The sequence below is a fragment of the Aquimarina aggregata genome, from assembly GCF_001632745.1.
Lineage (GTDB): Bacteria > Bacteroidota > Bacteroidia > Flavobacteriales > Flavobacteriaceae > Aquimarina > Aquimarina aggregata.
This window is the reverse complement of sequence record NZ_LQRT01000003.1, coordinates 115,343-303,586: the sequence shown is the minus strand read 5'-3', so window position 1 is coordinate 303,586 and position 188,244 is coordinate 115,343. Positions and strand designations below refer to the sequence as shown.

Here is a 188,244-nt window from a genome sequence, read left to right as displayed (position 1 = left end):
TCGTGGAAGAGTAGGTCGCCGCCTTCTTTGAAACCCTTCATTAAAATAATGAAGGGTTTTTTTATGCCTAAATTTTATCCAACTAATAACAAATCAAAATAGAAACAATATACTACTTAGGTAAATTATTGTACATACTATAGCATACCTCTAAGTATGATGAGAATTAGTATTTTTGGATAATAAACCGGTTTTATGTCCTATATAAGAAAAATAATAAAGTACTTTTTGTTTATCGTAATTATTGTTGTGGCGGTATGCTATATTCGCTTTAAACACTTTAGCATAACTCAAGGAGATTTGGCACCGGATTTCGAAACTACTCTCATAGATGGTAGTTCATTTAAGTTATCTTCGTTACAAGGCGGTTATGTGCTTTTAGATTTGGGTGGTTCATGGTGTGGGCCTTGTCTTAGAGATTATCCAAAGTTAGTTGCTCTTGATCAGAAATATGCTGATCGCCTTACAATTGTAAGTGTAGCTCTTGAGAAAGATGCTAAATCATGGGATAAAGCTATTAAGAAATTTGGTTTTTTATGGAAGCATCAGATAGTTGATCAAAATCGCTTTGTGATGATGTCTTCCATTGCAAGAACTTATGGAGTTACAGAAATACCTGCAAAGTTTTTAATAGCACCTGATGGAAAGTTATTAGGAAAACTCTCTTTTAGAGAAATAGAAGAAGTATTAGAGAAAGAATGAAATCAAAAAAACGGTACCTTCATAAGTAAAGATACCGTTCTAAAAATTTTATTTTGGGGCTACAAAATAAAATTCGATTTTTATTAATTGTCTACCATATTAGAGCTAGCAAATTGTTGCATAGCCGTTTGGGTAAGTTCTTTAACTCTGTTTACATAGAAATTCTTTGTGTCATCAAGTGATTCATTTTTTAATTCACTTTCACTGCGAGAATAATCAGCTTGTGATTCAAAAGGTGCTTCTTGATTTAATACAACACTCAATTCTTGAAGCGCATTCTCTAATTTCTGTAAAGCAATTTCGGCTTTTGATTTTATCAAAGTTTGTTCTTTCAATTCTGCAGCACGTTTTGCCTCAAATTCTGCTTTTTGCTTACTTTGAGCAGCTATTTCCTGTTCTAGTTGCTTTTGTTCTAATTCTAGTTGTCTTTTCTTTAACTCTAATTCTTTTTGTTTAAGAGATACTTCTTCACTAGCATCTGCTATATCATTTGCCTCTTCTGTATATTCTTCTTCATCAACTTGGGCATAAGAACCTGTGCTAGCTTGACATGAAGTTAGTTGCTCTAATAATTTAGAACCTAATTCTTTTGCTCTTTTAGCAAAAAAGCGACTACGCTCATAGGTGTCTTCTTGTAAAGAACTTTCCATATCTACTCTGGCAGCATAAGCTGTTTCGTTAGCTTTTTTACAATTACATTGTTCAGCTAAGCCTTCTACTTTTTGAAAAGCTTCTATGGCTTTATCGGCATATTCCTGAGTATGATAAACGTTGTTTGAACCATGCGCTTTTTTACTATGAGCATATGCGTAACTGGCAGCAGTCAAGGCATCATCATAGATGTTTTGAGCATTGATTTGAGGAATAAGACAAGATAGAAATACAATTAGTGCAATCTTTTTCATTCTAAAGGGGCTTTTTAAATCACTGTACAATAGTACAATATTTTTTGAGTACAACCTAGAAAAAATGTCATTAATCGATAAAATGCGCATTTTATCTTGATTTTTACGGGTTAACCTTAGTTTTAATGATAAATTCCTTAATGGCTTGTAAGAATTAGGAATTATTATGTTGTTATGAATTATCAAAACGTTATTTTTGAATTAATATTTTAGTAATAGCTTATTAAAAATTAAATTTGAACTTTGATAGATACCTTTGTTAGTTAATTATGTATCTTACGTCTAAATTCTCTATGAAAAAACGTATAATATCTTCGATAAATCACAATCTTAATAATGCTATTGCCCTATTAGACGCAATAGATTCAGATACTTACAAAGACGTTTCTGTGGGGCCATACTATTCTAGTATAGGTTCACACATACGTCATACTTTGGATTTTTTTGATTGTATAATTAATGGTTTGGATTCTAATAACATTGATTTGACAGCTAGAAAGCGGGATGAAATTTTATCTACCGACAAGTCTGCTGCAATACAGCATATATATAATCTTCAAGAAACATTAGTATCTTATATAAATGTAAATACAGATTATCTGATTCATGTTACCGATAATATGGGGCAGGGAAAAATAACTGTGAATTATACTATAGAGAGTATCCTATCACATGCTAATAGCCATGCTGTACATCATTATGCAACAATTGGTTATATTTTAGATAATTTGGGGATAGATATCAAAATCCCTGGTTTTGGTTATAATCCAACGACTCCCGTGAATAAAAGGGAAGGTATATAATATATCTTTTAAGTTGTCCTTGTATTTTTTTTGATAATCTCATAATTTGAGATTACTAAATCATATGAATAGTGGAGGGGGTTATGGCGGTCACATGGATACTCATGGAAAACTTTAATTCTTGTTTATAGAAATAACTATATATCCCGTATGAATTTTTATACGGGATTATTTTTTTCCGAACATAGAATCCATAATAGTTTTTAATCCTTTAAATGCCATAAATATTGCAAATGCTGCACTTATTAATCCTAGTATTAAAATAGGAACGTATAATGGGTGCTCCTGGTTTTTGAATGAAGAGTATATTATCACAGGACTAATAAACATAAATATAAGAGCGATCGCCATACGCTGTATACCTTTGCCTAAAAGTTCTTTATCGGTACGTTTAGTTTCAGGTTCTTTCATGATTTTCTATTGCATTTCTGACATTACCATATTTCTCTAATAGATTAGCTGCTACTTCTTCTGCAATATTTAGCTCTTCCATAATCATTTTGGTTCCTCTTTCTACAAGTTTATTATTGCTTAGCTGCATATCTACCATTTTATTCCCTTTAACTTTTCCTAATTGAATCATGGCCGTGGTAGAAATCATGTTTAGGACTAGTTTTTGAGCTGTACCAGCTTTCATACGTGAACTTCCAGTTACAAATTCAGGTCCAACAGTAACTACGATCGGAAGTTTAGCGGTAAGAGCTAAAGGGCTACCCGCGTTACATGTTATGCATCCTGTAGGAATATTATTAGAATTGCAATGCTCTAATGCGCTAATAACATATGGAGTAGTTCCAGATGCAGCTATACCTACTACTATATCTTTTTCAGAAATATTATACTCTTTTAAATCACTCCACCCTTGATTTGTACTATCCTCAGCAAACTCTACGGCTTTTCTAATAGCACTATCTCCTCCAGCAATTAATCCTATTACCAAATCATGAGGAACTCCAAAAGTAGGAGGGCATTCACTTGCGTCGACTATTCCTAATCGACCACTAGTACCAGCGCCAATATAAAAGAGTCTACCCCCTTGTTGAAGATTTTTTACAATTTGAGAAATTAGTGCTTCAATTTGGGGAATGGCTTTTTCAATAGCATTTGGAACAGTTTTATCCTCGGTATTAATGTTAGTTAGAATCTCAGTTATGCTCATCTTTTCTAGATGATTATATTTTGAGGATTGTTCTGTAGTTTTTATAAATGACATGTGTCAAAAATACTCATTTTTAGTGTGAGATGGTTATATATTCCTCATGATTAAAAAAGAACTATTTTTCCTGAATAGTAAAGTCTAATTGATTTGCTTCTGAGAGATTAAAATATCCTAAAGCATAATTGTCGGAGTTTGTTGTATTGATTACATTTCCTCTTAACAGAGCAGGAGGAGTTGCAAATGGTCCCCCACCATCAGGATCACTTTGATCTATTAATAAACCTGCGTAATTAAAAAATCGCTTATCGATACCTAGAATCTTGATTGTAATGTTTTGCCCAGCTGTCACGTCCTCATAGAAATACGAAAAATTGAAAGATTCTCCTTGATAAAAACGATCTTCACTTACTTCAAGTAGGTCAAAGTCAAAATTGAAAAGATAAAAGTCATCTCTGGCTCCATCATCTGTAAAACTAACTATTATTTCGGTTTCATCTCCCTCAAAAAGAGTACCATCTCCTTGTTCGATATTATCTATAGGAACTGAAGCAAACATTTGGGTTGTTGCTTTGTAAGTTTCAGAATTATAAATTATAGTAAGTTCATAATCTACATTGAACTCTGGTAAAAAAGTACTGCTTGGGATATAAAATCCAGTTCCGTTGGTTTCGGTATAGTTTATAATTGTTCCATCACTAAGATCCGTAATAAATACAGTTGCATCATTTACTTTTGGGATAGTATTACCAAAGAAAGGAGCAGATAATGATAGTTGAATACTGTTTTTAACAGTTACAGGCACTTCATTAAGGTAGACTTCAAAAGATGCATCTACAACAAGTCTAGGCTCTCCATTGGGTACGTCAACATCAATAACATCTTCACAACTTGTGAATCCTAATAGTAGTATGAATATATAGAATAGCTGTTTCATTAATTTAAAATTTAAAATTATAAGTAACTGCAGGAACAATACCAAAAATGGCTGTTCTGGTAGCTTCATTTACACCTGTATCTGTATTTCGACCAAATGTTATTGAGGCAGCATTTTTACGATTATATAAGTTATAAACACTAAACACCCATTCTCCTTGCCACTTTCGTGATTTGTTTTTTCTTGGTGTTAATGTAGCTGAGATATCTATTCGATGGTATGAAGGTAAACGTTGGTCATTACGTGGACCATCATAAATGGGAATGACTAACCCTTGAAACTCAAATTGACCTGATGGATAGTTTGTTGGTTGCCCTGTTTGGAATACAAAATTGGTCCCAAACTTCCATTTTTTATTTAGTTCATAACTCCCATTAAATGATATGTCGTGCGTCTTGTCATAGGGAGTGTTATACCATTCTCCATTATTAATACCAGTTTCAATAGGCGTTCTTCCGGGTGTTCTTTGTTCAGATTTAGACAAGGTATACGCAAACCATCCTTTAAATTTCCCTTCGTTTTTTCTTAGCAACAATTCAAGTCCATAAGCTCGTGCTTCACCATTAAGAATGTCTTGTTCAATAGCATTATTAGCGATAAGATCTGCACCATCGATATAATCAATTCTGTTTTTAATGTCTTTATAAAAAATTTCTGTTTCTATAGAGTATTCATTATCCTTTATATTTTTAAAATAGCCGATAGCGTATTGATTAAGTAATTGTGGTTTTATATATCGACCACTGGGAGTCCAAACATCTAGTGGAGTAGGAGAACTAGTATTGGATAGTAAATGTAGATATTGAGCCATTCTATTGTAGCTAGCCTTGATAGATGTATTGTCATTAAAAGCATAAGCAAGAGATACTCTAGGTTCAAAATTGGTAAAAGTTTCTATTTGCTTACTTCTACTAATGCTTTCTGTACCTACTGGTTCTGCTGATTCATAAATTTGTAATTCTGAATTGAATAGTAAAGGATTGTCGTTTTGATATATATTAAGCTCATCTTGTCCCAGTCGTATAAAGTTACTTAGACGCACTCCATATTGTAAAGTCAGATTATTTGATACTTTATGTTCAGCATCAATATAAGCACCAAATTCGTTAGCATATTTATCGATTAATTTTTCTCTTAGAATACCCGATTCAGGACTGTTTGGTTTTATTTCACCAGGGTTAAATCTAAAATATATATTATTGATTCCGTAATTAAGTTGAAAATTATCGCTGAGATAATGTTTCAAATCATATTTTAAGTTAAAATTACGAATCCCTGAATTCCATTTGAAACCAACAAAATCAAGTTCTAAACCATAAAAATAATCCGAATATATTAATGAAAGATTTGAGAATAACTTATCTGAAAATAAATGATTCCATCTCAAGTTAAGCACTGTGTTACCATAAATATTTTCAAAACTCTCGTCTATTCTAAACACATCTCTACCAAAATAACCTGAAAGATAAATATTGTTATTGTCGTTTAACTTGTAATTAAGTTTTGTATTTAAGTCATAAAAGTAGGCTATATTATCATTGTCAAATAACGGTAAGAATAGATGGGCATAAGATGCTCGTCCTCCTATTAGAAATGCGCCTTTGTCTTTTACGATGGGACCTTCGGCTAATAATCTACTTGATACGGCTCCGAGTCCACCACTTAACTTATAATTTTTACTATTTCCTTCTTTCTGATAGATATCAAGGACAGATGAAACACGTCCTCCATATTTTGCGGGAATACCTCCTTTGTAGAGTTTAATATCTTTGATGGCATCTGGATTGAAAACTGAGAAGAAACCAAACAGGTGAGAGGAGTTAAAAATTGTGGCTTCGTCTAACAAAATTAAGTTTTGGTCGGCAGCTCCACCTCGCACATTAAAACCAGAAGCACCCTCACCGCCACTAGTTACTCCAGGTAAAAGGATAATCGATTTGATCACGTCTGCTTCTCCTAAAACTACTGGGATTTGTTTTATAGTGCTGGCAGAAAGTTTATTAAGACTCATTTGAGGTTTCTTAATATTTATTTTTTCTGCTTTTTCAGTGATAATTACTTCATCAAGCATTTCTGAAGACTCATTAAGTTGAAAATTTATCTTTTTGTCTTCATTAAGGTTAATTTGTTGAACAATATCTTTAAAACCAAGGTAGCTTACTTGTAACTTATAATTTCCTTGCGGTAAAGTAATTGAATAAAAGCCATATTCATTTGTTACTACACCTTTACCCACTTCAGGAAAAATAACATTTACACCAATAAGTGTTTCATTACTTGAACTTTCTGAGATTGTACCACTTAGTGTGAATTTTTCTTGACTTATTAGAGATAAGGGTAGTAGAAATGCTAAAACTAAACTAGATACTATATGTTTTTTCAAAAGGAGTTTTTTTTATCAATTAAGCACTTTAATAATATGAGACAAAGAAATGCATACATTACTAATTCTACAATTATACAAGAGTTAATTGTTAGTTATATTATTTTTTTGATAAAATTTATATTATTTCCCATTGAAAATTTGTGGGGAACCACTCATCGCATTTAATACCATTATTTTTGAAAGTTTCAGTATTAGAATGTTTTCTTACAAAAACTTGATTGTTTTTTGAGAATACGTAAATTGTATTTATTGTATTGTTTTGTACTGTCTTTTTTAAATTCTGCATTTTTAATGAGGTTTTATGTTTGAAGTACTAATCAATTTCTATGCCTAAACTAGCAAAAGCTTTTATTCTGTATCCATATTATAATTTATATCCTAAGCCTACTTTTAATATGTTTACATTTCTATTAAAACTTGTATTTGGTATGTCATCTTCTTTACCAAGTTTAATAAAATCATATTGAATTTGGGTAAAAAACCTGTTATTGATATCGTATGAAACTCCAAAATTTAAATTAAATCCGTTTTGATTATCTACGTCATCATCTAAAGGTCTTGATACATCAAATATCATGACTGTATACCCAATACCTATAGAGGGATGTATTTTAGGAAGTGATTCTAAATTCAATTCTCCAAATATTCTGGGTTGTAGTGTATAAGAGGTAATTTTAAAATCATCTCCAACATTATTTTTTAATAATCCTCCGTTTAGTGATACTCCAATGTTTACTGGGTTTAAATTAGCAAACTTATAATCAACTCCTAAGTCGATAATCCCGTTGTAACCATTTTCTATAAAGTTATCTCCTACGGGAATAGGGTAATTTAATTCGAAACTAACTTTTGAATCTTGTGAAAACGTTTTAGAAATAAAGGTCAATACAAGTGCTAATAGAAGTAATTTTTTCATGTTTTTTATTTTCTTAATTAGTGTTTATAGCTTATTATTTATCTTTTAATTCTTTCTTATATCTGTTTTTTCCCAAATTGAATACACCGACTTTTACTCCAAGATTTATTGAGATACCGTTAATATTTTCTATAACAGTGGGTACGGGGTCAATAGGAGTTGAATATCGATATTTTACACCTCCTTCGAATTGTATGTATTTGTTTAGATTAAAAAGCGCATTAATTCCGGGTTCAAATACTAGCATCATGTCATTAGACGTTAAAATAGAATCTCTATGAAGTTCTATATATCCTAGACCTATTAGAAAGGGAATAGACAGTTTTATTTTTTTTTCATTAAACAATACATTCTCTACATGTAAGCCTCCGTATACACCATAGATTTCAAAATCTCTATTTAAGGATCGATCGACTTTTTTTAATGGAGAATAAAATGTCTTTACAGCAACGCCCAGTTCCATTGTTCTATTTGCAACATAAGCCAGTTTGGTACCTGCAAGAAAAATTTTATTTCCGCCATCAATTTGTCCATATCCTACATCCACACCGAGATATACACCATGTAAAATGTTTTTTCTGTCATTAAATTCTATATAATCATTATTTTTTTGTTCCTGAGAAAAACAGTTATAGCTATTTGCTAATGTTAAAATAGATATGATGATGATTAGCTTTTTCATTTTCATTAATTTTTGTGTCACTAGTATTGACAATTGGGATAAAGAATGGTTGCATGTGATTTGATTTTTAACAACCATTTAAAATAATCGCTATGTTAAAGAGATAATTATTGATGTTATTCTGATAATACTATGATTCCTTTTTTGCCAATAATTTGAAATTTTCCTTTAGAACTATTTTTGCCATAAGAAGCACTAACATCTCTAATTCTTTTTCGTTTATCAATCATATCCGTTTTTATGTTTGTAAACGATTTAGGAATTCGTAATACTCCTTGTTCGAGAGATGCATTAAAATCTATTGAGGTTCCTGAAATATTAATATTAAGTTCTGAGGATTCTTGAGTTATAATTACGTTTGTATTACTTTTTTTGAGTTTAGAGACCCAAAAATCGGCTACTTCCATCGTAAGATTAATATCATCGCTTACACTATTAAGATTCATATTGCTAAACATAAGTTCACCTTTTATATTTCCTAATTGTTGTATGTTGATTTTGTCTTTACTTGAGTGTATTTCTAAAGAAGCTACATTTTCTATAGAGATAGTAGTCCCGCTACTATTTATTTTTAATTCTTTAGATTCTTCTATATCAATTTCTCCGTTTTTGAATTGTATATTTCCGTATGTAATGGATTTAGTTTTCAGTTTACCAAATTTCATTTCAATATTGGCATTTTCTAAACTTTTATTTATCCAAATGTCGCCATGTTGTTGATTCATTTTTAATTTTCCGTTCCAACCGCTCATAATAATATCCCCAAATTTATTTGTGATGTTGATTTCGGCGTTTTGCGGTAAATAGATGTCATAATTAATTTGAATGTTTGCTTTATCAAAATCAAATGGATTGGCTTTTTCAAAAAGACGAGAAAACATACTATTACTTTTTTCTTCGATTAAAGACGTAATGCTTATAAAGTCATTTGTGCTATTAATTTTAGGATTGATACGGGCTAACAAGTCAAGCGCATCTTCTTTCTTCTTTTTACTTACCTCTATTTCAACAACAATTTGAATTGTATTTTCTTGCCAGCCGTTTATGATAATATTTCCATATTTATTGTCTAGGTGTAGTTCTCCTGTATTTGTTAATGGATATGTTTTTTCAATTGTTTTGGATACTTTTTCTTGTGACCATATACTATGAATAGAAAACAACAAAAATAGTATCGCTAATGTGAGATTATAAAATGTAGTCTTCATCACTATTTATTTTTTTGGAATTGTTTATCTGACTTAATAAATTTTCTATTAGTTCTATTCTTTTTTTATAGTTGTTAATAATAGCTTCTAGGATGTACTCATTATTAAGATTTTTTGTCATTTCTAGTTTTAGAATTTCATATTCCTGATCCAGGTCATCCATAAAAGAGAGAAACGCTACTTTATCCTTTTCTTGTAACTTAGGATGTTCTTGTATTAGCTTAACTTGAAAAGAGACTAACCCCTTGTAGTAGGTGTCAATATCACTTAATTCATTGTTTACTATCTGATGTTTTTCGGTACCATTAAATTTAGAAGAAACAAAAAGGTGATATGTAGAGAATCCACTTAATATGATTAAAATACTAGCAGCAATTTTCAAAAAAGGTGATTGCCAAAACGTAGTGGATTTTGGAGTATCTAGACGTTCATCTATAGTAGCCCATATTTTGGCTCTATCAGCTTTATGTTCGTCAAACAAAGGTTTGTTTTCCTTTATATATTTTTCTAAATCTTCCATTGTATTTATGGGGTGTTTATAATTTTGATTAATTTTTTCTTCGCTCTATGATATTGTGATTTTGATGTTGATACAGAAATGTTTAGTATTTCTCCAATTTCAATATGGTCATATCCTTCGATCAAGTATAAATTAATTATCTGTCGATATCCTTGAGGTAACATTGTAATACTTGTTTTTATTTTTTGAATATCAAGTGTTGTAATTACTGGGTCGATTTCTTCATTTAAATGATATTCATGCTGATCTAAGGGAACAAGAGCAATTTTTTTTTGTTTTAATTGATTGATACTTTTATTAATAACTATTCTTTTTAACCAAGAACCAAAAGTACTTTCATATCTAAATGATGATAAATTTTTAAAGGCATCCACAAAACTATCTTGTATAACATCTTCAGCATCTTCTTTGACATTAAGAATTCGCATACTTACATTATACATGGCATCCACATAGAGGTCATACAATTGGTATTGTGAATTTCTGTCCCCAGACTTGCTTTGTTCAACAAGATCCTTATGTGTATAAAGAATTTTGGTTTTCAATAGATTATAAGTTTCTTTAAAGACACTTTTTATTCTTAGTTATTAGTATTGACAAGATAAAGGTACAAAGGTTGCATTTGTGATAAATTAATTTGTTTTTTTTAGTTGGGTGCAGCTTTGAAATACAAAAAGCCCTGTGTAAATCATTTACACAGGGCTTTTTAGAATTAATTCTTTTTTACTATTTCTAATTCATAATAGTATTAAATGTTTCACTTGGTCTCATGGCTTTTGCTACCTTATCAACATTTGGCCAGTAATACCCACCCATATCTACAGTGCTGCCTTGAGCATCATTTAATTCATTAATGATTTTTGTTTCATTTTGTGCTAATGCATCGGCGATACTAGCAAATTCTTTTTGAAGCTCTGTATCTTGAGTTTGAGTTGCAAGCTCTTGTGCCCAATAAAGAGAAAGATAAAAATGACTTCCTCTATTATCCAATTCATTTACTTTTCTAGAAGGGGATTTTTTGTTGTCAAGAAATTTTATTGTTGCTTGATCAAGGGCTTCAGCAAGTAGTAATGCCTTTTTGTTATTATTTGTTTCTCCTAAATGTTCAAGAGATACAGCAAGAGCTAAAAATTCTCCTAAAGAATCCCATCTTAAATGACCTTCTTTATTAAATTGCTGTACATGTTTTGGAGCAGAACCTCCTGCACCAGTTTCAAAAAGACCACCACCATTCATTAAGGGTACTATTGATAACATTTTTGCACTAGTTCCTAATTCTAAAATAGGAAATAGATCTGTATTATAGTCACGTAATACATTACCTGTAACAGATATAGTGTCCTTACCCTCTTTTATTCTTTCTAAAGAAAAACGAGTCGCTTCTACAGGAGACATGATTCTGATATCTAAACCATTAGTATCATGCTCTGGTAAGTATATTTCTACTTTTTTGATTAACTCGGCATCATGAGCTCTGTTTTTGTCTAACCAGAAAATAGCAGGAGTGTTAGTGGCTTTGGCTCTACTAACAGCAAGTTTAACCCAGTCTTTTATTGGAGCATCTTTTGTTTGGCACATTCTCCAGATATCTCCTTTTTCGACAGTATGTTCTGTTAAAGTAGTTCCTGAAGCGTCAACTACTCTTACAATACCATCAGCTTGGATTTCAAAAGTTTTGTCATGAGAGCCATACTCTTCGGCTTTTTTAGCCATAAGTCCAACATTAGGAACGGTACCCATAGTTGTAGGGTCAAAGGCACCATGCTTTTTACAGAAATCTATAGTTTCTTGATAAATTCCAGCATAACTACTATCAGGAATAACCGCTTTGGTGTCTTGTTGTTTTCCATCTACATCCCACATCTGACCTGAAGTACGAATCATTGCAGGCATTGAGGCATCTATAATTATATCACTAGGTACATGTAGATTGGTAATTCCGAGATCAGAATTTACCATAGCTAATTTTGGACCTTTTTCATAACAAGCCTCGATATCAGCTTTTATTTCGGCTCTCTTATCGTCGGGAACTTTTTTCAGTTTATTTATTAAATCTCCAAACCCGTTATTTACTTCGACTCCTATTTCTTCTAAAACTGCGGTATGTTTTTCAAATACATCTTTAAAAAAGACTTCTACAGCGTGTCCAAAGATGATAGGGTCAGAAACTTTCATCATTGTTGCTTTCATATGTAGTGAAAACAATACATCTTTTTCTTTAGCATCTGCTATTTGTTGTTCTAAAAAAGCAATAAGTGCTTTTTTGCTCATTACAGATGCATCAATAACTTCTCCTTCTAATAAGGCGGTTTTTTCTTTTAATACTGTAACGTTGCCATTTTGTTCTACAAGTTCTATTCTTACATCACCTTGTTTAGAAACTGTAACGGATTTTTCGTTAGAACAAAAATCTCCGTTAGACATAGTAGCAACATGTGTTTTAGAACTAGAACTCCATGCACCCATTGAATGTGGGTTTTTTCTAGCATATTGCTTTACAGGTTTAGGAGCTCTACGATCAGAATTCCCTTCTCTTAAGACAGGGTTTACTGCACTACCTTTAATTTTATCATATCTACTTTTGATATTTTTTTCTGTATCATTTTCTGGTTCTTCAGGATAACTAGGTATATCATAACCTTGAAGTTGTAATTCTGCAATTGCTGCTTTCAATTGAGGAATCGAAGCACTTATATTTGGAAGTTTAATGATGTTAGCCTCTGGTTGTTGTGCAAGTTGGCCTAACTCTTCTAAAGCATTAGCTTGTTTCTGCTTATCACTAAGTTTTTCAGGAAATATAGAAAGAATTCTAGCTGCTAGCGATATGTCTTTCGTTTCAATAGTAATATTTGCACTTCTTGTAAATTTTCTAACCAACGGTAGGAAAGAATAGGTAGCTAAAGCTGGTGCTTCGTCAGTTTTAGTGTAAACAATTTTTGAGGTGTTAACTCCCATATTTCTTGCTTTTTGTAAAGGTATCTTGATTTCTTGTACGACTTAGGAATTTGATACCTGATATATTATTCTATTATTTTAAGGAAATATTAGTCGTTTAATTTTTCTGTGACAAACAATATTAGCAGTAATTTTGACAATATATCTTAAATATTTCTATTTGTCATAGAATTTTCCGTGCGCGAAGATACAAATCTAGTCAAGCAAATGCAACCTGTAGATTGTTAGTTTTGAGTTAAAGAGACTGAATTAGAATTTCTTGAAATAATGATAATAATAAATATAGAATGAAGAATTTTTGACTCAAATTTAAAGGTATTCATAATGCATAAAAAAAGCCATATCAAGAATATAAATATTTTGACATGGCTTCATTAGAAATATTCTTTATGGTAGCTGTTTTACCCGCTATAAAATAAAAACTTTCGTTAGTTATAACATAAATAAAATACTTCTATTTTGAGTAGATTTACTTGTTAAATAATGATTTAACTATGCGATACTACTCATACGACTATTATGAACGCTGCGTTTTTAAATTGTGATTGCAATTTTTCAGTGTATATGTTCATATAGTCAAATGCCATTTAAAATTAAAAAGGTGTCAAAACTTAATTTTTTCCTTCAAACTTCATTTTGAAATGATTTTAAAGTAAGGCCTTTAAATTGATTTCAAGGATGTATTCAAAAAAATAACTTTCGTTTCATATTTATTTTAATTCTAAGCTGGGCTTTTTATGTTCAAAGAACGTTTAGTAAAATTACAAAGCTTTAAGAATCCTTTTGTCATCTTGATGATTTTGTAATCTACTTTAAAGATAAGAAAAATAGATAAGTCTTTTGTGAATTGTTATATTATTAGTTATCAAATGGTTATGAACTATACTTGTTAACTATTGTTCATAAAAAAAGGCTGCCTTAAAGACAACCTTTTTTTTATAAAACTATATGAACTAGCTTCTTTTTTCTTTAATTCTAGCTTTCTTACCAGTAAGACCTCTAAAGTAGAAAATACGAGCTCTACGTACGCTACCTTTTTTGTTTACTTCAATTTTTTGAAGTGCTGGTAAATTTATAGGGAAAATACGCTCAACTCCCACAGTTCCCGACATTTTTCTGATTGTAAAAGTTTCTGTAGAACCAGAACCTCTTCTTTGTATAACAACTCCTCTAAAGAACTGGGTACGTGTTTTATTACCCTCTTTAATTTCATAATAAACAGTGATAGTATCACCGGCAGAGAATTCAGGGAATTCTTTTTTTGTTACAAATTCGTCTTGTACGAATTTTACTAAATCTTCCATTTTGATATAGTTTCTTTGGTTTTATTAAAGCAACATATTCACGATTTTCGCCAGAGGTTGTTTTAATCAGGGTGCAAAAATAAGTATTATTTAATTATTTGCAAGATTTTTATTATTTAATTTTTGCTTTGTCAAAGTTTTCTTTTTTTTTGATAAATCTATGAAATTCTGCGTTTTAAGATTTTTAATCTTTTAAAAGATCAGGTCTTTTTTCTTTTGTTCTTTCATAAGCTTGATCTTCCCTCCAGGTTTCTATTTTCGGAAAATTACCAGAAGTTAATATTTCTGGAACTTTCCATCCTTTATAATCGGCAGGTCTTGTGTAAATAGGAGGGGCTAAAAGGTTGTCTTGAAAAGAATCGGTAAGGGCCGATGTTTCATTTCCTAATACCCCTGGGATTAGACGAATAATAGCATCACATAAAATTAATGCGCCCAGTTCACCTCCAGATAAAACATAATCTCCTACAGATATTTCCTTAGTGATAAAATGATCTCTAACGCGTTGATCTACACCTTTATAATGCCCACATAATATAATTAAGTTGCCTTTTAAGGATAATTGGTTTGAAATTTTTTGATTTAATGTTTCTCCATCAGGAGTCATGTAGATTACTTCATCATACGTTCTTTCTGACTTTAGTTTGGAAATACACTTGTCTATTGGTTCTATCATCATAACCATGCCTGCTCCTCCGCCAAACTGATAGTCATCTACTTGTTTGTAGTTAGTAGTGGTATAATCCCGTAAGTTATGCAAATGTACTTCTACGAGCCCTTTTTCTATTGAGCGCTTCATGATTGAGGCTTCAAAAGGACTTTTTAATATTTCTGGTACTACAGTAATGATATCTATACGCATTCTAGCTTTACATTCTTTGTTGAGTGCAAAGATGCAAAAGAATATACGATACTAAAAATCTAGTATTAGAAAAGAATTATGTTATTTAGTTCCTGCTTTTCTTTGTTTATTGATTTCATCTTGAAGTTTACGCATTACTTTTTGCTCACGCTCTAAGGACCTGCGTCTGTGATCTTCAAACTCTTCTTCAGTTTCAGCAAGAGCTTTTTTGGCTTGTATAGTTACTGCATTACTGTTTTTAAATCGGTATATAAAAAAGCCTAGAAGTCCCAAAAGGATTCCGATAATAACAAGCATTATTGTGTTATAGCTAGCTTTGGTTACTGCAATACCAAAAAAGCTCATACTATCTTTTTCTTCTGTTACAGCAGAGAGATCACCATTTGTTTTGGCTAAAGATTCTTCAAGCCCTGTTATAGTAGTTTTTTGATCTGTAATTTGTTTATTCGTAGCAGTTAACTTTGATTCCAAAGTTTTAAGCGTATCTATAGTATTTGCTTTTAGCTGATTTATCCAAACTTGTTTGATTACTTTATACTCTTGGTATCTACCAGATTTTTTGATTACAACATCAAACTGTTCTGATATGTTGGATTGTTTTAAAGCTTGCTCTGCAGTGAGCGTAGATTCTTCTTGCGCCTGAATGGTTTGGGAAATTGGTGATAATATCACCATCAATAAAAGTAGATATTTAGGCAATTTCATGTGTTGTTTTTGAATTTTTAAAGATTGCACATAAAATTAATGAATAAAAGAATAATTTAGAAGATACGAGTAAGATTTTGGTCATACGGATTTCTGCAAATATCTGGGTTATTCATTAATTTCTTCTGTAACGTGAATAAATGTACGATATTGTAGGTAATGTGCAAGAATTTTTGACTAGAGTTTGTAGTTTAATTTTAAGCTTTTGTTATTTCTCTAATAAGAAATAAATAAAGAATATGTAAATCAATCTCATTTACGATAACCTTTTTTTGAAGTAAATGTTTTAAATTCTTACAGTTATCGTTGTTTTATTTAGTGCGAAAGAATTAGGATCCATCGTTATCGAGAACTATAAAAAAAACCTCTTAAAAATTAGTTTAAGAGGTTTCGTAGATTGTGCTAGTATAACCCTAGTAGTACGTAAAACGTCTTACTTTAGCAATATATTTAGATAAGCGAATTACTTGATGGCTATATCCATATTCATTATCATACCAAACATAGACTATAGCATTATTACCATTGGTGTCTACGATTGTTGCGTTACTATCATATATAGATGGGGCAGAAGACCCTACAATATCACTAGAAACTAGTTCATTATCTAGAGAATATTTAATTTGTTCTACCAAATCACCTTCGAGCGCGTATTTTTTTAGAACAGAGTTTAAACTTTCTTTAGATGTTTTCTTTTCTAATTTAAGGTTTAAAATAGCTAAAGATCCATTTGGAACAGGAACTCTAATAGCATTAGAAGTTAATTTACCTTCAAAACTTGGCAATGCTTTAGAAACAGCTTTTCCAGCACCGGTTTCGGTAATAACCATGTTTAGAGCGGCAGCACGACCTCTTCTATATTTACTATGCATATTATCTACCAAATTTTGATCATTGGTATAAGCATGTATAGTCTCTAAATGACCATTAATGACCCCAAAACTTTCATCTATTGCTTGCAAAACGGGCGTGATTGCATTTGTGGTACAAGAGGCTGCAGAAAAGATATTTACTTTATCTGGATCGTGTTCTTTATGATTTACACCATGAACAATATTTGGAATGCCTTTTCCAGGGGCAGTTAGTAATACTTTATCAATACCTTTTGCTTTTAAATGTCTGCTTAAAGCTTCTTTATCTCTAAAAGCTCCTGTGTTGTCAATAACTAAAGCGTCATTTATTCCATAAGCGGTGTAATCAATTTCTTCAGGTGCATTTGCGCTTATAATTTTAACTGTAGTTCCGTTAATAATAAGACAGCTGTTCGCTAAATCTGTTTCTACCGTGCCTGCAAAGTCGCCATGTACAGAGTCATTTCTTAAAAGTGATGCTCTTTTCTCTAATATTTCTTCTGTAACAGCACCGCGAGTAACAATAGCGCGAAGTCTTAATTGACTACCTTTACCTGTAATGGTCATTAATTCTCTGGCAACAAGACGACCAATTCTTCCAAATCCGTATAAAACGACATTTTTGGGTGAAATAGGTTTTACTTTTTTAGCATCTTTTAATTTATTTTGAACAAAACGATTTATAGAGCCATGTTCATCATTTGATAAATGGTATTCATAAGTAAGTTTACCAATATCCAATTTTGAAGGTGGTAAATCCATTAATTTGATCGCTTGAGCAATTTCTACAGAATCAAAAATTGAAATTGGTTTTTGTACAAATTCTCCAGCATATTCGTGAAGATTAATAATTTCACTAACATTTTTATCAATTAATTGATTGCGAAAAAGTACCAACTCTACTGAGTTGTCGTACCATAAATCGCTTACAGTTTTAATAAATGCTACTGTTGCGCGACGCCTATCTGCTTGAAAGGCTAATTCTTTTTCATAAACTTCGTTAGAACTCATAATTCGTTGTGTTTTTTACAGTCTTGAAATTTCGTGCAAAAGTATATATTTCAAACGTTTTCGTAAAGCTTTTTTGATAAAAAAAATCCCGATACCTTTTTAAGATATCGGGATGCCTTATTTTATGGGGTGTTGTGATTAGTTTTGAAACACAAATTCTTTTTTGTCTCCATTGCGATCAACCAAACTAATCGTAATATCTTCATCGGGATATTTGCTATCTATAATTTCTTTTACTTCTAATACAGTTTTTACTTTCTTTCCATCTATTTCACTAATAATAAGACCTTCTAGATTGTATCTCTGCATTCGTGCACTTAGTGCTTTGCTTATTACGACTCCATGATCTAAATCAAATTTCTTGAGATAATCTTTAGGTGGATTTGTTACTTCTACACCGACATCTGCAATATTATAGTTTTGAATCACGTATTTAGATAGGGTTACTGGTAGCGTAAGTTCTTTGTCTTTTCTAAGTACTTTTACGCTAATAATATCTTTAGGTCTTTTGCTATTTACATACCCTGTTAAGTCTGCAAATTTTCTAATGGGTAATCCATCGATTTCTTTAATTACATCTCCAACTTTTAATCCGGCTTTTTTGGCACCACTATCATCTGCTACAGAAGCTACAAAAACTCCTTGCGACGTTGAAATGTCATATGTCTCTATAGCCTTAGGGTTAATCGTTCCCCCGGTAATTCCTAGAATTCCTCTTTGCACATCTCCAAACTCGATTATGTCTTCTACAATTTTACGAGCATTATTAGAGGGAACAGCAAAAGCATAGCCAACATAACTACCGGTCTGAGAGGTAATGGCTGTATTGATACCTATCAATTCACCTTTTGTATTTACCAATGCTCCGCCACTATTTCCAGGATTAATAGCTGCATCAGTTTGTATAAAAGATTGGATATTGTCATCTCTTTCATTAAGATCTCTAGATTTAGCACTTATAATTCCGGCTGTCACTGTAGAGGTAAGGTTAAAAGGGTTTCCTACTGCGAGTACCCATTCTCCAATTTTTGCCGAATTAGAATCACCAAAAGGTATGTAAGAAAGTTTATTGTCGGTATCAATTTTAATAAGTGCAATATCTGATTGAGGTGATGTACCTACTACTTTAGCCTTGTATGATTTATTATTATTTAAAGTGACTTCAAGATCACTTGCACCAGCAATTACATGATTGTTTGTAACGATGTATCCATCTTCTGTAATGATAACACCAGATCCAGCTCCTTGTATAGTCCTTTCTTGAGAACCACCATTTCTAAAAAATTCCATTAAATTTCTGGGAGTACGACTAATACCATATTGCTTAACATGTACTACTGCATTTACTGTTTTTTCTGCAGCAACAGTAAAATCAATATCGGATGCTGCAATAGTATTTGCACTTGTGTTGGTAAAGTTATAATTTGTTGGAATCAGGTTAGGTGTAGTTTCACTTTGGTTAACAATAGTATCTGGTTCTAAAAATATTTTATATGCTCCTAGAGTAAATATTCCTGCTAGAATTGCTACTGCCAATAAACTCAAAAATCTTTTCATCTCCTTAAATTTCTTTTTTTAGTTTAACATTATTTATCTTAATAGACTCTCTATAAATCTTAAAATTACAATTATTGCAAACTTTTTTTCGATATTTAACTCGCAATTAACAGCGGTTTTTTGTTTACATTCTTTGTACCTTTGCCTACATTAAATAAAGAATAATGACCCTTACTTTTTATAAATATCAAGGTACAGGTAATGATTTTGTAATCATTGATAATAGAAAATCAATACTCTCCAAAAATAATACCAAATTATTTGCACGACTTTGTGACAGAAAATTTGGAATAGGCGCAGATGGTTTAATGCTGTTAGAGCTTCCTCAAAATAAGGAAGATGACTTTACAATGGTGTATTTTAATGCTGATGGTAATGAAAGTTCTATGTGCGGTAATGGAGGAAGATGTCTTGTTGCTTTTGCTGCTTTTTTAGGCGTGATAAAAGATCAGGCTGTGTTCACAGCTATTGACGGAAAACATAAGGCAGAGATTAAAGATGGTTTAGTGCATTTACAAATGCAAAATGTCTCAGAGATCGAGGAGCATGATTCTCACTTATTTCTGGATACCGGATCACCGCATCATGTAACTTTGGTAAATGAATTGCAAAATTATGATGTAGTGTCAGAAGGGCAAAGAATCAGGAATGGAGCTCCATATTTTGAATCAGGGAGTAACGTAAATTTTGTTGAAAAGAAGAATGGAAAATTGTTTTCTGTAAGAACATATGAAAGAGGAGTCGAAAATGAAACTCTATCTTGTGGAACAGGAGTTACGGCAGTGGCATTGTCGATGTATCAAACAAATCAAACCGATAGTAAAGAAATTGATATCGAAACTCCTGGAGGTGCACTAAAGGTGACTTTTCAGAAAAAGGAAAAAGGATATCAAAATATTTTTTTAATAGGACCAGCAGAGCAAGTTTTTAAAGGAGAGATTGAATGCTAACATTAAAAGGAGAAAATATCTATTTAAGAGCTTTAGAACCTGAAGATCTGGATTTTATTTATCGAATTGAAAATGACGAGCATATTTGGGAAATGAGCGCTACTCAAACGCCGTATTCTAAGTTTTTAATTAAACAATATTTAGAACATGCGCACAAAGATATCTATGAAGTAAAACAATTGAGACTAGTAATTTGTTCGAAAGACGAGATGGTGTTAGGTTTGATTGACTTGTTTGATTTTGACCCTATGAATAACAGAGCAGGAGTCGGAATATTAATTGCCGGGAAAGAAAATAGGGGTCACGGATATGGTACAGAAGCGCTTCAACTTGTCGTGAATTATAGTTTTAAGCATCTTCATTTACACCTGTTATATGCAAATATAGCAAGTGATAATGCTACAAGTATTAAATTGTTTGAAAAACAAGGATTTAATAAGGTAGGGGTGAAGAAAGATTGGAATTTAGTAGGAGACGTTTACAAAGATGAATTTTTATATCAATTAATACATGTACATTAAGAAAATATTATTGGCTATTGTTTTATTAGGTCTTGTTGGAGGAAGTATTTTTGCCTATTTCGTTTATCAAGCTATTTTTTCCCCGAATACAAAATTTGAAACAGAGACGGCGACAATTTATATCCCTACAGATGCCACTTATACAGAGCTTATCGAGGAAATCAGTCCCTTAGTAAAAGATGTATATAGTTTTGATAGAATTGCTAGAAGAAAAGGATATATAGATCATATTAAGGCAGGACGTTATATTTTAACTAAAGGACTTAATAATAACGATATTATTAATACGCTTAGAAGTAAAAACAGACCAATTCAACTTAGTTTTAATAATCAAGAAAGACTAGAAAACTTGGCAGGAAGAATTGCTAAACAGATTGAAGCAGATAGTATATCTTTATTAAATTCTTTTAAAGATTCTATTTTCTTGAAATCTAAAGGTTTTACTGAAGAAAGTGCTTTAGCAATGTATGTTCCTAATAAATATGAATTTTTCTGGAATACATCTGCAAGTCAATTTAGAGAACGAATGTTTAAAGAGTATACTAGATTTTGGAATGATGAGCGATTAAGAAAGGCAAAGGAGATAAAACTAACACCTATACAAGTTATGACTATAGCCTCGATCGTTCAAAAGGAAACTGCTAAAGTTGATGAGCGTCCCAGAGTAGCAGGAGTGTATCTAAATAGATTCTTAAATGGATGGAAATTAGATGCAGATCCAACGGTAATCTACGCAATTAAAAAACATCGAAATGATTGGGATACTGTTATTAAACGAGTTCTTTATAAAGATTTAGGGTTAGATAGTCCGTATAACACCTATAAATATGCCACTTTACCACCTGGCCCAATAGCAATGCCTGATATTTCTTCTATCGATGCTGTTATTAATTATGAAAAACATGATTATTATTTTTTTGTGGCCAACGTAGAAAATTTTGGATATCACAAATTTGCTAAAACAATTGGGCAACATAATCGTAATAAAAAACAGTATATAAATTGGGTAAATAAGCAAGGTATAAATCGATAAAATTGTAAAACTTTTTCTTGAAGGTAAAAGGTGCAAAAGCTTTGTTTTTAATTTAAATCGATGCTAACTTATTAACAAAATCCTTGTTTTTTTGTGAATTACTCATGGGAGATCTTGTTTCGTTTTTATCGTTAAAATAACCTTGTTTGACGTTTAAGTGTTTTTTTGATAGCTTTTTTAACACTATTTTGACTTTATTATCGCTTTTTTTATATGTAAATCACTGTTTTTCAGTATTATAATTATTTTAACATGTGTTGGTTGGTTATTAATTTATAATATGTATCTTTGCACGGCAAAAATTTAAGTAGAGGGGACCATTTTTTTAATGGCTACTTAGAAATTTTTTATATGATAAAAAGGATAACAGGATTATCTGTAACACTCATTATTGGGGGCGTTCTTTTGTTAGGTTTTAAGACGAAAGAATCTGTAGATTTTAGTTCATATAGTACTGCCGGTTTGGATTTGTATTATGTGGCGCCAAATTTTAATGAGATAGAGGATGAGGGTGTATTTATTTCACCTGAACTTGGGAAATCTTACACAGGATTTAAAGAGGCAGTTGCTTTTAAAGAATCAAGAGGAGATTACGGAGTTGTGAATCAATTTGGTTACATGGGGAAATACCAATTTGGAAGAGGTACACTAGAGCTTATAGGGATTAAGGATATTAGTCGAAACGATTTTCTTAATAACCCTCAACTTCAAGAAAAAGCTTTTTATGCGTATTCATCTCGTAATAAGTGGGTTTTACGAAGAGATATGAAATGGTTTATTGGTAGAAGGATGAATGGTGTTGAGGTTACTGAATCTGGAATTTTAGCCGCAGCTCACTTAGCTGGTCCTAATGCTGTCAAAAGATATCTGCGTAGTGGAGGTGTAAGTGGTTTTGCAGATGCATTTGGAACGACTATTAGATATTACATGAAAAGATTTGGGGGTTATGATACTTCATTTGTAGAGGCTGATAGAAGAGCTAAGGTTAGTTTGTAATTTTTAATCTTTCTGGATGATGTATATCGCAGGTCTTTTGTGAAGATCAATATTTTTTTCTTTCCATTCTCTAATTGTTTTAGTTGAAATAAACTCTGTGGTAAGTGTTATGTCGCAGGCGATACATAATCGGGTGTTATCTTGTAGTATATTTTTTAAATCATCAAGCATTTTGTCGTTTCTGTACGGGGTTTCAATAAAGATTTGAGCCTGATTTTTTTCAAAAGAAATTTTTTCTAATTGTTTTATGGCAGACTTTCTTTCTGCTTTGTCAATAGGTAGGTAGCCATTGAAAGTAAAACTCTGTCCGTTCATACCGCTACTCATCATAGCTAGAAGGATAGATGATGGACCTACTAAAGGAATAACCTGTATGTCTTTTTCGTGAGCTATTTTTACAATTTCAGCGCCAGGATCTGCAATACCCGGGCATCCAGCATCTGATAATAACCCGATAGATTCACCATTAAGACAGGGTGTAAGATATCCTGGCATTTCGGCAATATCTGTGTATTTGTTTACTGTATGTATTATTAATGATCGTTGTGACTTGCTTGGACTTATTTTTTTTATAAATCTACGTGCGGGTTTTTCGTTTTCAACTATATAGTGATTTATTTGTTCCAAGACCTTTTTTATAGATATCGGAAGTACTTCTAAGGGTACATCATCTCCTAGTCTTGTAGGGATGAGGTAGAGTTTTCCTTTGGGGTCCAGAGGTTTAAGCTCCATAGGTTTATTGGGTAAGGGTTTGGTATTTTGTAATTTGTTGTTTTAGCGTAATTGGTTGTATATTATGATATCTGTATCTAAATATACGAAAACTTTATTTTTAAAAAAGTTAATGCTGTTTTTCGAGTTTGTGAGCGATATGGTTGCATGCTTTGTTAAGCATCTGATAAACGTTTTCAAAACCTTCAGATCCCCCGTAGTATGGGTCGGGGACTTCTAGGTTTTCGTTTGGATAAAGCTCGTTAAGAATAAGATTAACTTTATTTTTGTCTTGGTTTTTATCTGTGAGTTGTATGATATTCTGATAATTTGATTTATCCATTACATAGATGTAGTCGTAAGTAGTAAAGTCGCTTTTATTAAATTGCGCTGCTCTTTGTTTTGAAATATCAATATTGTATTTCTTGCTTATTTCTATTGAGCGCACGTCGGGTTTATTGCCGATGTGGTAGTTACTTGTTCCACATGAGGCGACAGTGTATTTTTCTGGATCTAATTTGGATTTTAGGATACCTTCAGCTAATGGTGATCGGCAAATATTACCGAGGCATACCATTAAGATTTTGATTTTCATTTTTTAATAAAATTACTATAGGGTAAGCTTTTTTCCTAAATCTTCAACATACTTTCTGAATTGTTTGTCTGTAGAAGAGAGGTTGTCTACTGTTTTACAAGCATGTAATACTGTAGCGTGATCTCTTTTTCCTATTTGTGTGCCAATACTAGCTAAAGAAGCTTTAGTGAGTTTTTTGGCAAAAAACATAGCAAGTTGCCTGGCTTGTACAATATGTCGTTTTCTAGTTTTAGACTGTAGTGTTTCAACATCCATTTGGAAATAATCACTAACTACTTTTTGGATATAGTCTATTGATACTTCGCGTTTGGTGTTTTTGACATAATTATCGACAATAGCCTTAGCTAAATCTATAGTGATGTCTTTTTTGTTGAAAGAAGAATGTGCAATTAATGAGATAATTGCTCCCTCTAACTCACGAATATTAGTTTTTATGTTGTTGGCTAAAAATTCAACAATTTCTTCTGGCATTTCAACACCATCACGATATAATTTATTTTTAATGATTGAGACTCTTGTTTCAAAATCAGGTTGATGCAGCTCGGCAGATAATCCCCATTTAAACCTAGAAAGAAGGCGTTGCTCAATATCTTGCATATCTACAGGAGCCTTGTCACTAGTAAGGATTACCTGTTTTCCATTTTGGTGTAAATGGTTAAAAATATGGAAGAATACATCCTGAGTTCCAGCTTTACCTGATAAAAGTTGTATGTCATCAACAATAAGTACATCTATAATTTGATAAAAATGAATAAAATCGTTTCTATTATTCTTTTTTACTGATTCTATGTATTGTTGGGTAAATTTTTCAGCAGAAATATATAAAACTGTCTTTTCTGGGTAGTTGTCTTTTATGTTTACACCAATAGCATGTGCCAAGTGTGTTTTTCCAAGACCTACTCCTCCAAAGATTAGTAACGGATTAAAAGACGTTCCTCCTGGTTTATTAGCTACAGCCATTCCTGCAGATCTAGCCAATCTATTTGAGTCTCCTTCTAGGAAATTTTCAAAGTTATAACTAGGGTTTAATTGTGATTCTATTTTTACGTTTCGTATCCCTGGAATTACAAAAGGATTTTTTAATTCAGGATTTTTACTCTTAATAGGTACATCAACCTCTTGAGAATTTACGGCTGTGCGATTTGCACTAGGTATTTTTTCAGTAAAAGGTTTTTTGTTGCCATAAGTATTTTCCATCTTAATGACATATACCAATTTAGCGTTTTCTCCTAATTCGCGAGTTAAAGATACTTTAAGAAGGTTGACATAGTGTTCTTCTAACCATTCGTAGAAAAACTTACTGGGTACCTGAATGCTTAAAGCGCCATCTGTAAGTTTTACAGCTTTGATTGGTTCAAACCAAGTTTTAAAAGCTTGTGGCGTAATGTTGTCTTCTATAAAAGATAAACAATTATCCCAAACTGATTGCGCAGTTAAATTCATGCGAGTGATTAGTTTACTATTTTTCTGTTAAGTTACTAAAAAGAATTGTTGAAAAACTCCTTACTGTTTTTGCTTGACAAATATGTGAACAAAAAATGTAAAAAAAAAACGTTTTAGGGGTTGAATTTTAATTATTTTTTTTGCATAATTCGTTAATTCTACTGTCAACAATATTCTATCAATAATATGAAAATTATTTCAGAAACCAAGCTAAAAGTTCGATATTCCGAAACAGACCAAATGGGTGTCGTTCATCATGGTAACTACGCGCAGTACTTAGAATTAGCTAGAATAGACTGGCTGTCGAAACTAGGGTTTTCTTATAAAACAATGGAAGAAAATGGTGTTATGCTTCCAGTATTTACCTTAGATCTTAAATTTAAGAAATCTGCTTTTTTTGATGATGAATTGACTGTTAAAACTTCATTAAGGAAAATTCCTACAGTAAAAATTATTTTTGACTTTGAAATCTTCAATAAAAATAAAGAATTATTAACTACAGCCACTACTACATTAGTCTTTGTTAACAGTAAAACAAGAAAACCCATCATGTGTCCTTCTTATTTACTTGAAAAAATAGAAGACAATTAATTAATCAAGTCTTTCTATTTTTATTTCATACAACGGAGAAAAAATCGGTTTTATTTTATCAGCAAGCTTTTTTCTGACAGAAATGTGAATTTTGCAATTTAGTTCTAGTTCTTGTTTTGTGATGTTTAGATTATGTTCTTTTATAATTCGCATTACTTTATTCATGTCTTTGTATTCAAAAATGATGATAAAATCAATATTGATAGTTTTTTCAATAATATTTGAATTTTCTAAAGCCAATTGAGCCGATGTTCTGTAGGCATTGATTAATCCACCAACACCAAGTTTTACACCACCAAAGTATCGAACAACTACAATTAGAATGTTAGTTACATCAAAAGATTGAATTTGCCCATAAATAGGTTGTCCTGCAGAATTCGAAGGTTCTCCATCATCATTGCTGCGGTACCGAATTGTTTCTGTACCTATTTGCCATGCGTAACACCAATGTCTGGCAGAATGATGTCGTTTTTTGAGTTGATCTATAATTTGTTTTACTTCTTCTTCGTTGGTAACCGGAAAGGAAAAACCAAAAAACTTACTATTCTTATCTTTAAAAAGAACCTCTTTAGAAGGGGCAGTAATAGTTTTATATGTGTCTTTATGATCCAATAGCTAGTCCTGGTTTATATAGAAAAAGTAACTAAGATAATGCTAAGAATAGCTAAACCAATACCAATCCAATTTTTGAGCATCAACTTTTCTTTGAAGAATAAGATACCTGCAATGGTCGATACTAGTAAGACTGCTACATTGTTAATAGTAAATACGGTAGAACTATCCATGTTTTCATATCTAAGTGCTTTTATTAAAAAGTAAATTGAAAAATAGTTAGGTACTCCTAGTCCGATTCCTGCAATAACGTTTTTTAATTGGAGTTTTAATGTGCCATTTATTCTTTTGTAAATTAAGGTACATACTCCAATAATTGCAGCAAAACCAAAGATAGTTGCTGAAAAAATAGAAACGTCATTTGCGGCCACATGATGTGTTTCAAAAAATTTTAAGCTGGTGTCGATTATCCCACTACCAATAAAAACCAATAATGGAAATATTAAGTTTCTTTTTGTAAGTGAAACACCTTCTGTAGTTTTTGAAGAGGTTAGATATACGGCTACTAGTGCAATTAGTATCCCCGTAATTTTTAGGATGCCTGTGCTTTCTTGATATACAATAACTCCAAAAATGATTGGGATCGCTAGGCTCATTTTAGTCGCTACGGCAGCAACAGATAATCCGTTTCTTTGTGTGGTTATTGCCATTAAATTAAAAACGGAAATGAAAACAATCCCTAAAATAGCAGCTCCGTAAAACCAACCTTGATTTGTAATGTACGTTATTTGTACAGGTTCAGAATAAGCAATGATTCCTGATACGGCAGCTACTACGTAGTTAACAATAATAGCTTGAAGAGTGTCGACATTATATTTTGCAAATAGTTTGAAAATGACAAAAATCAAGCTTGAAGCTAAAACGCTAAAGATTAAATAGATCAAAATAAATTAGATTTTAATGTAAATAGATTTGACACGTCTTCTGTTTTGGGGTCGTTATTCCAGATGTGGATCCCAAGTTTAGAAGCTGTATCCGTATTTTCTTTGGTGTCATCGATAAAAATTGTTTGATTGGGCACTATTTGGTGTTGCTCTAATACAAATTCAAAAATATCGGTATTTGGTTTTCTTAACTGTATTTCATGAGAAAGATAAAAATAGTTAAAGGAAGATCTGAATGCTTCATAAAATGAGACATTCTTTTTGATCCAATCAATATGTAACTCGTTCGTATTACTTAAAAGTATAAGATTATATTTTTTTTCTAATGCTAATTTTTGAATAAAATCTAATCTATGTTTCGGAAAATCTAATAAAATAGAATTCCATGCATGAGTAATTTCATCTTTAGATGCATTAGTGAGTATTTTTTGAAATAAATTAATACATTCAAAAGTAGAAATCTTTCCTACCTCATAAAGTAAATTAATTTCAGAAATTTCTTCAGTAGAGATTGGTCCTAATAATGAAAGTTCTCTAAATATTGCTTGTTTGTCTAAATTGATAAAAACATCTCCGAAATCAAAAATAATGGTCTTAATCATTTTGATATATTCTTAAAGTATCATTTACTGTTTTCTCTTCAGCAATAAGGTTTCCTTTTAGTAAAGGGGCTTTTATTCCGTTTTCAAAAGTAGTGTTTCCCTCAAAAACTCTGGCTTCATCCCAAAGGTTTTCATCAATGAATGATTGGATTGCATGTCTACCACCTTCTATAATAATGGATTGAATCTCTTTGCGGTATAAAACATCACATATTTCTGTTAGAACATTCGTGTTTTTAGGAACCTTTTTATATTGGGTATTGCCCTTGTCTTCTTCCTTGTTTTCTTCTGAAGTAATAATAATAGTTTCTGTAGTTTGGTCTAATATTGATGATTTTAAAGGGATTTTATTGGTAAGATCAATTGCTATTCTTGTTGGGTGATTTCCATGCCATTCTCGAATGGTTAATTTAGGATTGTCTTTAATAACAGTTTGATTTCCTACTAAAATAGCGGACTCTTCTGCACGCCATTTATGTACTAGTTGTCTCGAACTTGGATTTGTTATCCATATAGGTTTTCTCTCAGTATTGGTGTTGATAGGTGCTATGAAATGGTCGCAAGTTTGAGCCCATTTTAATATAATATAGGGACGCTTTTTATTGTGAAACGTAAAAAAACGTTTATTTAAATCATTACATTTTTTTTCTAATACGCCAACTACTACATCACAACCAGCATTCATTAATTTTTTAACTCCTGATCCAGATACTTTAGCAAATGGGTCAATTGTACCAATTACCACTTTTTTAATTCCTTTTTCTATAATTAAATCACTACAAGGAGGGGTTTTTCCATAGTGGCTGCAAGGTTCCAGGCTTACATATATGGTAGCTTCTTTTAGTAAAGACTGGTCTTTAACAGAATTAATAGCATGTACTTCGGCATGAGGTTCACCAGCTTTATAGTGCCAGCCCTCGCCAATAATTTTGTGATTTAAAACAATCACACTACCTACTAATGGATTAGGATATGTAGTCCCCAATCCGTTTTTGGCTAACTGGATGCAACGACTCATGTATTTTTGGTGTGTATTCACGTTACTTTATGCTTACCTGTTGTTGTTTATTGATTTTATAAGGATAAGAAAAACTTCCTAAATGGTATCTGATCGTACCTTTGTATTCTATATTTAGTGAATCTGTTTGTATTACCTTAAGAACGCTATTTAAAATACTATTTTTATTGTTTTTATAGATTTTAGAAAGAGAAAAAGTTCCTTCTAAAGGAATTGTAAATTCACTTTTTCCTGGAATGTCGAATTCTTGAGCAGAGATTGTTCCAACATCAATATTATCAACAAAAACATGAAAATCTTCTATAGATAGTTTTCCATTTAGTCGATTTGGGTTGTCAAAAATGGCATTTGCTTTTATGGTAACATCACGAATACTGGCATTTTTAATTAGAATAGCATCGACATATTTAAATTCTGGTTTTTTAGATAAAGAACATGCTGTTAAGAAGATAAATATTGTTAATAATAATAAAGGTCTCTTCATTGACTTCTGTTTAGATTTAGCTTATATTTCGATATCTATTAGAAATAATAGTATTACACAAAGTAAAATGTGTTTTCTGATTATTATTTCTTTAATAGTGTCACAAAAGTAGTATTTATAAATAGAATGAGTAGTATAAAAATACGTTCGATAGAATATAAAGATAACGAGGCAATAGCACTAGTAATACGAAGTGTTTTGTTAGAAATGGGCGTTCCTAAAATAGGTACTGCTTATGAGGATGAATCTTTAGATAAGATGTATGAAACGTATAGTAAAGACAATCAAATGTATTTTGTTCTTGAAGAAGAAGGTAAGATTGTTGGTGGGGCGGGTATTGCTCCTCTAAAAAATGAAGATATTACCATTTGTGAACTTCAAAAAATGTATTTCTTATCAGAGGTTAGAGGAAAAGGAGTTGGATTTATGATGATAAATACATGTCTTGATTTTGCAAAAGAACAAGGTTTTTTGAAATGTTATTTAGAAACAATGCCTTATATGACGGCAGCAAGGAAGCTGTATAAAAAAGTAGGTTTTCAAGATCTTGAGAAACCTGTTGGAAATACAGGGCACTATAGTTGTCATGCATGGATGATAAAAGACCTTTAATTCAAAAAGATTTACATTGAAAATAAAAGATCTTAGAACAGGTTTTGTAAATTCTTTATCTGACCTTTATGATAGAGAAGAGGTATTGTCTTTTTTCTATCTTCTTTCTGAAAAAATTTTAGAATTAAGAAGAGTCGATATAGCGCTTAAATTGAATGATTCACTTTCGGTAGAAAGTGTAGAGCAATTTAGGAATGCTCAAAATAGGTTGCAATCTCAGGAGCCTATTCAATATATTCTTGGGGATACAGAGTTTTATGGGGGGGTATTTACTGTAAATAAACATGTGTTAATACCTAGGCCCGAAACAGAAGAGTTGGTAGATTGGATCTTGCATGATCAAAAAAATAAAAATACTTCGCTGAAAATTTTAGATATAGGAACAGGTAGTGGTTGTATCGCTATTTCTTTGGCTAAAAATTTAAAAAAAGCAGAAGTATACGCTATTGATGTGTCTGAGGAAGCTCTTAAAGTGGCCAAGGCAAATGCAGAAAAAAATCAAGTAACTGTAAAGTTTATAAAACTTGATGTGTTAGCGGCTAGTGATTTATTTCAGAGTTTTGATATCATTGTTTCTAATCCGCCTTATGTTAGAGAATTGGAAAAAGAGGAAATGAAGCCTAATGTTTTAGATAACGAACCTAACTTGGCATTATTTGTTTCAAACGGAAAACCCTTGGTATTCTATGAGAAAATAACCAAATTGGCAAAAAAAAGATTGGATAGAGGAGGTGCATTATATTTCGAAATCAATCAATATTTAGGTAATGAAACAAAACTAATGATAGAAAATCTGGGTTTTAAGACCGTAGAATTACGTAAAGATTTGTACAATAGTGATAGAATGATTTGTGCAAAACTTTAAGATGTCAACTATCTGTTACTTGTTTAAAAGAGATAACTATATAAATATAATATAAATGACTACTCTTAATTCGATTTGTGTATTTTGCGGAAGTAGTGAAGGGAATGATATCACTATAATTGAAAAAGGTTTTTTACTTGGTGAAGAATTAGCTAGACGACAAATTACATTGGTCTATGGGGCGGCTAAGATTGGTATAATGGGAAAAGTAGCAGAAGGTGCTCTTACATCGAAAGGAAAAGTGATTGGTGTAATTCCAGAATTCTTAAAGTTAAAAGAAGTGATGCATTTAGGATTGCATGAGTTAATCACTACAGAAAATATGCATCAACGTAAAATGAAAATGCATGATCTTAGTGATGGCTTTATAACACTGCCTGGTGGATTCGGAACTTTAGAAGAGCTTTTTGAAATTATTACTTGGGCGCAACTAGGTTTGCATCAAAAACCAATTGGTTTGCTAAATGTTGGAGGGTTTTATGATGATCTCTTGCAACTGTTGGAGACTATGGTACGTAGAGGGTTTTTGAAAATAGAAAATTATGAATTATTGATTGTAGATGATAGTATAGATCAACTTTTAGAAAAAATGAAAATGTTTAAACCTAAAGAAGTGCCTAAATGGTTAAAACCAGAAAGGACATAGGAAATTAAATTTATAGATCGGTAAATGTTCGTAGCGAGTCTAAAAAAGGAATCATTAAAAGAATTATCATCAATCAAAATCAATAAAAAGGGAATTATCAAATGAGTACAGAAGAACAAATTAATCAACTTAGAGAAGAGTTACGTAAGCATAATTATAATTATTACATTCTTGATAAGCCTACAATTACGGATTATGATTTTGATATGAAGTTAAAAGAACTTCAAAAATTAGAAGAAAAACACCCTGAATTTTATGATGCTAATTCTCCTACATTAAGAGTAGGAGGCGAGGTAACCAAAAATTTCGAAACTCTGGTGCATGAATTTCGCATGTACTCTTTAGATAACTCCTATTCAAAAGAAGATTTACTGGATTGGGAAAAACGGATCAAAAAATTAGTTGATGGTGAGGTTAATTATACTTGTGAACTTAAATATGATGGTGCATCAATTAATTTGACTTATGAAAACGGAGAGTTGCTTAAAGCGGTTACAAGAGGAGACGGTATTCAAGGTGATAATGTCACCACAAATGTAAAAACAATAAAGTCTGTTCCATTAAAATTAAAAGGAGATTTTCCTGCAAAATTTGACATTAGAGGAGAAATTGTTTTGCCATACGAAGGTTTTGAGCAAATGAATAAAGAACGTATTGCTCAAGGTGAAGAACCCTATGCAAATCCAAGAAATACAGCTTCTGGAAGTTTAAAATTGCAAGATAGTAGTGAAACAGCTAAACGACCTTTAGATTGTTTGTTATATAGTATACAAGGAGAAAGGTTAGGAATTACTACGCAATATGAAAATTTAGAAAAAGCTAGAGAATGGGGGTTTAAAGTTCCTGTAGAATCAAAAATGGTAAACTCAATTGATGAAGTATTAGAGTTTGTGAACTATTGGGATAAACATAGGCATGATTTACCATATGAAACCGATGGAGTGGTTATTAAGGTTAATAATTTACAACAACAAGAAGAACTTGGTTATACTGCAAAAGCGCCTAGATGGGCTATGGCTTATAAATTTAAAGCAGAGCAAGTATTTACCATACTTAATGAAATTACATATCAAGTAGGTAGAACAGGTGCAATAACACCAGTCGCAAATTTAGAGCCAGTACAATTAGCAGGAACTACCGTAAAACGAGCTTCTTTACATAATGCCGATCAGATTGAGAAATTAGATGTTCGAATTGAAGATACTGTTTTTGTTGAAAAAGGAGGAGAGATTATACCTAAAATAGTTGGGGTAGATCTTCTTAAAAGACCTGAAAATTCAATGCCGACTTCTTATATAACAGAATGTCCGGTATGTAGTACAGTATTGATTCGGAAAGAAGGTGAAGCTCAACATTATTGCCCAAATTATTATGGATGTACTCCTCAAGTTGCGGGTCGCATTCAGCATTATATTTCTAGAAAAGCAATGGATATAGAGGGATTGGGAGGAGAAACTGTTTTGTTATTGGTTAATGAGGGGTTAATAAAAAATTATGCGGATTTGTATACGTTAACCAAAGAACAGGTTGTCCCGTTGGAACGAATGGCAGATAAAAGTGCAGACAATCTTATTCTTGGTATAGAAAAATCCAAAGAAATCTCTTTTGAAAGAGTGCTATTTGCATTGGGAATTAGATATGTCGGAGAAACTGTAGCTAAAAAACTCGCAAAGCATTATAAAACTATAGATGCTATTATGCTAGCAACCGAAGAAGAATTGGTGAATGTAGATGAAATTGGAATTAAAATAGCGCAAAGTGTAGTGGAGTTCTTTTCTTCTGAAGATAATAGGAACTTAATTAATCAATTGAAACAACATGGTGTGCAGTTGGAAATCTCTGCTGAGAAATTAGCCAATCAAACAGATACGTTACAAGGTCAGATTTTTGTTGTATCTGGTGTGTTTGAAAAAGTAACTCGTAACGAACTTAAGAAGCTCATAGAAGATAATGGAGGTAAAGTTTCAAGTTCAATATCCTCAAAAACATCATATATAGTTGCTGGAGCTAACATGGGACCAAGCAAGTTAGAGAAAGCGAGTTCATTAGGGATTTCAATTATTAGTGAAGATCAGTTTCTTGAAAAAATAGAATGAAAATAAGAACATTAATTAAAGTACTATTAATTTTAACAGGAGGACTTTGTGTGCTTAGTGTAGCGCTGCAAAACTCCAGTTTAGAGTTGTATGTGAAACCAATGACAGTTCCATTGTTTTTCATGTTGTATTGGTTTAATGTGAAAAAAATTGACATCTTATTTCTTGTAATTTTATTGCTTTGTTTTCTAGGAGATGTGTTTCTATTAACAGATATAAAAAACAGCTTTATTTATGTTTTGATAAGTTATGTGCTTTGCTATGTAATTTTATTCTACTATCTATTAAAAAATCACAAAAAGATTAATTTTAGTACTACTGATATAATTTACTTGTCAGTGTTTTTTGTGATCTGGACATATGTGGTTTATGAAATTTATTCGGCCATAGAAGGGCAAATGGGAGATATAAGATTATATGGATTGATTTACATGATTGTTTTGTATTTTTTGCTTCTTGGTGCGGTTTTTCAATATACTAACATTAGATCAACAAAGTCTTTATGGTTTTTAATAGCAATTCTTAATTTTGTGATAAGCGATTCTTGTTTTGCTTTAAATAGATTTTATATTTCTTCAATAGAGTTAGAGGTAATTAATGCAATCTATCAATTACTTGCTGTGTTTTTTCTAGTTAAGTATAAAATATCAAGCCCAGTCTCCTTAAAATTAAAAAGCCCATGACCTTGGGTGTATTGTGATTTTTGATTCTTTTAAAAATTAGTATATTGTGCTTAAAAAGAGTCTTTTAAATGTTTGCGTGATTAACTTTTTTGGGTATATCACATAATTGTTTTTGAGTACAAGAAAAATTAATGAATGGAGAGAAAATACTAAAGCTTTTTATTTCCTTTTTGATTGTATTGCAAGTATTAGAATTTGTGTTTTTTACAAGTTACTTAAATGCTTATCTTAATATTGCAATTTTGATATCGATAACGGTTCTGTATTTAGTAAGTACAAAAAGTATAAAAACCCTACATATTATTGTTTTGTTGGTGTTTTTGTTAAGGGAGCTAATACCATTTTTTGGTGATTTAAGTAGTATGATAGAATATCAAATGACTGCAAATCTAATTGCTAATATCTTGTTGTTTTATTTTTTGTACTATAATCACAAGTCCTTTGTATATAACAAAAGGGATGTTTTTACTTTAGTTTTAGGTAGTTCCTTGTATACTGTAATCTTTTTTATGGTTTATCAAATCCTTAAAGAACCTATGGGAGAATTGTATTTACTAGGTTTTCTTCATTTAGTATTGCTTTATATATTGTTGGTAGTAGGGGCGATGCATTATATAAATATAAGATCCGAGAAATCTTTATGGTTTTTTTTAGCAATGTTGAATTTTTCATTTAGTGAAAATATGCTGCTAATCGATCGATTTTATTTAGAATCTTATGAGTTAGAGGTTTTAATACTAATATGTAAACCATTAGCAATGTTTTTTTTGGTTAATTATATGATAACAAAATCTCTTAAACTTAAATCAGAAGAATTTGAAGGTTTTTAAAAAACATAATTTTAAAAGGAGTATTTGGATACAAAAAAAAGCACATATCATTTGTTTTATGCCACTAGTTTTTTAACATTAATTGTAACAATTTTTGCGAAGGATTTAGTGATTTACTTTAAACCTCCGGTTATAATCTCTTTGGGGATACTTTACCTAGTAAATGCTGAGCATAGAAATTTTGGTGTAATTTTAAGTCTTATATTAATCATAATATGTGAAGTGCTTTTTTTGCAGGATTATTTAGGTAATTTCGAATTGCTACATATTTTGTTTTCCTGTTATTACTTATTAAATATTATTTTACTTTGGAAAAGTCTTAAAGTGATAAAAATACAGTTTAAGAAAGTTGTGACTTTGCAGTTAATTGTTTCAATGTTGTTAATAGGTTATGTGTTGTATACTGTAGCTCATTTGATTTTACCTCAGGTAAATGATCATGTTGTGGTTTTGATTGTTCTTATTTTCTTTTTCGCAGTTTTTATAGGGGTTTGTTATTATATATATTTAAATAGTAAAACTGTGGTTAGTTATTCTTTAATGGTTGCGGCTTCCTGTTTTTTGATTGTGAATATTGTAACTGCATTAAATAGACTTTATATTTATTTAGAAATTTTTCCGGTTATCACAACAGTTTTGCAGATTTGTGGACAGTTTTTTTTGATAAAGTTTTTTATAGAGAGGCATAAGTTAATGCCTAATAATGAAGAATATTTTTAATTATAAAATTTTATTTCTATTTGAAAAAAACAAGTATAACATATCTGTTTTTCTATTTTTCTTTTTTATTGATAATAGGTGTTTCTATATTTTTTGAGAGAACGTTACTTCTTGTTGTAAAGCCAATTATTCCGCTATCTTTAATAGTGATTTATCTTCAATCTGTAAGAGAGAGAAATATTCTTTTCTTAATATGTATGCTATTGATTTTAGTTGTTGATATTTTTATTTACACAGATTTTGTGAGGTATTATGATATTATAGCGGTATTGATTACGTTTTTTTATGCTTTAGGATCTTTTTTGATTAAAGATTATATTTTGAAAGAAGATTTGCAGATAAAAAAACTGATTTCGATATCGGTAGCCATAGGTACTCTCTTTATTGTTTATTTGATATATTCAATAACAGAATTGGCAATGCCCAAAATCAATGACTCTCTGTTTTCTGTGGCATCAATTACGATTAGTTTGTTGTTGTTTTCAGCTTGTAGTTTTATTGTGTATAAAGCTGATCGATATGAAAAAGGAATTTACTTGTTTATAGCAACTTGTTGTACATTGTTTACAGATGCTTTATTGGCAATTAATGAATTATACTATTATACTAGGGAGTTTACGGTTCTTGCCAATATTTCAGAAATAATAGGTCTGTACTTTTTTACAAGTTTTTTTGTTCAAACTAGTTTAAAGGATAAAACACTTGATGAAAGTGATTTTTTCTAAAATTCCCTTAGTTTTATTTTAAAGAGTAGATCTTTTGGTTACCTTAGGTTCTAAATTTTGTTACTTTTTGAAAAGATCTGGTATTACATATTTGTTTTTCTATTGCACCTTTCTCATTGTAATGTGTTCTGCGATTTTTTTAGATAAATCAAGTCTAATATATACTAAGCCATTTGTTCAAATAGCACTCATAGTCCTTTACCTTACAGAAGTGAAAAGAATTAATTTTCTATTTCCAATAATGATGCTTGCAGTACTTGTATTAGATGTCTTTATTTATATCGATTTTGTCAAATATTTAAATCTTATAACTGCATTAGTTTTGGTATATTACTTGGGAGGCGTATTAATGCTAAAACAATATATCTCTAAAGAGGATATAAAAGTTAGTAAGCTTGTTTCTCTTCCAGTACTTGTAAGTGTTGCTTTCGTGTCATATTTAATTTATGCTATCGCAGAACTTGCTTTACCTAGAGCAAAAGATTCTATTGGTGCTATATTATTAATTGCAACAGGGGCATTAGTATTTTCGATGGCTAATTTTATAGTGTATATGGTGGATAGATACGAGAAGTCAATATATCTATTTGTTACCGCCTGCTGCACATTGTTTATCGATGGTCTTTTGGCGATTAATGAGATGTATTATTATGCAAAAGTATTTACAATTTTGATTAATCTTGTGGAAATAACAGGATTGTATTTTTTAACAAGTTTTTTTATTGAAACCAAGCTTATAGAAACAAAATCTTCTAAAGGGAAATATTTTTGAAGTAAATATGTTTAAGGTGTATGTCTGATTATCAAGGCTTTCCTTTTTTCTTAGAAGGGAGTAGGTGATTTTAATGAGTAAAATGGCTACATTTGTGGCTTCTTAATCTTTTTGTGAATGATTTTAAAGGGTCTTAAAAGAAATGCTATCAAAAAAAATATTGAAGCACATTTGAAGAAAAGAAATTCTTCTTCAGATAGTATTTCTACTCTTAAAACGCTAGCAGTTCTTGTTGATGCCTCTTATGATATAAATATTATTTCCTTAATTAAATTGGCAAATGAATTAGGGGTTTCACCAGATAAATTAAAGATAGTTGGCTATAAAGAAGAAAAAGATTTAGATAATGATAAAGATGCAGCGTATTACAATGATAAAAGTTTTGGAGTTAGTGGGGGAGTTAAAAGTAATTCTTTACAAGAATTTGTAAATAAGGATTACGATGTTTTGATTAGTTTTTATTCAGAAAACAAACTCGAACTTAATTATGTTGCAGCAGTTTCAAAAGCTAAATTTAAAGTTGGTTTTGGAACCGTAGATAATAGGATTAATGATTTGATTATAGGAGCAACAGTTGATAATCCTAATCTATTTATCAAGGAACTTAAGAAGTATTTAAAAATTTTACAGATTATATAATTATGAGTGGTTTTCTTAGAGGGACAGGTGTAGCATTAGCTACTCCATTTAATGAAGATGGTTCAATAGACTATCCTGGAGTAACATCTTTAGTTGATTTTTGTGTCAAAGGTAATATAGAATATCTTGTAGTATTAGGGACTACTGCAGAATCGGTTACCTTATCAAAGAAGGATAAGGTAGAATTAGTAAATCATATTATTAAAGTAAATAACAAAAGGCTTCCTTTGGTAATAGGTATTGGCGGCAATAATACACAGTCAATTCTCGATGAAATGAAAGACACAGATCTATCAGATTTTGACGCTATATTATCTGTAGTTCCTATGTATAATAAACCAACTCAAGAAGGTATTTATCAACATTACAAGACTATTAATGATAATGCTCCTTTGCCAGTACTCTTATATAACGTTCCTTCTAGAACAGGGACTAATATGACCGCAGAAACTACGCTTAGATTAGCAAAACTAGAAAACATAGTTGGTATTAAAGAAGCGGTTGGAGATTTTACTCAAGTGCTTAAAATTATAAAAAACAAGCCACAGGATTTTCTTGTAATTTCAGGAGATGATGCATTGGCATTACCTGCAGTTGCTGCTGGTGGTGATGGCGTGATAAGTGTTGTTGGTCAGGGATTTCCCGAAGAATTTTCTGAAATGATACGTCTAGGATTAGCAGGTCAAACGCAAAAGGCTTTTGCTATACTCTATAGTTTGCTTCCTGTTTTAGATTATGCTTTTGAAGAGGGTAATCCTGCAGGGATTAAAAATATTTTAAAAATAAAGGGTATTTGTGATGATTATCTTCGTTTACCGCTAGTTTCTGTTTCTAAGGAGTTAGAGGAGAAAATAAAAAAATTTATAGAGAACTATAAGTAATGGTAGCTTAAATATGTACTAGTATTTGTGTGAAGATGGCTAAAAAAATTAAAGATCCAGGAATAGGAAAGCATTCTAACAAATACGCTAGACGTTTTATTAATGCAGATGGTTCGTTTAATATTAAACATATCAATAAGGTTAATTCCTTGTCTGAAAGTTATAATTATCTCATAAACATAACATGGGGTAAATTTTTTTTATGGGTTTTGCTCGGGTATACATTGGTTAATTCCTTATTTGCTTTAGTGTATACATTTTTAGGGATAAGTAATATTGCACAACCAACTGGAGATATTTTTAAAGATTTTTTAAACGCTTTTTTCTTTTCCGCTCAGACTGTTACAACTGTAGGGTATGGCGCAATGGCTCCAAAAGGATTGCTTTTTGGGGTGATATCGTCTTTTGAAGCATTGATTGGCCTACTTAGTTTTTCATTTATAACAGGTTTGCTATACGGGAGGTTTTCGAAACCAAGGGCGAATATTAAATTTAGCTCTAGTATTGTTTTGAAAAAACATAAAGAGGTTGATGCAATTATGTTTAGATTAATGAGCAAAAGTGACAATGTTATGATACGACCTAATATAGAGGCTACACTAGCATTATCCTTAAAAGATAAACATAATGAGTTTACTAATAATTTTTATAAACTGAAATTAGAGAGAGATGCGATAACATATCTTCCTACCACATGGACTATTGTACATGGTATAGACGAATCTAGCCCATTAAAAGAGTTTAGTAGGGAAGAATTGAAGCAACTTCACGGGGAAATTTTACTTCTGGTAAGCTATTATGATGAATCATTTGCTCAAGAGGTGCATCAGGTACATTCTTATATCTTAAAAAACATTAAGTATGATCAACGCTTTGTTCCAGCATTTTACTACGATGATGATGGGTATACGATCCTTGATCATGATAAGCTAGATCAAACAACTAAATAGTCCTTGATAGCAATAAAATCCATGTAATACCACTTTTTTCTTTGCAACAAGAGTTTGAAAATTACGTCCTTTAAAAGGATCATTGTGTCATGTTAAACACAAATTAAATGATTTATTTATCAATTCAATTGATATGCAAATGAATTGGTGAATTAAAAGTTTTTGTAATAGCGCAGAAATATATATTTTTGCCTGATGTTTTTTTATCTATGAAGAGATTATTTTATTTATTGATTTTTGTATTATTCCTTGGTTCTTGTAGTGAATACCAAAAAGTATTGAAGGGTGAAAATGTGGGTGACAAGTATAAAGCCGCAGTAAAATTGTATGAAGACGGAAAGTATACTAAAGCACTAAGACTTTTTGAGCAGGTTGTACCACAATACAGAGGGAAGCCACAAGCAGAAAGAGTGATGTATTTTTATGCAGATACGTATTATCAATTGGGGGATTATTATTTAGCTGGATATCAGTTTGAAAGATTTACAAAATCATTTCCGAAAAGTGATAAAAGACAAGAGGCAGCTTATAAAGGGGCAAAAAGTAATTATCATTTGTCTCCGAGGTTTAGTTTAGATCAAGAAGAAACAACTAAAGCTATAGAAAAACTTCAAGCGTATATCAATACATATCCAGAGAGTGAAAATCTAAAAGAAGCAAATACTTTAGTAGCCGAACTTAGAGAAAAAAAGGAGAAAAAAGCATATAAAATAGCAAAACAATATCATCATCGAGAAGATTATAAAGTAGCGATAAAAGCATTTGATAATTATCTAATCGATTACCCTGGTTCTGCTTACAGAGAAAAAGTTTTGTATTATAAGCTTGAATCAGAATACCTCTTAGCTGTAGGAAGTTATGCAGATTTAGTAAAAGAGCGTTTAGAAACAGCTAATGGTTTTTATAATAACTACAAGAAGTATTATAAAACAGAAGGGGAGTACATTGAGAAAGCAGACGAATTAGGAGAAGATATAAAGACTAGATTAGAACAGTATAAATAGAAAAAAAGTAGAAGATGGATTTGAAAAAAAGCAATGCACCAGTAAACACAACTACTATTGATAAGAATCTTATTGATCAACCAACAGATAATATATATGAGGCTATTTCAGTAATATCTAAAAGAGCTACTCAGATAAATACAGATATCAAAAAAGAGCTTCTTGAAAAATTAGATGAGTTTGCAACTTATAATGATAGCTTAGAAGAAATTTTCGAAAATAAAGAACAAATAGAAGTTTCTAAGTTTTATGAAAGATTACCTAAGCCACATGCTTTAGCTGTTCAAGAATGGTTAGAAGGTAAAATTTATCACAGAAATACTAAATCAGACACAGAATCTCTATAAATCTATGTCAATTTTAAGCGGTAAAAAGATTTTATTAGGTGTCACCGCTGGTATTGCTGCATATAAGACTGCTGCTCTTGTAAGATTATTTATCAAAACAGGAGCAGAGGTAAAAGTTGTTATGACTCCCGCAGCAAAAGATTTTGTTACTCCACTTACACTATCTACATTATCAAAGAATCCTGTTTATTCTTCATTTTATGATGAAGATGATGAAAATGCGGTTTGGAATAATCATGTGGATCTTGGTTTATGGGCAGATGTAATGATTATTGCACCAGCTACAGCAAATACATTATCAAAAATGGCTTCAGGAGCTAGTAATAATTTATTACTAGCCACGTATCTATCAGCAAAATGCCCAGTGTATTTTGCTCCTGCAATGGATTTAGATATGTATAATCACCCTTCAACGCATAATACATTTAAGAAATTACAAGAGTTTGGTAATATAATGATTCCAGCAGAATCAGGTGAATTGGCAAGCGGCTTAGTGGGGCAAGGAAGAATGGCAGAACCTTTAAATATTGTCGACTTTATAGAAAACGATATTTTAGATAAATTGTCACTTCGAGGTCAGAAAGTACTCATTACAGCTGGTCCAACATATGAAGCAATAGATCCGGTACGATTTATAGGAAACCATTCTAGTGGAAGAATGGGGATTGAATTAGCTAAGACTGCAGCAAATCTTGGAGCCCAAGTTAGCTTGATCTTAGGTCCGTCATCATTATCCGTTAATCATAACTTGATAGATGTTGTTAATGTTGTAAGTGCAAAAGATATGTATGAAGCGGTTGTTTCTAGATATCATGACTGCGATATAGCAATCGCATCTGCCGCAGTAGCAGATTATAGACCTAAAAATATATCTGATCAAAAAATTAAAAAAGCAGATACGGCATTTTCTATCGAGTTAGAAAGAACCACTGATATTTTAAACTGGATGGGAACCGAAAAGAAAGATCAGTTTCTTGTGGGCTTTGCTTTAGAAACAGAAAATGAAGAGGACAATGCTAAAAATAAACTAAAAAAGAAAAACTTAAATCTAATTGTTCTAAATTCACTTAACGATAAAGGAGCTGGTTTTAAAGGGCAAACGAATAAAGTGAGTTTAATCAATCATAAATTAGAAATTAAAGCGTTTGATTTAAAAACAAAGTCAGAAGTCGCACAAGATATATTCAACGAAATTAATACGCTAAAAAAATGAATAAATTATTCTTTGTTATAGCCCTTGTATTTAGTATTACTGTAAATGCTCAAGAATTTAATGCTCAAGTAGTGGTTAATGCAGAGCAAACAGCAAGTCCTGATTTACAGGTGTTCAAAACATTGGAGCGATCGTTGATCGAATTTATTAATAATACAAAGTGGACAAAAACAGACTATAGGACAGAAGAACGAATTAATTGTAGTTTTTTTATTACCATCGTTAGTTTTGATAATGATGCCTTTACTGCGACTGTTCAAGTACAAGCGTCACGACCTATATATGGATCGAATTATGAAACTGCTATTTTAAATGTTAATGATAAAGATTTTAATTTTGACTATGTAGAATTTCAGCCATTAAACTATAACCCAAATAGTTTTGATTCTAATTTAATTTCGGTAATATCTTTTTATTTATATACAATACTTGGTGTAGATGCTGATACTTTTTCGTTAAATGGAGGGACCAATTATTATGAAGAAGCTAAAAGTATTGTGGGTAATGCTCAAGGAGGTGGTAGTACAAAAGGATGGCTTCGTGAACAAGATCCTAACAGATACAGGTTAAATGATGATTTACTTTCTGGGGCATACGATGGATATCGATCAGCGATGTATACATATCATAGAGAAGGATTAGATGTTATGTATAATAATATTAAAAAAGGTAAACAAACTATTACAGAGTCAATAAAACCGCTACAAGAAATGAATAATAGTAAGCCTAATTCTTATCTTATGCGTGTATTCTTTGATGCTAAGGCTGATGAGATTTCTAGCGTGCTATCCGGAGGTCCATCTGTAAATATAGCAGAAACTATACAAATGCTTAATAGAATAGCTCCTACCTATACTGATAATTGGAAAGATATTAAATTTTAGATTCTTTCAACTACAAAAAATTAAATATACAGGTGTAATCTTTTTAAAACTGTAGTATATTTACTTTTTAAACATTAAAAATATTTCTATCCCTTGCTTAGAGGTCTTTCTATAAAAAATTTCGCTTTAATTGAACAGCTACAAGTGTCTTTTGATACCGGTTTGATAACAATTACTGGAGAAACAGGAGCAGGTAAATCTTTGCTTTTAGGTGCTTTGGGTTTACTTCTTGGAAAAAGAGCAGATTTGAGTAGTGTTAAGGATAGTTCAAAAAAATGTACCATCGAAGGTGTTTTTGATATAGCGCATTATGAATTGGTTGCTTTTTTTGAAGAGGAAGATTTGGACTATGAAAACGAAACTATTATAAGAAGAGAGATCTTACCTTCGGGAAAATCTAGAGCCTTTATTAATGATACTCCTGTAACATTACAATCATTAGCAGCATTAGGTGCTAAACTTATTGATATCCATAGCCAACATCAGACGTTAGAGGTTACTACTACCGATTTTCAGTTCGAAGTATTAGATGCGTTGGCAGGAGCAGCACGCGAGATTAAATCTTACAAAAGAGGGTTAAAGTTGCTGAAAGAAAAAGAAAAAGAAGTTAATAATTTGGTTGCAAATCGAGAAGTGTTTACCAAAGAATATGAATACAATACTTTTCTTTTAAAAGAACTTGAAGATGCCAAACTACAATCAGGAGAATTAAAAGAGTTAGAGGAGCGTCATGATCGTTTAAATAATATCGAAGAGATACAAGAAAGGTTATCGGGATCAATTGCTATTGTAACCTCTGAAGAGATAGGTGTTTCTGATCAATTAAATGTTATAAAATCTAACCTTTCTAAAATAGCTTCTTTTTCAAGTGGGTTGAATGACCTTTCAGAACGGATTCAGAGTATTTATATAGAGTTAGATGATATACAAGTCACTTTACTTGATGAATTGGATAAGTTAGAGGCAGATCCACAGCAACTAGAGCAGGCAAGTCAAAGATTGCAATTGTTACATAATTTGCAGGTAAAGCATAATGTCTCTACAATTGATGAACTAATCATATTAACTCAGGAGCTTCAAGAGAAGGTTTCTAAAACAGAATCATTGTCTGAAGATATAGAAAAATTGAAAAATGAGATGATTACCATACAATCTCAGTTGGATGAGGTAGCGGGTAAGATTCATAAAAAAAGAAAAAAAACACTTCCAGTATTTATAAAAGAATTAGAAGATATTCTTCAAGCATTAGGAATGCCAAATGCCAGTTTTAATGCCGAATTGAAACTTCAAGACAATTATTTTTCTAATGGTAAAGAAATATTAGAATTTTTATTTTCGGCAAATAAAGGAGGTTCTTATGGCGAGCTTAAAAAAGTTGCATCTGGTGGTGAACTGTCAAGAATAATGATTGCCATAAAGGCTATCCTCTCAAGATACGCACAATTACCAACAATTATTTTTGATGAAATTGATACAGGAGTGTCAGGTGAAGTAGCACATAAAATGGCTGATCTAATGATGAATATGAGCAAGAATTTACAAGTTTTTAGTATTACTCATTTACCACAGATAGCTGCTAATGGCCAAAATCAATACAAAGTATATAAAGAAGATATTGATAATACTACAGTTACACAACTTAAGTTATTAGATGAAAATGAACGAGTTAGAGAGATTGCCGAAATGATCGGCGGTAAAAATATTTCTGATTCTGCAATTACACATGCCAGATCATTGTTGAAACTATAATGATCAAGTTATGTTTTTGATCTAAAAATCGTTTTGTTTAACAACAGTTTGGGGCGTTTTATTATCTTTACTGCTTGTATAACTATACTTTAATTTACAACTAAATGTCACACAATTTATTAAAAGGTAAAAGAGGGATTATTTTTGGAGCACTTGATGAAAATTCAATTGCTTGGAAAACCGCAGAGCGTGTATTTGAAGAAGGTGGGAGTTTTGTGCTTACTAATGCTCCAGTTGCAATGAGAATGGGAGCTATTAATACCTTAGCAGAGAAAACAAATTCACAGATTGTTCCTGCTGATGCCACTTCGTTAGAAGATCTTGAAAACCTTGTAGAGAAATCGGTTGAAATTTTAGGAGGTAAAATAGATTTTGTTTTACATTCTATAGGAATGTCAGTAAACGTTAGAAAAGGACGTCATTATACTGATCAGAATTACAGTTTTACTGAAAAAGGATGGGACGTGTCTGCACTTTCTTTTCATAAGACAATGCAAACGTTGTATAAAAAAGATGCTATGAATGAGTGGGGGAGTATTGTTGCATTAACCTATATGGCTGCGCAAAGAGTATTTCCTGATTATAACGATATGGCTGATAATAAGTCTTATTTAGAATCTATAGCGCGTAGTTTTGGATACTTCTTCGGAAGAGATAAAAAAGTACGTGTAAATACAATTTCACAATCCCCGACACCGACAACAGCAGGAAAAGGAGTAAAAGGTTTTGATGGGTTTATTGAATATGCAGATAAAATGTCACCTTTAGGTAATGCTACAGCTGGAGAATGTGCAGATTATACAGTAACTATGTTTTCTGATCTAACTAAGAAAGTCACTTTACAAAACTTATATCATGATGGCGGTTTCTCAAATATGGGAGTAAGTCAATTGGTAATGGATAAATTCATCGATGAAGAATAATACTATTCTTATATATAATTTAGATAATCCCATTCATTGTAAATGGGATTTTTCTTTGGTTAACTTTATGATATGAAACCAGACTTTTCCTTTATAATACCCGTTTATAATAGGCCAAATGAGATTGATGAGTTGCTTCATAGTATGGTAGCAATGCAATATGATTCATCTTATGAGATTGTTATTGTAGAGGATGGTTCTAGCGATAGTTCTAGTCATATCGTAGAAAAATTTACGGATAGACTATTCATAAGCTATTATCAAAAACCAAATACAGGTCCTGGAGATTCTCGAAATTACGGTATGCGTAAAGCAAAAGGGAATTACTTCATTATTCTTGATAGTGATGTGATATTACCAGAAAATTACTTAGCTAAAGTTGATGATTTTTTATGCCAAAATTTTGTTCATTGTTGGGGTGGTCCCGATGATGCTCATAAGAGTTTTTCGGATCTTCAAAAGGCAATAAGTTATAGCATGACTTCGTATCTTACTACTGGTGGTATACGTGGTAGAAAAAAGACTATGGGTAAATTTCAACCACGTAGTTTTAATATGGGGTTGTCTAAAGAGGCTTTTTTAGCTTCTGAAGGTTTTGGAAATATCCACCCCGGAGAAGATCCTGATCTTACAATTAGACTATGGAAATTGGGTTACGAAACTGCTTTAATTCCGGATGCTAAGGTATTTCATAAAAGAAGAATCTCTTGGAAAAAGTTTTACATTCAAGTAAACAAGTTCGGTCTTGTTCGGCCAATATTAAATAAATGGCATCCAGAAACAGCAAAACTTACATATTGGTTTCCTTCTTTATTTATTGGGTATACTCTCTTTTCAATGTTAACAGCAGTTTTTGGGATTTGGTATTTTTTAATGTTATGGGGGATATATTTTTCACTTATATTTTTAGGTGCAACTCTTATGTTTAAAAGTATTTCTATAGGGATACAATCTATTTTAGCCGTTTTGATACAATTTTATGGCTACGGAAAAGGATTCTTAAAATCTTATTATTATATTCATATACTTAAAAAGGTTCCAGAAAAACAATTTAAGAACCTGTTTTTTTCAAAGTAAGTATTTATGTCAAATAGAAAAAAGAAGATTTTTTCATTCAAAAGAAATAGCGTAAAAACCTTTTTGTTTTTTCTAATATTTACATCCGCTCTTTGGTTGCTAATCCAATTTTCAAAAAACTATACTAAAGAAGTAGAAATCGCTATTCGATATACGAATCTTCCGGAGGATAAAATTTTTAATGAAGAAAGCGATCAGATCGTAAGAATGACGCTTAACGGGAATGGTTTTAGGCTTATGAATCATAGTTGGAAGAAACCTATTTTAGAATTTAATATTGATGATGCGTCTTCTATGATAAACGATCAATATTATTTTCGACTTGATAAAGGATCTCGTATTTTAAAGAATAAACTGGATTTTAAAGGTAATATTCTTGCATTGCAGAAGGATAGTTTACGATTAAAATTAGATATAAACCTACAAAAGAAAGTACCAGTACAATTAGTTCAAGATGTTAAGTATTCTGTTGGTTACGGAAGTGATAAAGGGCTGGTTATACAACCGGATTCTATTGTCATAAGCGGTCCTTCGAAAATTATAGATACTATAAAGTCTGTTAATACAGCGTCTTTGCAGTTAGAAGGTCTAAATGTTGATTATGTTGATGAATTAACTATAGATCTTGAGTCATTGCCTGAAATTATAAAAATCAAACCTGATAAAGTTACTGCTACTATTGAGGTTAGTAAGTTTACAGAGGGAAATCAGAAAATACCTATTACAGTCAAAAATGTACCTGAAGATACAGAAATTAAAATTTTCCCTAAAGAAGTAATGGTTGTATACAGAGTAGGCTTGGATAAATATAACGAGATAAGTCCAAGAGATTTTATGGTGGTTGCAGATTATGCAAAATCAGGAGAAAGTTCATTTTTGACATTAGAACTTTTTGATAAGCCAGAATCAATACATGATGTACGTTTACGAGAAAAACAAATTCAATTTGTAGTGCTAAAATAACGCTATTGTTATGAAAGTAGTTGGTTTAACAGGGGGCATCGGTAGCGGTAAATCTACTATTGCCCAAATGTTTAAGAAATTAGGCGTGTCTGTCTACATTGCAGATGATGAGGCAAAACTATTGATGAATACCAATCAAGTGGTAAAAAAGCAGATTAGTGAATTATTCGGTGATAAAGCTTATAAATCTGGCAGTTTGAATAGAGAGTATATAGCCAGTGTAGTCTTTAATGATTCTTCTATATTGAATAAACTAAACGGGATAGTGCATCCTGCAGTAGCAGAGCATTTTGCCCAATGGAAAGAGAAACAAACTGGAAATTATGTTATTAAAGAAGCTGCCGTTTTAATTGAAAATGATGGATACAAGCAATGTGATTATACTATTCTTGTCACAGCTCCTATAGATATTAGGATCGAACGAGTATTAAAAAGAGACAATATAACTCGAGATCAGATACTTTCAAGAATAAATAACCAGTGGGAAGATTCGAGAAAAATTCCATTAGTCGATTTTGTTATAGATAACGTAGATTTAGAAGACACTGAAAACCAGGTGTATGAAATTCATAATAAAATATCTTTTTAAAGGGGTTGTAATACGAATCCTTCATTTTGTTAACATTTGGTTAAACCGTAAAGTAGCTAAATGTTAAAGTCTTACTTTTGACCTATGAATAAAAGGTTATTCGTATTGCTGATAATCTTAATGAGTTTATCGCTAATTGGGATTATTTTCGTTCAGGGATATTGGATTAACAACACGGTTGAGAATAATAAAGAACAATTTTCTTTTAATGCCAAGCAAATATTAATATCAGTATCTAATGGTATTCAGTATAGAGAATTTGAGGAAATGTTTTTTCCTCTACAGGGAATTTTAGATAGTATAGATGAACCTGACAATAAGACTATACGTCAGTTATTAGATATTAGTATTGATAATACAAAGTCGTTTGCATATGCAAATGGTATTTTAGAAGAAGACTATAAATTGTTTTCATCATTTGTTAACTTTAATATAGATACGGTAAAACTGAAGAATATCCTAAATCGAAATGTAGATACTGCGGCACAAGATACTAAAAGTGATATTGTAAAGCAGAATTCTAAATCTAAGTTGGAGAGAATAAGAGGATTAACGGATCTTCAACGTAGAGATTATGAGATTGTGATTGGAGAAATTGCTAGTTTTATACCAATACATAGAAGAGTTCAGAAAAAGGAAATAAAATATTTGCTTAAAAAAGAACTCGAAGAACGGGATATAAAGGTAGATTTTGAATATGCGATTTACAGCAATGCTTTAGCAACAAAAGTACGTTCTGACGATTTTAGTTTGGATTATCCAACGACATATGCGATACCACTTTTTGTCGACGATGAAGGAGTGAGTGATTATCAGTTATATGTTAATTTTACTGGAAAAAAGCAATATGTGCTTTCTACCATTAAGGGTATGGCGATACTATCAATAATTTTTACTTTGATTATTGTAGTTGCGTATTCCAGTGCATTGTCTCAGCTAATGCAGCAAAGACAGATATCCCAAATTAAAACTGATTTTATTAATAATATGACCCATGAGTTAAAAACTCCTATTGCAACAATAAACTTGGCATTGGACTCTATCAAAAACCCAAAAATTGGGGGAGATCCAGAAAAAGTGCAGCGGTATATGAAGATGATACGAGAAGAGAATAAACGAATGCATGCTCAAGTAGAGAACGTTTTAAGAATATCTCAGTTAGAGAAAAACGAGCTTAATATCAAGAAAGAAAAACAAGAGTTGCATGATATTATTGAAGATGCTGTAACACACGTCTCTTTGATAGTTGAGGATAGAAATGGGTACATTAAAATGCATTTGGGCGCACTTAAAACAACAATATTGGCAAATGATAGTCATATGACCAATGTAATTGTGAATATTTTAGATAATGCCGCAAAATATTCAGATAAGGAGCCAAAAGTAGATATATATACAGAAAATGTAAAGAACAGTATAATTCTTAAGATTCGTGATCAAGGAATAGGAATGAGTAAAGTTGCTGTGAAAAAAATCTTTGAAAAGTTTTTTAGAGAACACACAGGTGATTTACACAATGTAAAAGGTCACGGATTGGGATTAACATATGTAAAAAGAATCATTGATGATCATCACGGTCAGATATGGGTGGAGAGCGAAAGGGGAAAAGGCTCCACATTTATAATTAAATTACCATTAATATCATAAAATATGGAAACAGAAAACAAAAAGATTTTGCTTGTCGAAGATGATCCAAACTTTGGAACGGTACTAAAGGATTATCTAGTAATGAATGATTATGATGTTGTGCATGCTAAAAATGGTATGGAAGGCTTCGAAAAGTTCAAAAAAGATGACTACGACATGTGTATTCTTGATGTAATGATGCCTTACAAAGATGGATTTACGTTGGCAAAAGAAATTAGGGATAAAAATGAAGAAATACCTATTATCTTCTTAACTGCAAAAGCAATGAAAGAAGATGTTTTAAAAGGATATAAGGTAGGAGCAGATGATTATCTTAATAAACCTTTTGATAGCGAAGTCTTATTAATGAAAATACAGGCTATCATGCAACGTAAAAGCACAGAATCTGTAGCTGATAGTAAACAATTTGAATTTAAAATTGGAGGATTTCATCTTAATTCTAAATTGCGCTTTTTGACGTATAAAGAAGATGATGCTATAAAGTTATCTCCAAAAGAAAATGAATTACTTCGTTTGTTAGCATTACATCTTAATGATTTAATGCCAAGAGAATTAGCTTTAACAAAAATCTGGAGAGATGATAATTACTTTACATCTCGTAGTATGGACGTTTATATCGCTAAGCTTAGAAAGTATCTAAAGAAAGATGAGAATGTTGAGATACTTAATATTCATGGAGAAGGATTTAGGCTTGTTGTTAGAAACGAAGAGGCCTAGATAGTTGATAAAAATTATAAAAAATCATTATATTTTTAAAAATATAGTGATTTTTTTTATGTCTTGAAATTTAAGGAGCAATATGTTTTGTTACCCTGTCTAATTGACTTAGATAATCAAACCATTCTATTTCTGTATCTTTTTTAAACCAGGTTAATTGTCTCTTGGCAAAGCGACGCGTATTTTTCTTAATTTCAGAAATGGCAAAATCTAATTCCCATTCCTGGTCGAAATATTTAAATAATTCTTTGTACCCTACAGTATTTAAAGCATTAAGTGTTTTATACTCGTAAAGATTTTTTGCTTCATCCAGTAAACCTTCTTTAATCATAAGATCTACTCTCATATTTATTCTATCATAAATGATATTTCTATCTGCTGTGATACCAATTTTGATACATTTAAAAGGTCTGTTTTTTTTACTAGAAGTAAGAAAAGAAGAATAAGGTTTACCGCTGCTTAAACATACCTCAAGAGCTCGCATTACACGATGTGTATTTTGTAAATCAACGCTGTCATAATATGATTTGTCAAGCACTTTTAGTTGTTCTTGTAAAGTTTGAATACCATTAGTATCATATTCTTTTTGTAGTTGTTCTCTAGTATTTATATCAACTTCAGGAAAATAATCTAAACCTTTGGTAACGGCATCAATATATAAGCCGGACCCTCCAACTAGGATAGCATAATCATTAGTGTCAAAAAGTATTTTGAGCTTGTTAAGTGCTTCTTTTTCAAAATCTCCTACGGTATAGGTTTGGTGAATACTTTTATGTTGTATAAAATGATGTTTTGCTAGTGCAAGTTCATCATCACTTGGAACAGCAGTACCAATCTTCATTTCTTTATAGAATTGCCTGCTATCTCCGGATATAATTTCACAATTAAAGTGGTTCGCAAGTTGTATACTTAGATTAGTTTTACCTATTGCTGTTGGCCCGACAATTACAATTAGATTTTTATTCATTACGTAAGTCTTCTCCACATTTACGGCAAAATTTGGCTTCGTCTCTATGATCAGATGCATTACAATTTGAACAAACTTGCGTGTTTATATTTACTTTCTTAGGTTGATGTCCAGAAGAAGCATATTCAGCACTTACAATACCTGTAGGTACTGCTATAATACCATAACCAACAATCATTATCATTGCGGCAATAAGTTGTCCTAAAGGGGTAGCAGGAGCGATATCTCCGTATCCTACAGTAGTTAATGTAACAATACACCAGTAAACACTTATAGGTATGCTTTTAAATCCACTTTCTTCACCTTCTACCAAATACATTACTGTTCCTAAAATGATGCAAAGTACTAGGACAGCAAATAAAAACACAAGAATTTTAGCACCACTGTCTTTTATAGCTTTAGCTAATTTATTTGATTCTCCTATATATCTAGAAATCTTTAATATTCTGAATATACGAAGTAGTCTTAAAGCTCGCACAGCTAATAAAGCGCTAGATCCTGTAATGAAAAAGGTTAGGTATAATGGTAGTGTAGATAATAAATCAATGATACCATAAAAACTAAATATATATTTAGAAGGTTGTTTTATAGAAACAATTCGTGCGATATACTCAAAAGAAAAGAAAATTGTAATAACCCATTCAGCATAATATAGATACCTGTAAGTCGCGGGTGTTAGTCCTTTAACACTTTCAAGCATTACAAAAATGATACTCAATAAAATAAGAATAAGCAAAATAACATCAAATGCTTTTCCAATAGGAGTATCGGCTTCATAAATAATATCATGAAGTTTGTCTTTCCAGGTTTTATGCGATGAATTGTTTTTCAAAGGTTTTATGTTTTAAATAAAAGTACTAAAAAAACTAGATTAATTTTTTTACTGTAATTAGTGTATCATTTTCTATAGCTACAATAAGGTTAAAAAACTCTTTTAATATGGTGTAGTATTCTGTGGGATAGTAAGATGAGTTAAACAAAATTCTGTGCGTTATAATAAGTTGGTCTCCGCGAAGTAGAAAATTGGTTCGTATGCTTCCTAATTTATTGGGAATAACATATGTAGAATTTTTTGGAAGATCAATAAACTCATAGTTTTTGGGTAGTTTGATAGATACATTATAGGTGTAGGAATCTTTGTGTCCAAAATCCACTGGATACGTTCTTTGATTTAACTTAAAAGGATTTTCTTTAAAAAATGGCCTATTAAATGGTTTGATGTATAAAATACCATCTAATATTTCTATATTCTGATTAAATTCATATTCTTCTTTGTATGTTTTTTCAGGATCGTCTTCATTTTTAATAGATATATTAGTTATAGTAACTTCTTGATTCTGTCTTTTGGTTTCTTCAATCAGTTTCTCTTTATTTAAATGTTCCAGATCTTTTCTTCGGTCTGAAGCATGATAACCAGATAATAAGTATGCGCCTTTGCCATTAAGATTATGGTTTTCTTCTAAAATTATCTCTTCTTTATAATAGAAAGAAGATTTTTTAGTTGGTTCTATCAAAATCCAAGAGCTTCCATTTTTAAAATCTAAGACCCTACCATCTCGATTTAAACACCTAAAAGGTAATTGACCAAAGGCTAACATTTTTTCTGTAGCATCTAATACGTATTTTTTTCCATCTAAAGATAGTTGTACGATCAAATAATTAAAATCATAGATTACAGGATATATTTTTGTTACATATCCATTTTTTCTTGTAGATAATAAAACCGGATTCACCTCAAAACCTTGTTGCTTTAAAGTATTGTGTAAAAGAATATTAATACCTGATACATTACCTGTTTTATGGGCTATAACTTCTTTGATTTTTACATTTCGAAATATCTCAAATTTATTATTCCAAGCATATGTTTTGCTAATGTAGCGATATATTGCGGTGGCTTTATCAATGGTATTCGGTAATAGAGAAATTGTATCGGGAAGAATATTTTTGGTTAAGTTAATTTTATTTAATTGAGAACCAATATTTGGATCTTCTTTGAATTTTCTATCTGCATTTTCCCAGGTTTCAGTATACTTTTTGTTTATTCCATCAAAACCTTTAAATTCTTTAAGTTCATAATCAATTCTGGAAAAATAATTTCTTTTGGCGGTCATATATTTTTCCTCCTTAAAAGCAGGGATATTCTCCATAATATAGATATTATGAGAGCAGTCAGCATAACTTCCATTAGCTATTTCTAGACACTTTTTTTTGATAGTTGATTCACTTACCTTTAATTTTAAGGTGCCTATTAGTTTTATGTTATAAACATAATTTCCGGGCAGATCAGCTACACATTCACTATATAATTTGGGGATAGTATCTTGAAAATCCCATCCATTAAATTTAACAATAAAAGGAGATTCTATTTGATAAGAATATCTAATTATAGAGCCGGGCTTAACATTGGGAAAGGTAAACTTGATTAGCGTATAGTGTTCATCGTATTTTTCAGTATGAATATCAGTTTTAGAAACTTCTGTTCTAACTATTTTGTTATTTTCGAGATTATAAGTGTGAGCAACTAAATCATGAATTGTTTCTCGATTACTTTTATTCCTGTATAATAAAATTTCTATACTTGCTTGATCAAAACCTTTGCGGTTAAGTATTTTAATCTTTCTTTCGTAATCTGTTAATAGATTATAATTTCTGCCATTTTCAACTCTGCTATACCCTTTTTCATAAATAAAAAATGCATTCGCTGTACTATCGTTTTCAAAGGTGTTGTTTTCTAAATCTGCCATGGTCACTACCATACTGGCAGTATTGTATTTTTTCTGTGCGGATAGTAGAAGTGTGATGCAACACAGAAATAAAGCTAGTAAATGTTTAATCATTTTTAGGCAATTTGGTAATCTTCAATTTTTTATTCTGCCGAACATAACTTTGTATTATGTGTTTGGCATCCCTATTATGACTCATGGGGGTAATAATAGATCGTAAAATTTCTATATTATTTATTTGATGATTTAAGGTAAAATGACCAACCCCTATAAACTTTCCTTCTTCTATTAAGATAGCACTTTGTTCATCAATATTTCTACCTCGATCTATAATAAGCATATCTTGATTTTCAAATGAGTTTTTTAGAATCAGTTCTTGTACTCGTTCATTGTATTCTTCAGGAGATTCGTCCAGAATACAAGCACCATTACATTGTTTTATAGAATAATTAAAGCAATTCCCTGTTCCAGAGTCCAATCCCATTAATCGTTGACATAAACGAAAAGTTTCTGCCCATTTATGCATATATGATTTAGCTTGTTGTCTATTTGAAAATGTAGTAATATTTTTTTTGCGATTATCGTTTTTCCCTATTTTAAGATTAATATATCCGTTATTATCTACGAACTGATATAAAGCTTGGTCAAATTTGCTTTTCCTTAATGCTCTATTGTATTTGGGTCTATTTCGTTTTATTTCTTCATTTTCTTTTAACAATGCAACGAGCTCGCTACCCGTAATTTCATAGGAAACACTAGTGACTTCTGTTTGAATTCTTCTAGATTTTTTATTATCATTTGTAAAATGCTGATTAAGACGTTTTTTAATGTTTTTACTTTTTCCGATGTAAATGATTTTACCATCTTCTCTATGTATATAGTATACTCCGGTAGCAATAGGGGCTTTTTCTAGTAGCCTTAACAATTTATCGTCCATTTGACGTCTTGTATCTGCACGAACGGTATCTGTAATGATGTCTTTTTCTACATCTTTACTTAATAAAAGTTTGAATAACTTAACAGTGGCTAAGGCGTCACCATTTGCACGATGACGGTCAGAAAGAGGAATACCTAAACTTCGAACTAGTTTACCAAGGCTGTAGGATTCTTGATCAGGAATTAATTTTTTTGATAGTTCGACAGTACAAAGTGAGTGTCTTTCATAATCAAAACCTAGTCTATCAAATTCTGTTCGAAGAATACGATAATCAAAACTAGAATTGTGAGCTACAACAACGCAGTCTGTTGTGATTTCAACAATTCTTTTGGCGACTTCGAAAAACTTAGGAGCATTACGCAACATTTCGTTATTAATCCCAGTTAGATTGGCTACAAAGGGTTGTATTGGTCTTTCGGGATTAACTAGAGTGATAAACTGATCGACAACCTCATGTCCATCAAATTTATAGATAGCAATTTCAGTAATACCTTCTTCGTTATACTTACCACCGGTAGTTTCTATATCTAAAATTGCATACATACTAGCTAAAAATAATAAAATTATAGAGGTTCGTAAATCTGTAGTGTACTAGTATGTTCATTAAATAAAAAAACTAAAGGTGTTATACCAAAGATCAAAAGTACTAATATAATATTAAATATAATCCTTAAGAAGGTTTCTGTGTAATGAACTAGGCATTTGAATAGTCTCTTGCTCCAAAAATAGAACTTCCTATCCTAACCATTGTACTTTTACAAGTAATGGCTGTTTTATAGTCACCACTCATTCCGATAGATAGTGTTTTTAACTCAGGATATGTTATTTTCAATTCATCAAAAAAAGTACTAATCTTCATAAATTCGTTCTTTATTTGTTTCTGATCATCAGTAAATGTTGCCATCCCCATAAGTCCTTGTATTTTAATGTGATCTAGATTTTTCGTTTCCTCAGCAGTTAATAAAGAAAGTACATCTTCTTTACTTAAGCCAAATTTACTCTCCTCTTCAGCTATTTTTACTTGCAATAGACAATTGATAACTCTGTTATGTTTTTGAGCTTGTTTATTAATTTCTTTTAATAATTTCAAACTATCAACAGCGTGAATTGTATCTACATAAGGAGCCATGTATTTAACCTTATTAGTTTGCACATGACCTATCATATGCCATAGAATATCTTTTGGCATTTCTTCCCATTTCTGGGTCATTTCCTGAATCTTATTCTCGCCAAAAATACGTTGACCAGTTTCGTAAGCTTGTAGTATATCAGATATAGGTTTGGTTTTGGATACAGCAACTAAGGTAACATCTTTTGGTATGGATGCCTGTATAGCTTTAAGGTTCTTTTGTATAGAATTCATAGGTAACAAAGATATCTAAAAAGCACTTAGCCATCAAAAGGAATTGAAAGGTTATCGACTGCAAAAACTAGTTTTTAAAAATAGAGCTAAAACTCATAAATAGTAATGCCACTTCTTAATTTGGGTTCTATATATGTACTTTTAGGAGGCATTTTTAATCCTTGATCGGCTATTTTTTTCATTTGGTCTACAGAGGCAGGAAATAAAACAAACCCAACTTTATAATCTTCATGATCAATTTTACTTTTTACAGAGACAACGTCATTTCTACCATGAGAGTATTCAATCCTTGTATCTGTTCGTAGATCGTGGATTCCTAAAATGGGTTTAAGAATAGTTTTATACAAAATCTGAGTATCAAGTTCTTCAAGAGCATCTGTAAACTCATATATTGTTTTTCTTAAGTATAAAGAATAAAAATCACCATCTAAGTACATGCTAAAGTGATGTGGTTTTGAAGGTTTATATACTTCGTTACCCCTATTTTCGATTCTGAACCAGGTGTCAAGTTGAATTAAGAATTCTTCTTTAGAGAGCCCGTTTAAATCTTTTATAAGTCTATTAAATTCATATATTTTAAGATCTGACTCCGGAATTAAATAACTCATAAAAAAGTTATATGGCTCGGTACCCTTATGATCTGGATTGTTGTTTTTAAGATCTTTGGTAAGAAGGTACGAAGATGCAGAACGGTGATGCCCATCTGCAATATAAATTGCATTAATTTGTGAGAATGCCTTTTCAATTGTTGTTACATCATCTTTCTGATCTACTTTCCATAGGTAATGCGTGTCTCTGTTAGTTGTGGTAAATTCATATTCGGCTCTATTTTTAACAGTATTTGATACAACAGTGTTTATGGTATCATTATCAGGATAGGTTAGTAATACGGGTTCGGCATTAAAACCAACGGTTTTTAAATATTCTTTAAAAGTGTTTTCTCGATGTTGTATGGTATCCTCGTGTTTTTTAATGATATCATTTTCATAATCTTCGGCACTGGCCGCAGCAATGATTCCGCAAAAAGATTCTAATTCGCGATTAACAATTTTATAAATATAATAGCATGAAGCTTTATCTTGGACAAAAATCTCATCTTCTTTAAATTCTAAATATCTGTTTCGTACTAATTTATACCGTTCTTCTCCTGAGATTTCTTTTTGGTATTTATATCCCGGATTTACAATATGCAAAAAGGAGTAAGGGTTATAATCCATTCTAGAATCACGTTCATTTGCTGTGTAGCTTTGGTATGACCTAGAAGCTACTAGACTTACTTTGTCTCTAGTGGGCCGAATTGCTTTGAATGGAAGGATCTTGGTCATGTAGAAATGTATTAATTAAAATAATTCACCAAGCTTATCATGTAATTCTTGTCCTCTAAGATTTTCGGCAATGATAATACCTTGTTCGTCGATTAAAAAATTATACGGGATTGCATAAATCGAATAGGCGATAGCAGGGAATGTATAATTTGCCTTTAAATCACACAATTGTGTCCAAGGTAATTTGTCGGTAGCTATAGCTTTAATCCATCGGTCTTTTTTGGAATCTAGTGATACTCCTATAATTTCGAAACCTTTATCCTGAAACTGATTATATGCTTTTATTAGCGATGGGCTTTCTTTTCTACAAGGGCCGCACCATGATGCCCAAAATTCTACCAATATATACTTTCCTTTTACATCAGAAAGTTTTAATAATTTACCTTTGGGGTCTGGTAATTCGAAGTCTACATATTTATCACCTATTTCTGGTTTTTTGGGTGCTGAAATAAAATTATTGATAAGTTTTCCATTTTTAGAATTTTTAATTTTATCTGAAAAACTATTGTATAATGTTGTTACTTCTTTTTTATCAAAAACAGATTTCATCATATAAAGACTACTACTGCTAACATATGAGTCAGGGTTAGTGGCTATAAATTCTTTGTCTATACCATATATTTGAGTCAATATTTCTGTACTTCGTTTTCCTAAAGAGTCCAGATATTTTTCAGTACCGGTTTTTGTTCGAAGGGGTTTAATGGTTTCGCTATATTCTTGTTCAAGATTTTTCTTTTTAGATACAAGAATTTCAAATTCTTCTTGAGTTTTTCCACCAATCACTTGGGCTTCTGAAAGGTTTCCATTTTGGATTTTTACATCTATTTGTTGATTTTCTAACCATACATAAGTAATCCCTTGTTGGTAGTCTTTGGTGTACAAATAAATTAATTCGGGTTCTTCAACTTCTCCATCAAGTTCAAATTTCTCATTCATAACCATTATAGAATCTGTATTTTTACTAGTTCCGTAAAATACCCAGGTACTATCCGGAGTGTTTTTCATGGTTACCAATACATTATATCCAGAAATATTTGGTTTTGATTCAAGTACTTGTTGTTCTTTATTTTCTTTTTTACATGAGAAAATAGAAAAGACAACTAAGAAAACAAGGAATAGAATATATGATTTAGACTTCATAATTAATTTTTTTATAGAGAAGGGATTATAAAAAAGTTGGAGATATAACTCTCCAACTTGTAAATATATAATTTATGTATGTTGCAAACTAATCTTTTACGAGAATTGCTTAGCAACTGTTTCTGCTTTTCTGCTTTCAGAATAATCATAAAAGCCCTCTCCGCTTTTAACTCCTAATTTGCCTGCCATAACCATATTTACGAGTAGGGGACAGGGTGCGTATTTAGGGTTTTTAAAGCCGTCATACATTACGTTTAGAATAGATAAACAGACATCTAAACCAATAAAATCTGCTAACTGCAAAGGCCCCATTGGGTGTGCCATACCAAGTTTCATCACGGTATCGATTTCTGATACGCCAGCAACACCGTTATAAAGTGTTTCAATAGACTCATTAATCATTGGCATAAGGATCCGATTCGCTACAAATCCAGGATAGTCATTTACTTCAACGGGAGTTTTGCCAAGTGTTTCGGATAACTTCATAATCGTATCAGTAACTTTATCCGAAGTATTATACCCTCGTATAATTTCTACTAATTTCATGATAGGTACAGGATTCATAAAATGCATCCCTATAACCATTTCAGGTCTATCTGTTACTGCAGCAATTTGTGTTATTGAGATAGATGATGTGTTTGATGCTAAGATAGTCTCATCAGAACAGGCGTTATTTAGCTCTTTAAAAATATTAAGTTTTAGTTCTAGATTCTCTGTTGCTGCTTCTACAACTAATTCTGCATATTCTACACCTTCTTTAATATTAGTAAACGTAGAAATGTTACCTAAAGTAGTTTGCTTGTCAGTTTCCGAAATTTTCTCTTTCGCTATCATTCTATCCAGGTTCTTGGTAATAGTAGACAATCCTTTGTCTAAAGATTGTTGAGAAATGTCTATTAATTGTACTTTGAAACCTTTTTGAGCAAAAGTATGCGCAATACCATTACCCATGGTTCCTGCACCTATTACTGCAATGTTTTTCATCTGTGTATTGTTTATGTATGTGTGTGTTTAATGTTTGAAGCAATCGATAATTTTTAATGCCACTTCTAATGCTTTTTTTCCTTGCTCAAGAGAGACAATAGGAGTCGAATCATTTTTGATAGCATCGGCAAATGTATTAAGTTCGTCTAATATTGCATTATTAGAAGGTATGTTAGGATTGTCAAAATAGATTTGTTTTTTAACACCTTCAGCATTTTGAAGAATCATCGCAAAATCATCTGGTTTTTCAGGAGCGTCTTTCATTTTTACAACTTCGCATTTTTTCTCAAAAAAATCAACAGAGATATATGCGTCACGTTGAAAAAATCTGGATTTACGCATATTTTTTAGCGAAATTCTACTGGCAGTAAGATTTGCAACGCATCCATTTTCAAATTCGATACGAGCATTAGCAATGTCCGGGGTTTCACTTATAACAGAAACACCACTAGCACTTATATGTTTTACTTCAGAATGTACTACACTTAAAATAGCATCAATATCATGAATCATAAGGTCTAGAACAACAGGGACATCTGTGCCTCTTGGATTAAATTCTGCTAACCTATGAGCTTCAATAAACATTGGATTTTCTATTTTATCAGCTACTGCGGTATAAGCAGGATTAAAACGTTCTACATGACCAACTTGCCCTTTTACTTGATTGGCTATCGCTAAATCAATAAGTTGTTCTGCTTCTGCTACAGTATTTGTAATAGGTTTTTCTATAAATACATGTTTTTTAGCAGTTATAGCTTGTTTGGCTACTTCAAAATGAGCAAAAGTAGGTGTTACAATATCAACAACATCAACAGCATCAATAAGTTCTTCAACAGAATTAAAAAGACGATAACCAAATTCTTCAACAATAGATTTTGCTTGTGTTTGACTAGCATCATAGAAACCTACTAATTCGTATTTTTCTGATTGTTCCAGAAGTCGTAAATGGATTTTTCCTAGGTGTCCCGCACCTAGCACTCCAGCTTTGAGCATAATTCAAGATTTTACACAAAAATAGTATTATTTATAAATTAAGTGATGTTAGGTTTTGAAAATCCTAATTTTAGACTGTTAAGATTTTAATAAGGGATTTATTTTGTAATTTTTAAGTTGAATAAAAACTAGAAAACATATCTACAAATAGAGTTTATAGTTCATGTTTAATTGTTTTTAAAACACTTGAAAAATGTTATATTACAAGAAAAAAGTATACATATGAAAGCAAAAAATGTGGTACCCTTCATTTTATTTTCTTTGCTATTCTGTTTGCATGTTCAAGGCCAAAAAGAATTAGAAGGATTAATAAAAGTAGGAGAACAAGAACTTAAGAACAAAATTACATTTAAACAGGATATTGCAGATTTACCTTTTTATGATTTAGAAGGGGAGAAGATGGATATGAATAAAGTAAATTCGTTATTAGACTCATATAAATTTTTTCCTCAATTTTATATAAATGAAAACAACGAGGTTGAAGCTGTAGTACTTAGAAAAATGTTAGATGAAACGCCTTCAGCGATGGCAAAAATGAATAGTCTGCGAATGTTAAAGAAGAAGACTAGTGAAAGCCCAGAAGCATTAGAGTTTTCTGTGAAGGATATGGACGGGAAATCATTCGAACTTTCTGAACTTAAAGGAAAAGTCGTGGTTATTAATTTTTGGTTTGTAAATTGTAAACCTTGTGTAGATGAGATGCCGGGTTTAAATAAAATAGTTGAGAAATTCAAGAATAATCAAAATGTGATCTTTTTGGCTTTCTCTTTTGATAAAAAAAATAACATAGAATTATTTTTGAAGAAACATCAATTTCTATATAATATTATTCCCGAAAGTAAGCAAGTTGTTACAAATTATGGAGTAAGATCATTTCCGACAAATTTGATAATGAATCAGGAAGGGAAAGTGGTTTATAAAGAAAAAGGTTTTCATCATGATACTATTTTCGAATTAGAAAATACGATATCTTCTTTGATAAAATAATTAGAAACATTCATGATGTAAATATTCCAAGAATTTATTCATGGTCTTACCCATTTGTTTATGTAACTTTGGACTGTTAATCTACCCTAATGAATTCTAAAGACACATTAAAACACGCTGGAAAAAGAAAGCAGTTGGTTAATATTCTAATTGAAAAAGGAATTAAAAATAAAGGTGTTTTATCTGCTATAAGTAAGATACCAAGGCATTTATTTATGGATTCTAGTTTCGAGGACCATGCTTATCAGGACAAGGCATTTCCTATTGCCGCAGATCAAACCATTTCTCAACCATATACTGTAGCTTTTCAAAGCGAGTTATTGCAAATTAGCAATGGAGATAATGTACTCGAAATTGGCACAGGATCAGGTTATCAAACTGCTGTTTTATGTGAGCTAGGGGCAAAGGTTTATAGTATTGAAAGACAAAAAGAATTGTTTAAAAAGACAAAATTGTTTCTATCTAAATTAGGGTATCGCCCTAAACATCTTTCTTTTGGAGATGGATATAAAGGGTTAGTAGAGTATGCTCCTTATGATTCGATTATTGTTACAGCTGGTGCGCCTTTTGTGCCAAAACCCCTATTGAGCCAATTAAAAATAAATGGACGGCTTGTAATTCCTGTTGGAGATGATGTGCAAATCATGACCCTTTTTGTACGCAAGAGCGAAACTCAATTCGAAAAACGTGAATTTGGAGAATTTAGATTTGTACCCTTATTAGAAAATAGAAACTAGTTACAGGATAGTATAATTTTAGATTTAAATCCTGAAGATCCTATTTTAAGAGAAAAAGAGCGTGAAGAATTTAATAAAATATTGAAAGGAATTAATGAATAGATTATTTATAATCTTTTTTAATTCTATCTAAAGCCCTCTTGTTATCGCGGTCTTTTATTGTCTCACGTTTGTCATACATCTTTTTACCCTTGGCCAAAGCAATATTAAGTTTAGCTAATCCACGATCATTAATAAACAAGCGAGTAGGAATAATGGTTAGTCCAGAATTTTTTACTTCTTTTTCAAGTTTCTTTAACTCTTTTTTATTCAGTAATAATTTACGTTCACTTTTTGGTTGGTGATTGAAGTATGTTGCATGAGAATATTCCTCAATATGCATGTTAATAACAAAGAGTTCATTATTGTTAAACTCGCAAAAACTCTCTGCAATACCTGCTTTTCCTTCACGAATAGCTTTAATTTCAGTTCCTGCGAGTTTAATACCAGCAGTGTACTTATCTATAAATTCGTATTCAAATTTAGCTTTACGGTTTAATATATTGATTTTATTTTGACTCATTTTTATAGTTAGGTTCGAAATAAGTATATGCAAAAATACAAAGCTTTCTCGAAAGAAAGCTTTGTATGAAAAATGAATATTTTAAGATAGTTAAGACTCTTGAAATTGTATAGCAGAAATTTTTCCTTCTTTATTTAATTGTAATTCCATAACCAACGTCAATTTATCAAATTCTACATCATAACTATATATGCCCTCTGCTGCTTCGATGAATGTAAAACCTTTGAGTTTTCCAAATTGGTCATGACAACCGTTTACAAAACGTTTTACCCCTTCTTTAGTCATTTCTTTTTGCATTTCTGTAGTATACAAATCAAAAATAGCATCTATATTTTGTGCGTTAAAATTTTCTTGAAATGTTTTTGAAACTTTATCATATGTAGCTTTATCTTGAGCTATAATTGATGAGGTCGAAAAACAAATTAATACTAAAAATATATATTTCATAACGTTTCTATTTGGGGTTCTATATCATGCAAAATAAATATCTTTTTTAAAAATTAAAAAAATTATGACAAAATAAATGATAAACCCCTCTTAAATACAGTGAATTAGTAGTGGTTATAAAATTAATTTGACAAATAAAGTATTCTATCGATCAAGGTACGATTAGTTGCTTTGATTGAAAAATACGGTGTTATTATCACCATTTTGTATAATAGAGTTAATAATAGCTGTACCTGTTTGATATGTTAATATAGTATTAGATATACCGACTTGAGAAGTGTTTATAATATTAAGGTCACCATTTTGCCTGCTATCAACAGTGTTTAAATCACCATTTTGAAAGTTATTTACTTGATTGTCATTTCCTTCTTGAAGTTGAGTGATCAAATTATTTGGAGAAAGAACACTCATGATTTGTCCTGCTTGAGCAGTATTTCCGTTTCCAAATTGTGCTTGACGGATGGTGTTGTTTTCTGCATTAAATTGAAAAGCACTTACGGTATTTTCATCACCATTTTGGTTTTGTTGAATAGTGTTTGTTGTACCAGAAATTTGTGTAGCATTACCAATATTTCCTGATCCAATTTGAAATTGACCTAGTGAGTTGAAGTTACCTGCGTTTTGCTGTGCATTTGCAATATTTATAGAGCCGTTTTGATATTGTTCTATTGTATTACTTATTCCTGTTTGAGAGCTTTCGGCATTGTTTTGATCTCCTTGTATTTGTATTGTTAAAATAGTATTTGAAAAGCCTGCTTGTTCTTGAGATATTGTACTTGAAAATTCAAAATCTTGAGTAGCACTTATAGTACCACTATCCCCATTCTGATTTTGATCAATTAGATTGTTCCCACCATTAATCTGTTTGGATATTATAGTATTTAGAATACCGCTTTGAACACTATTAATAGAATTACTGTCACCATTTTGTTCTTGATCTATACTGTGGTTTTCTCCGTTTTGTACACTTGTAATAAAACCACCAGAACCAGATTGAAAAGATGTAACATGGTTGTTTGCCCCGTCTTGTAACTGACTGTTTTGTTCAAAAGTACCACTCTGGAATGAAATTACCTGGTTGTTTGTCCCTAATTGCCTTTGTTGAGCATCGTTTATTCCTGTATTTTGTAAGATAAACGCATTATTTGACGTACCTGTTTGATTTTGTGTAGCATTATGTGGTAAGCCTTCTTCTTGTATTATTCCGGCAGAGTTGTTGTTTCCGCTTTGGTTTTGTGAAGCTTTGCTCCCAGAAGCACTTTGTGTAATGGCCATTTTATTTGAAGTTCCACTTTGATTTTGATATGCTTGATTAAAATCTCCAGAAGTAGTAATGGTAGCTCTATTATTAAAACCTTCTTGATTTGTTACTCCCAAATTATTATTTCCTGTTTGACTTTGAAGGGTTGTATTTTCATCTCCAAATTGCGTTATAATATTACTGTTTTCATCCCCCGTTTGAGATTGAACAGATCTATTAGTATTTCCAATTTGAGATGCTCCTAAAATATTTCTATTACCTCTGTGGCGTTGATTAACATCATTGTTTTTTCCAGACTCTTGAGTTATTGTGGCATTATTGTTATCCCCAAGTTGGAGTTGAACACTTTTAAAATTACTATTTTCATGATACGAGGATGCTGTATTTTCATTACCGATTTGTATTTGATCTACATCTCCTCCTTCAGCATTAGAGTCAATGTTTCCTTGTGAAGATGTTAATGAATTGCCTATACCGCTTTGGATTTGAAGTAGTGCATTGTTGTTTCCTATTTGAACTGAAACCGACTTATTGTTATCAATAGCCTGAGTTTGTTCGGCAGAATTGTTATTTCCTTGTTGTGCGATAGATATAAAATTAAAAGCCCCTTGTTGATTAGTTTTACTTATGTTTAAAATACCCTCTTGACTTGTTTCTACAAAATTGCTCGTTCCTACTTGAGTTTGGTTAGCATTATGTTCTATTCCTACTTGATATACATTCGCTTGATTAAAATCCCCAGTCTGGATTTGTGTGATAGTTGCTCTTTCTGCGTCTTCATAATCAGTTCCTTGAGAAACATTAGAAATGTTATCATTTCCTGATTGTTTGATGTCTAATGTGTTTGGGCTTCCAAATTGTGTAATATTAGAAATATTGTTTTCTCCTGTTTGTTCGACATTATTTTTGTTGGTTTGCCCTAGAGATACAGACACGGTTAACAAGGCTATACAGCCCAAAAGTACTTTTTTCATAATTAGAATTTTAAGATTATTTATGTTTAGATTATGAAAAGAATAGAGCAGTGGGTAGGAAGCTAAGCTTATCTCTCTTTTTAAAGTTATTCTTTTTTAATACCAGAAATATAAGTTTTTGTGGTTTTTCGATAAGATGTCCTTATTGATAGCATACTAATGTTAAGATGTAAGTAAATTCATACTTTTAAGAGAGTCGTATCTATAAATGAATGCGACTCTCTTTTAAAATACAATCGATAAAGATTTAATTATTTTGATTAAGAATCACAGTATTGCTTTCACCATTTTGCGATATAAGAAAAGACAACTGATTTCCTGATTGTGTCATAATTGCAGTATTAGAAGTGCCTATTTGGATAGTGGTTAAATTATTTTCGTTTCCAATTTGCATACTTTCACTGGTATTACTATTGCCATTTTGAGAGATAGTAGCAATATTGTCGTTTCCTTCTTGGGTTTGTAGTATTGTATTTTGAGAAGAATAAGAATCTGTGTCACCTTGTGTGGCTTCGACTGTATTGTTTTGACCTATTTGATTTTGTTCTATTTTGTTTCTAATACCAAAATCTTGTCTGGCAGTACTAATATTTGAATTTCCGATTTGACTTTGTGAAATTTCACCTTCGAAAAAAACAGAATTTTGTTCGGCCAATGCAGTATTATGATCGCCATTTTGATTTTGATTTATTCTATTGTATTGCCCTAAGTTTTGGTTAGCTGTTGCATTATTATATGCTCCTTTTTGAGTTATTGTAATTGTACCAAAAGAACCATTTTGTGTTAGTGAAATGGTATTTTGCTCTCCTGTTTGCTCTGTTACTCCTACATTATACTCTTTGGATTGTCTAATACTAGAGTTATTTTCAATTCCATTTTGTGTTTGATTCGATTCATTTACAGCTCCTTCTTGAAGGGCAAAAGCTTTATTAAAATTTCCATCTTGTACTTGTGTGATTTTATTTTCAGAACGTTGTTGCGTTGCAATTAATGTATTAGTATCCCCGTTTTGGTCTTGAAAAATAGAGTTATCATCTGTAATTTGATTAATTGTTGCTGTATTAAAATTCCCAGTTTGATTTTGTAGTATGCTATTAAAGTTACCGTCTGCTATAACTGCAATTGTATTTGATGATCCTCGTTGCTTTTGATTAATTGAACTATTTAGGCCATCAACAATGGTTTTGTTTGTTTGAAGATTACCGATCTGGCTTTGAATTATAATTGTGCTTTCAGAGAAGAAACGAACCTTAGCTTCTGTATCATTATCATCGCCACTTTGTATTTGTTCTATATGATTAGAATCAGTAACAAAATCTTGACTTGCATTTACGATATTGTTATTACCAGTTTGATTTTGCACTACTTTATTGTTATTACCTACCTGAAACACTTTTGCACTATTAGCAATACCATTTTGTTTTTGTGTAATCAAATCATTAATTGCTGGGTCATCTAGAACTCCTTGTTCTATTTTTGAAAAGTTGTCGTTTCCTGTTTGCGTTACCGTTAAAGAGTTTGGGCTTCCAATTTGAGATATTTCGGATGTGTTGTTGTTTCCTAATTGAGAGACATCATTTACTCCTGTTTGTGCGATAGCCATGGTATAACATAAGGATATCACAATTGTTAAAATTGCTTTTTTCATAATTTGGTTTTAAAAGATTAAGATTTTTTAGAGTACGATAAAGTAGAGAACGAATATGTTGGGATAACTTTAGTGTTTAAAGTTATTGCTTTTTGAAAAGGGGGATAAGAACTTTTTTGAATTTTCGATGAGACGAGAAAATATTCAGATAATTGTATGTTTTATGGGGCCTATTGTTTTAATGAGAGAAAATCTATTTATATGTTATGAATGGTTCTAGATAAAGTTAATAATGTAATTCATAGAAAAGGTTCGGAAATATAATTTCCGAACCTTTTCTATGAATTTACCGTAATTGTATTTTAATTTTTTTGAGTAAAAATCACTGTGTTATTTTCGCCATTTTGCAAAATACTATTTGATAGTAACGTACCTGTTTGCGTTGTGAAAATACTATTCTCTATTCCTGTTTGAGAAGTATTTATGATGTTCTGATCCCCTAATTGAGTACTTTGGATAATGTTAAACTCACCATCTTGACTATTCACCATACTGTTATTATTACCATTTTGCGATTGCGTAATAATATTTCCGATAGAGTTTAAGCTATTTGTTCCCTGCAAAGCAGAAGCAGCATTGTTCTCACCAAATTGAGTCTGTACAATACCATCAGAGGTACCATTGTTTTGAGTTGCTTCCATAAAATTATTTGCTCCAGATTGTACTTGCTGAATTGTATTAGATGAGCTATTGATTTGTAGAGCAAAACTAGTATTTGATTCACCTGTCTGGTTTTGATTAATGTCATTAGATGAGCCACCTTCTTGTAGTGCAGATAAAGTATTGTTAGCACCACTATTTTGAACCTGATTAATACTGTTAGACTCTCCTGATTGTTCTGCTAAAGCATTGTTTCCTGCTCCTTCTTGCTGCTCTGTAACTGTTACATTATTTAAACCACTTTGGTTTTGCAAAATAGTATTTCCGTTACCTTGATTTTGATTTGCAGTAGCAGAATTTTCTTGCCCATTTTGATTTTGAGAAATAGAGCTTAAAACCGAAGTGTTTTGTTGGGCAGCAGCGACGTTAGCGTTTCCTCCTTGATTTTGAAATACTTGATTTTGTTTGCCATCTTGAGTAACTGTGGCATTGTTTAATTCACCATCTTGAGAAGTGCTTATAGTATTCTCCATCCCAGTTTGGTTTTGAGTTATACTATTGAAGTTGCCAAATTGGTTTGCAGAGGCAGATGAAGATTTTGCAGATTGAAATGTATTAACCACATTTCCCTCACCATTTTGAGATTGATTAATATTACTGTTGGAACTATTGTTTTGAGTTATAGCAGCATTATTTCTTAATCCAGTTTGACTTTGAAAAACGTCGTTGTTAGAACCGTTTTGCTCAATAGTTGCATTGTTCTCTTCGCCATTTTGATTTTGAACACTACTATTTTCAGTCCCTTCTTGAAACGTAAATGCAGCATTACTAGAACCTACTTGTACTTGTTGAATTCTACCTAGTGTACCTGAAGCAATAATATTTGCATAGTTTCCTGTACCATCTTGTTGTTGATCAACTAAACTTTCTGCATTTGTTGCTTCCAAAATGTTATTATCTCCATTTTGAGTTTGATTAATGGTAGCGCCACCAATTAAGGAGTTTTCAAAAGTAGCAGTAGCTGTATTGTTTGTTCCTGTTTGTATTTGGTTTATGATGCTAAAGGATGTCGAAGCATCTTGGCTAGCAGAGGCAATATTGTTATCTCCTGTTTGTGTCTGGTAGGTTTCATTACCAGTTCCTAGTTGAAATATGATTGCGTTATTTTGATTTCCTGTTTGGTTTTGAGATATAATACCTTCTTTTGACGGGTTATTTTCTAATCCTTGTGTTACTTCAGAGATGTTTTCATTACCATTCTGTGTAATGTCTAGCCCCGTTGGCGAACCATACTGGGATATTGTAGCAACATTGTTTTTCCCCTTTTGACTCACACTATTTTTTTCTGATTGCCCGAAACTTAATGACATACTTAATAAGGCTATACAGCCAATAAAAACTTTTTTCATGTTTTGATTTTAAAAAAGAATTAATACACTATTTGATTTTGAGGTAGAAAGAGTAGTATTGATTTGAGAAGGGGCTAAGTTTTTTTGTGCAGTGGAAGGTATTCTTTTTTTAAAGAAAGGATAGAAACTTTTTAAAATTTTCGATAAGAAGTGAGAATAGAGGGATAACCGTAAGTTTTATATAGGAATAATGTTCTTTTTTTGAAGAATTTGTAAGAAATTAGACTAAAAAGCATTTCAAATTTAATCGATATTTAATACGATATCTGCAATTTTATCATCTTTAATGCTAATTATAAACAATTTTCCATATATTTTTTCATCAATAGATGCATATTTATCATTTCCGATAATTTTATTTGCGAACGTCGGAGTAGTGTTACTATGACCAACAATGACCACAGTTTTTCCTTTGGTCTGTTGTTGAAAATCTTCGTTATATAGGTTCCTGGGATCGTATAGTTTAACCTCCAGATTTTGACTGTCAGCTATCGGTTTAGCAGTTTCTTTAGTTCTGAAGTAATCTGTTGAAAAAACCATGTCAATTTTGGTGTCCTTGAGTGTTTTTGCCCAATTATGAGCTCTTAAAACTCCTTCTTCTGTAAGCTTAGGATTTCTATTTTTAGGATCACTTAGGTCTTTTTCAGCGTGTCTTACTAGAAAGTAAGTAGTGCTGGTTTTTTGATCTTGAGCGAATGATATAATACAAATAAAAAAAACAGATAAAAAAGTAATTGACTTCATAGACTAATATTCTATTTATAAATGTATAAAAATAATTGTTACTACTAAAATCAATTACTCTAACATTCCCATTTGCCAAACGACAACTACCATAGAGACTATAGCCAATATAAAAAAGCCTATGTATATATAGGAACTTCTTTTCTTATTAGAAGAGTCTAGGTCGCCAGAAGATTTCATATGGCTAGGTTTTTTTACGTGGTTGTTTTTATAAGACTATAAAAAAAAGGTAATGTTACACTTTTTGTGGTTTAAAATGCAAAATTCTTTGTTCAAAACTGTTTTCTGATACTGGTGATACTATATTTTGGAATAATTCTATTAGTTCTGGACTATGACTCCAACGTTTTTGCTTTAATAAATTAAAATGTACAAAAGTACTCCACATGACCGCTTTGAGTTCTGTCTTGTTATGATTCCACATTCTAATCTCTACATGTAATTGATTTTCTGAAAATCGTATTAATTGAGAATCAATACATACTTCTTCCATTAGTAATGCAGGTTTTAAATAGGCTATTTGATTTGTTCCAACAACCCAACTGATACCTTTTGTCTTAGCGAGTTTAAAAATATCCAGATCATAGTATTTTTCAATTTGATCTTCACGAGCATTGATCATATAATTTATATATGATGCATTATTCAGGTGATTAAAAGGATCACAATCTTGAAATCTTATTTTGGCTTTGGTTTCTACTACTTTTAAAAGTTTCATATTTGTCTTATTTTTTATAATATACCAATTGGTATATTTTTAAGTAAAAAAATTATTTTTTAAGTTCTTTATGAATCATCTGATCTATTTGATCCATAGTTTCCAATAAATAATTATTATCTTCTATAGTATGGGTCATAAAAATGGCTCCTATGATCATTGTATATAGTCTTTTTGAATACAGAATAGTGTCTATATCCAGTTTTATCTCATTTTGTAGTTTCCCTTCTTCTATTAGTTTTGCAACGTTATTTTGGATTTTATGTATCGTGTACTTTACATGTTGAAACATTGATGGGTTTTGATGTTTCGAATCTACACCCATATTTAAAACAGGACATCCTCCCAGTTCTTGGCTGTAATTATAATAATTTCTATAAAAGTCTGTAATAAGATATAATTTTTCTATAGGTGAATTGCTCAATGACTGGTGATCGGTAATTCTACGAAGCATATTTTTTACCGTAAAATTAAATGTTGCAATGGCCAATTCTTCTTTATTTTTAAAATTACCATAAATCGCTCCTTTTGTTAATCCAGTAGCTTTGGTAATATCACTAAGACTTGTTGCTGCATATCCATTTTTATTAAAAATGGGTGCTACTGTTTGAATGATAAAATCGGATGTTTGTTTGGCCTTTGTAAGCATAATGAGATAAAAAGATAATCAAATATACGAATAATATACCAAATGGTATATTATTTTATATAGTTATTGTTTTTTAAAGATAAAATCAGTGCTAGTTTCTACTGTTATTTATAATATCAATAATTTCAGTTTTGGTAATACTCCTTGGTAAGTTACATGCATCTTTGATATTTATTTCCTGATACTGTAGTAGGGTATTAAATTTTTCAAGAGCATCTTGAGCTTGATCACAACCTACATTTTTGTTTCTAATATGTTGTGTTTTTATAATTTTGGGGGTATTGCTTCGATTTTCATAGTCTTTGAATTGACATTTTATAATAGCATTGTTTTCGAAGTAAAAACGCTCTTCTAAGGTTAATGTCACATCTACTTTTTCTAGTTTGCCTGATTTATTTCTTTCATAATCTTTATACCAGATATTATGAATTGAATACTGGAAAAACAATTCATCATCCCAAATGTAAAACTCATCTCTATAATTTACATGTCCTTTTGTATAGTTGTGGCTAATATGTTTTAATTCACTACTGTTATAATAAAAGGTAAGGGTTCCTTCTTCTGAAGTCTCTTTACATGAATAATCTGTATGATGTTGTCTGAGCGCATTAGAATCTAGTAGTTCTCTTATCAATTGATATTTGTTCCTAATATCAGATAATGCACTTTTTCTGCTTTGTCCAAAGCAGGTATATGTTGTAAGAAGTAATAGTGCTATTATAGTTGGCTTCATTGCGCCTGCAATGTAACTAAAAGCTGTTTTTTTTCTAGATTTATTTATTAACCGTTGTAGGAATAAATTTGTTAATAACTACGGTAAAACCGTAATCCATAAGAATTTGATTCAAATATATAAAGTTGGCATTTAATACTATTTAACATTTAAATGCCAACTTAGGTTTTAATTTTACTTTGATTTTGGTTATTTAGGTACTAAATCTATCTGATTTCTAAAAACAAGATTATCATCGAACTCATCTAGTAGTATACTACTTTCTGTAGAAATTTTTCCAGAAAGAATCTCTTTAGATAAGGCATTTAGAACTTCTTTTTGTATTGTTCGTTTTACAGGCCTTGCACCAAATTCTGGTTGAAAACCTTTTTTAGATAAAAAAGTAATTGCCTCGTCTGTAGCATCTAATGATATGTTTTGCTGTTCTAACATTTTGGATACATTTTTTAATTGAAGCTTAACAATTTCTGTAATGTTTCTTTGTGTAAGAGGAGAAAACATAACAATGTCGTCTATTCTGTTTAGGAACTCAGGTCTTACAGATTGCTTTAATAATGCAAGTACATCAATTTTGGCGGCTTCCATTGCAGTATCAACATCTTTTATGGCTTCAAATTTATCCTGTATAATATGACTCCCGATATTGCTTGTCATGATTATGATTGTATTCCTGAAATCTGCAGTCCTTCCTTTATTGTCAGTTAACCTACCTTCATCTAATACTTGTAGTAATATATTAAAAGTATCTGGATGTGCTTTTTCGATTTCATCTAACAATACAACAGAGTATGGTTTTCTTCTAACAGCTTCTGTTAACTGACCTCCTTCATCGTATCCAACATAGCCTGGAGGTGCTCCTACTAATCTGCTTACTGCATGGCGTTCTTGATATTCACTCATGTCTATTCTTGTCATTGCGCTTTCATCATCAAAAAGATATTCTGCCAAGGCTTTTGCTAACTCTGTTTTACCAATTCCTGTAGTTCCTAGAAAAAGAAAAGATCCTATCGGTTTTTTTTGATCTTGTAACCCAGCTCTACTTCTTCTAACCGCGTCACTTACTGCTGCGATAGCTTCGATTTGACCGACCACTCTTTTTTGCAGTTCTTTTTCTAAAACTAATAATTTTTCTCGTTCACTTTGTAACATTTTGGTAACAGGAATTCCTGTCCATTTTGCAACAACTTCGGCTATATCATCATTTGTAACTTCTTCTTTTATTAAGGACGAATTGCTTTGTTGTTGTTCTAATTGTAAATGAAGTCTCTCAAGTTCTTCTTGAGTTTCTTTTATCTTGCCATATCGTATTTCTGCTACTTTTCCGTAATCTCCATTTCGTTCTGCTTTTTCAGCTTCAAGCTTATATTCTTCGATGGCAGTTTTGGTATTTTGTATGGCATCGACAACTTCTTTTTCGCTCTGCCATTTGGTAAATATTTCGTTTCTTTCTTCTTTGATGTTGGCAAGGTCTGCATTAAGAACTCTTAATTTAACTTCATCGTTTTCACGCTTTATGGCTTCAATTTCAATTTCTAGTTGCATAACTTTTCTATCCAGAACGTCTAATTCTTCAGGTTTAGAATTGATCTCCATACGTAATTTCGAAGCAGCTTCATCCATTAAATCAATGGCTTTGTCGGGTAAAAACCTGTTGGTAATGTAACGTTGCGATAGCTCTACAGCGGCTATTATCGCTTCATCTTTAATTCTTACTTTATGATGTGTTTCATACTTTTCTTTAATACCTCTAAGTATTGATATGGCGCTTTCGGTATCAGGCTCATCAACAATAACTTTTTGAAAACGTCTTTCTAGGGCTTTATCCTTTTCAAAGTATTTTTGGTACTCATCAAGAGTAGTGGCTCCAATAGCGCGCAGCTCGCCTCGGGCTAGTGCAGGTTTTAAAATATTAGCAGCGTCCATAGCTCCTTGGCCACCGCCAGCACCAACTAGAGTGTGGATTTCATCGATAAATAATACAATATCCCCATCACTAGTGGTTACTTCTTTTACAACGGCCTTAAGGCGTTCTTCAAACTCCCCTTTAAATTTTGCTCCTGCAATCAAAGCTCCCATATCCAATGAGAATATTTGCTTGTTTTTTAAGTTTTCTGGAATATCTCCAGCGATTATTCTATGCGCTAGTCCTTCTGCGATTGCTGTTTTACCTACACCAGGTTCACCAACTAACATAGGGTTGTTTTTAGTTCTACGAGAAAGTATTTGTAGTACTCGGCGTATTTCTTCATCACGACCGATTACGGGATCAAGTTTCCCATTTTCTGCCATATCGTTTAGATTCTTGGCATATTTACCTAGGGCTTGATATGTTTCTTCTGCACTTTGAGAGGTCACACGTTCACCATTTCTTATTTCGTTAATCGCTTCGGTTAAATGTTTTTCGGTAACGCCCTGATCTTTTAAAATTTGAGAGATTTTACTTTTAGACTTAAAAATTGCAATAACTAAATGTTCTATAGAAACATAGTCATCATTCATTTTTTTTGCAATAATGCTAGACTCATTTAGTGATTTTCCTGCTTCACGAGATAGTTGAATATCACCTCCAGTAACTTTAGGGAAACTTTCGAGAGTGCTGTCAAGAACTTGTTGTAATAACGTAATATTGACATTTAATTTTTTCAATAAAAAGGGAAGAACATTTTCATCTACATTAAAAATAGCTTTAAAAATGTGTTCGTTTTCTATTTGCTGATGCCCAAATCCCTGTGCAAGCTGTTGGGCTTGTTGGATGGCTTCCTGTGATTTTATAGTGAAATTATTAAAATTCATAGTTGTCTGTTTTTGAATATGTTTCAAGAAAAACAAATAGTATTCCTGTTTTAAAAACATGTCATATTGACTTGTTTTTAAAGTATTTTCAAGTCATTTTGACATTTTTTTGATATTGATTCCTTTTTTTTAAAATCATTTGAATACCAAAGAGTAGCATTTTAAGAGTGTTGTAATACAACTTAAAAATGATTATTATGTGTTGGGTAAGTTATATAGTACTACCTCAAAATCCATTGTAAAATTAAAAGTTTTGAATCTCAAATACTATTAAAAAAAGACTAATTCTGTATTGTGCATTATTGATTTTTATCTTTAGGTCACTCGTGAATCAATATCGTTTTTGAGGTTAAAAAGAAAAGGTTTGTAAGTGAAACATCTAGCTTAGATAAATCAAAATTTTTCGTTGTTCACAATGTATGGTATACTGAATCTAGATCAGCCGGATTTGGAGTTAATTTAAAATCGTATAAATTGCCATAGAGATTTAAAGAAATATTTAAGTATTAGAGTCTTTCTTTCTACTTTGTTTAATGGCACTATGAATTTATTTGAAAAATTATTAAATAAGATATGTCTGGTAGATTTTTTTGAATGTAAGTTTTAGTATTTTTGGCAGACTGAATACAGGAATTAGAGATACTTTTTATACTACATTTGGGAAGAAACTAAAATTATATGGGAATATTTAATAAACTTTTTGGATCAGAAGGAAAAGAACCAAAAGAAGAAAAACAACCATTACCTTGGCAAGAGCTTAAGACTATTGACCAATTGAATACAATAACAAAAGCATCGAAAACAAAAACTCAAGCGATATTTAAACATTCGACCCGTTGCGGTATTAGTAGGATGGTGATTCGTAATTTTGAAAGTAGTTTTGATTTAACTGCAGATGAGGTAGATCTTTATTATCTGGATTTGTTAAATCATAGAAATATTTCTGATGAAATATCTGCAAAATTTCAGGTTTTTCATGAGTCTCCGCAATTTATCGTAATACGAAACGGAGTAGCAGTACATCATTCTTCACATAGTATGATTACTCCTCAGGTTTTACATCAATACGTATAAGAAAATAAATCTCCCATATTTACAAATATGGGAGATTTATTCGTTTTATTGAAAACGGTAACTTGTAATAATACTTTTTAATTTATTTTTAAGTCCTTCTCCAGAATCATATACCATTTGTTCATTGGTAGGGAATTGGACAGCTTGTAATCCCAAATAACGAACTAAATCATCTTCAAGTGCTCGTTTATCTCCATTAAATTTTGCATAAATATGTTCGAAAACATATTCACTAGCTATAGGAAAAGCATCTAATAGTTGTTTTGTTCTTAGATTTTTATATTGCACGTTACCAACAACATTAGTTGCTTTAAATTGAGTAAATTCATAATACTCGCAACGCACCTTTGTCATCTTATCTACTTTTATTTTATTGCCTTCATCATCTTTTACAAACTCTCCTTCGTCATCAACTAAATATTTCCATCCGTCTTTAACCAATTTTTCACGTTCTAACTGGCGTTCTCTAATTTTTTCTGGTGAAATGTTGATTTCCCTTAGAGTAACCTCCATGGCATAGTCATATTTAATCGTTTTTTGAGGTTGACTATGGTAAACGGTCCAAAGGTCATCAAGCCCATATGTACCAAAGTTTAGTAGGTCACCTTCTAAACGTTTAGGAATAATAACATTGGTTTTATTTTTCATATTTACCCTAACAAAATCAGTTCCTTTAAAATGTGCCTCCTCTATTAAATCAGTTGTGTTTTTATAACCCGGTGTGATTTTGTTAAGATAAATGAGGTTTTCATAAACTGCTCTATAATCAGATTTTTTATTAGCAGACGATAATAATCCTTTTGCGTTATCATATAAGTATTTAGAAAGTTTGTCTTTTGTGGCAATTATTTTTTGATCATAATTATCCATTGCAAAGTTGGCATTACGACCTTGTTCAACAAGATATAATGGTAATAATGGTTTTATGCGTTCTTGCCTATTTTTTAGAGCTACATAGGTATTGTACATTCGTTCTAAATTAGCAGGATTACCTTCTTTTTCTAAATACACTACAGCATTTTTATCACGGTCAACAACTTTAGCATACGCTTCTTCCAACATAAGAATATAAGGTTGTTTTCCTTTTTTTTCTTTATTGGTTCTAAGTTTGTTTAAGGCGATACCTATGGCTTGATCATAGTTTCCTGTATTAAGTGCTTTTTCGGTTTGTTTTACACTACTACACGAAGCAAGGGTAGCAGATACAATAAGTAATAGTAGTAGTTTTTTCATGTTGATAATATTTGAATTTGGGTAACATAGACAACTTTAATGCCAAAAAGATAATAAAAAAACCTCGAAATTATAATTTTCGAGGTTTTATAAGGGTTTATAAAGGTTTTATTTTTTAAATACGGGTAGTAATTTTGTAGATACTTCTCCAAAACCAATTCGTGTTCCTTCTTTTTCACAATACCCTCTTATAATAACCGTATCATTATCTTCAATAAATTTTCGGCTGCCACCTTCATTAAGTTGAACTGGTTTTTCACCTCTCCAACTTAATTCTAACATTGATCCATAAGAATCAGGAGTTGGGCCTGATAAAGTACCGCTTCCCATCATATCCCCAGAGTTAACAGGACATCCATTTACCGTATGATGAGCGAGTTGCTGGGCCATGTTCCAATACATGTGCTTAAAATTGCTTTTAGAAACTATTGTTTCTTTTGCATTTTCAGGTTGTATAGAAACTTCAAGTTTGATGTCAAAACTCTTTTCACCTTTATATTGAAGGTAAGGAAGTTGTTTTTTTAATGGTTTAGGTCCTTTAGTTCTATAGGGTTCTAAAGCATCTAATGTAACTATCCATGGGGATATAGATGATGCAAAGTTTTTTCCTAAGAAAGGTCCAAGAGGAACATATTCCCATTTTTGTATATCACGAGCACTCCAATCGTTAAATAAGACCATACCAAAAATATAATCTTCAGCTTCGTCGATAGGGATTTGTTCACCCAAGTGATTAGCATCGGTAGTTATAAATGCCATTTCTAGTTCAAAATCTACTAGTCTAGAAGGGCCAAAAATAGGTTCTGTATCTCCATTAGTTAATTTTTGCCCCTGTGGACGATGTATAGGTATTCCTGAAGGAATAATAGAACTACTTCTACCATGATATCCAACCGGCATATGAAGCCAATTAGGCATTAGCGCATTTTCTTTACCTCTAAACATTACACCAACATTGGTTGCATGTTCGATACTACTGTAAAAATCAGTGTAGTCACCAACACTAACTGGAAGTTGCATTTCTATTTCATCTAGAGAAAATAGTACTTCTTTTCTATGCTTCTCATTATTTTTTAACGTATTATTTTCAGCATCAAAAATATCTGCAATTCTATTTCGAACCAGTCTCCATGTTTTTTTTCCGTCAGAAATAAAATCGTTCAAAGAATCTTGTAAGAATATATCATCAGTTAGAGGAATTCCTTCAAAATACCCTAATTGATGAAGCGCTCCTAAATCAATAGCAGTATCGCCAATTCGAGTTCCTATAGTAATAATATCATCTCTGGTAAGAAATACACCGAAAGGAATATTTTGTAAAGGAAAATCTGTATTTGATGAGATTTCAATCCACGTTTTTCTATTAGGATAATTTGCGGTTATGGGCATTATAATATTTTTATTAAGTTGTTATATTGTTGAAGGTATTAAAAGTTTTTCTTTTGATTACCTATCTGATTAGGTAAAGTTTAAAAAAAAGACTCTTTTGTTTGACAAGATGTTGCTACAATCTACAAAAAAGCCATATTTATCGAATTTTTGTTGAAAAGTAAAAACTTAAAAAGTACTTCAATTTCATGATCAAATATATAATTTTCGAGCGGTTAAAAGTTTTTAATTATGTGAAAAATACTTAAAATAATGATAAGATAAGGTTATACATCTGTTTGGATAAGGTTTAATAATCTTGGAGATTATTTTTACCAGTGTTCTAGGAGTATTTGAGGTTTTAAAGATGTAAATACATTATTAGAGTAAACAAAAGATATATAAGCCTATGAAATAGATGATTAGATATAATCAAAATGTGAACAAGTTGTTCATATTTATTAGGGATTGTTTAAGCTGATTTAAGGAATCTATTTCCTATTTTTGCAACTTTATTAACAAACTAAGAATACATGCAACGCGACGAACAAATTTTTGATTTAATCCAGGACGAAAGGGAACGTCAAATCAATGGGTTAGAACTTATTGCTTCAGAGAACTTTGTAAGTGAACAAGTAATGGAAGCAGCAGGGTCAGTATTAACTAATAAATATGCTGAAGGGTATCCTGGGAAAAGATACTACGGAGGCTGCGCGGTAGTAGACGTTGTAGAACAAATCGCTATTGATAGAGCAAAAGAATTATTTGGAGCTGATTATGCTAATGTACAGCCTCATTCTGGATCACAAGCAAATACAGCCGTATATCACGCTTGCCTCAAACCAGGAGATAAAATATTGGGATTTGACCTATCACACGGTGGGCATTTAACACATGGTTCTCCGGTTAATTTTTCAGGTAAATTGTACAATCCAGTTTTTTATGGAGTAGAGAAGGAGACAGGAAGATTAAACTATGATAAAATACAAGAAATAGCAACAGAAGAAAAACCACAATTAATTATTGCGGGTGCTTCTGCGTATTCTAGAGAGATAGATTATAAAAGATTTAGAGAAATAGCCGATAGTGTTGGTGCTATTCTTATGGCAGATATTGCACATCCAGCTGGTTTAATAGCTAAAGGAGTAATTTCTGATCCAGTACCACATTGTCATGTAGTAACTACTACAACTCACAAGACGTTAAGAGGCCCAAGAGGTGGGCTGATTTTGATGGGGACTGATTTTGAAAACCCTTTTGGAATTACTCTTAAAAGTGGTAAGAAACGAATGATGTCATCTTTATTAGATAGTGCAGTTTTTCCTGGTAATCAAGGAGGACCTCTAGAGCATATTATTGCTGCAAAAGCCATAGCGTTTGGAGAAGCACTTACTGATGATTTCTTGCATTATATTGTGCAAGTAAAGAAAAATGCAGCTGTCATGGCAGAAGCGTTTGTGAATAAAGGATATGAAGTGATTTCTGGTGGAACAGATAATCATATGATGTTAATTGATCTTCGTAATAAAGGTGTTACCGGAAAACAAGCAGAAGAAGCATTAGGTTTGGCAGAAATTACAGTAAACAAAAATATGGTTCCTTTTGATGATAAATCTCCATTTGTAACTTCTGGTATCCGAATAGGTGTATCCGCAGTAACAACAAGGGGATTGAAAGAAGATGATATGAAAGCTATTGTAGAACTTATCGACAAGGTTATTGCGAATATAGAAAACGAAGAAGCTCTTCATGGTATTGCTGACGATGTAAATGCTATGATGGCCGATAAACCATTATTTATAGCATAAATCGAATTTCATATAAATTATAAGAGCACGCATAAATTTTAGTTTATGCGTGTTTTGTTTTTAAGAATGCCCCCAATTTTCTGGATCATCATTATCGTTTGGTGATAGTCCTATAATATCACCTTCGGTATTTACTCCAAGTCCTACGACGGTTCTATTAACATAATTAAAATAACTTACTACTTGGTTGATTTCCAATATTTCTCCGTCAGATAAATTTTGTATTCTTAAGGTACGTATATCAGCTTCACTAATAGTATGGTGAGATAATGTTAATTGTTTTGCATAATGCAATCCAGCTAGGTGTTTATTTTTAAAATAGATTTTAACATTATCGCTAATAAGACAGGAAATAATATCGTTAAATTTAGCATCATCATTAAGTAAGCGTTTCAATCCCGCACTGTGATGTTCTACGCAGTAGTCACATTTATTAAGATAACTAACATAAACTCCTAGAGTTTCTAAATACCACTTTGGTAATGTGTTATTAGCATTATGAAGTACATTTTTATATAATCCCATATGCCCTATAAGGGTGTGTGGTCTCAAGCTATGAACGGATAACACATTGTCAATGGTGTTATTGGGACCTTTTACACGATCATAGATTTTTTTTAATCTACCCGAGGCTTCTGCATAGGATATCTCTTTAATCCAACTCATTTTTACTTTTTTTTGAAAAAAAATATTCGTCTTATACCTCTTATTTGTAATAAAAGTGTGTAACTATATTCTATAATTAGTTTTTGCAGTATTTGGAATACTCAGAAAGGGCAAAAGCATTATCAAAACTAGTTTTAGTAATACTTTTGTTTTCATTAGAATCATAATCAAGGGTTATTTTCCAATTACCATCTTCTAGTTTTAAAATTACATGAAACTTCCCATAAGAATATGTAGTTTGATTATCTTCGCTTGTATAAGTTACTTTATAAATCCCTCTATCAGAGACTAGGGAGTCCGAATGTACTCTTTCTAATAATCTGAAATCTATAGAAGGAGGATTTTTTTTGGGAACACTCCACCTTTTTTGATACCCTTTTAAATATTGATCAACTTTTTTAATTGACCCTCCATCTCCCGAGACTCTAATCATTTCTTTACTATGAATTGAAGCAAACAAATTGTAATCTGAAGTTTTGTATGCTTTAGAAAAATTATCATACATGTCTAGATTAATTTTGTCATGGATACTACTTTCTTGGGCATTAATGGTATATATCCCAAACACAAAAACGATTAGATAAGCGGTATTTTTTAAAACAATCATGAGTCTAACTATTTTTTTCTTTTTTATATAGTACACATCTCCTTAATCGATTATCATTTAGGAGCTTAGGGTGATCAAAAACTTCAACTTGAACCATGCCGATTTTTTTCATAACCGACTCTGATTTTGTGTTGATTTCAGGGGCTACAGAATAAATAGTTTGTAAACCCAGTTTGTTAAATCCAAAATCAAGACAGGCAAAGGCACCTTCAGTGGCATAACCTTTACCCCAGGTACTTTTTTTAAGTCGCCAACCGATATCCACAAAAGGTTTAGGATCTACTAAGTAATTTTGTTCACATAAACCTATAAATCCAATACATTCATTATTTTCAAGCAGATCAACCGCAAAATAACTAAACCCTTTTTCTTGCTGCATATTTTGCATTCGAAAAATGAAATCTTCAGTGTCAGATTTGGTAGGTTTGAATGGAAAGAATTCCATAACATCATCGTCATCATTAATTTTGGCAAGTGTATCTAAGTCGTTAAGATGCCAATTTCTAAAACCAAGACGAGTAGATTTGAAAATATAGTTGTGCATTTTAAAAAGTAATTTAATTTCCTTCTTCTTCTTCTTCAAAAACTACACTTTCATAGGCTCCAATGTCAGGAGCCGAAGTGTTTCTTGTAGTTCCTAAGATATCTGTTCCTGATGTTGGAGTAGTAGCTTGGCCATTTGCTGCAGAATCATCTCCTATATTAAGTATATTTTCAAAAGGGGTTTTAAAGTCCGGGTCTTCGTTAAGGATAACATTTTCAAATAAACTAGTATTTGTAAAATCATATAGCGGATTATCATCAAAACTATTATCGAAATCATTAAATCTAATCAAGCAATTTTTAAAATTATAGTTAAATGCTTTACTATCATCTTTAGCAAATAAAAGTTTAAAGTTTTTGTCACCATAAATAATACAGTTCGTAAAATTAGCTTCTATTAAATCCAAAGAAAAAGGTTGTCCTTCGATTTCAATAAAGTTATCGATTAGTACAGCAGGAGTATCACTAAAAGGATTTCCGAAATTTTTGTAGTTGTTGAAAGTACAATGGTTGAAATTGTAGACACCCCCAAGAGAGCAGTTTAGGCTTACGAGTCCAGCATTATTAATTACTAGGTTTTCACCAAGAATATTACCGGTTCGAGCCAGGAGCCCAATATTAGAACTATTATATATTTGAGTATTTGAAATGGTAAGAGTAGGGTTAGGACCACCATCATTTGAGTCCATAAGAATACCTACTGTAGCATTTTTTATAGTAGTATGATTAATAGTATGACCTGTACTTCCTGCAGTTAACCATATAGTTCCCCATTGTCCAGATATTTCACTAAAACGAGATTCAAGTCTATCACCTTGTAAAATGACCTCGTTTTCTAATACTTCCGGATCGGTACTTAATGCTCCATTAATCTCAAGTGTACCGTTTTCGGCAACAATAATTCCTGAATTGGCATGAAAATGCACTCTTGCTCCAGCTTCAATAGTAAGTGTTTTTCCGCCGGGAACAGCTGCATATCCATATATCACGTAGGGCTTTTCATTTGTAAAAGTGAGTTCGTTATCTTCTAAAACATAGCCTTCAATTCTAACTTGATCACCACCAACACCAATAGGCAGGGATTCTAGTTCTCCGGTCATAGCATCACGAGATGGGAATAAAAATATAGCATCTCTTACAAGAGTGACTAAATCTACATCTTGTTGATTTGTGCCAGTATCAAAAAGTATTCGATCTGTATAAAGAAATTCATTTTCTGTAGTTTGATCTGTAATATCTGTTGTGGTTTCTACAAAAACAAAAATACTATCCTTGGCAAGTACCTGAATATTCTCAAAAGACTTACCAGGGATACCATCAACATTAAGCCTGTAGTTAGAACTTTCTCCTCTTTCTAGTGCTATTGTTGGTATTGTGAAATCATCATTTGTGCGATTATAGACTCTAAAACTGTATGTGCTTGAACCAATATTGGTAAAAACTGTATCTAAAAATAAAGTGTCTGTAGAAAATTGTACATTTCCGGTACTTGGTCCAGATTCAAAATCATTACGACAAGATCCCCATAAAATTAGTAGTATAAGTAAAAAGAGGGAAGATAGATAGCGCATACTTTATTTTTAATTTCAATCTTTTACGTTGAAACCTCAATTCTTAATTTTAAGAAAAGATGTCTTTGTAACAAAAGGAAGACAATTTGTAAAAGAAATTTTACTACCGGTTTTAATTTTGTTCTAAATGTATAACTTTTCGGGAGTACTAATATTGCTTTTTGATAAAATTTAATACTTCATGAATTATTTCTTTCTTCAATAATTATTTATTAGCTCGAAAGCTTTAACTTTGTTTGTTCATAATTAATCGCACAACATAATAATCTATTATGAGTACATACGATGTAGCCGTTATTGGCTCTGGACCTGGTGGATATGTAGCCGCAATTCGATGCGCACAGCTAGGTATGAAAACCGCAATAATCGAAAAATATACAACACTTGGAGGAACTTGTCTTAATGTAGGCTGTATTCCAAGTAAAGCATTATTAGATTCTTCTCACCATTATGAACATGCTGTAAAGCATTTTGCTGATCACGGAATTGAAATTCCCGGAGATGTAAAAATCAATCTTGAAAAAATGATTGCACGAAAACAAGCAGTTGTTGATCAGACTACAGGTGGAGTAGAGTTTTTGATGAAAAAAAATAAAATAGACGTTTTTGAAGGTGTTGGAGCTTTTAAAGATGCTACACATATTAACGTTACCAAAGCTGATGGTACTGTAGAAACAGTTGAAGCAAAACACAGTATCATTGCTACAGGATCTAAGCCATCTACATTACCATTTATAAAACTAGATAAGAAAAGAGTAATTACTTCTACCGAGGCCTTAAAGTTAAAAGAGGTTCCAAAACATCTTGTTATTATCGGTGGTGGTGTAATAGGTCTTGAATTAGGTCAGGTATATCGTAGACTAGGTGCTGAAGTTTCTGTTGTAGAATATATGGATAGAATTATTCCGGGAATGGATAAAGCATTATCTAGAGAACTACAAAAAGTACTGAAAAAGCAAGGAGTGAAATTTTATACTTCTCATAAAGTTACTGCAGTTAAAGCAACTGCTAAGCAAGTAACAATTACTGCTGATGATAAAAAAGGTAACCCGGTAGAGTTTAAAGGAGATTATTGTCTAGTTTCTGTAGGAAGACGACCATATACCGATGGATTAAATGCAGAAGCTGCAGGAGTGAAACTTAATGATAAAGGACAGGTTGAGGTAAATGATCATTTACAAACAAGTACTTCTAATATTTATGCCATCGGAGATGTTATAAAGGGTGCAATGTTAGCTCACAAAGCAGAAGAAGAAGGTACTTTTGTAGCAGAAGTTTTAGCGGGTCAAAAACCACATATTGATTATAACTTAATTCCTGGAGTAGTGTATACTTGGCCAGAAGTGGCTGCTGTTGGTAAAACAGAAGAAGAATTAAAAGAAGCAGGTGTAAAATACAAATCAGGACAATTTCCGTTTAGAGCTTTGGGAAGAGCTAGAGCCAGTGCAGATTTAGATGGATTTGTGAAAATATTAGCAGACGAAACTACAGATGAAGTTCTTGGTGTTCATATGATTGGAGCACGTTGTGCAGACTTGATCGCCGAAGCTGTAACTGCTATGGAGTTTAGAGCCTCTGCAGAAGATATCTCTAGAATGTCTCACGCCCATCCAACGTTTACAGAAGCTATTAAAGAAGCAGCATTAGCCGCTACAGACAATAGAGCGTTACATGTATAATATCATTTTGATTTAAAAAAGTATTTTAAATCAATAAAATAAAAAAAGCCATTCTATATAGATTGGCTTTTTTTATTTTTTCTTTATGAATTATAAAACTAACTTATCTATATATTAGCTCTATTAAAAATATACTACAATGCAGATTAATGATAAAACCGGAGTGCAAGACTATCAGGCTCTTTCGAGTAGATACGAGACAATGAAATATAATAGATGCGGAAAGAGTGGAGCACTTTTACCTGCAATATCTCTTGGATTGTGGCACAATTTTGGGTTTGTTGATCATATACATAATGCCAGAGAAATTCTTAGGTGTGCTTTTGACCTTGGTATTACTCATTTTGATCTTGCTAATAATTATGGACCACCTTATGGTTCTGCTGAAGAAAATTTTGGTATACTTTTTAAGAAAGATTTTAGAAGCTATCGAGATGAACTTTTTATTGCTACCAAAGCAGGCTATGATATGTGGCCTGGACCTTATGGAAACTTAGGGTCTCGAAAATACTTAATGGCAAGTATTGATCAAAGTCTTAATCGTATGGGATTAGATTATGTCGATATTTTTTATCATCATAGACCAGATCCTGAAACACCATTAGAAGAGACAATGATTGCTTTAGCAGATATAGTTCGACAGGGAAAAGCATTATATGTCGGAATTTCAAATTATGAGCCTAAAGAAACAGCGATGGCAGCTAGCTTATTAAAAGAGTTAAAGGTTCCTTTTATTTTGCATCAAGCTAAATATTCAATTTTTGAGCGTGGAGTAGAAAGAGGTTTATTGGATACCTTAGAACAAGAAGGAGTAGGATGTATTGCATTCTCCCCATTAGCACAAGGAATGCTTACAGATAAATATCTTAACGGAATTCCCGAAGACTCTAGAGCAGCAAAGAGTTTTACTTATCTGGACAAAGAAAACCTTAATACTCATATTTCTAAAATACAACGTTTGGCAACTATCGCAAACAAAAGAAATCAGAAACTATCGCAAATGGCAATTGCCTGGATTCTTAGACAGCCTCAAATTAGCTCTGTTCTTATAGGAGCAAGTTCTGCCGACCAATTAAAGGAAAATGTAAAATCTTTAGAATACTTAGAATTTTCTGAAGAAGAGTTAAGATTGATTGATGAAATTTCTAAGTAAAAGAATAGCAAAAAATAACAGTATTTAGTGTAGTTCGAAAATGAATTTTATAAATCGCAATCAAGATATTAAATGTTCGAATTATTAGAACAAATTTTTCAATTTGAAATTGGAATATAACTAAGTTTATGTTGCGATGTATTCAGAGAGATTTTCGAGTTACATGCTTTCAAGACGTCTTAATACCTCTGCCTTATAGTTTCTGCTTATAGGAATAGAGGTATTTTGTACTACAATTTCTTCATTAGAAAAAGAATCAATTTTAGAGATAGCAATGATGTAAGATCTGTGTGTTCTCATAAATAGTCGTTGAGGTAATTTTGATTCGATAGCACTTATCGTTTCGCGGGTCACTATAGTTTCGGATTTAGAGTGTATTTTTATATAGTCGCTGTAACTTTCTAAATAAATAATTTCTGAGAATTCAATTTTTTTCATTCTACGATCTGATCTAACAAATATAAAATTACTGGTATGAAGTTCTTTGGTTTCTGTTACCTTTGAATGGTGATGTACCTTGAAATAATTAGATATAGCATTAAGAAGTCTCTCGAAAGAAATTGGTTTTAGTAGATAGTCTACTGCATGTAAATCAAAACCCTTTATAGCATATTCTCGATAAGCCGTAGTGAATATTACTTTAATATTAGTATTTATTGATTTGGCAAAAGAAATACCAGATATTTCGGGCATATTGATATCTAAGAAAATCAAATCAACTTTTTGTGTATTTATGGCATTAAAAGCTTCAAGTGCATTACCACAAGTTGCTACGATCTTAATACGATCAATTTTTGATAAATGATCTGTTATAATATCTCTTGCTGTAGGTTCATCATCTACTATTATACAAGTTATTTGGTTACTCATATATTTTTCCTTTTGTAGTGTCAATATTTAGATGTACTTCATACCAATGCTCATCTTTTGTAATGTGCAGTGTATGTTTATCTTTATATAAAAACAGTAATCTTTTTTTGATATTAGCCAATCCAATACCGGTTTCGTTATATTCTTGACTATCAAAAATTGAATTCTTTATTTTAAACTTTACTTGTCCATCGTAATGTTCTAATTCTAAAATAATAGATAATCTTTGATTTCGGATTCTTCCATGCTTAAAACTATTCTCCACAAATGGGATTAATAGCATAGGAGCAATTTGTACAGCATGATCAATATTTTGAATATTTAATGTGATGTCTAATACATCATTAAAACGCATTTCTTCTAAAGCAATATAATCTTTAATGTGATTAATTTCATCTTGTAAGGAAACAAAAGGCTTATCAACATGATATAATAAATAATCCAATAGATTTGAGAGTTTAAGGATCATTTCTGGAGTTTCTTCTGACTTTTTAAGCGCAAAACCATACATTGTATTTAAGGTGTTAAATAGAAAATGCGGGTGAATTTGCATCTTTAGGTATTTTAGTTCTTGCTCTTTGAGCTTAAGCTGAGCTTCTAAAATTTTATTTTTTAGTTTTTGATTGTCAGAATTTGATTTGTAATTATGCTTAACTAAGCTAAAAGCACTAGCAATAAAAACAACAAAATATACTGCTATGAATAAAAATAAAGGACTTCTGGTCATTGGAGCCATATCTCCAATTTTTGTTCCCGTTAAAAATATTAATCCGTAAAAAAATGAAATAACAACAAAGAAGGCCGAAATAATAATGGTATAAATACAATATAAAATGAAGAGAAGGTATTTTTCTTCTAATAAGTACTTCGGAATTAAAATGTTAATAATAGTATATGTTGTACCAATTGTAACAGGCATTAAAAAGAGAGAGAAAGAGAAAACATAATTAATATTCTCTGTATGATATCCAAAAAAGTATGTATAACAAAATAGAACAGCTATCCAGAAAATAGCGTGTAACAATAATTGAACAATCTTTTTAAGTATAAATTCTTTGGAGATCATAATAGCTATACAATATCCGCATTTTTTATTTTTGAAATACATTTTTGAGACTAATAACTATTTTAAAGCTGTGTTTAACAGAATTCGATTAACTTTAGAGATACATTATCTTAATTCTGTATAAACCCATGTTGTTTTGGTCAGTAGACGCAAAAATATTTTTGGAGAAATTCAACTTATTAGTTTTGGAAAAGTTTAATCCAAAATTTACTTAAATATGATGTTATTGTTCTCTATAATTCAAGAAAATCAAACTTATTTTTCTGTAATTTATAAAAGAATGCAGGAAGGAGGAATGTTTTTTATGTTTCCTATCTTAGTAACACTTTTTTTAATATTCTTCTTAATCCTAAAAAAGGTACTTATTCTAAAAAAAGAAGGCGCTCCTTCTTATAAATATATTAAGTTGATTAATTCTCTTGGTCTTATGATTTTAGTGTGGGGTATATTAGGTCAGTTAATAGGTTTAGTAGACGCTTTTGATAAGATCGAAATGTTAGGAGAGATTTCTACAGCAAGACTAGCAGGAGGATTAAAAATATCTGCATTGCCAACAATGTTTGGGAGCTTAGTTTTTGTTATCTCAAGAGCGGCTACAACCATTTTTATTTGGATAACAAAAGAAGTAGACCTCGAGAAATAGCTTTCCAAGTTTTGCTCAAGTTTATTGTAGTATACTATTGTTTTTTATCTGTTGTAGATTAAAAAGTAACCTCTTATGTAAGAGTTTCTCTACTGTAATTTATTAGAAACCATATGAAAAAAATAATCTTAAAAATAGTTTTAGGAATACTAACGGCTATTGCAATAATGGCATTAGGTTTCTATTTCTTCTTGTTTCTTAACCCGTTAGATATTTATCAATCTAATTTGTTGAAATGGATTCCTATTTTTATCGGGGCAATAGCAACGTTTTGCGGCGGTATACTTAATAAAAATACCCCGATTAAATTTTTACCACTTCTTTTTGTGCCTTTTTGCATTTTTGATTTGTTTAGTTTTTTTTATGTGCCCTTTATTTTTGTTTTACTCTTAATAGGAATTCTTGTTCTTATGTTGACAAGAAATAGTATTAGAAAAACTCACAAGGTACTATCAAGTCTAGTGATTTTAGGTATTTTCTTTTTCTTTTTGTTCTCACAGCCTCTAATACTACTAAGGGCAGATTCTGAATTTGATGATCAAGGAAAATTAACTAATGCAAATGTTTTATGGAATTTTGATAAGGATAAAGTATTGACTTTTCCCAATCATATTGTTTATGATGAAGAGGGGACCGAATTCGATTTAAAAAACATAAAAGATGATACATATTTAATAACCTTTTGGGCTACCTGGTGTCCACCTTGTATGCAAGAAAAACCAGAATTAGAAAAACTGAAAAAAGAGCTATACAAAAACACTGAAATCAAATTCATAGATATTTCTTTTGATTCTGATATCGATAAATGGAAACAGTTTATTAAAGGAAAAAAACCAATGGGGATACAGCTGATTTCTAAAAAAGAAAAACTCACAAGAAGGTTATTGCAAATTAGTGCAATCCCAATGCATTACATTGTAAATCCTGATGGGATATATAAAGAGTATGAATCATTTGAACAAGCGCAAAAAGCACTTAAAAAATTATCAGTTCAAAAATAAAACTAAAATATTATGAAACTAAATAGATTCATTATCGCTTTTTTAATAGGCTGTAATTTAAATGCACAGTCTTTTGATAAGGTTAAGTTAGATAGTCTTTTCTCATTGATCGATAGTAAAAAAAAAGGAATGGGAAGTATCTCAATTTCTAAAGATGGAAAAGAAATATATAAAAATACAATAGGATATATTGATTTTGATACCAAAATAAAGTCTGGATCCAACACTAAATATAGAATTGGATCAATAACCAAAACGTTTACTGCTACTTTAATTATGCAGTTGGTTGAAGAGAAGAAACTAAAATTAGAAACGTTATTAAGTGACTTTTTTCCTGATGTACCCAATGCTCATAAAATTACTGTAGAACATCTTTTAAGACATCGTAGTGGGATATACAATCTTACAGAAGATAAAGATTTTAGAACATGGATGATGATACCGCAAACAAGAGCGCAAATGATGGCTAGAGTAATAAAAAGTAAACCTCAATTTGAGCCTGATCAAGATGCTAAGTATTCTAATACCAATTATCTATTGTTGTCTTATATACTTGAGGATTTAGAAGGTAAAACATATCAAGAAGTGTTACATTCTAAAATAATAGTGCCATGTAATTTGAAAAATACATATTATGGAGGCAAAATAAACCCGAAAAAAAATGAAGCATACTCATATGTTATGAACTCTAATTGGCAAATACAGCCCGAGACAGATATGACTGTGCCTATTGGAGCCGGAGCAATTGTAGCATCCCCTCGAGATTTGACAATTTTTTATCATAATTTATTTGCCGGAAAGCTAGTGTCAAAAAGATCTTTGTTAGAAATGACTACTATAGTAGGACATTACGGTATGGGTTTGGTTCAGTTTCCTTATGATTATAAAAAAAGTTTAGGGCATTCAGGAGGAATTGATGGTTTTCAATCCATGACATTATATGTGCCCGATGAGCAATTATCAATTAGTTACCTTTCAAATGGTGTTGTTTTGAGTTTAAATGAAATTTTAGTAGCTGCACTAGATATATATTTTGATCGAGAATATGAACTCCCTAAGTTTAGTCCAGCATTAAAATTAACCGCAGATGAGTTAAATCCGTATTTAGGAACTTACAAGAACCAAGAATTCCCATTTGAAATCACTATAAAAAAAGAAGATGCGGTTTTAATTGTAAGTGCAAAAGATGGTCCAACTTTTCCTGTTGTATCTTATGAGAAAGATAAATTTAAATCTGATCAAGCTGGTGTGAAAATTCAATTTTTGCTAAAGAACAATGAAATGTTGTTACAATTGGGAGGTAAAAAAGCAATTTTTAAGAGAGAATAATTTTATTTTTTAATCTTTTTATAAGTATTGATTTTACTGAGTTTTTTTGTTTTTTGAATCATTTTGTGACTATCTTTTTTGAAAAAAAAAGTAGGGAATCCTGAATCCTGTATGTTTTAGAGTCATTGAAAACATAAAAAGGATAAAGAATGAAAAAAATAAGTTTTGTAATTGTGATATTGATGTTGCTTATAAATAATTTAACTGCACAAGAAGGTCCAAAAAATAGTGTAAGAGTTCACCCAGTATATGCTGCTCTTAATGCAGTTAAAATTGATTATGAAAGAATGGTTAAACCAAAGGGGGCTATAGAACTAAAATTGACATTTACGCGTCTTGAATGGGATACTTTTGATAACTCTTTAGGTGATTATAGAGGAGAAATTGCTTTACTAAATGCAGGTTATAAATTCTATCTTTCAAAAAAGAAAAATGGGCCTCGTGGTTTTTTTCTAAGACCTGGAGTGGTCGGAGGAAGCTTTTCAATTAAAGAAAAATTTGGAGAAAATGAATTGGATGCTAAGGCATTAGGGTTTGGTGGAGAAATAGGGTATCAATGGGTGTTTAACAAGTTTATTAAAGGACTCACAATCGGAACATCATTTGAAGTTAATAAATATTTCTATATAGATAAGAAAGGTACCTCAGTGGGTAATGTGGATCCGGTAATTCCTGAATTGAATATTTCTATTGGTTATTCTTGGTAAAATATTGAATACGATAATTTAAAAAGTGTGATTGTAATTTAAAAGAGAATGTAAAACTAAAACGCTGTTCTATATAGAACAGCGTTTTGCTTAATTTTTATGAGAACCATCGCAATAGGGAGGGTTACTAGTTTGTTTGCAAGTGCATAAATGTGCTTCTTTGGCTTCTGGAACACTAAAAATAGTAGGAGGAGTAGCTCCTTCTTTTTTGTGATTTCCATTACAAAAAGGTTGATTATCACTATGACCACAAGTACACCACGCATAGTTTTTATCTGCCTCTAATTGACAAGCAACGGGAGCTTCACCCCCTCTAATATTATTTTCCATAGTTTTCTTTTTTTATAATTTAAAATTATCAAATCTAACATTAAGATTGATTTTAAATTATAGATAGCCAATATGATTTAAGAGGTAGAAAACACAGCTATATTAAATATTAAGGACTATGATTTAACTACTATTTTATTAGCTGTACTCCAGGAAAAGCGGCTTGATATCCAAACCAAAAGGCATTATGAGTGGGCAATCGATCAAGTTTTTCTTTAGTAGTACTATTTTCAAGGTGATTTTCATGTAATTTCCAAATATCTCCATTTTCGGTAGTAGCTAATGCTCCCTTATCGTAAGATCTGAATTCTAAGTTCTTTGTGAAATACACTCTATGAGCACCACTTTTATCTGTAAATACAGTAAAATTTAAATTATTTATGGTGCCTTTATATATGTTATTCTTTTTTAGGAATTTTGAAGAAATAGCAATATTTTGATCTGTCTTTGATGGTAATCTAATGGCAAGAATTTCTTGTTTATTTTTAAGCCTAGTATCTTTTTTCGGTATCATAAACATTAGCTCATCTGTTGCAAAATATTCTTGATAGGCTACACCCTCATCATAATCTCTTTGATGACCTGTTTTTAAAGATAGTACAGTTGTTTCGGGATGTCTTTCTTTCCATTCTCCCCAGGTTGTAGTAACAACACTTAAATAATCTAATTCAATATTTTTACCAACAAGAGGCCCAATAACCGGTTTTCCCCATAAAGTATTCCATAATGATTGTGTTTTTTTATCATACATTAATTTGTTTGATCGATATAAAAAGCCACTAGTTCCCATTTGATATTTTACACCATCTTTTTCGGTTTTATATAAAATTACTGTCCCACAAAGGGTGCAATATACACCTGCAACAGGAACATTTCCGACTTGATCCGTGAACATTTCATGCCAAGCAAGAATACGTTTAGGATATGCTCTAGTATCTCCATTTATTGAAATCCCGAAAACAATATCCTTATCATTAAGGTATGAAGCTTTTGCAGGACTTATCATTTTGGGGTTGCGTAATGGGGGGATACCATCTTGTAATACTCCTCCCCAGCGTACTTCGTCTAATCGTATGGTGGATTGTTGCTCACGATCCAAAAAGTATTTATCGAATCTTGGATCTATGGCTTTATGTAATATTGCTTTGAAAGTGTAATAAGAGGAGTGATATGTTTGTTTTTTATTCCATAAATAAGCGAACCAAGCATTGAAATCGTAGCGATAATTCTTCTTTGTTTTTTTTTGAAGGATATTTAAAAGTTTTGAAGAAGCTGATGGGCTTTTAAGAAAATATAGTGATTCTATGGCAAGAATTTCGAAATCTTCTAACCAGTTAGTATCAATATATTTAAGAGCTTTTTTATGTGTCTGGGGATTGCGAGAAGTAAAAAAGTCTAAAAAATATTCGTATTTCTCTTTTGTGATACCTGTGCCGGTTACATTTTGACTATACCCGCAAAACAGGTTTAATATAAAAATTGAAATAAATACTATTCGTACCATTTTACTTACTTTTATAAATAAGTCGTTACGTATATCAATTATCAACAAGGATACTTTTCTTTTTTAAGAATAAGTGATAAAAGTACATTTACGAGAATAAGAAAAAGTATATCAGGATTTTCTAAATAAGCTTTTTTTAGATATTATTTCTTTGTGTCGCTAAACAATAATAATTCTGATAGCTATATTTCTTTTGAAGCTAGTCTATGCTCTTAAACTTCTTAGATTCTATTCGAATTATTTGTTAGTGTAACAACTACGAATTTTTCATTGTTATCCTTACGTTTAATCAGGTTTCTTTCTCTTACTTTCCTGTATTATTGTCTGTAGGAGTAATAACGGTAGCTTCAAGAGTTATTTGTAAAGGCTCCCCAATAGATGGAGTTAGCGTTGCTTTTCCCGAATACATACCTGGCTCTAGACGATCAGGAGAAAATGTAAAAGGAATATCTATTGATGCTCCTGGAGGAATTGGTAAAAACGTAAAAAAGACTCCTGCTTCACCAGGAAACTCTATTGCCGTGTCAAGACTTGTTAATGTTTCAGTTGAGTTATTAGTAAGAGTAACTATCACCTTACTAGATTGGTTTTCGTTTCTTTCGGGATTATTTTGAATAACTTCACCAAAATCAATTTTAGACCTGCTTAATGTAATTAAATCCTTTCCTGATGTAATAGGAGTATCATTGTTAGCAACTTCATTATCAGAACTGCAACTGGATTGGATAAATACTAAACAGAATAGTGTAAAACTGTATAAAATGTGAATACTCGTTCTTTTTGATTTCATAACTCAGTTTTATTAGATAATAACAAAGTTAAATAAAGCTAAAAGTTTAAGAACTGAGTGTTACATAAAATGCAGATATCAATGTATAAAGGGTATGTAATTTATTAATAAAGGATTGCAATACTAAAAGTAAGTATATTAGATTCTGGCTTGATAAGTATATAAATCATAATACCTACCTTTTGCCTCAATCAGCTCTTCGTGAGTACCTCTTTCGGCAATATCTCCAGATTCAATAACTAAAATCTGATCTGCTTTTTTGATTGTACTTAGTCGATGGGCTATAACAAAAGTAGTCCTGCCTTTCATTAACTCATTAAGACTTTTTTGTATTAAAGCTTCACTCTCTGTATCTAGATTAGAAGTAGCTTCATCAAGAATAATAATTTTAGGGTTTGCCAATATGGCTCTGGCAATAGCTATTCGTTGGCGTTGACCACCAGAAAGTTTTACGCCACGTTCTCCAATAAGTGTATTAAGACCATCGTCGAAACGGTCTGTAAACTCATTAACATAAGCCGCTTTTACAGCTTGTTGTAATTGCTCTTCTGTAGCATTAGGTCTAGGAAAAAGTATATTATCTCGAATTGTTCCCTCGAATAGAAATTCATCTTGTAAAACAACTCCTAAGTTTTTTCGATAACTATTAAGATTGACTTTCGATATGTCATTATCATCAATTGTAATTATTCCTGATTCTGGGTTTAAAAATGTTGCAGATAAACCTGCAATAGTAGATTTCCCGGATCCCGAACTACCAACAAGTGCGGTTACAGAGCCAGATGAAGCTTTGAAACTAATATTATGCAATACTTCTTTTCCTTTTTCATAAGAAAAAGAAACGTTATCAAAGATGATATCACCTTTAATTTTATCAAGTACTATGGTTCTATCTTCTATTTCTTCTTCTGGGGTCATGTTCATTAACTCTTCGGTACGGTCAAGACCAGCCAAAGCTTCTGTTAATTGGCTGCCAATATTACTCATTTGAACAATAGGCGCGATCATAAACGCTAGATACATGGTGAATGATAAAAATTGTCCTGTTGTTAAACTACCATCCATCATATAATAACCTCCAATTCCCATTATTCCTGTAGAGGCAATACCTGCTAAAAAAGTTGAAGAACTTGTCATAAGGGCAGTAGCAGTAAGGCTCTTTTTTACATTTTGAAACAGTTTATCTACTCCTTTTTCAAAGATTTTATGTTCTTGTTCTTCTGCTCCAAACCCTTTAATTACTCTAACACCAGCTAAAGTTTCTGTTAACCTACCTTTTACTTCGGCATTAATTTTTCCTCTAATCCTAAAAATTGGTCTTATGTATTTAAATGCTTTTAGAGCTACAATACCAAATAAACTTATGGGGATTAATACAAAAAGTGTCATCCATGGATTTATATTAATTAGTAAAACTACAGATACTATAGCCGTAAAAATACCACCAACCAATTGTACTAATCCAGTACCAATTAAATTTCTAACACCTTCGACATCACTCATAATTCTGGATACTAGCGCACCTGATTTTGTGTTGTCAAAAAAACTGATTGGTAAAGACAGTACTTTTTTTTGCACTTTGGCTCTTAATTCTGAAATTAAAAACTGGGCTTGTACACTAAGGATGCGAGTTAATAAAAACGACGTAGTAGCTTGTATTAATATGGCTATGGCTACAATGAATAATAACTCATACAATTGACTTAAATCTTTACTAGGTACTACATCATCAAGTAAGGTTTTACTTTTCCAAGGTAATACTAGACCTGCTATTCGGTTAAGAAATATTAAAATTAACCCTATAAAAACTAAATTTCTTCTGGGCCAGATAATCGTTTTGAACGCCTGACCCATAGTAACTTTTGATTTTTTTTGGTCTTTATTGTTTGGGGTAGTTTGAAATTCTCTCATACTTATTTTTCAGTTTGAAATAGGGTAATGGTATAGTCTAAAAGCTTAGAATCACCATATGCTCCATGTCCAGGAATTACAATCTTAAGATTTGGATATGCCTTTTTGATCTTAGAAACAGTTTTTGGCCATTGATTAAGGTTAGCATTGGCTAAATTTCCTTTTGAAGCATTAATACTTTTAATCATACATCCTCCAAAAATTAATTGTTCGTCAGGGAAATACGAAGTGATATTATCAGAGGTATGTCCTTCTCCAAAAAAAGTATTTATTATTTTTTTAGAGCCCAATGTAAGTGTCATAGTATTTTTAAATAAGACATCGGGCTGTAATTGGTTATCGTCATGCATAAGTAAAGCCGTTTTCTCACTGGCAATAGTAGGAATTCCTTGACTTTTGAAAATATCAATACCTTCTGTTGCATCATTGTGATAGTGATTAAATACAACGCCTTTTACTTTTACTTTTAGATCATTTTGTAACCAATCTAGCAAACTAGAAGTAGCTTTATCGGTTGCAGGAGTGTCAAAAACATAAGCTTCATTATTATGAACATAAACAAAACCATTACAAGGAAACACTGAACCATTTTCTAAAGTAATATCTGAAACATGAAGATAACTAGATTCATTTATTTTAGTGATTTTGAGACTTTCTGTAATAGTAAAAGATTTTTGTGCATGAAGTATAGTATTTGCAGTAATACATAATAACAGAAAAAAAAGCACTGTTCTTTTTTGATTATGATATCTCAATATATTCTGAAACCCCTTTCTTATTTTGATCATTTAACCATTCCCAATTTAAAGTTAGTTTTATTTTGTTTGTAGCTGTTAATGAGATTTGTGCAATTGCCTTTCCTGCTTTTAATTCATTGTCTATGGTCAGGCATTGATATAACATATTAAGCTGTTCATTTTCTAAATAAGCTATAATTTTACCATAGCGTATAGTACCTCCGTAATAATTAGCCGTAACCAAATCCCCATCTTGTTTATACTCAAAAATAGTATCGGTGTTTACTTTACCATTTTCAGAATTTTCTATTAGCGAGAATTTTTTGTTGTTAAAACTAATTTATTTCATTTTTCTTCCTAAAAAATGCGATTACTAATATATAAATACTACTTGGTATTATCACCCATATTAATTCACTTAACAATACTTTAATGCCCCAAATACTAAAGAATTTACTAGCGCCAATTGGGGAAACTTGTATAGGTCTAAAAGGAAAAAAATACCTGGTATCATCAAAAGGAGATAAGAACGCAATCCCCAATCCACCTGTAGTCATTGCGTCAAGAACCCCATGTGAAGCAGTGCAAATCGAAAAGTATAAAATTAGTAGCCCTCCTGTTTTAGTTAAAAATTTTGAGTTATAAAAAATGAGGGTGACTAATAAACCAAGTAGTATTGCAAACACCAAAGAATGAGAAAACCCTCTGTGTCCCCAAAAGTCTTCATATGTAATGCCGAATGCAAAACCAACTACATCTGCATCTGGAAGAATAGCACACACTATTCCTAAAATCCAAACTTTTGTTGTTGCCAATTCTTTAGTAAATGTTTTACTAAAGGCATATGCTGTAAATGCGTGTGCAAATATTGAAGCCAATGAATATTTTTTTGGATTACGTTACAGTTTGATAACTTTTTCAAGTTCTTCTTTTGATATTGAAAGCAATCCAGATTTTGGTAGTCTTTTTGTGAGTTCTTTCCAGTTACTATCTTTCTCAAAAATATATTTAAAAATAGGTAGAGCTTCGTCTAGTTTTTTATTGTTAGCTAACGCAATTGCTTTCCAGTATTTCATTTCTAAGTTATTAGGAAACAATTTTTCTGCGGCTCCATATTCTTTTAAAGCATTTTTCATATCTCCAACTTCTACAGCAAGGTCTCCTTTGTTCATAAATTCATAAGCCTTATGTACCTCAAGTAACCGTTGCAACTCTACTAAAGGAGTAGCATGATCATCTACTCTTAAGTTTATTTTCTTGTCTTCCCAAGAATTTTTAACTGGTTTTGCTCCTACAACAACTAAAGCTGCCGATTGCTTACCTCTAATATCTCCACCAGCTTCTTGAGCAGCTAGTAATACTTTAACCACACGATCTGCAAGGGGTAAATTTTTGTAGTTTTCAAATGCTTTTGCCATAGCGGGCACAACATTGTCATTAAGCATCATATTGGCCTGGACAGAATAATTATCTCCAATAATATGGTGAGCAGAAGCCACACATTTTTCTCCTGTAAAGGCTGACACATTACCTTGTGTATCCAGAAATGCAACTTGCCTAAAATCTTTCCCTTCGTCCTGAGCTACCAATTGTTCTAGTGCTTCTTTTGCTGTTTTACCTTCTGAGATCAATTTAAGACCGTCAGGTCCATAGGCCGGGTTAACAAAAGATTGAGTAGCTACAACACCTACACCAGATTGACCCCAAGATACAATTGATCCTACAGAGAACCAATGACTTTGCACTGCTACAGCCATTTCTCCTGTAACCTTATCTCTTGCTACTATAGAAAAAGTATGAGCAAACTTTTCTTTATACACTTGTTGAGCTGTAATCTGATTAGATACAAGAAAGGTTAGGAGCGCTATTTTTACTAATGTTGAAAATTTCATGTTTTAATTTATTTAGATACTAAACTTTTGAATCGTAAAAGTATGATGCATTACTACCTTATTTTTTCTTTTGTTTTATGTTTTTAACATAGATTAATTTAGATCTTCCTTTAGACGCTTCGCGCTGTTCTATTTCAAAACTCTTAATGGATTGAATTAGTGGCGTTAATTTTTGAAAACCATAGTTTCTAGAATCAAAATTAGGTTGTTTTTTTTGCAAAAGACTACCAACATCACCCAGAAAAGCCCAGCCATCATCATCGGCTAAATCAGATATTGTATTCGAAATTAGTCTAATATCTTTTTGTGTTATTTGATCAATGCTGCTTTCAGAAACAGATGTATTGCCCGTGGATTTAGATTCATTTTCTGCTGCCTCGTGTTTTAATATTTCAAGATAAATAAATTTATCACATGCAACAATAAAAGGATTAGGTGTCTTCTTCTCACCAATCCCAAAAACTTTCATTCCTGCTTCTCTAAGGCGAGTCGCTAATCTGGTAAAGTCACTGTCACTAGATACCAAGCAAAATCCATTAACTTTTTCCGAGTATAAAATGTCCATAGCATCAATTATCATTGCAGAATCTGTTGCATTTTTTCCTTTAGTATATCCATACTGTTGGATAGGAGTTATGGCATTTTCAAGAAGAATTTTCTTCCATTTGGTAAGATCAGGTTTCGTCCAATCGCCATAAATTCTTTTGATAGTGGGATTTCCATATTTGGCAATCTCTTCCATCATTTCTTTTATATATGTCGATGGTATATTATCACCGTCAATTAATACTGCAAGATTTAAATCCATAGTTTTTTAAAAAATAAATAATAAAGTTAGCATGTATGTACTAATTTAGGGATTACCGTTTCTTCTTTTTATTTCTAAGATTATAGGTTTTATCTCCTTTGGTTTTAGGTTTTTTATATTTCTTTTTAATTTCACGTTGGTACGACCCACCTAGATTTACCTTTTTATTCTTCTCCTTTTTTTCATGAAATGAAGCTCCTACTTCATCATTTGGACGTTTATGAGGATTGTTAATTTCTTTAATCTTTGGGCGTTCTTCGGGAGTTAGTTCTTCAGAAATTTCAACATTCTCAGGGAACTCTAGTTGCTCAACCTTCATTTCCATAAGACTTTCTATCTCCTTAAGAGATTCTTCTTCTTTCTGCGTAGTCAATACTAAAGAAATACCTTGTTTTTGTGCTCTACCTGTTCTACCAATACGGTGCATGTAGTTTTCTGGATAATCTGGAGTGTCGACATTAATTACATGACTAATATCATCAATGTCTAAACCTCTTGCCATAACGTCGGTAGCAATAAGAATTCGATGTTCTCCACTTTCAAATTGTTCAATACTTCTAAGTCGGTAATTTTGAGTTTTATTAGAGTGAATAACAGCACATTGATCTGGGAAAGTTTTCTCAAAACGTTCAAACAATCGATCTGCCATTTTCTTATTACCAACAAATAGTAATACTTTTTGATATTCTTCTTTATGAACTAACAAAGACTCTAGTAAATTTACTTTGGTATAAAAGTTAGATACTTGATAACCATACTGTTTAATATTATCTAGAGGTGTACCACTTTTAGCTATAGAAACTTTATTAGGGTGTATAAAAATTTCAGAAATAAGTTGTTCTACTTCTTCGGTCATTGTAGCCGAAAACATAATATTTTGTCTTTGCTGAGGTAGAATATCAAAAATATTCATTAATTGGTGCCTAAATCCTAAATCCATCATTACATCGACTTCATCTATAACCAATTTTTGAATGGATTTTAATTGTAGTGCTCTACTAACAGCTAGATCATACAGTCGCCCTGGTGTGGCTACAATAATATCTAAACCTTGAGACACAGCTTGTTTTTGAGTGTTGATATTAGTTCCCCCATAAACCCCTGTTATCCTAGTGTTGATGTAGGTGGTTAATTTTTCGATTTCGTCTACAACTTGTACAACAAGTTCTCTTGTAGGCACTAATACTAAAACTCGAGGATTTTGCTGTACAGAATACTTTAACATTCTTAAAATAGGTAACATATAGGCATATGTTTTACCAGTACCAGTTTGCGCAATACCCACTACGTCTTTACCAGACATGACTACAGAAAATGCTTGCTCTTGGATAGGGGTAGGAGTTTCAAACCCTAGATCATCCAGAGCGTTAACAAGTTGTGTGCTTAAATTTAAATCTCGAAAAGTCAATTGATTTCTTTTTTATGCAAAGGTATGCTTATTTCTGGGATTGAATAACAGATCTTCTTGGTATACAATGTAATTAATGTTGTTCCTGTAGCATTAAGAAATAATTAGTGGTATCAAATTATAATTTGACCCTTTTTTTAGAGATGCCGTTATTAATTTTGAATAGAAACTTAAAATCACAAATCATGATATTATTTAAACACATTTCAAAGTATATACTATTAGTCATTTTGTTTTTTACTATTGGTTGTAGTAGCGATTCACCTAACGAAGATCAGCAGCCAGAAGAAACAAGTGTAGAAGATTTTGCAAATTTTGCAGAAGATCCAAAGTTTCTTGAGCATATGGAAAACCTTGTACTCGTTCTCAATCGAATTGAAGACCATGAAAAGGCATTAGAAATTCTAGAAACTTCAGGAAAATCAAAACTAAATGATACCCAACAAATGGAACTTACTACGGCACTAGGGTTTGAAGATACCGAACAAATGAATACCGCGTATGATCAACTTACTGAAGAATGGGGACTATTAAGTCGTCGTTTTGATCTTAGTAATCAAAATTATTCATATACTGAAGCTTTGATGTTCAATAAATTACTTTTGATTAGATATAATTTAGATCTTAGTGAAGTTTTGGGGCTAAAGAAAAAAGACTTGGACAATGAAGAAGTACATTGTTATTACGAAGTATGCTTTCCACCGTATTCAAATGCTCTAAAGCCTTATGATACTGCAAGACTTGTATGTGATGCGATTGATTATACTACAACTGAAGGAAATGAGGCTTATTTAGAATGCGTAAGACCAATAAAGCAACGATTTGCATTAGAACTTCAACGTGCCGATTTTCTTCTTGCGTGTTGTGGCTTTTACCGTTGCAATCTAGAGCGACCAACAGTGCTGGGTACAAAACCTTTTGATTATTCAAAATGCCCAGAGGTACCTTTGTCATGATATTATAAAAGAAACTTAGTTTTAAACTTGTAAAACATAATAATTTAAAATGCCTGTCGATCTTTGTTGATGACAGGTTTTTTTATATTAAAATATACTCCGATTTTACTTATTTTTGATTTTCTAATATATCAATAATGAAAAAAATTCTCGCCTTTGCAGGTTCAAACAGTAGTACATCTATCAATCATAAATTAGTAAGCTTTGTAGTTTCAAAATTGGAAGGTCATGATACTAAGGTGATTAACCTTATCAAGTATACGGTACCCATGTATAGTGAAGATGAAGAAAAAAATAATAGTTTTCCTGCTATGATCTTGTCTCTAAAAGAAGAAATAGCAAAAGCAGATGCCTTGGTTATCTCGGTAAATGAACATAATGGAAGCTGGGGAGCTTTTTTTAAGAACATAATTGATTGGTTGTCTCGGCTAGATAGAAATTTTCTAGAAGGAAAGAAAATTTTATTAATGAGCACGTCCCCAGGAAAACGAGGTGGAGTAGGCTCTTTAGACTTTGCTAAAAGTGTGTTGCCAAGATTTGGTGCAGAAATTATAGAAAGTTTTAGTTTTCCTTCTTTCTACGATAATTTTTCGGTAGATAAAAACGAAGTCACAGATGAGACACTTTTATTGGGATTGAATGAAGTTCTAAGTACTTTTGCGCATCAAATATAGATCCTTGCGTAGCATTAAAAAATATACAGTTAAGAACCCTTCAGAGATTAAATTGCATCTGCAAGACTGGGCACAGCAATTTGATGAGGTTATTTGGTTAGACTCAAATAACTATGCACAAAAATATACTAACTATGATGCTGTTTTAGCAGTTGACGCATTTACTTCGATAAAAACAGACTATTACGATGCATTTAATAAGTTAGAAGAGTATCAGAAACAAACTGAAGATTGGATTTTTGGTTATTTGTCATACGACCTTAAAAATGATGTTGAAAATCTAGCTTCAGAAAATGATGACCATTTAGATTTTCCTGACTTATATTTTTTTCAACCCAAAAGGTTATTCTTTTTAAAAGGAAAAACAATCGAGATGCATTATCTCAAAATGATTGATGATGAAATTGAAGATGACTTTACTACAATTAAAAAAATGTTGTCTATAAAAAAAGACAATACTAATTCTTGTGGAAAAGTAAAAATAAGTCTTCGATTAACTAAAGATACCTATAAAGAAAAAGTAAACAAAATGTTAACTCATATTCATAGAGGTGACATTTATGAAGCTAATTTTTGTCAGGAATTTTTTGCAGAAAATAGTTGTATTGATCCACTACAGACATATCATCACCTAAATAATATTTCAAGACCACCCTTTGCGACCTATCTTAAAATGGATCATTTGTTTCTTTTGTCTGCTTCACCAGAACGATATTTAAAAAAAGAAGGGATAAAGATCATTACACAACCTATTAAAGGAACTGCAAAAAGAGCTTCTGATGCAGTGTATGATAAGAAATTGGTTGACGAACTCAAAAATGACCCTAAAGAGCGCTCAGAAAATATTATGATTGTTGACCTGGTAAGAAATGATTTGTCAAAAACAGCTGTAAAAGGTTCGGTTACTGTAGAAGAATTATGTAAAGTGTATTCTTTTGACCAAGTACATCAGATGATTTCTACAGTGATCTCGCAAGTTGATATTAATAGATCACCAATAGATGTTCTTAAAACAACTTTTCCTATGGGAAGCATGACAGGTGCTCCTAAGATTTCTGCAATGAAAATTATAGAGAACCTCGAAGAGTCCAAAAGAGGTCTTTACAGCGGAACTGTAGGGTATTTTACACCAGAAGGAGATTTTGACTTTAATGTCGTAATCCGAAGTATTCTTTATAATGATAAGAAACAATACATCTCGTATACGGTTGGAGGAGCCATCACAGCTAAATCAGATCCAGATAAGGAATATGAGGAATGCTTACTTAAAGCAAAAGCGATGCGAGAAGTATTAGAAGAAATGTAAGAATTGTGGCTTTCTAATTTTTTTATATAAGATTACGTCTAAAACTTTTTCTAACGTCAATAATAATTTCTTTAACCTCTTGAGAGGTTATACCTCTAATTGTTGCGATTTCTTCAAAGTTTAATCTTCCAAAAACAAATAAGTCAATAACTTTAGAAGTCTCTAAAGGTAACCAACTATAAAATTTACCTAACAATTTTTGTTTTCGACTTTTGGATGAAGACTCCGTATCTATTACTTTAATAATAGCAGAATCAAGATCATCATAAATAAAATTTTGTTTGTTTTCAGAATTTTGTTTGTAGCAAATATCATCTAATTCTTCTTTCATGACGAGTTCATTATCACCTTCTACAGTAAAATGTTCTTCTAGCTTTTCTAGTTCTATTTTTAAAAAATGATTAGTACTAATACTTTTTTGGTGCCACCCTTCTGTATTATATAGTTCATCTATAAGTGTGTCAGCTATTTTAAAAAGTTTAAGTTCCAGGGATAAAGTGTCTATTTCGATATCAAGATCGTCATGATATAGTTTCAAGATAGCATCGTCAATAATACCATTTGAACAATACATGTTTTGCGGTAAGACACCCACGCTTTCAGCTATATATAATCGGTGTTTAACATATGGGTGTAAATGAGGAACAATCGATAATAACTTCTTGCTGAATTCTCTTTGATCATCAGCTCCATAATATTTCTGCAGTTCTTGAGTCCTATTCATTATTGTGGAATTTAAGAGTTGTTTTCTAAAAATAACGAAAACAAACCAATTTTGATGTTAAAAACTTGAAAATCAATACTTAAATGTGTTTTTTGAATAGCTTGTGGTCGCAATACAAAATTGTATATTTGAAAAATAAAACATACAACTTAAAATTTTTGTTACGAGAATTTAAAAACCATATAAAAACTAATCTTTCTTTTTTAGTTGGGAGTAAATTATTAATAGCTTGCAGTGGTGGGTTAGATAGTATAGTACTTTCTAAATTTTGTGAATTGCTAAAGCTTGATTTTGCAATGGCACATTGTAATTTTAAACTTCGAGGTGATGAAAGTGATAACGATGAAGGTTTTGTAAAGTTATTTGCTCAACAAATAAATACAAATGTTTTTGTTACTCATTTTGATACAGAAACCTATGCTAAAGATAATACACTGTCTATTCAGATGGCCGCAAGAGAATTGCGTTATGTTTGGTTTAAAAAACTAGCATTAGATCACAACTTTGATTATGTACTTACAGCACATCATGCCGATGATAATCTTGAAACTTTTCTTATTAATTTATCCCGGGGTACTGGTATTGAAGGATTAATTGGTATTCCAGAAATTAATGAGATTTTTGTTCGACCATTACTGCCTTTTTCTAGAGAAGAAATTTTGAGTTTCGCCCAAGAAAATAAATTAAAATGGCGTGAAGACAGTAGTAATAGTAGTACAAAATATCTTCGTAATAAACTTAGACATCATGTTACAAATGAACTTAAATCTGCCGTGCCTAATTTTTTAAATAATTTTAAAACAACAGTTTCGTATCTAAAACAAAGTAATGAGTTTATTAAGCATCAAATGGTTAAACTTAAAAAAGAATTATTTGATACTTCAGAAGGAGGAAATGTTATAAAAATACCGATAAGCAGATTGAGAGAGTATGGTAATCCTAGAACTTGTTTGTATTTTTTGTTAAGAGATTATGGTTTCACGGCATGGGATGATATAGAACAGTTTATAAAATCACAATCCGGGAAACAAATTTTTTCAAATTCGTATAGATTAGTTAAAGACCGGGATTACCTATTATTAAGCCCGATTGTTGAGGAAATATCTGATCGTTGTTATCAAATTTCTGAAGAAGAAAGTATGTTAATGATTCCTTCTGGAACCCTTAAATTTAAAGAAGTTTTAGAAATGTCTGATATTGATTTTAAGACAATTTTTGTAGATAAGGCAAAATTAAAGTATCCTTTAACTGTAAGAAAATGGAAAGAAGGCGACTACTTTTATCCCATCGGGATGAAAGGAAAAAAGAAATTAAGCAAATATTTTAAAGATGAAAAACTATCTTTATTAGCAAAAGAACGAGTATGGTTGTTATGCTCTGATAATGAGATTTTATGGATTATAAATTATAGGGCAGATGACAGATTCAAAATAACACCCCAAACAAAAGAATTATTAAAAATAACGATAACCTAATGCGATACCTACTACTATTATTAACGGCATTTTTAGTTTCTACCACTGTATTTTCTCAAACGCTTGATCCAATCAAATGGAAAGCAAATGTAGAAAAGGAAACAGACGATACATATATTCTGAATTTTGAGGCTACTTTGGATAAAGGTTGGCATTTGTATTCTCAAAATGAAGCAGAAACAGATGAAATAGCACCAACTCCTACAGAATTCTCTTTTGATAGTACTCCCGAGACTTATACGTTGGTAGGAGAAACAATAGAACCTAAAGGAATCGAGAAATATGATAACATCTTTGAAATGGATGTTAAATATTTTGAAGACAATGTGACCTTCTTTCAGAAAATAAAACTAGTAGATAAAACGACCAAAGTAATTAAAGCAGAAGTTTTCTTTTCTGTTTGTGATGATGAAAGATGTTTAGCACCCGAAGTAGTAGAGTTTACATTGGATCTTAATCAAAAAGAAGCTATAGAAAATAAAGGAGACGTCTCTAGTATTACTGCAGCAGATAAAGAAAAGTCAGAAAGCTTGCATATACAGGTAAAGGGTAAAGAAGCTTTTCCAACAGAAAAAGTAGAAGACAAAAGTTATCTCAATATCTTTATATTAGGGTTTTTGGGTGGATTAATAGCATTGTTAACACCTTGTGTATTTCCTATGATCCCTTTGACTGTATCATTTTTTACAAAAGGAGCAAAGGATCGTAAAAAGGGATTGTTTAATGCCGTATTGTATGGTTTATTTATCTTCTTAATATATGTGTTATTAAGTTTACCATTTCATTTATTAGATTCTTTAGATCCCGAAATATTAAATAATATTTCAACTAATGTGACTCTAAATATTGTCTTTTTTGTAATTTTTATAGTATTCGCAATCTCCTTTTTTGGATATTTTGAAATTACATTACCGGCGTCCTGGAGTAATAAAATGGATAGTAAGGCGACTAGTGTTGGTGGTGTACTAGGAATCTTTTTTATGGCATTAACATTAGCTCTTGTATCATTTTCATGTACTGGTCCAATTTTAGGTTCTTTATTAGGAGGATCTCTTAGTAGTGATGGTGGTGCAATTCAATTAAGTTTTGGAATGGGAGGTTTTGGATTAGCCTTAGCTTTACCTTTTGGATTATTTGCATTATTCCCAAACTGGTTAAATTCTCTACCAAAAAGTGGAGGGTGGTTAAATACAGTAAAAGTTGTTTTAGGGTTTTTAGAATTAGCTTTAGCATTTAAGTTTTTATCTAATGCTGATTTGGTAGAACATTGGGGACTTTTAAAAAGAGAAGTGTTCCTTGCCATATGGATTATAATAGGAATAGGATTAACACTATATCTTTTTGCAAAAATACGATTTCCTCATGATAGTCCGATTCAAAAATTGAGTACCACAAGAAAAGTATTAGGAGTTGTTACTTTAGCCTTTGTAATATACTTATTACCGGGACTATCAAATACTGCATATGCCAATCTTAAATTGCTAAGTGGTTTTCCTCCACCATTATTTTATAGTGTATACGAAAAAGAAGCGCATGGTCCTTTAGGACTTAATGCATACACTGACTTTGAAGAAGGTGTTAAGGCAGCAAAAGCTCAAAATAAGCCTATTATGGTTGATTTTACAGGGTGGGCGTGTGTAAACTGCCGTAAAATGGAAGAGCAAGTATGGAGTTACCCTGAAATTATGAAGATTCTTAAAGATGAGTATATCCTAATTTCCTTATATGTAGACGATCGAGAAAAACTATCCGATGATCAACAGTTTAAATTTTTAAAACCAGACGGGAGAGTTAAAGATATTAGAACTATCGGTGATAAATGGGCTACTTTTCAAACATTGAATTTTCAAAATAACTCACAACCATACTATGTTTTATTAGATAGTAATATGAATCTTTTAAATCATACTACAGCATATACGCCTGACACAAAAGAATATCTAAACTGGTTAAAAAAGGGATTACAGAATAACAAGAAATAATACTAAATCTATAGTGGTATAGAATTTTATTATAGTAGAAGTGTAAGGATTGAATAAAATTTCGACTTCTTTTATATAAAATTACTAACAATGTCAATAGATAAAATAGAACTTTCTAAGTGTTTCCCATTTATTGAAAAAGAACTGGAAGAAGAAATTGTAAATTTCAGTCAATTCAAAAGTATTCCCAAAGGGGAATATGTTGTTAGGCAAGGTAGTTATTTAAATTTCTTACCTATTATTTTAGACGGGTTGATTAAAATGTATGCAGAAGAAGAGGAAGTAGAATTTCTGTTATACTATATACATCCAAATCAATGTTGTATTCTTAGTTTTAATCACTTATTTGGTCAAGAAGCAGTTCGTTATTCGGCTGTTACAGAAAAGGATACTAAGGTACTTTGTTTGCCCGTTGAAAAAGTAAAAGAATGGTTTGTGAAATACCCGTCTTTTACCAAGATTATATTAAAAGATTTTCAACGTAATTATGAAGATCTTCTTAATACTACTAAACAAGTCGTATGTTATAAAATAGAGGACCGATTGGTAAACTATTTAACAAATAAAGCCAAATTACAAAATTGTAATATGATACAGATGTCTCATAAAGAAATAGCATCTGATTTAGGAACATCTCGAGAGGTTGTATCCAGAATAACAAAGAAATTACAGGCTACAAACTTATTAGTACAGCATAAAAGACATATTGAGCTGAAACAGTTTCAAATGATCTAATATCAAGTCCTTTTTTTTCTTCTCTAGACGCTATTTTAGCGTCATTTTGTCGTTGTGTTATTTTTGTTATAATAACCTGATTTACAGATGTTTAAATAACATTTTTTTAACATTTATCGGTGACTTTTGTCACCGTTTATCGTTTTAAGACACGACTATATTTGCATCATATTGATGAATAAATAAAATATAGAAATCATGACAAAAAAATTAACTTATTTACTTATGGCATTTGCAATCTTCGCTTCTTGTAATGACGATGATGATGTTGTAACAGATCCAGGAGGAGATGGTGGACCAGATGCTACCGAAATTAATGTAGTATTAAACGAAGTAAAATACCAAGGTACCGATTGGGTAGAAATTTTTAATGCAGGAACAGGAGAAGCTGATATTAGTGAGTATTGGTTATGTCTTGGTCCTGGTACTTATGTACAAATAGGGAGTGTAACTCCTTTAAGTGGAAACACAACAATTCCTGTAGGAGGTTATTTAGTATTACCATATGACCTACCAGATACAAGTGGAGGTTTAGGATTATATTCGACAAATGAATTCGCAAGCGCAGATGCTATTGTTGATTTTGTACAATATGGATCAGGAGGGACTCCTAGAGAAAATGTAGCTGTAGAAGCTGGATTATGGACTGCAGGAGAATTTGTGCCTACTGTAACTAGCGAAGATAATAGTATTATTTTTGATGGAGACGGTAATGGTGCGGCAAACTGGGCAGAAACAACTACAGTTACCAATGGTGCAGAAAATGTACTTACAATGCCTAATACTGATGTTCGTTCTATTGTAATTAACGAAGTTAGATACGGTGAAAATAAACAAATAGAATTATGGAATAACGGTACCGTTGCTGTTGATTTGGCACCATATTGGTTATGCCTTGGGCCAGGACAATACCTACAGGTTGAAAATGCTACTGTAGTTAGCGGTGAAGCACAATTAGAGCCAGGAGAGTTTTTAGTATTAAATTGGAATGAATTAGGTGATAATGAAGGTTTAGGTTTGTACTCTACTAATGCCTTTACAAATGCTGATGCCCTTATAGATTTTGTACAGTGGGGTGCTTCAGGTAGTGCTAGAGAAAGTGTTGCAGTAGCAGCCGGACAATGGACATCTGGAGAGTTTGTGCAGTCCGTAAGATTACCTAGTTACAGTATTTCATATGACGGAGAAGGAAATGCTGCTGCTGACTGGTCTGAAACCATTAATCCAACTTTAGGTGCTGGTAATGCAACAGTAATTAATAGTACTACTTTTACAGTAACTATAAAGAACACAATTAATTATCTAAATGTGCACACCTTTACAACTCCTGTTGGAGCATCGGCACCAGGTCCATTAGCAACTAATGGTGCACAATACGAAGTGTCATTTAAAGCGGTACCAGGAACTAAATTTACACCAGTAACAATGATGGGGAATAGTAATGACTGGTTTTTAGCACCAACTGATCTTGCAGGAATTGATTTGTTTCCAGGTGGGACAGCTTTGAATAATGTAGATATCGCGAGTCAATTATCTCTTTATGATTTAGGTACTGAAGCTGATGGTGATCCAGCGACGTTTCCTCCTGCAGGAGCAAATGTAGGCCCAGCCGATCCAAATACCTCAGTACGTTTAGTACCAGGAAGAGGTACTGGTGATATATACATGACAGCAGTATTAGATTATGCAGCAGGTAGTGGTAGTGAAGCTGGTACATTTACATTAACAATAACAGCTACTAACGCGCCAAATCCTGCAATGGGAGCTAGTCAGGATAACGGATTCGTAATTACTCCTGGAATAGCTGTGTTACATGCACAACCAGAGCCTTTATTTACTTTAGGACAAGAAGATAGAGGAGTAGGTCTAGAGGGTATTGCAGAAGACGGTATGCCAGGAGTACTATATAATTGGTTTAAAGAAACAGGATCGCAAGGAACGCCTTTACGTTTATCTTCTTCATTAACACCTCTTTCACCTGCTTTTATATATGCTTTTAATACAGAAAGAGATCCTTGGTTTACACAAGGAGAAGCTGCAAAAGGATCAAGTGGTTTAGAAGAAATTGCAGAAGATGGTGATAGAATGGTAGCATATAATTATCTAAAAGATTTCGGTATTCCTACTGAACTCCCTTCGGAAATGGGACCGATACGACCAGGAGAATCTGCTACTTTTACTATCGAAGTACCACAAGGACAAAATTATAAACTTGGATTCGGAACAATGTTCGTAACATCTAACGATTGGTTTATTAGTAATAATAATGTAGGATTAACACTATTTAATGCAGATGGTAGTGCATTTTCAGGAACAAGTGCGAGTTCAAATACGTACTTGTATGATGCAGGAACAGAAGTAGATCAACCAGTAGGATTTGGTGCCGATCAAGTAATGAATCAAAGTGGAATTAATACAGGGGCTGCAGATGCAGACACTACTGTAAGAAGAGTATCATCATTAGAAGATGTACAATTTGGAAAAGGAGTTATTAATAGCGCTCCAGGTGTTACTTGGTCAGGGGATCCAAGAGGAGGTTATAACATTATTGAAATCGATATTCAACCTCAATAATTACCCCGCTCTATTCAAGAGCTAGACAATGTCTGTACTATCTTAATTTATAGTTGCAGTTGCTTTTGTGAAGCCTTTGACAATTTTGTCAAAGGCTTTTTTTATTTTCAGTAAATATAGCCCCCTTATATTTATTTGTCTTTTTTAGTAAAACTTAAAAAACGAGATAAAACAAACCCTGTAGATTCATAAGGTGTTAAAATCTCCTTAAATTATCTTACTCACAATTCCATTTTTTTATCTTCAGCAATAAACTAAACTATAACAAATGCGATTGATCAAATACATTTTTTTAAGAACTGCATTACTCTTATTTACCTTAACCACATTTGCTCAGGAAACTGAAAGTTATGATGTTAAAAAGCATTATACCAAACAAGAAGTAGATATTGTTATGAGAGATGGAATCAAACTTCATACTACAATATATTCTCCAAAAGATACTTCAAAAAAATACCCTATTTTATTACAAAGAACACCATATAGTTCTAGACCTTATGGTAAAGACGAGTTTCGTTCTAAAATAGGACCAAATGAATTTTTAATGAAAGAAGGAAACATTATTGTTTATCAAGACGTACGTGGACGTTGGATGAGTGAAGGCGTTTATGATAATATGCGGGCTTATATACCAAACAAAAAAGGAAAACAATTTGACGAAGCAAGTGATACTTATGATACGGTAGATTGGTTGATAAACAATGTAGAAAATACGAATAAAAAAGTAGGCGTATGGGGGATATCCTATCCGGGTTTTTATGCTACATATTCTTTGTTAGATGCGCATCCAGCGCTTAAAGCTGTTTCTCCACAAGCGTGTATTGGAGATTTCTTTTTTGATGATTTTCATCACAATGGAGCGTACTTATTAAGTTATTGGAGAGTTACAGCACTTTTTGGTCATGAAAAAACAAAACCAGTATCAGAACCATGGTATAAGTTTTCTGACTTACCGAGTAAAGACCAATATCAATTTTTTAAAGATATAGGACCTCTTAGTAATCTAGATGAGTATTACAAAGAGGATAATGTATTTTGGACACAGCTTAAAGAACATCCTAATTATGATGAGTTTTGGCAAAAAAGAGGAATAATTCAACACTTAGAAAAAATAAAACCAGCGGTAATGGTTGTAGGTGGTTTGTTTGATGCAGAGGATTTGTATGGCCCCTTTGAAACTTATGAAAATATAGAAAAGCGTAGTGATAACTATAATATTATGGTCTTTGGTCCTTGGAGTCATGGTGATTGGGCTCGTACTAAGAAAAGACAAGCCGTTGGGAATGTGTATTTTGGAGATGAATTATCAATGAAATATCAAAAAAATATAGAAACTAAATTCTTTAATCACTTTTTAAAAGGAAACGGTGATGATAAAACAGGATTACCAGAGATTCAAATTTTTGATACGGGTAAAAAAGAATGGAAATCATATGATAGTTGGCCACCAGCTGCAGCCCAGAAAAAAGCATTCTATTTAGCAGAAAACGATAAGTTGTCAGAAAGTAAAGGATCTAATTTTGCAGAATTTAGTAGTGATCCTAAAAAGCCAGTACCATATTCTGAAGATATAAAAATGGTATTCACACCAAGAAAGTATATGACAGATGATCAGCGATTCGCAGCAAGAAGACCTGATGTTTTAGTGTATGAAACACCTGTCCTTACAGAAGATATGACACTTGTTGGAGAGGTTTTAGCTAAATTGAAAGTTGCTACAACGGGAACAGATGCAGACTGGATAGTAAAATTGGTTGATGTTTTTCCTAATAATGCCGAAGATACTCAAGAAACACAAGAATACCTTAAAATGGCTAATTATCATATGATGGTAAGAAGTGAAGTAATGAGAGGACGCTTTAGAAATAGTTTTACAAAACCAGAACCATTTGTAGCTAATCAAAAAACAGATGTGAATATTAAATTACAAGACGTGCATCATACGTTTAAGAAAGGACATAAAATACAAATTCAGGTTCAAAGTACATGGTTTCCGTTAATTGATCTTAATCCACAAACATTTGTACCTAATATTTTCAAAGCTAAGGCATCAGATTTTACAAAGCAAACTCATAAAGTATTTCATGATTCTGCTATAGAATTTTCGATTTTAAAGTAACTAACCCCAACCTTTAACAAACTATGATTAATAAAATTAAAATAGGTATAGGACTTTTTTCCATCTTCTTTGTAGTTTATAGTTGCAAACAAGAAGTAAAAGCATTAGAAAAAGATGATATATCTTCTGCACAAAAAATAGAAGATAATTCTAAAAAATTAAATGATTGGTTCGAAACGCAGTTCAAAGAAGAGGTTTTAAGATCACCTATGTTACAAACTAGGCTAGGTATTAAAACAGAAGATTATGGTAAATGGGATGATATGTCATCCAAAAAAGAAGTAGAAGATCTAGAACGCACCAAAGAACGTTTAGCATATTTAAAAGATTCTGTCGATGTTTCATTACTAAACGAAGATACTGCATTAAGTTTTGCGCTATTAAAAGAGAGCTTAGAAAATGAGATAGAGGATTTTAAATATAGATTCTATGATTACCCTGTTAATCAGATGCATGGTATGCAAGCAGAAATTCCGGCCTTTATGATCAATATGCATAGAATAGAAAGTAAAACCGATGCAGAGGCTTACATTTCAAGATTAAATGGTTTTAAAGAGTTATTTGGACAGGTGGTAGATAATATTAAAATGAGAGAGAAGAATCTTATCATGCTACCAAAGTTTGTGTTTGCTAAAGTTTTAGACGATAGTCGAAACATTATCAAAGGACAGCCCTTTGATAAATCAAATAAAGAGAGCACTATTCTAGCAGACTTTAAAAGTAAAATTTTAAAGCTAGAACTTTCTGAAGAAGAACATACCACTTTATTGGATAATGCAAATTTAGCATTGCTAGAAGGTGTGAAACCCGCTTTCGAAAATCTTATCACATTATTAGAAGATCAACAAAAAAGAGCAACTACAGAAGATGGTTGTTGGAAATTTCCTAAAGGAGATGCGTTTTATAATAATGCATTAAAAAGAACAACTACTACCGACTTAACTGCAGATCAAATTCATGATTTAGGCCTTAAAGAAGTAGAGCGAATTCATGGTGAAATGAGAGATATCATGACACAGGTAAAGTATGAAGGTACGCTACAGGATTTCTTTAAATATATGAAAGAAGATAAAAAATTCTATTTTTCGAATGATGAAGAAGGTAAAGCTGCTTATTTGAAACAAGCAGTAGGCTTAATTGATACTATGAAATCTAGATTAGATGAATTGTTTATTACCAAACCAAAATCAGATATTATAGTAAAGGCGGTTGAACCTTTTAGAGAAAAAAGTGCAGGAAAGGCTTTCTATCAAAGAGGAACACCAGACGGAGCAAGGCCAGGAACATATTATGCAAATTTATATGATATGAGAGCAATGCCTAAGTATCAGATGGAAGCATTAGCATATCATGAAGGTATTCCAGGACATCATATGCAAATCTCGATAGCTCAAGAATTAAAAGATATTCCAAAATTCAGAAAATTTGGAGGATATACAGCTTATATCGAAGGTTGGGGATTATATACAGAACTTTTACCTAAGGAGATTGGATTATACAATGATCCTTATTCTGACTTTGGTCGATTGGCAATGGAACTTTGGAGAGCTTGTAGATTAGTTGTTGATACAGGAATACATGCAAAAAAATGGACTAGGGAAGAAGGAATAAAGTATTATGTAGATAATACTCCTAACGCAGAGAGTGACGCTATAAAAATGGTTGAACGACACATCGTAATGCCTAGTCAAGCAACGGCATATAAAATTGGGATGAATAAGATTCTTGAGTTACGTGAGAATGCACGTCAACAATTAGGAGATCAGTTTGATATTAGAGAATTTCATGATGTAGTTCTAACCAACGGTCCCGTACCTCTTACTATTTTAAGTGAATTGGTAGATGATTGGGTAGAGCAGAGAAAATCTCAAAACAGTACTGGTCAGGTAAAACCGTGATGCAATAGATTGAGATTATAATAAATAAAAGCTCCTTATATGATTTGTATAAGGGGTTTTTTTATAAATACTAGTGCTGAATTAAGAGTTCAAGTAACGATATATGTAAGCAATCGGATTTAAAACGTACTAAAATTATGGTAAAACCATAAAATAAATGAAAGAATAGTACTACAAAAATGATAAAATATTAATATTTTGTGTATTTTGCAGATATTAAATAGCATTTAATCTATTAAAGCCCTAAAATAGACTACATGAAAAAAGCCTGCTTAACCTTCGTATTGTTACTAGTATCGTATGCAAATTGTATTTCGCAAGAGCATATATTAGATGATATAATTCCAGAAATAAAAACGCTTTCCGACACTCTTCATTTTGAAAAAGCTCGTCGTGAGGTCCAAAATCTCTTTAATAATAAAGAATCTGACAAAGCACTAACTTATAGTAATACACTTTTAGAAATTTCTAAGCATATTGGATATGATAAAGGAATAGGGGATATGCATAATCAAATAGGAACCATTTATAACTCTGTTGATCAAAGTGTTAAAGCATTTAGGCATTATGAAATGGCAGCTGTATATTTTAATAAGATTAAGTACACTTTAGGCCTTGCTACTACAAATAATAACAGAGCTATTATAGAACAGAAAAGAGGAAATTTTGAAAAAAGTGCAGAGTATTTACTAGAATCAAATACACAATATGAGAGAGAGCAAGATAGTGTTGGCCTTTCTAATAGTTTTAATAATTTAGGGAATGTATATGCAGCTTTAGGAGATTTTGAATCTGCAAAAAAATATTACAATAAGTCAATAATTATTAAAAAGAAAAAGAGATTAGATAGAGTAGGTATCATGATGAATAATCTTGCTCTTCTATATATTGATAACAAAAAGGCAGATAGTGCTAAAAGTATATTATTAGAATCTTTAGACATTGGTAAAAAGGATAATAATAGTAGGAGTATGGCCCAATCCTATAGCATACTGGCAAAAGTAGCCTTATTTAATAAAGATTATAAAACAGCAAAAAAATATTATGATTCAACCTTGGTAACAGGTAAAATAGCACAATGGAAACCTTTACTAATTAATGCAAAACAACAATTAGGTTTAATAGCGATAGAAACTAAAGATTTTAAAAAGGCAGAAAACCTACTTAGTGCGAGTAGAAGAGAGTTTGCCGCGTTAGGAATGACACCTTTATTGCTCAAAAACTATCAATATGCGGCAAAATTGGATTCGGCAAAAGGTAATTTTGCAGGAGCCTTTGTTTGGCAAAAAAGATATCAAGAATTATCTAATCAAAGTAGCTCCGAAGCAACAGCCAGAAAAATTGAAAAAACTGAATCGCATTACAAAGCAGAGTTAGAACAGCTTAAGGTAATTGATGCACAAGAAAAAAGAGAAAGACAGACCAAAGAGACATTGTTTACGTATAGATTGTTAGCATTTATTAGTATCGGGATATTTTTAATCATATCTGTATTTCTAATTATGATTATTAGAACAAGAAAAGAAAGAAAAAGATATATAAAAGAATTAAATGAATCTAATGAGGTTAAAAATAAGTTGTTCTCAATAATTTCTCATGACCTTAAAAACGAAATTCACGGTTTAGAAGGTAGTCTTAATCTTATGAAAGAAGAGATCATTTCTACAGAAGAGTTTAAAGAGATTGTGCCAATACTTGCTAATAGAACTCATCAGACTTCTATTTTATTAAATAATTTGCTTAATTGGTCAAAGTCTCAAATGAAAGAACTTAATGCTCAGCCAACCACATTTGATATTGCTGAGGTTATAGGTAGTAAATTTACATTTTTTAAACCCAAAGCAGAACAAAAGGATATTAAACTAATTAATAAATTAGATTCTACAATGATATTTGCAGATAAGGATATGTTTGATATCGTAGCTCAAAATCTAATAGCTAATGCAATTAAATTCTGTAATCCAGGTGACTCTATAGCATTGTTATCAAAAGAGAAAGAAGATCGCTACGAAATCTGCTTTCAGGATACCGGTGTTGGTATAGATCCAGATCATATCCATAAGTTGTTCGCCGAAGATACTTTCACCACAGAGGGAACACAAAATGAAACAGGAACCGGTCTAGGACTTAAAATTTGTAAAGAATTAATAGAGCTTAATAAAGGTGAAATTAAAGTTGAAAGCACTCCTGGAAAGGGAAGCATATTTAGTATCTCACTACCCAAAGCTGCTTGAAGAGAAGATGATTAATTAGGCTTAAATTAAAAAAACTGAAGCAATAATTATTTATCCATCAAATTTCTGAACTGATAGAAGAAACGTTCTATTAATCTAAGATCTTCTGTTACAATTTCAGCCAATCCTCGCATTTCTTGTTTAAAAGGGATTTCTTTATTATAAGTTGTAATTAATTTTTCAGGTAACGCTACATCTATAAGGTATAAACCATCTTTGTCTGGAAATAAAGGTATATGTTTAACAGTGCCCTTTAATGTTCCGAATTCGTTGTCAGGAAAATTCTCTAGTCTTATATTAGCAACTTGTCCAATTTTTATTTTACCCGAATTTTGAGAAGGTGCTCTGACCTTTGCTAAATATGAAGAGTCTTGAGAGGGTATAATAATAAAAACAAGATCTCCTGATGAAACAGTTTGATTCTGTGCCCAAAAATTAAGAAAAGATACACGACCTTCTATATCCGATTTTAACACAAACTGAAGCTCCCAATCTTTAATACTTTTCTTAAGTTGATCAAAAGATTGCAATACTTTTTTGCGTAGGTTGATTTCTTCTTTTTGTTGATTTATTTCTGTGCCTCTGGATGTTTTTGTTGCTGCACTAATACCTTCATTAATTTGTGAGAGTTGGACATTATTACTCTCATAATTTCTTTCAGATTGAAGGAAATCTATTTTTTTACTTTCGAATTCTTGAGCAGAGATTACACCTTTTTCGAATAGATCTTGCTGTCTTTTGAAATCTTTTCTTTTAAAATCTAATTCTGTTTTTGCAATTCTTTTTTGACCTCTTAAACTTTCTTGTCTTCTATATAATTCTGATAACGAAGTTTGATTTGCCAAGGCTTCATTAGAAAACGGTCTTAATTCTTTATTAAGTAAATATTCAGAATAACTATTTTCAAAAATTGCAAAACTTGTTTCGATATCGCCAAGAAATAGAATTGGCATATCATTTATAGGAAAATTGAAAGATTGACTATTAATAGTAACCGTATCTATGATAGATTTAAGTTTAAATACATCAAGATAGTTAGCCGTATTTCTTAAAATGGCAAGAGGTGTTCCTTCAGGAACGATTTGGCCATCTTTTACCAAGATAGATTCAATTTTGCCACTTACTTTGGCATATTCTTTTTGTGGCGGAATTTGAGTTGTAATTATGGCTTCAGCAGGTATTACATCTGGATATTTAATCAACCAAGAGAGAAATAATAGCAAAAAGACCAAGATTAATATAAGAAGATTACCCCATCGAATCATCCAATGCGGAACTCGAGTTAAGATCTCTTGTACTTCTTCACTTCTTAATTGTATGTCGTCTAAATTATCAGGCATATTATTTTCCGAGTTCTAATTGATTTTTTACCAAATTATAATAATTCCCTTTTTTAGCAATTAATTCGGTATGATTTCCAACTTCAATAATTTCTCCTTTATCTAATACCACGATTTGGTGTGCATTCTTGACAGTACTTAATCTATGTGCAATGACCATTACTGTTTTGTCTTTGAAAAAAGTATCTAATTTTTCCATGATCACTTTTTCATTGTTTGCGTCTAATGCAGAAGTGGCTTCATCAAAAAATAAGAATTTAGGGTTTTTATATACTGCTCTGGCAATAAATAGCCTTTGTTTTTGCCCCGTACTTAATCCAACACCTTCCATTCCTATTTTTGTATTATAAGATAGTGGGAGAGATTCTATAAAGTCTTTGATGTTTGCTACATCTACGGCATGGGCCAATTTTTTCTTATCTACATAATCTTCTCCAATAGCAATATTGTTCGCAATAGTATCATTAAAAATGTATCCTTCTTGCATTACTACTCCAAAATGATCTCTCCATGATTTTTGCGATACATTATGTAAATCATGTGAGCCAATAAAAATTTGCCCTTCTCCAGGTTCATAAAACTTAAGTAGTAGTTTCATAAGTGTTGTCTTTCCACTTCCGCTTACACCTACAATAGCCGTAATTTTGTTTGCGGGAATAGAAAGATTAAGATTTTCGAGTACCGGTTTATCAGAACCAACATATCTAAAGGCTAAATCTTTGATATTAAATCCTGAATTTTCGGGTATTTCTCTTATTTTCTCATCTCCCGGATATTCTTCATTCTCTTTATTATGAATTTCTCCTAAACGTTCAAGAGAAATTTGCGCATCTTGTAATTCACGAAGAAAGTTTATTAATTGAGCTATAGGTGCATTTAATTGTCCTACAATTGCGGTTATAGCCAACATCATACCAATAGTAATATCTCCATCGATCACTAATTTAGCAGAAAATACAGTAATAAGTATGTTTTTGAGCTCATTAATAAAAGAAGATCCTACACTTTGATATTGTTCTAAAGCTAAATTTTCTATAGAAATTCTAAACAATTTTGCTTGTACAAACTCCCAATTCCAACGTTTTCTTTTCTCAGCATTATGCAACTTTATTTCCTGCATTCCGTTTACTAGTTCGATTACTTTACTTTGTTCTTCACTAATTTGAGAAAAGCGTTTGTAATCTAGTTTTTTACGTTTTTTAAAGAAAACAAGAATCCACACAAAATATATTGTACTTCCTAAAGCAAAAATTCCAAAAATAGGTATACTGTAGTAAATTAATACAATGCTAAATACGATAAGATTAACCATAGAAAACAATACATTTAACGAAGACATGGTTAATATCTGCTCGATGCGTTTATGATCATTTATCCTTTGCAGTAAATCCCCTGTCATTTTTACATCAAAATAGGAGATGGGGAGGTTCATAAGTTTGATAAAAAAATCTGATATCAAAGAAATATTAATTCTCGTACTTAAATGTAATAAAATCCAACTTCTAAGTACGTCTATAAGAGTTCTACCTATAAATAGTGATAACATTGCGATAAGAACCAGGTATATAAAATTGATATCTTGATTTTTTATACCAACATCTACAATGCTCTGGGTTAAGAAAGGAGTAATAAGCTGAAGTAAACTACCTGCTATTAGACCTAAAATTAGTTGAAAGAGAAATTTCTTGTATTTGAAAACATATTTCGAGATAAATTTGAAACCAAACTTCTCATCTTTTTCATCAATATTATCATTATAAAATTTGGGTGTTGGTTCTAATAATAGTGCCACACCTTCTTCTGTATTTTCATCCGCATTATTTCCAATCCAAGCTTTAACAAATTCTTCTTTTGTATACGTAATCAAGCCATGTGCGGGATCAGAAACATAGATGGTCATTTCACCTTTTCGAGTGGTTTTTATCTTGTAAGCAACGACATAATGTACTTTGTTCCAGTGTATAATACACGGAAGAGGAACTTCATCTAATTTTTTTAGTGAAAGCTTTACACCTAAGGATCTAAAACCAATTTCTTCTACAGCATCGCTAAGACCTAAAAGTGAACTTCCTTCTCTGGTAGTTTCACTTAATGACCTAAGTTTTTGTGTATTAAGAACTCTTCCGTAATGTTTTGATATTATCTTAATACAAGTTGGTCCACAATCTTTAGATTCTGCTTGTCGATAAAATGGAAATTTTGACATTAAGCGTCTTTAATTAAATTGATTTTGTGTAAAATGATCTTACAAATAAAAGAAATTACTTTTTATTATACTATTTCTATTCGTGAATCTATTAAATAGAAGGATGATAGTTATTTTTTGAATAAAAAAAGAGTGCTAAATTAGCACTCTTTTTAACCATTTTATTGGTTGATTAGTCAATATCTACTACTAGATTATTTTGTAATCGACCATATTGCATAACCTCCTGCGGGCGCATATATGGTAGTGTTACCTTCTGCATCAGTAGTAGGAGTAAGTCTTGTGTTATCAGTATAGTCTACTAGTTTTTTATTAATCCAGTTTGTTTTAACAACACGTTCTTTAGGTTGTTTACTAATGTTCATATAAAGAATTAGCCCTGGGTTCGTACCGTTACCTCCTCTTTTCATGATATATTCATCTTTACTCGCTTCAAGAATCTCAATGTCTCCAACAGCTAGAGTACTGTTAATTTCCATCAAGGTTTTAAGTTGCCCTTTAAAAGCTTCATAGTCTAGATAAAAGATAGTAGGGTATCCATCATGAGTAAGGATATAAGAGTAGGCCAATAGTTTGTTTCCATAGCTTATTCTATTATTAGGATTTTCATCTTTTTCGGTATCATGATTGGCAGTAAAAGTAACTGCCATTGCAGGGTCTAATTTTCTTAGCATATTTCCTGCATCACCTAATGCAGTAAGATCCTTATTTCTATCTAAGGTTTCATCTAATCTATAAAAACATGCAAAATCAAAAGCCGGAGACCCAGATGCATCGACCCAGTCTTTAAGGACTTGTTCATTACCATCAAAGTTTTCACCTACAGAATATCCACCTACTTCCTCGTTCCATGCTGTTACCCATTTTGGAGCAAAACCTTTTACAAAATCAAATCGCCATCCATCAAACCCTATACTTTTATAAAATTTAGCTACAGAGTTTTCATTTTTCCATAACCAATTTTGTACATTTTCTTTAGTATGATTTAGATCAGGAAATCCTCCAAAAACGCTTTCATCTGTAGCACCAGTTTCATCTGGATAGAAATCATCGTACGTTCTAGGAAATAAACCAGATGCTGGATCAAATTTGGTAAATGTATCAGTTCCGGTATTAGGGTTTGCTTCTAATTGCCCACCAGAATTATGGTTAAGCACAATATCTGCTATAACCTCAAGACCGTTATCATGAGATTTCTGAATTAAGTTTTCTAATTCTTGTCTAGAACCAAATCGAGTTTCTACGGTGCCATGCTGATCAAATTCACCAAGATCAAAATAATCACAAGGGTCATACCCCATAGAAAAACCACCTGATTGTGCCTTTCCAGGAGGTGCTAGCCATATTCTATCAATACCAGAAGCAGCCCAATCTTCAATACTTTTACTCACTTCATCGTACCAAGCTCCTCTAGGCTCTACATCCCAATAGAAAGCTTGCATAAATATGCCGGCATCTTCTCTTTTAAATTGGTTTAGATCCATCTTTAAGGACTGACTAGTAACAATGGTTTCTGTAGTATTAGCAGAGTCATCATCATCAGAACAACCTGTCAACCCAAAAACTAACCCTCCTAGTAAGAGGATAGTTTTGGTTGATATATTTATTATTTTTTTCATTTCAACTTTTTAAATTTATAAGTATCTATCCTCTTGGAATAAAAATGTAACCACCATCTAGATCATTAAACCAAATATCATAAGTACCTGCAATTACAGGGATATTTGGAGGGTTACCATCTGTTGTAGCATTACCACTAACTCCAGTGGTACCTCCCCAGTTGCCTGGCCAATCATTACTATGTCTGAACTTCATTTCTCCATCTACCAAATTCACACCTAATATGTACCATAAATGCTCATCAAAAGTTGATTGCGTCATGTCTGTATCCGAGTCCCATCCATCAGGAGTAGAATCACCAATAATACCAATTGTTGTGAATGTCGGGGCAGCACTAGCATCAAAATCGGCAATAGAAAACGTGTTATCGTCAAGGTTAACAGTTAATGTATAGAAACCGTCTGTTGCTACACTAAAAGTACCTGGATCAGAACCAGTACCATCATTTACAGATAATGAGCTACCATCATTGGTTCCCCATTGTGGTTGCCATTGCCCTGTGATTTCAAGAAGTTTGAACGCATTAGATCCTCCTAAAAATTTACCAGTATATGTAAATAAATTTTTATTATTAGGATCTCTTACGATTGCAGGGTTAGGGTGCTGACTAGCTTCACTACCGTTATTCCAATCAGGTGCAGTAGCATTACCAACTAAGAAAAGGTCTTTTTGAACAACTACTGTGTTATATGGTGTTACTGTAAGGGCAATTGGATTTGACGTCAATGCAGCACCTCCACTAGTTCCTAATGATGAAGTAACTCGAAGTTCAAATGAAGCTTCTGTATCTGGCGCTAATCCTAACGTTAATGCAATACCATTAAGCTCTGCAACGGTCCATGAATAAAAACGGCTAGTTGTTACCGCAATTTGTTCTGGTGTTGCAAAATCTGTTCCTGCTGCACCAGCTTCAATAGAATAGGATATAGGCGTATCGATATTATAACCCGCATCATCCCATACCATAGTAAATGCTTGTTCGTCTGCTAAATCCTTATTAAGAGTCACTGATGAATTAGCAGTAACAATTAATGGACCTTCAGATTGATTTGGTTGAATTACAAATGTTGGTTCTTCGTCCTCTACACATGCATTGAAGCATAGCGAAGCTACAAATGCAAATATTAAAATTGATATCTTTTTCATGACTGTATAAATTAAATTTTGATTGTTTATTAAAACCCTGTGTTTTGTCCAAGATTTGGATTTGCTGATCTACTTGAAGATGGAACTGGGTATAGCTTAAAATTCTCTGATATTGAAGATCCATTCTGTGGGCCTCCTTTATAAGACCAATTATATGTACTACCAGTATATAGACCGAATCGGATAAGATCTTGTCTTCTATGGGCTTCCCAATGAAGTTCTCTTCCTCTTTCATCGATGATTAGATCTAAAGTTAATTCGGGATCCGTAATATTTCCTGAAGTGTCTCCAAAAGCTCTTTCTCTAAGATCATTAACATATCCAAGGGCAAGACCACGATCTCCACCACCTCCTCTTAATTGAGCTTCGGCATACATTAAATACACATCGGCTAGTCTAAACAATGGGAAATCAGTATCAACAAATGTTGCATCTTTTCCTGGTGTTCCTGTAGAAGTTAAATTAGAAAACTTAGCCATTAAATAACCTGTACCCGTGTTTGTAAAGTCAGGATCAATATTAATATCTCTATCTACAGGAGGATCAGTACTATCAGGATCAGCACTAATGTCTTGCGTTACAAGACTATTTCTTGCATCATTTTGAAACAATGTACTTGTTACAAATAATTCAGAAAGTTCTTTACGTACTCTAAATAGATTGCCAAAACCTCCGACACCAAAAGAAGCAGGTGTTGGTTGAAGAGAAGCATCAGCATTTTGTTGTCCTTGAATTAAGATTCCAGCACCCCCAAAGTTTCTTACTGTAGCGCCATCTGCGATAACAGGAAAAATGATTTCATTTTGGGCACCATTAGTATCATTGTCTGCAAGGAAATTGAAAGTGTAATTTGGTGTGAGTGAATATCCACTATCAATAATTTCTTGACAAAGTCGTAAACAATCTGCATATCTACCATTACCATCACCTAGATAAACTTCAGCATTTAAATAAAGCTTAGCAAGAATCATTTTTGCTACTCCTTTATTTACTCTACCATATTGTAACGTATTAGCTGGTGCTACATCTAATAAATCTGCTTCTACAGCTAATAATTCAGATTCTATATTTTCAAATAATTCCTGACCTTCTATTTCTGGAACTCTAGTAAATCCTACAGCATCATTTTCTGTAGCAAAAGGAGCTCTACGAAATAAATCTAGTAGATGATAATTAGCCAAAGCTCTAAGTACACGTGCTTCTGCTCGATAAACTCTAATTTCATCTCTTGTTGCGGCATCTACTCCTCGTCCGTCTAATTTAGTATCTGTAGTTTGACGAAGAAACTCATTAGCAAGAGAAATTTCAAAAGTTGATCTGGCCCAAAAACCTAATACAAGAACATTATTGGCGTCCCAACTATTTTTCTGTACTTGTCGTATACCAGGGTCATTTTCAAAATTGAATATCACTTCATCTGTAGATAAATTCTGTAGATTAAATAATCCTCTAATATAATTACCTGTACCTGCATCGATACCAGCAATGTTTGAAGTACCAGGTCCTATAAGACCTACTACGGATAAATTACCGTAAACTCCAGCTATAGCGCGCTCATAACCTCCTGGTTGAGCAAATACATCTTCTGCCAAGAAGTCGTCGTCATCTTCTAATTCGATATCCAAATCTCCTTCACAAGAAGTGAATATGCCAATAAATAGAAATGCGTATAAAAAATTCTTATATAATTTCATTTCCAATGTTTTTAATAGTTATAGTTTAACCCCAACAGGTAGGTGCGTCCTCTAGGAAAAATGGTATTATCAATACCATTATTTTGAATTTCTGGATCAAGACCAGAATAATCAGTAATAACAAATGCATTCTGAACACCAGCCCATAGACGAAGGCTCGAAACACCTTTCATTACATCTCTTAATGTATATCCTAAAGTGATGTTATCCATTCTTAAAAATGAAGCATCTTCTATATAGAAGTCAGAAAGAATAACGTTTGGAGTATTTGTGAAATTGGTTTCTAAAACGCTAACAGGAGTATTGTTAAATACAGTTCTAAAAGTATTACCAATCTGTGCATTTTGAGATTCTACATTATTATAGATTTCATTACCTATACTAGCTCTCATATTAAAACTAAAATCAAAGTTCTTATAGTTTAAACTAGATTGAAGTCCCATAGTAATATCAGCCGCTGGTTTTCCGGAGATATATCTATCATTATTGTTAATAACACCATCTCTGTTAAGGTCTGCATAGGCACCTTCAATGGGTCTACCATTGTCATCATATATTTGAGCAAAAGTAAAGAATGAGAAAGGAGATTCTCCTTGTCTCTGGATTTGGATATTATTACCAATTCCCCCGCTAATTCCACCGGTTATAATATCTTGACCAAATGCTAATTCTTCTATTTCTTGATCTATAAAAGTCACATTATAGCTTAGATTCCAATTCAGGTTATTGTTTTTGATAATATCTGCACTTATCGAAAATTCTACCCCCTCGGTGGTAAATTTCCCTATGTTTTGGAAACCTTGATTAGAAAAGTTTACAGCATCAGGAACTGGAGCTGATGATAATAAATCATTAGATTCTTTTTTGAAAACATCAATTGCTCCAGAGATTCTATCATTAAATAATCCGTAATCTAGTCCAATATTATATTCTGTGATCTTTTCCCATTCTAAATCTTCATTTCTAAATTGAGCTTGCACAATATTTATAACTTCTCCATTTAGTATATACTGCGTATTTTGACCAGCAGTTCTATAGCGTTCTAAATAACCATTAGCAAATGTTCCTAAATCTTGTTGACCAGTGACTCCATATCCCAATCGTAGTTTAAGATTACTCAATGTAGAAGAATTTTGTAAAAAGTTCTCCTCACTAATCTGCCATCCGAAAGAAGCAGAAGGGAAATATCCAAATCTAACATCTTCAGCAAATCTAGAAGTACCATCTCTACGAATGGATCCACTTAAAAAATACTTATCACTTAGTTTTAAATTGGCTCTTAAGAAATATGCCAATAATACAACATCTGGTTCTATTGTAACATCTGGTTCTAAGTTTGGATCGCGTTGATCAAAAGTCTCAAATCGCTCTACTTCAAATTTTTGATAAGAATATCCTCCAGTAGCTTCAACTCCTAAATTTCCGATATCTTTATTGTACACTAAATAGGCATCAAGTAATCTATTTTTTGATGTGAAATCTGTATCTGATTTAAAACCATTAAATTCTCCTAGATTAGAATTAAAAGTATTTGCACTTTCTGTAGATCGTTCTTCAAATCTATTTGTTTCACTAGTATCTAATCCTAAATTAAGTACTGCCCTTACATCTGGAAAGAAGTGTAATTGATAATCAAATTTTGCATTACCATAATATCTTCTAACATTGGCGATATTTCTAGTTTGTAGTAACTGAGCAACAGGGTTTCTTTGCACGTTTGCTTGTGCAAAACCATTACTGTCTGTGTATTCAAAGAATCCTCCGAAAGGAGAACTAGGATCAAAAACAGGTTGTGTTGGATCAAAAGTAATAGCCGACCCTTCTACACCAGGTGCAAATCTGTTTTTTTCAAAATTAAGATTTGCATTTACATCTATTTTTAGATGATTATTAAATAATCTTGGGTTTAAAGACAGCGACGTTGTAGTTCTTTCGAACTTAGATGTTTTTCTAATTCCTTCTTGATCTGATCGTCCGATAGACAATCGAGTAGGTAATGCGTCTAAAATAGAACCACTTACCGATAAGTTATGGTCTGAAGAAAATGCATCTCTATATATTTCATCTTGCCAATCTGTATTAGCATTTCCAAGGTCAGCAACACGATCTGGGAAATTTTCGGCAACATAAGCTCTAAATTCATCTGCAGAAAACACATCAACTCCATCAGTTTGTGTGTTAATAGATGTTTTAGAGTTTAAGCTTATTTGTAATTTCTTTTTTCCTTTTTTGGTAGTAATAATTATTACTCCATTAGCACCACGGTTACCATATATGGCTGCAGCTGATGCATCTTTAAGAATAGAAAATGATTCGATATCATTTGGGTTAATAGCAGATAAGACTGATCTAGAACCGTTGTTCGTATCATTAGGATCATTAATTGGCAAACCGTCTACAACAATTAAAGGATCGTTAGAGGCGTTTAATGATGCCCCTCCACGAATTCTAATCTGAGAATTTCCGGCAGGCCCACCATTGGTATTAATATTTACACCGGCAACTCGACCTGTAAATAGATTTTCTGCCGTAACATTATTACCGGTATTAAAGTCTTCTGTTGTAATTAAAGCAACAGATCCGGTTAGATCTTTTTTTCTGGTAGCACCATACCCGATAAGTACAACTTGTTCGAGCTCGGCAGCATCTTCTTCTAATACAATGTTTATTGTAGCTTGGCCAGTGTAAGCCACTTCCTGTTCTATAAAACCAACATAAGAGTATATAATACTTTCCCCATCTTTGACGTTACCCAAAGAATAGTTACCATCAAAATCGGAAGATGTTCCGTTTGATGTTCCCCTTACAATGATATTTACACCCGGAATGGGTTGACCACTTCCTGCATCAGTCACTGTCCCCACAACAGTAGACTGAGCAAAAAAGCTCATTGGCACCAACCACAATAAAAGCATTGCGCTTTTAGTAAATGTTTTCATAAAATTAAAGTAGTTTTTGATTGTTTTTAGTCCTATATTTTCACTTTCTGCAACCAAAGTATGTAAATTCTATGTTAATTTTTGGGCACTTTAGACTAGGTAGGTAACGCAAACGTTTGCGTGTGGAAAACTTTTGAAATTCCGCTAAAATTTTAAGTGAATTTCTATTCATCTGCCATGTTTTCCTGCTTAAATTTGTTTTTTGATCAATAAGAAATACTTTGGTGAGGATAATCATAAGGATCAGAAAGCTTTTAGCATATTAGCTATTACGATTATTTTGAATGTTTAATTAAGTAAGTCATAAACGAAAACAGATGAAGCAAAAAGTTACATTAAAACAAATAGCAAAAGAACTGGATGTTTCTATTTCTACCGTTTCAAAAGCATTAAAAGATAGTGTCGAGATAAGTTTAGATACTAGACAAAAAGTAAAAGCTTTTGCAAAGTTGTACAACTATAAACCTAATAATATAGCGCTAAGTTTAAAGAATAGAAAAACAAAAACAATAGGAGTTATCATTCCAGAAATAGTGCATCATTTTTTTACCACCGTTATTGGAGGTGTTGAAAAAGTGGCTAATGAAAAAGGATATAATGTAATCATTTGTTCATCAAACAATTCCTTTGATAAAGAAGTAATCAATTTAGAAATGCTTGCTAGCGGAAGTGCTGATGGATTTATTTTATCAGTGGCTAAAGAAACTCAACTTAAAAAGGATTATCATCATATCGAAGAAACCATGAATCAAGGCATGCCTGTTGTTCTTTTTGATAGAATTATAGATGAAATTGTATGTGATAAAGTCATAATAGATGATGCAAAAGGAGCTCAAGCGGCTACAAATCACCTTTTATCTATAGGATGTAGAAAAGTAGCTATTCTAACGACAGTAGATTATATAAGTGTCGGTAAACTAAGAACAAATGGTTATTTAAGAGCTTTACGCGCATATGATATACAGGAAGAAGAAGAATTAATTCTTAAAATAGAAGATGTAGATAATTGTGAGGCGGAAATTTCAGAGTTCCTAAGAAATAAGGATATAGATGCGGTTTTTGCAGTAAATGAGTTATTTGCCGTAACTGCAGCCAAAGTTCTTAATGAGCAAGGAAAAAAAATACCTGATGATATATCTATAATTGGATTTACCGATGGTATATTATCAAAGCATTTTATACCGAGTTTAACTACGATAAGTCAACATGGTGAAGATATGGGTATTAGAGCAGCAAAGTTACTTATTGATAAACTAGAAGGCGATGATACCGTAAGCGAAGAATATAGAACAGTAATAATAGATACAAGTTTAATACAAAGACAATCAACAAAAAAAACGAAACGGTAATACGATATATTGAAAAATAATATATATTTGCCCTCAGTCAAAACTTATATTTTCACTTTCTACTAAATAAGTTTTGATAAGCAATTTCGCTTATCAAGTTAATAATCAAAGATTTACTTGATGAATAAGCGTAAGTTAAGTTTTTGGGAAATCTGGAACATGAGTTTCGGTTTCTTAGGAATACAATTTGGAATGGCCTTACAGGGCGGTTTCATGTCTAGAATTTTTCAAACATTAGGAGCCGAAATCTATGATATTCCGATCATGTGGTTGGCAGCACCTTTAACAGGTTTGTTAGTTCAACCTATAATAGGTTATTTAAGCGATAGAACTTGGAGTCCAAGATGGGGAAGAAGAAGGCCTTACTTCTTGGTAGGAGCTATTTTAAGTTCTATAGCTCTTTTTATAGTACCACATTCACCTTTTTTATGGGTTGCAGCTGGGTTGTTATGGATTTTAGATGCCTCTATTAACATATCAATGGAGCCCTTTAGAGCCTTAGTAGCTGATAAATTGCCAGATTCTCAAAGGTCTTACGGATTTTTAGTTCAAACCTTGATAATTGGAGTCGGAACCTTTGTAGCAAGTAGTTTACCTTGGATGGTATCAAAACTGGGTGCTAGTGATTCTGCTCCAAGTGGTGTTTTGCCAATGTCTGTAAAAGTGGCTTTTGCAGTTGGAGCTTGTATTTTTTTGGTCAGTATTTTATATACTGTATTTACTACAAAAGAGTATCCTCCAGAGGATATGGAAGAGTTTGAAAAAGAAAAGCAAAAGAAAAATAGTTTCATTTCTGATATTTTGGGTAACATAGGTAATATGCCACTAACCATGAAAAAACTTGGGGTGGTTCAGTTTTTTAGCTGGTTTGCCTTTTTTACTATGTGGGGATTAACCAATCCAGCATTAACAGAACATATTTTTAAAACACCAAACCCAACCAAAGAGCTTTATGCCGTAGAAAGTAAAAATACAGATCTCATAAAAAAGTATCAAACAGAGTTTTTAACTATTGCCAAACAGGATACATTATTCTTTAATAATGCTTTACAAGATACTTTGGTTAATGATTTAAACTTAGTACACCTTTATAAAGAACAATATAATGCTATTAAAAATACAGAAGAGAGAGGTAATTACTTAACATCTATTGCTCAAGATTTTGATCAAGAAAAAACATGGTATTGGGTAAGTAATAATAAATTTCAGAAATCCTCTAATCTAGTAGGTTCTTATAATGGAGTTTATGGATTGTCTTCTATGGTATTTGCTTTAATATTAGTATTTTATACATCAAAAAGGAGAATAAATAGAAAATATGTACATATGGTATCTCTTATCTTGGGAGGTATTGGTTTTATATCGATGTATTTTATCCCATCTCCAGAATGGTTAATCCTTTCATTTTCTTTAATTGGGTTTGCATGGGGTAGTATTTTATCTATGCCATATGCAATGCTTTCAAGCTCTGTTGACCCAAAGAAAATGGGAGTAATCATGGGTATTTTTAATATGTTTATTGTGATACCTCAAATTATAGCCGCGTTGGGCGGAATTAATTTTACCTATAAGCTTTTAGGTGATGAAGCAATTAATGCAATGATAATAGCAGGTATAAGTCTAATCATTGCGGGATTGTGTAATTTTTTGATAACTAATAAAGACGCTATTACTTATAATCCAAAAGAAATAAAGAATTAATGAAAAAAGCTTTCATATTTGATTTAGATGGTGTTATTGTGGATACCGCAAAATATCATTTTTTAGCATGGCAGAACCTTGCTAATAACTTAGGAATTTCTTTTTCTGAAGAACAAAATGAACAACTTAAAGGGGTTAGCCGAATACGATCTTTAGAAAAAATATTAGAATGGGGTAATAAAACCATTTCAGAAGAAGAGTTTACTAGGTTAATGACAGATAAAAATGAAGAATACCTAGAATACATAAAAAAAATGGATACGACAGAAATTCTTCCTGACGTGCCAAGAGTATTAGATTACTTGATTTCAAAAAACCAAGGTATCGCATTGGGTTCAGCTAGTAAAAACGCAAGAATAATTCTTGAAAAAGTTCAGTTGCAAGAAAAATTTGAAGCTATTGTGGATGGAACAAATGTATCAAAAGCCAAACCAGATCCTGAAGTATTTCTTATAGGAGCAAAAGAACTAGGTATTTCTCCAGAAAACTGTGTGGTTTTTGAAGATTCTGTTGCAGGAGTTCAGGCGGCAAATAGCGCCAATATGATTAGTATAGGGATTGGTAATCGTCAAGTTTTGCATGAAGCAGATTATGTATTTAATGATTTTACCGAAATCAAAGAAGATTTTATAAATAACTTGGTTTTGACCAAAAAATAAAAAATAGAATAAAGTTAACCACAACGTAAAGTCATCTCACTAGAGAAGAGAATTAAATTGGTGAAGTAGACTAACCACTAAAAAATTAATGAAGAACAGATGAATCAGGATTATGTAAAACCAGATAACTGGTCAATTATTGAAGAAGGGTTTGATGTAGAACGTGTTAAATCCTCAGAAAGCCTTTTTAGTATAGGTAACGGAGCAATGGGACAAAGGGCCAACTTCGAAGAAATGTATTCTGGACCTACTTTTCAGGGTAGTTATATTGCGGGAGTATATTATCCTGATAAAACCAGAGTAGGTTGGTGGAAAAATGGATATCCAGAGTATTTTGCTAAAGTACTTAACGCTCCAAATTGGATTGGTATTAATGTAGAAATCGGTGGTGAGAAATTAGATTTATTTAAATGTAAATCAGTGACCAATTTTAGAAGAGAGTTAAACATGAAAGAAGGTTGGTATCAACGTTCTTTTAATGTTGTTCTTACCAATGGTATTGAAGTATCCGTAAAATCAACTCGTTTTTTAAGTTTGGACCTTGATGAGGTAGGTGCTATCAAGTATGAGGTAACTCCCATAAGTCAAGACGTCGAAGTTGTTTTCACGCCATACTTAGACGCTGGTATTACAAATGAAGATACCAATTGGGATGATAAATTCTGGGATACTTATGATTTAGCGCATAAGGGCAATACAGCACATATTTTATCTAAAACAATGAAAACTGATTTTCATGCCTGTACAGGAATGCTCAATCAAATATTTCTAGATGAAAAAGCAACTGATATTTATCCTAAAGTTGAGATTAGTAATACTTGCGTAAAATTAAACTATACCCTCGAAGTCCCTAAAGGGAAAACAGCAACTGTAGTTAAATTTGGTGGATACACAGTCTCATTAAATCACAAAGAGGAAGATCTCGTTACAGCAAGTTCTGCAGTACTTAAGCAAGCTTCAGAATCAGGTTTTGAAGCATTATTAGATTTACAAAAAAATGCATGGTCCAAAATATGGGAAATGGCCGATATTGCGATCGATGGAGATGTAAAAGCACAACAAGGTATACGATTTAATATTTTTCAGTTAAATCAAACATATTTAGGTAAAGATGCCAGATTAAATATAGGTCCTAAAGGGTTTACAGGAGAAAAATATGGAGGTAGTACATATTGGGATACAGAAGCATATTGCATTCCTTTTTATATGGCAACAAAAGATCAAGTTGTTGCTCGTAACCTGCTTACGTATCGTTATCAGCATCTTGAAAAAGCCATAGAAAATGCCGAAAAACTTGGGTTTACTAATGGAGCAGCTTTATATCCAATGGTAACCATGAATGGAGAAGAGTGTCATAATGAGTGGGAAATTACTTTTGAAGAAATACATCGTAATGGAGCAATGACTTTTGCTATCTATAATTATCACCGTTATACAGGCGATTATAGTTATATTCCAGAAAAAGGATTAGAAGTAATGATCGGAATTGCTCGTTTTTGGCATCAAAGAGCAACATTCTCTACCGATAAGGATAAATATGTGATACTAGGAGTTACTGGCCCAAATGAGTACGAAAATAATATTAATAATAATTGGTATACGAACTATTTAGCAAAGTGGTGTATAGAGTATTGTATTGAAAATATTACTAAAGTAAAAGAAGAATACAGTAATGATTACAAAAGAATAATCGAAAAAACTAAACTTGGAGAAGAAGAAATTAATGCCATGGCCCAAGTTGCAGAAAAAATGTATTTCCCATATTCAGAAAAGCATCAGGTATATTTACAGCAAGATGGATTTTTGGATAAAGAATTAATAACTGTTGCTGATCTTGATAAATCTCAACGTCCGATTAATCAAAAATGGAGTTGGGATCGAATATTAAGATCACCTTATATTAAACAAGCAGACGTTCTTCAAGGTTTTTATATGTTTGAAGACAAGTTTACTTCAGAAGAATTAGGGCGTCATTTTGATTTTTACGAACCTTTTACGGTGCATGAATCTTCTTTGTCTCCTTGTGTTCATAGTATTCAAGCCGCTGCTTTAGATCGTATGGATCAGGCATATACTTTTTATTTAAGAACTTCAAGATTAGACTTAGATGATTATAATAAAGAAGTCGAAGAAGGTCTGCATATTACTAGTATGGCAGGAACTTGGATGAGCATAGTCGAGGGGTTTGGAGGACTTAGAATAAAAAATGATAGATTATCATTCTCTCCAAAAATTCCTAAAGAATGGAAAGGATATACATTTAATGTTAATTTCCGAAATCAAATCTTAAAAGTTAACGTTTCTCAAGAAGGGACTTCTTTTAATTTAGAAGGAAATCAAGAACTTATAATTTATGTAGACGGAAAAGAGATAAATATTTCTCCCGATACATTAATCACTATATAATCTAAATCATATAGTTAAATAAATACCCCAAAAAAATCTTTTTGGGGTATTAACTTCTATTAAGATCATCAATAATTTTTATTAAAATTAAAAATTCACAAAAAAATGAATAGTAGACTAATATTTCTATTCACTTGCTTTCTATTTTCATGTATGTATGGGCAAGTAGAAAAGATAGAACCACCTTTTTGGTGGAGTGGTATGCAACAGAATGAACTTCAGATACTTTGTTATGCTAAGGATATCGCCAAATACGATATAGAAATCAAAGACGTAACTATTCTAGAGGTTAAGAAAACCGAAAACAAGAATTATGTATTTGTAACAATCGATACGCAAGATATAGGACCAGGAAAAATTGCAATTGATTTTAAATATAATAATAAGGTTGAATTTTCTCAATCATATGAGTTTAAACAAAGAAAAGAAGCATCTGCACAAAGAAAAGGATTCGATAGTAGTGATGTAATGTATTTGATTATGCCAGATCGCTTTGCGAATGGAGATCCTAAAAATGATACGCATTCCCATACTTTAGAAAAAGCCGATCGTTCCAATCCCGGAGGAAGACATGGTGGAGACATACAAGGCATAATTGAATATCTAGGATATCTCAAGGATCTTGGTATTACAACCTTATGGAGCACTCCTTTATTAGAGGATAATGAACCTACATATTCTTATCACACCTATGCTCAAAGTGATTTTTATAAGATAGATCCTAGATATGGTACTAATGATGATTATAAACGCCTAGCTTCAGAAATGCATAAACTGGATATGAAGTTAGTTATGGATTATGTAACTAATCATTGGGGATCAAAACACTGGATGATCAATGATTTACCAACCAAAGATTGGATACACCAATGGCCAGAAGGTTTTAAAAGAAGCAACTATAGAATGACTACGCAATTTGATAGTAATGCCTCTAAAATAGATGCTAAAGGTTGCATGGATGGGTGGTTTGATACGACCATGCCCGATATGAATCAAAGTAACCCATTACTTCTTAAATATATTACCCAAAATGCAATTTGGTGGATAGAATATGCAGATCTAGATGGTTTTAGAGTAGATACATATTCATATAATGATAAAGAGGGGATATCAAAATGGACAAAGAGTATTATGGACGAATATCCAAACTTTAATATCGTAGGAGAAGTATGGATGCATAATCAGGCTCAAATAGCATACTGGCAAAAAGATAGTAAAATAGGAGCAATAGATAATTTTAACTCATATCTACCATCAGTTATGGATTTTACACTTCATGATGCCATAACTGTTATGTTTGATGAGGATGAAAATGCCTGGGACAAAGGTATGATTAGAGCTTATGAAAACTTTTCGAACGACTTTTTATATGCAAATATTAATAATGTATTACTATTTACGGGTAATCATGATACGAATCGTATTAATGAAATATACCAGAGTGATATTAATAAATATAAAATGGCAATGACATTAATATTAACGACACGCGGAATACCACAACTATATTATGGTGATGAAATAGGAATGTTAGGTAATAGAGATAAAAATGGAGATGGTGACATACGAAGAGATTTTCCGGGAGGGTGGCCAAAAGATGAACAAAATGCATTTTTACCACCAGAAAAAAATGGTAGAACTAAAGATCAAGAAGCATTTTATGCGTTTACAAAAAAAATATTGAATTGGAGAAAGAATGCTTCTACTATACATAAAGGAAAATTATTACAGTACATACCTTTTGATAACGTATATGTATACTTTAGATATAATGACGAAAAAAGTACAATGGTAATTATTAATAATAATACTAAAGATCGCAAAGTAGATATTGGTCGTTTTAAAGAAGGAATTAAGGACTTTAAAACTGCTGTAGATATTCTAACAGATAATAACATTACTATAACTGAAGAATTTACGGTTCCGGCAAAAACTTCAATGATATTAGAATTAAAGTAATTGTAACCACAGATAATCCAAAAAGAAAATGAAAAAAATACTTATAACTCTTATTGCTACAGGAATCTTAATTTCTTGTGGGCAAACAAAGAAAGAGTCACCAATCGCAAATGTAGAAACAACTAATGAAGAAAGACAAGAATTAGCCCCAATCGATGAGGCTGTTATGGAAAATGCGGTGATTTATGAAGCTAATATCCGTCAATATTCTGAAGAAGGATCTTTTAATGCTTTCACAAAAGACATACCCATCCTTAAAAAATTAGGAGTAAAAGTTCTTTGGTTAATGCCAATATACCCTATTTCAACAACTAAAAGTAAAGGTACACTAGGTAGCTATTATGCAATTTCTGATTACACAAAAGTTAATCCAGAATTTGGTACTCTTGATGATTTTAGAAGATTAGTAAAAACAGCTCATGATAATGAGATTTACGTCATTTTGGATTGGGTAGCTAATCACACCGGTTGGGATCATGTTTGGTTAAAAGAGCGTCCAGAATATTATACAAAAGATAAAGATGGAAATATTACACATACTGTTGATACGGATTGGACCGATGTAGCGGATCTTAATTATGATAATAAAGAAATGCGTGAACAAATGAGGAATGATATGTTGTATTGGTTAAAAGAAGAGAATATAGATGGTTTTCGATGTGATGTCGCAGGGATGGTTCCTGTGGATTTTTGGAATAAGACGGTAGCAGAATTAAAAAAAGTAAAACCAATTTTTATGCTAGCAGAAGGTTGGGAACCGGAACTATTAGAAAATGCTTTTGATATGGGGTATGGTTGGGATACCCATCATAAAATGAATGATATTGCAAAAGGAAAAGCAGATGCAAAAGAATGGGATAAAAGAATGACTCAAATAGACTCTATGTATGCTAAAGATGATATTCTAATGAATTTTACATCAAATCATGACGAAAATTCGTGGAACGGTACTGTAAGAGAAAGAATGGGGGATGCTTCAGAGCTTTTTGCAGCATTGTCTTATGTGACTCCTGGGATGCCACTAATTTATTCAGGCCAAGAATATGATATGGAAAAGAGATTGTTGTTCTTTGAAAAGGATACAATTATCAAAAAAGAGGGAGTATTTTTCCCATTATACGAAAAATTAGGACAATTAAAGAACAATAACCCGGCATTGCATGGAGGAAAAAATGCTGCATCCTATACTAGGATAAAAACATCAAACGACAACAATATTCTTGCCTTTCTTAGAGAAAAAAATAATCATAAAGTTGTGTTTATTGCTAATATGACAAATGAGCCACTAAAATTTTCGTTAGATTATAAAGGAAAGTTCAAAGACTATCTTTCTGGAGAGCTCTACGAGAGTATTCCAAAAGATACTCAAAGTCTTGATGGCTGGAAATATCGTATTCTTATTCAAGAATAATAAAATTTTTAACGATAAACTTTTATAAACGGCTTGCAACTGCAAGCCGTTTTTATGTTATATACAATTTTTCAATTCTTGGAAATATCTTAAAAGACGGCGCTACATTATCGTTTTATTCTTAAAATAATCTATGAAAATGTGTTAAAATAATGCTTTTTATGTAGGTAAAGAGCGAATTTATTAACCGAAAACGTTTTAGTTTTTTTTCAAATTAGGTTATTACTACCATTAACGATAGATTTGACTTCGATGATGGAAAAAGTTCAAAATATAGCCGTTTTAACCTCAGGAGGAGACGCCCCAGGAATGAATGCTGCAATACGTGCAGTGGTTCGAGCATGTAGTTTTTATAAAATAAATTGTTTTGGAATTTATAAAGGATATGAAGGCCTAATAGGGAACGAAATAGAAGAACTAAATGCAAGGTCTGTTCGTAACATAATTAATAAAGGAGGTACTTTTCTTAAATCTGCTCGATCCGCAGCGTTTAGAACAGAAGAAGGGAGAAAAAAGGCGCATGACAATCTGATCAAAAATAATATTGATGCACTTGTGGTAATTGGAGGAGACGGTAGTTTTACAGGTGCTCTTAAATTATCAGAAGAGTTTAACTTTCCTGTCGTAGGAATTCCTGGTACAATTGATAATGATATTAATGGTACTGATTATACGATAGGATACGACACCGCACTAAATACAGTAGTAGAAGCAATAGATAAAATTAGAGACACTGCAAGTTCACACAATAGATTATTTCTAATTGAAGTAATGGGAAGAGATGCTGGTGATATTGCTTTAAATGCAGGTATAGGAGCAGGAGCAGAAGAGATTTTGATTCCAGAAGAAGATATGGGAGTAGATAGGTTAATCGAGTCTCTTAAGAAAAGTAAAAAAACAGGCAAAACTTCTAGTATAATTGTTGTAGCCGAAGGTGATAAATCAGGTAAAAATATTTTTGAATTAGGAGAATATGTTGAAGAGAACTTGGGGGATTATGAAGTAAGAGTTTCTGTATTAGGACATATCCAAAGAGGAGGAGCTCCAAGTTGTTATGATCGAGTATTAGCAAGTAAATTAGGAGTAGGAGCAGTAGAAACCTTGTTAGAAGGTAAAAGTGAAGTGATGATTGGGATTGTACATAAAACAGTGACTATTGTACCCTTAAAAACAGCACTTGATAAACGAGAACATAAACACGACGGATTGATAAAAGTGGCCGACATTACTTCGGTATAATTTTATATAACCATTTAAATTAAAAACAACTAAAATTTTAAATATGAGTACGTTAAAAATTGGAATTAACGGTTTTGGAAGAATCGGAAGAATTGCATTTAGAATTGCTTCTAAACGTGATAATGTAGAGATAGTAGCAATTAATGATTTACTAGATGTAGAACATTTAGCGTATTTATTAGAATATGACTCTGTACACGGAAAATTTGAAGGAACTATTGAAGTTCAAAATGGAAACCTTGTTGTAAACGGAAAAGAAATTCGTGTAACAGCAGAACGTAACCCAGAGGATCTTAAATGGGATGCTGTAGGTGTAGATGTAGTTATGGATTGTACAGGTATCTTTACTACTTTAGGTACTGCAGATGCCCATTTAAAAGCAGGTGCTAAGAAAGTTGTTATTTCTGCACCATCAAAAGATGCTCCTATGTTCGTAATGGGAGTAAATCATAATGATGTCAAGGCTACAGATAATATAGTTTCTAATGCCTCTTGTACAACAAATTGTTTAGCTCCTTTAGCTAAAGTAATAGATGATAATTTTGGAATTGAAGAAGGATTAATGACTACTGTACATGCAGGAACAGCTACACAAGCAGTTGTAGATACTCCTTCAAGAAAAAATTATAGATTAGGACGTAGTGCTTTAAATAACATTATACCTTCAACAACAGGGGCGGCTGTAGCTGTTACAAAAGTAATTCCTTCTTTACAAGGTAAGTTAACAGGTATGGCATTTAGAGTTCCTACTGCAGATGTTTCTGTTGTGGATCTAACTGTAAAAACTAAAAAGTCAATTTCTTATGATGACCTTAAGGCAGTTGTAAAAAATGCTTCTGAAAATGAATTAAAAGGTATCTTAGGATATACAGAAGAAGATGTAGTTTCACAAGATTTTGTAGGAGAATCACAAACTTCTGTTTTTGATGCTAATGCAGGTATTGCTTTAAATGACAATTTCTTTAAACTTATCTCTTGGTATGATAATGAATTTGGATACTCAACTAAGTTAGTTGATCTTTCAACTCATGTGGGTAATCTATAATTAATAAAATATAGCCCCGAGAAATAAATTTTCGGGGTTTTTTCTCTTTGCTAACTACAAACTAGATTTAAATGATTTTAATAGCTGACGGCGGTTCTACTAAGTGTGACTGGATTCTTCTCGATGATTCGGGAGAAATTGTTTTTAAAACCCGAACAGAGGGGTTAAATCCTGCTGTATTTGAAAAATCTCTTCTAGAAGAAAGAATTAGGGATAATCAAGAACTTGCTGATTATCGTGAAAAAATCGATGTAGTTAACTTTTATGGAGCAGGATGTGGAACAAAAAGACCTGCTGCTATGTTGACAAAAATCTTTGAAGAGTATTTTGTTAATTCGGAAGTTGTTGTAAAAGAGGATATGGTTGCAGCTGTTTATGCGGCCACTACAGAACCAGGTATCGTTTGTATTTTAGGTACAGGGTCTAATAGTTGCTATTATGATGGTGATGATATCCATATGACTGTTGATTCTTTAGGATATATTCTTATGGATGAAGCAAGTGGTAATTACTTTGGAAAAAGATTAATTAGAGATTACTACTACAAAAGAATGCCACCAGAGGTAGCCTCAGAGTTTGAAAAAAGATTTGATTTATCTTCTGATAGTATTAAACAAAATCTATACAAAAAAGATAATCCAAATACATATTTAGCTTCTTTTGCTGAATTTATTTTTACAAGTGAACGTAATGGATATTTTTATAAAATTGTTACCGAAGGAATTCAGGAATTTGTAGAAAACCGTGTGTTGTGTTTTGCTGAAGCTCAAAATGTACCTATTCACTTTATAGGTTCAATAGCGCACTTTAGTGAAGATATTATTAGAGCTGCAGTTTGGCCTTATAATCTTACCGTAGGAAATATAGTAAGACGCCCAATAGATGGTATTTTGGATTATTATCGTAACGAGGTGATTAAAAAAAAAACGAATAAAGTCTAGTATATAAATGTTTTTGTAGAAAAAACAGAAAATTAATCTAGATATTGGGGATTGTATAATTTAATGTAATTCGAGTACCTTCTCCCGGAATCGAGTTTAAAAATAATCTACCATTAATATAATTCATACGCTCTTTCATAAAGAATAACCCCATTCCACCTTCTGCATTGTTTTTTGGTTTGGTAGGAATATCGCTAATGTTAAAACCATTTCCGTTATCACTAATAATAATACTTAGAACAGCATCTGTATGATTAATTTTAATCATGATATAACTAGAATTGGCATATTTTATCGCATTATTTACTGCTTCTTGAGTTACTCTATATAAATTGGTCTCAACTAAAGAATCGAATCGATGATCAAAATCTGATAGATTCTCAAAAACGATATTTTTACTTGTTAGTTTAGAAAGTTCCTTTGCCATTTTCTGAAGAGCAATACTAATACCATAGTCTTTTAATTCAGGTGGAGTGAGATTAAAAGTAGCAATTCTGGTACCTTGTATTAAATCCTGAGATAGTTGTTTTAATCCTTCAATCTTTTGAGATGTTTTCTCAATGTTATTTAGGTTGATGGATTCTATATTAAACTTAAGTGCAGTCAACATTTGACCAATACTATCGTGAATTTCTTTGGCTATTCTTTTGCGTTCTTCTTCCTGAGCTTCTACAATTTGACTTGCATTGGATTTTTGTAGTTCTTCTTTCTCTTTATAGTTAGAAGCATTAAGGCGCTCAATCTCGTTTTGAGCTTCCTTGCGTTTCGAAATATCAGAACAAAGGACCAAACGTTCAGAATCTCCGGATTCTTTAAATACAGTAAGTATAGAAATGTCTAGCCATATTCTATTCCCTGTCCGGGTGATAAACTCAAATTCTTCGTTAAATACACCACCTTTATTTTGAGTTATGAGTTGCAATAATCTATTTTTTTGCACGGCATTCAACCCCATTAGATCTGTTAAGTTTTTTCTTTCATAATTTTCTTCAACCAATAGTTTAGAAAAACGTTCCCCTAAACTTTTAATACTTCCTGATGCATCAACTCTGGCATACAATAACGTTTGATCTATGGCTTTTGTGAGTGATGAAAGTTCTTGAATGTTTTCTTCTTGAATTTTTCTTAACTCATCCGTTTTAAAAGCCATTTCTTCGGCTTTACGTTGAGATAATAATAGATTTGAGATTGTCTTTTTAATACTAATAGCTACAGGTCTAAAAAGAAGAACAAATTCGATAAATAAAATTAAAAGTATTAGTCCAAATAGGAGGTATTCAATTTTCTTTAAATAGGAAACTTTTTGTTGTGCCTCTAACTCATAACGAAACACTATTTTATCCATTTGTTTAAGAAATAGAGGTTCGTTTAAAACAATTTCATCTAGATAAGGTTTAAGTATTTTTTGATCTATAGTATCATCTTTATATAGGTCAATAATTTCAACACTATTATTTAGTATTTTTTGAAAATAAGGTTGTAGTACTGAGAACATTTTGTGTATTTCGGTACTATCTTTTTGTTTGTTTTGTAGGGTTTCATTATGCCGAGAGAGTACTTCATGAGATTCGCGCCAAAGGAAAATGGTAGACTCTAAATCTTTAATCGCATTATTTCTGGTTTGTTGTTTTTCAATATTATCAAGTAGTAGAATGTCTTTTAGTAGTTTTTGACTAAGCATTCGTTGTCGTCCAGAAATATTAATTATTCTGGAATCATCTATTTGACTATTTAGGTATTGTTGAATAAAAAATTGACCTCCAATAGTAAACAAAGCAATAGCCCCCAAAGCAATACTATAAATTTTGCTTAGACGTCCAAAGGTTTGATGATCTAAAGATTCTTTTTTATTCAATGTTTAAGATGCTAAAGCTTGCTGAATCAAATCTAATGCTTTTTTAGAATATGATCCTTTTAATGCAGCTTGCTGTCCTTTTTCTGACATTTTACGCCAAGTTTTTTGTAAAATATCAATTACCTTTTCATTTTTATGCTTAGAAAGAAAATCTTCGTAATAGTATGTAAGAAAAACTAGACAGATAATATCTTCGAGGGCTTGTGTTTCCTCATCTTTTTTTAGTTTCTTTTTCTGAAGTAAAAAAGAGACTCTTTCTATAGTCTCTATATCATAATCCAAACTATCTAATATTTCGGAAGCCTTTGCGGCATGAAATTTTTTCAAATCTTCACGCCATTTTAAATATCCCACTCGGTCCATTGGGTAGCTTGATCTAGGTATTTCCCATCTACAAATATGTTGAGAACGAGCTGCCAGCCTCAAAGCTTCAGAAGCATCTTGATTAAAAGATTCTAAGGTTTGGGTCATCCTTTGTCCGTAAATTAATTCTTTTGGAATAGTATCCCCATTAACGGTCTCTAAATTGGGATCTAAGGAGTTAGCTTTATCAAATAATCGATATGCTTCGAGTAATTTTTTGGTTGGCATAAAAGTTTTGAATTGGTATCCAAACAAAGTTAATTCTTTTTAAGAATAGAATCAAATGATTTTATCTATTCGGCAAAACCTACGTAAACATTGTCTCCCTCTAATTTTACTGGATATGTTGCGATAGGAGCAAGGTCTCCGTTTAGATTTTTACCATTTTCAAGAGAAAAAGTTTTTTTATGCATTGGGCAAGCTATTTTTGGAGTGCCTTGATGATCTCCTGTCATACCGCGACTTAAAACCATTTCCATTTTGTGCGGACATACATTCTGACATGCATACCACATATTCTTTCTTTCAAAATTAAATACTGCTATTTGCTTTTCTTTATATTTTATGCATGCTCCCCCGTTTTTTGGGAAATCACTTATTTTGGCAGCTTTAAACCATACGGTTACTTCTTCGGTTGTTGTTGTTTTATATATCTCCAAAATTTCTTCCATAACTAAAACATTCTTGATTGGTTTCGCAGAGGCGAAAACACATTAATACTTTATCAAAATTTTACTATTATTTCCAGTGTTCGGGCATTTTTTGGTCCCTTAGAGGTACAAAAACCAAATTATCATCATCTTCGTCACTATTTACAAAATGACTAAAGCGTTTCATGGTTTCTGGATCTTCTATGGCTTGTTTCCATTCACATTCAAACTTGTTCACAAGCGTATTCATTTCTGTATCTAAATCTGCAGCAATACCTAATTTATCATTAATAACGACTTCTTTAAGATGTTCTATTCCACCTTCTAAACGATCTAACCAAGCAGCAGTTCTTTGCAGTGGTTTAGCGGTACGCATATAAAACATTAAAAATCGATCAATGTATTTGATTACAGTTTCATTATCAATCTGCTCTGCAAGTAATTCTGCATGACGAGGAGTAGCTCCTCCGTTACCACCTACATACAAGTTCCAACCACCTTCTACAGCGATAACTCCAAAATCTTTACCTCTTGCTTCAGCACATTCACGAATACATCCTGAAACGCCTCCTTTGATTTTATGTGGTGACCGCATTCCACGATAACGATTCTCTAATTCAATAGCAAAACTTACACTTTCATCCATACCATATCGGCACCAAGTAGAACCTACACAACTTTTTACTGTTCGTAAGGATTTACCATATGCATGGCCACTTTCAAACCCTTTATCAATTAAATCTTTCCAAATTTTTGGTAACTGATTCAATGTCGCTCCAAAGAAATCAATACGTTGTCCACCTGTTATTTTGGTATATAAATCATATTTTTTTCCTATTTCTCCAAGATCGATTAATTGCTGTGGAGTTAATTCTCCTCCTGCAATTCTGGGTACTACAGAGTAAGTTCCATTACGTTGAATATTTGCCAGGAAACGGTCATTAGAATCTTGAATTACATATTCTTTGTTAGCGGTATCCGCATGAATTGTTGCCATTAATGATGCTATTAAAGGTTTACATAGTTCACAACCATGACCTCCGTTTCCTTTCTTATCTAAAATTTCATCAAATGATGTGTATCCTTTTATTTGAATAATGTCATATAATTCTTGTCTGTTATAATCAAAATGTTCACAAACATTATCTTTTACTTCAATTCCCAAAGATTTTAAGGTAGCATCGGTTAAATCTTTTACCATAGGTTTACAACCCCCACAACCTGTTCCCGCTTTAGTACAGCTTACTACATCGGCCAGATCTTTAGCTTCTCCATTCTGAATAGCACCACAAATTTGCCCTTTGGTAACACTCTCACAAGAACAAATTTGAGCTTCATCCGGAAGATCCATTACATCTCCTAAGAGAGAACCATTGTCCCCACCACGACTTCCTAGAATTAGATCTTCTGGATTCTCGGGTAGTTTCATTGCTGTATTATAAATTTGAAACAATGCATTATAATCAGAAGAATCACCGACAAGGATACCTCCTAATAGTTTTTTTCCGTTTTTAGCGACGTTAATTCTTTTGTAAATTCCTGTACGTTTATTTACGTAAGTGATTTCATCGATATCTTCTTTAGCTTCATTTAGCGCATCACCAAAACTAGCTACTTCGGTACCAATTAGTTTTAATTGAGTAGACATGTCAATATATTCTGGCATTGTATTGTCGCCTCCTGTAATTTGGTTTAAGGCTATTTCAGCCATATCATAACCAGGAGCTACAAGACCATAAATCATATTGTTTAGTAAAGCACATTCTCCGATAGCATAGATATTTGAATCAGAGGTCTGCATTTTTTGATTTACTATGATCCCACCTCTAGTTCCTACTTCTAATCCACATTCTCTTGCGACTTCATCTCTTGGCCTAATTCCCGCAGAGACTACGAGCATATCAACTTTTAATTCTGTTTCATCAATGTATTGTAATCCTTCGATAGATTTATCTCCTTGAATGTATTGAGTTTGTTTTGATAAGTGTACCTGTAAGCCTAACTCTTCGATTTTAGATTGAAGCATATCGCTGGCGCCTTTGTCTAATTGCCTTGGCATTAAACGTGGAGCAAATTCGATAACATGGGCATTTAAACCGAGGTTCTTAACAGCATTTGCAGCCTCTAAACCTAACAAACCACCTCCAAGTACTGCGGCTTCTGTTTTTCCTGCTGCTTTTAATTTTTTTGCATAGGCTTCAGTAGCTTCAAGATCTTCAATTGTTCTATATACAAACACTCCTTCTTTCTCCACTCCTGGAATAGGGGGTACAAATGCAGAAGATCCTGTTGCAAAAATTAAGTAATCATACTCATATTTTGTTCCACGGTGATTGGCGACTGTTTTTTCTATTCTATTAATTTCTGTAATCATTTCTGAAGTATGAAGATCAATGTTGTTTTCTTCATACCAAGTTGCAGATGACATACTTAAATCTTCAGCTGTTTTACCCGCGTAATACTCACTTAAATGAACGCGGTCATAAGCTCTTCTAGGTTCTTCTCCAAAAACTGTAAGCTTATATTCATTGAATCTTTCTGAGGCAACAAATTTTTCACAAAATTTATATCCTACCATTCCATTGCCTATAATGACTACTTTCTTCATGAATTACGTATTTAGAATTCAAAATTAAGTATTAATACGTATAATTTTGATAAGAATTACGTAATTATGGGTGTGTAAAATTGAGAATTTAAAAAAAATAAATAGAGAACCCTGCCGAAATCATGTTAAAGCAGGGTTCTCTATATAAAGTAAAGAAGTTATCTTATTACGGTTTTGGGCTCCATTTTAAAAAGTTAGGTTTTACTACTAACATGGCCCATCCCCAATTTTGAGTACTGGCAGGGTCTGTAACTCCTTTTAGTATTTCCATAGAATCTGAAGCAAACATATGAGAGTAGCCAATTTTTAAGGTAGCAAATGCCAAAAGTTTTTGAGTAAAGACAAGATCAACCTCTGTACCTAAATAATCATCGATATTATCACCTAGGCTTTCTGCACCAGAGAAATAGTGCGCTTTAATTAATAAGCTTGATTTTTCTCCAGTTTTAATAACAGTTTTGGCGTAAAAATCATTTAAACCAATATTATTTGCATGGTTACCCACATAGAAATAATCCATGTACCCATTAAACTTGTGATTAGTACCAAAGATTGGGAAGAAAGATTTTATTTCACCATCTGTTCCTCCGTTTTCATCACCACTTAAGGTTTCAAATCCGATTCCGAATAAGGTTTTTCCTGGTTTGTAGGTTAATTCAAGTAGTGCATTATATGCAGATAGATCAATATCTTCTGTAAATTCACCAGTTTGCCCATAGATATTTGCCATTATAGAAAGTCCTTTTGCTGGTTTGGCTACTAAATGAGTACCAAATGTTTGACGATTCACATTTCCGTCAACTGGGACTTGACCTTCGAGATTTTGATAAGAGTTGTTAGCTATCAAAAGACTACCCGAAAACTTTTCCCAATCTTTATGCAACCATGCATATATCATTCCTTTGTAATCAAATACAGCTCTTGCGTTTCCCCCGTTATTAGGATCGAATAAAGTGGTTTGTGTAGATATACCATTCTGATTAAAGGCTAAACCGATATCCAGTTTAAAACCTTCTTTTGTATATTTTAGTAATGCTGCATCATGAAATCGACCTTGCATTGCCCAATCTAAACCACCAAATATCCTTTGATCATCATAAGATAAAGCTTGTCTTCCAAGTTTGGTAGACCAACCTTTTCCTAGTTTAAAATCAATCCACGCCTGTGCAACAGAGAAACTGTTGTTATTGTCTGCAGCAGCAATCTGTGGAGTATCTCCCCATATGCTTACATCTTGAACACTTAAATAAGCAGCGAATTTTTCTTCTTTATAGGCAAATTTTAACCTTGAACGTTGTTGTACAAAGGTTCCGGCATCTACATTATCCGGGATAAGATTTCCAAAACCGTTTAAATATTCTAATCGAGGTCTAATATCTGCATCAATACTTAATTCTTGGGCTTTACCCTTTAAAATAAATACCATGATTACTAGCGTCGTTAAAAATAATTTGTTTTTCATTTCAATAAGTTTAGATTAATGTATAGGTATATAGGTTTTAAAAATTCGTATGGTTAAACAAAAATACTTGACGATAAAGCGATAAAGTATGACTAGGGTCATATTCTATTTTAGATTTATCAGTATAATTTTGAAAACCAAAACTAAGTAATAATACGTATTTTAATGGTGTTTTTTAGATAATAATACGTAGAATTATTTAACAAGTCTTAAAATTTACTTAGACGTTTTTGAAATATTCATATATTTGGTCTGCAAAGAGGTTTTGAACTTCTAAGTATTTTAAATTACAGCTAATGATAACAATAGTGCTTATAGATGACCATTTTATGGTTAGAGACGGGATAAGAGCAATTCTTGAAGATGAAAAAGAACAATATGGTGTTGTTGGAGAAGCTTCTAATGGAGAAGAGGGAATTAATTTGATTAAATCGTTACAACCTGATATTGCAATTTGCGACATACGAATGCCTGAAATGTCTGGTATTGAAATGGTACAACAATTTAAACTCCTAAATTTAAAGACTAAAACTATCATGTTATCGATGCATGATTCTGATGAATATATACTACAATCCATAAATGCAGGAGCAGACGGATATCTTCTTAAAGGATCGAGTAAAGAGGAGTTTCTAAAAGCTTTAGCGATTATAAGTAGAGGCGAAAAATATTTTAGCGGAGATGTTTCTTCCATATTAATTAGGAAAATTAAAGGAGATGGTTTTCAATCAAATGAATGGGATGAAGAAGATGTGGATTTTAATAAATCTTTTAAGATTAAAAATCAAAACCCTTTTGATCTAACAAAAAGAGAAAATCAGATTCTTCGGTTAGCTATCTCTGGAATGACTAATAAAGATATAGCATTAGAGCTTGATATTAGTAAACGAACCACAGAAGTACATCGTTTCAATTTGATGAAAAAGATGGATGTTAAAAATGTCCTTGAGCTAAGCAATAAAGCTAGAGAATATGGAATGATTCCCTAATCTTACGATATTAGCAAGATGTTTTTAGATTTTATGTGCTTTTTGAAATGATTTCGTAGATCCCGGTTATTTTATTAAAACTTTTAGTTAGGCTGTTTGTAGTATAAAAAACATCTTCTAATGAAAAAGCACCATTTACAAAATCTTTTCTGTTTATTTGAAACTTTTCCCACTGCGACATTACATTGCCCAGTTCTTCTTCTATTTCTGTAGTATTGTAGCTATTAATTAACAAATCTCCAATAACGTTATCAAACTCACTAAAAATTTTAACGATAATACCTTTATATTGAGCTTTCTTGTCGGGAAACATAGATAAAGCAGTATAATATAGACACAATCTTTGAGAAAGCATCCTTTGTTTACCAGAAACATTAATCGTACTCGCTAGGTCTTGATTGGTCTTTTTGAAAAATTGATTATTGTATTTTGAACTCGTTTCTATACTTAATACTAATTCATGGCATTTGCGTAGTAAAGGGGTGTTGAGTTCGAGTACTTTTGCAGAATTCATAAAGTTAGGTGGACTATCAATAGCGGCTTTAAAATCGTTCCAGGACCTCCTGATATCTTTAATAGATAACTTTATAGCAGAGTTAGGAGCATTTTTTTCTAAAATATCTAATTGCTTTTCAAAAATAAACTTACTCGAATTAAGCTCTTTCTTTATTTCTGAATTATCAATTCCTTTAGCAATTAACAGGTATGCTTTCGATATTTTTTGAGATAACATTCGTTGCTTTCCAGATACATTTATAGCCTTATTGTAGCTAATAGATCCATAATTTTGATTTTGCGAATACCCATGGGATGAGTACAGCAAAATAATAGTAACAAAGATGGAAGTTATTTTTATTCGCATGTGTAATTATTCTAGGGAGGTTAATATTAGTTTACGTAAATATACTTAATTATTTTTAACTAACAAATGTTCAAATTTGATTAATTGGTTTTAATGGGGTGTTGACCTAATTCTTACGGTTTTCAATTTAAAGAGGTGTGGAAAAAGCTTTGTAAGGTGTTGTTTTTAAAGGAATTTTTAACTTTTTAGTTTGTTGATATTTTCCTATCTTTAATTTTTTAACAAATGAATTATTGAAAAATCAATTTGATTTATCAATTTTAGAATTATACATAATAATGCCATGAATACGTATTTTTTTTCTTAAAAACTATTAAAAATAAGTAATAATACTTAGTTTTGGATAGTTCTACTTAGTGAAATTTTCAAAACACAGAATTATGAAAAAAACTTATATTAAAATTGTAGTTATAGTTACTGCCATGATTTTAACATCTTGTGCAGGTAAAAAAAAGAAAGGAATAGCATCAAATGACTCTTCTGTAGAAAAAACTTCAGATCTTCTTATCGAAAAACCTCAACTAACGTTTGGTTTTATTAAGCTTACAGATATGGCACCTTTGGCGATTGCCAAAGAAAAAGGTTTTTTTGAAGATGAGGGGCTTTTTGTTTCAATTGAAGCGCAATCAAATTGGAAAAATGTTTTAGATCGCGTTATTGATGGTCAGCTTGATGGTTCTCATATGTTGGCCGGTCAACCTATAGCTGCAGGTGCTGGCTTTGGTAGACAAGCAGAGTTAGTTACTCCTTTTTCTATGGATTTAAATGGTAATGGTATTACAGTATCTAATGATGTTTGGTCAAAGATGAAACCGAATGTTCCTAAAGGAGAAGACGGAAAGCCAATTCATCCTATTTCGGCTGAATCGCTTAAGCCTGTAATAGAATCCTATAAGAACGATGGTAAAGCCTTTAAAATGGGGATGGTATTTCCTGTTTCAACACATAATTATGAAATTAGATATTGGCTTGCTGCTGCAGGAATACATCCAGGTATGTATTCTAAAGAAAATATTCAAGGGCAAATAGATGCAGAGGTATTGTTATCGGTAACACCACCACCACAGATGCCTGCTACTCTTGAAGCGGGTACTATTTATGGATATTGTGTTGGCGAACCATGGAATCAACAAGCCGTTTTTAAAGGCATTGGTGTACCAGTAACTACAAATTACGATATCTGGAAAAACAATCCAGAAAAAGTATTTGTAATGACTAAAAAATTTACAGAAAAATATCCAAATACTGCCGTTGCGGTAACAAAAGCACTGATTAGAGCCGGAAAATGGCTAGATACACCAGGAAATCGTAAAGAAGCTGTGAAAATCTTGTCTATGCCAGGATATGTTGGAGCAGATGAAGTTGTGTTGGCTAATTCAATGACAGGAACTTTTGAGTTTGAAAAAGGTGACAAAAGAGAAATGCCTGATTTTAATGTCTTTTATCGTTATAATGCTACTTATCCTTTTTATTCTGATGGTGTATGGTTCTTAACTCAAATGAGAAGATGGGGACAAATTCCAGAAAGTAAACCTGCAGAATGGTATGATAAAACAATAAAGAATATTTATCGTCCTGATATTTGGACGAAAGCAGCTAATTTATTGGTATCAGAAGGACATTTAGAAGCTACAGAATTACCCAACACAGATGGCTATAAACCTGTGACTACAGATTTTATTGACGGTAAAAAGTATGATGCAAAAGATCCTCTAGGATACATCAATAGTTTCAATATCGGAAACAAAGAAAGTACTAAAGAAGTTTCAAGTATTCAATAATTAATTTTAAAATCCGATCATCAAACAAATTAAAGCTTGATGATCGGTGATTTTATGCTTTAAAATATAAGAAATGAAAGATAGATCAATTCATATCCTAAATTTTGTAGGGTTAGGTTTTTTTGAACCTGCAATAAGACTTGTGGCCGGAGAAGAGATAAAGAAAAATATGGTAGCCTTGTTTAAGAAAATACTCTTACCGATTTTATCTGTAGGGCTTTTCTTGATATTATGGCACTCTGGAGCTAGGTATCTATATAACATTGAAAAAAATGCGCGTATAGAAAAAGCACTTGTGGATCAAGGAGAAGCTGCTTCCTTAGAAATGAGAACCTGTATAGAGTCTGGTGATATTAGTTGTCAACCTAATACTTTGCCATCACCAGCACAAGTTTGGGTGGCTTATAAATCATTGTTGGCAGATCATAGAATCATATCTGAAAAAAAATCTGTGTTTGCAGAAAAAGTGGCTGCCACAAATGAAAAACGTGAGTCTCAAGGTTTAACAGCTATAAAATACACAGGAAGACCATCTTTTGTAGATCAGATTTTGACAAGTTTGAAAACTGTTTTTGCAGGTTTTTTATTGGCATTGTTTATAGCTGTTCCAATAGGGATAATGCTTGGATTAAGTAATACATTGCGGTCATCGGTAAATTGGTTAATACAAATTTTTAAACCTGTTTCGCCTGTGGTTTGGTTACTATTGGTTTTTATGATTGTTAAAACCCTAACTAAAAATTCTGATTCAGATAGTTCGTTTATCATTTCATTTATAAGTGTAGGACTTTGTTCTATGTGGGCAACATTAGTAAATACGAGTATGGGTGTATCATCTGTAGAAAAGGATTATATTAATGTCGCTAAGGTATTACAGCTTAGCGTAGGGCAAAAAGTCTTCAAAATCATCTTGCCGTCTTCTTTTCCTTTAATTTTTACGGGTTTAAGAATCACTTTGTCTGTTGCATGGATGGTTTTAATTGCTATTGAATTGTTAGCACAAAGCCCTGGTTTAGGTTCTTTTGTATGGGAAGAGTTTCAGAACGGAGCTAATGATTCAAATTCAAAAATTATTGTCGCAATGTTTGTAATAGGAATTATAGGGTTCTTGTTAGATAGAATTATGCTAACCATACAAAAGTTTGTGACATTTACTGAAGAAACTACTTAAAAAATAGATATATGGCATATATAGAACTTAGAAATGTTTCTAAATCTTTTGGTGTGGGAAAAAATCGTACTCAGGTATTATCTAATATCAATCTTGAAATTGAAGAAGGCGAGTTTGTTGCTATTGTTGGATTTACAGGAAGCGGAAAAACTACGTTAATTAACTTAATTTCAGGACTTATGATGCCCGATGAAGGAGAGGTTCTTTTTAAAGGTAAACCTGTTACAGGCCCAAGTCATGAACGCGGAGTGATTTTTCAAAATTATTCATTATTACCTTGGCTTAATGTTGGAAATAATGTCGGTATGGCTGTAAAAGAAGCTTTTAAAAAAATGCTAAGAAGAGATAGGAATAAAAGAGTAAAAGAATATGTTGACATGGTGAATTTACTTCCTGCAATCAATAAATTGCCAAAAGAGCTTTCTGGTGGAATGCGTCAAAGGGTTTCAGTTACTCGAGCGTTGTCGATGAGTCCAGAGGTGATTTTAATGGATGAGCCTTTAAGTGCATTAGACGCGTTAACACGAGGTAATCTTCAACAAGAAATTCTTAAGATTTGGAACAAGGATAAGAAAACGGCTCTTTTAATAACTAATGATGTTGACGAAGGAATTTTAATGGCAGATAGGATTATTCCTTTAAAACCCGGTCCAAAAGCGACTTTAGGTCCAGAGTACAAAATTAATTTGGAGCGCCCAAGAGATAAAACTGCTTTAAACCATAATGAAGAATATAAAAAATTGCGTAATGGTATTATTGAGTATTTAATACAAATTGGAGAACAACGTTCTTCGACGAAAAAAAACACTTACGTATTGCCAAATATTAAGCCTAGAATAAAGCCAATGCCTTTTCAAAGGATAAGTTTTAAATAAAAAAAATGTATGGAAGATATACTTGATAAATCTATTATTCGTAGAACGGATAATGGGCTGTTTGAAGATAAATATATGTTGGATATTTCTCAACTAACCAAAATCTATCCCACTCCAAAAGGTGATTATGTGGTGTTAGATGATTTGGATCTAAAAATAAAACATGAAGAATTTATTTCTATAATAGGTCATTCGGGTTGTGGAAAATCTACTTTACTTACAATGATAGCAGGACTTAATCCAATATCTAGAGGTACAATCGTTGTGAACAATCAAACAATAAAAGGACCAGGTCCCGATAGAGGTGTTATTTTTCAATCCCCTAGTCTTTTACCCTGGATGACTGCATATGAAAATGTAATGTTAGGTGTTAAACAGGTTTTTGCACATGGCACAAAAAAGGACAGAGATGATATCGTAAAATATTATTTAGCAAAAGTAGGTTTAGAGGACGCTATGCATAAAAAGGCTAAAGAATTATCACAAGGAATGCAACAACGTGTTGGTATTGCTAGAGCATTTGCAATTAAGCCAAAAGTATTGTTATTGGACGAGCCTTTCGGAATGTTAGATTCATTAACCAGAGGTGAGTTACAGGATGTATTGATTGAGGTGTGGAATCAAGAAAAAATTACTGCTATAATGATTACTCATGATGTGGATGAATCTATATTTTTGGCAGATAGAGTGATTATGATGACTAGTGGTCCCAGAGCAAAAGTTGGAGATATATTAGAAATTGATTTTGAAAGACCACGTTTGCGTAAAGATGTGCTGGATCATCCAGATTATTATAAATATAGGGCGCACTTAATTAATTTTCTTGAGCATTAATTAGTTTTGGAGAATATTCTAATTATCAATTTTAGAATCTATAAACTTTAAAATTCTATTTTTAGTAAATAGTTTACTTGGTAATTATGAATATCATAATAATAGATATTAATACGTAATAAAATACCTAGTTAAATTTTTATTTTAAGTATTTGTACTTAGTTTTGATTGAAATATTTTAACTCTTAAATATAAAAAATCTAAAACTGAGTAATCATGAATAGTAATAGTAAATCTACAACGTTACAACTACTAAATTTTAAAAGCTTACCTATTAGAACCTTTTGGATCACCTCTGTGGCGTTCTTTCTGTGTTTCTTTGCATGGTTTGGGATAGTCCCATTTATGCCGGATGTAGTAAGAGATTTAGGCTTAACACCAGACCAAAAATGGAATTCGATAATAGTGGCGGTTTCAGGAACTGTTTTTGCTAGGTTGTTAATTGGTAAGTTGTGTGATAAATTTGGACCTCGTATTTGTTATACATGGTTATTGATTTTAGGAGCTATTCCAGTAATTTTGATAGGTTTTGTTCAAACACCTATGCAATTTATTGTGTGTAGATTATTTATTGGTTTTATTGGGGCTTCATTTGTAATTACCCAATTTCATACTTCAATTATGTTTGCTCCTAATATAGTAGGAACTGCAAATGCAACATCTGCCGGATGGGGTAATCTAGGAGGAGGAGCTAATCGTTTAGGAATGCCATTAATAGCAGCAGCTGTTGTTAGTTTTGGTATTGCAGAAACCGATGCTTGGAGATATAGTATGATCATTGCTGGTGTGGTTTGTTTTTTAATGGGAATAGTATATTTTTTTTTTACTCAAGATACTCCAGATGGTAATTATAAAGAGTTAAAAGCAAAAGGAGAATTATTACAGCCTAAAAAAGACGAGGTTAGTTTTTTAAGTGCTGTTAAGGATTACAGAGTATGGATTTTGTTTTTGGTGTATGCAGCTTGTTTTGGTATGGAGCTAACCGTATATGGTACTATGGATGATTATTTACAAAATACATTTAATCTAGAACGTGTTACTGCTGGTAACCTAGTTTTATCATTTGCTTTAATGAATATTTTTGCAAGAACCTTAGGAGGTTTTTTCGGAGATAAGTTCGGAAAACTAAAAGGATTAAGAGGGCGTGTACTTTTTTTAGCAATTATTTTAGGTATTGAAGGACTAATGTTATCTTTGTTCTCTGGAATGACTGGATTAACATTGGGAATTGTTTTTTTAGTAGGTTTCAGTTTAACGGTTCAGATGGCTGAAGGAGCTACTTTTTCTGTTGTTCCTTTTATAAATAATAAGGCCATAGGATCTATCTCTGGTATTGTTGGTGCTGGAGGAAATGTTGGGGCTTTTGTAGCGGCATTGGTGTTAAAGTCAAAATCTGCTATAGCAGAAAAAACGGCAATTGCTGCAAACCAAGATTTAGGGCAAGAGGCAGTAGAAGCAGCACAAGCAATAGCTTCTTCGCAAGCGGTCTCTAGTGGGTATTTTATTATAGGGATATTTGTTGTTTTTACCGCTGTTGTTTCTTTAGCTATTAAATTTTCTACTGAAGATGAAAAGGCAGTTGCTAAAGAAATGAAAAATATTCCCGCATATAGTTAAAATAATAATTAAAAAGATAAAATAAAATCTTAAGGATTTCGTTGTAAGATTTAGTGTTGAAACCTTAAAGGATTAGGTGACTTTAAGTGTTTCTTGTGTTGCCGGTTACAAGGAGTTGTAACCGGTTTTTTTAATATGAAAATTGATGAACAAGAGAATAGTTCTAATATCATTTTTAGACTATCCCAGTTTATTGAATTCAAGTTTATTTATGAGTTTGTAGGTAAGTTATTTTAAGTTAAAAAAAATAACTTTAAATCATGTAACTTAAAAATTTCATATTCTTTAAGTTTATTTTGCTTTTGGCTTGAGAAGATTGTAATCAACTTTTTTGCCCATAGTGCATAAGGGTACTTTTCTTAGCAACAGCTTTTTTAAATAATGGAATGATTGTAATTAAAAAGATAATTGGGATCATGATATAAATCCATTTAGGAATGGGAAAAGGATCGCCTTTAGCATAAGAGTGTAATCCTGATAGATAATAATTTACCCCAAAAAATGTCATAATAAGACTACCTAATGCTAGTAAACTGCAAACATTATATGTATATAGATAGTTTTTTGGGATAATAATTCTGATGTGTAATACAAACGAATATATGATTATACTTATTAACGCCCATGTTTCTTTGGGATCCCAACCCCAATATCTTCCCCATGATTCGTTAGCCCAAATTCCCCCTAAGAAAGTTCCAATTGTAAGCATATATAGACCAATTGTACTTGTAAGTTGATTGGTGTTGGTTAATTTTTGAATTGTATTATCTGTTTCTTGCTTGTTTGTTAAAGTATAAATACACATTAAAAGAAGAGTAATTAATGACAGTAATGATCCTAATGCAAGAAACCCATAACTGGCTGTTATCACTGCTACATGAATTAAAAGCCAGTAGGATTTTAGTACAGGAACCAAGTTTGTGATTTCAGGATTCATTAGACTACCATGCGCTATTCCAAGTAGACATATAGCTAATATTGAGGCCGCAGCGGGAGTAAATGAGCTATTTTTGGAAAAACCAAAACCTGCTAGCATTCCTATCCAAGCAATAAAAATACTAGCCTCATACCCATTGCTCCATGGGGCATGCCCTGATATATACCATCTTAATGCAATTCCAAATGCATGTAAAACGAATACACCTACTAAGAAAAACATGACTACTGCAATAAGTCTTTTGATTGTTGTTTTATACTTTTTTAATATTCTTATGAAACTTAACAGCATTAATAGGCTACCAAAGCAAGTATATCCAATAAGGCACCATAAAAAAATATGATTTTTGTTGAACCAAATTTCTGTATTTACCTTTTTGTCAGATAATAAAATAGCTTTTCCATTTTTTTGTTGAAAACTTTTTATTAGTTCAATGGTTTCATTTGCCTTTTGCCAATTTCCTTTTTCAATTCCTAAATCGAGATAAGAAAAATAAGTGGGGATTATTTTGTTTACAAAATGTTTGTCGTTTTTGTTAAATTCAATTTCAGATGTTACGGGTGAGTACCATGTTAAATTGGGATCATCTATTTTTGGGAATATTTTTAAGAATTGACCATTAAAGATACTCCAGACAATATTTAGTCGCTCATCTATTTTTATAATATCTTTATCAAATACGGTTCTCTTTCCTGGGGATTTAGTGTAGGCAGAGGAGACCATTGATTTCAATTTGTAATTTCCTTTAAAATCAAAAAATTGTGAAGCGCTACTATGTCCAGACGTATTGATTTTTATTAATTCCTTTAACTTTGGGATAGCTTTTTTTTCAATTTTAATAAATTCTAATAACTGCCAAGAATCCGGTTTATACTGCATTCCGATAAACACTTGTATAGACGTTAACTGTTTTTTTTGATTTTCTTTATTAATGTAGTCAAAACTATTTTTGCCATATATTTTTCGGATTAATTCTAGAGCTAATGTGCTAATAGGTTTAATTCGACCTTGAAAATCCTGAACTTGTATCGTGGCAAATTTTTCACAATGGTGGGTGTCAATATATTGTCTGTTAACGAGTTCATAGGGTTTTAATCCATGTAACTGTTGTGCTTGTGCAGCATTTAGTGTAACTAAAATCAAACTAAGAAAACTATATATAATGTTTTTTTTCAACGTAAAAGCTTTAGTGTTAATCCAAAATGAGAGTTTTTCCAGAATAGACTTAATAACATACCAAGAGCTAATAAACTGTACCCGATGTAAGTGATCAATGTTCCCCAATAATCAAAATTTACAGAAAGAATAGTACCACTTTCATCTGGTAAATAAGCAGATTGAAAAAATCTATAACCTTTATGATCTAAAACATTGTTCATGAATATTGTATGATTCAACAATTTGTTTTTTTCTTGAATTTCTACATCACTATAAAATGCTGATGGACTATTTGATCCCGGATAGCGTTCTAGTTTAAAGTCTTTTAAGTAAATTGAAAAAGGAAGTTTAATGGGTTTAGCACCATATCTAAGTTTTAGATGAGTACCATTAATAAAAAAAGTACTGAAAGGATTCATATAACCTGGGCCACCAAATAACGTAATTTCTTTATGATCAGCTCCAGATTTTGCTGAAATAATGATAGCGGCCTCAGGATTTTTTATTTCAGAATTCTTTTCTTCGGAAACAAGGGTTCGAACTTTGTTTTCGACTATTTTATTAAATACAATTTGAGTGTTATTTATTTTGCTGAGTGCTTTAAAATGGACAGGAGTAAGTTGATTTTTTGGATAGGAACCAGCTTTATTAAGAATCATAGAAAAATAGTCAGTGATTTCTGGGAAAGAGGCATGCCATGTTTCATTTTTTTTAGTAATCAAAATATCAGTTTTGAGTTTGTTTTGTGTATTAAAAGCAATAGATATTCCATAAATGTTTTCACGAGTCCCTTCCTGGATATAAAAGTCTTTTCTATTTTCGTTTTCAGCAATTACTATATGTAAATAGGTATGCCCTGAAATGGTGTCTTTTAGTTCATATTTAGCTCTTGGTATATATTCTTTTAGTTCAAGTTCGATTTTTTTTCCTTCAAAATCGAAGTTTTCTGTTATATTGTTGAACCCTAACTCACTCATTAATATTGGTTTGCTGATATAACTTTTATTTATAGTGCCATTGCCAGCAATTACCTGAAGATAATTGTCAATAGAGATCATTCTATCATTAGATTCCCCTTCTTTGATCGTAATTAATGCCTCATAACCCCTATATCGAGTAATCCCAGCTCCTAATATGATAATGATAAAAGCAATATGAAACAGAAATATTGGGGCTTTTTGAATACTAAAAAGGTTGTACTTTGCGATATTACCTATAAAATTAATGATTAATAAAAGAAGCAGTATTTCAAACCATTTAGCATTGTATATTAGAGCCTTTGCAGTTTCGGTGTTATAATCGTTTTCTAGAAAAGTAGCTATGGCCATTGATATAGCAAATAAGAGTAATAATAATCCACTAAACCGACTAGAAAAAAGAGTATTTAATAGGTATTTCAATTAGTTTGTAATTAGTAGTTAATTCTTCATTCCGGTCTGCACCCATTTCTTGATAAGTTCAATATTACAACTATCTATTTTGACCCCTTTTTTATAGGGCATGGCGATATAACCTTTAGTATGAGTAATAGATCCAATAAGAACCCCAGACTTTCCGGATTTTTTTAAGCTTTCATAGTCAAATATTTTGTTTCTAGAAGCTTTTGTTTTATAAACATCTTGAGCATGACATAAAAAACAATCTGTTTCTATAATAGTTTTGATTTGTTTTGAATACGTAACTTCTTCTGGGATTTGACAAGAAATTTTGTTTTTACAAGAATTTAGAGTTGATATAGTTAAAAAAAGATAAGGGAAAATGGTTTTTTTAGAGTTCATGATAATCTGCTTTTATTTTGAATTGACATACTTAGTTTTTAATTTTAACCATTCATCTTCACTAAGAGGTTGATGTTTTTTTTTCGATGAAAAAGGATCTTTCCCTCCTTTTAGATAATTTTGTATTTCCTGTAGCGGAATAGTATCTTTTATTTTTTCTGCTACTTTGTATAGGTGATTACCATGAAAATCATGACATTGTAAACAAGTATTCCATTGTTTATTGGCTATAAGAGTGCTGTGTGGAACATCTATAGGATCATTTTTGACTTCTAAATCGTAATGACAATTAACACAAAAGTTTGCCTCAGCAAGAACAACTCTTGTATCATTATGTTCTCTATGACAAGTTTCGCACTGTGTGGCATCAATATTTGCAATTGCATCTTTAAATCTTGGTTCTAGAAATCGATGAGTTGGGTGCCGGTCATTTGGACGATCGTGACATGCGATGCATTTTTTATTATCAACATTTTGTGTTCCAAAATCCACTTTAGTTTTTCTGGTGCCAAAAGTATAAGCAATATTGGATTGTAACTGCTGAATTAAACTGCCTTTAGCATCTGTATGACAAGCATTACAGGATAAACCTTCATGACCGGTATTAAGGGGGCCTAAGCTTAGAAAATCTTCTGTCTGTTTTAAAGGTAGAATTATATACGTAATAATTGTAACCGTAATTCCAATTATTGTACCTACGTATTGTCTTTTTCGTAATGGGTTTCTGTTAAGCATGTACTTGTCTAATCGTTAATAAAACTTATGCTTACATTATTGGATCTTGGAAAACTTATACAAGTAAGTATATGTCCTTCTTCAACTTCTTCTTCTGAAAGAAAATGGCCATCTATCATTTTTACTGTACCAGATATACATTTTGCTTTGCAACTACTGCACATTCCTGATCTGCATGAATATGGTAGCATAATATTATTGGCCATAGCAGCTTGTAATATCGTTTTGTCTCCTTTGATATCAAGTATGTGTTTCTTATTATCATGATATATAGTGACAGCGCTTTCTAATTTTTTTGCATCACTTGATGTTATGAGGTTAGTATTGAAAGCTTCTAGTTTGATTTTGTCTCTTGTAATTCCTCTTTCTAAAAGAATTTCTTTGGCTTTATCCATAAACCCATGAGGTCCGCACATCATATAGTTTCCCTTCTCATAGGTTGCATGGTGTTTTTTTAAGATGTTATCTACGAGTTCTTTGTTTAATAAATCTTGATGGTAATTAGGTTTCTTTGAACTCTTTTTTTCCAGAATATGTTCTACAGCAAAGGAATTAGGGTATTTCTCTTCTAAATTTTCTATTGCTTTTTTGAAAATGGTAGATTCTTCATTTCTATTGGCGTAAATCAAAATTATTTTGGATAAAGGCTCTTTTTCTAATACTGTTTTAATAATAGAAAAGATGGGGGTTATTCCGCTACCAGCTGCAAAAAGGATATAGTTGAATTGTGTATTTTTGTTTGGTACTACATAAAAACTACCTGCTGGTTTTTCGATTTCTATTTTTTGACCTGGTTTAAGTGTGTCACAGATATAACTAGAAACTAGACCTTTTTCAACTTTTTTTACCGTTATTTTTAAAAAATTATCCGTTACAGGACTGCTGCTAAAAGAATAAGCTCTTTTTTCAATTTTATTTTTAATTGGGATTTTTACGGTAAGAAATTGACCCGCCTTATATCTTATTTTATTAAAAAAAAGATTGTTTTTTAATATTACACTAACAGTATCTTTTGTTTCTGGTATTATATCTTTAACAGTTAATAACATGAGATTTAATTTTTTATTTATAATAAAAGACGACACCTATATGAAAAAGGATTAAAAAAGTAATGAAAAACGAAAGTGCGACGTGTGTTATCATCCAGGATTGAAATATCCAGTTTTTTGTACTTTTTATAATATCTAAATTAATAGTTCCGAGTATCATATTAATGAAAAATATATAGGACAAAAGTGCTAAGTAGCCATACCCAAATTCCATAGCATGGAGATAGAAAAAAATAGGAGATAGGATACCTACCCACTTGTGAATGTAGGTGAATTGCATTGCATACTTTCTCAGCCTTTTTGATATTCTTGTAAAAGTAAGTATCCATTGAAAAAGTATGAATGCGCTAACAAATACTCCAGACCATCGCTTATAATTTTCATTAAGCTGTAAGTCATATAATGCAACCCATCTCAAATTAAGAATGTATTGCAGTATATATACTAAGAATAGGATACTGCCAATAAGTATAAAACTACCTGATTTATTCACTTTTATTTAATTCTTTAATTAGAAACTAGATAATTGTTTTTTCTTTTGTCGGAATCCGCTAATAATTTTTCAAAGCTTTTATATGAAGTCAATTTTCTAACACTATCAATAAATACCTCAGCAGTAGGAAGAAAAAAACCTTTAGAAGGCCATTTATTTCCTATAGATGGTTTCGTGCTATCTATTTTAAAAGCTGCTATTTCATCAAGATATGCTGTATATATTGCTTTCGTTCCGTTTCGATACGCTTTAATAACATCAATTGCTTCTTTGTATGACAGTGAATCCGAAGGATATTGCCAGGTAGTTGCCCCCATTACATCTCCAAGTTTCCAATCTGTTTTTGTTGTGTTTTTATGCTCATTATGGCAGTTTACGCAAGGAGCAGCAACTGCTAAATCTGCAAACATTGATGTATATAGTTTTTGATCTTCCTCAAAGAAGTGTTGAGATTCTTTATTGGTTTTTATTTTCTCAAAGAGTTCAGCTTGTTTTCCTATGAACTTATTTGATGCATTGATAGGGAAATCAGATCCTAAATAGAGGCCTAAAGGAACGGGACTTTTTCTTATGTCAGACGATATTCCTCTTAAAAATAAAGCGGGAAGAGGACCAGCTTCAACTTCGTCATCTTGCCAGTCTTCATCAAATTTTAATCCTTGTTTTTTGCCTGCTCCAACAATGGCTTTGGTGTATAATGTCCGAGTAATATCATTTTCTTCTGCTATTAGAGTCAAAATTTCTGCAACAGCGAATACTTTATTAGATTGGGTAGTTGAAGATTTTTCTTCGGGAACACCGCCACATGATTGAAGTGACAGAATGCTATTTATTGCCAAAAGAAAAACCAATTTTTTAATGCCGTAACGATTCATAATTTTTTTTTGATGAGTGTTTGTATTATTGTGTTGTCACAAGAGTTGTGTTAAGCTACTTCTCCATATGCAGCTGTTTTCATTACTGAAGCCATTACGTTATAAGTTTCGGTCCAAGCTTCTTTTACTTCTGGGGTAAAATCTTCTCCAAGCCCTATAGATAATGTTTCTAGTAAAGCTGCGCCCACAGTATCATAATGAGAAACTTCTACATTGTATCCAACATGAGTTTTTCCTAAGTTTTCTAGTATTGGAATTAGCTTGTCTAGCTGAGTTAAACCTGAAACAGCTGAAGCGAGCATAGTCATTAACTTATTTCCTTGTCCCTTCATAGCTTCGGGATTTGAGGCAGGGAATAACTTTTCCAACTCTGGATCCAATTCAAAAAGTTTATCATAAAAAATTTTTGCAGCTGTTTCTGCTATTGGGGCAACTTTTTCAAAAGATGATTGTACTAATTCAATTGTTCTTTTTTCCATAATTACATCATTTATAATTTTAAAATAAATACTTAAGTATTAATACTTAATTTTGATCAAATATATTTGAACTAAACTTAAATAGCAAATATGAAATATTTAATAAAAGTGTATTTTAGGTGTATTTTATTCTCTTAAACACCTATTATTTGTTGATTTTTATGATTTTTTAGTAAAAAATATAAGAATAATTTAAAATCATGTATTCTGATTTTCGATAATCATAAAAATGATGTTTTTTAAAGTTTTATAATACCCTTAGAATCATTTGATTGAAATATTTTTTGATAAACTAAATGCTAAATAGTAAAAGACTTGTTTTTTTTGAAATGCCTTTGTAATGTGTTGTTTTATTGCTATTTTATTTTTAATTTTTTTAAATTAGGCTGCCTTTTTATTTTTGATATTTCTTTTTTTTGTACTTCTTTTAGTAATTTGATAATTAATTTGTCTTTAGTTTATTTCGTAGTTATTTAGAATGTTTTTTACGTAATTATACGTAATTTTGATTCTCAGTAAAAACTTGATAAATTTTTTTATGTCCGTATTCAAATCGTATAAAACAACATGTTCATACTGTGGAGTAGGTTGTGGAATCATTGCAAATAAAGATGCAAAAGGAGTGATGACCGTTTCTGGAGATCCAGATCATCCTGTAAATCGTGGTATGTTGTGTTCTAAAGGAATGAATTTACATCATGTGGTACAGGATAAAAGTGATCGAATTCTATATCCAGAAATGCGATGGAGTAAAGGGCATGACCGACAAAGGGTATCTTGGGATCAGGCTTTTGATAAAGCTGCAGCCGTATTTAACGCAATGATAAGAAAATACGGTCCCGATAGTGTAGGGTTTTATGTATCAGGACAATGTTTAACAGAAGAGTATTATCTTGTTAATAAATTGGCTAAGGGGTTTATAGGTACCAATAATGTTGATACTAACTCAAGGCTATGTATGAGCTCTGCTGTTGTTGGTTATAAGCAAGCGTTAGGAGAAGATAGTGTTCCGATTACATATGATGATATAGAACTAGCTGATTGTTTTATGATAGCAGGAGCAAATCCGGCATGGTGTCATCCTATTTTATATAGAAGAATTGAGGCGCATAAAGAAAAGAATCCGAATACTAAAATTATAGTAGTAGATCCTCGTAAAACACAGTCTTGTGATATAGCCGATTTACATCTTCAAATTTTGCCAGGAACAGATGTTGCTTTGTATAACGCAATTGCAAGAAGACTAATAGACAGAAAAAAGATTGATAAAAATTTTATAGCAAATCATACCGATAACTTTGAGGAGTTAAAAAAATCTTTGATGGCGATGTCGATCTCTGAAGCATCCAAGATCTGTGGTGTTAGTGTTGCAGATATTAAAAAAGCAGCTTCTTATATTGCTGATGCTAAAGGTTTTATAACTATGTGGGCAATGGGGTTGAATCAAAGCTCCATTGGGGTAAATAAAAATAATGCTTTGCTTAATTTGTCATTACTTACAGGACATATAGGTAAACCTGGATCAGGTCCTTTTTCCTTAACAGGTCAGCCAAATGCAATGGGAGGAAGAGAGGTCGGTGGAATGGCGAATCTTTTAGCCGTACATAAAGATTTAGCAAATGATGAACATAGAAGAGAAGTAGCTAATTTTTGGGGAGGAAAAGAAATTTCTGGTAAACCGGGACTTACGGCTACAGAAATGTTTGATGCTTTAGAAAGCGGAAAGCTAAAAGCGGTTTGGGTGATTTGTACAAATCCATTGGTAAGCCTTCCTAATGCAAATAAAGTAGAAAAAGCACTTAAGCAAGCAAAATTCGTAATTGTACAGGATATATCCTATAGATCAGAAACAACAGAATATGCTGATTTATTATTGCCTGCAGCAGGGTGGGCCGAGAAGGAGGGTACGATGACAAATAGTGAACGACGTATAACCCATTTGAGTAAGGTAGTCGATCCACCAGGAGAAGCTATGTCGGATTCTGAAATTCTATGGAATTTTGCAAGAAAAATGGGGTATAGAGGTTTTGATTATAATACTGTAGAAGAGGTTTATAAAGAACATTGTACGTTAACAAAAGGAACAAGTATAGATATCACAGGGCTTAATTATACCCGTTTAAAAAATGAAGGTAGTTTTCAGTGGCCCGTACCTCAAAATAACCATCCCGGAACCTCAAGACTTTTTGAAGATAAAAAATTTCATACAGATACAAGTAATGCGAAGTTCGTAATACCCAGATTTGTTAAGCCTACTTCAGAATTGATTACTGAAAAGTATCCCTTAATACTCACTACCGGAAGGGTACGAGATCAATGGCATACAAGAACAAAAACAGGAAAAGTAAATAAACTACTTACTCATATTCGTGATCCTTATCTTGAAATAAGTCAAGTAGATGCATTTTTGCGTAAACTTAACGATGGCGATATTGCTGTTATAGAAAGTAAGCGTGGTAAAGTACAGGTAAAAATAAAAATTACAGATACAATAAGTAAAGGAGTAGTTTTTCTTCCGATGCATTGGGGAAAAGTGTTAGGGAACGACTATGGTCGAGCTAATAACTTAACAACAAGTATAGTAGATCCTATTTCTAAAGAACCGGATTTTAAATTTTCTGCAGTACAAGTATCTAAATATGAAAAAGCAAAACAAAAGATCTGTATTATTGGAGCAGGAACTGCAGCGTACCGTTTTATCCAAACTTATAGAGAGCATAATACTGAAGATGAGATAATAGTATTTTCAAAAGAACCGTATCCATTTTATAATAGAGTGCTACTACCCGAATATGTTAGTGAAGAGCTCACTTGGGAACAGCTGCAGAAAATGAGAGAGGGAAATATGGAGTCTCTTAATGTAACTTTATCCACAAGTAATCCTATCGAAGAAATAAATAGAGAAGGTAAATATATTGTTGATAGTAAAGGTGAAAAACATAATTACGATGTAATATTAATGGCTACAGGTAGTCGTGCTTTTGTTCCTAAAGAAGTTCCTATTCATTTGCCAGGAAGATTTACAATGCGAGACCGTGGAGATGCTGATAAATTAAAAACATATCTTGCCGATACAGGTTTACCTGAGCATGAACAACATGTAACTATTGTTGGTGGTGGGTTGTTGGGGCTAGAGCTAGCCGCAGCTCTTCGTAAAAAAGGAGTTAAAATAACGATTGTACAACGCGGAAATAGATTAATGGAACGTCAACTTGATGTTGTTGCTAGTCGTTTGTTGGCAGAAGATGTCATAGAAAAAGGAATTCAAATTCATTTTGATAATGAAGTAGATACTGTTTTTACGCAGGAAAAAGGTGATTTATTGGTGAGTTTAAAATCAGGAAAATCATTTGATTGTAATGCCGTGGTGTATTCTATAGGGACCATCCCAAATATAGATTTAGCAAAGAAAATAGGTGTTGATTGCCGTCGAGGGATTCTTGTAAACCAATATTTACAATCAAGTGATGATGCTATTTTTGCTATTGGAGAAATAGCAGAATACGAAGGAAATTTGTTTGGTATTACCGCTGCAGCAGAGCAACAAGCAGATATTGTTGCTAAATACTTGCTAGGTGATTTTAGTGCAGTTTATAAAGGTTCTGTTTTTATGAATATTCTAAAGTTTGAAGATCTTGACCTTTGTAGTATTGGTAATATTGATATACCTAAAAATGACTATTCTTATGAAGAAATAGTATTTATGGACGTTAGAAAACGTTTTTATAAAAAGTGTATAGTAAGAGATGACCGTTTACTAGGTGCAATCTTAATGGGAGATAAAAAAGAGTTTGCCGATTTTAAGAGATTGATTGAAGAAAAAATAGAACTAGGTGAGAAAAGAGAAGAATTGCTAAGAGGATCACAACCTAGTGAGCCTTTAATAGGTAAACTTATTTGTTCATGTAGTCAAGTAGGAGAAGGAAATCTTGAACAAGCTATAGTTTCAGGATGTGATGATTTTAATGCGTTATGTGTTAAGACAGGTGCTGGTTTAGGTTGCGGAAGTTGTAAGCCTGAAGTAAAAGAAATATTAAATAGAGTAAAACAAGGAGCTAATTAAATGAATTATGGAAAAAGATAAATCTTTGCAAAGAGTAGATATCAAAGGAGGTGTGTTATCTCCTTCAGAATTGCAACGAATCATTGAGTATGTTCAGGAATTAGGTTTAGATACTTTTCATTTCGGATCCAGACAAGATATCATATTTCCTCTGAAAAATGTTAATGACGATGTAATAACAGAACATGCTGCTTTTAACACTTCTTTCTTTGCTTCTCATACACAACAGAATATTTGCTCCTCATATGTATCCATAGATATTTTTGATGCTACAGTTTGGTTAAGAGGCACAACTTACCTTTATATATTAGAAGAGTTTAGATATCATCCGAAATTAAAAATTAATATAACCGACCCAAAGCAGCAAATAGTTCCTTTGTTTTCTGGGGATTTAAACTTTATAGCTTCTGCGCATGAAGACTATTGGTATTTGTTTTTAAAATTACCTGGTTGGGATGAAATCTACTACCCAGCTCTAATTTATACATGGGATATCGCAAAGATTGCAGAAACAATCGAAAATATTTATGAAAGTGTAGAAGATGTTGAAATGCTTTTTAAGTATCTAAATGAGAATCTGGATACGAACAATAAAGTAATAGAAAAACCACTACAAGTAAATTTTAATCCATTTCCATATTATGAGGGAATGAATAAAATGAGAGATAATCAATACTGGTTAGGATTGTATTGGAGAGATAATAATTACAATCTAAAATTTTTAAAAGCTCTTTGTGAATTTTGTTTAGAACATAGAATAGGAAAATTATGTCTAACTCCTTGGAAATCGTTTATTGTTAAAGGGATTCCAAAGGAGTCAAAATTGACCTTAGAGAAATTATTGGGGCAATTTGGTATTAATGTTCGACATTCGGCATTAGAGTTGAACTGGCATTTACCAGTTAATAATAAGAGGGCACTTGAGCTTAAAAAGTTTTTGGTTATGAATTTTGACCAAAATGATATAAGTACTTACGGACTTACATTTGGGATTTCTTCTTGTCGAAATTCTAAAAGATATTTTACTTCTATAATGATAGAAGAAAATAAAGCACCAGAAACGATTGAAGGTTTTGTTGTGCGGCCTATGTATAATGTGTTGTACGCAAAGAACTTTAACCCTAGTACAAGGCAGTATATAGTGTATGCACAAGATGTGGATCAAATGGATTTGCCTGGGCTTTTGTTAGAACTGACCAAGACATATTTTCAGAATTTAGGGTCAATACCAGATGAATTACATCAAGGAGAAGGGGTAGAAAAAGAAATTCTTGAGATAGAAGTATTTCAGTGTAAAGATTGTCAAAACGTTTATGATCCTTCTGTTGGTGATGTGGTAGGAGGGATTCCTGTTGGGGTAGATTTTAAGGATCTGTCAGATGATTATGGTTGTGCTTTATGTGGGTTGCCTAAAAGTAATTTTGAAAAGATAACCATTGAGGTAATTTGATTCTTTTGTGACTTAATTGCTATTTAATTCGGTTTTTTGGTAACATTATCCACTCAAATTCATTCTTTTTTTGATTATTATATTAGTAAAAACTTAATTTTATAATTCTGAATTATTAAAAAAATAATTTCTACAAGTTATTTTTCTATAAAACATAAATTTTGACATACAACCCCTATTTATTAGGGGTTGTTTTTTAATTTTATATCTTTTATGTATAAATTTGTAATAAAAATAGGGGGTTGTTATTGATTATTATAGTTTTTTAGTAAAACACCCCTGTTTTTAAAGATATCATTTAGCTTCGATTTGCTTTATGATAGTTTTAAATATTTAATATAATAATAAACAAAATTTATGCTTATGAATTTAGAAGAATTAATTACAGTTTCGATTGCAGAATTTTTGGATGTAGAGGTTCATAGAGATACAGAAAACCTGGATTTATCATCTAAAATAGAGATTGTTAGAAAGAGAATAATTGATAAATCTAAGAACAATATCAATCCTACTTTTGTTAATAATGGTTCTATGAATTATGAATATGAAATGTTTTTTAGTAGTAATCCTAATGACATGATTAAAATTGATGGATGGATCCCAATAGAAACGGATAAAATAGGGAAGTCAGATAGAATTTCAGAATATATTGAAATAGGCCTGATTAGAAAAGTAGAAACGGCTTATAGCTAACAAACATTAGTTATGTGTTTTAAAAAACGATAGAAACGTCTATATTTATAGGATGCCCTAATCTATCAATTAACCTTTCCGGTTACTGTATGTGCTGTAACCGGTTTTATATTTTATATACTTTACCAATGAAAATCCCTGTTTTTTATTTTTGAATGCTCGGGCACGAAAAGGTCTATAAAAGTAGTTTTACTAGAAAATTGTTTGTGTCGATGTTGTAATTCTAAAGTGTCTTTAGTTAGTTTTAAAATTTTAAAGTATTTGTGATTACTTTTCATATTTAAAATTTCAGGAATGTCATTACTGGTCCATTTTATGTAGGAAATACCATTTTTATTCTCTAAAATTTGCCAGTTCCCTCTAAGTGATGGTCCGCAATCTTCTTGTTCTTCATTGTTGTCCTTCATATTACCATCTGGATTATAGGTAATTCTGTAAGATAAAAAACAACCTCTCATATTCATTCGTGTACCTTCGTTAATACGTTTTGATATTTTCCAGGTTTTTCCTTTTTCTCCAGCTAATAGTTCTTTTGCATTTTTTGGTAGTTTATAGTTTGTTTTTTGTGAACAGGAAGTAGAAATTATAATCATTAAACTATAAAAAGCAAAGTGGTGTAGTATTTTCATAATTGTACTTTAGATTAAATACCTATCAAAAATAATACCTACTATGATTAAAAAGAATTGTTAATACTTATGTGTAAAAGTATTCGATTGATAAATTTTAGATATTGATTTATGACATACTTTTGCTTTAGTATAGAAAGGGTTTTTGTAGAAATACATAAGTATAAAAGCTCTTTATAAATTTAGTATATGAATGAATATGTGCTTTTAACGGAAGATCAAAGTTATTTTGTTGAATACCTTATAGGAGAATTAGTTTTGTCTTCTAGTATAAGCGAGGCTATGAAATTTGATGATGAGAACCTTGCATTACGATTTAAGCAAATGCTTCACAATTCCTGTAAATTAATAACCAGTGTAAATACTTATATTGGATAAAAGAACTACTTATCCTTTTATGAGCCTAAAGATATAGTCTAACTCTGCATCTTTACCTAAAATTAAATCTTCTACAGAGTGAATAATATTTTTGTCCGGAGGTATACCCGAACCTAAAGGAATTGACGTTTCTTTAGTATACTGTTCTATTTGTACCATAGACATTACCATAGTGATTTTAGAATTTGGTAATTCGTAGTAAACAGGAAACATTCCAAAAGATTTATAATATCCACCACCAGTTTCTTCACCAATAAGAGTAATATCCGGATTGTTTTTTGCATTCAGGGCAAATGCTGAAGCAGCAGAAAAAGTAGCTCCGCTAATCAAGATATATACTTTGCCATTAAATCTGTTTTTTTGAGGTGCCATTATGGTTTCTAAATCATCAAAAGTAATTCTCCAACCATCATATGTTGGGTGATTTTTAAATTTATCTTCTAGAAAATCCTTTTCATTTAAGAATACTCTCGTGGCATATTTTTTCTCAGGAACAGATAAAGAAATAATAGATTGACTTTTTATTTGCTTAAAAGGGTTTTTGGTAATAAATGAGTAAAGGTGAACGCTATTAGGTCTATACCCTCCATCATTTTGCCGTATATCAATAACAAGGTGTTCTATTTTTTTCTTATTAATTTCTCTGAATATTTTTATCAATTTAGATTTAAACTGACTAATATCTCCTCCAAACGAGTTTATGACCAAAACCGCAGTATTTAACTCATCCTTGTAATATACGAAAGGTGCTTTATTATTGATATGCTTATCAAAATAGTCAAAATTATTTTTCTTTTGGTGGTATTTTGCAAAATAGGAGTTACGTTTCGTATTCCTTAATTTAACTTTGATAAAAGACTCTGCATCTAAATCCAAATCATTTTTAATTCCATCTGGAGTTGTGTAAGTAATACTGAAGTTTTTTGAAATGCCGTATTCATAGGCATAAAAAAGTCCGAATTTTAATTCTATTTCTCGATACTTTCGGGTTAGGTTATGACCATCTGTGGCTACATATTTTTTAAGATTTTCAAGTATTCTAGAGGTGTCTTGTCCGTTTATAGTATTTATTTTAGAACCAATAGGAATATTAAAATCATCTGTATCAGTATAAAACTGAGTATTTATGATTTTTAAGATTAAAGGAAAATAATATTGATCTGTTTTTATAGTATTAGGCGCAAATAGCAATAGGTGTCCGTCTTTTACTTCATTTGTAATGCTTAACATCTTTTTATAAAGATCAATATCTGTTAGACTGTCATTAATGGATTCTTTTGCTGTGTTAAAAATATACTCTAAAGAATCTTGTTTGATATATTGATAAAGACCAGGGTGTCCTTTTTTTAAAATGTTTTCAAAAATTTTTAAATCTTTACTAACTGCAAGGGAATCCATATTCTTTTGCGCATTTAGTGTACTTATCAATAACCCAAATAGAGCGATCAAAAATTTTTCTTTCATTCGATAATTTTGAAACGTAAGTTTTCTTTTAAGTGACTTATTAAGATTGCTAGGTGTTGCAAGCTTTTTTAGTTTTTGTGGGAGTAAAAGTAATAAAATAGAATCATCTAGTACTGTTAATTAGCATATTGAAAATAAAAAAACACGTATATGTAAAATACGTGTTTTTTATAAGGATAGAATTTTGTGAGTTAATTCAGTTTTCTTATTTGTTTCTGTATTTTTTTGATTGCAGATTCAATTGATTTTTCAGGTTCTATAACATTATATTCACCCCAAAATTTTGGATCCGAGAACCCAGAGGCTTCATCGGCAATTACCACAGATGATTTTAATCGATCTTTAGGTTTAATTATTTCTTTATCTTTATTTTTCCTCCAATCGGTAATTGCCATTTCTACATTTAGTTTATAATTAGAGTTAAATAATTTTTTTCTCCAATTGATTTTGACTGCGAGGTCAATTCTGCCATATCCATAATACCACTTTCCATTCTTTTGACGGTAATCAATATTATAAGATGCTTCTGTAAAGTAAACTTTAGCATTTCCTGGTTTTTTCTTAACAAACATTTTACTCACTTCCTCTTTGTCCTGCATGTTAAGACTAAAAACAGCTTTAGTCATCGCTAATGTTTGTGCATCTATGTAAAGTTTTCCAAAGTACAAAGGTTCTTTAATAATTTCCTTTTGCTTAAAATTTAAAACATAGATATACTTATCATTAATTTTTGTAGACGGTGCAAAACTAAAATCATAAAATTTTAGCATTTCCTGAGTGAAAACATTTTCAGGATTTTTCATCACATCAATATACAATGTAGTTGTTGGTCCTCCTTGTAATTTTAAGGTTAGTGTGTCAAGCTTTTTATAATCGGCACTTTTTCTTGCTTTATATAATTTAATAACATCTGTTTTTTGAGAATCATAAGGGTTCTTGTACACATCAATCACAGCTTCAGACAAAGAAACATAAGTTCGTCTTTTCTTTATTGTTTCTCTATAAAAAGCAGTCATTATGGTGTTATCATTAAGATAATTAGATCCTTTTTTCTTCATTACTTCACGTATTAAAGCGTTAGGATCTTTAGGGTCAATATTAACTTCAGATAATTCGGTGATAGATGTAGTAAGTTTTATTTTTAACTCCTTATCATTGAAAGCAGACAATTCAAGCACTTTATCATTATATCCAAGAGATGAAACTGTTATTTTATTGCCGATATTTTCTTTCGGTACTTTTAATAAAAATTTCCCTTCATCATTTGTTACAGTAGAAATGTTGGTATTGTTAATAGATACAGTTGCAGATACTATTGGATCATTATTTTCACTACTCACCACTAAACCTTTATACTCATTGTAATTGTTATCTTGAAAATAAGACGATGCTTTTAAGTTTGTAGCATAGCCAATAATCAGAAGAATGAGTAATATCGAGGAGAGGTGTTTTTTAAGAGGTAAAACACTTTTTTCTTTCATGACTCAAATTTTTAGTTTATTATTTAATTTACGAATATTATCGCAGTATACAAGATACTAAATTTTACTAGAGTAGTTAATCAATATACCGTTAAAACCATTAGTTTTCTTTGAAAAACAACTATTTTAATGATACTCGTAATGATCACCAAACCAATTTTTAAGTTTAATATTTAGGATTTCGGTAGTGTATGGTTTTGTTATATAGTCATCGAGGCCTTTTGCAATAAAGCGTTCGGCATCTCCAGGAAGCGCGTTGGAAGTAAGTGCTATAACAGGCGGTACATTATTGTATTTTTGTTTTATAAGGTTGCATGTTTGTACTCCATCGAGTTCAGGTAAATTAATATCCATTAAAATAAGATCATATGTGTCCTCTTTAAATAGTGTTAGAGCTTCTCTACCGTTTTTGGCAATATCTACGGTACAGTTTAAATATTTTAAAATTTGCGTGGAAACTAGAATATTGGTATCAGAATCTTCTACCAGTAAAACATGTAAATTATACTGAGGTATTTTACTGGTAGTTGCGGTTTTGATATTATTTTGAATAGAAATATTAGATGTTTTGGCTACAAAAGTAAATGAGAAATTACTTCCTTTGTTTATCTCGCTTTTTACATCCAAGGTTCCTTGCATTAGATGTACTAATTTTTTACATATTGCTAAACCTAAACCGCTGCCTGTTGTAGAGGAGATGGAAGTTTCATGAAATTGACTAAAGCGATCAAACAATTCTTGCTGATCTTTTTTACTGATACCTATTCCTGTATCAATAATTTCTACTTTAACCGTTATAGTATCGTTTTTTTGAGATACAAGAAATGCTCTAATAGTAATCGTTCCTTTATCTGTAAATTTTATAGCATTTCCTATTAGGTTAGAAATAACTTGCGACAAGCGATTATTGTCGGCTATAATATGTTGTGGTAGATCTTTAGAATAATCTGATACAATATCAATTTCTTTTGCTTTAGCTATTGCAAGAAAGAGGCCAACGTTTTGTTCGATAAGTTGATTAAAATCAATATAAGATGGAGAAAGTTCAAATTTTCCAGATTCTATTTTAGAAAGATCTAAAATTTGATTTAAGATATCCAATAAATTAAGTGAAGATTGATGGATTGTATGTACATACTCTTTTTGAATGTTATTCAATTTAGTGTTTTTAAAGAGTAAATCTATCATTCCAATAACACCTACCATTGGTGTTCTTATTTCATGACTCATATTAGCCAAAAAATCATGCTTAAATTGAGAAGCTTTTAAGATTTGTTTATTCGTTTCTTTTAGTTTATCCAAGTTTCTTCCACCAAACATAGCAAAGAGACCTAAAAATAACGGAGCCGTATCTATAATATAATGTATTGGATACTTTTCTTGAACATATTTTGCAGATTGCCAAGAAAATCCAAGATCAAACCTAACAATATCAATACATGTAGCAAGTATAGGAAATAGAAAGCCAAATACTATTCCGTAACAAGTATACTTAAATGCTTCAGATTTAAACCATGTTATTTGCATGCACGCTCTTATATTAGGTACTGTTTTACTTTGTTTTTAATTTAAAATGGAGGTACGTGTTTAATTATCTAGGGGATTACTTGATAAATATAAGGTTTTTAAAAAAAAGTGAAAATCCTTTTTTGTGAAATGACCTTTTCTTATTTCAAATATTAGTTGTAATGTAAGTGTTTGTTTATTAAATGAATGGGATGATTCCTTAAAATTATGATGTTTGGATAATGAAAAAGTGAATGAGATAAAAAAAATCCGCGGTAACTAAGTACCGCGGATTAATGAACCTTACTTTTGATGATTGATTTTAACCTTTAAATACTATTTTTCTTAATTTGTACCCTTCTATTTTTAATAAATATGTTTTTGGATCAACTAAGTGTTGGATATAGTCATCAATCGTACCTTTATCCAATAGTCTTCCATCTAGAGAGTAAAGACTATATTTAAGTCCTTGTGGTACCTCTATGATGTGTCTGAATGTTTTTTGATCTGTACTTTGTTGGCAGGTATCATCTGCTAAGAACCTATTGATAAATGTAAATCGTCCTTGCTTTTCTCCTTCTAGAGTAACAGTGGCAGATTCATCAATATCGATGATTCCTTTTCCAGTGATATCTCCAAGTATAATTAAACATGCGTTTCTTACTTTAACGCGTGCTCCTTCTTCTACATGTAAACTCTCTGTGATAAATATAACACCTTCTTCGGTGTTTTCATCTAAGCCGTCTATCACAGTATTTTCTGTAACAAACATTAACTTGTAGGAAATGTCAATTTTTGTATTTGCAAATGCAATGCTTGTAAAGAACAAGACTAGTAGGGGTAAAAGTGTTTTCATATTAAGTTTGGTTTTTAGGGTTAAACCTCAATTATCAAAAAGTAAGAATTTACTTACTTTAAACTTGTTTTTATCGTTATAAAACATAAAATCAACGACAATATACAACTTTTTATGTGAAAAAATCACTTTTTTTACAGATAAAATCGATTTATTTTGTAAAATTTTTACTCAAAATTGGGGTATCCCCCGTAAACACTGATATGTTGCGACTTGGTATCTTTTTGTTTTTGTTAACAATTGTTTATGATAATTAGTTGTATTTCACTGATTTTAGAGAAATAAGTTCAAATATCTATAAAAGAAAGAGTTGTCGTGTTTTTTATTATTTAAAAGATATTTTTTTGACAAGTGTCATTTATTTTTGTATTTTTGTCGTAAAATTTAATAATTATGGTGGCAGTATCCCCTTTAGATTTTGATAGTTTTGAAAATAAAGGACTATTAAGGTATTTGAATATTGATATTCCATTAAGGAATATGTATGATTTTATAGAACTATCTCGAAATGGTATAGATAAAAAGGCATTATTACACCTCGCTAAAACGATTAGTTTTGATCTTAAAGAGTTAGCGTTAGTAATACATATGTCAGAAAGAACTATTCAAAGATACGATTTAAATAAAAAATTAAGTACAGAGGCTAGTGCAAAGGCATTACAATTGGCTAAACTTTACGGAAAAGGAGAAAAAGTTTTTGGTGATTTAGAGCGGTTTAAAAATTGGATGAACCACCCTTGTACTGCTTTGGCTTCAAAAAAGCCAAAAGAACTTCTAGATACAACTTTTGGATTCGAATTACTTAATGAAGAATTAATGCGTATAGAACACGGAATTTTTGCATAATGTTGGTTTACAGAATAGCTAAGCAAAAATATATAAAAGATTTAACTGGTATTGGGGCTAAATCTGTTGGTGGAAGATGGAATCCTAAAGGAGTAGCTCTTTTATATACAAGTACTACAGCATCACTCTCTGCATTAGAAGTATTGGCTCATTTACCTGCAGCATATTTTCCTGATGATATGGCTATGGCTACTATTGAGATTCCAGATAAATTAATTACAAGTGTTGCTGTTGATCAATTACCAGAGGATTGGAATAAAGTACCAGTACCTATGAATGTGCAAAACTTTTCTATTCAATGGATAGAAGAAAATAAGTTTTTAGGATTATTGATTCCAAGTATTATCATTCCTAATGAAAATAACCTTTTAATAAACCCAATCCATCCTGATTTTAATAAACTAAAATTAATTAATGTAGCACCGTTCTTTTTTGATGATAGATTACTAAAAAGCGGTTTTTAAGGTTGCAAAAATAGATTCTTCTTTAACTTACTAATAATAAGGTTTTTATTTTTTTTAAATCTTATTTTTTCGTTAAAAAAATATTTTTAAAGTTAAACATCTACCATTTTGTATAAATTACGAAAATATTATGCGTAACAAATATGCAATAGTTACGTCATATTGCTAATAACTAATTTCAATTTAATAACACAATGAACATAAAAATGAAAAATGTGTATTTTTTAGCAGCATTTCTTCTTGCTTTTGTGAGCTGTAAAAAGGAAACAAAAGAAGTAAAAGAAGTTGCTGAAGTAGAAAAAATCCCTGGGATTGTATTGGAAAACATGGACACCTCTGTGAGTCCAAAAGACGACTTTTATAATTATGTAAATGGTAGTTGGTTAAAAAATACAGAAATCCCTGCAGATCGTACGAGCTGGGGAGGTTTTGGAGTACTTCGTAAATCAACAGATCAAGACGTTCTAGAAATTTTAGCAAAAGCTAAAGAGAGCGGAAAGTATAGTGCTGATACAGATCAGGCAAAAGCTTTAGCAATTTTTGATACTAAATTAGATACGACTTCAAGAAATGCTGCAGGTGTTAAACCATTACAACCGGCATTAGATGATATCGCAGGAATTAAAAATCTAAGTGATTTACAGACTGTTTTGGCGAAAAATGCTGCTGTTTCTTCTCCATTTGTAGGAATCGGTGTGCAAGCAGATTTAAATAATAGTGCAATGAATGCAGTATATTTAGGATCTGGAGGGTTAGGATTACCTGATCGAGATTATTATCTGGATCAAGATGATAAATCAAAAGAAATCCGTGAAAAGTATAAAAAGCATATTGTTAGAATGCTTACGTATTTAGGAGATTCAGAAGCCGATGCTACTGCAGCTTCAGAAAAGATTCTTGAGTTAGAAACAAAACTAGCGGAGCCAAGATTAAATAAGGTTGAACGTAGAGATACTCGTAACTATAATAATCCAAGAACAATTGCTGAAGCAGATGAAATGTTATCATCAATTGACTTAAATAAAATGATTAGTGATCTAGGTATCACTAAAAAATTCGATACTATTATTGTTGCTCAATTACGATATACTAAAGCATTAGATGGTTTCTTAAAAAGCACTCCTATAGAGGACATAAAAACTTTAATTAAGTGGGATACTTTTAATAGCGCTACTGGACGATTAAGTACAGAGATAGAAACTATGAACTGGGAGTTTTATAGTAAATACTTAAGAGGACAAAAACAACAACGTCCTGCAGACGAAAGAGCTTTGGCTGTTGTTAATGGTACTGTAGGAGAAGCGTTAGGTCAATTATATGTTGATGCTAAATTTCCACCAGAAGCAAAAGCAAAAGCAGAAAAAATGATTGCTAATGTTATTGGAGCTTACAAAGCTCGTATCCAAAAATTAGATTGGATGGGGGATGAAACCAAAGCAAAAGCTATTGAAAAATTAGATAAGTTTACCGTTAAAATAGGATATCCAGATAAATGGGAAGATTATTCTAAAATGGAAGTTTCTGCAGATAAAACCTATTATGAAAATATGGTTGCTGTAAACAAATGGGGAACAGATAAAAACTATGAAGAAATAGGAGAGCCTGTTGATAAGTCAAAATGGGGTATGTCTCCTCAAACAGTGAATGCATACTTTAACCCTTTAAATAACGAAATCGTATTTCCTGCGGCGATACTTCAGCCACCATTTTATAATTATACAGCAGATGAAGCCGTTAATTATGGAGGTATAGGAGCCGTAATAGGTCATGAGATATCTCATGCTTTTGATGATAGTGGAGCACGATTTGATGCGTCTGGAAATCTTAAAAACTGGTGGACAGAAGATGATTTAAAAGCATTTACAGAAAGAGGAAACGCTTTAGCAGAACAATACAGCAATATCGAAGTCTTAGACAGTGTTTTTATCAATGGTAAATTTACTTTAGGTGAAAATATAGGAGATTTAGGTGGTGTATTAGGAGCTTATGATGGATTACAACAGTTTTTTAAAGAAAATGGTAAGCCAGAAAAAATAGATGGTTTTACTGCAGAGCAACGTTTCTTTATGTCTTGGGCTACTGTATGGAGAACACTTGTTAGAGATGATGCTTTAAGAACTCAAATTAAAACAGATCCTCACTCGCCAGGTAAAACACGTGCAATACAACCTTTATTAAATGTACCAGCATTTTATGAAGCGTTTGATATTAAAGAAGGAGATCCAATGTATTTGGCCCCTGAAAAACGAGTTAATATTTGGTAATTTTGATCAGATATAATTTAAAAACCCTGCTAAAAGCAGGGTTTTTTTAATTCTCTTTAATTTCATTCATTAACAAGAAAGCTTTGTTAACATGTTCTTTTTCAAGAAAAAGTGTAAAGTAGTTGGATGTAGAAATTACTTCAAATACAGGAATACCTTCATAGGCCAATAACTTAAAAAGATAGAAATATAATCCTACAGCTTTAGAATTATCCTCGGGTAGTGCAATTGACATAGAGGCTAAATTGTCTGCAATAGAGATACATGTTTCATTTTTAAAGTGTTTTTCTACAGTATCTTTAAGAGAAGAAGTTACTAATATGTTACTCTCTTGAAAATTACTCGAATACGTGAAATATGCTTTGACTTCGTTTTTTACACTATTTAACAAATTTGTTTGGCTCGTTAATATTGTATTAGAATTCAAGAAAGTATATTCGGTAATTCCTGACCTAACAACAATATCTCCAAGATTCCTTAGATTATCTATATTTTTAATTGTACGAGGGTTGTATCTTCTTAAAGCCATCACGATAGAACCGGGTTTTACAGGTTTTCTCATGACTTTTTCAACCTGAGGTAATAAGTCAATAGCCAGGGAGCTAAAATTAATGATATCTCTGGATAATGCATCTTCAAGAAAAGGTTGGTGTCTTAAAATATTATGGACACAATCAGTAATAGTTTTCATTGTTACATATTTAACATTTTGTGCAAATTTAGACTTTTTCTTTTAAAATATTTATTCTTTGTTGTTAATTAACTAATTATGCATTATAAATATAAAGCTAAAAAAGAGATTAATGAAAATATTGAAGTTTGGTGGAACGTCTGTTGGATCGGTAGAAAACTTAAATAGAGTAAAGGAAATTCTTATATCAGATCAGGATAAAAAGATTGTAGTATGTTCTGCAATGTCTGGAGTAACGGATCAATTAGTTAATCTTGTAGAAAATATTAAATTTAGAGATTCAGAAGCAATCACAAGAAATTTACATAGACTAGAGGATAAACATATCGATGTTATTGATGCATTAATTAAAGATCAAGATTTAAGAAGCACATTAAAAAATGGTTTGTCTCTTATTATTACAGAAATGTTTGAAGTATCTAGTCAGGAGTATTCTGAAGTGGTTAATTCTAGAATTATCACTTATGGAGAAACAATCTTAACCTATATATTTTCTGGCTACCTAAATGCAATAGGTGTATCTAATGTATTACTAGACGCCAAAGAATTTATGTTTGTTGGTTCTGTAGAAAATCCAAGTATAGAAAAAGTTAGTAAGAAGTTAAATAAAGTCTTAGACAATAATATTCAATCCTCTATTTATATTACTCAAGGCTTTGTTTGTAGAGATGAGAACGATGAGATAAGTCAATTAAAAAGAGGAGGTAGCGATTATACTGCAACAATTATCGGAGCAGCATTAAATGCGACAGAAGTACAGATATGGACAGATATTGATGGATTACACAATAATGATCCAAGATATGTAGAGCATACACATCCAATTGCTCATTTAACATACAATGAAGCAGCAGAATTAGCATATTTCGGAGCTAAGATTCTTCACCCTCAAACGGTTTCTCCTGTGGTTGGTAAAGATATTCCAGTATTATTAAAAAATACTTTTGATCCTGAAGCTTCGGGTACTGTAATCTCGAATAAAACATACAAAAAAGGTTTGAAAGCTATTTCTGCAAAAGATGGCATAACTGCGATCAAAATCAAATCTAACAGAATGTTGATGGCTCATGGATATTTAAGAAGGATTTTTGAAGTCTTTGACAATTACAATACGTCAATAGACATGATTACGACATCAGAAATTGCAATATCATTAACTATAGATGACATTAGTAATCTTGATAAAATTGTAAAGGAAATTGAGAGCTACGCTGAGATTACTGTAGAACAGGATCATAGTATTATCTGTATTGTTGGTGAATCTGTTATCAATGATAAAAATTCATATAAACTTTTTGAAATTCTTAATTATATTCCTGTTCGTATGGTTTCCTACGGAGGAAGTAATAATAATATTTCACTTTTGGTCGATACCAAAGATAAAATACCAACATTGCGATTTTTAAATGAAAAGCTTTTTCATTTTGAAAAAAAAGAAGTAGTCGCATAATTGATGTAAAATAAATTTTTAAGTAAAAAGTGGGGTTATACCTTGATATCATACGTAATATATCTTTTGCTGTATATCCCTACTTTTTGATAGTCTTTCCCAATAATTATTTTTATTAAAGAATTACGTTTTGTTTTCACTTCTTTTGCGGTAAAACATGTTAATTAACCAATTTTTAACAACCAGAGAAATTTTTTGATATCGTAAAATCTGTACTTTTAAAAAAGTAAGAAATATCTCTTTTTCTTTATTGTTAAAAGGCTTTAGCGTATTCACAATTTGATTTTTAAAATTGTGACTATAGTTTTTAATTGCCGCATGTTTTCAATTTGGTTAAAAGAGTACAACTAACCAAAACCAATGACCACAAAACTGTTATTTTTTTCTTTACTATTATCTTCTTTTTTTTTATCCAGTCAATCTAGCACCAAAGAAAACCAAAAAACTTACATCTCTTTTGATAAATATTTGGGCGTTGAGAATATAGATTTATCTAATGGTATAATTGAGGAAAACGAATATAGAAGTATATATAATAATCATCATCAATTTTTTAAGTCCTTAGACTTTCTTCCCGGTTCAGTTCATTATAACAATCAGTCATATTTTGGATTAAGTTTAAAGTATAATATTTATGAGGATGAAGTACTAGTGAAACTTCCTAATAAATACGGAGCAGTAACTCTTAAGCTTTTAAAATCAAAAGTTGAAAATTTCGTGATCGATAGCCATAAATTTATTCGTGTTGATAGTGTTACATCTACAAACGATGAGTTAAAAGGGTTTTACGAGGTATTGTTAGAAAAAAAAAATGTCGTACTGTACAAGAAATATGACCAGGCTAAAAGGGATGTTATTGAAAATAGAAAAGTGTTCTATCACTTCTTGAATAAGAATTCATACATTTTATATTACAAGGATGTCTATTATAAAGTAAATACTAAAAATGCTTTAAGTAAAATATTACCAGATCATAAAAAGACGATCAGAAATTTTTATGCTAAAAACAAAGCATTATACAAATTAAAACCGGATAGCTTTATGACATCACTAGTACGCAAGGTGTATTCAGAAATTTCCAGAACTAATAATAAAGTTACAGAATGAGGTTTTTTTCGATAATTTTAATAGTGTTTTGTTCTGGAGTAATGAATGGGCAAGATATTTCAAAATTAGTTTCAATATCATTTGAAAATGTAGATAAAAAAACAGTTTTATCTCGGTTAGAAAATCAGACTGATGTTACATTTTATTATTTAGAGGAATGGTTAGGAGAAGAATTAATTACTAAAGAATATCAGAATGTTACATTAAAAACAATTCTGGACGATCTTTTCTCTGATACAGTTTTGAATTATTATTTCTTGAAAGAAAAGGAAGTCGTTCTAACCAGCAATATTGTTATCTATGATAATTTGCCAGATAGATTCTTTGGAGAAGAAAAAGATAGCTTAGTAGTTAATAAACCGAAGCAAAAAATAGCTCCTGTTTTTTATACCAAAAAGAAGTCTCTAAACGAAGCTAAAATTTCCACCATAAAAATAGGAAAAGCATCGGTCTATAGTAAAGAAAAATATGAGTTAAGTGGTTATGCTAGAAATTTTACTACAGGAAAACCAATTCAAAACCTTGCAATACTTGTAGAAGGTAAAGATTTAGTAGCAACTACTGATAAAAATGGGTATTATCTATTGGAACTACCGGCAGGAGAAAATATATTGAGCACTACTTCTTTGGGAATAGCCGATTCAAAAAAACGAGTAATTTTATATAATAATGGTACTTTAGATTTTGATCTTACAGAAAGTTTAGAGGTTCTTGATGAGGTGCTTTTAGAATCGAACAGAGATGAAAATATAAAGGACGTTGTTACAGGTAAAGAACAAGTAGATGTAGAAGCTTCTAAAAACATACCTCTTGTATTAGGAGAAAGAGACGTACTTAAAGTTGCAACAGCTTTGCCTGGTATTACAACTGCAGGTGAAGGGGCAGCAGGGTTGAACGTAAGAGGAGGGAAAGCTGACCAAAATTTAACACTATTAGATGATGCACTTATTTATAACCCCCAACATTTTTTCGGCCTATTTTCTGCATTAAACCCTTTTACAATTGGTAAAGTAGATATTTATAAAGGAGCAATACCAGCAGAGTACGGAGGTAGATTATCATCTGTTTTTGATATTAAAACAAAAGACGCTAGAACAGATAAATTGGGTGTAGAGGCGTCAATAGGACCTGTGACAGGAAATGTAACAGTAGAAACTCCGGTTGTTAAGGATAAATCAGGTCTTTTATTTGGAGCAAGAGGTGCTTATGCAAATTGGATACTAAGATCATTAGATGAAGAAACTTTAAATAATAGTCAAGCATCATTTTATGATGCAATTTTAAAATATAATCATGAAATTAATGAAAATAATAAAATCAATGCAACTGGATATTATAGTAGGGATGATTTTAGTATAACTTCAGATTCAATATATGTTTATAGCAATAGAGCATTTTCTCTGCGTTGGGATCATACATTTAATGATAAACATAAAGGAAATGTTTTGCTCACGAATAGTCAATATAAGTTTGATATTAATTTTGATGGAGACAGTAATAACGACTTTAATTTAGGGTATAGCGTAGAAGAAACAGAGGTCAAACTTCAAATGAAATATGAGCTTAATCCAATGTATAAATTTCATTATGGAATAGCAAATAAAATATATCAAGTACGTCCCGGTAGTATAAAACCTGACGGGGATGGATCAATAGTTACTCCTTTTAGTATTCCAAAAGAAAAAGCATTAGAATCAGCAGCTTTTATTTCGGGTAGATTTGATTTTACACCAAAATTTTCTGTTAACGCAGGATTGCGCTATTCATTATATAACGCTTTAGGAGAAGGAACTCAAAGAGAATATGAAGAAAACAGACCAAGAAATGAAGGTACCGTAACCAATACTATACAATATGAAAATAATAAAGTAATTGAAACATATGATGGGGTTGAACTAAGACTTTCTTCTAGATATATTATAAAACCCGACCTTTCAATCAAAGCAGGATATAGCAATACGTATCAGTATATTCATACGTTATCAAATAATACGACAGTTTCTCCAATAGATACCTGGAAACTTTCAGACCTCAATATAGCTCCTCAAAAAGCACAACAATATTCGTTTGGTGTTTTTAAAAATTTAAATGAAAGTACGTATGAAATTAGTTTAGAAGGATTCTATAAAAAACTAGATAATATAGTCGACTTTAAAGTAGGATCGCAAATATTACTTAATGAAAATATAGAAACCGAAGTGTTACAAGGAGAAGGTAAAGCATATGGAGTTGAATTTCTTTTAAGAAAAAACAAAGGAAAATTTAATGGTTGGTTTAGTTATACATATTCTAGATCTTTTGTAAAGTTGGATAGTGAGTTTGCTGAAGAACGTGTTAATAACGGAGAGTTTTTTCCTGCGAACTACGATAAGCCTCATGATATAAGTCTAGTTAGTAATTATAAGTTTACAAAACGATTTAGTCTCTCTGCTAATTTCGTGTATCAAACAGGAAGACCAGTTACTTTTCCCGTAGGACAATTTATCTTAAACGGATCAGAGTTTGTGGTTTTTAGTGATCGTAATAAATTCAGAATCCCAGACTTTTATAGGTTAGATCTCGGATTTAATATTGAGGGTAATCATAAAAACAAAAAATTAGCCCATAGCTTTTGGACGATTTCTATTTATAATGTTTTAGGAAGAAATAATCCATTTTCTGTATTTTTTGTTGCAGACGATGGAGAGATAAGAGCTTTGCAAAGTTCTGTTTTCTCAATTCCAGTGCCTTCTATAACGTATAACCTTAAATTTTAGTAGGATATGAACTTAGAAAATAGTGCAAAAAGAAGATTTTTTCGATTATGTTGTATATTACTATTAGGTGGGTTAGTAACTACATGTGTAGAACCTTTTGAAACAGAAATAGAAAGCTTCGAAAGTATACTAATAGTAGATGCAACATTAACAAATGAGCAAAAACAACAACAAGTTTTGTTATCAAGAACATTTCGTTTTAATGAAGAACAACTTGTAGAAACAGGTGCAGAAGTTGGTATTGTTGATGATCAGTCTACGCGATTCGAATTTATAGAAACAGAACCAGGAAAATACCTGACTCCTTCTGAATTTACGGCCGTACCCGGAAGAGATTATCAATTAATTATAAAAACAGCAGAAGGAAATGAGTATGCGTCAGATTTTAGATCACTCACACCAGTATTAGAAATTGATGA

General features: G+C 31.7%; 163 protein-coding genes (1 of these 163 running past the window's edge). 75 read left to right on the top strand and 88 right to left on the bottom strand.

What is annotated here, in order from left to right; genetic code table 11:
• The first annotated feature begins 195 nt into the window (after nt 1–195).
• On the top strand, nt 196–702 hold the full coding sequence (locus AWE51_RS07375) for a TlpA family protein disulfide reductase (protein WP_066311642.1): 507 nt from the start codon (nt 196–198) through the stop codon (nt 700–702).
• Nucleotides 703–785: 83 nt separating this feature from the next.
• Here AWE51_RS07375 and AWE51_RS07370 read toward each other — a convergent pair whose 3' ends face one another.
• On the bottom strand, nt 786–1,607 hold the full coding sequence (locus AWE51_RS07370) for a hypothetical protein (protein WP_066311640.1): 822 nt from the start codon (nt 1,605–1,607) through the stop codon (nt 786–788).
• A 293-nt stretch (nt 1,608–1,900) separates the two neighbouring features.
• On the opposite strand from AWE51_RS07370, the gene AWE51_RS07365 reads away from it, so the two are divergent.
• Nucleotides 1,901–2,410, top strand: a complete 510-nt coding sequence (locus AWE51_RS07365; RefSeq protein ID WP_066311638.1) for a DinB family protein — start codon at nt 1,901–1,903, stop codon at nt 2,408–2,410.
• 168 nt (nt 2,411–2,578) lie between these two features.
• Here AWE51_RS07365 and AWE51_RS07360 read toward each other — a convergent pair whose 3' ends face one another.
• The 15 genes from AWE51_RS07360 to AWE51_RS07290 all read right to left on the bottom strand — a co-directional run bounded on the left by AWE51_RS07360 (nt 2,579) and on the right by AWE51_RS07290 (nt 19,460).
• Nucleotides 2,579–2,821 carry a DUF6095 family protein gene (locus tag AWE51_RS07360; RefSeq protein WP_066311636.1) on the bottom strand — a complete coding sequence of 81 codons (243 nt, stop codon included), beginning with the start codon at nt 2,819–2,821 and terminating at the stop codon, nt 2,579–2,581.
• Nucleotides 2,808–3,623 (bottom strand): N-acetylmuramic acid 6-phosphate etherase, encoded by an 816-nt coding sequence (gene murQ / locus AWE51_RS07355; RefSeq protein ID WP_066311634.1) that lies wholly within the window; start codon nt 3,621–3,623, stop codon nt 2,808–2,810. Before murQ ends, AWE51_RS07360 begins: the two co-directional genes overlap by 14 nt.
• Before the next feature lie 61 nt (nt 3,624–3,684).
• Entirely contained in the window at nt 3,685–4,503 is an 819-nt protein-coding gene (locus tag AWE51_RS07350; RefSeq protein ID WP_066311632.1) for a DUF4249 domain-containing protein, read from the bottom strand.
• A gap of 4 nt (nt 4,504–4,507) precedes the next feature.
• Nucleotides 4,508–6,886 carry a TonB-dependent receptor gene (locus tag AWE51_RS07345; protein ID WP_066311629.1) on the bottom strand — a complete coding sequence of 793 codons (2,379 nt, stop codon included), beginning with the start codon at nt 6,884–6,886 and terminating at the stop codon, nt 4,508–4,510.
• 367 nt (nt 6,887–7,253) lie between these two features.
• Nucleotides 7,254–7,805 carry an outer membrane protein gene (locus AWE51_RS07340; protein ID WP_066311627.1) on the bottom strand — a complete coding sequence of 184 codons (552 nt, stop codon included), beginning with the start codon at nt 7,803–7,805 and terminating at the stop codon, nt 7,254–7,256.
• 34 nt (nt 7,806–7,839) lie between these two features.
• Complete coding sequence (locus AWE51_RS07335; RefSeq protein WP_066311623.1) at nt 7,840–8,487, bottom strand: hypothetical protein; 648 nt, start codon at nt 8,485–8,487, stop codon at nt 7,840–7,842.
• A 116-nt stretch (nt 8,488–8,603) separates the two neighbouring features.
• Nucleotides 8,604–9,695 (bottom strand): DUF4097 family beta strand repeat-containing protein, encoded by a 1,092-nt coding sequence (locus AWE51_RS07330; protein WP_066311620.1) that lies wholly within the window; start codon nt 9,693–9,695, stop codon nt 8,604–8,606.
• Entirely contained in the window at nt 9,676–10,215 is a 540-nt protein-coding gene (locus AWE51_RS07325; protein WP_066311618.1) for a hypothetical protein, read from the bottom strand. The genes AWE51_RS07330 and AWE51_RS07325 overlap by 20 nt, the downstream gene beginning before the upstream one ends.
• 5 nt (nt 10,216–10,220) lie before the next feature.
• The gene (locus tag AWE51_RS07320; RefSeq protein ID WP_066311616.1) at nt 10,221–10,760 is read right to left on the bottom strand and encodes an RNA polymerase sigma factor; all 540 of its coding nucleotides are present in this window, start codon (nt 10,758–10,760) and stop codon (nt 10,221–10,223) included.
• Nucleotides 10,761–10,947: 187 nt separating this feature from the next.
• Complete coding sequence (locus tag AWE51_RS07315) at nt 10,948–13,170, bottom strand: NADP-dependent isocitrate dehydrogenase (protein ID WP_066311614.1); 2,223 nt, start codon at nt 13,168–13,170, stop codon at nt 10,948–10,950.
• Between the two features lie 953 nt (nt 13,171–14,123).
• Nucleotides 14,124–14,474 (bottom strand): 50S ribosomal protein L19, encoded by a 351-nt coding sequence (rplS, locus tag AWE51_RS07310; protein ID WP_066311612.1) that lies wholly within the window; start codon nt 14,472–14,474, stop codon nt 14,124–14,126.
• Nucleotides 14,475–14,658: 184 nt separating this feature from the next.
• Nucleotides 14,659–15,336: a tRNA (guanosine(37)-N1)-methyltransferase TrmD gene (gene trmD / locus AWE51_RS07305; RefSeq protein ID WP_066311610.1), complete on the bottom strand. Its 678-nt coding sequence runs from the start codon at nt 15,334–15,336 to the stop codon at nt 14,659–14,661.
• Between the two features lie 81 nt (nt 15,337–15,417).
• Nucleotides 15,418–16,041 carry a hypothetical protein gene (locus AWE51_RS07300; protein ID WP_066311608.1) on the bottom strand — a complete coding sequence of 208 codons (624 nt, stop codon included), beginning with the start codon at nt 16,039–16,041 and terminating at the stop codon, nt 15,418–15,420.
• Between the two features lie 413 nt (nt 16,042–16,454).
• Nucleotides 16,455–17,903 (bottom strand): glyceraldehyde-3-phosphate dehydrogenase, encoded by a 1,449-nt coding sequence (locus AWE51_RS07295; protein WP_066311605.1) that lies wholly within the window; start codon nt 17,901–17,903, stop codon nt 16,455–16,457.
• A gap of 138 nt (nt 17,904–18,041) precedes the next feature.
• Complete coding sequence (locus AWE51_RS07290) at nt 18,042–19,460, bottom strand: trypsin-like peptidase domain-containing protein (RefSeq protein WP_066311602.1); 1,419 nt, start codon at nt 19,458–19,460, stop codon at nt 18,042–18,044.
• A 164-nt stretch (nt 19,461–19,624) separates the two neighbouring features.
• On the opposite strand from AWE51_RS07290, the gene dapF reads away from it, so the two are divergent.
• The 4 genes from dapF to AWE51_RS07270 all read left to right on the top strand — a co-directional run bounded on the left by dapF (nt 19,625) and on the right by AWE51_RS07270 (nt 22,960).
• Nucleotides 19,625–20,410: a diaminopimelate epimerase gene (dapF, locus tag AWE51_RS07285; RefSeq protein ID WP_066311599.1), complete on the top strand. Its 786-nt coding sequence runs from the start codon at nt 19,625–19,627 to the stop codon at nt 20,408–20,410.
• A complete protein-coding gene (locus AWE51_RS07280) occupies nt 20,404–20,931 on the top strand; it encodes a GNAT family N-acetyltransferase (RefSeq protein ID WP_066311592.1) in 528 nt (175 codons plus the stop codon). Before dapF ends, AWE51_RS07280 begins: the two co-directional genes overlap by 7 nt.
• Complete coding sequence (gene mltG / locus AWE51_RS07275) at nt 20,921–21,964, top strand: endolytic transglycosylase MltG (RefSeq protein WP_066311589.1); 1,044 nt, start codon at nt 20,921–20,923, stop codon at nt 21,962–21,964. The genes AWE51_RS07280 and mltG overlap by 11 nt, the downstream gene beginning before the upstream one ends.
• 351 nt (nt 21,965–22,315) lie before the next feature.
• Nucleotides 22,316–22,960, top strand: coding sequence for a peptidoglycan-binding protein LysM (locus tag AWE51_RS07270; RefSeq protein WP_066311587.1), 645 nt, complete (start codon nt 22,316–22,318; stop codon nt 22,958–22,960).
• A 3-nt stretch (nt 22,961–22,963) separates the two neighbouring features.
• Here the strand turns inward: AWE51_RS07270 and AWE51_RS07265 are convergent, their stop codons facing one another.
• The 3 genes from AWE51_RS07265 to dnaA form a co-directional block, all read right to left on the bottom strand.
• Complete coding sequence (locus tag AWE51_RS07265) at nt 22,964–23,692, bottom strand: SAM-dependent methyltransferase (RefSeq protein ID WP_066311584.1); 729 nt, start codon at nt 23,690–23,692, stop codon at nt 22,964–22,966.
• Nucleotides 23,693–23,801: 109 nt separating this feature from the next.
• Nucleotides 23,802–24,266 (bottom strand): low molecular weight protein-tyrosine-phosphatase, encoded by a 465-nt coding sequence (locus AWE51_RS07260; protein ID WP_066311581.1) that lies wholly within the window; start codon nt 24,264–24,266, stop codon nt 23,802–23,804.
• A gap of 15 nt (nt 24,267–24,281) precedes the next feature.
• The gene (gene dnaA, locus AWE51_RS07255) at nt 24,282–25,709 is read right to left on the bottom strand and encodes a chromosomal replication initiator protein DnaA (protein ID WP_066311578.1); all 1,428 of its coding nucleotides are present in this window, start codon (nt 25,707–25,709) and stop codon (nt 24,282–24,284) included.
• Between the two features lie 186 nt (nt 25,710–25,895).
• On the opposite strand from dnaA, the gene AWE51_RS07250 reads away from it, so the two are divergent.
• Nucleotides 25,896–26,300, top strand: a complete 405-nt coding sequence (locus AWE51_RS07250; RefSeq protein ID WP_066311576.1) for an acyl-CoA thioesterase — start codon at nt 25,896–25,898, stop codon at nt 26,298–26,300.
• Here the strand turns inward: AWE51_RS07250 and AWE51_RS07245 are convergent, their stop codons facing one another.
• The 5 genes from AWE51_RS07245 to AWE51_RS07225 are packed head-to-tail and all read right to left on the bottom strand — an operon-like array spanning nt 26,301 to nt 29,900.
• Nucleotides 26,301–26,912 carry an IMPACT family protein gene (locus AWE51_RS07245; RefSeq protein ID WP_066311574.1) on the bottom strand — a complete coding sequence of 204 codons (612 nt, stop codon included), beginning with the start codon at nt 26,910–26,912 and terminating at the stop codon, nt 26,301–26,303. It abuts the gene before it with no gap.
• Between the two features lie 14 nt (nt 26,913–26,926).
• Nucleotides 26,927–27,796 carry a DMT family transporter gene (locus AWE51_RS07240; RefSeq protein WP_066311573.1) on the bottom strand — a complete coding sequence of 290 codons (870 nt, stop codon included), beginning with the start codon at nt 27,794–27,796 and terminating at the stop codon, nt 26,927–26,929.
• Nucleotides 27,793–28,398: an HAD family hydrolase gene (locus AWE51_RS07235; RefSeq protein ID WP_066311570.1), complete on the bottom strand. Its 606-nt coding sequence runs from the start codon at nt 28,396–28,398 to the stop codon at nt 27,793–27,795. Before AWE51_RS07235 ends, AWE51_RS07240 begins: the two co-directional genes overlap by 4 nt.
• Nucleotides 28,391–29,437 (bottom strand): bifunctional diaminohydroxyphosphoribosylaminopyrimidine deaminase/5-amino-6-(5-phosphoribosylamino)uracil reductase RibD, encoded by a 1,047-nt coding sequence (ribD, locus tag AWE51_RS07230; protein ID WP_099098772.1) that lies wholly within the window; start codon nt 29,435–29,437, stop codon nt 28,391–28,393. The genes AWE51_RS07235 and ribD overlap by 8 nt, the downstream gene beginning before the upstream one ends.
• 1 nt (nt 29,438) lies before the next feature.
• Nucleotides 29,439–29,900, bottom strand: coding sequence for a hypothetical protein (locus AWE51_RS07225; protein ID WP_066311567.1), 462 nt, complete (start codon nt 29,898–29,900; stop codon nt 29,439–29,441).
• 126 nt (nt 29,901–30,026) lie between these two features.
• On the opposite strand from AWE51_RS07225, the gene AWE51_RS07220 reads away from it, so the two are divergent.
• The 22 genes from AWE51_RS07220 (at nt 30,027) to AWE51_RS07110 (ending at nt 51,432) form a co-directional block, all read left to right on the top strand.
• Nucleotides 30,027–30,512: a GNAT family N-acetyltransferase gene (locus AWE51_RS07220; RefSeq protein WP_066311566.1), complete on the top strand. Its 486-nt coding sequence runs from the start codon at nt 30,027–30,029 to the stop codon at nt 30,510–30,512.
• 16 nt (nt 30,513–30,528) lie between these two features.
• On the top strand, nt 30,529–31,377 hold the full coding sequence (gene prmC / locus AWE51_RS07215) for a peptide chain release factor N(5)-glutamine methyltransferase (RefSeq protein ID WP_066311559.1): 849 nt from the start codon (nt 30,529–30,531) through the stop codon (nt 31,375–31,377).
• Nucleotides 31,378–31,432: 55 nt separating this feature from the next.
• Entirely contained in the window at nt 31,433–32,023 is a 591-nt protein-coding gene (locus tag AWE51_RS07210; protein WP_066311557.1) for an LOG family protein, read from the top strand.
• A 101-nt stretch (nt 32,024–32,124) separates the two neighbouring features.
• Nucleotides 32,125–34,119, top strand: a complete 1,995-nt coding sequence (gene ligA, locus AWE51_RS07205) for an NAD-dependent DNA ligase LigA (protein WP_066311553.1) — start codon at nt 32,125–32,127, stop codon at nt 34,117–34,119.
• Nucleotides 34,116–34,802 carry a lysoplasmalogenase family protein gene (locus tag AWE51_RS07200; protein WP_066311551.1) on the top strand — a complete coding sequence of 229 codons (687 nt, stop codon included), beginning with the start codon at nt 34,116–34,118 and terminating at the stop codon, nt 34,800–34,802. Before ligA ends, AWE51_RS07200 begins: the two co-directional genes overlap by 4 nt.
• Before the next feature lie 131 nt (nt 34,803–34,933).
• Entirely contained in the window at nt 34,934–35,632 is a 699-nt protein-coding gene (locus tag AWE51_RS07195; protein WP_066311549.1) for a hypothetical protein, read from the top strand.
• A gap of 917 nt (nt 35,633–36,549) precedes the next feature.
• On the top strand, nt 36,550–37,077 hold the full coding sequence (locus tag AWE51_RS07185) for a hypothetical protein (RefSeq protein ID WP_066311543.1): 528 nt from the start codon (nt 36,550–36,552) through the stop codon (nt 37,075–37,077).
• Nucleotides 37,078–37,288: 211 nt separating this feature from the next.
• On the top strand, nt 37,289–37,849 hold the full coding sequence (locus AWE51_RS07180) for a hypothetical protein (RefSeq protein ID WP_157766035.1): 561 nt from the start codon (nt 37,289–37,291) through the stop codon (nt 37,847–37,849).
• Between the two features lie 117 nt (nt 37,850–37,966).
• Nucleotides 37,967–38,488 carry a DUF6913 domain-containing protein gene (locus tag AWE51_RS07175; RefSeq protein ID WP_232517354.1) on the top strand — a complete coding sequence of 174 codons (522 nt, stop codon included), beginning with the start codon at nt 37,967–37,969 and terminating at the stop codon, nt 38,486–38,488.
• A 2-nt stretch (nt 38,489–38,490) separates the two neighbouring features.
• Nucleotides 38,491–39,369: a 4-hydroxy-tetrahydrodipicolinate synthase gene (gene dapA, locus AWE51_RS07170; RefSeq protein ID WP_066311537.1), complete on the top strand. Its 879-nt coding sequence runs from the start codon at nt 38,491–38,493 to the stop codon at nt 39,367–39,369.
• Nucleotides 39,370–39,404: 35 nt separating this feature from the next.
• A complete protein-coding gene (locus tag AWE51_RS07165; protein WP_066311535.1) occupies nt 39,405–40,319 on the top strand; it encodes an ion channel in 915 nt (304 codons plus the stop codon).
• Between the two features lie 209 nt (nt 40,320–40,528).
• The gene (locus AWE51_RS07160) at nt 40,529–41,323 is read left to right on the top strand and encodes an outer membrane protein assembly factor BamD (RefSeq protein WP_066311669.1); all 795 of its coding nucleotides are present in this window, start codon (nt 40,529–40,531) and stop codon (nt 41,321–41,323) included.
• A 14-nt stretch (nt 41,324–41,337) separates the two neighbouring features.
• The gene (locus AWE51_RS07155; RefSeq protein WP_066311532.1) at nt 41,338–41,670 is read left to right on the top strand and encodes a DNA-directed RNA polymerase subunit omega; all 333 of its coding nucleotides are present in this window, start codon (nt 41,338–41,340) and stop codon (nt 41,668–41,670) included.
• A 4-nt stretch (nt 41,671–41,674) separates the two neighbouring features.
• Entirely contained in the window at nt 41,675–42,883 is a 1,209-nt protein-coding gene (gene coaBC, locus AWE51_RS07150; protein WP_066311529.1) for a bifunctional phosphopantothenoylcysteine decarboxylase/phosphopantothenate--cysteine ligase CoaBC, read from the top strand.
• A complete protein-coding gene (gene porD / locus AWE51_RS07145; protein ID WP_066311527.1) occupies nt 42,880–43,767 on the top strand; it encodes a type IX secretion system protein PorD in 888 nt (295 codons plus the stop codon). Before coaBC ends, porD begins: the two co-directional genes overlap by 4 nt.
• Before the next feature lie 93 nt (nt 43,768–43,860).
• Complete coding sequence (gene recN / locus AWE51_RS07140) at nt 43,861–45,516, top strand: DNA repair protein RecN (protein ID WP_066311526.1); 1,656 nt, start codon at nt 43,861–43,863, stop codon at nt 45,514–45,516.
• Nucleotides 45,517–45,620: 104 nt separating this feature from the next.
• The gene (locus AWE51_RS07135; RefSeq protein WP_066311525.1) at nt 45,621–46,439 is read left to right on the top strand and encodes an enoyl-ACP reductase FabI; all 819 of its coding nucleotides are present in this window, start codon (nt 45,621–45,623) and stop codon (nt 46,437–46,439) included.
• A gap of 72 nt (nt 46,440–46,511) precedes the next feature.
• Nucleotides 46,512–47,516 (top strand): glycosyltransferase, encoded by a 1,005-nt coding sequence (locus AWE51_RS07130; RefSeq protein WP_066311523.1) that lies wholly within the window; start codon nt 46,512–46,514, stop codon nt 47,514–47,516.
• Nucleotides 47,517–47,522: 6 nt separating this feature from the next.
• On the top strand, nt 47,523–48,479 hold the full coding sequence (locus tag AWE51_RS07125) for a CdaR family protein (protein ID WP_066311520.1): 957 nt from the start codon (nt 47,523–47,525) through the stop codon (nt 48,477–48,479).
• Nucleotides 48,480–48,489: 10 nt separating this feature from the next.
• Complete coding sequence (coaE, locus tag AWE51_RS07120; protein ID WP_066311517.1) at nt 48,490–49,068, top strand: dephospho-CoA kinase; 579 nt, start codon at nt 48,490–48,492, stop codon at nt 49,066–49,068.
• Between the two features lie 84 nt (nt 49,069–49,152).
• A complete protein-coding gene (locus tag AWE51_RS07115) occupies nt 49,153–50,715 on the top strand; it encodes a sensor histidine kinase (protein WP_066311514.1) in 1,563 nt (520 codons plus the stop codon).
• Between the two features lie 3 nt (nt 50,716–50,718).
• Nucleotides 50,719–51,432 carry a response regulator transcription factor gene (locus AWE51_RS07110; RefSeq protein ID WP_066311511.1) on the top strand — a complete coding sequence of 238 codons (714 nt, stop codon included), beginning with the start codon at nt 50,719–50,721 and terminating at the stop codon, nt 51,430–51,432.
• Between the two features lie 70 nt (nt 51,433–51,502).
• On the opposite strand, the gene miaA is transcribed toward AWE51_RS07110, so the two are convergent.
• The 9 genes from miaA to AWE51_RS07065 all read right to left on the bottom strand — a co-directional run bounded on the left by miaA (nt 51,503) and on the right by AWE51_RS07065 (nt 61,864).
• Complete coding sequence (miaA, locus tag AWE51_RS07105; RefSeq protein WP_066311509.1) at nt 51,503–52,399, bottom strand: tRNA (adenosine(37)-N6)-dimethylallyltransferase MiaA; 897 nt, start codon at nt 52,397–52,399, stop codon at nt 51,503–51,505.
• Nucleotides 52,392–53,231 (bottom strand): ion transporter, encoded by an 840-nt coding sequence (locus AWE51_RS07100; protein ID WP_099098771.1) that lies wholly within the window; start codon nt 53,229–53,231, stop codon nt 52,392–52,394. Before AWE51_RS07100 ends, miaA begins: the two co-directional genes overlap by 8 nt.
• A 34-nt stretch (nt 53,232–53,265) precedes the next feature.
• Nucleotides 53,266–55,236: a DUF3857 domain-containing protein gene (locus AWE51_RS07095; RefSeq protein WP_066311505.1), complete on the bottom strand. Its 1,971-nt coding sequence runs from the start codon at nt 55,234–55,236 to the stop codon at nt 53,266–53,268.
• A complete protein-coding gene (locus tag AWE51_RS07090; protein WP_066311502.1) occupies nt 55,229–56,602 on the bottom strand; it encodes an exonuclease domain-containing protein in 1,374 nt (457 codons plus the stop codon). The genes AWE51_RS07095 and AWE51_RS07090 overlap by 8 nt, the downstream gene beginning before the upstream one ends.
• Nucleotides 56,603–56,753: 151 nt before the next feature.
• A complete protein-coding gene (locus AWE51_RS07085; RefSeq protein ID WP_066311500.1) occupies nt 56,754–57,422 on the bottom strand; it encodes a YggS family pyridoxal phosphate-dependent enzyme in 669 nt (222 codons plus the stop codon).
• An 86-nt stretch (nt 57,423–57,508) separates the two neighbouring features.
• Complete coding sequence (locus tag AWE51_RS07080) at nt 57,509–58,747, bottom strand: DUF1015 domain-containing protein (protein ID WP_066311499.1); 1,239 nt, start codon at nt 58,745–58,747, stop codon at nt 57,509–57,511.
• A gap of 15 nt (nt 58,748–58,762) precedes the next feature.
• On the bottom strand, nt 58,763–59,887 hold the full coding sequence (locus tag AWE51_RS07075) for a TlpA disulfide reductase family protein (protein WP_066311498.1): 1,125 nt from the start codon (nt 59,885–59,887) through the stop codon (nt 58,763–58,765).
• A gap of 96 nt (nt 59,888–59,983) precedes the next feature.
• Nucleotides 59,984–60,871, bottom strand: coding sequence for a 3-hydroxybutyryl-CoA dehydrogenase (locus AWE51_RS07070; protein WP_066311496.1), 888 nt, complete (start codon nt 60,869–60,871; stop codon nt 59,984–59,986).
• A gap of 27 nt (nt 60,872–60,898) precedes the next feature.
• Complete coding sequence (locus tag AWE51_RS07065) at nt 60,899–61,864, bottom strand: Gfo/Idh/MocA family protein (RefSeq protein WP_066311494.1); 966 nt, start codon at nt 61,862–61,864, stop codon at nt 60,899–60,901.
• A gap of 222 nt (nt 61,865–62,086) precedes the next feature.
• Here AWE51_RS07065 and AWE51_RS07060 point away from each other — a divergent pair, with 222 nt between their 5' ends.
• The gene (locus tag AWE51_RS07060; RefSeq protein ID WP_066311492.1) at nt 62,087–62,851 is read left to right on the top strand and encodes a peroxiredoxin family protein; all 765 of its coding nucleotides are present in this window, start codon (nt 62,087–62,089) and stop codon (nt 62,849–62,851) included.
• An 89-nt stretch (nt 62,852–62,940) separates the two neighbouring features.
• Nucleotides 62,941–63,588 carry a protein-L-isoaspartate(D-aspartate) O-methyltransferase gene (locus AWE51_RS07055; protein WP_066311489.1) on the top strand — a complete coding sequence of 216 codons (648 nt, stop codon included), beginning with the start codon at nt 62,941–62,943 and terminating at the stop codon, nt 63,586–63,588.
• 103 nt (nt 63,589–63,691) lie between these two features.
• Here the strand turns inward: AWE51_RS07055 and smpB are convergent, their stop codons facing one another.
• The 11 genes from smpB to clpB form a co-directional block, all read right to left on the bottom strand.
• Nucleotides 63,692–64,150 (bottom strand): SsrA-binding protein SmpB, encoded by a 459-nt coding sequence (gene smpB / locus AWE51_RS07050; RefSeq protein ID WP_066311486.1) that lies wholly within the window; start codon nt 64,148–64,150, stop codon nt 63,692–63,694.
• 90 nt (nt 64,151–64,240) lie between these two features.
• Nucleotides 64,241–64,597, bottom strand: a complete 357-nt coding sequence (locus AWE51_RS07045; RefSeq protein ID WP_066311484.1) for a DUF3887 domain-containing protein — start codon at nt 64,595–64,597, stop codon at nt 64,241–64,243.
• A 162-nt stretch (nt 64,598–64,759) separates the two neighbouring features.
• Nucleotides 64,760–66,832 (bottom strand): hypothetical protein, encoded by a 2,073-nt coding sequence (locus tag AWE51_RS07040; protein ID WP_066311481.1) that lies wholly within the window; start codon nt 66,830–66,832, stop codon nt 64,760–64,762.
• Nucleotides 66,833–67,079: 247 nt separating this feature from the next.
• Nucleotides 67,080–68,480: a hypothetical protein gene (locus AWE51_RS07035; protein ID WP_066311478.1), complete on the bottom strand. Its 1,401-nt coding sequence runs from the start codon at nt 68,478–68,480 to the stop codon at nt 67,080–67,082.
• 302 nt (nt 68,481–68,782) lie between these two features.
• Nucleotides 68,783–70,489, bottom strand: a complete 1,707-nt coding sequence (locus AWE51_RS07030) for a beta strand repeat-containing protein (RefSeq protein ID WP_066311476.1) — start codon at nt 70,487–70,489, stop codon at nt 68,783–68,785.
• Nucleotides 70,490–70,732: 243 nt separating this feature from the next.
• The gene (locus tag AWE51_RS07025; RefSeq protein ID WP_066311474.1) at nt 70,733–71,233 is read right to left on the bottom strand and encodes a SixA phosphatase family protein; all 501 of its coding nucleotides are present in this window, start codon (nt 71,231–71,233) and stop codon (nt 70,733–70,735) included.
• Between the two features lie 54 nt (nt 71,234–71,287).
• Entirely contained in the window at nt 71,288–71,413 is a 126-nt protein-coding gene (locus tag AWE51_RS27115; RefSeq protein ID WP_255420541.1) for a hypothetical protein, read from the bottom strand.
• 55 nt (nt 71,414–71,468) lie between these two features.
• Nucleotides 71,469–71,951, bottom strand: coding sequence for an acyl-CoA thioesterase (locus AWE51_RS07020; protein ID WP_066311473.1), 483 nt, complete (start codon nt 71,949–71,951; stop codon nt 71,469–71,471).
• A gap of 52 nt (nt 71,952–72,003) precedes the next feature.
• Nucleotides 72,004–72,600, bottom strand: coding sequence for a TetR/AcrR family transcriptional regulator (locus tag AWE51_RS07015; RefSeq protein WP_066311471.1), 597 nt, complete (start codon nt 72,598–72,600; stop codon nt 72,004–72,006).
• Between the two features lie 91 nt (nt 72,601–72,691).
• Nucleotides 72,692–73,333: a hypothetical protein gene (locus AWE51_RS07010; RefSeq protein ID WP_066311454.1), complete on the bottom strand. Its 642-nt coding sequence runs from the start codon at nt 73,331–73,333 to the stop codon at nt 72,692–72,694.
• Nucleotides 73,334–73,522: 189 nt separating this feature from the next.
• Nucleotides 73,523–76,126 (bottom strand): ATP-dependent chaperone ClpB, encoded by a 2,604-nt coding sequence (gene clpB / locus AWE51_RS07005; protein WP_066311453.1) that lies wholly within the window; start codon nt 76,124–76,126, stop codon nt 73,523–73,525.
• A gap of 678 nt (nt 76,127–76,804) precedes the next feature.
• On the opposite strand from clpB, the gene ytxJ reads away from it, so the two are divergent.
• Nucleotides 76,805–77,200, top strand: a complete 396-nt coding sequence (ytxJ, locus tag AWE51_RS07000; protein WP_066311452.1) for a bacillithiol system redox-active protein YtxJ — start codon at nt 76,805–76,807, stop codon at nt 77,198–77,200.
• A gap of 45 nt (nt 77,201–77,245) precedes the next feature.
• On the opposite strand, the gene AWE51_RS06995 is transcribed toward ytxJ, so the two are convergent.
• Together AWE51_RS06995 and fahA are read right to left on the bottom strand one after the other, a co-directional pair.
• Nucleotides 77,246–78,433 carry a hypothetical protein gene (locus AWE51_RS06995; RefSeq protein ID WP_066311450.1) on the bottom strand — a complete coding sequence of 396 codons (1,188 nt, stop codon included), beginning with the start codon at nt 78,431–78,433 and terminating at the stop codon, nt 77,246–77,248.
• 108 nt (nt 78,434–78,541) lie between these two features.
• Nucleotides 78,542–79,822, bottom strand: coding sequence for a fumarylacetoacetase (fahA, locus tag AWE51_RS06990; RefSeq protein ID WP_066311448.1), 1,281 nt, complete (start codon nt 79,820–79,822; stop codon nt 78,542–78,544).
• Nucleotides 79,823–80,334: 512 nt separating this feature from the next.
• Between fahA and glyA the strand changes: the two genes are divergently transcribed.
• The gene (gene glyA, locus AWE51_RS06985) at nt 80,335–81,609 is read left to right on the top strand and encodes a serine hydroxymethyltransferase (protein WP_066311447.1); all 1,275 of its coding nucleotides are present in this window, start codon (nt 80,335–80,337) and stop codon (nt 81,607–81,609) included.
• 60 nt (nt 81,610–81,669) lie between these two features.
• Here glyA and AWE51_RS06980 read toward each other — a convergent pair whose 3' ends face one another.
• From AWE51_RS06980 to AWE51_RS06965, 4 genes are all read right to left on the bottom strand, one after another.
• Entirely contained in the window at nt 81,670–82,275 is a 606-nt protein-coding gene (locus tag AWE51_RS06980; RefSeq protein ID WP_066311442.1) for a carboxymuconolactone decarboxylase family protein, read from the bottom strand.
• A 76-nt stretch (nt 82,276–82,351) separates the two neighbouring features.
• The gene (locus tag AWE51_RS06975; protein ID WP_066311439.1) at nt 82,352–82,882 is read right to left on the bottom strand and encodes a YybH family protein; all 531 of its coding nucleotides are present in this window, start codon (nt 82,880–82,882) and stop codon (nt 82,352–82,354) included.
• 4 nt (nt 82,883–82,886) lie between these two features.
• Nucleotides 82,887–83,426, bottom strand: a complete 540-nt coding sequence (locus AWE51_RS06970; RefSeq protein ID WP_066311435.1) for a GNAT family N-acetyltransferase — start codon at nt 83,424–83,426, stop codon at nt 82,887–82,889.
• Between the two features lie 13 nt (nt 83,427–83,439).
• Nucleotides 83,440–84,996: a hypothetical protein gene (locus AWE51_RS06965; RefSeq protein WP_066311433.1), complete on the bottom strand. Its 1,557-nt coding sequence runs from the start codon at nt 84,994–84,996 to the stop codon at nt 83,440–83,442.
• A gap of 272 nt (nt 84,997–85,268) precedes the next feature.
• Between AWE51_RS06965 and lpdA the strand changes: the two genes are divergently transcribed.
• Together lpdA and mgrA are read left to right on the top strand one after the other, a co-directional pair.
• Nucleotides 85,269–86,675 (top strand): dihydrolipoyl dehydrogenase, encoded by a 1,407-nt coding sequence (gene lpdA, locus AWE51_RS06960; protein ID WP_066311431.1) that lies wholly within the window; start codon nt 85,269–85,271, stop codon nt 86,673–86,675.
• A 139-nt stretch (nt 86,676–86,814) separates the two neighbouring features.
• On the top strand, nt 86,815–87,828 hold the full coding sequence (gene mgrA, locus AWE51_RS06955; RefSeq protein WP_066311429.1) for an L-glyceraldehyde 3-phosphate reductase: 1,014 nt from the start codon (nt 86,815–86,817) through the stop codon (nt 87,826–87,828).
• Between the two features lie 159 nt (nt 87,829–87,987).
• Here mgrA and AWE51_RS06950 read toward each other — a convergent pair whose 3' ends face one another.
• Nucleotides 87,988–88,698 (bottom strand): LytR/AlgR family response regulator transcription factor, encoded by a 711-nt coding sequence (locus AWE51_RS06950; protein ID WP_066311427.1) that lies wholly within the window; start codon nt 88,696–88,698, stop codon nt 87,988–87,990.
• Nucleotides 88,691–89,806, bottom strand: a complete 1,116-nt coding sequence (locus AWE51_RS06945) for a sensor histidine kinase (RefSeq protein WP_232517352.1) — start codon at nt 89,804–89,806, stop codon at nt 88,691–88,693. The genes AWE51_RS06950 and AWE51_RS06945 overlap by 8 nt, the downstream gene beginning before the upstream one ends.
• A 175-nt stretch (nt 89,807–89,981) precedes the next feature.
• On the opposite strand from AWE51_RS06945, the gene AWE51_RS06940 reads away from it, so the two are divergent.
• From AWE51_RS06940 to AWE51_RS06925, 4 genes are all read left to right on the top strand, one after another.
• On the top strand, nt 89,982–90,407 hold the full coding sequence (locus AWE51_RS06940; protein WP_066311425.1) for a MotA/TolQ/ExbB proton channel family protein: 426 nt from the start codon (nt 89,982–89,984) through the stop codon (nt 90,405–90,407).
• A 113-nt stretch (nt 90,408–90,520) separates the two neighbouring features.
• Nucleotides 90,521–91,408 carry a TlpA family protein disulfide reductase gene (locus tag AWE51_RS06935; RefSeq protein WP_066311423.1) on the top strand — a complete coding sequence of 296 codons (888 nt, stop codon included), beginning with the start codon at nt 90,521–90,523 and terminating at the stop codon, nt 91,406–91,408.
• A 12-nt stretch (nt 91,409–91,420) separates the two neighbouring features.
• On the top strand, nt 91,421–92,737 hold the full coding sequence (locus AWE51_RS06930; protein ID WP_066311421.1) for a serine hydrolase domain-containing protein: 1,317 nt from the start codon (nt 91,421–91,423) through the stop codon (nt 92,735–92,737).
• Between the two features lie 149 nt (nt 92,738–92,886).
• Nucleotides 92,887–93,444 carry a DUF3575 domain-containing protein gene (locus AWE51_RS06925; RefSeq protein WP_066311419.1) on the top strand — a complete coding sequence of 186 codons (558 nt, stop codon included), beginning with the start codon at nt 92,887–92,889 and terminating at the stop codon, nt 93,442–93,444.
• A 90-nt stretch (nt 93,445–93,534) separates the two neighbouring features.
• Here AWE51_RS06925 and AWE51_RS06920 read toward each other — a convergent pair whose 3' ends face one another.
• The 10 genes from AWE51_RS06920 to AWE51_RS06875 all read right to left on the bottom strand — a co-directional run bounded on the left by AWE51_RS06920 (nt 93,535) and on the right by AWE51_RS06875 (nt 102,824).
• On the bottom strand, nt 93,535–93,774 hold the full coding sequence (locus tag AWE51_RS06920) for a CDGSH iron-sulfur domain-containing protein (RefSeq protein WP_066311418.1): 240 nt from the start codon (nt 93,772–93,774) through the stop codon (nt 93,535–93,537).
• Between the two features lie 130 nt (nt 93,775–93,904).
• Nucleotides 93,905–95,278 carry a DUF3179 domain-containing protein gene (locus tag AWE51_RS06915; protein WP_066311417.1) on the bottom strand — a complete coding sequence of 458 codons (1,374 nt, stop codon included), beginning with the start codon at nt 95,276–95,278 and terminating at the stop codon, nt 93,905–93,907.
• A 304-nt stretch (nt 95,279–95,582) separates the two neighbouring features.
• A complete protein-coding gene (locus AWE51_RS06910) occupies nt 95,583–96,068 on the bottom strand; it encodes a hypothetical protein (protein WP_066311416.1) in 486 nt (161 codons plus the stop codon).
• Between the two features lie 138 nt (nt 96,069–96,206).
• A complete protein-coding gene (locus tag AWE51_RS06905) occupies nt 96,207–97,979 on the bottom strand; it encodes an ABC transporter ATP-binding protein (RefSeq protein WP_066311414.1) in 1,773 nt (590 codons plus the stop codon).
• 2 nt (nt 97,980–97,981) lie between these two features.
• On the bottom strand, nt 97,982–98,767 hold the full coding sequence (bla, locus tag AWE51_RS06900) for a subclass B1 metallo-beta-lactamase (RefSeq protein ID WP_066311412.1): 786 nt from the start codon (nt 98,765–98,767) through the stop codon (nt 97,982–97,984).
• On the bottom strand, nt 98,721–98,960 hold the full coding sequence (locus tag AWE51_RS06895; protein WP_082832350.1) for a hypothetical protein: 240 nt from the start codon (nt 98,958–98,960) through the stop codon (nt 98,721–98,723). Before AWE51_RS06895 ends, bla begins: the two co-directional genes overlap by 47 nt.
• A 91-nt stretch (nt 98,961–99,051) precedes the next feature.
• A complete protein-coding gene (locus AWE51_RS06890) occupies nt 99,052–99,594 on the bottom strand; it encodes a metal-dependent hydrolase (protein WP_066311406.1) in 543 nt (180 codons plus the stop codon).
• A 21-nt stretch (nt 99,595–99,615) separates the two neighbouring features.
• Nucleotides 99,616–100,608 (bottom strand): DUF1028 domain-containing protein, encoded by a 993-nt coding sequence (locus AWE51_RS06885; protein WP_066311404.1) that lies wholly within the window; start codon nt 100,606–100,608, stop codon nt 99,616–99,618.
• A gap of 58 nt (nt 100,609–100,666) precedes the next feature.
• The gene (locus AWE51_RS06880; protein ID WP_066311402.1) at nt 100,667–101,416 is read right to left on the bottom strand and encodes an NYN domain-containing protein; all 750 of its coding nucleotides are present in this window, start codon (nt 101,414–101,416) and stop codon (nt 100,667–100,669) included.
• 52 nt (nt 101,417–101,468) lie between these two features.
• Nucleotides 101,469–102,824, bottom strand: a complete 1,356-nt coding sequence (locus AWE51_RS06875; RefSeq protein ID WP_066311399.1) for a DEAD/DEAH box helicase — start codon at nt 102,822–102,824, stop codon at nt 101,469–101,471.
• Between the two features lie 185 nt (nt 102,825–103,009).
• Here AWE51_RS06875 and AWE51_RS06870 point away from each other — a divergent pair, with 185 nt between their 5' ends.
• The 3 genes from AWE51_RS06870 (at nt 103,010) to AWE51_RS06860 (ending at nt 105,760) form a co-directional block, all read left to right on the top strand.
• Nucleotides 103,010–103,780, top strand: a complete 771-nt coding sequence (locus AWE51_RS06870; RefSeq protein ID WP_066311397.1) for a hypothetical protein — start codon at nt 103,010–103,012, stop codon at nt 103,778–103,780.
• A gap of 137 nt (nt 103,781–103,917) precedes the next feature.
• Nucleotides 103,918–104,454: an NADPH-dependent FMN reductase gene (locus AWE51_RS06865; protein ID WP_066311394.1), complete on the top strand. Its 537-nt coding sequence runs from the start codon at nt 103,918–103,920 to the stop codon at nt 104,452–104,454.
• Nucleotides 104,455–104,458: 4 nt separating this feature from the next.
• Complete coding sequence (locus AWE51_RS06860) at nt 104,459–105,760, top strand: anthranilate synthase component I family protein (RefSeq protein WP_066311389.1); 1,302 nt, start codon at nt 104,459–104,461, stop codon at nt 105,758–105,760.
• A 22-nt stretch (nt 105,761–105,782) separates the two neighbouring features.
• Here AWE51_RS06860 and AWE51_RS06855 read toward each other — a convergent pair whose 3' ends face one another.
• A complete protein-coding gene (locus tag AWE51_RS06855; protein ID WP_066311387.1) occupies nt 105,783–106,484 on the bottom strand; it encodes a hypothetical protein in 702 nt (233 codons plus the stop codon).
• 128 nt (nt 106,485–106,612) lie between these two features.
• Between AWE51_RS06855 and tilS the strand changes: the two genes are divergently transcribed.
• The 7 genes from tilS to AWE51_RS06820 all read left to right on the top strand — a co-directional run bounded on the left by tilS (nt 106,613) and on the right by AWE51_RS06820 (nt 119,501).
• The gene (gene tilS, locus AWE51_RS06850) at nt 106,613–107,959 is read left to right on the top strand and encodes a tRNA lysidine(34) synthetase TilS (RefSeq protein WP_232517351.1); all 1,347 of its coding nucleotides are present in this window, start codon (nt 106,613–106,615) and stop codon (nt 107,957–107,959) included.
• Nucleotides 107,959–109,941, top strand: coding sequence for a protein-disulfide reductase DsbD family protein (locus tag AWE51_RS06845; protein WP_066311385.1), 1,983 nt, complete (start codon nt 107,959–107,961; stop codon nt 109,939–109,941). The genes tilS and AWE51_RS06845 overlap by 1 nt, the downstream gene beginning before the upstream one ends.
• A 90-nt stretch (nt 109,942–110,031) precedes the next feature.
• Nucleotides 110,032–110,676: a Crp/Fnr family transcriptional regulator gene (locus AWE51_RS06840; protein ID WP_066311383.1), complete on the top strand. Its 645-nt coding sequence runs from the start codon at nt 110,032–110,034 to the stop codon at nt 110,674–110,676.
• 198 nt (nt 110,677–110,874) lie between these two features.
• Nucleotides 110,875–113,250 (top strand): spondin domain-containing protein, encoded by a 2,376-nt coding sequence (locus AWE51_RS06835; protein ID WP_066311382.1) that lies wholly within the window; start codon nt 110,875–110,877, stop codon nt 113,248–113,250.
• Nucleotides 113,251–113,518: 268 nt separating this feature from the next.
• Entirely contained in the window at nt 113,519–115,369 is a 1,851-nt protein-coding gene (locus tag AWE51_RS06830; RefSeq protein ID WP_066311381.1) for a CocE/NonD family hydrolase, read from the top strand.
• Between the two features lie 23 nt (nt 115,370–115,392).
• Nucleotides 115,393–117,267, top strand: a complete 1,875-nt coding sequence (locus tag AWE51_RS06825; RefSeq protein ID WP_066311379.1) for a DUF885 domain-containing protein — start codon at nt 115,393–115,395, stop codon at nt 117,265–117,267.
• A gap of 257 nt (nt 117,268–117,524) precedes the next feature.
• Nucleotides 117,525–119,501: a tetratricopeptide repeat-containing sensor histidine kinase gene (locus AWE51_RS06820; RefSeq protein WP_066311377.1), complete on the top strand. Its 1,977-nt coding sequence runs from the start codon at nt 117,525–117,527 to the stop codon at nt 119,499–119,501.
• Nucleotides 119,502–119,548: 47 nt separating this feature from the next.
• On the opposite strand, the gene AWE51_RS06815 is transcribed toward AWE51_RS06820, so the two are convergent.
• The 6 genes from AWE51_RS06815 to AWE51_RS06790 form a co-directional block, all read right to left on the bottom strand.
• Nucleotides 119,549–120,841 carry an HlyD family secretion protein gene (locus tag AWE51_RS06815; RefSeq protein WP_066311374.1) on the bottom strand — a complete coding sequence of 431 codons (1,293 nt, stop codon included), beginning with the start codon at nt 120,839–120,841 and terminating at the stop codon, nt 119,549–119,551.
• A gap of 1 nt (nt 120,842) precedes the next feature.
• Nucleotides 120,843–123,047: a peptidase domain-containing ABC transporter gene (locus AWE51_RS06810; protein WP_066311371.1), complete on the bottom strand. Its 2,205-nt coding sequence runs from the start codon at nt 123,045–123,047 to the stop codon at nt 120,843–120,845.
• A gap of 194 nt (nt 123,048–123,241) precedes the next feature.
• Entirely contained in the window at nt 123,242–124,666 is a 1,425-nt protein-coding gene (locus AWE51_RS06805; protein ID WP_066311368.1) for an alpha-amylase, read from the bottom strand.
• A 25-nt stretch (nt 124,667–124,691) separates the two neighbouring features.
• Entirely contained in the window at nt 124,692–125,813 is a 1,122-nt protein-coding gene (locus AWE51_RS06800) for a SusE domain-containing protein (protein WP_066311367.1), read from the bottom strand.
• Nucleotides 125,814–125,842: 29 nt separating this feature from the next.
• Nucleotides 125,843–127,507, bottom strand: a complete 1,665-nt coding sequence (locus tag AWE51_RS06795) for a RagB/SusD family nutrient uptake outer membrane protein (RefSeq protein ID WP_066311365.1) — start codon at nt 127,505–127,507, stop codon at nt 125,843–125,845.
• Nucleotides 127,508–127,518: 11 nt separating this feature from the next.
• On the bottom strand, nt 127,519–130,446 hold the full coding sequence (locus tag AWE51_RS06790; protein WP_066311667.1) for a SusC/RagA family TonB-linked outer membrane protein: 2,928 nt from the start codon (nt 130,444–130,446) through the stop codon (nt 127,519–127,521).
• Nucleotides 130,447–130,763: 317 nt separating this feature from the next.
• On the opposite strand from AWE51_RS06790, the gene AWE51_RS06785 reads away from it, so the two are divergent.
• From AWE51_RS06785 to AWE51_RS06740, 9 genes are all read left to right on the top strand, one after another.
• The gene (locus tag AWE51_RS06785; RefSeq protein ID WP_066311360.1) at nt 130,764–131,795 is read left to right on the top strand and encodes a LacI family DNA-binding transcriptional regulator; all 1,032 of its coding nucleotides are present in this window, start codon (nt 130,764–130,766) and stop codon (nt 131,793–131,795) included.
• Nucleotides 131,796–131,915: 120 nt separating this feature from the next.
• Nucleotides 131,916–133,496: an MFS transporter gene (locus AWE51_RS26085; protein ID WP_082832349.1), complete on the top strand. Its 1,581-nt coding sequence runs from the start codon at nt 131,916–131,918 to the stop codon at nt 133,494–133,496.
• Nucleotides 133,496–134,155 carry a beta-phosphoglucomutase gene (gene pgmB / locus AWE51_RS06770; protein ID WP_066311359.1) on the top strand — a complete coding sequence of 220 codons (660 nt, stop codon included), beginning with the start codon at nt 133,496–133,498 and terminating at the stop codon, nt 134,153–134,155. The genes AWE51_RS26085 and pgmB overlap by 1 nt, the downstream gene beginning before the upstream one ends.
• Nucleotides 134,156–134,254: 99 nt before the next feature.
• Nucleotides 134,255–136,561: a glycoside hydrolase family 65 protein gene (locus tag AWE51_RS06765; protein ID WP_066311358.1), complete on the top strand. Its 2,307-nt coding sequence runs from the start codon at nt 134,255–134,257 to the stop codon at nt 136,559–136,561.
• Between the two features lie 105 nt (nt 136,562–136,666).
• A complete protein-coding gene (locus tag AWE51_RS06760) occupies nt 136,667–138,520 on the top strand; it encodes a glycoside hydrolase family 13 protein (protein ID WP_066311357.1) in 1,854 nt (617 codons plus the stop codon).
• A gap of 28 nt (nt 138,521–138,548) precedes the next feature.
• On the top strand, nt 138,549–139,931 hold the full coding sequence (locus tag AWE51_RS06755; RefSeq protein WP_066311354.1) for an alpha-amylase family glycosyl hydrolase: 1,383 nt from the start codon (nt 138,549–138,551) through the stop codon (nt 139,929–139,931).
• Nucleotides 139,932–140,183: 252 nt separating this feature from the next.
• Nucleotides 140,184–141,170: a 6-phosphofructokinase gene (gene pfkA, locus AWE51_RS06750; RefSeq protein WP_066311351.1), complete on the top strand. Its 987-nt coding sequence runs from the start codon at nt 140,184–140,186 to the stop codon at nt 141,168–141,170.
• Between the two features lie 43 nt (nt 141,171–141,213).
• Nucleotides 141,214–142,215, top strand: coding sequence for a type I glyceraldehyde-3-phosphate dehydrogenase (gene gap, locus AWE51_RS06745; RefSeq protein ID WP_066311348.1), 1,002 nt, complete (start codon nt 141,214–141,216; stop codon nt 142,213–142,215).
• 71 nt (nt 142,216–142,286) lie between these two features.
• Nucleotides 142,287–143,156, top strand: coding sequence for a BadF/BadG/BcrA/BcrD ATPase family protein (locus tag AWE51_RS06740; protein WP_066311345.1), 870 nt, complete (start codon nt 142,287–142,289; stop codon nt 143,154–143,156).
• Between the two features lie 37 nt (nt 143,157–143,193).
• Here the strand turns inward: AWE51_RS06740 and AWE51_RS06735 are convergent, their stop codons facing one another.
• The 5 genes from AWE51_RS06735 to AWE51_RS06715 all read right to left on the bottom strand — a co-directional run bounded on the left by AWE51_RS06735 (nt 143,194) and on the right by AWE51_RS06715 (nt 150,094).
• The gene (locus AWE51_RS06735; protein ID WP_066311343.1) at nt 143,194–145,011 is read right to left on the bottom strand and encodes a sensor histidine kinase; all 1,818 of its coding nucleotides are present in this window, start codon (nt 145,009–145,011) and stop codon (nt 143,194–143,196) included.
• 3 nt (nt 145,012–145,014) lie between these two features.
• A complete protein-coding gene (locus tag AWE51_RS06730; protein ID WP_066311341.1) occupies nt 145,015–145,602 on the bottom strand; it encodes a DUF4202 domain-containing protein in 588 nt (195 codons plus the stop codon).
• A 65-nt stretch (nt 145,603–145,667) separates the two neighbouring features.
• Nucleotides 145,668–146,045 (bottom strand): nitrite reductase small subunit NirD, encoded by a 378-nt coding sequence (gene nirD, locus AWE51_RS06725; protein WP_066311339.1) that lies wholly within the window; start codon nt 146,043–146,045, stop codon nt 145,668–145,670.
• Nucleotides 146,046–146,112: 67 nt separating this feature from the next.
• A complete protein-coding gene (gene nirB / locus AWE51_RS06720) occupies nt 146,113–148,632 on the bottom strand; it encodes a nitrite reductase large subunit NirB (RefSeq protein WP_066311336.1) in 2,520 nt (839 codons plus the stop codon).
• Between the two features lie 166 nt (nt 148,633–148,798).
• Nucleotides 148,799–150,094, bottom strand: a complete 1,296-nt coding sequence (locus AWE51_RS06715; RefSeq protein WP_066311333.1) for an alginate export family protein — start codon at nt 150,092–150,094, stop codon at nt 148,799–148,801.
• A gap of 296 nt (nt 150,095–150,390) precedes the next feature.
• Here AWE51_RS06715 and AWE51_RS06710 point away from each other — a divergent pair, with 296 nt between their 5' ends.
• Entirely contained in the window at nt 150,391–151,083 is a 693-nt protein-coding gene (locus tag AWE51_RS06710) for a response regulator (RefSeq protein WP_066311330.1), read from the top strand.
• Nucleotides 151,084–151,114: 31 nt separating this feature from the next.
• Here AWE51_RS06710 and AWE51_RS06705 read toward each other — a convergent pair whose 3' ends face one another.
• Entirely contained in the window at nt 151,115–151,945 is an 831-nt protein-coding gene (locus AWE51_RS06705; protein ID WP_066311320.1) for a type IV pili methyl-accepting chemotaxis transducer N-terminal domain-containing protein, read from the bottom strand.
• 380 nt (nt 151,946–152,325) lie between these two features.
• Between AWE51_RS06705 and AWE51_RS06700 the strand changes: the two genes are divergently transcribed.
• The 5 genes from AWE51_RS06700 (at nt 152,326) to AWE51_RS06680 (ending at nt 158,223) form a co-directional block, all read left to right on the top strand.
• Entirely contained in the window at nt 152,326–153,726 is a 1,401-nt protein-coding gene (locus AWE51_RS06700) for a CmpA/NrtA family ABC transporter substrate-binding protein (RefSeq protein ID WP_066311318.1), read from the top strand.
• A gap of 73 nt (nt 153,727–153,799) precedes the next feature.
• Nucleotides 153,800–154,897, top strand: a complete 1,098-nt coding sequence (locus AWE51_RS06695) for an ABC transporter permease (protein ID WP_066311313.1) — start codon at nt 153,800–153,802, stop codon at nt 154,895–154,897.
• Between the two features lie 11 nt (nt 154,898–154,908).
• Nucleotides 154,909–155,772, top strand: a complete 864-nt coding sequence (locus AWE51_RS06690; protein ID WP_066311310.1) for an ABC transporter ATP-binding protein — start codon at nt 154,909–154,911, stop codon at nt 155,770–155,772.
• Nucleotides 155,773–155,781: 9 nt separating this feature from the next.
• Entirely contained in the window at nt 155,782–156,606 is an 825-nt protein-coding gene (locus AWE51_RS06685) for an ABC transporter ATP-binding protein (RefSeq protein WP_066311308.1), read from the top strand.
• Nucleotides 156,607–156,822: 216 nt separating this feature from the next.
• Entirely contained in the window at nt 156,823–158,223 is a 1,401-nt protein-coding gene (locus AWE51_RS06680) for an MFS transporter (RefSeq protein WP_066311305.1), read from the top strand.
• A gap of 322 nt (nt 158,224–158,545) precedes the next feature.
• Here AWE51_RS06680 and AWE51_RS06675 read toward each other — a convergent pair whose 3' ends face one another.
• The 7 genes from AWE51_RS06675 to AWE51_RS06640 all read right to left on the bottom strand — a co-directional run bounded on the left by AWE51_RS06675 (nt 158,546) and on the right by AWE51_RS06640 (nt 165,727).
• Entirely contained in the window at nt 158,546–160,336 is a 1,791-nt protein-coding gene (locus AWE51_RS06675) for a cytochrome c biogenesis protein (RefSeq protein WP_066311302.1), read from the bottom strand.
• The gene (locus AWE51_RS06670) at nt 160,333–161,718 is read right to left on the bottom strand and encodes a cytochrome c biogenesis protein ResB (RefSeq protein WP_232517350.1); all 1,386 of its coding nucleotides are present in this window, start codon (nt 161,716–161,718) and stop codon (nt 160,333–160,335) included. The genes AWE51_RS06675 and AWE51_RS06670 overlap by 4 nt, the downstream gene beginning before the upstream one ends.
• Nucleotides 161,719–161,736: 18 nt before the next feature.
• Entirely contained in the window at nt 161,737–162,096 is a 360-nt protein-coding gene (locus AWE51_RS06665) for a hypothetical protein (RefSeq protein WP_066311299.1), read from the bottom strand.
• A 12-nt stretch (nt 162,097–162,108) separates the two neighbouring features.
• Nucleotides 162,109–162,831 (bottom strand): cytochrome c3 family protein, encoded by a 723-nt coding sequence (locus AWE51_RS06660; RefSeq protein ID WP_066311295.1) that lies wholly within the window; start codon nt 162,829–162,831, stop codon nt 162,109–162,111.
• 8 nt (nt 162,832–162,839) lie between these two features.
• Nucleotides 162,840–163,880, bottom strand: coding sequence for a ferredoxin--NADP reductase (locus AWE51_RS06655; protein WP_066311293.1), 1,041 nt, complete (start codon nt 163,878–163,880; stop codon nt 162,840–162,842).
• Between the two features lie 507 nt (nt 163,881–164,387).
• Complete coding sequence (locus tag AWE51_RS06645) at nt 164,388–165,248, bottom strand: c-type heme family protein (protein WP_066311288.1); 861 nt, start codon at nt 165,246–165,248, stop codon at nt 164,388–164,390.
• A gap of 50 nt (nt 165,249–165,298) precedes the next feature.
• Nucleotides 165,299–165,727: a globin family protein gene (locus AWE51_RS06640; protein ID WP_066311287.1), complete on the bottom strand. Its 429-nt coding sequence runs from the start codon at nt 165,725–165,727 to the stop codon at nt 165,299–165,301.
• Between the two features lie 538 nt (nt 165,728–166,265).
• Here AWE51_RS06640 and AWE51_RS06635 point away from each other — a divergent pair.
• The 3 genes from AWE51_RS06635 (at nt 166,266) to AWE51_RS06625 (ending at nt 171,933) form a co-directional block, all read left to right on the top strand.
• The gene (locus AWE51_RS06635; protein WP_066311285.1) at nt 166,266–169,790 is read left to right on the top strand and encodes a nitrate reductase; all 3,525 of its coding nucleotides are present in this window, start codon (nt 166,266–166,268) and stop codon (nt 169,788–169,790) included.
• 7 nt (nt 169,791–169,797) lie between these two features.
• A complete protein-coding gene (locus AWE51_RS06630) occupies nt 169,798–171,240 on the top strand; it encodes a rubredoxin (protein WP_066311284.1) in 1,443 nt (480 codons plus the stop codon).
• Between the two features lie 363 nt (nt 171,241–171,603).
• Nucleotides 171,604–171,933 carry a hypothetical protein gene (locus tag AWE51_RS06625; protein ID WP_066311281.1) on the top strand — a complete coding sequence of 110 codons (330 nt, stop codon included), beginning with the start codon at nt 171,604–171,606 and terminating at the stop codon, nt 171,931–171,933.
• Between the two features lie 122 nt (nt 171,934–172,055).
• Here AWE51_RS06625 and AWE51_RS06620 read toward each other — a convergent pair whose 3' ends face one another.
• On the bottom strand, nt 172,056–172,562 hold the full coding sequence (locus AWE51_RS06620) for a lipocalin-like domain-containing protein (protein ID WP_082832348.1): 507 nt from the start codon (nt 172,560–172,562) through the stop codon (nt 172,056–172,058).
• Between the two features lie 189 nt (nt 172,563–172,751).
• Between AWE51_RS06620 and AWE51_RS06615 the strand changes: the two genes are divergently transcribed.
• Nucleotides 172,752–172,940, top strand: a complete 189-nt coding sequence (locus AWE51_RS06615; protein WP_066311275.1) for a hypothetical protein — start codon at nt 172,752–172,754, stop codon at nt 172,938–172,940.
• Between the two features lie 9 nt (nt 172,941–172,949).
• Here the strand turns inward: AWE51_RS06615 and AWE51_RS06610 are convergent, their stop codons facing one another.
• From AWE51_RS06610 to AWE51_RS06595, 4 genes are all read right to left on the bottom strand, one after another.
• Nucleotides 172,950–174,404 (bottom strand): S41 family peptidase, encoded by a 1,455-nt coding sequence (locus tag AWE51_RS06610; RefSeq protein WP_066311272.1) that lies wholly within the window; start codon nt 174,402–174,404, stop codon nt 172,950–172,952.
• Nucleotides 174,405–174,595: 191 nt separating this feature from the next.
• Nucleotides 174,596–175,885, bottom strand: coding sequence for a carboxypeptidase-like regulatory domain-containing protein (locus tag AWE51_RS06605; protein ID WP_066311269.1), 1,290 nt, complete (start codon nt 175,883–175,885; stop codon nt 174,596–174,598).
• Nucleotides 175,886–176,011: 126 nt separating this feature from the next.
• Nucleotides 176,012–177,412 (bottom strand): ATP-binding protein, encoded by a 1,401-nt coding sequence (locus tag AWE51_RS06600; RefSeq protein WP_066311266.1) that lies wholly within the window; start codon nt 177,410–177,412, stop codon nt 176,012–176,014.
• 301 nt (nt 177,413–177,713) lie between these two features.
• The gene (locus AWE51_RS06595) at nt 177,714–178,247 is read right to left on the bottom strand and encodes a hypothetical protein (protein WP_066311263.1); all 534 of its coding nucleotides are present in this window, start codon (nt 178,245–178,247) and stop codon (nt 177,714–177,716) included.
• Between the two features lie 393 nt (nt 178,248–178,640).
• Between AWE51_RS06595 and parS the strand changes: the two genes are divergently transcribed.
• From parS to AWE51_RS06580, 3 genes are all read left to right on the top strand, one after another.
• Nucleotides 178,641–179,093, top strand: coding sequence for a type II RES/Xre toxin-antitoxin system antitoxin (gene parS, locus AWE51_RS06590; protein WP_082832347.1), 453 nt, complete (start codon nt 178,641–178,643; stop codon nt 179,091–179,093).
• Nucleotides 179,093–179,557 carry an RES family NAD+ phosphorylase gene (locus AWE51_RS06585; RefSeq protein ID WP_066311260.1) on the top strand — a complete coding sequence of 155 codons (465 nt, stop codon included), beginning with the start codon at nt 179,093–179,095 and terminating at the stop codon, nt 179,555–179,557. Before parS ends, AWE51_RS06585 begins: the two co-directional genes overlap by 1 nt.
• A 206-nt stretch (nt 179,558–179,763) precedes the next feature.
• On the top strand, nt 179,764–181,821 hold the full coding sequence (locus AWE51_RS06580) for a M13 family metallopeptidase (protein ID WP_082832346.1): 2,058 nt from the start codon (nt 179,764–179,766) through the stop codon (nt 181,819–181,821).
• Nucleotides 181,822–181,867: 46 nt separating this feature from the next.
• Here the strand turns inward: AWE51_RS06580 and AWE51_RS06575 are convergent, their stop codons facing one another.
• Complete coding sequence (locus AWE51_RS06575) at nt 181,868–182,512, bottom strand: hypothetical protein (RefSeq protein WP_066311255.1); 645 nt, start codon at nt 182,510–182,512, stop codon at nt 181,868–181,870.
• A gap of 112 nt (nt 182,513–182,624) precedes the next feature.
• On the opposite strand from AWE51_RS06575, the gene AWE51_RS06570 reads away from it, so the two are divergent.
• From AWE51_RS06570 to AWE51_RS06555, 4 genes are all read left to right on the top strand, one after another.
• The gene (locus AWE51_RS06570; protein ID WP_066311252.1) at nt 182,625–183,962 is read left to right on the top strand and encodes an aspartate kinase; all 1,338 of its coding nucleotides are present in this window, start codon (nt 182,625–182,627) and stop codon (nt 183,960–183,962) included.
• Nucleotides 183,963–184,322: 360 nt separating this feature from the next.
• Complete coding sequence (locus AWE51_RS06565) at nt 184,323–185,069, top strand: hypothetical protein (RefSeq protein WP_066311248.1); 747 nt, start codon at nt 184,323–184,325, stop codon at nt 185,067–185,069.
• Nucleotides 185,066–187,825 carry a TonB-dependent receptor gene (locus AWE51_RS06560; protein WP_066311245.1) on the top strand — a complete coding sequence of 920 codons (2,760 nt, stop codon included), beginning with the start codon at nt 185,066–185,068 and terminating at the stop codon, nt 187,823–187,825. The genes AWE51_RS06565 and AWE51_RS06560 overlap by 4 nt, the downstream gene beginning before the upstream one ends.
• 6 nt (nt 187,826–187,831) lie before the next feature.
• On the top strand, nt 187,832–188,244 hold the 5' portion of the coding sequence (locus AWE51_RS06555) for a DUF4249 domain-containing protein (protein ID WP_066311243.1). It continues 796 nt past the right edge of the window; the window shows 413 of its 1,209 coding nt (coding positions 1–413); it begins with the start codon at nt 187,832–187,834; its stop codon lies off the right edge, out of view.

Bases quoted from the DNA above. Each gene is read 5' to 3' on its own strand.
- pfkA (WP_066311351.1), top strand. From the start codon at position 140,184: ATGATGGAAAAAGTTCAAAATATAGCCGTTTTAACCTCAGGAGGAGAC.
- AWE51_RS06855 (WP_066311387.1), bottom strand. From the start codon at position 106,484: ATGAATAGGACTCAAGAACTGCAGAAATATTATGGAGCTGATGATCAA.
- AWE51_RS06880 (WP_066311402.1), bottom strand. From the start codon at position 101,416: ATGGATTTAAATCTTGCAGTATTAATTGACGGTGATAATATACCATCG.
- AWE51_RS06560 (WP_066311245.1), top strand. From the start codon at position 185,066: ATGAGGTTTTTTTCGATAATTTTAATAGTGTTTTGTTCTGGAGTAATG.
- AWE51_RS06915 (WP_066311417.1), bottom strand. From the start codon at position 95,278: ATGGTACGAATAGTATTTATTTCAATTTTTATATTAAACCTGTTTTGC.
- AWE51_RS06940 (WP_066311425.1), top strand. From the start codon at position 89,982: ATGATGTTATTGTTCTCTATAATTCAAGAAAATCAAACTTATTTTTCT.
- AWE51_RS06800 (WP_066311367.1), bottom strand. From the start codon at position 125,813: ATGAAAAAGATATCAATTTTAATATTTGCATTTGTAGCTTCGCTATGC.
- AWE51_RS07115 (WP_066311514.1), top strand. From the start codon at position 49,153: ATGAATAAAAGGTTATTCGTATTGCTGATAATCTTAATGAGTTTATCG.
- AWE51_RS06965 (WP_066311433.1), bottom strand. From the start codon at position 84,996: ATGCGCTATCTATCTTCCCTCTTTTTACTTATACTACTAATTTTATGG.
- AWE51_RS06905 (WP_066311414.1), bottom strand. From the start codon at position 97,979: ATGAGAGAATTTCAAACTACCCCAAACAATAAAGACCAAAAAAAATCA.
- mltG (WP_066311589.1), top strand. From the start codon at position 20,921: ATGTACATTAAGAAAATATTATTGGCTATTGTTTTATTAGGTCTTGTT.
- AWE51_RS06815 (WP_066311374.1), bottom strand. From the start codon at position 120,841: ATGCCTGATAATTTAGACGACATACAATTAAGAAGTGAAGAAGTACAA.
- fahA (WP_066311448.1), bottom strand. From the start codon at position 79,822: ATGCCCATAACCGCAAATTATCCTAATAGAAAAACGTGGATTGAAATC.
- AWE51_RS27115 (WP_255420541.1), bottom strand. From the start codon at position 71,413: ATGAAATCTTCTGGCGACCTAGACTCTTCTAATAAGAAAAGAAGTTCC.
- AWE51_RS06970 (WP_066311435.1), bottom strand. From the start codon at position 83,426: ATGCACAACTATATTTTCAAATCTACTCGTCTTGGTTTTAGAAATTGG.
- AWE51_RS07280 (WP_066311592.1), top strand. From the start codon at position 20,404: ATGCTAACATTAAAAGGAGAAAATATCTATTTAAGAGCTTTAGAACCT.
- lpdA (WP_066311431.1), top strand. From the start codon at position 85,269: ATGAGTACATACGATGTAGCCGTTATTGGCTCTGGACCTGGTGGATAT.
- glyA (WP_066311447.1), top strand. From the start codon at position 80,335: ATGCAACGCGACGAACAAATTTTTGATTTAATCCAGGACGAAAGGGAA.
- AWE51_RS07360 (WP_066311636.1), bottom strand. From the start codon at position 2,821: ATGAAAGAACCTGAAACTAAACGTACCGATAAAGAACTTTTAGGCAAA.
- AWE51_RS06575 (WP_066311255.1), bottom strand. From the start codon at position 182,512: ATGAAAACTATTACTGATTGTGTCCATAATATTTTAAGACACCAACCT.
- AWE51_RS07315 (WP_066311614.1), bottom strand. From the start codon at position 13,170: ATGGGAGTTAACACCTCAAAAATTGTTTACACTAAAACTGACGAAGCA.
- AWE51_RS07370 (WP_066311640.1), bottom strand. From the start codon at position 1,607: ATGAAAAAGATTGCACTAATTGTATTTCTATCTTGTCTTATTCCTCAA.
- AWE51_RS07135 (WP_066311525.1), top strand. From the start codon at position 45,621: ATGTCACACAATTTATTAAAAGGTAAAAGAGGGATTATTTTTGGAGCA.
- AWE51_RS06580 (WP_082832346.1), top strand. From the start codon at position 179,764: ATGAAAAATGTGTATTTTTTAGCAGCATTTCTTCTTGCTTTTGTGAGC.
- AWE51_RS07085 (WP_066311500.1), bottom strand. From the start codon at position 57,422: ATGAATTCTATACAAAAGAACCTTAAAGCTATACAGGCATCCATACCA.
- AWE51_RS06615 (WP_066311275.1), top strand. From the start codon at position 172,752: ATGAATGAATATGTGCTTTTAACGGAAGATCAAAGTTATTTTGTTGAA.
- AWE51_RS06710 (WP_066311330.1), top strand. From the start codon at position 150,391: ATGATAACAATAGTGCTTATAGATGACCATTTTATGGTTAGAGACGGG.
- AWE51_RS07065 (WP_066311494.1), bottom strand. From the start codon at position 61,864: ATGCTCAAAGCTGGAGTGCTAGGTGCGGGACACCTAGGAAAAATCCAT.
- AWE51_RS06635 (WP_066311285.1), top strand. From the start codon at position 166,266: ATGTCCGTATTCAAATCGTATAAAACAACATGTTCATACTGTGGAGTA.
- AWE51_RS07060 (WP_066311492.1), top strand. From the start codon at position 62,087: ATGAAAGCAAAAAATGTGGTACCCTTCATTTTATTTTCTTTGCTATTC.
- AWE51_RS07035 (WP_066311478.1), bottom strand. From the start codon at position 68,480: ATGAAAAAAGCAATTTTAACAATTGTGATATCCTTATGTTATACCATG.
- AWE51_RS06930 (WP_066311421.1), top strand. From the start codon at position 91,421: ATGAAACTAAATAGATTCATTATCGCTTTTTTAATAGGCTGTAATTTA.
- AWE51_RS06925 (WP_066311419.1), top strand. From the start codon at position 92,887: ATGAAAAAAATAAGTTTTGTAATTGTGATATTGATGTTGCTTATAAAT.
- AWE51_RS06705 (WP_066311320.1), bottom strand. From the start codon at position 151,945: ATGCGAATAAAAATAACTTCCATCTTTGTTACTATTATTTTGCTGTAC.
- pgmB (WP_066311359.1), top strand. From the start codon at position 133,496: ATGAAAAAAGCTTTCATATTTGATTTAGATGGTGTTATTGTGGATACC.
- AWE51_RS07250 (WP_066311576.1), top strand. From the start codon at position 25,896: ATGAAAATTATTTCAGAAACCAAGCTAAAAGTTCGATATTCCGAAACA.
- AWE51_RS06945 (WP_232517352.1), bottom strand. From the start codon at position 89,806: ATGTATTTCAAAAATAAAAAATGCGGATATTGTATAGCTATTATGATC.
- AWE51_RS06600 (WP_066311266.1), bottom strand. From the start codon at position 177,412: ATGCAAATAACATGGTTTAAATCTGAAGCATTTAAGTATACTTGTTAC.
- AWE51_RS06805 (WP_066311368.1), bottom strand. From the start codon at position 124,666: ATGAAAAAAATAATAAATATATCAACCAAAACTATCCTCTTACTAGGA.
- AWE51_RS07260 (WP_066311581.1), bottom strand. From the start codon at position 24,266: ATGAAAATCAAAATCTTAATGGTATGCCTCGGTAATATTTGCCGATCA.
- AWE51_RS07185 (WP_066311543.1), top strand. From the start codon at position 36,550: ATGCTATTGATTTTAGTTGTTGATATTTTTATTTACACAGATTTTGTG.
- AWE51_RS07040 (WP_066311481.1), bottom strand. From the start codon at position 66,832: ATGAAAAAAGTACTTTTGGGCTGTATAGCCTTGTTAACCGTGTCTGTA.
- AWE51_RS06950 (WP_066311427.1), bottom strand. From the start codon at position 88,698: ATGAGTAACCAAATAACTTGTATAATAGTAGATGATGAACCTACAGCA.
- AWE51_RS07025 (WP_066311474.1), bottom strand. From the start codon at position 71,233: ATGAAGTCAATTACTTTTTTATCTGTTTTTTTTATTTGTATTATATCA.
- bla (WP_066311412.1), bottom strand. From the start codon at position 98,767: ATGATCAAAATAAGAAAGGGGTTTCAGAATATATTGAGATATCATAAT.
- AWE51_RS06830 (WP_066311381.1), top strand. From the start codon at position 113,519: ATGCGATTGATCAAATACATTTTTTTAAGAACTGCATTACTCTTATTT.
- AWE51_RS06865 (WP_066311394.1), top strand. From the start codon at position 103,918: ATGAAAAAAATTCTCGCCTTTGCAGGTTCAAACAGTAGTACATCTATC.
- AWE51_RS07010 (WP_066311454.1), bottom strand. From the start codon at position 73,333: ATGAAGCCAACTATAATAGCACTATTACTTCTTACAACATATACCTGC.
- AWE51_RS06690 (WP_066311310.1), top strand. From the start codon at position 154,909: ATGGCATATATAGAACTTAGAAATGTTTCTAAATCTTTTGGTGTGGGA.
- AWE51_RS07200 (WP_066311551.1), top strand. From the start codon at position 34,116: ATGAAAATAAGAACATTAATTAAAGTACTATTAATTTTAACAGGAGGA.
- AWE51_RS06565 (WP_066311248.1), top strand. From the start codon at position 184,323: ATGACCACAAAACTGTTATTTTTTTCTTTACTATTATCTTCTTTTTTT.
- AWE51_RS06630 (WP_066311284.1), top strand. From the start codon at position 169,798: ATGGAAAAAGATAAATCTTTGCAAAGAGTAGATATCAAAGGAGGTGTG.
- AWE51_RS07090 (WP_066311502.1), bottom strand. From the start codon at position 56,602: ATGTATGCAATTTTAGATATAGAAACTACCGGTGGTAAGTATAACGAA.
- AWE51_RS07265 (WP_066311584.1), bottom strand. From the start codon at position 23,692: ATGGAGCTTAAACCTCTGGACCCCAAAGGAAAACTCTACCTCATCCCT.
- murQ (WP_066311634.1), bottom strand. From the start codon at position 3,623: ATGTCATTTATAAAAACTACAGAACAATCCTCAAAATATAATCATCTA.
- AWE51_RS07165 (WP_066311535.1), top strand. From the start codon at position 39,405: ATGGCTAAAAAAATTAAAGATCCAGGAATAGGAAAGCATTCTAACAAA.
- AWE51_RS07110 (WP_066311511.1), top strand. From the start codon at position 50,719: ATGGAAACAGAAAACAAAAAGATTTTGCTTGTCGAAGATGATCCAAAC.
- AWE51_RS06660 (WP_066311295.1), bottom strand. From the start codon at position 162,831: ATGCTTAACAGAAACCCATTACGAAAAAGACAATACGTAGGTACAATA.
- gap (WP_066311348.1), top strand. From the start codon at position 141,214: ATGAGTACGTTAAAAATTGGAATTAACGGTTTTGGAAGAATCGGAAGA.
- AWE51_RS06995 (WP_066311450.1), bottom strand. From the start codon at position 78,433: ATGAAAAAACTACTACTATTACTTATTGTATCTGCTACCCTTGCTTCG.
- AWE51_RS07155 (WP_066311532.1), top strand. From the start codon at position 41,338: ATGGATTTGAAAAAAAGCAATGCACCAGTAAACACAACTACTATTGAT.
- AWE51_RS06740 (WP_066311345.1), top strand. From the start codon at position 142,287: ATGATTTTAATAGCTGACGGCGGTTCTACTAAGTGTGACTGGATTCTT.
- clpB (WP_066311453.1), bottom strand. From the start codon at position 76,126: ATGAATTTTAATAATTTCACTATAAAATCACAGGAAGCCATCCAACAA.
- AWE51_RS07220 (WP_066311566.1), top strand. From the start codon at position 30,027: ATGAGTAGTATAAAAATACGTTCGATAGAATATAAAGATAACGAGGCA.
- AWE51_RS06765 (WP_066311358.1), top strand. From the start codon at position 134,255: ATGAATCAGGATTATGTAAAACCAGATAACTGGTCAATTATTGAAGAA.
- mgrA (WP_066311429.1), top strand. From the start codon at position 86,815: ATGCAGATTAATGATAAAACCGGAGTGCAAGACTATCAGGCTCTTTCG.
- dapA (WP_066311537.1), top strand. From the start codon at position 38,491: ATGAGTGGTTTTCTTAGAGGGACAGGTGTAGCATTAGCTACTCCATTT.
- AWE51_RS07070 (WP_066311496.1), bottom strand. From the start codon at position 60,871: ATGAAAAACATTGCAGTAATAGGTGCAGGAACCATGGGTAATGGTATT.
- AWE51_RS06665 (WP_066311299.1), bottom strand. From the start codon at position 162,096: ATGAACTCTAAAAAAACCATTTTCCCTTATCTTTTTTTAACTATATCA.
- AWE51_RS06935 (WP_066311423.1), top strand. From the start codon at position 90,521: ATGAAAAAAATAATCTTAAAAATAGTTTTAGGAATACTAACGGCTATT.
- AWE51_RS06640 (WP_066311287.1), bottom strand. From the start codon at position 165,727: ATGGAAAAAAGAACAATTGAATTAGTACAATCATCTTTTGAAAAAGTT.
- AWE51_RS07125 (WP_066311520.1), top strand. From the start codon at position 47,523: ATGTCAAATAGAAAAAAGAAGATTTTTTCATTCAAAAGAAATAGCGTA.
- rplS (WP_066311612.1), bottom strand. From the start codon at position 14,474: ATGGAAGATTTAGTAAAATTCGTACAAGACGAATTTGTAACAAAAAAA.
- AWE51_RS06695 (WP_066311313.1), top strand. From the start codon at position 153,800: ATGAAAGATAGATCAATTCATATCCTAAATTTTGTAGGGTTAGGTTTT.
- AWE51_RS07330 (WP_066311620.1), bottom strand. From the start codon at position 9,695: ATGAAGACTACATTTTATAATCTCACATTAGCGATACTATTTTTGTTG.
- AWE51_RS07290 (WP_066311602.1), bottom strand. From the start codon at position 19,460: ATGAAAAGATTTTTGAGTTTATTGGCAGTAGCAATTCTAGCAGGAATA.
- ligA (WP_066311553.1), top strand. From the start codon at position 32,125: ATGAGTACAGAAGAACAAATTAATCAACTTAGAGAAGAGTTACGTAAG.
- AWE51_RS07350 (WP_066311632.1), bottom strand. From the start codon at position 4,503: ATGAAACAGCTATTCTATATATTCATACTACTATTAGGATTCACAAGT.
- dnaA (WP_066311578.1), bottom strand. From the start codon at position 25,709: ATGAATTTAACTGCGCAATCAGTTTGGGATAATTGTTTATCTTTTATA.
- AWE51_RS07015 (WP_066311471.1), bottom strand. From the start codon at position 72,600: ATGCTTACAAAGGCCAAACAAACATCCGATTTTATCATTCAAACAGTA.
- coaE (WP_066311517.1), top strand. From the start codon at position 48,490: ATGAAAGTAGTTGGTTTAACAGGGGGCATCGGTAGCGGTAAATCTACT.
- AWE51_RS07325 (WP_066311618.1), bottom strand. From the start codon at position 10,215: ATGGAAGATTTAGAAAAATATATAAAGGAAAACAAACCTTTGTTTGAC.
- AWE51_RS06885 (WP_066311404.1), bottom strand. From the start codon at position 100,608: ATGAAATTTTCAACATTAGTAAAAATAGCGCTCCTAACCTTTCTTGTA.
- AWE51_RS06585 (WP_066311260.1), top strand. From the start codon at position 179,093: ATGTTGGTTTACAGAATAGCTAAGCAAAAATATATAAAAGATTTAACT.
- AWE51_RS07365 (WP_066311638.1), top strand. From the start codon at position 1,901: ATGAAAAAACGTATAATATCTTCGATAAATCACAATCTTAATAATGCT.
- AWE51_RS07295 (WP_066311605.1), bottom strand. From the start codon at position 17,903: ATGAGTTCTAACGAAGTTTATGAAAAAGAATTAGCCTTTCAAGCAGAT.
- smpB (WP_066311486.1), bottom strand. From the start codon at position 64,150: ATGAGTCAAAATAAAATCAATATATTAAACCGTAAAGCTAAATTTGAA.
- AWE51_RS06755 (WP_066311354.1), top strand. From the start codon at position 138,549: ATGAAAAAAATACTTATAACTCTTATTGCTACAGGAATCTTAATTTCT.
- AWE51_RS07235 (WP_066311570.1), bottom strand. From the start codon at position 28,398: ATGATTAAGACCATTATTTTTGATTTCGGAGATGTTTTTATCAATTTA.
- AWE51_RS07130 (WP_066311523.1), top strand. From the start codon at position 46,512: ATGAAACCAGACTTTTCCTTTATAATACCCGTTTATAATAGGCCAAAT.
- AWE51_RS07300 (WP_066311608.1), bottom strand. From the start codon at position 16,041: ATGAAATTGCCTAAATATCTACTTTTATTGATGGTGATATTATCACCA.
- AWE51_RS06620 (WP_082832348.1), bottom strand. From the start codon at position 172,562: ATGAAAATACTACACCACTTTGCTTTTTATAGTTTAATGATTATAATT.
- AWE51_RS06605 (WP_066311269.1), bottom strand. From the start codon at position 175,885: ATGAAAGAAAAAAGTGTTTTACCTCTTAAAAAACACCTCTCCTCGATA.
- AWE51_RS06825 (WP_066311379.1), top strand. From the start codon at position 115,393: ATGATTAATAAAATTAAAATAGGTATAGGACTTTTTTCCATCTTCTTT.
- AWE51_RS06910 (WP_066311416.1), bottom strand. From the start codon at position 96,068: ATGAAATCAAAAAGAACGAGTATTCACATTTTATACAGTTTTACACTA.
- AWE51_RS07075 (WP_066311498.1), bottom strand. From the start codon at position 59,887: ATGAAGTCTAAATCATATATTCTATTCCTTGTTTTCTTAGTTGTCTTT.
- AWE51_RS07210 (WP_066311557.1), top strand. From the start codon at position 31,433: ATGACTACTCTTAATTCGATTTGTGTATTTTGCGGAAGTAGTGAAGGG.
- AWE51_RS06795 (WP_066311365.1), bottom strand. From the start codon at position 127,507: ATGAAATTATATAAGAATTTTTTATACGCATTTCTATTTATTGGCATA.
- nirD (WP_066311339.1), bottom strand. From the start codon at position 146,045: ATGGAAGAAATTTTGGAGATATATAAAACAACAACAACCGAAGAAGTA.
- dapF (WP_066311599.1), top strand. From the start codon at position 19,625: ATGACCCTTACTTTTTATAAATATCAAGGTACAGGTAATGATTTTGTA.
- AWE51_RS26085 (WP_082832349.1), top strand. From the start codon at position 131,916: ATGAATAAGCGTAAGTTAAGTTTTTGGGAAATCTGGAACATGAGTTTC.
- AWE51_RS06700 (WP_066311318.1), top strand. From the start codon at position 152,326: ATGAAAAAAACTTATATTAAAATTGTAGTTATAGTTACTGCCATGATT.
- AWE51_RS06570 (WP_066311252.1), top strand. From the start codon at position 182,625: ATGAAAATATTGAAGTTTGGTGGAACGTCTGTTGGATCGGTAGAAAAC.
- AWE51_RS07160 (WP_066311669.1), top strand. From the start codon at position 40,529: ATGAAGAGATTATTTTATTTATTGATTTTTGTATTATTCCTTGGTTCT.
- AWE51_RS06870 (WP_066311397.1), top strand. From the start codon at position 103,010: ATGATATTATTTAAACACATTTCAAAGTATATACTATTAGTCATTTTG.
- AWE51_RS06645 (WP_066311288.1), bottom strand. From the start codon at position 165,248: ATGAATCGTTACGGCATTAAAAAATTGGTTTTTCTTTTGGCAATAAAT.
- AWE51_RS07225 (WP_066311567.1), bottom strand. From the start codon at position 29,900: ATGAAGAGACCTTTATTATTATTAACAATATTTATCTTCTTAACAGCA.
- AWE51_RS07045 (WP_066311484.1), bottom strand. From the start codon at position 64,597: ATGAAATATATATTTTTAGTATTAATTTGTTTTTCGACCTCATCAATT.
- AWE51_RS06715 (WP_066311333.1), bottom strand. From the start codon at position 150,094: ATGAAAAACAAATTATTTTTAACGACGCTAGTAATCATGGTATTTATT.
- AWE51_RS06760 (WP_066311357.1), top strand. From the start codon at position 136,667: ATGAATAGTAGACTAATATTTCTATTCACTTGCTTTCTATTTTCATGT.
- AWE51_RS06785 (WP_066311360.1), top strand. From the start codon at position 130,764: ATGAAGCAAAAAGTTACATTAAAACAAATAGCAAAAGAACTGGATGTT.
- ytxJ (WP_066311452.1), top strand. From the start codon at position 76,805: ATGGGAATATTTAATAAACTTTTTGGATCAGAAGGAAAAGAACCAAAA.
- AWE51_RS07375 (WP_066311642.1), top strand. From the start codon at position 196: ATGTCCTATATAAGAAAAATAATAAAGTACTTTTTGTTTATCGTAATT.
- nirB (WP_066311336.1), bottom strand. From the start codon at position 148,632: ATGAAGAAAGTAGTCATTATAGGCAATGGAATGGTAGGATATAAATTT.
- AWE51_RS06610 (WP_066311272.1), bottom strand. From the start codon at position 174,404: ATGAAAGAAAAATTTTTGATCGCTCTATTTGGGTTATTGATAAGTACA.
- AWE51_RS07020 (WP_066311473.1), bottom strand. From the start codon at position 71,951: ATGAAACTTTTAAAAGTAGTAGAAACCAAAGCCAAAATAAGATTTCAA.
- AWE51_RS06810 (WP_066311371.1), bottom strand. From the start codon at position 123,047: ATGTCAAAATTTCCATTTTATCGACAAGCAGAATCTAAAGATTGTGGA.
- AWE51_RS06835 (WP_066311382.1), top strand. From the start codon at position 110,875: ATGACAAAAAAATTAACTTATTTACTTATGGCATTTGCAATCTTCGCT.
- AWE51_RS06840 (WP_066311383.1), top strand. From the start codon at position 110,032: ATGTCAATAGATAAAATAGAACTTTCTAAGTGTTTCCCATTTATTGAA.
- AWE51_RS07175 (WP_232517354.1), top strand. From the start codon at position 37,967: ATGATTTTAAAGGGTCTTAAAAGAAATGCTATCAAAAAAAATATTGAA.
- coaBC (WP_066311529.1), top strand. From the start codon at position 41,675: ATGTCAATTTTAAGCGGTAAAAAGATTTTATTAGGTGTCACCGCTGGT.
- AWE51_RS06920 (WP_066311418.1), bottom strand. From the start codon at position 93,774: ATGGAAAATAATATTAGAGGGGGTGAAGCTCCCGTTGCTTGTCAATTA.
- AWE51_RS07095 (WP_066311505.1), bottom strand. From the start codon at position 55,236: ATGATTAAACATTTACTAGCTTTATTTCTGTGTTGCATCACACTTCTA.
- trmD (WP_066311610.1), bottom strand. From the start codon at position 15,336: ATGCGTATAGATATCATTACTGTAGTACCAGAAATATTAAAAAGTCCT.
- miaA (WP_066311509.1), bottom strand. From the start codon at position 52,399: ATGAATAAAAATCTAATTGTAATTGTCGGGCCAACAGCAATAGGTAAA.
- AWE51_RS07340 (WP_066311627.1), bottom strand. From the start codon at position 7,805: ATGAAAAAATTACTTCTATTAGCACTTGTATTGACCTTTATTTCTAAA.
- AWE51_RS06680 (WP_066311305.1), top strand. From the start codon at position 156,823: ATGAATAGTAATAGTAAATCTACAACGTTACAACTACTAAATTTTAAA.
- AWE51_RS06790 (WP_066311667.1), bottom strand. From the start codon at position 130,446: ATGAAAACATTTACTAAAAGCGCAATGCTTTTATTGTGGTTGGTGCCA.
- AWE51_RS06845 (WP_066311385.1), top strand. From the start codon at position 107,959: ATGCGATACCTACTACTATTATTAACGGCATTTTTAGTTTCTACCACT.
- AWE51_RS07030 (WP_066311476.1), bottom strand. From the start codon at position 70,489: ATGAAAAAAGTTTTTATTGGCTGTATAGCCTTATTAAGTATGTCATTA.
- AWE51_RS06655 (WP_066311293.1), bottom strand. From the start codon at position 163,880: ATGTTATTAACTGTTAAAGATATAATACCAGAAACAAAAGATACTGTT.
- AWE51_RS07080 (WP_066311499.1), bottom strand. From the start codon at position 58,747: ATGACCAAGATCCTTCCATTCAAAGCAATTCGGCCCACTAGAGACAAA.
- porD (WP_066311527.1), top strand. From the start codon at position 42,880: ATGAATAAATTATTCTTTGTTATAGCCCTTGTATTTAGTATTACTGTA.
- AWE51_RS06595 (WP_066311263.1), bottom strand. From the start codon at position 178,247: ATGAAAACACTTTTACCCCTACTAGTCTTGTTCTTTACAAGCATTGCA.
- AWE51_RS06730 (WP_066311341.1), bottom strand. From the start codon at position 145,602: ATGCCAACCAAAAAATTACTCGAAGCATATCGATTATTTGATAAAGCT.
- AWE51_RS07055 (WP_066311489.1), top strand. From the start codon at position 62,941: ATGAATTCTAAAGACACATTAAAACACGCTGGAAAAAGAAAGCAGTTG.
- AWE51_RS06625 (WP_066311281.1), top strand. From the start codon at position 171,604: ATGAATTTAGAAGAATTAATTACAGTTTCGATTGCAGAATTTTTGGAT.
- AWE51_RS06820 (WP_066311377.1), top strand. From the start codon at position 117,525: ATGAAAAAAGCCTGCTTAACCTTCGTATTGTTACTAGTATCGTATGCA.
- AWE51_RS06980 (WP_066311442.1), bottom strand. From the start codon at position 82,275: ATGAGTTGGATTAAAGAGATATCCTATGCAGAAGCCTCGGGTAGATTA.
- AWE51_RS06975 (WP_066311439.1), bottom strand. From the start codon at position 82,882: ATGATTGTTTTAAAAAATACCGCTTATCTAATCGTTTTTGTGTTTGGG.
- AWE51_RS07335 (WP_066311623.1), bottom strand. From the start codon at position 8,487: ATGAAAAAGCTAATCATCATCATATCTATTTTAACATTAGCAAATAGC.
- parS (WP_082832347.1), top strand. From the start codon at position 178,641: ATGGTGGCAGTATCCCCTTTAGATTTTGATAGTTTTGAAAATAAAGGA.
- AWE51_RS07195 (WP_066311549.1), top strand. From the start codon at position 34,934: ATGAATGGAGAGAAAATACTAAAGCTTTTTATTTCCTTTTTGATTGTA.
- AWE51_RS06685 (WP_066311308.1), top strand. From the start codon at position 155,782: ATGGAAGATATACTTGATAAATCTATTATTCGTAGAACGGATAATGGG.
- AWE51_RS07270 (WP_066311587.1), top strand. From the start codon at position 22,316: ATGATAAAAAGGATAACAGGATTATCTGTAACACTCATTATTGGGGGC.